203 protein-coding genes and 1 tRNA gene (1 of these 204 cut by a window edge) are annotated in these 230686 nt (G+C 38.8%); 106 read left to right on the top strand and 98 right to left on the bottom strand.

The features are described 5' to 3' along the window. Window positions 1-751, bottom strand: the 5' portion of a protein-coding gene (locus tag R2R71_RS07435) for a Gfo/Idh/MocA family oxidoreductase (RefSeq protein ID WP_316830631.1). 275 nt of this gene lie to the left of the window's left edge; 751 of the gene's 1026 nt are visible here — the first part of the coding sequence; its start codon is at window positions 749-751; the stop codon falls past the left edge of the window. Window positions 752-835: 84 nt separating this feature from the next. On the opposite strand from R2R71_RS07435, the gene R2R71_RS07430 reads away from it, so the two are divergent. Continuing rightward, window positions 836-1180, top strand: a complete 345-nt coding sequence (locus R2R71_RS07430) for a hypothetical protein (protein ID WP_316830630.1) — start codon at window positions 836-838, stop codon at window positions 1178-1180. A 98-nt stretch (window positions 1181-1278) separates the two neighbouring features. Here the strand turns inward: R2R71_RS07430 and R2R71_RS07425 are convergent, their stop codons facing one another. The 5 genes from R2R71_RS07425 to R2R71_RS07405 form a co-directional block, all read right to left on the bottom strand. Then, window positions 1279-1956 carry an OmpA family protein gene (locus R2R71_RS07425; protein ID WP_316830629.1) on the bottom strand — a complete coding sequence of 226 codons (678 nt, stop codon included), beginning with the start codon at window positions 1954-1956 and terminating at the stop codon, window positions 1279-1281. A 175-nt stretch (window positions 1957-2131) separates the two neighbouring features. After that, complete coding sequence (locus R2R71_RS07420) at window positions 2132-2824, bottom strand: ABC transporter ATP-binding protein (protein ID WP_316830628.1); 693 nt, start codon at window positions 2822-2824, stop codon at window positions 2132-2134. Between the two features lie 2 nt (window positions 2825-2826). After that, window positions 2827-4299 (bottom strand): DUF5687 family protein, encoded by a 1473-nt coding sequence (locus R2R71_RS07415; RefSeq protein ID WP_316830627.1) that lies wholly within the window; start codon window positions 4297-4299, stop codon window positions 2827-2829. A 56-nt stretch (window positions 4300-4355) separates the two neighbouring features. Further along, window positions 4356-5636 carry a replication-associated recombination protein A gene (locus R2R71_RS07410; protein WP_316830626.1) on the bottom strand — a complete coding sequence of 427 codons (1281 nt, stop codon included), beginning with the start codon at window positions 5634-5636 and terminating at the stop codon, window positions 4356-4358. Window positions 5637-5705: 69 nt separating this feature from the next. Continuing rightward, a complete protein-coding gene (locus tag R2R71_RS07405) occupies window positions 5706-7013 on the bottom strand; it encodes an MFS transporter (protein ID WP_316830625.1) in 1308 nt (435 codons plus the stop codon). A 205-nt stretch (window positions 7014-7218) separates the two neighbouring features. On the opposite strand from R2R71_RS07405, the gene R2R71_RS07400 reads away from it, so the two are divergent. Further along, window positions 7219-7950, top strand: a complete 732-nt coding sequence (locus R2R71_RS07400) for a class I SAM-dependent methyltransferase (protein ID WP_316830624.1) — start codon at window positions 7219-7221, stop codon at window positions 7948-7950. Window positions 7951-8030: 80 nt separating this feature from the next. On the opposite strand, the gene hisS is transcribed toward R2R71_RS07400, so the two are convergent. The 3 genes from hisS to R2R71_RS07385 form a co-directional block, all read right to left on the bottom strand. Further along, a complete protein-coding gene (gene hisS, locus R2R71_RS07395; protein WP_316830623.1) occupies window positions 8031-9422 on the bottom strand; it encodes a histidine--tRNA ligase in 1392 nt (463 codons plus the stop codon). A 261-nt stretch (window positions 9423-9683) separates the two neighbouring features. After that, window positions 9684-10427 carry a LytTR family DNA-binding domain-containing protein gene (locus R2R71_RS07390; RefSeq protein WP_316830622.1) on the bottom strand — a complete coding sequence of 248 codons (744 nt, stop codon included), beginning with the start codon at window positions 10425-10427 and terminating at the stop codon, window positions 9684-9686. A 1-nt stretch (window position 10428) separates the two neighbouring features. Beyond that, window positions 10429-12000 carry a sensor histidine kinase gene (locus tag R2R71_RS07385; protein WP_316830621.1) on the bottom strand — a complete coding sequence of 524 codons (1572 nt, stop codon included), beginning with the start codon at window positions 11998-12000 and terminating at the stop codon, window positions 10429-10431. A 303-nt stretch (window positions 12001-12303) separates the two neighbouring features. Here R2R71_RS07385 and fumC point away from each other — a divergent pair, with 303 nt between their 5' ends. The 6 genes from fumC (at window position 12304) to R2R71_RS07355 (ending at window position 17072) form a co-directional block, all read left to right on the top strand. Beyond that, window positions 12304-13701 (top strand): class II fumarate hydratase, encoded by a 1398-nt coding sequence (fumC, locus tag R2R71_RS07380; protein WP_316830620.1) that lies wholly within the window; start codon window positions 12304-12306, stop codon window positions 13699-13701. A 261-nt stretch (window positions 13702-13962) separates the two neighbouring features. Next, entirely contained in the window at window positions 13963-14484 is a 522-nt protein-coding gene (locus R2R71_RS07375; RefSeq protein ID WP_316830619.1) for a fumarate hydratase, read from the top strand. Between the two features lies 1 nt (window position 14485). Further along, a complete protein-coding gene (locus tag R2R71_RS07370; RefSeq protein WP_316830618.1) occupies window positions 14486-15292 on the top strand; it encodes a S1/P1 nuclease in 807 nt (268 codons plus the stop codon). A 102-nt stretch (window positions 15293-15394) separates the two neighbouring features. Then, on the top strand, window positions 15395-15823 hold the full coding sequence (locus R2R71_RS07365; RefSeq protein WP_316830617.1) for a hypothetical protein: 429 nt from the start codon (window positions 15395-15397) through the stop codon (window positions 15821-15823). A 2-nt stretch (window positions 15824-15825) separates the two neighbouring features. Continuing rightward, the gene (locus tag R2R71_RS07360; protein WP_316830616.1) at window positions 15826-16260 is read left to right on the top strand and encodes a low molecular weight protein-tyrosine-phosphatase; all 435 of its coding nucleotides are present in this window, start codon (window positions 15826-15828) and stop codon (window positions 16258-16260) included. 44 nt (window positions 16261-16304) lie between these two features. Further along, entirely contained in the window at window positions 16305-17072 is a 768-nt protein-coding gene (locus R2R71_RS07355) for a ThuA domain-containing protein (RefSeq protein WP_316830615.1), read from the top strand. A gap of 48 nt (window positions 17073-17120) precedes the next feature. Here R2R71_RS07355 and R2R71_RS07350 read toward each other — a convergent pair whose 3' ends face one another. Then, on the bottom strand, window positions 17121-17525 hold the full coding sequence (locus tag R2R71_RS07350; RefSeq protein WP_316830614.1) for a hypothetical protein: 405 nt from the start codon (window positions 17523-17525) through the stop codon (window positions 17121-17123). A gap of 59 nt (window positions 17526-17584) precedes the next feature. After that, a complete protein-coding gene (locus R2R71_RS07345; RefSeq protein WP_316830613.1) occupies window positions 17585-18259 on the bottom strand; it encodes a hypothetical protein in 675 nt (224 codons plus the stop codon). 112 nt (window positions 18260-18371) lie between these two features. Between R2R71_RS07345 and R2R71_RS07340 the strand changes: the two genes are divergently transcribed. Together R2R71_RS07340 and R2R71_RS07335 are read left to right on the top strand one after the other, a co-directional pair. Beyond that, a complete protein-coding gene (locus R2R71_RS07340) occupies window positions 18372-18932 on the top strand; it encodes a DUF1543 domain-containing protein (RefSeq protein WP_316830612.1) in 561 nt (186 codons plus the stop codon). Between the two features lie 99 nt (window positions 18933-19031). Continuing rightward, entirely contained in the window at window positions 19032-19487 is a 456-nt protein-coding gene (locus R2R71_RS07335; RefSeq protein WP_316830611.1) for a PA2169 family four-helix-bundle protein, read from the top strand. A gap of 65 nt (window positions 19488-19552) precedes the next feature. On the opposite strand, the gene cphA is transcribed toward R2R71_RS07335, so the two are convergent. Continuing rightward, window positions 19553-22168, bottom strand: a complete 2616-nt coding sequence (gene cphA, locus R2R71_RS07330; RefSeq protein WP_316830610.1) for a cyanophycin synthetase — start codon at window positions 22166-22168, stop codon at window positions 19553-19555. Between the two features lie 294 nt (window positions 22169-22462). On the opposite strand from cphA, the gene R2R71_RS07325 reads away from it, so the two are divergent. From R2R71_RS07325 to R2R71_RS07300, 6 genes are all read left to right on the top strand, one after another. Then, the gene (locus R2R71_RS07325) at window positions 22463-23338 is read left to right on the top strand and encodes a cyanophycinase (protein WP_316830609.1); all 876 of its coding nucleotides are present in this window, start codon (window positions 22463-22465) and stop codon (window positions 23336-23338) included. Between the two features lie 73 nt (window positions 23339-23411). Beyond that, complete coding sequence (locus R2R71_RS07320; protein ID WP_316830608.1) at window positions 23412-24254, top strand: isoaspartyl peptidase/L-asparaginase; 843 nt, start codon at window positions 23412-23414, stop codon at window positions 24252-24254. Window positions 24255-24283: 29 nt separating this feature from the next. Beyond that, window positions 24284-24964, top strand: coding sequence for a hypothetical protein (locus R2R71_RS07315; protein ID WP_316830607.1), 681 nt, complete (start codon window positions 24284-24286; stop codon window positions 24962-24964). 110 nt (window positions 24965-25074) lie between these two features. Next, on the top strand, window positions 25075-26859 hold the full coding sequence (locus R2R71_RS07310) for a sensor histidine kinase (protein ID WP_316830606.1): 1785 nt from the start codon (window positions 25075-25077) through the stop codon (window positions 26857-26859). A 12-nt stretch (window positions 26860-26871) separates the two neighbouring features. Further along, window positions 26872-27501, top strand: a complete 630-nt coding sequence (locus tag R2R71_RS07305) for a response regulator transcription factor (RefSeq protein WP_316830605.1) — start codon at window positions 26872-26874, stop codon at window positions 27499-27501. A 225-nt stretch (window positions 27502-27726) separates the two neighbouring features. Then, a complete protein-coding gene (locus R2R71_RS07300) occupies window positions 27727-29919 on the top strand; it encodes a carboxy terminal-processing peptidase (RefSeq protein ID WP_316830604.1) in 2193 nt (730 codons plus the stop codon). Between the two features lie 77 nt (window positions 29920-29996). On the opposite strand, the gene R2R71_RS07295 is transcribed toward R2R71_RS07300, so the two are convergent. Further along, a complete protein-coding gene (locus tag R2R71_RS07295; RefSeq protein WP_316830603.1) occupies window positions 29997-30938 on the bottom strand; it encodes an SPFH domain-containing protein in 942 nt (313 codons plus the stop codon). A gap of 91 nt (window positions 30939-31029) precedes the next feature. On the opposite strand from R2R71_RS07295, the gene R2R71_RS07290 reads away from it, so the two are divergent. Together R2R71_RS07290 and R2R71_RS07285 are read left to right on the top strand one after the other, a co-directional pair. Next, window positions 31030-33072, top strand: coding sequence for a M13 family metallopeptidase (locus R2R71_RS07290; protein ID WP_316830602.1), 2043 nt, complete (start codon window positions 31030-31032; stop codon window positions 33070-33072). 119 nt (window positions 33073-33191) lie between these two features. After that, complete coding sequence (locus R2R71_RS07285; protein WP_316830601.1) at window positions 33192-33377, top strand: hypothetical protein; 186 nt, start codon at window positions 33192-33194, stop codon at window positions 33375-33377. Between the two features lie 123 nt (window positions 33378-33500). Here R2R71_RS07285 and R2R71_RS07280 read toward each other — a convergent pair whose 3' ends face one another. From R2R71_RS07280 to R2R71_RS07270, 3 genes are all read right to left on the bottom strand, one after another. Beyond that, window positions 33501-33680, bottom strand: a complete 180-nt coding sequence (locus R2R71_RS07280; RefSeq protein ID WP_316830600.1) for a hypothetical protein — start codon at window positions 33678-33680, stop codon at window positions 33501-33503. A 90-nt stretch (window positions 33681-33770) separates the two neighbouring features. Continuing rightward, window positions 33771-34871 carry a CapA family protein gene (locus tag R2R71_RS07275; protein ID WP_316830599.1) on the bottom strand — a complete coding sequence of 367 codons (1101 nt, stop codon included), beginning with the start codon at window positions 34869-34871 and terminating at the stop codon, window positions 33771-33773. A 198-nt stretch (window positions 34872-35069) separates the two neighbouring features. Beyond that, window positions 35070-35627, bottom strand: coding sequence for a C40 family peptidase (locus R2R71_RS07270; protein ID WP_316830598.1), 558 nt, complete (start codon window positions 35625-35627; stop codon window positions 35070-35072). 465 nt (window positions 35628-36092) lie between these two features. Between R2R71_RS07270 and pdhA the strand changes: the two genes are divergently transcribed. Both pdhA and R2R71_RS07260 read left to right on the top strand, forming a co-directional pair. Then, on the top strand, window positions 36093-37088 hold the full coding sequence (gene pdhA, locus R2R71_RS07265; RefSeq protein WP_316830597.1) for a pyruvate dehydrogenase (acetyl-transferring) E1 component subunit alpha: 996 nt from the start codon (window positions 36093-36095) through the stop codon (window positions 37086-37088). Window positions 37089-37118: 30 nt separating this feature from the next. Then, complete coding sequence (locus R2R71_RS07260) at window positions 37119-38765, top strand: 2-oxo acid dehydrogenase subunit E2 (protein WP_316830596.1); 1647 nt, start codon at window positions 37119-37121, stop codon at window positions 38763-38765. Window positions 38766-39012: 247 nt separating this feature from the next. Here R2R71_RS07260 and R2R71_RS07255 read toward each other — a convergent pair whose 3' ends face one another. Then, the gene (locus R2R71_RS07255) at window positions 39013-39390 is read right to left on the bottom strand and encodes a GxxExxY protein (RefSeq protein ID WP_316830595.1); all 378 of its coding nucleotides are present in this window, start codon (window positions 39388-39390) and stop codon (window positions 39013-39015) included. Window positions 39391-39670: 280 nt separating this feature from the next. Here R2R71_RS07255 and R2R71_RS07250 point away from each other — a divergent pair, with 280 nt between their 5' ends. The 4 genes from R2R71_RS07250 to R2R71_RS07235 all read left to right on the top strand — a co-directional run bounded on the left by R2R71_RS07250 (window position 39671) and on the right by R2R71_RS07235 (window position 44999). After that, complete coding sequence (locus R2R71_RS07250) at window positions 39671-41446, top strand: DUF885 domain-containing protein (protein WP_316830594.1); 1776 nt, start codon at window positions 39671-39673, stop codon at window positions 41444-41446. Window positions 41447-41658: 212 nt separating this feature from the next. After that, window positions 41659-42210 (top strand): cupin domain-containing protein, encoded by a 552-nt coding sequence (locus R2R71_RS07245; RefSeq protein ID WP_316830593.1) that lies wholly within the window; start codon window positions 41659-41661, stop codon window positions 42208-42210. 67 nt (window positions 42211-42277) lie between these two features. Further along, the gene (locus R2R71_RS07240; protein ID WP_316830592.1) at window positions 42278-43507 is read left to right on the top strand and encodes a serine hydrolase domain-containing protein; all 1230 of its coding nucleotides are present in this window, start codon (window positions 42278-42280) and stop codon (window positions 43505-43507) included. A gap of 853 nt (window positions 43508-44360) precedes the next feature. Further along, complete coding sequence (locus R2R71_RS07235; RefSeq protein WP_316830591.1) at window positions 44361-44999, top strand: GIN domain-containing protein; 639 nt, start codon at window positions 44361-44363, stop codon at window positions 44997-44999. Between the two features lie 92 nt (window positions 45000-45091). Here R2R71_RS07235 and R2R71_RS07230 read toward each other — a convergent pair whose 3' ends face one another. Beyond that, on the bottom strand, window positions 45092-46633 hold the full coding sequence (locus R2R71_RS07230; RefSeq protein ID WP_316830590.1) for an aldehyde dehydrogenase family protein: 1542 nt from the start codon (window positions 46631-46633) through the stop codon (window positions 45092-45094). Window positions 46634-46663: 30 nt separating this feature from the next. Then, window positions 46664-47128, bottom strand: a complete 465-nt coding sequence (locus R2R71_RS07225; RefSeq protein WP_316830589.1) for a nuclear transport factor 2 family protein — start codon at window positions 47126-47128, stop codon at window positions 46664-46666. Between the two features lie 249 nt (window positions 47129-47377). On the opposite strand from R2R71_RS07225, the gene R2R71_RS07220 reads away from it, so the two are divergent. The 7 genes from R2R71_RS07220 to R2R71_RS07190 all read left to right on the top strand — a co-directional run bounded on the left by R2R71_RS07220 (window position 47378) and on the right by R2R71_RS07190 (window position 53482). Further along, window positions 47378-48781 carry a tetratricopeptide repeat protein gene (locus R2R71_RS07220; protein ID WP_316830588.1) on the top strand — a complete coding sequence of 468 codons (1404 nt, stop codon included), beginning with the start codon at window positions 47378-47380 and terminating at the stop codon, window positions 48779-48781. A gap of 60 nt (window positions 48782-48841) precedes the next feature. After that, a complete protein-coding gene (locus R2R71_RS07215) occupies window positions 48842-49609 on the top strand; it encodes a phosphosulfolactate synthase (protein WP_316830587.1) in 768 nt (255 codons plus the stop codon). A 90-nt stretch (window positions 49610-49699) separates the two neighbouring features. Continuing rightward, window positions 49700-50449, top strand: a complete 750-nt coding sequence (aroE, locus tag R2R71_RS07210) for a shikimate dehydrogenase (RefSeq protein WP_316830586.1) — start codon at window positions 49700-49702, stop codon at window positions 50447-50449. Window positions 50450-50501: 52 nt separating this feature from the next. Further along, the gene (locus tag R2R71_RS07205; RefSeq protein WP_316830585.1) at window positions 50502-51089 is read left to right on the top strand and encodes a gliding motility lipoprotein GldD; all 588 of its coding nucleotides are present in this window, start codon (window positions 50502-50504) and stop codon (window positions 51087-51089) included. An 18-nt stretch (window positions 51090-51107) separates the two neighbouring features. Then, on the top strand, window positions 51108-51746 hold the full coding sequence (locus tag R2R71_RS07200; RefSeq protein ID WP_316830584.1) for an MBL fold metallo-hydrolase: 639 nt from the start codon (window positions 51108-51110) through the stop codon (window positions 51744-51746). A 119-nt stretch (window positions 51747-51865) separates the two neighbouring features. After that, window positions 51866-53098, top strand: a complete 1233-nt coding sequence (locus tag R2R71_RS07195) for an ABC transporter permease (protein WP_316830583.1) — start codon at window positions 51866-51868, stop codon at window positions 53096-53098. 3 nt (window positions 53099-53101) lie between these two features. Beyond that, window positions 53102-53482: a hypothetical protein gene (locus R2R71_RS07190; RefSeq protein ID WP_316830582.1), complete on the top strand. Its 381-nt coding sequence runs from the start codon at window positions 53102-53104 to the stop codon at window positions 53480-53482. 119 nt (window positions 53483-53601) lie between these two features. On the opposite strand, the gene R2R71_RS07185 is transcribed toward R2R71_RS07190, so the two are convergent. Continuing rightward, a complete protein-coding gene (locus tag R2R71_RS07185) occupies window positions 53602-55293 on the bottom strand; it encodes a sodium:solute symporter family transporter (protein WP_316830581.1) in 1692 nt (563 codons plus the stop codon). A 138-nt stretch (window positions 55294-55431) separates the two neighbouring features. Between R2R71_RS07185 and R2R71_RS07180 the strand changes: the two genes are divergently transcribed. From R2R71_RS07180 to R2R71_RS07165, 4 genes are all read left to right on the top strand, one after another. After that, a complete protein-coding gene (locus R2R71_RS07180) occupies window positions 55432-55767 on the top strand; it encodes a tRNA-binding protein (protein WP_316830580.1) in 336 nt (111 codons plus the stop codon). A gap of 15 nt (window positions 55768-55782) precedes the next feature. Then, on the top strand, window positions 55783-56250 hold the full coding sequence (locus R2R71_RS07175; RefSeq protein ID WP_316830579.1) for a nucleoside deaminase: 468 nt from the start codon (window positions 55783-55785) through the stop codon (window positions 56248-56250). A gap of 121 nt (window positions 56251-56371) precedes the next feature. Then, window positions 56372-56980 (top strand): superoxide dismutase, encoded by a 609-nt coding sequence (locus R2R71_RS07170; protein ID WP_316830578.1) that lies wholly within the window; start codon window positions 56372-56374, stop codon window positions 56978-56980. A gap of 96 nt (window positions 56981-57076) precedes the next feature. Next, window positions 57077-57517, top strand: a complete 441-nt coding sequence (locus R2R71_RS07165; RefSeq protein ID WP_316830577.1) for a hypothetical protein — start codon at window positions 57077-57079, stop codon at window positions 57515-57517. A gap of 4 nt (window positions 57518-57521) precedes the next feature. Here R2R71_RS07165 and R2R71_RS07160 read toward each other — a convergent pair whose 3' ends face one another. Continuing rightward, a complete protein-coding gene (locus R2R71_RS07160; protein WP_316830576.1) occupies window positions 57522-57656 on the bottom strand; it encodes a hypothetical protein in 135 nt (44 codons plus the stop codon). Window positions 57657-57772: 116 nt separating this feature from the next. After that, complete coding sequence (locus R2R71_RS07155) at window positions 57773-58705, bottom strand: hydrogen peroxide-inducible genes activator (RefSeq protein WP_316830575.1); 933 nt, start codon at window positions 58703-58705, stop codon at window positions 57773-57775. Window positions 58706-58851: 146 nt separating this feature from the next. On the opposite strand from R2R71_RS07155, the gene R2R71_RS07150 reads away from it, so the two are divergent. Further along, entirely contained in the window at window positions 58852-59286 is a 435-nt protein-coding gene (locus R2R71_RS07150; RefSeq protein ID WP_316830574.1) for a carboxymuconolactone decarboxylase family protein, read from the top strand. A 43-nt stretch (window positions 59287-59329) separates the two neighbouring features. Here the strand turns inward: R2R71_RS07150 and R2R71_RS07145 are convergent, their stop codons facing one another. Beyond that, window positions 59330-60112 carry a rhamnogalacturonan acetylesterase gene (locus R2R71_RS07145; protein ID WP_316830573.1) on the bottom strand — a complete coding sequence of 261 codons (783 nt, stop codon included), beginning with the start codon at window positions 60110-60112 and terminating at the stop codon, window positions 59330-59332. Between the two features lie 4 nt (window positions 60113-60116). Continuing rightward, window positions 60117-61757: a glycoside hydrolase 43 family protein gene (locus tag R2R71_RS07140; RefSeq protein WP_316830572.1), complete on the bottom strand. Its 1641-nt coding sequence runs from the start codon at window positions 61755-61757 to the stop codon at window positions 60117-60119. Window positions 61758-61994: 237 nt separating this feature from the next. Here R2R71_RS07140 and R2R71_RS07135 point away from each other — a divergent pair, with 237 nt between their 5' ends. From R2R71_RS07135 to R2R71_RS07085, 11 genes are all read left to right on the top strand, one after another. After that, window positions 61995-62951: a pectinesterase family protein gene (locus R2R71_RS07135; RefSeq protein ID WP_316830571.1), complete on the top strand. Its 957-nt coding sequence runs from the start codon at window positions 61995-61997 to the stop codon at window positions 62949-62951. Between the two features lie 157 nt (window positions 62952-63108). Then, a complete protein-coding gene (locus R2R71_RS07130; RefSeq protein WP_316830570.1) occupies window positions 63109-64779 on the top strand; it encodes a glycoside hydrolase family 28 protein in 1671 nt (556 codons plus the stop codon). A gap of 1 nt (window position 64780) precedes the next feature. After that, entirely contained in the window at window positions 64781-66712 is a 1932-nt protein-coding gene (locus tag R2R71_RS07125; RefSeq protein WP_316830569.1) for a glycoside hydrolase family 88 protein, read from the top strand. 1 nt (window position 66713) lies between these two features. Beyond that, window positions 66714-67730 (top strand): pectate lyase, encoded by a 1017-nt coding sequence (pelA, locus tag R2R71_RS07120; RefSeq protein WP_316830568.1) that lies wholly within the window; start codon window positions 66714-66716, stop codon window positions 67728-67730. A 50-nt stretch (window positions 67731-67780) separates the two neighbouring features. Then, window positions 67781-69292 carry a tagaturonate reductase gene (locus R2R71_RS07115; protein ID WP_316830567.1) on the top strand — a complete coding sequence of 504 codons (1512 nt, stop codon included), beginning with the start codon at window positions 67781-67783 and terminating at the stop codon, window positions 69290-69292. 1 nt (window position 69293) lies between these two features. Further along, the gene (locus R2R71_RS07110) at window positions 69294-70940 is read left to right on the top strand and encodes an altronate dehydratase family protein (protein WP_316830566.1); all 1647 of its coding nucleotides are present in this window, start codon (window positions 69294-69296) and stop codon (window positions 70938-70940) included. A gap of 134 nt (window positions 70941-71074) precedes the next feature. Continuing rightward, window positions 71075-72475 (top strand): glucuronate isomerase, encoded by a 1401-nt coding sequence (uxaC, locus tag R2R71_RS07105; protein WP_316830565.1) that lies wholly within the window; start codon window positions 71075-71077, stop codon window positions 72473-72475. A 114-nt stretch (window positions 72476-72589) separates the two neighbouring features. Further along, window positions 72590-73639, top strand: coding sequence for a sugar kinase (locus tag R2R71_RS07100; protein ID WP_316830564.1), 1050 nt, complete (start codon window positions 72590-72592; stop codon window positions 73637-73639). After that, entirely contained in the window at window positions 73636-74298 is a 663-nt protein-coding gene (locus R2R71_RS07095; protein ID WP_316830563.1) for a bifunctional 4-hydroxy-2-oxoglutarate aldolase/2-dehydro-3-deoxy-phosphogluconate aldolase, read from the top strand. Before R2R71_RS07100 ends, R2R71_RS07095 begins: the two co-directional genes overlap by 4 nt. 20 nt (window positions 74299-74318) lie before the next feature. Further along, the gene (locus R2R71_RS07090) at window positions 74319-75764 is read left to right on the top strand and encodes an MFS transporter (protein ID WP_316830562.1); all 1446 of its coding nucleotides are present in this window, start codon (window positions 74319-74321) and stop codon (window positions 75762-75764) included. Window positions 75765-75881: 117 nt separating this feature from the next. Continuing rightward, window positions 75882-77507, top strand: a complete 1626-nt coding sequence (locus R2R71_RS07085) for an NADP-dependent glyceraldehyde-3-phosphate dehydrogenase (protein ID WP_316830561.1) — start codon at window positions 75882-75884, stop codon at window positions 77505-77507. 89 nt (window positions 77508-77596) lie between these two features. Here the strand turns inward: R2R71_RS07085 and R2R71_RS07080 are convergent, their stop codons facing one another. The 5 genes from R2R71_RS07080 to R2R71_RS07060 are packed head-to-tail and all read right to left on the bottom strand — an operon-like array spanning window position 77597 to window position 86168. Further along, entirely contained in the window at window positions 77597-78337 is a 741-nt protein-coding gene (locus R2R71_RS07080; RefSeq protein WP_316830560.1) for a rhamnogalacturonan acetylesterase, read from the bottom strand. A gap of 2 nt (window positions 78338-78339) precedes the next feature. Then, a complete protein-coding gene (locus R2R71_RS07075) occupies window positions 78340-79350 on the bottom strand; it encodes a pectinesterase family protein (RefSeq protein ID WP_316830559.1) in 1011 nt (336 codons plus the stop codon). 59 nt (window positions 79351-79409) lie between these two features. Further along, complete coding sequence (locus R2R71_RS07070; RefSeq protein ID WP_316830558.1) at window positions 79410-81056, bottom strand: DUF4957 domain-containing protein; 1647 nt, start codon at window positions 81054-81056, stop codon at window positions 79410-79412. A gap of 18 nt (window positions 81057-81074) precedes the next feature. After that, window positions 81075-82910, bottom strand: a complete 1836-nt coding sequence (locus R2R71_RS07065; RefSeq protein ID WP_316830557.1) for a RagB/SusD family nutrient uptake outer membrane protein — start codon at window positions 82908-82910, stop codon at window positions 81075-81077. An 18-nt stretch (window positions 82911-82928) separates the two neighbouring features. Then, window positions 82929-86168, bottom strand: a complete 3240-nt coding sequence (locus tag R2R71_RS07060; protein WP_316830556.1) for a TonB-dependent receptor — start codon at window positions 86166-86168, stop codon at window positions 82929-82931. Window positions 86169-86431: 263 nt separating this feature from the next. Here R2R71_RS07060 and R2R71_RS07055 point away from each other — a divergent pair, with 263 nt between their 5' ends. Beyond that, window positions 86432-87466 carry a LacI family DNA-binding transcriptional regulator gene (locus tag R2R71_RS07055; protein WP_316830555.1) on the top strand — a complete coding sequence of 345 codons (1035 nt, stop codon included), beginning with the start codon at window positions 86432-86434 and terminating at the stop codon, window positions 87464-87466. Between the two features lie 36 nt (window positions 87467-87502). Next, a complete protein-coding gene (locus tag R2R71_RS07050) occupies window positions 87503-88687 on the top strand; it encodes a class I SAM-dependent rRNA methyltransferase (RefSeq protein WP_316830554.1) in 1185 nt (394 codons plus the stop codon). Between the two features lie 165 nt (window positions 88688-88852). Here the strand turns inward: R2R71_RS07050 and R2R71_RS07045 are convergent, their stop codons facing one another. Together R2R71_RS07045 and R2R71_RS07040 are read right to left on the bottom strand one after the other, a co-directional pair. Beyond that, the gene (locus tag R2R71_RS07045; RefSeq protein ID WP_316830553.1) at window positions 88853-89104 is read right to left on the bottom strand and encodes a DUF6814 family protein; all 252 of its coding nucleotides are present in this window, start codon (window positions 89102-89104) and stop codon (window positions 88853-88855) included. Between the two features lie 3 nt (window positions 89105-89107). Then, window positions 89108-90631, bottom strand: a complete 1524-nt coding sequence (locus R2R71_RS07040) for an MFS transporter (RefSeq protein WP_316830552.1) — start codon at window positions 90629-90631, stop codon at window positions 89108-89110. Window positions 90632-90766: 135 nt separating this feature from the next. Between R2R71_RS07040 and R2R71_RS07035 the strand changes: the two genes are divergently transcribed. Continuing rightward, window positions 90767-91660, top strand: a complete 894-nt coding sequence (locus R2R71_RS07035) for a bestrophin family protein (RefSeq protein WP_316830551.1) — start codon at window positions 90767-90769, stop codon at window positions 91658-91660. On the opposite strand, the gene R2R71_RS07030 is transcribed toward R2R71_RS07035, so the two are convergent. The 5 genes from R2R71_RS07030 to R2R71_RS07010 form a co-directional block, all read right to left on the bottom strand. Then, a complete protein-coding gene (locus R2R71_RS07030) occupies window positions 91657-92286 on the bottom strand; it encodes a Pr6Pr family membrane protein (RefSeq protein ID WP_316830550.1) in 630 nt (209 codons plus the stop codon). The two genes, R2R71_RS07035 and R2R71_RS07030, sit on opposite strands and share 4 nt — an antisense overlap. Before the next feature lie 97 nt (window positions 92287-92383). Then, window positions 92384-92941, bottom strand: a complete 558-nt coding sequence (locus R2R71_RS07025; protein WP_316830549.1) for a TlpA disulfide reductase family protein — start codon at window positions 92939-92941, stop codon at window positions 92384-92386. Between the two features lie 65 nt (window positions 92942-93006). Beyond that, on the bottom strand, window positions 93007-94302 hold the full coding sequence (locus tag R2R71_RS07020) for a hypothetical protein (RefSeq protein ID WP_316830548.1): 1296 nt from the start codon (window positions 94300-94302) through the stop codon (window positions 93007-93009). 103 nt (window positions 94303-94405) lie between these two features. Continuing rightward, complete coding sequence (locus R2R71_RS07015) at window positions 94406-94936, bottom strand: hypothetical protein (protein WP_316830547.1); 531 nt, start codon at window positions 94934-94936, stop codon at window positions 94406-94408. Further along, window positions 94929-95486, bottom strand: coding sequence for an RNA polymerase sigma factor (locus tag R2R71_RS07010; RefSeq protein WP_316830546.1), 558 nt, complete (start codon window positions 95484-95486; stop codon window positions 94929-94931). Before R2R71_RS07010 ends, R2R71_RS07015 begins: the two co-directional genes overlap by 8 nt. 160 nt (window positions 95487-95646) lie before the next feature. On the opposite strand from R2R71_RS07010, the gene R2R71_RS07005 reads away from it, so the two are divergent. Next, window positions 95647-96051, top strand: coding sequence for a hypothetical protein (locus tag R2R71_RS07005; RefSeq protein ID WP_316830545.1), 405 nt, complete (start codon window positions 95647-95649; stop codon window positions 96049-96051). A 113-nt stretch (window positions 96052-96164) separates the two neighbouring features. Beyond that, the gene (gene aspS / locus R2R71_RS07000) at window positions 96165-97910 is read left to right on the top strand and encodes an aspartate--tRNA ligase (RefSeq protein WP_316830544.1); all 1746 of its coding nucleotides are present in this window, start codon (window positions 96165-96167) and stop codon (window positions 97908-97910) included. Between the two features lie 176 nt (window positions 97911-98086). Here the strand turns inward: aspS and R2R71_RS06995 are convergent, their stop codons facing one another. From R2R71_RS06995 to R2R71_RS06965, 7 genes are all read right to left on the bottom strand, one after another. Beyond that, on the bottom strand, window positions 98087-98524 hold the full coding sequence (locus tag R2R71_RS06995) for a hypothetical protein (protein WP_316830543.1): 438 nt from the start codon (window positions 98522-98524) through the stop codon (window positions 98087-98089). Further along, a complete protein-coding gene (locus R2R71_RS06990; protein WP_316830542.1) occupies window positions 98511-98891 on the bottom strand; it encodes a phage holin family protein in 381 nt (126 codons plus the stop codon). The genes R2R71_RS06995 and R2R71_RS06990 overlap by 14 nt, the downstream gene beginning before the upstream one ends. Before the next feature lie 49 nt (window positions 98892-98940). Then, entirely contained in the window at window positions 98941-99207 is a 267-nt protein-coding gene (locus R2R71_RS06985; protein ID WP_316830541.1) for a YtxH domain-containing protein, read from the bottom strand. A gap of 70 nt (window positions 99208-99277) precedes the next feature. Then, window positions 99278-100327, bottom strand: a complete 1050-nt coding sequence (locus R2R71_RS06980) for an AI-2E family transporter (protein ID WP_316830540.1) — start codon at window positions 100325-100327, stop codon at window positions 99278-99280. A gap of 64 nt (window positions 100328-100391) precedes the next feature. Then, the gene (locus tag R2R71_RS06975) at window positions 100392-101807 is read right to left on the bottom strand and encodes a sigma-54 dependent transcriptional regulator (RefSeq protein ID WP_316830539.1); all 1416 of its coding nucleotides are present in this window, start codon (window positions 101805-101807) and stop codon (window positions 100392-100394) included. 102 nt (window positions 101808-101909) lie between these two features. Further along, window positions 101910-102689 (bottom strand): enoyl-CoA hydratase/isomerase family protein, encoded by a 780-nt coding sequence (locus R2R71_RS06970; protein ID WP_316830538.1) that lies wholly within the window; start codon window positions 102687-102689, stop codon window positions 101910-101912. 3 nt (window positions 102690-102692) lie between these two features. Further along, window positions 102693-103112, bottom strand: a complete 420-nt coding sequence (locus tag R2R71_RS06965) for a cobalamin B12-binding domain-containing protein (RefSeq protein ID WP_316830537.1) — start codon at window positions 103110-103112, stop codon at window positions 102693-102695. 116 nt (window positions 103113-103228) lie between these two features. On the opposite strand from R2R71_RS06965, the gene R2R71_RS06960 reads away from it, so the two are divergent. Then, window positions 103229-104884 carry a glutamine--tRNA ligase/YqeY domain fusion protein gene (locus R2R71_RS06960; protein ID WP_316830536.1) on the top strand — a complete coding sequence of 552 codons (1656 nt, stop codon included), beginning with the start codon at window positions 103229-103231 and terminating at the stop codon, window positions 104882-104884. A 204-nt stretch (window positions 104885-105088) separates the two neighbouring features. Here R2R71_RS06960 and R2R71_RS06955 read toward each other — a convergent pair whose 3' ends face one another. Beyond that, window positions 105089-105925 carry an N-acetylmuramoyl-L-alanine amidase gene (locus R2R71_RS06955; protein WP_316830535.1) on the bottom strand — a complete coding sequence of 279 codons (837 nt, stop codon included), beginning with the start codon at window positions 105923-105925 and terminating at the stop codon, window positions 105089-105091. Between the two features lie 113 nt (window positions 105926-106038). Here R2R71_RS06955 and R2R71_RS06950 point away from each other — a divergent pair, with 113 nt between their 5' ends. Both R2R71_RS06950 and R2R71_RS06945 read left to right on the top strand, forming a co-directional pair. Next, window positions 106039-107721, top strand: coding sequence for a dipeptidyl-peptidase 3 family protein (locus R2R71_RS06950; protein ID WP_316830534.1), 1683 nt, complete (start codon window positions 106039-106041; stop codon window positions 107719-107721). Between the two features lie 242 nt (window positions 107722-107963). Next, window positions 107964-110405 (top strand): TonB-dependent receptor domain-containing protein, encoded by a 2442-nt coding sequence (locus tag R2R71_RS06945; protein ID WP_316830533.1) that lies wholly within the window; start codon window positions 107964-107966, stop codon window positions 110403-110405. A gap of 123 nt (window positions 110406-110528) precedes the next feature. Here the strand turns inward: R2R71_RS06945 and carB are convergent, their stop codons facing one another. Both carB and R2R71_RS06935 read right to left on the bottom strand, forming a co-directional pair. Further along, window positions 110529-113366 carry a carbamoyl-phosphate synthase large subunit gene (gene carB, locus R2R71_RS06940; RefSeq protein WP_316830532.1) on the bottom strand — a complete coding sequence of 946 codons (2838 nt, stop codon included), beginning with the start codon at window positions 113364-113366 and terminating at the stop codon, window positions 110529-110531. Window positions 113367-113575: 209 nt separating this feature from the next. After that, window positions 113576-113893 (bottom strand): carboxypeptidase regulatory-like domain-containing protein, encoded by a 318-nt coding sequence (locus R2R71_RS06935; protein ID WP_316830531.1) that lies wholly within the window; start codon window positions 113891-113893, stop codon window positions 113576-113578. A 450-nt stretch (window positions 113894-114343) separates the two neighbouring features. On the opposite strand from R2R71_RS06935, the gene pnuC reads away from it, so the two are divergent. The 7 genes from pnuC (at window position 114344) to R2R71_RS06900 (ending at window position 121377) form a co-directional block, all read left to right on the top strand. After that, a complete protein-coding gene (pnuC, locus tag R2R71_RS06930; RefSeq protein WP_316830530.1) occupies window positions 114344-114961 on the top strand; it encodes a nicotinamide riboside transporter PnuC in 618 nt (205 codons plus the stop codon). Beyond that, window positions 114945-115475: an ATP-binding protein gene (locus R2R71_RS06925; RefSeq protein ID WP_316830529.1), complete on the top strand. Its 531-nt coding sequence runs from the start codon at window positions 114945-114947 to the stop codon at window positions 115473-115475. Before pnuC ends, R2R71_RS06925 begins: the two co-directional genes overlap by 17 nt. A 290-nt stretch (window positions 115476-115765) precedes the next feature. Beyond that, on the top strand, window positions 115766-118207 hold the full coding sequence (locus R2R71_RS06920) for a TonB-dependent receptor (protein ID WP_316830528.1): 2442 nt from the start codon (window positions 115766-115768) through the stop codon (window positions 118205-118207). Window positions 118208-118313: 106 nt separating this feature from the next. Further along, window positions 118314-118946 (top strand): thiamine phosphate synthase, encoded by a 633-nt coding sequence (locus R2R71_RS06915; RefSeq protein ID WP_316830527.1) that lies wholly within the window; start codon window positions 118314-118316, stop codon window positions 118944-118946. 53 nt (window positions 118947-118999) lie between these two features. After that, on the top strand, window positions 119000-120292 hold the full coding sequence (locus R2R71_RS06910) for a hypothetical protein (protein ID WP_316830526.1): 1293 nt from the start codon (window positions 119000-119002) through the stop codon (window positions 120290-120292). Window positions 120293-120325: 33 nt separating this feature from the next. Beyond that, a complete protein-coding gene (locus tag R2R71_RS06905) occupies window positions 120326-120886 on the top strand; it encodes a thiamine pyrophosphokinase (protein ID WP_316830525.1) in 561 nt (186 codons plus the stop codon). Then, the gene (locus tag R2R71_RS06900) at window positions 120883-121377 is read left to right on the top strand and encodes a GNAT family N-acetyltransferase (RefSeq protein ID WP_316830524.1); all 495 of its coding nucleotides are present in this window, start codon (window positions 120883-120885) and stop codon (window positions 121375-121377) included. Before R2R71_RS06905 ends, R2R71_RS06900 begins: the two co-directional genes overlap by 4 nt. A gap of 84 nt (window positions 121378-121461) precedes the next feature. On the opposite strand, the gene R2R71_RS06895 is transcribed toward R2R71_RS06900, so the two are convergent. The 3 genes from R2R71_RS06895 to R2R71_RS06885 form a co-directional block, all read right to left on the bottom strand. After that, window positions 121462-122766 carry a M20/M25/M40 family metallo-hydrolase gene (locus tag R2R71_RS06895; RefSeq protein ID WP_316830523.1) on the bottom strand — a complete coding sequence of 435 codons (1305 nt, stop codon included), beginning with the start codon at window positions 122764-122766 and terminating at the stop codon, window positions 121462-121464. An 86-nt stretch (window positions 122767-122852) separates the two neighbouring features. Beyond that, a complete protein-coding gene (locus R2R71_RS06890; RefSeq protein WP_316830522.1) occupies window positions 122853-124685 on the bottom strand; it encodes a M61 family metallopeptidase in 1833 nt (610 codons plus the stop codon). A 109-nt stretch (window positions 124686-124794) separates the two neighbouring features. After that, window positions 124795-125919, bottom strand: a complete 1125-nt coding sequence (locus R2R71_RS06885; protein WP_316830521.1) for a DUF4407 domain-containing protein — start codon at window positions 125917-125919, stop codon at window positions 124795-124797. 165 nt (window positions 125920-126084) lie between these two features. On the opposite strand from R2R71_RS06885, the gene R2R71_RS06880 reads away from it, so the two are divergent. The 4 genes from R2R71_RS06880 to R2R71_RS06865 all read left to right on the top strand — a co-directional run bounded on the left by R2R71_RS06880 (window position 126085) and on the right by R2R71_RS06865 (window position 129177). Beyond that, window positions 126085-126480, top strand: a complete 396-nt coding sequence (locus R2R71_RS06880) for a hypothetical protein (RefSeq protein WP_316830520.1) — start codon at window positions 126085-126087, stop codon at window positions 126478-126480. Between the two features lie 13 nt (window positions 126481-126493). Next, complete coding sequence (locus R2R71_RS06875) at window positions 126494-128323, top strand: PQQ-binding-like beta-propeller repeat protein (RefSeq protein WP_316830519.1); 1830 nt, start codon at window positions 126494-126496, stop codon at window positions 128321-128323. A 195-nt stretch (window positions 128324-128518) separates the two neighbouring features. After that, window positions 128519-128836, top strand: a complete 318-nt coding sequence (locus R2R71_RS06870; protein WP_316830518.1) for a rhodanese-like domain-containing protein — start codon at window positions 128519-128521, stop codon at window positions 128834-128836. Window positions 128837-128979: 143 nt separating this feature from the next. Beyond that, complete coding sequence (locus R2R71_RS06865) at window positions 128980-129177, top strand: DUF6358 family protein (protein WP_316830517.1); 198 nt, start codon at window positions 128980-128982, stop codon at window positions 129175-129177. Here the strand turns inward: R2R71_RS06865 and R2R71_RS06860 are convergent. Further along, the gene (locus R2R71_RS06860; RefSeq protein ID WP_410478208.1) at window positions 129155-130216 is read right to left on the bottom strand and encodes a dipeptide epimerase; all 1062 of its coding nucleotides are present in this window, start codon (window positions 130214-130216) and stop codon (window positions 129155-129157) included. The two genes, R2R71_RS06865 and R2R71_RS06860, sit on opposite strands and share 23 nt — an antisense overlap. A gap of 47 nt (window positions 130217-130263) precedes the next feature. On the opposite strand from R2R71_RS06860, the gene R2R71_RS06855 reads away from it, so the two are divergent. After that, window positions 130264-131400 carry a hypothetical protein gene (locus R2R71_RS06855; protein WP_316830516.1) on the top strand — a complete coding sequence of 379 codons (1137 nt, stop codon included), beginning with the start codon at window positions 130264-130266 and terminating at the stop codon, window positions 131398-131400. A gap of 168 nt (window positions 131401-131568) precedes the next feature. After that, window positions 131569-132534 carry a hypothetical protein gene (locus tag R2R71_RS06850; protein ID WP_316830515.1) on the top strand — a complete coding sequence of 322 codons (966 nt, stop codon included), beginning with the start codon at window positions 131569-131571 and terminating at the stop codon, window positions 132532-132534. On the opposite strand, the gene R2R71_RS06845 is transcribed toward R2R71_RS06850, so the two are convergent. The 3 genes from R2R71_RS06845 to R2R71_RS06835 are packed head-to-tail and all read right to left on the bottom strand — an operon-like array spanning window position 132517 to window position 135634. Beyond that, on the bottom strand, window positions 132517-133131 hold the full coding sequence (locus R2R71_RS06845) for a rhomboid family intramembrane serine protease (protein ID WP_316830514.1): 615 nt from the start codon (window positions 133129-133131) through the stop codon (window positions 132517-132519). The genes R2R71_RS06850 and R2R71_RS06845 overlap by 18 nt on opposite strands. Window positions 133132-133137: 6 nt before the next feature. After that, window positions 133138-134877, bottom strand: a complete 1740-nt coding sequence (locus R2R71_RS06840) for a M14 family metallopeptidase (protein ID WP_316830513.1) — start codon at window positions 134875-134877, stop codon at window positions 133138-133140. Between the two features lie 25 nt (window positions 134878-134902). Continuing rightward, the gene (locus tag R2R71_RS06835; protein ID WP_316830512.1) at window positions 134903-135634 is read right to left on the bottom strand and encodes a hypothetical protein; all 732 of its coding nucleotides are present in this window, start codon (window positions 135632-135634) and stop codon (window positions 134903-134905) included. Window positions 135635-135695: 61 nt separating this feature from the next. On the opposite strand from R2R71_RS06835, the gene pepT reads away from it, so the two are divergent. Next, a complete protein-coding gene (gene pepT / locus R2R71_RS06830) occupies window positions 135696-136949 on the top strand; it encodes a peptidase T (protein ID WP_316830511.1) in 1254 nt (417 codons plus the stop codon). Window positions 136950-137070: 121 nt separating this feature from the next. Continuing rightward, window positions 137071-137937 carry an aldose 1-epimerase family protein gene (locus tag R2R71_RS06825; protein ID WP_316830510.1) on the top strand — a complete coding sequence of 289 codons (867 nt, stop codon included), beginning with the start codon at window positions 137071-137073 and terminating at the stop codon, window positions 137935-137937. Window positions 137938-137981: 44 nt separating this feature from the next. Here R2R71_RS06825 and R2R71_RS06820 read toward each other — a convergent pair whose 3' ends face one another. After that, window positions 137982-141710, bottom strand: a complete 3729-nt coding sequence (locus R2R71_RS06820) for a DUF3857 domain-containing protein (protein WP_316830509.1) — start codon at window positions 141708-141710, stop codon at window positions 137982-137984. Window positions 141711-141887: 177 nt separating this feature from the next. Here R2R71_RS06820 and R2R71_RS06815 point away from each other — a divergent pair, with 177 nt between their 5' ends. After that, window positions 141888-142313: a VOC family protein gene (locus R2R71_RS06815; RefSeq protein WP_316830508.1), complete on the top strand. Its 426-nt coding sequence runs from the start codon at window positions 141888-141890 to the stop codon at window positions 142311-142313. Between the two features lie 98 nt (window positions 142314-142411). Here the strand turns inward: R2R71_RS06815 and R2R71_RS06810 are convergent, their stop codons facing one another. From R2R71_RS06810 to R2R71_RS06770, 9 genes are all read right to left on the bottom strand, one after another. Beyond that, window positions 142412-143761 (bottom strand): alkaline phosphatase family protein, encoded by a 1350-nt coding sequence (locus R2R71_RS06810; RefSeq protein WP_316830507.1) that lies wholly within the window; start codon window positions 143759-143761, stop codon window positions 142412-142414. 3 nt (window positions 143762-143764) lie between these two features. After that, on the bottom strand, window positions 143765-144943 hold the full coding sequence (eboE, locus tag R2R71_RS06805) for a metabolite traffic protein EboE (RefSeq protein ID WP_316830506.1): 1179 nt from the start codon (window positions 144941-144943) through the stop codon (window positions 143765-143767). 4 nt (window positions 144944-144947) lie between these two features. Next, window positions 144948-146114: a 3-dehydroquinate synthase gene (locus tag R2R71_RS06800; RefSeq protein ID WP_316830505.1), complete on the bottom strand. Its 1167-nt coding sequence runs from the start codon at window positions 146112-146114 to the stop codon at window positions 144948-144950. A 36-nt stretch (window positions 146115-146150) separates the two neighbouring features. After that, the gene (eboC, locus tag R2R71_RS06795) at window positions 146151-147035 is read right to left on the bottom strand and encodes a UbiA-like protein EboC (protein WP_316830504.1); all 885 of its coding nucleotides are present in this window, start codon (window positions 147033-147035) and stop codon (window positions 146151-146153) included. 5 nt (window positions 147036-147040) lie between these two features. After that, on the bottom strand, window positions 147041-147988 hold the full coding sequence (locus R2R71_RS06790; RefSeq protein WP_316830503.1) for a TatD family hydrolase: 948 nt from the start codon (window positions 147986-147988) through the stop codon (window positions 147041-147043). A gap of 83 nt (window positions 147989-148071) precedes the next feature. Continuing rightward, window positions 148072-148899, bottom strand: a complete 828-nt coding sequence (locus R2R71_RS06785; RefSeq protein WP_316830502.1) for an EboA domain-containing protein — start codon at window positions 148897-148899, stop codon at window positions 148072-148074. An 18-nt stretch (window positions 148900-148917) separates the two neighbouring features. Further along, window positions 148918-149298, bottom strand: coding sequence for a transmembrane 220 family protein (locus R2R71_RS06780; protein ID WP_316830501.1), 381 nt, complete (start codon window positions 149296-149298; stop codon window positions 148918-148920). A gap of 168 nt (window positions 149299-149466) precedes the next feature. Continuing rightward, on the bottom strand, window positions 149467-150153 hold the full coding sequence (locus R2R71_RS06775) for a LytTR family DNA-binding domain-containing protein (protein ID WP_316830500.1): 687 nt from the start codon (window positions 150151-150153) through the stop codon (window positions 149467-149469). Then, window positions 150150-151214 carry a sensor histidine kinase gene (locus R2R71_RS06770; protein ID WP_316830499.1) on the bottom strand — a complete coding sequence of 355 codons (1065 nt, stop codon included), beginning with the start codon at window positions 151212-151214 and terminating at the stop codon, window positions 150150-150152. The genes R2R71_RS06775 and R2R71_RS06770 overlap by 4 nt, the downstream gene beginning before the upstream one ends. 184 nt (window positions 151215-151398) lie before the next feature. On the opposite strand from R2R71_RS06770, the gene R2R71_RS06765 reads away from it, so the two are divergent. Beyond that, window positions 151399-152499, top strand: coding sequence for an AhpC/TSA family protein (locus R2R71_RS06765; protein WP_316830498.1), 1101 nt, complete (start codon window positions 151399-151401; stop codon window positions 152497-152499). A 31-nt stretch (window positions 152500-152530) separates the two neighbouring features. Here R2R71_RS06765 and R2R71_RS06760 read toward each other — a convergent pair whose 3' ends face one another. Next, window positions 152531-153064 (bottom strand): OmpA family protein, encoded by a 534-nt coding sequence (locus R2R71_RS06760; RefSeq protein WP_316830497.1) that lies wholly within the window; start codon window positions 153062-153064, stop codon window positions 152531-152533. A 321-nt stretch (window positions 153065-153385) separates the two neighbouring features. Between R2R71_RS06760 and R2R71_RS06755 the strand changes: the two genes are divergently transcribed. Beyond that, window positions 153386-154531, top strand: a complete 1146-nt coding sequence (locus R2R71_RS06755) for a TlpA disulfide reductase family protein (RefSeq protein WP_316830496.1) — start codon at window positions 153386-153388, stop codon at window positions 154529-154531. 114 nt (window positions 154532-154645) lie between these two features. On the opposite strand, the gene R2R71_RS06750 is transcribed toward R2R71_RS06755, so the two are convergent. The 4 genes from R2R71_RS06750 to R2R71_RS06735 all read right to left on the bottom strand — a co-directional run bounded on the left by R2R71_RS06750 (window position 154646) and on the right by R2R71_RS06735 (window position 157727). After that, the gene (locus R2R71_RS06750) at window positions 154646-155380 is read right to left on the bottom strand and encodes a hypothetical protein (protein WP_316830495.1); all 735 of its coding nucleotides are present in this window, start codon (window positions 155378-155380) and stop codon (window positions 154646-154648) included. 83 nt (window positions 155381-155463) lie between these two features. Then, window positions 155464-156357 (bottom strand): DUF4097 family beta strand repeat-containing protein, encoded by an 894-nt coding sequence (locus R2R71_RS06745; RefSeq protein WP_316830494.1) that lies wholly within the window; start codon window positions 156355-156357, stop codon window positions 155464-155466. 25 nt (window positions 156358-156382) lie between these two features. Further along, window positions 156383-157174, bottom strand: a complete 792-nt coding sequence (locus tag R2R71_RS06740) for a HEAT repeat domain-containing protein (protein WP_316830493.1) — start codon at window positions 157172-157174, stop codon at window positions 156383-156385. Next, on the bottom strand, window positions 157167-157727 hold the full coding sequence (locus R2R71_RS06735) for an RNA polymerase sigma factor (RefSeq protein ID WP_316830492.1): 561 nt from the start codon (window positions 157725-157727) through the stop codon (window positions 157167-157169). The genes R2R71_RS06740 and R2R71_RS06735 overlap by 8 nt, the downstream gene beginning before the upstream one ends. A 240-nt stretch (window positions 157728-157967) precedes the next feature. Between R2R71_RS06735 and R2R71_RS06730 the strand changes: the two genes are divergently transcribed. After that, a complete protein-coding gene (locus R2R71_RS06730; RefSeq protein ID WP_316830491.1) occupies window positions 157968-158414 on the top strand; it encodes a pyridoxamine 5'-phosphate oxidase family protein in 447 nt (148 codons plus the stop codon). Window positions 158415-158470: 56 nt separating this feature from the next. Here the strand turns inward: R2R71_RS06730 and R2R71_RS06725 are convergent, their stop codons facing one another. The 4 genes from R2R71_RS06725 to R2R71_RS06710 all read right to left on the bottom strand — a co-directional run bounded on the left by R2R71_RS06725 (window position 158471) and on the right by R2R71_RS06710 (window position 163206). Beyond that, window positions 158471-159367 (bottom strand): helix-turn-helix transcriptional regulator, encoded by an 897-nt coding sequence (locus tag R2R71_RS06725; protein ID WP_316830490.1) that lies wholly within the window; start codon window positions 159365-159367, stop codon window positions 158471-158473. 64 nt (window positions 159368-159431) lie between these two features. Continuing rightward, window positions 159432-160436: an aldo/keto reductase gene (locus R2R71_RS06720; RefSeq protein ID WP_316830489.1), complete on the bottom strand. Its 1005-nt coding sequence runs from the start codon at window positions 160434-160436 to the stop codon at window positions 159432-159434. 104 nt (window positions 160437-160540) lie between these two features. After that, window positions 160541-161875 (bottom strand): paraquat-inducible protein A, encoded by a 1335-nt coding sequence (locus R2R71_RS06715; protein WP_316830488.1) that lies wholly within the window; start codon window positions 161873-161875, stop codon window positions 160541-160543. Between the two features lie 17 nt (window positions 161876-161892). Continuing rightward, window positions 161893-163206, bottom strand: coding sequence for a paraquat-inducible protein A (locus R2R71_RS06710; RefSeq protein ID WP_316830487.1), 1314 nt, complete (start codon window positions 163204-163206; stop codon window positions 161893-161895). 288 nt (window positions 163207-163494) lie between these two features. On the opposite strand from R2R71_RS06710, the gene R2R71_RS06705 reads away from it, so the two are divergent. Further along, the gene (locus tag R2R71_RS06705) at window positions 163495-163704 is read left to right on the top strand and encodes a hypothetical protein (RefSeq protein WP_316830486.1); all 210 of its coding nucleotides are present in this window, start codon (window positions 163495-163497) and stop codon (window positions 163702-163704) included. Beyond that, a complete protein-coding gene (locus R2R71_RS06700; RefSeq protein WP_316830485.1) occupies window positions 163697-163924 on the top strand; it encodes a hypothetical protein in 228 nt (75 codons plus the stop codon). Before R2R71_RS06705 ends, R2R71_RS06700 begins: the two co-directional genes overlap by 8 nt. 3 nt (window positions 163925-163927) lie before the next feature. On the opposite strand, the gene R2R71_RS06695 is transcribed toward R2R71_RS06700, so the two are convergent. Then, window positions 163928-164290, bottom strand: a complete 363-nt coding sequence (locus tag R2R71_RS06695) for a response regulator (RefSeq protein WP_316830484.1) — start codon at window positions 164288-164290, stop codon at window positions 163928-163930. 247 nt (window positions 164291-164537) lie between these two features. Further along, window positions 164538-165047 carry an RICIN domain-containing protein gene (locus R2R71_RS06690; RefSeq protein ID WP_316830483.1) on the bottom strand — a complete coding sequence of 170 codons (510 nt, stop codon included), beginning with the start codon at window positions 165045-165047 and terminating at the stop codon, window positions 164538-164540. 388 nt (window positions 165048-165435) lie between these two features. Between R2R71_RS06690 and R2R71_RS06685 the strand changes: the two genes are divergently transcribed. Then, window positions 165436-166260 (top strand): hypothetical protein, encoded by an 825-nt coding sequence (locus R2R71_RS06685; protein ID WP_316830482.1) that lies wholly within the window; start codon window positions 165436-165438, stop codon window positions 166258-166260. Beyond that, on the top strand, window positions 166261-168990 hold the full coding sequence (locus R2R71_RS06680; protein WP_316830481.1) for a CHAT domain-containing tetratricopeptide repeat protein: 2730 nt from the start codon (window positions 166261-166263) through the stop codon (window positions 168988-168990). A 14-nt stretch (window positions 168991-169004) separates the two neighbouring features. On the opposite strand, the gene R2R71_RS06675 is transcribed toward R2R71_RS06680, so the two are convergent. From R2R71_RS06675 to R2R71_RS06660, 4 genes are all read right to left on the bottom strand, one after another. Beyond that, window positions 169005-169796 carry a hypothetical protein gene (locus R2R71_RS06675; protein WP_316830480.1) on the bottom strand — a complete coding sequence of 264 codons (792 nt, stop codon included), beginning with the start codon at window positions 169794-169796 and terminating at the stop codon, window positions 169005-169007. Window positions 169797-169851: 55 nt separating this feature from the next. Then, on the bottom strand, window positions 169852-170616 hold the full coding sequence (locus R2R71_RS06670; protein WP_316830479.1) for a hypothetical protein: 765 nt from the start codon (window positions 170614-170616) through the stop codon (window positions 169852-169854). Beyond that, on the bottom strand, window positions 170609-171220 hold the full coding sequence (locus R2R71_RS06665) for an RNA polymerase sigma factor (protein ID WP_316830478.1): 612 nt from the start codon (window positions 171218-171220) through the stop codon (window positions 170609-170611). Before R2R71_RS06665 ends, R2R71_RS06670 begins: the two co-directional genes overlap by 8 nt. A 145-nt stretch (window positions 171221-171365) precedes the next feature. Continuing rightward, window positions 171366-171977 carry a GIN domain-containing protein gene (locus R2R71_RS06660; protein WP_316830477.1) on the bottom strand — a complete coding sequence of 204 codons (612 nt, stop codon included), beginning with the start codon at window positions 171975-171977 and terminating at the stop codon, window positions 171366-171368. 944 nt (window positions 171978-172921) lie between these two features. Here R2R71_RS06660 and R2R71_RS06655 point away from each other — a divergent pair. Genes R2R71_RS06655 through R2R71_RS06645 form a run of 3 tightly spaced genes read left to right on the top strand, consistent with a single transcriptional unit; the run spans window position 172922 to window position 177118 of the window. Next, complete coding sequence (locus tag R2R71_RS06655) at window positions 172922-175711, top strand: outer membrane beta-barrel family protein (protein WP_316830476.1); 2790 nt, start codon at window positions 172922-172924, stop codon at window positions 175709-175711. Between the two features lie 5 nt (window positions 175712-175716). Then, complete coding sequence (locus tag R2R71_RS06650) at window positions 175717-176499, top strand: GLPGLI family protein (RefSeq protein WP_316830475.1); 783 nt, start codon at window positions 175717-175719, stop codon at window positions 176497-176499. A gap of 49 nt (window positions 176500-176548) precedes the next feature. Further along, window positions 176549-177118, top strand: a complete 570-nt coding sequence (locus R2R71_RS06645; protein ID WP_316830474.1) for a Crp/Fnr family transcriptional regulator — start codon at window positions 176549-176551, stop codon at window positions 177116-177118. Window positions 177119-177121: 3 nt separating this feature from the next. On the opposite strand, the gene R2R71_RS06640 is transcribed toward R2R71_RS06645, so the two are convergent. Continuing rightward, window positions 177122-178048: a GDP-L-fucose synthase gene (locus R2R71_RS06640; protein WP_316830473.1), complete on the bottom strand. Its 927-nt coding sequence runs from the start codon at window positions 178046-178048 to the stop codon at window positions 177122-177124. A 114-nt stretch (window positions 178049-178162) separates the two neighbouring features. Here R2R71_RS06640 and trmB point away from each other — a divergent pair, with 114 nt between their 5' ends. The 3 genes from trmB to R2R71_RS06625 all read left to right on the top strand — a co-directional run bounded on the left by trmB (window position 178163) and on the right by R2R71_RS06625 (window position 179574). Next, complete coding sequence (gene trmB / locus R2R71_RS06635) at window positions 178163-178813, top strand: tRNA (guanosine(46)-N7)-methyltransferase TrmB (RefSeq protein ID WP_316830472.1); 651 nt, start codon at window positions 178163-178165, stop codon at window positions 178811-178813. Continuing rightward, the gene (locus R2R71_RS06630) at window positions 178813-179142 is read left to right on the top strand and encodes an MGMT family protein (protein WP_316830471.1); all 330 of its coding nucleotides are present in this window, start codon (window positions 178813-178815) and stop codon (window positions 179140-179142) included. The genes trmB and R2R71_RS06630 overlap by 1 nt, the downstream gene beginning before the upstream one ends. An 84-nt stretch (window positions 179143-179226) precedes the next feature. Next, window positions 179227-179574 (top strand): carboxymuconolactone decarboxylase family protein, encoded by a 348-nt coding sequence (locus R2R71_RS06625; RefSeq protein ID WP_316830470.1) that lies wholly within the window; start codon window positions 179227-179229, stop codon window positions 179572-179574. Between the two features lie 30 nt (window positions 179575-179604). Here the strand turns inward: R2R71_RS06625 and R2R71_RS06620 are convergent, their stop codons facing one another. Then, on the bottom strand, window positions 179605-180288 hold the full coding sequence (locus R2R71_RS06620) for a hypothetical protein (RefSeq protein WP_316830469.1): 684 nt from the start codon (window positions 180286-180288) through the stop codon (window positions 179605-179607). Window positions 180289-180442: 154 nt separating this feature from the next. Here R2R71_RS06620 and polA point away from each other — a divergent pair, with 154 nt between their 5' ends. The 3 genes from polA (at window position 180443) to R2R71_RS06605 (ending at window position 184534) form a co-directional block, all read left to right on the top strand. Continuing rightward, window positions 180443-183253: a DNA polymerase I gene (gene polA, locus R2R71_RS06615; RefSeq protein WP_316830468.1), complete on the top strand. Its 2811-nt coding sequence runs from the start codon at window positions 180443-180445 to the stop codon at window positions 183251-183253. Beyond that, window positions 183253-184107 carry an energy transducer TonB gene (locus R2R71_RS06610; protein WP_316830467.1) on the top strand — a complete coding sequence of 285 codons (855 nt, stop codon included), beginning with the start codon at window positions 183253-183255 and terminating at the stop codon, window positions 184105-184107. The genes polA and R2R71_RS06610 overlap by 1 nt, the downstream gene beginning before the upstream one ends. Window positions 184108-184201: 94 nt before the next feature. Then, window positions 184202-184534 (top strand): hypothetical protein, encoded by a 333-nt coding sequence (locus R2R71_RS06605; RefSeq protein WP_316830466.1) that lies wholly within the window; start codon window positions 184202-184204, stop codon window positions 184532-184534. A gap of 55 nt (window positions 184535-184589) precedes the next feature. Here the strand turns inward: R2R71_RS06605 and R2R71_RS06600 are convergent, their stop codons facing one another. From R2R71_RS06600 to R2R71_RS06585, 4 genes are all read right to left on the bottom strand, one after another. Next, on the bottom strand, window positions 184590-185267 hold the full coding sequence (locus R2R71_RS06600) for a metal-dependent hydrolase (RefSeq protein ID WP_316830465.1): 678 nt from the start codon (window positions 185265-185267) through the stop codon (window positions 184590-184592). A gap of 58 nt (window positions 185268-185325) precedes the next feature. Continuing rightward, a complete protein-coding gene (locus R2R71_RS06595; protein WP_316830464.1) occupies window positions 185326-185631 on the bottom strand; it encodes a YbaB/EbfC family nucleoid-associated protein in 306 nt (101 codons plus the stop codon). A 129-nt stretch (window positions 185632-185760) separates the two neighbouring features. Continuing rightward, window positions 185761-186015 carry a helix-turn-helix transcriptional regulator gene (locus R2R71_RS06590; protein WP_316830463.1) on the bottom strand — a complete coding sequence of 85 codons (255 nt, stop codon included), beginning with the start codon at window positions 186013-186015 and terminating at the stop codon, window positions 185761-185763. Between the two features lie 825 nt (window positions 186016-186840). Further along, window positions 186841-186915, bottom strand: a tRNA-Arg gene (locus R2R71_RS06585). Window positions 186916-187126: 211 nt separating this feature from the next. Between R2R71_RS06585 and R2R71_RS06580 the strand changes: the two genes are divergently transcribed. The 4 genes from R2R71_RS06580 (at window position 187127) to R2R71_RS06565 (ending at window position 189140) form a co-directional block, all read left to right on the top strand. After that, a complete protein-coding gene (locus R2R71_RS06580; protein WP_316830462.1) occupies window positions 187127-187606 on the top strand; it encodes a DUF2975 domain-containing protein in 480 nt (159 codons plus the stop codon). Window positions 187607-187609: 3 nt separating this feature from the next. Further along, complete coding sequence (locus tag R2R71_RS06575) at window positions 187610-187816, top strand: helix-turn-helix transcriptional regulator (protein WP_316830461.1); 207 nt, start codon at window positions 187610-187612, stop codon at window positions 187814-187816. 393 nt (window positions 187817-188209) lie between these two features. Then, entirely contained in the window at window positions 188210-188635 is a 426-nt protein-coding gene (gene arr, locus R2R71_RS21160) for an NAD(+)--rifampin ADP-ribosyltransferase (RefSeq protein WP_410478215.1), read from the top strand. A 109-nt stretch (window positions 188636-188744) separates the two neighbouring features. Continuing rightward, window positions 188745-189140 carry a VOC family protein gene (locus R2R71_RS06565; RefSeq protein ID WP_316830459.1) on the top strand — a complete coding sequence of 132 codons (396 nt, stop codon included), beginning with the start codon at window positions 188745-188747 and terminating at the stop codon, window positions 189138-189140. 75 nt (window positions 189141-189215) lie between these two features. On the opposite strand, the gene R2R71_RS06560 is transcribed toward R2R71_RS06565, so the two are convergent. Both R2R71_RS06560 and metG read right to left on the bottom strand, forming a co-directional pair. After that, window positions 189216-189818, bottom strand: a complete 603-nt coding sequence (locus R2R71_RS06560) for an FMN-dependent NADH-azoreductase (protein ID WP_316830458.1) — start codon at window positions 189816-189818, stop codon at window positions 189216-189218. 199 nt (window positions 189819-190017) lie between these two features. Further along, window positions 190018-192123, bottom strand: coding sequence for a methionine--tRNA ligase (gene metG, locus R2R71_RS06555; protein WP_316830457.1), 2106 nt, complete (start codon window positions 192121-192123; stop codon window positions 190018-190020). Between the two features lie 38 nt (window positions 192124-192161). On the opposite strand from metG, the gene R2R71_RS06550 reads away from it, so the two are divergent. Both R2R71_RS06550 and R2R71_RS06545 read left to right on the top strand, forming a co-directional pair. Next, window positions 192162-193061 (top strand): LD-carboxypeptidase, encoded by a 900-nt coding sequence (locus R2R71_RS06550; protein WP_316830456.1) that lies wholly within the window; start codon window positions 192162-192164, stop codon window positions 193059-193061. 1 nt (window position 193062) lies between these two features. Further along, window positions 193063-193470 carry a DoxX family protein gene (locus R2R71_RS06545; protein ID WP_316830455.1) on the top strand — a complete coding sequence of 136 codons (408 nt, stop codon included), beginning with the start codon at window positions 193063-193065 and terminating at the stop codon, window positions 193468-193470. A gap of 65 nt (window positions 193471-193535) precedes the next feature. Here R2R71_RS06545 and R2R71_RS06540 read toward each other — a convergent pair whose 3' ends face one another. The 7 genes from R2R71_RS06540 to R2R71_RS06510 all read right to left on the bottom strand — a co-directional run bounded on the left by R2R71_RS06540 (window position 193536) and on the right by R2R71_RS06510 (window position 210707). Continuing rightward, on the bottom strand, window positions 193536-194999 hold the full coding sequence (locus R2R71_RS06540; protein ID WP_316830454.1) for a RagB/SusD family nutrient uptake outer membrane protein: 1464 nt from the start codon (window positions 194997-194999) through the stop codon (window positions 193536-193538). 18 nt (window positions 195000-195017) lie between these two features. Continuing rightward, the gene (locus R2R71_RS06535; protein WP_316830453.1) at window positions 195018-198200 is read right to left on the bottom strand and encodes a SusC/RagA family TonB-linked outer membrane protein; all 3183 of its coding nucleotides are present in this window, start codon (window positions 198198-198200) and stop codon (window positions 195018-195020) included. Window positions 198201-198628: 428 nt separating this feature from the next. Beyond that, window positions 198629-200035: a RagB/SusD family nutrient uptake outer membrane protein gene (locus R2R71_RS06530; protein ID WP_316830452.1), complete on the bottom strand. Its 1407-nt coding sequence runs from the start codon at window positions 200033-200035 to the stop codon at window positions 198629-198631. A gap of 11 nt (window positions 200036-200046) precedes the next feature. Beyond that, a complete protein-coding gene (locus tag R2R71_RS06525) occupies window positions 200047-203073 on the bottom strand; it encodes a SusC/RagA family TonB-linked outer membrane protein (protein WP_316830451.1) in 3027 nt (1008 codons plus the stop codon). 211 nt (window positions 203074-203284) lie between these two features. Further along, entirely contained in the window at window positions 203285-204787 is a 1503-nt protein-coding gene (locus tag R2R71_RS06520; RefSeq protein ID WP_316830450.1) for a SusD/RagB family nutrient-binding outer membrane lipoprotein, read from the bottom strand. 17 nt (window positions 204788-204804) lie between these two features. Further along, on the bottom strand, window positions 204805-207960 hold the full coding sequence (locus R2R71_RS06515; RefSeq protein WP_316830449.1) for a SusC/RagA family TonB-linked outer membrane protein: 3156 nt from the start codon (window positions 207958-207960) through the stop codon (window positions 204805-204807). A 251-nt stretch (window positions 207961-208211) separates the two neighbouring features. Then, window positions 208212-210707 carry a M14 family metallopeptidase gene (locus R2R71_RS06510; RefSeq protein ID WP_316830448.1) on the bottom strand — a complete coding sequence of 832 codons (2496 nt, stop codon included), beginning with the start codon at window positions 210705-210707 and terminating at the stop codon, window positions 208212-208214. Between the two features lie 83 nt (window positions 210708-210790). Between R2R71_RS06510 and R2R71_RS06505 the strand changes: the two genes are divergently transcribed. Beyond that, window positions 210791-212092 carry a UDP-N-acetylmuramoyl-tripeptide--D-alanyl-D-alanine ligase gene (locus R2R71_RS06505; protein WP_316830447.1) on the top strand — a complete coding sequence of 434 codons (1302 nt, stop codon included), beginning with the start codon at window positions 210791-210793 and terminating at the stop codon, window positions 212090-212092. A gap of 19 nt (window positions 212093-212111) precedes the next feature. Here R2R71_RS06505 and R2R71_RS06500 read toward each other — a convergent pair whose 3' ends face one another. From R2R71_RS06500 to R2R71_RS06490, 3 genes are read right to left on the bottom strand one after another with little or no spacing between them, the layout of a single operon-like run. Further along, a complete protein-coding gene (locus R2R71_RS06500; RefSeq protein WP_316830446.1) occupies window positions 212112-212603 on the bottom strand; it encodes a gliding motility lipoprotein GldH in 492 nt (163 codons plus the stop codon). Then, window positions 212572-214053, bottom strand: coding sequence for a regulatory iron-sulfur-containing complex subunit RicT (locus R2R71_RS06495; protein ID WP_316830445.1), 1482 nt, complete (start codon window positions 214051-214053; stop codon window positions 212572-212574). Before R2R71_RS06495 ends, R2R71_RS06500 begins: the two co-directional genes overlap by 32 nt. Before the next feature lie 2 nt (window positions 214054-214055). After that, window positions 214056-215204 carry a hypothetical protein gene (locus R2R71_RS06490; RefSeq protein WP_316830444.1) on the bottom strand — a complete coding sequence of 383 codons (1149 nt, stop codon included), beginning with the start codon at window positions 215202-215204 and terminating at the stop codon, window positions 214056-214058. A gap of 301 nt (window positions 215205-215505) precedes the next feature. On the opposite strand from R2R71_RS06490, the gene R2R71_RS06485 reads away from it, so the two are divergent. The 10 genes from R2R71_RS06485 (at window position 215506) to R2R71_RS06440 (ending at window position 224375) form a co-directional block, all read left to right on the top strand. Then, window positions 215506-216027 carry a hypothetical protein gene (locus R2R71_RS06485; protein WP_316830443.1) on the top strand — a complete coding sequence of 174 codons (522 nt, stop codon included), beginning with the start codon at window positions 215506-215508 and terminating at the stop codon, window positions 216025-216027. Between the two features lie 226 nt (window positions 216028-216253). Beyond that, window positions 216254-216775 (top strand): hypothetical protein, encoded by a 522-nt coding sequence (locus tag R2R71_RS06480; RefSeq protein WP_316830442.1) that lies wholly within the window; start codon window positions 216254-216256, stop codon window positions 216773-216775. Between the two features lie 295 nt (window positions 216776-217070). Next, entirely contained in the window at window positions 217071-219422 is a 2352-nt protein-coding gene (locus tag R2R71_RS06475; protein WP_316830441.1) for an outer membrane beta-barrel protein, read from the top strand. 76 nt (window positions 219423-219498) lie between these two features. Further along, window positions 219499-219915 carry a Holliday junction resolvase RuvX gene (gene ruvX, locus R2R71_RS06470; RefSeq protein WP_316830440.1) on the top strand — a complete coding sequence of 139 codons (417 nt, stop codon included), beginning with the start codon at window positions 219499-219501 and terminating at the stop codon, window positions 219913-219915. 9 nt (window positions 219916-219924) lie between these two features. Then, window positions 219925-220563: an O-methyltransferase gene (locus tag R2R71_RS06465; protein WP_316830439.1), complete on the top strand. Its 639-nt coding sequence runs from the start codon at window positions 219925-219927 to the stop codon at window positions 220561-220563. Between the two features lie 34 nt (window positions 220564-220597). Continuing rightward, window positions 220598-221281, top strand: a complete 684-nt coding sequence (locus R2R71_RS06460) for a glucosaminidase domain-containing protein (RefSeq protein WP_316830437.1) — start codon at window positions 220598-220600, stop codon at window positions 221279-221281. Between the two features lie 31 nt (window positions 221282-221312). Beyond that, a complete protein-coding gene (locus tag R2R71_RS06455) occupies window positions 221313-222149 on the top strand; it encodes a glucosaminidase domain-containing protein (protein WP_316830436.1) in 837 nt (278 codons plus the stop codon). A 48-nt stretch (window positions 222150-222197) separates the two neighbouring features. Continuing rightward, the gene (locus R2R71_RS06450; protein WP_316830435.1) at window positions 222198-222950 is read left to right on the top strand and encodes a hypothetical protein; all 753 of its coding nucleotides are present in this window, start codon (window positions 222198-222200) and stop codon (window positions 222948-222950) included. Beyond that, window positions 222947-223276, top strand: a complete 330-nt coding sequence (locus tag R2R71_RS06445) for a hypothetical protein (RefSeq protein WP_316830434.1) — start codon at window positions 222947-222949, stop codon at window positions 223274-223276. Before R2R71_RS06450 ends, R2R71_RS06445 begins: the two co-directional genes overlap by 4 nt. A gap of 97 nt (window positions 223277-223373) precedes the next feature. Beyond that, window positions 223374-224375 (top strand): DUF3078 domain-containing protein, encoded by a 1002-nt coding sequence (locus R2R71_RS06440; protein ID WP_316830433.1) that lies wholly within the window; start codon window positions 223374-223376, stop codon window positions 224373-224375. A 2-nt stretch (window positions 224376-224377) separates the two neighbouring features. Here the strand turns inward: R2R71_RS06440 and R2R71_RS06435 are convergent, their stop codons facing one another. Next, on the bottom strand, window positions 224378-225106 hold the full coding sequence (locus R2R71_RS06435; RefSeq protein WP_316830432.1) for a hypothetical protein: 729 nt from the start codon (window positions 225104-225106) through the stop codon (window positions 224378-224380). Between the two features lie 96 nt (window positions 225107-225202). On the opposite strand from R2R71_RS06435, the gene R2R71_RS06430 reads away from it, so the two are divergent. Then, complete coding sequence (locus R2R71_RS06430) at window positions 225203-226192, top strand: AraC family transcriptional regulator (RefSeq protein WP_316830431.1); 990 nt, start codon at window positions 225203-225205, stop codon at window positions 226190-226192. Between the two features lie 29 nt (window positions 226193-226221). On the opposite strand, the gene R2R71_RS06425 is transcribed toward R2R71_RS06430, so the two are convergent. Further along, a complete protein-coding gene (locus tag R2R71_RS06425) occupies window positions 226222-228645 on the bottom strand; it encodes a DUF5916 domain-containing protein (protein WP_316830430.1) in 2424 nt (807 codons plus the stop codon). 563 nt (window positions 228646-229208) lie between these two features. Between R2R71_RS06425 and ffh the strand changes: the two genes are divergently transcribed. Next, the gene (gene ffh, locus R2R71_RS06420) at window positions 229209-230549 is read left to right on the top strand and encodes a signal recognition particle protein (protein ID WP_316830429.1); all 1341 of its coding nucleotides are present in this window, start codon (window positions 229209-229211) and stop codon (window positions 230547-230549) included. Window positions 230550-230686: the final 137 nt, after the last annotated feature.

Here is a 230686-nt window from a genome sequence, read left to right as displayed (position 1 = left end):
CGTTAACACCATGTAAAACAAAGGCAGCTTGCGGATTTACCACCAACATACTCGAAGTAACAAATACATTAACGCTATCTGGATAATTTAACTGAATGGTGAAATAATCATCAACCTGGGTATTCTTTCTGTTCTTGCCTAAAGTTTTATGGTAATGTATTGGCTTACCGAAAATGCTAATTACCTGATCCAAAAGGTGCGGACCTAAATCATAAAGCAGGCCTGCGGCCTCAATAGCCTGTTCTTTAAAAACCTTTGGGCCTATAACATTCCTATACCTGTCGTAACGCAAGTGCATCTCAACCAGTTTTCCAAGCTTTCCACTTTCAAGTATTTTTTTTACGGAAGCGAAATCACTGTCCCAACGACGATTCTGATAGAAAAATATCTGTTTTCCAACTTCATCAGCCAAAGCGAACAATTCTTTTGCCTGAGCAGAAGTTGCGGTAAACGGTTTTTCAACAAGAATATGTTTGCCTTTTGTCAGGGCTGCTTTGGCGTGTTCGTAGTGTAAATTGTTCGGCGTATTTATTACCACTAATTCAATTTCATCATCATTTAAAAGCTCGTCAACGCTGTTATAACTTATAATTTCAGGATAATCGTTCACGGCATTTTTATTATTCCGCTCTACAACGGCTTTCAGACTAAAGCCAGTATGCGCATTTAGAAACGGTGCGTGAAAAACTTTCCCTGACATACCATATGCCAATAATCCGGCTGTAATTGTTTTATTTGAATTTGTACTCATAGACCATAAATGTAACCAAAAATACGGTCATGCGTTAATCTTAAAGCCCGAAACTATAAACCTTTTTACACTATCTTTGCATTTATGAAACCTTCGGAGATTAACAGCAAGTGGAAAACATTACAGGAAAGAATTTCTCAGGAATTTGATTCAGAGTTTCCTGATTTAAAAGTGATGTTGTTTTTAATTGGTGTGCAGGAGTTAGGAAAAGGTCCGAAGAAGTATAGTAAACGCCAGAAAGAAGAGTTAATGCATATTGCGACCTGCCGTTTGTTAAGCGAAATGGGTTTTTATGAACTTGAAGGCTTAGATCAGGATGGCTGGCCGCATTGGAAACTTGTAAAAGCCATACCGCCTTATACCATGCTGGAGCAGGAGCTGCTGATGAAATCGCTGGTTGTAAATTATTTTGAAGATATCTATTCTTAAGAAGCCATCAGGAATATAAAGAGCAAAAAAAGGCCCCGATGTTTAAACATCGGGGCTGGTTATATAATGACCTCATAGGTAGAGGGAATTCGCTATAATTAACCTTGTTTTTGCGCTGTGTTTTTTAATGCATCGTTAGCAACAATTACAATTTCAACACGACGGTTAGCTGCACGCCCTGCGTCAGTTTCGTTATCTGCAATAGGCTCAGAAAAACCTTTACCAATGGTTACTAAGCGTGAAGAAGGTACACCTTGCGAAACCGCATAAGCTTTAACTGCTGCAGCTCTTCTTTCTGAAAGCCCCTGGTTATACTGTTCAGTACCACGGCTATCCGTGTGACCAATAACTTTAATATCTGTATCAGGATATTGATTTAACGATGCTGCCAAACTTTGAACATTGGTTTTCGCTGCATCTTTTAAAGCTGTTTTATCGAAATCGAATAAGATACCGCTATCAAATTTCACAATAATACCTTCACCTTCACGGATTACCTCAGCATTTGGAATTGCTTTTTGAATTTCAGCTGCCTGTCTATCCATTCTGCGGCCAATAAATGCACCAGCCGTACCACCAATAGCACCACCAATTAATGCACCAACAGCTGTGTTACCAGCTTTCTTACCAATTAATGCACCAACAACACCACCTGCAGCAGCACCAATACCCGCACCTTTTTGCGTTTTAGTTAAACTATCGCAACTTTGAAATGCCATTGAACCAACTGCTAACCCTATACTTAATGTCGCTATTTTTACTCTTGAAATACTCATAATAATTTAGGTTTAATTTCCTGGTGTTCTATATTCAAACACAATGCCAAAAAAATAACAAGCTAAATTTTAAGCTTATTTTTTGCGAATTGGGCTAAAAGAATAATTTTTAGCCCAAACAAAAAGAGTCCTGGAAATCCAGAACTCTTCAATTGTATCATTATTAGTACAAAGACTAAGCAGAGAAATAGCTCTCCAATTCTTTTAATGTATTTTCATCTGTTTTGAAATCCTTGATTACCCTGCCTTTTTCAACCAGAACAATCCTGCTGCACACATCGGTAACATGATTTAAATCGTGACTGGAGATAAAAGTTGTCATGTTTCCAGCCTGTGCTTTGAGTAGATTCTTCAACCTGATTTGTGTAGTTGGGTCGAGATTAGCAAAAGGTTCATCCAGAATCAGTATTTCAGGTTTCTGCATTAATGCGGCAGCAATACCAACCTTAACCTGATTTCCTTTACTGAAATCACGAATATATTTCCCACTATTTAATATTTCACCATTAAAGAATTCCCCATATTGGGCAAGATAGGTCGAAACATCAGCAACGCTTAAATTATGTAAGCTACCAATAAAAATAAAATATTCTTCTGGCGTTAAATAATCAATCAGGAAACCTTCATCTAAAAAAGATGCTGTGTAATTTTTCCAGTTATCATTTTGCATTACATTTTCACCTTTTGATAAAACTTCGCCCTGCGTAGGACGGATTAAATCTAAAAGCATGCGAAAAAATGTCGTTTTACCAGCACCGTTGTTTCCAACCAGTCCTACGGTTTCGCCAGCTTCGATATGTAAATCATCAATGTTTACAACGGTTTTATCGCCATAAACTTTTTGTAAATTTTTAACTTCTAAAATCATAATTATTCTCTAAAGCCTTCGGCTATTTTATAACGTTGTAATTCAAATCTTTTTGCAATATAGTTAACCCAAAAACCGCGTAACAGCAACATGACAAAACCAAAAACAGATACGGCAATTAAACCCCAATAAGGTTTATCAAGCATCCCGAAAGGAACGTAGATTAGTATTGGCGTAAGTGCGTAAGGAAACATTAAAAGCCATTGCGTTGCGCCGGTTCCCTGATAATTAAAGCTGGCCGCTTTGGTAATATCCAAACGCTTGTAGTTTAATGTTGCGAGGTAAAGTACCACAACGGTTCCAAAACCTATATTATATAAATAGGCAGCCACATGAAGCAACAATAATTTCGGACTTAAAAAGCCGTAAAAACTCGCCAGCAGGGTAATGATGGTACAACCTATGGTAAAAAGCAAAAATTTGGCTTTTATAAAATCTTTAAAATTTATCTTATTTGCCAGTAATCCATCAAAATGGGCACTTTGCCAGGCAAACATAAACTGGCCATAAATAATGATAGATATTCCGGTCATGAAAATAGCCCCGAACATCATTTGTCCGAATGCGTCGTTGTTTATTGCCTTTTCCTTGTAAAAGATAAATCCGTAGAACAAGAAGAAGAAGCCCATAATCACTGAAGAACGTGGTCTTTTATGTCTTAAAATTAATTTTAATTCCAGAGCAGCCAGCTCTCCAACGCTGCCGAAGCGGTTTAAGAAAGCATAATCGGTACTTGCTTTTTTCTCTTGTTTAGTACTGAGTTCTTCGGTATATAAATTACGGCGAAGAAAGGCCGAGTTGATATAAAAAATTGCAATTGCCGCCAGGGTAAACAAAAAGCCGATATATGGTTTTGAAGCGATTGTTCTAAAAACATAATCGGAAGCAGCCATTACCGAAATAATTTTATAATATTCAAGTGCAGCAAAAGCAGCAAAAATTAACAAACCAAAAAAAGTATATAATACATTGCTTATCGATTTCCGCTTAATGTAAAGCGCCAGGTAATTATTAAAAATGGCTATTGAAATAATGGCAACAATGTACATTAGTGTAACGAAGGCACCGTAAGCTGGTGCGATCTTCATGAAACAAAATGGCAGAAAGATAAAAAGTGGCCATAAATTAAATGCTGAAAACAAGGCTTTAACATTCAAAAAATTAATGATTTTACTTCTTTGAATCCGAAGGTGCAGGTAAGGCACTATACTAAGGGTAGGCAATTCCTGCAACTGCAAACGCATAATAAAATCTAAGGCAAAGTAGTAGAGGATTAGGCCGTTAAAGCTTTTAATCACATCCTGATTGGTGAAGATTTTAGGAAGAATAAATTGCATTCCGAAACCTGCTCCAAGCGCCAAAACGAGAAAATAAAGCATAAAAAAGCCCAGAACGATTTGGCCGGCAATGCTACTTCCCCGGTTACGCGAACGCCAGAATGATTTCCATTGATGGTTTAAAAAGGTATTCAACATAGATAGTTTAGGTATTAGTTCTATTAATTAGTATTTATTTTGGTTGAAATGTTACATTAATAATTGTATTTGTTTTTCCAGTTCTGTCTTAGCTTCTCACGCAGCTTTTCCTCGGCCGGATTTTTACCTGGGTCGTAAAGTTTTGTTCCACTTAATTCGTCTGGAAAATATTCCTGTGCTTCGAAATTCCCTTCATAACTGTGCGAATATTTATAATCTGTACCATAACCAATATTCTTCATCAGCTTGGTTGGAGCATTACGAATATGCAACGGCACGGGTAAATTTCCGGTTTGTTTAACTAAAGCCTGAGCCTGATTAATCGCTTCGTACGAAGCATTACTTTTCGCCGAACTGGCGAGATATGTAACACATTGAGCCAGAATAATCCGTGCTTCCGGATAACCGATTACATTTACCGCAGTAAAGCAATTATTTGCCAGCAGCAGAGCATTAGGATTGGCATTTCCAATGTCTTCTGATGATAAAATCAATAATCTCCGGGCAATGAATAATGGATCTTCCCCGCCTTCAATCATCCTGGCAAGCCAATAAACAGCCGCATTGGGATCGCTGCCACGTATTGATTTTATAAATGCCGAAATAATATCATAATGTTGTTCACCCGCCTTATCATAAAGTGCAAGGTTTTGCTGGGCATGTGCCAGCACGTTATCGTTGGTTAAGGTAATTTTATTTCCCCCGATGCCGTTAATCGCAATTTCCAGGACATTTAAAAGCTTACGGGCATCGCCTCCGCTTAGCCTGATTAAGGCTTCATGCTCCTTAATTGTGATCTTCTTCTCAGCAAGTATGGCATCTTTTTTTATCGCCGTTTGCAGCAAGCCTGCAAGCTCTTCTTCGGTTAACGATTTTAAAATGTAAACCTGGCAACGTGAAAGCAAAGCGGAAATAACTTCGAAAGATGGATTTTCGGTAGTTGCACCAATAAGCGTAACTAAGCCTCGTTCTACGGCGCCTAAAAGACTATCCTGCTGCGATTTACTGAAACGATGTATCTCATCGATAAATAAGATGGGCAAACCCAGAAAACTATCTTTCAGCTGTGCAGCCCTATCGATTACATCGCGAATATCTTTAACGCCACTATTAATCGCACTAAGGTTAAAAAATGGCCTGTCTAAAGCTTGAGAGATGATATAGGCAAGCGTTGTTTTTCCAACACCTGGTGGCCCCCAGAAGATCATGGAAGGCAGCTGACCGCTTTCTATCGCCTTGCGCAAAACAGCACCTGCGCCTACAAGGTGTTTTTGCCCTACATATTCATCTAAATTCTGAGGGCGCATTCTTTCGGCTAAAGGGGCTTGGTTTTGCATAATGGTAAATATATAAAAATGCTTTTTTAAGCATCCGGAATTAATGAATTTGTTTAAACCATACAAGGTTTAATCTTCAATTTTCGAGTGGTGCTTTGTGTCTTTCATGGTTGTATATAAAACGAGTGAAATAAAAATACATCCGGTTACATACCAGTAGAAATAAGTTTCATGGCCTATATTTTTAAACCACAAGGCGAAATATTCGGCTGTTCCGCCAAAAATTGCTACGGTTAATGCATAGGGCAAACCAACACCGAGTGCCCTTATTTCTGCCGGGAAAAGTTCGGCCTTAACCACTGCATTAATGCTGGTATAACCACTCACAATAATTAAAGCGGCAATCATCAGCAGGAAAATAATAAATGTATTGCTTTCTTTAGCCAAACCTGTTAAAATAAAATAAGTGCATAAGGTACCCAAAATACCGAAACCTATAAGCAGGGGTTTCCTACCGATTTTATCTGATAGCAAACCAAATAAAGGCTGCATAATGGCGAAAACCAGTAGTGAGATAAATGATAGTTTTGTAGATGTTTCTTTGCTCAGGTGTACCGTATTTACAAGAAACTTTTGCATGTAGGTACTAAAAGTGTAGAAGGCGATGGTGCCACCCAATGTTAAGCCAACAACCGTAAAGACTTCCCGTGGGTATTTTAATAAAACAGCGATTCCACCCTTTTTTTCATCTTTATCCTTGCTCTTAAAAACAGCAGTTTCATCGATATGCCTCCTTAAATAAAGCGCAATAAAGGATAAGATTGCCCCAATAAAGAAGGGAATCCGCCAGCCCCATTTATGCAGTTCTTCGGAAGTAAGTAACCAGTTTTGTAAAATCAGCTGAATACCCAAGGCCAGCAATTGACCGCCAATAAGTGTTACATATTGAAAACTCGAATAAAAGCCCCGGTGTTTTTTTGTCGCCATCTCACTCAGGTAAGTTGCCGATGTACCATACTCGCCACCAGTGCTCAAACCCTGAATTAATCGTGCAAACACCAAAAGTAAAGGAGCGGCTATGCCAATTTGTTTGTAGCCAGGTATTAAACCGATAATTAACGACCCTATAGCCATAATCAACACGGAAATTGTCATAGATCGTTTACGACCAAATTTATCGGCAATGCTGCCAAATAACCAGCCACCAATTGGGCGCATTAAAAAGCCTACCGCAAAAATGCCTGCGGTATCCAGCAATTGCGCCGTTGGGTTGCTATTCGGAAAAAATACAGGAGAAAAATATAAAGCAAAAGCAGAGTAAGTATACCAGTCGTACCATTCTACAAGATTGCCAACTGAACCTCCAAAAATAGATTTCAACCTATATTTTACTTCATTAATTTCTTCTGGCTTAAAATCGGTTGATATATTTGACATGCTTTATAAAATAATGCTAATGTAATTTGGATGAGCAGATTTAAACACAAACTGGTAAATTTTGTTTATTTGCTATTAGGTGTAATATAGCTTGAGAATAGCTGATTTGCAAGAACGTATTCAAAAAATCACGCTAAATTAAGATGGCAAGAGTAGTTTTTGAAGGCGTAAATTTATAACATTCAATAATCCAATCCTTCATCACATGAAAGATAATTTTTCTACACAGGCAGCAGAATACGCGATATACCGACCAACCTATCCACAGGAATTGTACGACTACCTTTTCACTTTAGTAAAAAACCACGAATCGGCCTGGGATTGTGCCACAGGGAACGGACAGGCAGCCAGCGTACTGGCACGGAATTTCAAAAATGTTTATGCTACCGACATTAGCGAAAAGCAACTTAATCAGGCTTTGAAACTCCCAAATGTAACTTATCATGTCGAATCATCTGATCAGGCAAATGTTGCCGACAATAGCTTTGACTTAATCACAGTTGCTCAGGCTATTCACTGGTTCAATTTCGAAGCTTTCTATGGCGAGGTAAAACGAACCCTTAAGCCTGATGGGATTTTAGCGGTTATTGGTTATGGCTTAATGTTTATCGATAAATCCGTTGACAAGGTAATTTTTAAACTATATGAAGATATCCTGGGCAAGTACTGGGACACTGAACGCCGGTATATCGAAGAAGGTTATCAAACTATCCCATTTCCGTTCGAAGAAATTAAAGCGCCACATTTCCAGATTAAAACAACCTGGAATTTTAACCAGTTAATTGGTTACCTGAATACCTGGTCGTCGTTACAGCATTATAAAAAAGCAAACGACAGAAACCCATTGGAGTATATGCTTACCGAGCTAAAGGAAGCCTGGGGAGATGACGAGGTTAAAGAAGTTTATTTCCCCATATTGTTAAGGATAGGAAAATGATCGTATTTCCGTCATTGCGAGTCACGAAACAATCTGTTGAAGAGATTACTTCGTGCCTTACAATGACGATTTGAAAATTTTTATTTCAGGAAATCCAGAATACCTAAAACGGTAAGTTTTTGTTGCTCACCACTCTGCATGTTCTTTAGGGTAAGTTCGCCGGAAGCCATTTCATCACCACCTATTAAAATTACGTAAGGAATGTTCTTGGCATCAGCATAAGCCATTTGTTTCTTTAGCTTAGCAGATGAAGGATATAATTCGGCAGCAATACCAGCATTTCTAAATTGCTGTAGAATAGGCAATGCATATTTTTCGGCTTCAGCATCGAAATTACTGATTAAAACTTTCGTCCCGATTTCTGCAGATGCCGGAAAAAGATTAAGCTCTTCCAGCACATCGTAAATACGGTCGGCACCAAAAGAAACGCCTACCCCCGTTAAATCTTTCAGACCGAACATGCCGGTTAAGTCGTCATAACGACCACCACCACCTATGCTACCCATGGCAACTTCGTTGGTTTTCACCTCGAAAATACAACCAGTATAATAGTTTAAACCACGGGCTAAAGTAATGTCTAACTCCAGTTTTGCTGTTAAAGGTAAGGCGTAAGAAATAAGGCTTTCTACATATTCGAAAACCTGTTCTATTTCAGCTATTCCTTTTAACCCAGTTTCTGATTTTGCCAATACGTTCTTTAAACTCGAGAGTTTTTCTTCGTTTGTGCCCTCAAGTAAAATAACCGGACGAAGTTTTTCTAAATCATCCTCGGTAAAACCACGTTCCAATAATTCTTTACTAACACCATCTAAGCCAATTTTATCAAGTTTATCGATGGCAACAGTCATATCGATAATCAAATCAGGTTTACCTATAATTTCAGCTATACCCGATAGAATTTTTCTATTATTAATTTTAACACTAAAATCCTTCAAGCCAAGTTTGGCCAAAGCTTCATTGTAAATAAGGATAAATTCCGCCTCGTTTATTAAACTCTCCGACCCGACTACATCTACATCGCACTGGTAAAACTCACGGTATCTTCCTTTTTGCGGACGATCTGCCCGCCACACAGGCTGAACTTGGAAACGTTTGAATGGTAAAGTAATTTCGTGTTGGTGCATGACCACATAACGTGCAAAAGGAACGGTTAAATCGTAACGTAGCGCCTTTTCAGAAATCAGTGGAATGAGTTGGTTACTGTTTTCATCCTGAGCAAAGTCGAAAGATTTCTTTTTAGCGTCTTTGAGATATTCCCCGCTATTTAGAATTTTAAAAATCAGCTTATCGCCTTCATCACCATATTTCCCGGTTAAAGTAGAAAGGTTTTCAAAACTTGGCGTTTGAATTTCTGCATAACCATATTTCCTGAAAACCGACTTAATGGTATCGTAAATAAAGTTCCGTTTTACCATTTCAACAGGCGAGAAATCGCGTGTACCTTTTGCTAATGAGGGTTTAATAACTGACATAGCCGCAAAAGTACAAAAAGGTTTATTAACGACAGATATGTTTTACAGCCAAGATTAAAGCGGTCTGGAAATGGAGATGCATTTGTCATTCTGAGTGCAGCGAAGAATCTGCAAGCGATTAGAGCATGTCCGTCAATTAATTCGCCTACAAAAAAAGTCTATGTAGTATCTTAAGATAGCATCAATAGGTTAGGGATTCTTCGTTACACTCAGAATGACAGCAAGAATTGTACTTTAACCAATACAAGAAGTTTAAAAATCCTACCTTCCCAATACAGCTTTTACCATTTCCCTGTTTGGTTTCGAAACAGGAATTTTGTCGCCATTATTCATCATTAGCATTCCACCATCTTCCTTTAACCAGCTTTTTACAAACTGTGGATTAACTAAATGGCTTTGATGCGAGCGAATAAAACCATGTGGTTTCAACAGATCTGAATATTCCTTTAGTGGTTTTGAAATTAATATTTTCTCACCTGAAGATATATGGAAAAAGGTATAAGTATTATCAGCAACACACCGAACAATCTCATCAACAGAAACATAACGAATCTCATGCTGTTGCGGCAATGCTATTTTCGGAACAGCAGGCTCAGTACGTTTAATTTGATTGAGTAAAAAGTTAAGTTGCTCCCCGTTAATTTTATTTTTAACCCTTTCCTCAGCTTTTACAACTGCTGCTTTTAGCTCGTCTGGGTCCACTGGTTTAAGCAGGTAATCTAAAGCTGCAAATTTTACTGCTTTGATTCCATAATTATCATAAGCGGTTACAAAAATCACTTCAAAGGTTTTATCACCAAGCATATTCAACAAATCAAAACTTGTGGTTTTTCCCATTTGTATATCGAGAAAAATTAAATCAGGCCTATGCAGGTTAATCTTTTCCAAAGCATCAGCTATGTTAGCAGCAATGGCTACCACTTTAATTTGCGGACAGTTTTTGGTTAGTAAAACCTGTAAGTTCTCTAAATTTGGTTGCTCATCATCTACTAAAATTGCCCTCATGCTATAACCATTGTGTTAGTGTAATTTTTACGGTTGTGCCTTTTAAATCCGAGTGGATATTCAATTGAAAAGGTGTTTCCTTATAAATTGTATTAAGTAAAGTTATACGGTTTTTGCTTAATGTTAAACCCAAACCATTATAAGTTTTACTGATATCGAAACCTTTCCCGTTGTCGGTTATTTGCAACACTAAATCTGCTGCATCTTTCCTGAAACTGATTTCAATTTTACCATCCTCTGCTTTTTCAGCTACGCCGTGTTTCACTGCATTTTCAACAAAAGGCTGCAAAAGCATCGCCGGGATTTCGACGTTTTCGGTATCTAAATCGGAAGATGCCATTAGTTTGTATTGAAATCCAAAACGCAATTGCTCCATCTGGAGGTAATCATCGAGCAGAGTTTTTTCTTCAGTTAAACTAATCAGGTCTCTATTATCCAAAACATTGCGGGTTAAACGGGCAAACTTGCTAAGATAACGGTTGGCATTGTCTGTTTCATTTTTGTTCATCAGGTTCTGGATTCCGGCCAGCGCATTAAATAAAAAATGCGGGTTTAACTGTGAACGAACAGCATTTAATTTAAGCTGTGCAATTTCTTTCTGTTTTTGCTCAATTGAAAATTTTGTCTTATTTCTTCGCTTGATAAAAACCATAATAAGGCCTGATATCAAGCCCAAAAGCCCACAGGTGTATCCAATATAAGTCCAAACTTCTTTTTTACTAAATTTTTCTTCTTCCAAATTTATGGAAAGCGTGTACCGGGCCGCATATTTTTCTACGTTTTTTAATGCCGAAGTACCTCTAATAAATGGCTGGATAATAATCTCATAATTTCCAGATTTTTTGAAAACGTTTTTGGTTATTTTAATATAAGGCAAGAATGATCCTTCTTCAACATAATTACCATACTCCCATGAAGTTGATTTGAATATTATTTTATTAGTTTGTTTGTCTTTTATCAAGAGATTATAGATATAATCAATATCAGATCTATTTTTTACAACAGAAAGATCGCTGTCGTTACTACCGAAACTAAACTTAAGATTTTTTAAACCTACGGTCTTACCAAAGTCTTTCGAAATATATTGAACCTTTGCTTTAGGAATTGGTTTACCGTAAAAAACAGATTTATACATATTAAGTGGACTTTCAACACTATAAACTAATACTGTTACAATTTTATCTTTTATGGTAAAAACACCAAGTGTTGCGGAGCTAAATATTTCTTCATCCCCCCCTGCATGCGTGTCAATTAATTGAGCTTTATTGATTGGCTTATTTACTACAAAAGGTTTTTCATCAACTAAAATTGTGTAGCGATAATCCTGTATAGCATTTGCCTTTCTAAAATTAATTTGAATATTCAGATTATTAACTTCTGGCAGGTAGTTAAAGGATGTATTAGGTTGATTGGGATATATATTCCAATAATAAATATCCGTTGCCAAACTATCTACAAAGTAGAGTAGTTTTCCTCCACCAGGATAAGACTTATGAAAATCTATGCCATTTTGTGCGCTAGCAGTAAACAGGATAAGAAAGAAGCTGAGCAATATTAAGGTTACTTTTTTCATTTTTTTTAAGTTTAATTTTCATCAAACTTCTAGCAATAATAACAAAACTAAAACCATAAAACAGGAATAACATCGTTCTGGTTAGTATCCAGGTCGTTTTGTACAGTATTTATTTTTAAAGCAATCTTTACCATTGGTTTTAACCAACCGATTTAAAGCTTTAGCAAAATTTGCATTAGTAACTTTCTAAACTGCAATTACCCCCCAATCAATCCATGCCATCAGCCTCAAGTAAATATCGAATATAATACCTTGCTTTATAGGCAAAAAACTTAAATTTGCCACAACAAAAATCAAAATATAATGAGTTTCAGAATAGAACACGATACCATGGGCGAGGTGCAGGTACCTGCCGACAAATACTGGGGTGCACAAACAGAACGCTCACGCAACAACTTTAAAATCGGACCAGAAGGTTCAATGCCGAAAGAGATTATCCATGCTTTTGGATACCTTAAAAAAGCTGCAGCTTTAGCAAATACTGAACTTGGTGTACTTTCTGCAGATAAAGCTGATTTAATTGCTAAAGCCTGTGATGAAATTATTGCTGGTGATTTGGACAATCAATTTCCATTGGTAATCTGGCAAACAGGTTCTGGAACACAAAGTAACATGAACGGCAATGAGGTAATTGCAAACCGTGCGCACGTTATTAACGGTGGCGCATTGGCTGATGATAAAAAAGTACTTCACCCGAACGATGATGTAAACAAATCGCAATCATCGAACGATACTTACCCAACAGCAATGCATATTGCTGCTTATAAATTAACTGTTGAAAATACTATTCCTGGTTTGGAAACCTTACGTAATGCTTTGGCTAAAAAAGTAGAAGAATTTTCAGGCATTACAAAAACCGGTCGCACCCACTTTATGGATGCTACACCGCTAACATTAGGCCAGGAATTTTCGGGCTATGTTCAGCAAATCGACAACAGTATCAGGGCAATTAAAAATGCATTGGTAATGGTTGCTGAATTGGCTTTGGGTGGTACTGCAGTAGGCACAGGTTTAAATACGCCTAAAGGTTACGATGTTTTGGTAGCTAAAAAAATTGCCGAATTAACGGGCTTGCCTTTTGTTACGGCACCGAATAAATTCGAAGCCTTAGCGGCTCACGATGCGATGGTTGAACTTTCTGGCGCTTTAAAACGTACCGCTGTTGCCTTAATGAAAGTGGCTAATGATGTGCGTATGTTAAGTTCTGGTCCACGTTGTGGAATTGGCGAAATTGTAATTCCTGATAACGAGCCAGGTTCTTCAATTATGCCGGGCAAAGTTAACCCAACACAACCAGAAGCATTAACAATGGTTTGCGCTCAGGTTATCGGTAACGATGTTGCGGTTTCTGTGGGCGGCATGTCAGGTCATTTCGAACTGAATGTTTTCAAGCCTTTAATTGCAGCTAATGTATTGCAATCTGCCCGCTTAATCGGCGATGCTTGTGTTTCTTTCACTGTAAAATGTGCTGAAGGTATTACGGCAAACCTCCCAGAAATTGAGAAACATTTACAAAACTCGTTAATGTTGGTTACTGCGTTAAACCCGCATGTAGGTTACGAAAACGCTGCAAAAATTGCGAAGAAAGCACACAAGGAAAATAAAACCTTAAAAGCCGCAGCTGTTGAGTTGGGCTTATTAACCGCCGAACAATTCGATGAGTGGGTTCGTCCGGAAGATATGGTTGGGAGTTTGAAATAATATTTGAAAAGCAGGGCCATTCGTTCTTCGGATCCGAAAGCCCCGCTTTACACTTCAATCTTTTGAAAACTTATGTCGTGCTGAGTCACCAAGCAGCTATTTCATCGCTTGCAGATGCTTCGTGCCTCAGCATAACAACTTATTTAAAGTTCGTGCAATCAAAAGTATTTCCGTTTCAATCGGGTTTATTTAACCCAAAATATTGCTTAAAAAATAATCGCCCTGCGAAAAATGCCAATATCAAAAAACAAACATCTTAGTTTGACAACTATCAAACTTTCCTTAAGGTTAAGGCATTTGTACATCATCCTTTTTACCTTTTCTATTCTACAGATTGCCTGCTCTCCACGTCCCAATATCCAGGGTAAAGGCGAAGAATTTATGCAGGGTGTATGGAATGAAGATACTGTTGCCTTCAGCGAAAAACTCAGTAATTATACCCAGCACCATTTTAAGTTTACCTGCGATTCAGTCTATATCGATTTGGTAACACACAGTAAACTTAACCTGTATGAAGATTCGTGCTTCAATAACGGTGTGTGGAAAGAATATGCCAAAGGTGTTTATGCTGTAAAAGGCGATACTTTATTTGTTGGGGCAACATTTACGCATGCCAACTATAAACAAAAAATTTCGGGATGTTACCGCATTGGCCGCTATGATAAAAATTTCCTGATTAAGAAAAAGACTACTGATACGTTACTTTTGGAAAGCCTGAGCGACCAACGCGAAATCACCTTATCATTAAAAGAAAAAGTTACCTGCGTACAAAAAGAATTATAACATGATTTTCAAAACAATAAGAAAGAAACTTGCCATTCTGGCTGCAATTGGCTTGTTAACCTATGCACCCATTCAGGCAAATGCCTGGGGCATGATTGGCCACCGCGTAGTAGGCGAAATTGCCGATAGTTACTTAACTGCAAAAGCACGCAAAGCCGTTCAGGCCATTCTCGGTTCAGAAAACCTCGCCATGTCGGCAAACTGGGGCGATTTTATAAAATCAGATTCTACCTATAATTACATGTACAACTGGCATTTTGTAAATCTTCCGGGTGGTTTGGATAAACAAGGTGTGTATAATATTCTTGAAACTGAAAAAGCACCTAATCTTTACAATAAAATCCCTGATTTAATTGCCGTTTTAAAGAAAACCAGCAGTACCGCCGAACAAAAAAAACTAGCGCTGAGGATGCTTGTTCACCTTGCAGGCGATTTATGCCAACCCATGCACGTAGCACATAAAGAAGATTTGGGAGGCAACCGGGTTTCTGTATTATGGTTTAACGAGAAATCGAATATCCATAAAGTGTGGGATGAGCAATTAATCGAATACCAGCAATTAAGCTACACTGAATATGCTAAAGCAATTAACCACCCATCGGCGGTTCAGCTTTACAACTGGCGAAATACAAGCTTAAAAGATTGCATATACGAATCTTACCTGGTTTGCAGCAAGATATATGAAAATGCTAAACCCGATGCCAAACTTAGCTATCGCTATAATTTCGAATGGGTGGAAACGCTGAATCAACAATTATTAAAAGGTGGTATTCGATTAGCAAAAATGATTAACGACATTTACGGGTAATAAATTTATTATCAGAAGATTAAAAGCCTCAAAACATGAGGCTTTTTTTATGGCCTGTAGCATAATCATCTGTAAATTCGTTTACCATTAAAAACCGCTATTATGAAAAAACTTATTTTATTATTTATCGTACGCACAGCCTTTGCCTGTAAAAAAGACATGGATAAAACACTTACCAGTAAAAACTGGGTTATCGCCTCGGTAACGGTAACACCAGCCATGACTAGTAACAACAAAACCAGCAATAATTACATTGAGCTAATGGGGCAAGCCAGCTGTGTTGCAAACTTAAGACTTACCTTTTCAAATGATGGGACATATACTTCCGGTTCGAACGGCGCACTTTGCGATATGGCAGCATCAACCGATATTAAAACCTGGGTAAGAAACGATAACCAGATTACCCTATCGGCAAATAAGAATTCTCCGATGACATTAAACGGAAATACCTTAACCCAAACAATTACCAGTCCTGCATCGGGAGGAACTGTATACACCTTTACCTACATTTACAAAGCTCAATCGAAATAATTTTGAAAATTTTAATGGTTTGCCTCGGTAATATCTGCCGTTCGCCACTTGCTGAAGGCATTATGCGTCATTTAGCCGATAAAGAAAATTTAAATTGGGAAATTGCCTCTGCAGGAACCGGCAACTGGCATATCGGGAAAGCGCCCGATTACCGAAGTGTTGCCGCCGCTAAAGCTTTAGGCTACGACATCAGTAAGCAACGGGCACAGCAATTTAATCAGAAAATGTTTGCCAAATACGATTTGATTATGGTGATGGATAGAAACAATTTAAAGGATGTTCAAAACCTGGCAAAAACCGATGAGGAGCGAAAAAAAGTTAAACTATTTCTTGATAACGATGAAGTTACAGACCCCTATTGGGATAATAGCCTTTTTAAGCCGGTTTGCCAACAAGTTGAAGAAAGATGTAAAGAAATTATCAAACAACTTTCTTAATTTAGTTTTCAATTCATTATCCCTTACATCGCTAACCAAATAACATGAAAAAACTGTTTTCCATTTGTTTCTTTATTGCTGCTGCAATTTTACTTCAAAGTTATACTGCTAAAAAATCGCCAAGGGTTTTGGTTTTTTCCAAAACCAAAGGCTTTCGCCATGCTTCAATTGAAAAAGGAAAAGCAGCCATAATGAAATTAGGCAGCGAACATAATTTTCTGGTTGACACAACGGAAAATGCAGCTTTATTTACAGAAGCTAACTTAAAAAACTATGCAACTGTTATTTTTCTAAGCACAACTGGTGATGTGTTGGACGATGCGCAGCAGGCAGCCTTTGAAAGGTATATTCAGGCTGGTGGAGGCTATGTGGGTGTGCATGCTGCAACCGATACTGAATATGATTGGCCGTGGTATGGCAAACTTGCCGGTGCTTATTTTTTAAGTCACCCTGCCCAACAGGAAGCCCGTTTTGTGATAAAAGACAAAAAACACCCATCCACTAAGTTTATGACCGATTCTGCGTGGATACACAAAGATGAGCTTTATAATTTCAAGGATATTAATCCGGATATTAAGGTTTTGATTACGATTGATGAATCATCATATAAAGGAGGCAAAAATGGAAATTTCCACCCCTTTAGCTGGTACCACAGTTTCGACGGCGGACGTTCTTTCTACACATCAATGGGCCATACCGATGAAACCTGGATCGACCCGATGTTCTTAAAACACTTATATGGTGGAATTGAGTACGCCATAGGAAACCAGAAAAAACTCGATTACTCAAAGGTACATACCAAACTGCCGTAACATAAACGGCACAACTTTGTGAGGTGTAAATTGTGCCGCTCCTAAGTTTTAGTAAAACAACTGCGAAAGTACGTTAGATGCCGATGGCGTTGCAGGTTTTAAAGATGTAAATTTAGTGAGTTGCGCCACTGTTAGCGCTGTTCCTAACTTTGATTTCAAACCTGAAAATAGTTTACCAAATTTAGTTTGATAAGCTGCTGGGTCTGTTTTCTGTGTGGCAAGAATTGTTGCTTTTTCTACTAAAAAGTCTTTTACCGCCGATTTAACCGTTGGCTGTTGCGCCGTTGTTAAGCTTAATCCTGAAGTTAATTTACCCATTATCCCCGAAGTTAAACTGTTTACATCAAAACCCGCTGAAGTAGCCGCTGATGTCGCTTTACTTAAAATCCCCTGTGCATTCGATGCAAAATTTAACCCTATTATAAGGCTCGCTAAAATCAATAATTTTTTCATTTTTAGAATCGTTTTAGTCGAATATACAATTTTTACACCTTTTAAGAATGAAGTTTTGATTAAGATTTTATAGCTTTCTTATTAACCAGATAAATGTAATTGAGCATACAGAAAGAAGCCACTGCACCAAATGTATGCCACAGAAAATGCGTTCCAACAGTTAATATTTCCCATTTATCCGCTATGCGAAAGGTTAAAGCAAAAATGAAAGAAATTAAAGCAAAACCCACCCATTTACCATTTCGCCAATCTGTTTTTAACAGATATCCAAATACCGGAAAAAGCACCAGGGCAGCCATAAAGGCGTAATTAATATTGATAAATAGCTGGAAATCGCCACCTGTAAATTGCCTCCGTAAAAAGAGCTGAAAGAATGCATAAACAACTACAATTAATGCGGCGAAATACCATTTTGTAACCTTAGCCAAGAAGTATGTTCCAGCCGACAGGCAAAGGAGCATAACTGGCATCCAGTCCATCATAATAAAAATAGGCCACCGCCTAAGGCTGTGGTAAGTTGTGCCGCCAATACCGCCTATGTACAACAAAACCAAAGCAAAAGTTAAAAAAGCGTGCTGCTTAAAATCTTTCCTGATTTTAAAAGTCCAGTAAATAGCAATAGCTAAAAAGAAACAGCTTGTAATTGCATTTAAGGGTTCAGGGAATAAGTTGTTAAGATTTGTTTCTGTATATAACGTTCCGCCATCTGGTGGATTCTGGATAAAAGCGCTCATATTTTTACAACATAAGGTGTTTTTTAATGTTTGCAATCTGCATTTATAAAATTGAAAATCCTTCGGTTTTTTAAGTAAAAAAATTGCGACCTTAGGTTAACAACAAACTAACATGCAAACACAGAAATTATTTATGCTGATGCTGGGCTGCAAGCCCCAAGGACGGCAAACAGAACAACATGATATCTTTTTTGGCATCGGCGAAAGCCTTAAAGATTTAATCCCGCAAATTTTCGACTTCTGGCCGGAAGCGAAAAGCAAAATACACATCGATGCCTGGCGTGAAGTTAATTTCGTTGAAGGTTGTAAAGTTGAAGTGATTCCTTCATCAGAAAGCATTGAAAATCAATTTAGCCTTTTCTTTTTAAACCTTGGTGGTTACCGCCCCAACGAATTTGATGAACCGCATTATAAAATGTTGCTCGCCACGCCTGATAAAGCTACAGCAATAAAGCTGGCAAAGGAAACCGCTTTCTATAAACATACCTGCTTTGAAGGCGCCACATCGCATATTGATGATAAATATGGGGTAGATGTTGACGATGTTTTTGAAATCGAAGATGTGATTACTGCTGACTTAAAATCGAAGTTTAAATTAAAACTTAGTCCGGCAGAAAGCATAACTGAAGATGAAATTCACCTGGGTTATTTACCAATCAAAAACATCACATAAACAACATAGCTTACTGTTGTAAGGATTTAAAAAAAATGACAAACTTTTTTTCTTTCGGCTGTGTTGCTTTAATACATCGAAACTATAAAAAATAAAAACATGAAAACTACAACAGTAACAGCAGAGGTTTTAAACGACCTGGTTCAAATTAATAATGACAGAATTGAAGGTTATGAAAAAGCCCGCCAAGAATTAAAAGATGGTGATGCAGATTTAAAATCTTTGTTTTTAAATATGATTGAAGAAAGCCAGAAATATAAACTAGCCCTGGCAACGGAAATTTCTGCTGCAGGAGAAGATATTGAAACCGGCACAACCACATCAGGAAAAATATATAGAGGCTGGATGGACGTTAAAGCCTTATTTACTGGCCACGATAGAAAAACAGTATTAAATAATTGTGAGTTTGGTGAAGATGCAGCTCAAAATGCCTATAAAATGGCGCTTGAAGAGGAGGAATTGCCTGCAAACATCAGAACATTAATTTCTGATCAGAAAGCATCTTTACGAAAATCGCATGATGAAATTAAAAGATTACGCGATTCTCAAGCGTAAGTTTAGCTTTAGTAATTAGTTAGAAAGCCCTTCCGATATAATCGAAAGGGCTTTTTTACTTTTAGCTATGATTCTAATTCCTTATCCAGATGTTCTGTGACCCTTTGGATGGTATTATCAATCGTATTGCTCAGAATAGTTAAATATGAGCCTTTTTGTGCTTTATTAATGGCATCCTGCAGGCAGTCGGTACTCTTATTATTAATGATGATTTCTTTATTCGAATCAACTTCTTTAATTCCTTTAATCAATAAATCAACCAGTTCTTCCTGACTTCTTCCACGCAGGTATTTTTCCTGACAGATATAGATTTTATCGAACATCTGTGCTGCAATCCTTGCCGTTTCAATAATATCTTCGTCACGCCGGTCGCCCGTTCCCGAAATGATGCCAACATGTTCGGTTGCCTCTACACTTTGCAAATAAGCTTTTACACCATTAAATCCATCAGGATTGTGCGCAAAATCTACCAGAACTTTAAAATCTTTAAACCTGAAAACATTCATCCTGCCAGGTGTGTGTGCAGCTGAAGGAATAAAAGTTTCCAGCGATAAACGGATGTCATCAGTTTTATATCCCCATAGGTAAGCCGCCAGTGTTGCAGCCAATACGTTTTGAATCATGAAATTTACCGAACCACCAAACGTTAAAGGAATATGGGTCGCCTTATCAACCCTTAGTTTCCAGTCGCCCGTTTTTATGGTAATGTAACCATTCTCATAAATTGCGGCTACACCTCCCTTACGGCAATGTTCTTTAATCACCGGATTGTTTTCATCCATACTAAAGTACGCCACATTGCAGCGTGCATCTCGGGCAATTTTAACACAGTAGCCGTTATCAGCATTCAATACAGCCCAGCCTTTACGGCGAACAGCACCAATTACGACGGCTTTCACCCGCGTTAAATCGTCAAGGTTATGGATGTCAGAAATACCCAAATGGTCTTCCTGAATATTGGTTACCACACCGATATCACATTGGTTAAAACCTAATCCGGCACGTAAAATACCACCACGGGCAGTTTCCAGAACAGCAAATTCTACCGTTGGGTCTTTCAAAATAAACTCTGCACTAACAGGCCCGGTTGTATCGCCTTTCATCAGCATGGTATTGTGAACATAAACACCATCAGATGTAGTAAAACCTACCCTTTTTCCGTTGCTGCGGATAATATGTGCAATTAAGCGGGTGGTAGTAGTTTTTCCGTTGGTTCCGGTAACAGCAATAATTGGTATCTGCGATAGCTTTCCCTGTGGATAAAGCATATCGATAACGGAAGCTGCAACGTTTCTTGGTAAGCCTTCGCTTGGCGCTAAGTGCATCCTGAAACCCGGCGCAGCATTAACCTCTAAAACAACCCCGCCATTCTCAGTTAATGGTTGCGTTAGGTTTTGGGCCATAATATCAATACCACAAATATCCAGTCCGATAACCCTCGAGATACGCTCGCAGATAAAAATGTTCTGCGGATGAACAATATCCGTAACATCAATAGATGTTCCGCCAGTACTCAGGTTAGCTGTCGATTTTAGATAAACAATTTCGCCCTTTTCAGGGATGGTTTCCAGCGTATATTGTTTTTTGGCTAGCAAATCTAAAGTATCCCGATCAACACTTATCTCTGTTAAAACATTTTCATGCCCGTAACCGCGACGTGGGTCTTCATTTTCTTTATCAATTAATTGCTGTATGGTGTGAATGCCATTACCCCTTACATTTGCAGGGTCGCGTTGCGCAGCGGCGACAACCTTATGGTCGATTACCAATATGCGAAAATCATACCCGGTAATGAACTTTTCTATAATTACCCTACGTGAGTAGGTTTTGGCATATTCGAATGCAGCCTTTGCTTCTTCAAGGGTTTTTACATTAATGGTTGCGCCTTTACCATGGTTTCCATCCAGAGGTTTAAATACCAGTGGAAAACCAACTTTCTTTACCGATGCTTCCAGATCATCGGGATTTGAGATGGTAACACCTGAAGCAACAGGAATTGCAGCCTCAGTTAACAACCGCTTGGTTTCTTCTTTATTGCTGGCAATATCAACGGCAATACTACTCGTTTTTTCAGTCATGGTGGCCCTGAAACGAACCTGGTTCTTCCCATAACCGAGTTGTACCAGCGAGCTTTTGTTTAAGCGGATCCATGGGATATTTCTACTAACGGCTTCCTGAACAATAGAACCTGTACTTGGACCTAAGGCTTCGAGTTCACGAATCTCTTTCATCCTGCGGATATCATGCTCCAGATCGTACTCAACATTATCAATCAAAGCCTCCGCAATTTTTACAGCAGCTTCGGCAGCGTAAACACCTACCTTTTCTTCCAGATAGCTAAAAACCACATTGTATATGCCTTCGGTTTTGGTTTGTCTCGTCCGGCCGAAACCTGTTTCCATACCCGCAATGGTCTGAATTTCGAGTGCAATATGCTCGATAACGTGCCCCATCCATGTACCTTCTTTTACCCGGGTGAAAAATCCACCTTCAACGCCTTTAGAGCACCTGTGGCTGAACATACTTGGCAGCAGCTTCTCAATCCTTTCACTAAATCCTTCAATTGTATTTGTTGGCCTTTGCTCCAGCTCCTCCAGATCAAGGCGCATCTGAATTAGTTTTTTCCGATTTATCGACCAGATATTCGGCCCTCTTAATACTTGTATGTTTAATATCTTCATGTAATGTTTTGTCGTTTTTTATTCGCCAGATGGCTCAGCCGGCCTGTTTTACTCAATTTATAAGGGCAGAATTGATGATTGTAAATTATGCATTTATTTTGAAAACAGGTATAGCATTTACCTAAATCAATTTTAAGCTACAATTGTTTTGTTTTCAGCTAAAAGCATCAAAATTTTTGAGATAAAAATTTCAACTTTTGTTAATAAACCGAATATTATTGACAAAAAAAGTCGCATTTTTTATCTTATCCTGATATATTTGGTTTTTTTGATACAATACAAAATACACAAAGAATGGTTCCCAAAGGTAAGCTCATCATTATAGGTGGGGCAATTAATACGGGTAGTTTTGCGGAAACGCAATTCGGACTGCCGGATAACATGAATTTTTTTGAGCGTGGAATTTTAAAGAGAGTTACTACCGAATCAATAAAAAATACCGAATCACGCTTTGAAATTATTACCACAGCATCATTAATGCCCGAAAAAGTAGGTGAAGAGTATATTAAAGCTTATGCCCAGTTAGATGTTAACAATGTTGGGGTTTTAAATGTAACCAATCGTGAGGAAGCAAACGCCGAGGAAAACTGCGAGCGCATCAGGGCAGCTGAAGTAATTATTTTTACCGGAGGCGATCAGCTGCGTCTATCTTCTATATTCGGGGGTACTAAAATCCACCAGATTCTTTTAGAGAAATATAAAAATGAAGCTGTTGTAATTGCCGGAACATCGGCAGGTGCCGCGGCTAGTTCCAAAAACATGATATACCAGGGCAGCAGTAAAGATGCGCTGTTAAAAGGTGAGGTAAAAATTACCGGAGGCCTTGGTTTTATTGATGATGTAATTGTGGATACACATTTTGTGCAACGCGGAAGGATCGGCAGGTTATTATATGCCGCAGCAAGTAACCCGGGCATATTAGGAATTGGTTTAGGTGAAGATACTGGCTTATATATTTCTGACGGACATGTTATGGAAGCCATAGGCTCGGGAATGGTTATTCTTGTTGATGGCCGGCAAATGGCGGATACTAACCTTACTGACGTAGAGATGGGACAACCGGTATCAATTAAAAATATGGTTGTGCACGTTATGTGCGACGGCGATGTCTATGATTTAACTGATCACAGTTTAATTATTCACCACCCAAAAGTTGCTCCGATAGCATAGAGAATGGGAAGACTAGCGGGAAGTCTAAAATTAGGTTAAACGTCATGCCGGTCTTGATACTTGATACTATAAAATGAAACTAATAATACACGGAGGCTTCTTCAGTGAGTCGTCTACCAACCAGGAAACAAAAAAGGCTAAACAAGATGCTTTGGCTAATATTGTTACGCTTGGCCATGAATACCTTAAAACACATACAGCTTTAGAAACTGTGGTTTATACCGTTGGTTTGCTGGAAGATAATGAGTTATTTAATGCCGGAATTGGTTCGCAGATTCAAAGTGATGGCAAAGTGAGGCTAAGCGCTGCATTAATGGATGGTAAGACCGAAAAGTTTAGTGGTGTAATTAACGTTGAAGATATTAAGAATCCGATAGCAGTTGCAGAGAAATTATTAAAATACGACGACAGGGTATTAAGCGGGGAAGGCGCCCAACATTTCGCCCGTGAAAATGGCTTTGAATATTTTAATCCAATAACATCTCAACGTCAATCTGAATACGAAGCCAAATTAAATCAAAAAAACAACAAGGGCACCGTAGGTTGTGTGGCTTTAGATGCTAGTGGGAATTTAGCGGCTGCTACTTCAACAGGTGGTAAAGGTTTTGAAATTCCCTGCCGTGTTAGCGATTCGGCAACCGTTGCCGGTAATTATGCAAACGCTTATGCCGGAATTTCGTGCACCGGGGTAGGCGAAGATATTGTAAGTGGGGCATTAGCGGCAAAAATTGTTACCCGTGTAACCGATGGCTTCTCTCTGAAAGCGGCTGCGGATAAATCTTTTACCGAATTAAAAGCCTTTGATGGCTTTGCAGGTATTATAGGCATTACCGCACAAGGCGAAATCTACCATTGCGATGCTCACCCATATATGGTATGGGCATCTTTCGATGTTAATTTACAGGTATTTAGCTGAAAATTAATTTAAAGTATTATTTTTGTTGCATGACTAAAATGGTTATGGCTTTTTTGAGCCTTTTTGCCTCTTTACAACTATACGCACAAAACATAGATAAATCAGATCAGGAGCCTGGTTTTGGCGGAAGCGCAATAAATATTGCCGTTTCTAAATATGATCTTGCCGAAGGGACTAATTATTTTGAAGATGCGCAGGATTTAGAGAAAAAAGGTGAATTTAATGAAGCATTAACCTTATTTGGCAAGGCAGCGTTCGAATTTAATGCCGTTAAAAATTTTGGTCTTTATTGCCAGGCGCTTATCAAAATGAGCAATATGCATTACCAGTTAGGGCGTTTTACCGATGCCGAGCAAATCCTCCTTAACGTGGTACTCAAAAACTATTCAAAAATGGGCAGCCGCATGGGTCAAATGAACACGTATAACATCTTAGGCAAAGTTTATCTGGCAGAAAATAAATATACCCAATCGATGTGGTTTTATACACAGCAGGGAATATTGGCCCGTCAGTTAGGCAGTAGCAATTCTCACATCGAATCAATACTTGGCCTGGCACAGGTAAAAATTAAAAAGAAAGATTACAGCCTGGCCTCGAAAGACTTGAATCAGGCAGAGCTTTTGGCTAAATCAATCAAAAGCAATCAGTATAAAACACAGATTAAAGAATCCCGGGAAATTATTTCGGGTAAAGTTTCTTCCAAAAAATAACAACCCTTTAAATTACTTAATTTTAAGTATTTATCTCTCAGTCAGCATAGTTATATTAGTGTTGGTATTTTTAGTATTTCACTAAGAATACTGGTTAACTAATCTAAATTATGCTCAACCTCACCGCCAGATTCTTTAAAGAGGCAATACGCTGCTTTTACTTTCTGGCAGTGGCAATATTACCTTCATCGGCACAGCAATTTAACCTACTCGATTCGGCAAGACATACTTTCAGGGCACAACCTGATAAAGCATTAATGCTTTTGAGCAAAGTTGAAGCAGAAGCCATAAAAGTGAATGATCATAAATCACTAATTGAAGCGGGCATTATTCAGGGTAATATCCTTTATTTTCAGGGCGAACATAACAATGCTCTAAAAAGCTACCTGAATGCTTTACAGCTTGCTGAGCGATACAATCAGCATGAATTAATCGCTTCGGCCTCAAACGAAATCGGAACACTTTTTAAAAAAAACAAAGACCTTGATCAGGCAATGCAGTATTACCAAAGGGCTTTAAAAGAATCCCTGGCGATTAAAAATAATGCACAGCAAGCTAACGCCTACAACAATATTGGCTTGGTTTACGAAGAAAAAGGAAATTACGGTTTGGCTTTGGCTCAATACCAAAAATCGCTTAATGCTTATCAGAAAGCTAAAGATAAATTAGGTGAGTCTTATAGCCTCGAATACATTGGATATGTGTATAACCTCATGAAAAATTTTAAGCCAGCCATAGCGAACCTCGAAAGAAGTTTATTGCTGAGAACGGCATTAAAAGATAATTATGGCATTGCCATTTGCCTTACCGAGCTGGCAGAAGTTAACCGAAACAAAAACGACTTTGAACAAGCAATCAATTATGCCAATAAAGCTGTGGCTTTCTGCAGAAAAATTAATTACCCTGATATGTTGCAAAATGCTTATTTGCTTTTATCGCAGCTTTATGAACTGAAAAAAGATTATCAGGCGGCATATCAGGCACACCAGCAGTATGTTGCTGTAAAAGATTCTGTATTTACCATCGCGAAAGCAAATCAGATAAACGAATTGCAAACCAAATATGAAACAGAAAAGAAAAAGCAACAAATAGTGCTTTTGAGTACAAACAACAAAATCCAGCAGTTAGAATTATCCCGGCGAAACACTATTATCACTATAATTTCGGCAGCTTTAGTTTGCGGGCTTTTGATTTCGCTATTATTCTATAATCGTTATAAACTCAAACAAGAAAGCAAGCTTCAGGCAGAAGTGATAAAACAACAGGATTTAGCGACAAAAGCGGTACTAAATGCTGAAGAAAATGAACGAAAACGCATTTCATCAGAATTGCACGATGGTTTAGGCCAAATGTTTTCCGCAGTAAAGATGAACCTTTCCGGTATTTCACAAAACCTGCATTTTAAAGATGAAAATGACGAACAGATTTTTGATAAAACCTTAAGCCTTGTTGATGAAAGTTGCCGGGAAGTAAGGGTTATTGCTCATCAGATGGCACCTAACATTTTACTTAAATCGGGCTTGATAACCGCGATCAGGGATTTTATCGATAAAATAGATACCAGAAAGTTAAAAATTAGCCTCGAAACCTTTGGATTGAACGAGCGCCTTGATCAGAATACAGAAATGGTACTTTACCGGATAATTCAGGAATCAGTAAATAATGTGATTAAACATGCTGAAGCAAATAGTTTAGCGATTCAGATTACTAAAGATGAAGAAGGACTTAATGCCATGATAGAGGATAATGGTAAAGGTTTCGACAGTTCGAAAATTGAAAATTTCGAAGGGCTTGGTTTAAAAAATCTAATCAGCAGGGTAGCTTACCTGAAAGGACAGGTCGATTTTTCTTCAGAACCTGGCAAAGGTACCCTTGTTGCCATTCATATCCCCTAATAAATTATGCAAATGAATAGCTACCAAAATAAAATATTCATTGTTGATGATCACCAGATGGTTATTGATGGATTGCAATCTTTGCTTAGCAGCGAAGAAAAATACAAGGTTACAGGCTTCACAAACCACCCGCTTGAAGTTATCGAAATGCTGGAAAAGGAACCAGCAGATATATTGTTAACGGACATTAATATGCCTGAATTATCTGGCATTGTACTTACCCGAACGGTAAAAAAGAAATTTCCTGCTATAAAAGTACTGGCTTTATCCATGTTTGGCGATAAGCACATTATCAAGGAAATGATCGATGCGGGTATATCGGGTTATATTCTCAAGAATACCGGTAAAAAGGAACTTTTAGAAGCACTTGAAAAAATTACTGACGGACAAACCTATTTCAGTGCAGAAATTACTGCTGCGCTCATGAAAACAATTAGCAGTGAGGAGAGTAGCAGTTTAACCAACCGGGAGGTCGAGATTGTACGCCTGATGGAAAAAGAGCTAAGCAATAAGCAAATTGCCGATAAGCTTTTTATCAGTGAAAGAACCGTGGAAACCCATCGAAAAAATATATTCAGAAAAACCAAAACCCAAAGTATCATCGGGCTAATTAAGTATGCATACGAACATAGGCTGATCTAGCTTTGTCATTTCAACAACAATTTAATTGTTAATTTTTGTTAAAATAATATGGTTACAACATGCTGATTTTAAAACAAAAAGTGCCCCAGAACGTTATTTTAACATAATTGCTAAATAAAAACCTTTTGGTTAGATTTGATATATTTAACAAGAGACGGTAATAATGCTGTCTCTTGTTTGTTTATTTGCTAAAATGGTATCATATTGGCTATTCAGAATATAGAAATGGATTTTAAATTATTTAAAGAGATGTTGAAGAGAATATTTTTTGTACTTTTTACCGGCGCTGTAATTGCCTGCCACGCAGCTCCGAAAATTCAACCGGTAGTTGAAGGCGTAACGAATGTAAAGCCAGATGAGCAGCAGCAGCTGGTGATTAAGGAAGTAGTAAACCTTATTGAAAGCTACAATTACAAAAAGCTTGAAATTAACGATTCTATTTCCTCACTAATCTTAGATAAATATATCAAATCTTTAGATCAGGGTAAGAACTACTTTTTAGCTTCTGATATTAAGGAGTTCGAAAAATACAGGTACACGCTTGATGATGATTTCAAAAACGGCGATTTAAGTGGCCCATTCTATATTTACAATGTTTATGCTAAACGTCTTAACGAATATTTCACTTATTCCTTAGCGCAGATAAAAAACAAATATGATTTCAACCAGGCCGACACCTATGTTTACGATAGGGAAAAAATGCCATGGGCCAGCTCTTCTACAGCACTAAACGATACCTGGAAAAAACGTATTAAATATGAGTTAATCAATCTGAACTTAGCAGGAACCCCTCAGGCAAAGAACGTTGAAACACTAACAAAACGTTACCAGAACCTGCAATCGCAAACATCGAAAACCAATAACCAGGATGTATTCCAGATTTTGATGGATGCTTTTACAGAATCTATCGATCCGCATACTAATTATTTTAACCCCGTTAATGCCGTTGCATTTAACGAAGATATGTCACGTTCTTTCGAGGGTATTGGCGCAAGGTTACAATTAGAAAACGAAGTGGTTAAAATCTCTGAAATTATTGCAGGCGGGCCAGCATTTAAAGATAAACAGTTAAGCCCTGGCGATAGAATTATTGCCGTAGCACAAGGTGATAACGGGGAATTTGTTGATGTGGTTGGCTGGAGACTTGATGCTACTGTAGCAAAAATCAAAGGTGCAAAAGGCACTAAAGTACGCTTAAAGGTTATTCCTGTAGGCAAGGAAATGTCGTCGAAACCAGTTATCATTTCACTTGTTCGCGATAAGGTTATTTTAGAGGAAACTTCAGCTAAGAAAAAGGTTAAAACCATTAACCAGAATGGCAAAACCTATAAAATGGGTATCATTTCCTTACCAGCATTCTATGCTGATTTCAAAGCCGCAAATGCTGGTGATAAAAATTATAAAAGCACCACCCGCGACGTTAGAAAGCTTATCGATTCTTTAAAAACTTTCGATAAGGTAGATGCAATTGTAATGGATCTCCGTGGTAATGGCGGAGGCTCTCTGGTTGAAGCAATTTCATTAACAGGTTTATTCATCGATAAAGGACCTGTGGTTCAGGTAAAAGATTTACGTGGTAAAATTGAAGTTGATGAAGATGAAAATACTGGTGTTGCCTGGGATGGTCCTTTTGGCGTAATGGTTGACCGTTTAAGTGCCTCAGCTTCTGAAATCTTTGCTGGCGCTATCCAGGATTATGGCCGAGGTATTATTATGGGTAGCCAAACCTATGGTAAAGGCACAGTTCAGTCATCTATCGATTTAAACAAACTGGTTAATCCAAGTATGTTGCAAAGAGTAGCCGGTTTAATTACTAAAAACAGAACCACCGGAACTGCACCATCATCTACAACCGCTGCTGATATCAACCTGGGTCAGATTAACCTTACCATGGCTAAATTCTATCGTGTTGCAGGAAGCAGTACCCAGCATAAAGGTGTTACGCCAGATGTTGTTTTCCCTTCTTTATATCCAATGGATAAAATTGGCGAAGATACAGAACCATCTGCCTTACCTTGGGATGTGATTCCAAGCTCAAACTTCAAAGCCGTGGCTAATTTAACAACTGTTAAACCTAACCTGATTAAGAACAGTGAGCAACGCATTGCAAACTCATTAGATTTTAAATACCTGAAAGAAGATATTGCCGAACTTAAAAAACGTGATGCTGAAACTTCTGTAACCTTAAACGAAGGTAAACTGAAAGCAGAACGTGATGCACAGGAAGCAAAAACTTTAGCAAGAACCAATGAGTTAAGAACAGCAAGAGGTTTAGCTCCGATTAAAAAAGGAGAGAAAGCAACCAAACAGGATTCATTCGATTTCATTGAAGACGAATCATTACATGTCATGGGCGATTTCATGCAACAATCAGGAAACTATGTTATGAATCTTGGTTTGATGCCTAAAAACAACTAAAAATAAAGTAAATAAAAAAAGGCCGCTTAAGTTTTGAACTTAAGCGGTCTTTTTATTTGAGGGTATTATTTAATGACTTATTTAGCCTGTTGTCCAGGTTCGTTTTGCCTGTTCAATTGCATTGCCATCATTTCTTTCATGGTTTTGTTCATACCCTCAGTGCTGCCGTCAAGGAAGATAATGTTACCTTCTCCGTATTCAGCAAATTGTTTAATGGCTTCGGTCCACATGGTGAAAAGTATAACCGAAGTATCCAGATTAGCTTGCTGCATTTCCTGTGCGGCATTAGTCATACCTTTTGCAACTTCCTCTCTGAATAAGGCAATACCCTGACCACGTAACTGTGCAGCCTCACGCTCGGCCATTGCTGCAATTTTGATGGCATTACCATCAGCTTCAGCGCCTTTAGTTTTAGTAATCAATAAAGCTTGTCCCTCATTTTCTGCTGCAGCTTTTAAGTTGTTTGATGCTACAACCCTGCTCATCGAGCGCATAATTTCTTCGTCGAATGTAATATCGTTTAATTGCAAATCCTGCAGGTGATAACCCCATCCATCTAAAACCTGATCAATCTGTTCTTTAACATGAAGTACAATTTCATTTCTTTGCGCCAATACATTGGCTTGTTTTTGTGTAGCAACGTAAGCACGAATAGAACCTTCAATAGTTCTGATTAATGCCTGCATCAGGTTCGTGGCATCCACAAACTTAAAGGCTACATTTTTAATGGTTTCTTCATCCTGGTTAACCACCGAGTATAAAAGCATTGCTTTAAAATAAACATTTGCCTGATCTTGTGTTACCGCCTGAAACGACAATTCAACAGAACGGTTCTGGATTGAGATACGCGAATAAATTTGTTCAATTAACGGAATTTTAAAATTCAAGCCTGGCCTTAATTGTCTCTGATACTTTCCAAAAACGGTTATTACCGCTATCGTTCCCTGTTTTACAGTTACAAATGAACTTAACAGGATAATAATTCCGAAGAAAATGAGAATGTAAATAGTGTATTGCATAATTAGATTTTTTTATGAAGTTATAAAAAATTCATGCAAACTACATGATGGTTTCGTAGCTTTAATATTTCCTAACTAAAATATTATATACATGAAAAAGCAATTATTTCTGCCTGCTGCTGCGTTATTGTTACTGGCTGCCTGCCAGAATGATAAAAGCCATCAGGCAACCGAAGCAGATCAACGAACCGTATTTTTTGATACTGCCGGAATGGACACAACAGTTAAACCAGGTGATAACTTTTTCCTATATGCCAATGGAAAATGGATGAAGAATACCGAAATTCCGAAAACCGAAACTGGCTGGGGTTCTTTCTATACGCTTTATAACGATAATATAAAAAACCTGAAAAGCATTCTGGAACAAGCTGCTAAAGGTAGCTCAGGCAAAGGAAGTGCCGAACAAAAAGTTGGCGACTTCTATGCGAGCGGAATGGATTCTTTAACCATCGAAAAACTTGGCACTGAACCTGTAAAACCATTACTGGCCAAAATTGACGGCATTAAAAATGATAAGGATTTAATCAGCTTCGTAGCCGATGGATTTAAAAATGGCGATGGCGACTTACTGGGTTTTGGCATTGAACCTGATGATAAAATCAGCTCAAAAAATGCCTTGGTTTTCTCTCAATCGGGATTAAATTTACCAGAAAGAAGTTATTATTTAGACCAGGATGATAAAGCAAAAAAAATCAGGGCCGAATATATAAAATACATCAACAAAATATTCAGCCTTGCCGGCGATTCAGTTAATGCGGCCAAATATGCCGATGATATCCTGAAACTGGAAACCGCAATAGCCGTTTCACATTCTACACCGGTTGAACTTCGCGACCCGCAAAAAAACTACAACAAATTTGCCGTAGCCGATTTTCAGAAACAAATACCTAATATCGATTTCAAATCGGTTTTGAGTAAAATTGGTGCAACTACCGATTCGGTAATTGTTCGTCAGCCAAAATACTATCAAACGCTTTCAGCCCTGATTAAAAGTCAGCCAATAAATATCTGGAAAGAAAAACTAAAGTTCGATGCACTTAATGCTTCTGCAAATGCACTTACCAAAGCTTTCAGAACGGCCAGGTTCGATTTCTTTGGCAAAACCTTATACGGACAACCGGCGCAAACAGAAAGATGGAAAGCAATGGTTAGTAATACCGACAGGAATCTTGGCGATCTTTTAGGCCAGTTGTATGCCGAACAGTATTTTAAACCTGAGGCAAAAAAGCGCATGCTCGAACTGGTGAATAACTTACAGAAGGTGTATGAAGACAGAATTAAAAAAGTAGACTGGATGTCGCCAGAAACCAAGAAAAAAGCACTCGAAAAGCTAAATGCTTTCATCAAGAAAATTGGTTATCCTGATAAGTGGAAAAAATACGATGACGTGGAAATTTCTAAAAACACTTATTTCGCAAACCTGCAATCTGCTAAAAAACATGGTTATAAAGAAATGATGGATAAACTGGGCAAGCCAGTTGATAAAACAGAATGGGGAATGACACCGCCAACGGTAAATGCCTATTACAATCCATCGTTTAACGAAATTGTATTCCCTGCCGGAATTTTACAGTTCCCTTTCTTTGCTTTCAATGCAGATGATGCGATAAACTATGGCGCAATAGGTGCCGTTATTGGCCATGAAATGACACACGGCTTCGACGATCAAGGCCGCCAATATGATGCTGCTGGTAATTTAAAAGAATGGTGGACCAAAGAAGATGCTGCCAAATTTAAAACCAAGGCAGATAAGGTTGTTGCTTTCTACAATAACTTCACACTTTTAGATAAACAACATGTAAATGGTGCCCTTACACTGGGCGAAAACCTTGCAGATATTGGTGGTTTGAACATAGCATATGATGCATTTAAATTAACTAAGCAAGGCCAGGCGAATGATAAGATTGATGGCTTTACGCCTGATCAGCGCTTCTTTTTAAGCTTCGCACAGGTTTGGAGAATAAAAGACAGAGACGAAAGCATGCTGGTGCGTTTAAAAACCGATCCGCATAGCCCGGAAATGTTTCGTGTAAATGGTCCGGTTTATAACATGGAGGCTTTCTACAAAGCTTTCAACATTCCGGCTACCGCTAAAATGTATATTGCTCCGGCCAACAGGCTAGGTGTTTGGTAATTGTATATTAGTAAAACTGGTAAAGATAAAAGCCCGTTTCATTTAAATGAAGCGGGCTTTTCTATGCCTGTAAAACAAAAATCAATATTCTTTGTCTTTTATCTGCTAATTAAAAATATATGAATGTAAAACGCACCTTCGGCACCATATTAACGGTTTTAGGCATAATTGGATTAATTTATGCAGGATACGGTTTTGTAAACCATAGTCAGCAAACCAGAGGTCTCCTGGTTTACGGTATAATCGGCCTTCTATTTTTCCTTTCAGGAATTGGCCTGGTAAAAAACACCAAGGATGAAATGTAATAATTTATTTTCTCCTGATGTACTTTCTCGATAATACATAAAGCAAAACGGCTGCGCCAATAGCCAGGCCAAGGTATATTCCATCCTGAAAGTCGCCGGTTTTTTGTAAAAGCAGAATGTTCATTATTTTTTCTTTCCTTTAATAATTAGAAACTGGCTATAGGCAACGAGCGAACCGGCCAGAATGATGATACCTGCTGATAATAAGTTTTTCGGATTCTGATTGATGTAAAAAGCTGCTGCAAACACCAGGATTGCTGCTGCTATACCTACAATATAATGAATGATTAATCCCTTTTTCATAAACAAAGATGCTGAAATAAACGGCGAAGCCTTCTTTTTATACAATTAAATAAACCTAAGATAAAAATTAAGAATGATGGTAATCTGAATCTATTCTTTTGCCAAAGAGATGCTGTTATTTTCGAACAATAGCTTATGGCCCGGAAAATCTTCATCCGTTAATTGCTTAATTCTTTTAAAAGCACCATGGTTTTCATCAAGCGTTAAGCGGTTGATTTTATCCTGTTTTACAGAAATAATGCCTGCGTAAAGAAAATCACCCTTGCCATTTATTTTAAGCTGAACCAATGGGGCAATACCATTATTTCCCTTTAAGCTAAACATGCCATAAGTACAAAAATTACCCATGCTGTAAGCGATGAATTTGTTTTTGTACACCTCAACGGCACGGCTTACATGCGGACCGTGACCCAGAACAACATCCGCCCCGGCATCAATTACTGCATGGGCAAATGCATAAACATTACCTCTGTTTTCCTTGTAAAAGATTTCGTTCTTTCGCGTAACATGTTCAAACCTGGCGCCCTCGCCACCCCCATGGAAAGAAACAATAACAATATCTGCCAGCTTTTTTAAGCGGCTTACCAAAGCTTTTGCACTATCAATCTTGTTTATAGAAACCGTATTCTCGTTAGGTGCAAAGGCACAAAAGGCATACTTTATACTATCCTTCTCGAATATTTCGAACGGTTTATTTACCTGTCCGGCATAGTGGATATTTAAAGAATCTAAAATCCTTGCCGTATTTTTACGTCCTTTCGAGTCGAAGTCGCCCACGTGGTTATTGGCAATACTCAAAACATTAAATCCTGCTTTTTTGTAAATCCCGGCATAACGCTCCGGCATACGGAAAGCGTAGCAGTTATTTGGATTAATCCCGTTGCACTTAGTTGAGTTTCCTGAGTTTAAGAAACATCCTTCAAGATTCCCAAAAACGATATCACCTTTTAACAAAGTATCTACTGCCTGAAAACTATTTACCGCATCATCTGGTGGAAGATTACTGCCTGACGGAAATGCCGAACCCAGCATAATATCGCCCACAGCTGTTATAGAAATGGTATCTTTAATTTTTCTGATCACTGTATCAGCTTTGGCTTCAGGAACAATAACCTGTGCGCTGTTGCTCGTGCAGCTTAAAAATAAAATTACAATAAGCAATGAGCAAATTATATTTGTTACAAACTTCATAAAAGCGATCTGTTAATCTAATGCACACAAATCACAATCTGTCGCTTTAAGATCCTGAAATAAATTCAGGATGACGATAGTGTGAATCTGGTGCCATAAAAAAAATCCTCCGGAATTGCTTCAGGAGGATTGTATATTTTAAAGTTAATGTTTTAATTGTTTAACCGCTTAACTGAATACCGGCAACTGTAAACTGGACTATTCTACCGTAAAATCCTTCTTAAAAGATTCTAAAATTCTTCCACCCTTATAAAAATAACGGCTGTAGTACGGTTCGTTTAGGTTACTGATCACTACACCACGAGAACTTGATGCATGTGCAAACCTGTTATCGCCAAGATAAATACCAATGTGAGAAATACTTCTGCTTTTTATTTTGAAGAAAACCAGATCGCCTTCTTTCAAATCCTCTTTAGAAAGCGGATCAACCATGCTGAAAATATCGCGTGAATTTCTTCTGATTGTAGTGTTGAAAACTTTATCGTAAATCGCTTTAGTAAAAGCTGAACAATCAATTCCTTTTTTTGTGTTTCCACCAAAACTATAAGGGGTTCCGATCCACTCATAAACAAATTTATAGAGCTTTAAGTTCGAAGTTGCATCTACTGCAACCCCCATTACCTGAGAAAAATACTGTGAAGCAAGATTATCGGGATCGTTTAATTCTTTACCAGTTTCTTTTGTTTTTGTTTGCGCAAATGCGGCTGAGAACGTGCAAATAGCGATTAGGGATGAAAACAAAAATTTTTTAATCATGTTATACAGTTATGTTTGGGTACTTCACTTACACATTAACGTACACCACATGGGCTTATTGTTGGTTGCCAAAAATATTAATAATACAAATGTTATCCAAATCTTTAGCGTTAAAATTCAAAAGTTATTAACATTTTCTCTGTTTTGCGTAAAAATTATGGAAACAAATCAAAAAAACATCGCCTATAAATGATGTTTAATTTCCACAAATAATCTGATTTAAAAATTAGGACTAATTGCCTTTTCGCAAAATTTAATTTCTTGCCGAATAAATATGAGAAAGATATAAACTGCGAAGTTTTCAAACTGTAAAATCAGAATGCTCAGGCAAAATCTACATGTAATTGTAAAACAACTGTTAAAACAACAATTAAGGTTAATAACATGATGTTTTTACAGTAGAAAGTGCCAAAAATTACAATAAAAAAATTAGATTTGCTGTCGCAAAAAAACAAATACCCTAAAATGAGTGCAGTAGAAATAAATAAAGATACCTGGTTGAAGTGGTTCGAATCGATGTTGCTTATGCGCAAATTCGAAGAGAAAACCGGCCAGTTATACGGACAACAAAAAATTCGTGGCTTTTGTCATTTATACATTGGACAAGAGGCTGTAGTTGCAGGTGCAATATCTGCAATGCAAAAAGGCGATTCGATGATTACTACTTACCGTGATCACGCTCACGCTTTAGCTTTAGGTGTAAGCGCCGACAGCATTATGGCAGAAATGTATGGTAAAGCTACAGGCTGCTCTAAAGGTAAAGGTGGTTCGATGCACATGTTTAGCAAAGAACATAATTTTTATGGTGGCCACGCTATTGTTGGAGGTCAGATTCCATTGGGCGCTGGTGTTGCTTTTGCAGAAAAATACAAAGGAACAGATAATGTTAATATTTGTTATATGGGCGATGGCGCTGTACGTCAGGGTGCATTAAACGAAACTTTTAACATGGCCATGTTATGGAAATTACCTGTAATTTTTGTTTGCGAAAACAACGGTTACGCAATGGGAACTTCAGTACAGCGTACAACTAACATGACCGATATTTACAAAATTGGTTTAGGTTTCGATATGCCATGTGCTCCGGTTGATGGTATGGATCCGGTTGCGGTTCACAACGCAATGGATGAAGCTATCCAACGTGCCCGTGCAGGCGAAGGACCAACTTTCTTAGAAATGAGAACTTATCGTTACCGCGGTCACTCAATGTCTGATCCGGCGAAATACCGTACTAAAGAAGAATTAGAAGATTACAAAGCAAAAGATCCTGTAGAACTTGCAAGAGAAACTATCCTGAAAGAAAAATATGCTGACGAGGCATGGATTGAGGAAGTAGAAGCTAAAGTTAAAGCTACTGTAGATCAGGCTGTGAAATTCGCAGAGGAGTCTCCTTGGCCGGATGCATCTGAATTATATAAAGATGTATACGTAACGGAGAACTATCCTTATGTAATGGACTAATATTAATAAGATTTCAATTAATTAGATATAATGGCTGATGTAATTAAAATGCCTAAAATGAGCGACACCATGACCGAAGGGGTTTTGGCGAAGTGGCATAAAAAAGTAGGCGATAAAGTGAAAAGCGGCGATGTTTTGGCAGAAGTAGAAACTGACAAAGCAACAATGGATATGGAATCTTATTGGGATGGTACACTTTTATACGTAGGCGTAGAAGAAGGCCAGGCTGTTCCTGTAGATGCTATCATGGCCGTAATCGGTAAAGAGGGCGAAGATTATAAAGCTGCTTTAGAAGCTGAAAAAGGTGGTAGCGCAAGCGAATCACCTAAAGCTGAAAACGCTGATGCACCTAAAGAAGAAGCTGCACCTGCACAAGGTGGTGGTTTAAGCGAAGAAGAATTAGCGGCTAAGGGTGTAACGGTAATTCGTATGCCTTTATTAAGCGATACCATGACTGAAGGCGTTATTGCTGAATGGCATAAAAAAGTTGGTGATAAAGTAAAAGATGATGACGTTTTAGCTGATGTAGAAACCGATAAGGCAACTATGGAAGTTATGGGTTATGCTACTGGTACGTTATTACACATTGGCGTAGAAAAAGGCCAGGCTGCAAAGGTTAACGGAATTATTGCTATCGTTGGTCCTGAAGGAACTGATGTTAGTGGAATTTTAGCTGGAGGTTCTGCTCCGGCAGCAGTGAAAGCTGATGCGCCGAAAGAAGAAGCGCCTAAGGTTACTGCTGATGCATCTACAAGTGCTCCAGTTGCAGAAAACGCTTCATCTGATAGCCGCGTTAAGGCTTCACCTTTAGCAAAGAAAATTGCTAAAGATAAAGGCATTGATTTAGCTCAGGTTGCTGGTAGTGCAGAAGGTGGTCGTATCATTAAGAAAGATATCGAAAACTTTAAGCCATCGGCTGCTCTTGCGAAAGCAGAATCGGCTTCAGCACCAGCTGCTGAAAAAGCTGCTCCTGTAATTCCTACTTACGTTGGCGAAGAGAAATACACTGAGAAACCAGTATCGCAAATGCGTAAAGTTATTGCTAAACGTTTAGCAGAGAGCTTATTCACTGCACCACATTTCTACTTAACCATTAGTATTGATATGGACAACGCCATGACTGCTCGTACTGCAATCAATGCTGTTGCTCCGGTAAAAGTATCTTTCAACGACATCGTAATCAAAGCGGTTGCTGTAGCATTAAAACAACACCCTGCTGTAAATTCATCATGGGGTGGCGATAAAATCCGTTTCAACGAGCATACTAACATTGGTGTTGCTATGGCAGTTGAAGATGGTTTATTGGTTCCTGTAGTTCGTTTTGCTGATGGTAAATCATTATCTCATATCTCTGCAGAGGTTAAAGAATATGGCGCTAAGGCAAAAGCTAAAAAATTACAACCATCAGATTGGGAAGGTTCTACTTTTACGGTTTCTAACTTAGGTATGTTTGGTATTGATGAGTTTACTTCAATTATCAACTCTCCTGATGGTGCAATTTTATCGGTAGGTGCTATCCAGGCAGTTCCTGTTGTTAAAAATGGTGCTGTTGTTCCAGGTAACGTAATGAAGTTAACTTTAGGTTGTGATCACCGTGTAGTTGATGGTGCAACCGGAGCAGCATTCTTACAAACATTAAAAGGTTTATTGGAAGAACCAATCAGATTACTGGCATAAGCAGTTAACTATAATTTCAGTTCCAAAGCTGATTAACATATTAAAGCCATTCCTTTTGCAGGAGTGGCTTTTTTAATTTAACGGGTATTGAATATTTTTCCCGCAGATTAAGATGATGTTCGCAGATGCATTTCTTCTCACAAATTAAGATCAGCGAAATTTGCGAAATCAGCGGGCAACAAGAATATATCTCCCGCAGATTAAGATGATGTACGCAGATCTTTTATGGAAGTCCATCTGGCATTGCTTATAGTCCATTAACCTTTCGGAAAATAGAACCTCGGATATCAGCCGTATTAAAGTTGACAAGTAACCCCAATCTTAACCCGGAAAGTTTTAAATAGGTTAATACTTGCTTGTGATGAACTGGCGCTAGGGTTTCAACAGACTTTATTTCAATAATAACTAATTTGTTTACCAATAGGTCAATTCTATATCCGGCATCAAGCTCAATACCATTAAAAATTATGGGTAATTGAAGTTGCTGTTCAACATGCAAACCGTTTTCTTTTAACACGTAAATTAATACAGCTTCGTAAGCAGATTCTAAAAGTCCAGGCCCTAGTGCATTGTAAGTTGTAAAAATTGCACCCCTAATCTGATAGGAAAGATCGTTTTCATCCATAATTGTCTTTATTTAAAGTATGGATGATTACTTTAAATCTAATAAATATCTACCAAATAGAACAGATGTAAGGAAAAATAATACCTCTGCGTAAATCTTTTTTATCTGCGGGAGATAAAATTTGGTTGTTACCCTACTTTCAGGGTTTTCCATATTAAAAAGATCCTTAAATAAACAGCAAAGCCCTCATGAATGCCAATAATCGAATTCAGGTTGATTGCCGGATCCAAAAGAGTTTACTGATTTTTCCTATTTTTGATTATAACCTAACCCATAACAAATGAAAAAAATATTGATCTGTGCTATACTCGCATCTGCGGTTATGGCCTGCAAACAAAAGGGCAAAACTGATGGCGCTGAAAACAAAGCATTTTCTGCCATGTGCGAACAATATTATCAGGATGGATTAAAGCTTAATCCCGGCAATGCAACGTTTATTGGTGACGAACGCTATAACGACCTCCTGCCAAATGATGGCTCGCAAGCTTACATTTCCGAAATCAAAAGCTTTAACCAGCGCTATCTGGATAGCTTAAAAAATTACGACAGGGAAAGCTTAAATGCTAATGATAAACTGTCTTTTGACGTTATGAAAGACCAGTTGACCATCAACCTTGAAGGTTTTAAATACCATACCGAATATTTTCCATTTAACCAGATGTTTTCACTTCCCCTGATGTTTGCACAATTTGGGTCGGGCACTGGTGCACAACCTTTCAAAACAGTAAAAAACTACGAAGACTGGCTTAAGCGTGTTAATGCCTTTTCTGTATGGGCCGATACAGCAATAGGTAATTTTAAAAAAGGCGCTAATGCAGGCTTTGTAATGCCTAAAGCCCTGGTGGTTAAAATGATCCCACAAATGCAGAGCATGGTGGTAGCCACTCCGGAACAAAGCTTATTTTATGGACCGGTTAAATTAATTCCATCAACATTTTCTGCTGCTGAAAAACAAAAAATAACAGCCGATTATCGCAATGCGATCACCAATGTAATTATTCCAACCTATAAGAAACTGGGGCTTTACCTGCAAAACGAATACCTGCCAAAAACCCGGAGTACTTCAGGTTATTCATCACTTCCGGGCGGTACTGAATGGTATGCATATCTGGTAAGGCAGCAAACCACGACGAATAAAACACCAGAAGAGGTTTACCAGACCGGTTTAAAAGAAGTAGCCAGAATCAAGGCTCAAATGGATAGCATTAAAAACCTTGTTGGATTTAAGGGCGATCTAAAGGCTTTTTTTGAGTACATGAAGACTGATAAAAAGTTTATGCCATACAAAACCCCACAGGAAGTGCTGGCTGCTTTTGAAAACATACATCAACGGATGAAACCTAACCTGAAAAAAATGTTTGAGAAAGAACCAAAAACACCTTTCGAAATCCGGCAAACAGAAGCTTTCAGAGCGGCTTCTGCCAGTGCCGAGTACAACCAGGGTTCGGCAGATGGAAAACGCCCCGGAATTTTCTATGTTCCCATTCTCGATGCCAAAACATTCAATACAACATCAGGTATGGAATCTCTTTTCCTTCACGAAGCTATCCCGGGACATCATTATCAAATCTCATTAACGCAGGAAAATACTTCTTTGCCTAATTTCCGTCGCTTTGGCGGGCATAATGCCTATGTTGAAGGCTGGGCCTTATATTGTGAATCGTTGGGAAAAGAACTAGGCTTGTATCAAGACCCTTACCAGCACATGGGTGCGCTAGGTGACGAAATGCACCGGGCAGTAAGGCTGGTGGTAGATGTTGCTATCCATACCAAAAATATGAGCCGGGAGCAAGCAATAAAGTACATGATGGACAATGAAGCCATAAGTACTGAAGGGGCAACTGCCGAAATTGAGCGATATATGGCTATTCCCGGACAGGCATTAGGCTATAAAACCGGTGCCATGAAAATAAGGGAATTACGTAGTAAATACGAAAAAGAACTGGGCCCGAAATTTAAACTCGCAGCTTTTCATACCGAAGTGCTAAAAGATGGTTCATTGCCACTTTCCGTTTTCGAATCTAAAATGGATACCTGGGCAGCCAGTCAGAAATAAAAAAACATTCCCGCCGGCGATAAAGCTTTTTATTATTGGCGGGAACATTTTTTTAATTTTCTCCCGCAGATCACGTAGCGCATAAAGAAATTGTAAAATCTATTTCACGCTGTTCCTGTCTGGGTAACAACTTTTCAAACAATCAGGAGTAAACCCACCAAAATTCTAAACCCTTTCCGCTTTACTTTGTTAATCAAGGAAACTCATTAATCATGGACAAAGAAAAATTAATCCAGGAGGCATACCTGGTTTCGCATATAATTGAAGAAAACGGAAATTTTCCGAATAATCCGGTTTATCCGCTGATGATTTATAAAGGAGCCTTTTTAATCCACCCTGATGATAAAATTGACGTTATTAAAACTGTTTTTGCACAGAATGGATATTCGAATGCATGGGTAGACGGCATTTTTGACTATCACCACTACCATAGCAATACCCACGAAGTGATGGGCGTATTTTGTGGCAATGCAGATGTACAGTTTGGCGGCGAACATGGCGTTTGTATAGAATTGGATAAGGGCGATGTTGTGGTAATCCCTGCCGGAGTAGCCCATAAACGACTTAAGGCCAGTGATGATTTCACCGTGGTTGGCGCTTATCCAAAAGGAGGAGATTATAATATGAAATATGGCAATGCCGATGAACGCCCGGAGGCAGATGAAGACATTACTAAAGTTGAAAAACCTGACAACGACCCTGTATATGGTAATAGTGGTCATTTATTCGAGTGCTGGTACAACAAAAACTGTAAGAATGTGTAAAACTCTTTGTTTTTTACCACACAAAATTATTTAATTTTCAGGTTTTAAATATTAGCTACCTGAATAAATGAATTTTAGATATATAATTTCGGCATTTGCCATTTCCATAACACTCTTAACCGCTTGCAACAGTAAAAAATCAGAAGAAAAAAAGGCTGCTGATGCCAGAATCAGAACCAAAGAAGATGATAAAGCCGACAGCCTGCTATTGGTGTATAACCCGGCAAAAGGTGACAAATGGATTGCTGACTTTGTAGATAACCTGCACAAAAAATACGGCTTTAACGGCAATATGCTCGTGGCAAAAGATGGTAAAATCCTTTATGAAAAAGCCATAGGCTGGGCAGATTACCTCCATCGCGACAGCTTAAAAATAGATTCAGAGTTTGAGCTTGCATCGATCACTAAGACCTTCACCGGAACAGCCATTATGCAACTTGTTGAAGCGGGAAAACTCTCGCTAAACGATAACGTTAAGAAGTTTTTCCCAAACTTTCCTTATGACGGAATTACGGTAAAATTACTGCTTACCCACCGCAGCGGCATGATGAACTATGTTTATTTTATCGACGATATCTGGCGCAAAGAAAAACGCAATATGAAAAAGGGTGTAACCAACCAGGAGGTGATGAATATCATTGCTGAACGCAAGCCAAATCCTTATGTTAAACCCGACAATCGTTTTCATTATAACAACTCGAACTTCATGGTGCTTGGTGCCATTATCGAAAAAGTAACCGGACAACGTTACTCTCAATACATGATGGAACACATTTTTAAACCTGCTGGTATGAAACACACCCATGTTTACAGCACCACAGAATATGAAAAGGTTCCTGTTGATGTTGTTGGTCATGACAGAACGTGGAGATATTCTGTTGCGCAAAACTTTTTAGATGGACCAGTTGGTGATAAGGGAATTTACAGCACCTTACACGATCTTGTACTATATGATAAGTATCTCAAAAGCGGCCGGTTCATCAACAAACAAAGCACCGATTCATCGTACGTAGGCAGAAACAAACCGGTTAACGGCCATTTCAATTATGGTTATGGCTGGAGGATGTTTGATGGAGAGAAAATGGATAAGGTTGTTTACCATACAGGATGGTGGCATGGTTTCCGCCATATCTATGTACGTGACCTTGACAAGAATATTGTCGTAATATTCTTAGGAAACTTAACAAACGGCAGTCTGATGCATTTAGATGATTTATACAAACATTTGAACATGCCAATCATTCGCAAAGGGGCTTATCACGGAAACGGAAGTTTGCCAGGCAGCGACGAAGATTAATTTCTGACCTGACATAGCTATTTAATACCCATCTTGCCGAGTCTCCGGACAGGGGAACCCTTCTGTTCGGAGCGGATAGCATATTTAACCGCTTGCCATCCCTAAGGTTGGGGGGCAACCGGATAATCCTTCGACTATGCTCAGGATGACAATCAATAACCTGTCATATCCAATAACTCATGACAGTTAGGGAGTTAATATGCCTAAACCATCTTCCGCATCATTACATTAATGATAATTCCCTAACCCAATATATTCAGCTCTACTTCGGCTTTTACTCTGGTGTCTTATCACGATGAGTAAAGAAAACCTTTACTCAAAGCCGTATTTTATCCGACACTTCTTCGGCAGGGCTTTTACTGCCAGCCGAACTTGTCCCGAAGTTTTCCCGAACTTTTTCAGGTGTTTTCCCGAACGGTTCCCCAACAGTTCCCGAAGCACACCGGGAGATCACACGAAGTAAGGGTGGCCAAGACACGGACTAAAGTCGGACTTGACACGGACTAAAGGTGGACTTAATCATGAAATTATTGGTGAATTGTCTTACGTATATAGCAATACAGCTATTGATTTAATCCTGAGCAGGTTATACATACAAATTTCTGAATTTTGTTTGAGTTATACAAGCTGTGTTTATGGATTTTCTATTATTTTGTTAACTGTTATCCAGTCAAATACAAAAACTTCGAACCGTTTCGTATAGATATTACTGGCGTTCGTCTAGGATTACAGGTTAATGGTATAATACAGTGATTTTTCATGAAACGTTTACCCGATGTTGTCGTCTTATATACAAAACCACCTAACTATTAGGGATTAAAAAAAGATTTAAAAACATAAAAATATTAAGGTCATGAAAAATTCTATTAAAAACTTATTCGTTGCCGCTTTAACAATGGTTGTATTAGGTAGCGCAACAACAGCAGCTTCGGCCAAAGAAAACAATTTAAGCTATACTGCTTTAACAAAAGTTAAAAACATTACAAAAATTGCCGTTAGCGGAAACGTAAAACTAATCCTTATTCAGGATGGCAAGGAAAGTATTGAGGTTTTCGATAAGTATTATGAAAATAATGCATTGGTGCAGCAACAGGGTTCAGAACTACGCATCAGTTCTTTCAGTAAAGATGCTTTAACAGTTATTGCCCATGTTAACAATATCTCATCAATCGAAGCATCAAATACTTCAACTGTTTCAACATCGGGAAAATTCAACCTGTTAAACCTGAATGTGGTTTTAAGGGATAAAGCTACAGCGAGTATCGATGCCAATACTGTTAGTCTTTCAACTGCCATTAACGATGGAACAAGTTTGAACTTAGCGGGAACAACCGAATCGCATACAGCAGTTTTAGGACATGAAGCTTCGATGAAAATGGATGATTTTGCATCAGAAAGCACAAATATCAGCATTGCGCCAAAAGCAGTTTATGCAAACAATTTATCCCGTTACGAGGATTTAAAAATCGACTTATTAGAAAAACTTTTCTAATAACCCACATAGATAGTTTAGTTTTAGTTAATGATAACGGTGGAGGAGCGAGTCCTTCACCGTTTTTTTATTTCAGGCAGCGATGACATCGGCTATAAATCGAACTTTATGCCTTGTGCAAGCGGCAATGTATGCGAGTAGTTTATGGTATTGGTTTGCCTGCGCATGTAGGCCCTCCAGGCATCTGAACCACTTTCTCTTCCGCCACCGGTTTCCTTTTCACCACCAAATGCGCCACCAATTTCAGCACCTGATGTGCCGATATTTACATTGGCAATCCCACAATCTGAACCCTGACTGGAAAGAAACTGCTCAGCTTCCCTTAAATTCAAAGTCATGATTGCTGATGATAAGCCCTGTGGAACACCATTCTGAAGTGCGATGGCCTCATCAAGATTTTTATATTTAATCAGGTAAAGTATTGGTGCAAAGGTTTCGTGCTGAACAATTTCGTATTCATTTTTAACCTCGGCAATACAGGGTTTTACGTAACAGCCACTGCTGTAATTTTCACCCTGCAAAACCCCGCCTTCTACCACGAAATTTCCACCTTCTGCTTTACATTTTTCAATTGAACTGAGGTAATTGCCAACGGCATCCTGATCAATTAAAGGCCCTACGTGATTATGTTGATCTAAAGGATTACCTATCCTTAGCTGACCATAAGCTTTTACCAGTTTTTCAACGAAGACATCGTAAACACTTTCATGTATAATTAAGCGGCGTGTGGTGGTGCAACGTTGACCTGCAGTACCTACTGCGCCAAACACCGCACCGATTAAGCTCATGTCCAAATCGGCATGTTCTGAAATAATAATGGCGTTATTCCCGCCCAGTTCGAGCAAACTTTTACCTAAGCGTGCGCCAACGGCAGCACCAACAGCCTTGCCCATTCTTGTAGAACCTGTAGCCGAGATCAGCGGAACGCGGCCATCGTTGGTTAACAGCTCACCAATTGTTTTATCTCCGATAATTAAGTTTGATACCCCCTCGGGAATATCATTTGTGTTGAATACCTCAGCTATAATCTTCTGGCAGGCGATCCCGGTTAAAGGAGTTTTTTCTGATGGTTTCCAGATACAAACATTGCCGCAAACCAAGGCGAGGGCAGCATTCCAGCTCCATACTGCTACCGGAAAATTAAAGGCAGATATAATGCCGACAATACCCAGCGGGTGCCATTGCTCGTACATACGATGGCTTGGGCGCTCGCTGTGCATGGTTAAACCATAAAGCTGGCGGGAAAGCCCTACTGCAAAATCACAGATATCAATCATTTCCTGTACTTCGCCAAAGCCTTCCTGTAAACTTTTACCCATTTCATAAGAAACCAATGTGCCCAGTGCTTCTTTGTTTCGGCGTAATGCATCACCAAACTGCCGTACAATCTCACCTCTTTTTGGTGCAGGCACTGTTCGCCAGAAAATAAAAGCCTCCTGTGCTTTTTCAATTACCGAGTTGTAATCAGCTTGACTGGCAACTTTCACCGAAGCTATTTTTTCGCCATCAACCGGCGAAAAGCTATCTATCAATCCGGCATTTGATGCCGCTCCCCAGTAATTTCCCGTACTGAAAGCATCATTTTCCTGAGCTATCCCTAATTGATCTAAAATGGTTTGAATATTTGTTTTCATAATTAAATGTGCCTTGTTAAAAATTGCTCATCAAAACCAAGATTTACATTGATCTTTACGTCTTGTATCAATAATATAAACGATTTTCCAGCCTTTATCGCCTTTCACCAGCTGAAAAGAATTAACACCGCAATGGCTGAATTTCTCATCAATATAGAACTTATAATCGGTCCATACACTTGCCAAAGGCCCGTCGATTAATATTTTCGTAAAAACAATCCGTTCATCATATTTCTGTGGATGAGGTGTACCAATAAACTTAATGAAATCGGCTACAGACTCTGTTCTGACGGCATTTTTACCATCTTTACTAACAATAGTTTGCAAAATGCTATTTGTGGCAAATGCCGATGCCGCTAAGGTGCTGTCACCATTTTTCATTCCGGCAAAGAGATTATTTACGGTTTGTTTCACCGCATTTTCTTCCGGGTTTTGTGCCATTACTTTTTGACCAAAAAGTGCACATAGGAGTGCTAAAATCAATACTCTTTTCATGACTTGCTAATTACGCTTACTAATATAAATTTATGTTATTTTTGTAAAAGAAGGGAAAAGGAACCGCACTGTAGGAAAATCGGGCAATTATTCACACAGCCAAACATAATCGATATTGTTTATTTTCAGCACTTTACAATAAAATAAACAACTGATGTTAATAATTATTTTTTAAGCACATTGGTAAATATTGTAAACTTATAATGTGTTTTTCTGCTAAATGGCACGGTTCTTTAATAGTATAACGATATGGAAGAAGAATTCTTTTTTGAATCCAATGAAGATGCTCAACGCTCGGTAGAACGTTATGAGGAAATGATCCGAAATAAGGACCAGTATTTTTTCGATGCAGGCGCTTTTGAATACATTGTAGACTTTTACATCGAGAAAAACGATCCGGTAAAAGCATTGCAGGTTGTTGATTATGCAATTAGCCAGCATCCATATGCCACTGTTTTCTTAATTAAACAGGCGCATTTATTCATCCTGACAAACAATAACGAGCTCGCTTTTCTGTCGCTGCAAAAAGCCGAACTTTTAGAGCCATCTGAACCTGATATTTACCTGTTAAGGGGCAATATTTACCAGAATACTGAACGCTATAGTGAGGCTTTGGAAAATTATGAAAAGGCTTTAGGACTGGCCGAAAGTACCGACGAGATTCTTTTGCAAATCGCCTATGTTTACCAAAGCATGTCTGATTATGAAAATGCGATAACTTACATAAAAATGAGTCTGGAGCAAAACATGGAAAATCAGGACGGTTTGTATGAGTTGGCTTTTTGTTATGATGTTTTAGACAAACAGGAAGAAAGCATAAAATTTTACCAGCAATACATTGATACCGACCCATATTCTTATGCGGCATGGTATAATCTGGGCAATAGTTTCCACAAGCTTAACCTTTTCGAGAAAGCCATTGATGCTTACGACTATGCTATTTTAATCAAAGAAGATTTCAGCTCGGCATATTTTAACAAGGGTAATGCCCTGGTTCAGTTAGATAAATATGATGATGCTATAGAGGTTTACAAACAGACTTTCGAGTATGAACAACCCAATGCAGATACTTACTGCGCCATTGGTGAGTGTTACGAGAAGCTCGAAAAAATGGATGAGGCCCGTTCTTACTATAAAAAGTCGGTAAAAATGGACCCTAAAATGGCTGATGCCTGGTTCGGGATAGGTGTTACGCTTAACCATGAGGAACGTTATTTCGAATCTTTACATTTTTATAAAAAAGCTATCGATTTAGAAGGAGAAAATTCTGACTTCTGGTTTGCCATGGCTGATGCACACTACAAGCTTAACCAGATTGAAGAATCGATTGCCGCCTACGAGAAAGTTTTAGAATATAACCCGGTTGATATTGAGGCCTGGCTGGATTTCAGCACCGTTCTTTATGAGCAAGGCAAACTTCTTGAAGCTTCAGAAACCATGGCCGAAGCCATTAAAAACAATCCGGAATCAGCAGAACTTTACTATAGAATGGTAGCGTATTTATTTGCCCTTGGCAGTTATGCCGATGCACTGAGCTATCTGGAAACTGCTTTAACAACCGACCCGGACAAACATTATATCCTATTTGAATACCTGCCGCAGTTACAGGATAACAGTGCTATTATAAACGTTATAAACCGATACATCAGGTAACAGCCTTGTGAGAAAAATTTAACAAATAAATGTGAATTTTTTTTTCACTTTTGTACGCATATGAATTACCCATTATTAAATGTTCCCGAACGTCCATCTAAACCACGAACAAATGGTTTAACCATGGTTATGGATAAGGGATTAAGCCTGCGCCAGGTTGAAGATTTTATTGAAGTTGCCGGCGTACATACAGATATCGTAAAATTAGGTTGGGCAACATCGCATGTTACACCAAATCTTAAAGAAAAATTAGCTTTATATAAAAGTGCCGGTATTCCGACTTACTTTGGCGGAACACTATTCGAAGCCTTTATAATCCGTAACCAGTTTGAAGATTATCAGCGTGTTCTAGACCAGTATGGGATGGAGTATGCCGAAGTTTCTGATGGATCTATTGAAATTGAGCATGATAAAAAATGTGATTACATCAGTAAGCTTTCGAAACAGGTTACCGTAATCTCTGAAGTTGGAAGTAAAGATGCAGCAAAGATTTTTGCACCTTACAAGTGGATTAAATTAATGAATGCTGAAATTGAGGCTGGTTCGTGGAAAGTTATTGCCGAAGCACGCGAAGGCGGTAATGTTGGTATTTATCGTGGCAGTGGTGAGGTTAGGGAAGGTTTAGTGGATGAGATTTTAACGCAGATTCCGGAAGAAAGCATTATCTGGGAAGCGCCTCAAAAAGAACAGCAGGTTTGGTTTATCAAACTAATTGGTGCCAACGTTAACCTTGGTAATATTGCGCCAGCTGAAGTTATTCCTTTAGAAACAATCCGTTTAGGACTACGTGGCGACACGTTCGATCATTTCCTTAACTTAGGAAAATAGTCAAAAAAACCGTCATTACGAGGCACGAAGGAATCTTTAAAACTTAGCTAAAGTATTTCTTCGTGCTTCTATTTATCGTAAAATAGTAAAATGAAAACTTACGGCTTAATCGGTTATCCGCTTTCTCACTCTTTCTCTAAAAAGTATTTTACCGAAAAGTTTCTTAACGAGGGGATAACAGATCATCAATACGAACTTTTCCCGATCGAAAGCATAAAATCCCTGCCAGATCTTCTTACTGAAAACCCATCGCTTTGCGGATTAAATGTAACTATCCCGCACAAGGTGAATGTACTTTGTTATTTAAACGACATTGAAGAAGCCGCAGACAAAATCGGGGCGGTTAACTGCATTTCAATCAGAAGTTTCGATAATGAAACTTATCTTAAAGGATACAATACGGATGCTTACGGCTTTGAGGCATCATTAAAACCTTTACTAAAGCCGCAGCATACGAAAGCACTGGTTTTTGGTGATGGAGGCGCAGCAAAAGCTGTAAAGTACGTGCTTGAAAAGTTAAACATCGAATACCAGGTTGTTGTTCGCAAGGCAACAGAAAATGCAATCCTTTATAGCGAGATAAGCACCGAGATACTGCAATCGCATAAATTGCTGATCAATACCACGCCGCTGGGCATGTCGCCAAATGTAGATACTTATCCGGATATAGATTATTCTTTGCTAAATGCAGACTATCTGGCTTACGACCTGGTTTACAATCCATTGGAAACAAAATTTCTCGCCCTGGCAGCAGAAAAAGGTGCAGAAATAAAAAATGGCCTTGAAATGTTGTACAAGCAGGCAGAAAAAGCCTGGTGCATCTGGAATAATATTGGTTAATAACCGTTATTATTGCATTTTCAAATCAGTTAATTAACCGCAGAAGCAAATTATGAAACTAAAATATTTTTTATTTCTTCCGGCAATGCTTCTCTTGTTTATGGTTTCGTGCCAGAATAACGAATACAGTCCTAAGCCAAGGGGATATTTCAGGATCATCTACCCTGAAAAAAAGTACCAGCAATTTAATTCTGCCGCTCCATATACTTTTGAATATCCCGTTTATGCAGGCATGGAGTCAGATAAAGGGAAAAAAGGAGAAAAATACTGGTATAACATGCATTTCACATCCTTTAATGGTTTTTTGCATTTAACCTATTACGACGTTTCTAATAAGGCAGCCTACGACGAAATGGTAGAAGATGCAAGGAAATTAGCTTTCAAACATACTATTAAAGCCAGTGCAATAGACCAGAAGCTGATTAACTATCCGGATAGAAAGGTTTATGGAATTTATTATGCCATTGAAGGCAATACAGCTTCCTCAGTGCAGTTTTTTTTAACTGACAGCACCAAACATTATTTCAGGGCTGCGCTTTACTTTAACGAACGCCCACAGTACGACTCGATTGAACCGGTGGTTAAATTTATAAAAAAGGATATCGATAAAATGATATCTACATTTAAATGGAAGAACTAATTTCTTCGATGCAGTAAAATGATAAAAATTAAAATATTTACATTTAACGCTTACAGCGAAAACACCTATGTTTTGTATGATGAAACAAAGGAATGTGTTATCATTGATCCCGGGATGTATGATGGTGCAGAGCAGGATGAATTAGCTGATTTTGTAAAGACAAATAATCTTAAACCTGTTTTGCTTCTAAATACCCATTGCCACCTCGACCATATTTTTGGCAACAAATTCGTTTTCGATACCTGGGGATTAAAACCGCAATTCCATAAAGGCGAGCTGCCAATCCTTCAGGCTGTTCCGGGCTATGCGCCACAAATGGGTTTCAACAAATATGAGCTATCGCCCGAACCTGAGGTATTTCTTGAAGAAAGCGGAACAATACACTTTGGTAACAGCAGGCTGGATTTGATTTTTGCTCCTGGCCATTCACCGGCACACTTATGTTTTTACAGTGAAGCTGATCACTTTTTAATTGGTGGCGATGTTTTATTCTATGGTAGTATTGGCCGCACCGATTTACCGGGCGGAAATCATAACCAGCTGATCAGCAATATCGAAAATAAATTATTTGTGCTGCCTGATGCGGTTACGGTTTATCCGGGTCATGGCCCATCAACTACAATTGGATTCGAGAAAAAACATAATCCATTTTTTTGATGTTTAATAAGTTTGATCAAGGCATTGTGAAGTAAGGTTACCGTAATTAGGGTATTTGTATTGCACCATCCATTTTATATCATACATTTTCCATCATCCATTTTCCATATATTTAACCTGTGAATACGCCGTTATATATCGCCAAAAGGTATTTGTTTGCCAAAAAATCAACAAATGCCATTAACCTGATTTCGGGTATTTCGATGGTTGGCGTTATGGTTGGCAGTGCAGCGTTAATTATTATTCTTTCTGTATTTAACGGCTTAGAGGTTACTATCCTCAATATGTTTAATACCATGACACCTGAGCTGGCTATTTTTCCGGCAAAGGGAAAAACCTTCAATCCGGACACCAAATATTTTAACCAGCTAAAAAACAGTAAAGCAATTTATTCTTTTACCGAAGTACTGCAGGAAAATGCTCTATTGAGGTACAATAATAAGCAGGCGGTGGGTATGGTTAAGGGGGTAAGCTATGATTACCTAAAGAACCCCAAATTAGACAGCACCATAAGAGAAGGACATTTCATTTTAAGTAATAAAAGCGGCTACACATCGGTAATCGGTTCAGCACTGCAATCGTACCTTGCGGTTAATACGGTAGATCCATTTACCGAACTCGAGATTTTTTCGCCAAAGAAAAACATAGCGGTTAATAATTTAAACCCTGCAGATGATTTTGTAAATAAAAGCATTCGCGTTAGTGGCGTGTTTGAGGTACAACAGGAATTCGATAACGGCATTGTAGTTCCGCTCGATTTTGCCAGAGAATTATTAGGTGAAGAGAAAAATGTTTCCTCTATCGAGATCAACCTGAAGCCAGGTGTAAATATTGACGATTTTCAGAAAGAGATTGCCACAAATGCAGGCGATGGTTTTGAAATCCGTAACCGGGCAGAGCAGAACCGCTCGCTCTATCATATTTTAAATACCGAAAAATGGGCGGTTTATATCATCCTCACTTTTATTTTAATTATTGCTATATTTAATATCATTGGTTCGCTTACCATGCTTGTAATTGACAAGGTTAAAGATATTGCCATTTTGAGCAGTTTAGGTGCCAGTAAAAAACTAATAAAACGCATATTTCTTTTTGAAGGGATGATGATAACGATGTCGGGCTGCATTTTTGGCTTAATCATCGGGTTGATATTTTACTTTTTACAGCATAATTACGGCCTCATTAAGATGGGGGAAGGCGGGGATACACTTATAAGTTCCTATCCTATAGGCCTTAAATGGAAAGATTTTATTTTAGTTTTCGTAACTGTCGGGATTTTCTCATTTTTGGCATCCGCTTTGTCATCTAATTTAAGCGTAAAGAAGATAGATAAGATTAATCAAACACTATAAAACATGAAGTTATTTAAACAAGCAATCGTATTTGTTGTGCTTTCAGGCATGGCCCTTACCGCTTGTAACAGGGAGGACAAGCCAGAATCAGCCAGTGATATCAAAACTGTAAAAGGTTTATATAGTTTTGGTCCTGAAATGAAATCGTTTACACTTTGTGAAGATGGAAGGGAGTACTGGGTTACAGATAGTGTAAAGAATCTTGAACTTTCTTACAGTAACTTAAACTTCGAAAAACCTTACGAGCCGGTTTACGTAGAATTGAAAGGTTACTTTACCAAATCAGACACGGCAACTGTTGCTGCCGATTTCGACTCTACTTTCGTTGTAACGAAAGTGGTTAAAATCAGTAAGGAAATTCCCGATGGCCCATGCTCTCAATAAAGCAGGCTTAGATTAAAATTGTGCAAATATTTCTACAAGTACAGACAACAGATATCATAAAAAAAAGCTTTTCAATTGATGAAAAGCTTTTTTTGTATCCGGGGATCTAAAATCCTTATCTACCAGTAAATGGTATAAAGTGCAATGATTAAGCCTATAATTAATAGTGCGCCAATTGCAAATCCGGTTGTAGTTTTAAACATTTTAGTATCTATTTCCAAACCATTCGGCACAATGCCTTTTTTGTTTTCGATGGTACTGATGATGTACATACCTAACGAACAACATGCAAATACAATCAGCATCCTGTCCATAAAAGGAATTTCGAAAATGCCTTTACCGTTATCAACCGACCAGCCAAATTGGTGTAGCGCAGAAAGATCGGTCCATTTTGGGAGAAACTTTAAAATAACGGAGAAGATGAATCCTCCAATGGTTGCAAAAAGTGCTGCATTTGAAGTTGTTTTTTTCCAGAAGAACCCAAAAATAAACATGGCGAAAATACCAGGAGATACAAAGCCCGTATATTCCTGAATGTATTGAAAACCCTGTTTACCTTCGCCCATTAAACCTTCACCAAAACCGAATGACAGGATTACTGCCAGAAACATAGATACAATTACTGCAATTTTACCCACATTAACCAGGTTGGTTTCAGATGCTTCAGGGTTAAAAGCTTTCTTGTAAATATCTAAAGTAAAAATGGTAGCAATACTGTTTGCTTTACCCGCTAAGGATGCCACAATTGCAGCAGTTAGTGCAGCGAAGGAAAGTCCTTTTAAACCTGCCGGTAAAAGCGTTAATAAGGCAGGATATGCTTTATTCGGATCTGACACACCTGTTGAAGTCAATAGTTGAGAAGCACTGATACCGCCAACATTATTTTTGATGATGTAATAAACAGCAATTCCCGGTACTACCACGATGATTGGCATCAGCATCTTTAAGAAAGCAGCAAACAATAAACCACCCCGGGCTGTAGGTAATGAAGCACCTAAAGCTCTTTGTGTGATGTATTGGTTGCAACCCCAGTAGCTTAAGTTGGCAATCCACATACCGCCAATAAGCACACTTAAGCCTGGCAGATCGATATAATTCGGATTATCCTTTTTGAAAATTAAGTGAAAGTGTTCAGAAGCACCTTCTTTTAGCATCGAGAAGCCAGACCCGATTCCTTTTCCGTCTGATATGAGGTTAAGGGCAATATAAGTTGCTACCAGGCCACCCAATACCAGGAAAAACACCTGAATTACATCGGTATAGCCAATTACCTTCATTCCACCAAGGGTAATTATAATCGCAAAAATTGCAAGTGCCCAGATGCAAATTGAGATATCAAAACCTGAAATGCCGCTGATGGCCAGTGCTCCCAAATAAAGGATAGACATTAAGTTTACCACAATGTAAAGCATTAACCAGAATACCGCCATAATCATGGCTACGGTAGAATTGTAGCGCTGGTGCAGGAACTGCGGCATTGTAAAAATTTTATTCTTTAAGTAAACCGGCATGAAAAATACAGCAACAACCACCAAAGTAGCAGCCGCCATCCACTCGTAAGCAGAAATAGCAAGGCCAAGTTTAAAGCCCGAACCACTCATTCCGATCATTTGCTCAGCTGAAATATTCGAAGCAATTAAGGAAGCACCAATTGCCCACCAGGTTAGCGAACCTTCAGCTAAAAAATAGTCTTTTGAGCCAGATTCTGCAGATTTTTTCTTTTTGTAGATGTACAGGCCATAGGCTGAAACGATTACGAAATAGACTAAGAATACAATGTAGTCTTTCGAATCAAGTAGGGAGTTTTTCATTTATTTACAAATATTATTCGGTTTAGAATCCTAAATGTAGCAATTCAAAAAATAAAATATGATTTATATTAAAATTAAATCATCCGGCAACACGGGTGCGGTAGGCTAAAATTTATAATTTTACCGAAAATAATGATCATGGAAGAAATAACGTGGGCCGACTTTGAAAAGGTAGAATTACGTGCCGGAACAATACTTGAGGTTTTTGAATTTCCCGAAGCCAGGAAGCCAGCTTTTAAATTAAAGGTAGATTTCGGTGAATTTGGGATAAAAACCAGTAGTGCCCAGATAACAAAGCTTTATACGAAGGAGGAATTGCCAGGTAAACAAATCATCGGCATCATCAATTTTCCTAAAAAACAAATCGGCAAGTTTATGTCGGAGTTTTTGGTTACAGGATTTGCTGATGAAAACGGCGATATTGTTTTAACCACATTAGATGGAAAAGTTCCAAATGGCAGCAAGATGATGTAAGTTAGCTTTACGACTATGAGTTTTTATAATTTCGAAACAAACGATCTAGCCGTCGAAGACATTCATTATATGAAACTGGCGCTGGCAGAGGCACAAAAAGCTTTTGATGAAGATGAAATTCCGATCGGAGCAATTATTGTTTCCAAAAACCGGATTATCGGGCGGGGCTACAATTTAACAGAACGTTTTAATGATGTAACGGCACATGCAGAAATGCAGGCTTTTACATCGGCCAGTCAAACGATTGGTGGAAAATACCTGACTGATTGCACCTTATACGTTACCATTGAACCTTGTGTAATGTGTGCAGGTGCCAGCTACTGGACACAGATCAGTAGAATTGTTTACGGTGCCCGTGAAGAAAAAAGAGGTTTTCTATCTAAAGGTGCCAATCTGTTACATCCGAAAACGATATTAAAGGGTGATGTTTTAGCTGATGAATGTGCTGCGCTGATGAAAAACTTCTTTGCAAAGAAAAGGTAACTTATAGTCCTGCGCTTTCAGCTAAAAATCCATTTGATGATAATAACATGAACAAAACTTAACCTTTGAATGTTATATTTGCTTCAAGAAACATTTTTTAAACTTTAAACATATAAATATTATGGCTTTTGAATTACCTGCGTTACACTACGCAACCGATGCATTAGAACCGCATATTGATAAAACTACCATGGAAATCCACCATGATAAACATCACCAGGCTTATGTTACTAACTTAAACAAAGCATTAGAAGGTAAACCTGAGGCGAATTCAAGCATCGAGGATATTGTTAAAAATATTTCAAAATACCCTGCAGCTGTTAGAAACAATGGCGGTGGACACTATAACCACTCATTATTCTGGAACATTTTAGGTCCTAATAAAGGTGGTGAGCCAACTGGCGATTTAGCTAAGGCAATTAAAGAAACTTTCGGTTCATTTGCTGATTTAAAAACTAAATTACAGGAAGCCGGCGCTACGCGTTTTGGTTCAGGATGGGCATGGTTATCAGTTGGTGCTGATAAAAAACTTCAGGTTTCATCAACGCCAAATCAAGATAACCCGCTAATGGATGTTGCTGAAGTAAAAGGTACACCAATTTTAGGTATCGATGTTTGGGAGCACGCTTATTATTTAAAATATCAAAACAAACGTCCTGATTACTTAGCTGCAATCTGGAATGTTATAAACTGGGATGCCGTTGCTGAGCTTTATAAAAAAGCACTGTAATTTAAAGGTATCGCACCGATAAAATGGAAAGCCTGCAAACTACAATTTGCAGGCTTTCTTATTAATTAATATCTTCGCATATAATATTTTATGAACATGAAAAAGGTTGTTTTTTTATTTTTATTCGTGATTGGGATTAGTGCAATTGCTGGTGCACAACAGAAAGCACCTACACCAACTGAGATTGCAAAAAAAAATGTTGAGGATTTAGATAAAAAACTGAAGCTTAACGATACGCAGAAAAGTATTATTTACAGCTTAACCTACAGCCAGGCTAAAGAGCAGGCAGAACTGGTAAAAAGACAGCAGTCTGGCAATGTGAAAGAAGACGATATAGATAAATATTATAAGCTTCAGAACGAAACTACAAAAAGCATTCGCAATGTTTTAAAAGGCGATCAGCAGACGCAATATGATCGAATTATTGAAGACCGTCTGAGTGGAAAAGCCAATAAGAAAAAGAAAAAGGGGCAGGAAGAAGAAGAAGTTGAAGGCGATATCAGTGGCCTTTTAATCAAGCCTGAAAAGGTAAATTAACGAGTTAACTGTAAATGCCTGAAATATTAGTTGGCACTGCGGTACTTGGACTTTTATTATCACCACAAATATTAGCAGGCTTTCTGGCAAAAAGAACAGGACGGAACTTTTGGTTCTGGTTTTTTATATCTTTTCTCATCCCGGTTATATCCCTTATTATCCTAATTTTTCTTGACGATAAAAAGCCGCAGAGCGAGGGTTATCAGTTAGCAGATCATGTTAACAGAAACAAACAGATTAGGCCTACAGAATAATTTAAATCCCAACAACATCCTTTTTCTTTTTTTGTTTCATTGCCTTTGGTATAATTTCAAGGATTTCATCCTTTAAGGCATTCAGCATTCTTTTTTTAATAAAGTTCTTGTGGGTTACCAGGCTGATTTCCCTGACAGGTTCAGGCGATTTGAAATGCCTTATTTTATTGGTTTGTTTTGCATTTAATTCGGCAATTGCCAACTCAGGGAGGAGCGTTGCACCACCATTTAAATCAACCATTCTTACTAAAGTCTCTACGCTTCCCGTATTATATTCCAAACCCTGAAGACGGTTGTTTTTCGTAGACCGACAGATGTTTAAAACCTGGTTGCGCATGCAGTGCCCTTCATTTAAAAGCCAAATATTCTCATCGTTTAAATCTTCGGCATCAATGGCCTTCTTTTTATAAAGCCTGCTATTTTTACTAATATAACTTACAAAATTTTCGTAGTATAAAGGTATTTCAGTAATGTTCGCATCGGTAAGTGGTGTGGCCAGTATTCCGCAATCCAATACACCGGTTTTTAAATGATGAATAATATCTTCGGTGGTGTACTCCCAGATTAACAATTTCAGTTCAGGGTATTTTTCGAGCATCGCTGAAATTACTTCAGGCAATAAATAAGGAGCAATGGTCGGTATTACGCCAATTCTTAATTCGCCCAATACATCCTGTTGCTGACTATTAATCAGTTCTTTTACCTTTCCGCTTTCCTGTAATATAATCCTGGCCTGTGCAATAATCTGGGCGCCAATTTCTGTTGGGCTTACCGGCTGCTTACTTCTGTCGAATATTTTTACACTTAGCAGTTCTTCGAGTTTTTGTACCTGCATACTTAAGGTTGGCTGGGTTACAAAACATTTATCGGCTGCAGTTACAAAACTCCTGTAAGTATCTACTGCAACAATGTATTCAAGCTGAACTAAAGTCATATAGGTAAAATTGATTTATAATATCAAAGATATAAATTTTAACTATTTCCATCTTTTTTTTAGCTGCATATTATTTCTTAATCTACATTAAGTTTTTTAGGCTTCCTGATTAAGAACTTTACATCGTAAATAAAAAACATAAAAAAATGGAAAACAGAATAGACATTCAAAAAACAGAACCAGCTGCCTACCAGGCAATGTATGCATTGGAAAAATATTTATCGGCAAGTGCTTTAACGCCAACGCATAAAGAGCTGATTAAACTCAGGGCATCACAAATAAACGGTTGTGCCTATTGCCTTAATATGCACAGTATTGATGCCCGGAAATTAGGTGAAACCGAACAAAGGATTTATTTGTTGAATGCATGGAGAGAAACAAATTTGTTTACCGAAGAAGAGCAGGCTATACTGGCTTTAACAGAGGAGGTGACCTTAATTTCCAATCATGTTTCTGATAAGACCTACAATAAAGCGGCAAGCTTATTCGACGAACATTACCTTGCACAAATTATTATGGCGATTATAACCATTAATGCATGGAACAGGATTGCCATTACCGCCAAAGTAATGGTTGGATAAAATATTATTACCCCGATTAATTTAAAAACCGGGGGTAATTTTTTTATTGATTAATTTTTACCAGCGCCTCGTATACAAGTCTGGCCATTTCTTTTGCGCCTTCCGGTTGAAAATGCGTATTATCTTTTTGCCCTTTGGGATAAGCCACATATTTGCCTGAATCTAAGTTCATGAAATAATTCCTTGACGAATATTCTTTACCTTTTGAGGTAAAAAAATCGGCCGATAGCTCATTTAGATCAATGAATTTTACTTTTAATTCAGCAGCAACATCCTTTACCGCCTGTGGGTAATCTGTATGGGAATTCAGGAGTTTACCATCTCTCCATGGGCTATTTCTGGCAACTGGGGTAAGCAAAACAGGTATAGCACCTTTGGCCCTGGTTTCTTTAACGTACATCCTTAAAAAGTCTTTATATCCCGGAATATCCACATAACGTTCTGGCCGGTCTTTAGCTCCATCATTATGTCCGAACTGGATAAGCACCAGATCATTTTTCTGAAGAACATCAAGTACTTCTTTCCATCGGCCTTCATTAAAAAAAGTTTTTGTACTGCGGCCACCCTTAGCTTTATCAACAACGATAGCACTGTCACTTTTTATTAATTTATGCAATGCTTTAAGGTTATCTCTTTTTAAGAAAGGCTGAAAAACCTGCCCCCAACCGGTAATCGGATATTTTTTTTGCATGTATCCTTCCTCCAGCGAATAATCGGCAACCGTTGAATCACCGATTAAGAAAACGTTGACTGGTTTAGACTTTATTAAAAACGACATCAACAGAGAGGAGAACAATATTACTGCAACCGAGAATGCTTTTTTCATATTCTTATTTTAAAGGTTCAATTCTAAACCAATCGTATTCAGCTATACCCGAATCATTGGTTTGCGTTTTTCTGGCAGCAAACAATCCGACTTTGGCTCCAATCCACTGGCCTGCTGTTGCCTGAAATTCTTCATCAATATTAGTGAAATTCACACCATCTTCACTATAACTAAAACGACATTTGGCACCTTCCGCTATTTTCACCCTGAAATAAACTGAAGCCGATTTCAACCGGGTTATTTCCCTGGCGTTTTCCGGCTTGCCTTTATCGGCATTTATACAATCATTATAGCAGATGTATGTTTCATTATTTTTACTTTTTAGGGTAAGTGAAGCATAACTTCTACCCATTACAACCAACCCTGTTTCTTCATTTTCGAGTTTAGGGTTTGGTTTAAAGGTCAATTTTGTTGTTGCCATAAACGTTTCGGCCGGAAACTTTTGCAACAGTAAATTCGGAACGTCCCATAAATTTTTAGCGCTCTCAGGAATTTTTGCAGTATATAATTTCAATACGCCCTTTACTGCATCGGTAAAGGCCCAGGTTGCCTGCGGGTTTGCCTGCCATTGCCATTGCAAACCTAATTTCTGCGAATTAAATTCATCACTTTCAGTGGGGTTTTCAACAGGGTAAGTTTTGCCAACAGCTGGCTTTTTGTAAACCAAAACAGGCTCTCCTTTTCCATCGCCATCAATATCGGTGCCGATAACCGGCCAGTTGTTAATCCATTTCATCGGCTGAAGGTGTACCACCCTGCCATAAGCATCTTTATCCTGAAAATGCAAAAACCAGTCCTCTCCTGAGGGTGTGGTTACCCATGCTCCCTGGTGAGGCCCGTTGATTTTCGATTTCCCTTCATCCATCACTACTTTACGCTCGTAAGGGCCATAGATACTTTTACTCCTCAATACCAGTTGCCAGCCAGTTGCAACACCACCGGCAGGTGCAAACAAATAATAATAGCCATTGCGTTTATAAAGTTTCGGGCCTTCAATTGTTGGGTCCGATTCATGACCATCGTAAACAATTGCGCCAGTTGCAAGAGGCTTAGTTCCATCAGCATTTAATGGCATTACCGCTAAAACACTCTTAATTCCTGCACGACTACCGGCATAAGCATATGCCAGATAGGCTTTTCCATCCTCATCCCATAAAGGACAAGGGTCGATCAATCCTTTTCCAGCTATTACAAGTTCAGGAGCTGACCAATTACCGGTAATACTTTTTGATTTTATAAGATAGATTCCGAAATCGGGATCAGGGTAGTAAATATAAAACTCGCCATTTCTGTATCTTATTGATGGTGCCCAAACACCATTTCCATGTTGTGTTTTTTCAAAATGTTCGAATGGTGGTTGTCTTAAAAGTGCATGGCCGATTAATTTCCAGTTTACGAGATCTTTTGAATGTAAAATTGGCAATCCCGGAATGGCATCAAAACTCGAAGCAACCATATAAAAATCGTTGCCAACACGGATTGCATCCGGGTCGGAATAATCAGCATTTAAAACCGGGTTTTTATAGGTACCATTACCCAGATCAGCAACCCAAACTTTAGATCTGTAGCTTTTTGCTGTGGGCTGCTGGGCAAGAGCTGCATATGATATAAAGCAAGCCGCAATCGGGATTAATAAAAATTTCATCGGCTGATTTTTAGAAAACTTCTTTTATATATTTGGTTAAACAAGGTTAAGTGATTTTTAATATTAATCCAATCTTAATTATGCAAACGTTCCCGTTATCGTTTGCGATGTTTATTTCAGCCAAACATTCTTTAGCTTTCGGTTTTATGATTAGAATTGTTCATCATATATTAATTAAAACACGGCTGCGTTTACATTACTGGTAACGTGGCCGGTTTAATTTATACTAACCAGATTATGAAAAAAATATGTTTCTTTTTGCTGATCGCAATGAGTTTACAAGCATTTGCCAACCAGGTTAAACCCGATTTTACTGTAGCCGCGAATGGAACCGGAGATTTTAAAACCGTTCAGGAGGCTATAAATGCTGTTCCTGATTTCAGAAATAAGATAACTACCATCTTTATCAAGAAAGGTATTTATAAGGAAAAGTTAGTTTTGGCCGCATCGAAGAAAAATGTAAAATTCATCGGTGAAAACCTAAAAGAAACCATCTTGACTTATGATGATTACGCCCAGAAGAAAAATGCCTTCGGTGAGGAAAAAGGTACATCGGGCTCATCGAGTTTTTACATTTACGGAGAAGGCTTTTCGGCAGAGAACATCACTTTTGAAAACAGTTCCGGGCCTGTTGGTCAGGCTGTGGCAGTCTGGGCAGGAGGCGACAAGCTTGTTTTTAACAACTGTAACTTTCTTGGATTTCAGGACACACTTTACACCTACGGAGGCAATAACCGCCAGTATTATTACAATTGTTATATAGAGGGCACGGTTGATTTTATTTTTGGGGCCTCCACAGCCTGGTTCGAGCATTGTACCATTTTTTGCAAAAAGGCAGGCTACATTACTGCCGCTTCAACAGCTGACACCACTAAATATGGTTATGTACTCAACAATTGTAAAATAACAGGCAACGCCCCTGCCAATAGTTTTTACCTGGGCAGGCCCTGGCGGCCATACGCCAAGGTTGCTTACTTAAACTGCGAACTACCTGAAATAATTGCAGCTGCCGGCTGGAATAACTGGGGTAAAGAAAGTAATGAGCAAACGGCATTTTATGCTGAATACAAGAGTACCGGCAAAGGTGCCAAACCTAAGGAAAGAGCGGCATGGTCTCACCAGTTAACAGATGAAGCGTACAAAGCCTACACTTTGGAAAACGTTTTCCGCGGATGGCTTCCGACAATCAAATAAAATCACAAAACACTCATAAACAAATACTTAAGCAACACAAAAAGCCAAAAAACACTCCTTTCTTTGGCAACGATTGCATAGATTTCTCTTCTGTTTTAGCTGTAAACAACGTACACTTGTTTTAATAATAACCAGATATAATTTAACAGCGCAAAACATGAATCTTTTTAAAGGCAAATTCTATTCAATATTTTCGGTAGTTGCTGGCTTGTATTGCGTAAATACAAATGCAGCCTTTGCACAAAAACAGGTATTACCCGTTATTAAGCAGGTTAAATTTAAAAATGACACCACAAGCATTGTCTCTTTTGGAGCTAAGGGCGATGGCTTAACCTTAAATACTTCTAACATTAATAAGGCCATAGCCAGCGTAAGCCAAAAAGGTGGGGGCGTTGTTTTAATTCCATCGGGATTATGGTTAACAGGACCTATTGAACTAAAAAGTAATGTTAACCTACACCTTAAACGTGATGCAATCCTTCAGTTTACCGACGATTTTAATCAATATAAATTAGTTGAAGGCAATTGGGAAGGGCAGCCTGCCTGGAGAAACCAAAGTCCTATTTCGGGTAGCAACCTTGAGAACATTGCGATAACCGGATCGGGTATAATTGATGGAAATGGCGGTGCATGGCGTATGGTTAAAAAAGACAAATTAACCGAAACGCAGTGGCAAAAACTGGTTGCATCGGGTGGCTCCGTGAGCGAAGATGGCAAATTGTGGTATCCTTCACAAAAAACAGTTAAAGGTGCTAAAACTAAAAATGCCGGGGTAATCGTTCCAGGTAAGACTGCAGCAGATTATGAGGACATCAAAGATTTCCTGCGCCCAAATCTGCTAGTATTAAACAGTTGTAAAAAAATTCTTTTAGAAGGTGTTACCTTTCAAAATTCGCCAGCGTGGAATTTACACCCTTTGATGTGCGAAGATTTAACATTAAGAAACCTGCAGGTAAAAAATCCCTGGTTTGCACAAAACGGCGATGGTGTTGATGTAGAATCCTGTAAAAATGTACTTATTGAGGGCAGCACTTTTGATGTTGGCGATGATGGGATCTGCATAAAATCGGGCAGAGATGAGGCTGGAAGAAAACGCGGGATGCCAACTGAAAATGTTATCATCAGAAATAATATCGTTTACCATGCCCACGGCGGCTTCGTTATTGGAAGCGAAATGAGCGGTGGCGCTAAAAACATCTGGGTTTACGACTGCTCATTTATCGGTACTGACATTGGTTTACGTTTTAAAACAACCCGTGGACGTGGTGGCGTGGTCGAAAACATTTACGTAAACAATATCAACATGATTGATATTCCCGGGGAGGCAATTTTGTTCGACATGTATTATGCTGCACAAGACCCTGTTCCTCTGGCAGGAGAAAAACGTGAAGCCATTAAAACCATAACTGTTCCCGTAACTGAAGCAACGCCGCAGTTTAAGAATTTCTACATTAAGGATGTAGTGGCCAATGGCGCAGAAAAGGCGATATTTTTCAGGGGTTTACCAGAAATGAATATTAAAGATGTGCACCTTGAAAATGTAACCATCCAGGCAAAAAAGGGTATCGAAATCATTGAGGCCTCTGGAATATTCCTTAAAAATGTAAATGTAATTACGGCTAATACCAACCCGGTTGTATTGGTTCAAAACGGAACAAACATTAACATTAATGGCTTACAGTATAAAAAAGAGAGCGAGCTCCTGTTTAACATTACCGGCGATAAAACAAAAGGCGTAAAAGTAACTGGAACAGATGTTTCAAATGCTAAGAAGACATCAGCCATTAGTGAAGAAACCAATAAATCGGCATTAGAGATTGCTAAATAAAATGAATAGAAATACTTCGTATATAACATTAATTGCTTTTTTGACGGTTATATCAACCGGCGTTTTCGGGCAGAAGAAACTTTCAGAACAACTTACCTTAACGGCAATGGAAAAATTATTCCAGGATACGACTGTTTTGAAAGATGCAAAAGGACCACGATGGAGCTATGACATGGGAGTTGTGCTCGAAGGTGCGGCACAGGTATGGCGCAACACCGGGAATGGCGATTATTTTAAATATATCCAAAGTTCAATGGATGCCTATGTTGATAAAACAGGAAACATCAGAACTTATAAAGCTGAAGATTTTAATATCGACAATGTAAAAAACGGAAGGTCGTTGTTATTGCTGTACAAGGTTACTGGCCAGCAAAAATATTTAACTGCCGCAACACAATTGTATGAACAACTGCAAAACCAGCCACGTACAAAAGAAGGCGGTTTCTGGCATAAGAAAATTTATCCGAACCAGATGTGGCTTGATGGCTTATACATGGGCGAACCTTTCTATGCAGAGTATGCCAGCTTAATGAAAAAGGATGCGGCATTTGACGATATCGCCAAACAGTTTATCCTGATGGAGAAAAACTCGAGAGATGCCAAAACAGGTTTACTATATCATGGATACGATGAAAGCAGGCTAGAACAATGGGCAGATAAAACAACCGGGCGCTCGCCAAATTTCTGGGGAAGGGCAATGGGCTGGTACATTATGGCATTGGTAGATGTACTTGATAATTTCCCTAAAAACCATCCAAAATACAATGAGCTTGTCGCTATTTTAAACCGTACAGCAAATGCAGCGCTAAAATATCAGGATGTAAAATCAGGTGTGTGGTTTGATATCATGGATATGCCTGGCAGAAAGGGTAATTACCTTGAATCTTCAGCTTCGAGTATGTTTGTTTATGGCTTTGCAAAAGGTGTCCGCAAAGGTTATTTACCAAAATCATTCAGCGCAGCAGCAAATAAAGGTTATGCAGGTTTAAAGAAAGAATTTATTGAACAAGCCGGCGATGAGCGGGTAAACCTGACTAAAACGGTTTCTGTTTCAGGACTAGGTGGCAAGCCAAAATACCGCGACGGCAGTTTTGAATATTATATTAGCGAAAAAGTCATTACTAATGATCCGAAGGGAGTTGGCGCATTTATTTGTGCAGCAAGTGAGATGGAGCTGGCGGCCTTGCCAAAGCCTGGAGCAGGTTTGACTGTAACTGTAGATAATTTCTTCAATAATGAATACATGACCGGGCCTACCGGAGCTAAAATCCCTTTTCATTATTTATGGAATGAAGATGATAACAATGGTTTTTCACTTTTCGGTAAGGTTTTTAACGATGCAGGGGTAAAAACAACAACCCTATCGACTGCACCCACTACATCAAATTTAAAAGGCACGAATATTTACATCATTGTTGATCCGGATACGGAAAAGGAAACTGCGCAGCCAAACTATATGAACGCTGCACATGCAAAGCAGATTAGCGAATGGGTAAAAGCAGGTGGAGTTCTGGTGCTTTTATTGAATGATGCGGGCAACTGTGAAATTGCAAAATTTAATGTTTTGCCTGAAACCTTTGGTATTCACTTTAATGAAGATAGCCGCAACAAGGTTCAGGGATTAAATTTTGAACAGGGAGCCATCAGCATCCCTGCAAAAAACGAAATCTTTAAAACGGCCAAAAAGGTTTATATCAAAGAAATTTCAACGATTGTTGCCAAGGTACCTGCAGTACCGGCATTAACCGATAAAACCGATGTAATTGTAGCAACAGCAAAATATGGTAAGGGGACGGTGTTTGCCGTTGGCGATCCCTGGTTTTACAATGAATATATCGATGGACGCAAACTCCCAAAAGAATTGGAAAACTTTAATGCTACCAACGACCTGGTAAAATGGCTAATTAAACAGGTTCCTGCTAAAAAAAAGTAAGATGAATAAGCTAAAATTTTTCTTAAGTATCGCTTTCAGCACTATGCTGATGTCGTGCTATGCACAGTTACCGACCGATTCAACTGCCGATAAAATGTTGGTTTATCAGTTAAGTAACGGTGGCTGGCCAAAGCAACTGGAAGATAAAAGTGTGGTTAATTATAGCCTTGCTTTAACACCGGCGCTTAAAGAAAAAATAAATGCAACTACGGTTCTGCATGCCACAATCGACAATAGTGCAACCAGCAGAGAAGTAGTTTACCTGGTACAGGCATACAAGAAAACGCAGCAAAAAGATTATTTAAAAGCAGCAGAAAAAGGTATTGACTATATCCTTGAGGCACAATACAAAAACGGGGGGTGGCCGCAATACTACCCTGACAAAGCCCTTTACCGTTCGGAAATTACCTATAATGATGATGCAATGATTAATGTTTTGAACATTCTTCAGGATATTGCCACAAAAACAAACGGTTTTGAAGCTGTAAACCCAAGCTATATCGAAAAGGCAAAAGCCGCCGTAAACAAAGGCCTAAGCTGCATATTAAAGACACAGGTTAAACAGAACGGGAATTTAACCATTTGGGCAGCACAATATGATAAAGATTCGATGTTGCCGGCAAAAGCCAGGGCATTTGAACCGGCATCATTAAGCACCAGCGAATCTTCAAATATCGTACGCTTTTTAATGCGTTTTAAAAATCCATCGCCAGAAATACAAAATGCAATTACAAGCGCTATTAAATGGTTTGATGAATATAAAATTACAGGTTTTCGATTTGAAAGAAGTAAAACAGCTACTGGCTTAATTGCCGATAATTCGGCTGTAGTATGGGCCCGTTTTTACGACCTGGAAAAGAACATCCCAATTTTTGGCGACCGTGACAATACGGTAAAATTAAAGCTCGAAGCATTGAGCCCAGAGCGGCGTAACGGTTATGCCTGGTATGGTAACTGGGGGCAAAAATTAATAGAAAAGGAATATCCAAAGTGGTTATCAGTCAACGGAATAAAATAAATTTTAACTCGTAATTGCAATTAGCAAGCAATAACAGAAATCGGAAGAAAATGATTTTAAACAAAGAAAATTTAAAAAACATCAGCGGGGCAAATGTTAGTATACCTGCAGCAGAACTTTTAGAATTGCCCGAAAAAGTAATTCAGTTTGGAACTGGCGTTTTACTTCGTGGCCTGCCCGATTATTTTATTGATAAGGCGAACAGAGGTGGTATTTTTAACGGGCGGGTTCTGGTTGTAAAATCGACAGCGCAGGGCGGTTCGGATGCTTTCTCCAGACAGGATAATCTTTACACGCTTTGTGTAAAAGGCATAGAAAACGGAGATAATGTTGAAGAAAACATTATCAATTCTTCTATTAGTCGCGTACTATCTGCTTCGCAGGATTGGGCAGAAATATTAAAAGCTGCCCACAACCCTGAGATGCAGGTTGTAATTTCGAATACCACGGAAGTTGGGATTGTGTTAAGTGAGGATAAGATTACGGATAACCCGCCACAGTCTTATCCGGGAAAACTACTGGCATTTTTACACGAACGATACAAAGCGTTTAACGGTTCGGCAGAGAGCGGAATGGTTATCGTTCCTACTGAATTAATCAGCGATAATGCAGACAAGCTGAAAGAGATCCTGTTAAAATTAACCGTTCAGAATAAATTAAGCTGGGATTTTGAGCAATGGTTAAAAACGGCAAACCATTTCTGCAAAACCCTTGTCGATAGAATTGTACCCGGCAAACTTCCTGCTGCAGAACAAAAAGCGCTGGAAACTGAACTCGGTTATACAGATGAGTTAATGATTATGGCCGAACCATTCAGGTTGTGGGCGATAGAATCTTCCAATCCAAGGGTAAAGGAAATTTTATCTTTCGAGCAAGCCGACAAAGGAATCTTTATTGTACCATCGATTAATAAATTTAAAGAGTTAAAACTGCGTTTACTAAACGGAACACATACATTAAGTTGTGGTTTAGCTATTTTATCGGGTTTTAATACAGTTAAAGAAGCAATGGCTGATGAAGTTTTTGCCAGCTATGTTTCGAATTTAATGCAGCAGGAAATTGCACATTCCTTAGAGAATGACGATATCACTTACCAGGATGCGGTAGATTTTGCATCGAGTGTAGTCGACCGTTTCCGCAACCCTTTTCTAGAACACCAGTGGCAGGCCATTACCCTTAACTTCACTTCAAAAATGCAGATGCGTAATATGCCTTTAATCAGAAAATATTATAGCCAAAATAACGAAGTGCCGCCACACATTGCTTTAGGTCTTTCTGCTTATATCATCTTTATGAATACCGAAAAAGAAGGTGAAAACTATGTGGCAAATATCAACGGAAAGAAATATCCTGTTCAGGATGAATTTGCAGAAATATTATATGCATACTGGCAAAATCCTGAAACAGCGATAGATAATATTTTAGGCGACAGGCGACTATGGGATAAAAACCTGAATAACTATCCTGGCTTTAATGCTGCAATTAAAACTTATATAGATTTACTACAAAATAATGGTGCAATAGAAACATTAAGTAACTTGCATACAGAAAGAACAGTTTAACATGGTTACGAGAATTTTAAAAATCCATCCTAATGATAATGTGCTTGTTGCCCTGCAAGATCTGGCGAAAGGCGAAACCGTTATTCATGATGGAAATGAATACACTTTACAAGACGATATTCATGCGAAGCATAAATTTTTTATGCAGGACATGAACCCCGGTGACCCGATAATAATGTATGGTGTTTTAGTTGGAAAGGCACAACATTTTATCCTCAAAGGAGGCTTAATGGATACCGAGAATACAAAACACGCTTCTGAGCCATTTGAATTTCGTCCGTACCATTACCAGTGGCAGGCACCAGATGTATCAAAATTTGAAGACCGAACTTTCAACGGCTACATCCGCAGCGATGGCCGTGTAGGTACGGCAAATTACTGGTTGTTTATTCCGACTGTTTTCTGCGAAAACCGCAATCTTGATGTCATCCGTGAGGCTTTACACAATGAACTGGGCTACGCTGTTACTGATAAGTATAAATCGTATACCCACCAGCTGGTTGATGCCTACAAAAATGGCGAAAGCCTGGAAGAGGCCAGTTCTGATTCAATTGGTTTACCAAATCCTTCGGCAAACCGCATTTTTAAAAATGTTGATGGAATAAAATTTTTAAACCATCAGGGAGGTTGCGGTGGTACACGCCAGGATGCAGCTGTTTTAAGTAAGCTGCTTGCGGCCTATGCCGATCATCCGAATGTTGCGGGTGTTACTGTATTAAGCTTAGGTTGCCAGAATTTGCAAGTTCAGGATTTTATGAATGACCTAAAGCACCGCAGCCCAAATTTCGATAAACCATTATTTATTTTCGAGCAGCAGCAATCGCAAAGCGAAGAGCAGCTGGTTAAGGAAGCCATTAGAAAAACTTTTATTGGTTTAACAGAAATCAACGAGATAGAACGTCAGCCGGCTCCGGTAAGCAAATTAGTTTTAGGTGTTAAGTGTGGCGGAAGCGATGGTTTCAGCGGCATCAGTGCCAACCCCGCCGTAGGTTATACCTCCGATTTACTCGTTGCACTTGGCGGAACAGTTTTACTTGCCGAATTCCCTGAACTTTGCGGTGCAGAACAGCAACTCATCGACAGGACAAAAGATGAAACTGCTGCCCGTAAATTCATTCAGTTAATGACGGCTTATAACCAGTCGGCCGAAAATGTTGGCTCTGGTTTTTTCATGAATCCATCACCAGGTAATATTAAAGATGGCCTGATAACCGATGCCATTAAAAGTACAGGTGCGGCTAAAAAAGGTGGTACATCACCAGTTGAAGATGTATTAGATTACACTGAACCTGCAACAAAGCCGGGATTAAACCTGGTTTGTACACCTGGTAATGATGTAGAAGCAACAACAGGAAAAGCTGCATCAGGCGCTACTTTAATTTTGTTTACCACAGGTTTAGGTACACCTACAGGAAATCCCGTATGCCCAACAATTAAAGTATCAACAAATAATGCGCTTACAAAACGCATGGGCGACATTATTGATATTAACTGCGGCCCCGTTATAGAGGGTTTGAAAACAATTGAGCAAATGGGCGAAGATATCCTGGAGTATTGTATAAAAGCGGCCAGCGGAGAGGTAATTCCAAAAGCGGTTTTATTAAATCAGGATGATTTTATCCCCTGGAAACGCGGTGTAAGCCTTTAAAATTCAGACCAAAAACATCATTGAAAGGCAAGAAGCAGTTAAAACTTCCATGTGCCCACTATGATGTCACATATAATAAAACAAATAATTTAACAGCGCTCAAGGCAATAACTGTCTTGAATAACATTCTTTAAATGAAACCTTTTTTAGACGAAAATTTCCTTCTGGAGACAAAAACAGCGCAAAAGCTTTATCACGAATTTTCGAAATCGATGCCCATTATCGATTATCATAACCATTTGATTCCAGAGCAAATTGCAAATAACCATCAGTTCTCAAACATGAGTCAGGTTTGGCTTTCGGGCGATCATTACAAATGGAGAGCAATGCGTGCAAATGGCGTTAATGAGAAATACATCACCGGAGCGGCATCTGACTATGAGAAGTTTGAAAAATGGGCTGAAACTGTACCCTATACCCTTCGTAATCCATTATATCACTGGACACATTTAGAATTACAAAGGTATTTCGGCATAAACGAATTGCTATCGGGAAAAACGGCGCAGAAAATTTACGATGAATGTTCAACAAAGCTACAAACTGCTGAGTATTCCGTTCGTGGACTGCTGGCAAAAATGAATGTTGAAGCGGTTTGCACAACCGACGATCCGCTGGATAGCTTAAACTTTCACCAGCAGCTGGCCAGAGAAGGTGCTAACCTGAAGATGTTACCTGCATTTCGTCCTGATAAGGCGATGAATAGCGATGATATCGAAAGCTTAAACGAATATATCGACAAACTGGAGACCGTTGCGGATAAGACAATAAGCAGTTTTCAGGATTATCTTGACGCTTTAAAAAGCAGACATGATTACTTTGCTGATAATGGCTGTTCTGTTTCTGACCACGGTTTAGAGCAAATCTATGCCGAAGATTATACCGAAGCTGAAATCACTTCAATTTTTGATAAAATCAGAACAAAAAAAGGTATTTCTTACGAAGAAAATCTGAAATTCAAATCGGCAATGTTAATTTACTTTGCAGAATGGGATCACGAAAAAGGCTGGGTACAGCAATACCATTTGGGGGCTTTGCGTAACAATAATGCCCGTATGTTAAGACAGTTAGGCCCTGATACCGGATGGGATTCAATCGGTGACTTTAGTCAGGCCCGAATGCTTTCAAAATTTTTAAACCGCCTGGATGACCAGGATAAACTGGCAAAAACGATTATTTATAACCTTAACCCTGCCGACAATGAGTTAATCGCTACCATGATTGGTAACTTTAACGATGGTTCAGTTGCCGGTAAAGTGCAGTTTGGATCGGCCTGGTGGTTTCTAGATCAGAAAGATGGCATGATTAAACAGCTGAATGCACTTTCGAACATGGGGCTTTTAAGCCGTTTGGTTGGTATGCTTACCGATTCGAGAAGCTTTCTTTCGTTCCCCCGCCATGAGTATTTCAGAAGAATCGTTTGTAACCTTTTCGGAGAAGATGTAGAGAAAGGTGAATTACCTAACGACTTGGAGTGGATTGGCAAAATAGTGCAGGATATTTCGTATTTTAACGCAAAAAATTACTTTAAATTTTAACCAAAAACGGCCTTTTAAGCTAAAAAATCGGGGATTCAATTCATTTCAATCGTTTTCCAAACATTTTTTACTGAAGAATGGAATTCACAGAATACATGCCGGTTTAACACAATAATGAGTAACCAGATATCATCTTTATTACAAAAAGGAAAAAAAGTTTTAAGCTTTGGAGAAATCCTGTTGCGTATATGTCCGGATATGGATGGCGAATGGCTGAAAGAAAATAAGCTGCCATTTTATGTTGGCGGTGCCGAACTAAATGTTGCAACAGCGTTAGCCCTTTGGAATGTGCCTTCAACCTACTTGTCGGCAATGCCGCAAAACTCGGTTACAGAGGAAATTGCTGTTTATCTGAATAACAAAAAAGTAGACACTTCCGCTATGGTTTATGGAGGTGAACGTTTAGGCTTATACTATTTACCAAAAGGGAAAGACCTGAAAAATGCCGGTGTGATTTACGACCGGGCAAACTCTTCGTATGCAGCATTGAAAGTTGGCGAAATAAACTGGGATGAAGTTTTTGAAGATGTTAGCTGGTTTCATTTCAGTGCAATTTGCCCTGCAATTAACCAATCCATTGCCGATGTGTGTCTCGAAGCCTTAAAAGCGGCAAAAGCTAAAAATATCACCATTTCCCTGGATTTAAATTACAGGGCTAAACTTTGGAAATATGGTAAAGATCCGATAGAAGTACTTCCTGAGCTTGCAAAATACTGTACCCTCATTATGGGCAATGTATGGGCTGCAAATAAAATGCTCGGCACGGCTCTTCACGATGATTTAAAACCAACAGAAGGTTATGCGAAAGAAACACTTTTACAGCAGGCAATTGATACTTCAAAGGAAATTTTAAGCCTGTTTCCTGCCTGTAAAGCAATAGCAAATACATTCAGGTTCGATAATGGAAAAGGCATCAGGTATTATACTGCGCTTTATACCAATAATGAATTAACCGTTTCTCCTGAATATGTTTCTGATGAAATTTTAGATAAAGTGGGTAGCGGCGATTGTTTTATGGCTGGTTTAATTTATGGCTTCTATAACAATTTAACTGAAAAAGAAATTTTAGATTTTGCCACAGCAGCGGCATACGATAAATTATACATTCCAAGTGATGCAACAGTAAGTACCGTTGCTGATGTTGAAAAAAGAATAATAAGATGATAAGCAATAAGCATAAAATTTTAGACGCGATCCTGGAGCAAGGTATGTTACCTTTATTTTATCAGGATAGTGAAGCTGGAAGTGTAGAAATATTACGCACTTTATATAAGGCTGGCGTACGTGTTTTCGAATATACCAACCGCGGTAAATCGGCACTGCCGAATTTTAAAAAGTTAAAGGAAATCCGTGATGCGGAAATGCCTGATTTATACCTGGGTATTGGCACCATTAAAACCCCTGCTGATGCCAATGCATTTATCGAAGCCGGAACCGATTTCATTGTAGCGCCGATTGTAAATCCGGCTGTTGCCGAAATAGCAAATAAAATTGGCATGCTTTGGATTCCTGGATGTATGACCCCAACCGAAATCAGTGTTGCACAGGAACATAAAGCCATGTTGATTAAAATTTTTCCGGCAAATATTTTAGGCCCTGAATTTATTTCATCAATTAAAGATCTGTTTGCCGGCCAGTTATTTATGCCTACAGGCGGTGTTGAAATTAATGCGGACAATCTTAAAACCTGGTTTAAAGCTGGTGTTTGTGCCGTGGGGATGGGTAGTAAACTAGTCAGTAAAGATGTTATGAGCAAAGGTCTTTATGATGAACTTTTCGACAATACAAAATTAGCACTCGATCTTATTCAACAAAGCAAGTAAACCTCAAAGAACCTAACCAAATGAACCAAGCGAATAAAGGAAATTACAGATGGACGATTTGTGCGCTATTGTTTGCCGCCACTACCATTAATTACTTAGACCGGCAAGTACTGTCGCTAACCTGGAAGGATTATTTTGTTCCGGAGTTTCACTGGACAGATAGCGATTATGGCACAATTACGGCACTATTTTCACTTTTTTATGCAGGTTCTATGTTAGTTGCAGGCCGTTTTGTTGATTGGATGGACACTAAAAAAGGATTTCTCTGGGCTATAGGCATCTGGTCGATCGGCGCATGTATCCATGCTTTTTGTGGTATTGCCACTTCAGGTATTATTACCGGTAGCTGGGTCATGAGTTTTGCCGGAGCCAAACAGGCGCTATCTACCGTTGGCGATACCAGTTTGATATTATCTACAAGTCTTTCCTTATTTATTTTTGCCCGTTTTGTGCTCGCACTTGGCGAAGCCGGAAACTTTCCGGCAGCGATTAAAGCTACCGCAGAATATTTCCCTAAAAAAGACCGTGCTTTTGCCACCAGTATTTTTAATGCCGGCGCAACCGTTGGTGCATTGGCAGCACCGGTTACCATCCCATACATTGCCGAGGCTTACGGCTGGGAAATGTCGTTCATTATTATCGGTGCATTAGGTTTTGTATGGATGTTATTCTGGATTTTACTTTATGGCAAACCCGAGTCGCATCCGCGTGTGAACAAAGCCGAGTTAGCTTATATCCAACAGGATATTGTAGAACATGAACAACTTTCAGAACCTGTAACAGCGGCATCACCGGTAAAGAAATTATCTTTTTGGGATTGCCTTAAGTTTAAGCAAACCTGGGCATTTGCTTTCGGTAAGTTCATGACAGATGGTGTATGGTGGTTTTACCTATTCTGGTCGCCAGCCTACCTGAAAGACATATATAAAATGAGCGGGACCGAAAGTGCATTTCCCCTGTTTATTTTATATGTAATTACATTATTATCAATTATTGGCGGATGGTTGCCGTCTTACTTCGTGAGTAAGAAAAACATGAACCCTTATGATGGCAGGATGAAAGCGATGTTGATTTTTGCTTTCTTTCCACTACTGGCCTTACTCGCTCAACCATTAGGCCATTACAGTTACTGGTTACCGGTAATCATAATCGGTATTGCCGGAGCGGCACACCAGGCATGGTCGGCTAACATTTTCTCAACCGTTGGTGATATGTTTCCGAAACAGGCTATTGCAACTGCAACAGGAATCGGTGGTATGGCAGGCGGTGTTGGTTCATTTTTCATCAATAAAGGTTCAGGTGTATTATTTACCTATGCCGATGAAAGCCAAATGAGTTTTATGGGATTCCATGGCAAAGAAGCCGGATACTTTATTGTGTTCTCGTTTTGTGCCATTGCATACCTTATCGGCTGGACCGTAATGAAGGCTCTTGTACCAAAGTATAAACTAATCGAAATAAAGTAATAACCGATTTGTTTTCCGGTATTTACCTACCGGAAAACAACTGCTATAATAAACGAACTTAAATCTATACTTAAACCATAGATTAACAATATTTATAAACCCTAAAAACAAACCAAATTGAGCACAACTTTAAATCTCGAGAACATTTTCGTTGATGAAAGCCAGATTCCTGAGGAATTCAGGCTCAGTGAAGAGATTAATCAGAAAGAATTTCTTTCCAATGGCGAAATGAAAACATGGAGTGGACCTTTTAATGAGGTATTCTCTCCAGTATGCGTAAGAACTGCTGAAGGACTAAAGCGAAAACGTATCGGAAGTTTTCCTGTATGTACAGAAAAGGAATCGACGGAGGCTTTGGACGCAGCGGTAGCAGCTTACGATAATGGCCGTGGCCAATGGCCAACCATGAGCGTAGCTGATCGTATCAGCTGTGTAGAAAACTTCACCCACAAAATGATTGAGCAGAAGGAAATAGTGGCCAAACTAATCATGTGGGAGATTGGTAAATCTTATGCCGATTCGATTAAAGAGTTTGATCGTACGGTTGAATATATTTATGCCACAATTGATGCTTTAAAAGATATCGACAGGCAATCCTCGAGATTTGAAATTGAGCAGGGGATTGTAGCACAAGTGCGCCGCTCGCCATTAGGTGTAGTGCTTTGCATGGGACCGTTTAACTATCCTTTAAACGAAACTTTTACAACGCTTATCCCGGCATTAATCATGGGAAATACTTTACTGTTTAAACCACCTAAACACGGAACATTATTACACTATCCTTTATTGGAGGCTTTTAGATCGAGCTTTCCAAAAGGTGTAGTGAATACAATTTACGGTCGTGGGAATACCATTGTTCCTGGTTTAATGAAATCTGGAAAGATTAATGTGTTAACATTAATCGGCTCGAGTAAGGTAGCCAATGAGCTTAAAAAACTTCATCCTAAGGTTAACCGTTTAAGAGCAATTTTAGGTTTGGATGCAAAGAATGCCGCTATTATAACCAAAGATGCAGATCTTGATTTGGCAGTTTCAGAAACTGTTTTAGGCTCCCTGTCATTTAACGGACAGCGTTGTACGGCGATTAAGATTGTGTATGTTCACCGCAGCCTGGCGCAAGAATTTTTAAAACGTTTATCTACAGAGGTTGAAAAATTAAAATTCGGTATGCCTTGGGAAAAAGGTGTAAATCTTACGCCGCTGCCAGAGTTAAATAAACCTGAGTACCTTAAAGAATGTATTGATGATGCGATTTCACATGGTGCCAAAGTGGTGAACAAAAATGGCGGACAGACTTTAGAAACTTTCGTTTATCCGGCAGTTGTTTATCCGGTAAACAGCAATATGAAATTATACCGTGAAGAACAATTCGGGCCAATTGTTCCGGTTGTACCTTTCGATGATCTGGAAGAGCCTATCGAATATTTAATTGGTTCGCCACATGGCCAGCAGGTAAGTATTTTCAGCAACAATGCCGCTGTAGTTTCTTCATTAATTGATCCGTTGGTAAACCAGGTAAGCCGTGTGAATATTAATTGCCAGTGTCAACGAGGCCCGGATGCTTTCCCTTTTACCGGTAGGAAAGACAGTGCAGAGGGAACACTTTCAGTTGTTGATGCCTTACGTTCATTCTCAATCCGTTCTCTGGTAGCAACCAAGCTAACGGATAGCAACAAGAAATTACTGAACGAAATTGTGAGCGACAACGATTCGAATTTCCTTAGTACAAAGTACATTTTTTAATTTTTAGTATATACAGTAAAGCCGTAAAACGAGCAGCTCAACGCTGTGAATTTTACGGCTTATTTATTTGTATAATTAGCAACAAAAAATTACTTCAGTCTTTTAGCCAGGGTTAATTTGTTTTCTTTAATTCCCTGTACCACTAAACCTGCAACAGTGCTGGCTCCATCAGGGCTTAAATGTGTATCATCTTTTTTGCCTGTAGGATAATTAACATTTCCGGAATCGACATAATTGAATAATTTTATTGAAGCGACATCGCCAAGACCAGAAAGCAGCTTTTGTGTTTTAACCAGCATATCAATTAGGGGCACTTTTAAAGAATCGGCTACTTTACGGGTTACATCCGGATAACCACCATGCGTATCGGTTAGTATGCCGTTTTTAAAACTTCTCCTCGAGATTGGGGTGAGTAAAACCGGAATTGCTTGCTTCTGACGTGCTTCATTAACGTAATTAACGAGGTTAGTTTTAAACTCTGCTAATGAAGTGCCTGTTCCAGGTTTATCAATCTTCTCATCATTGTGCCCAAATTCAATTAATACATAATCGCCTGGCGACAGCTTATCGAGAACGGGTTGCCATTGATTTTCAGACCGAAATGACTTTGTGCTTCTTCCGTTTAATGCCCGGTTATCAACAATTACATCTGGCTTAAAAAAGGATTGAAGTTCCATTCCCCAGCCTGTTTCCGGGTAAGCCTTGGCTTGTTTATTGGCTGCAGTAGAATCGCCAATGATGTAAATGGTAACTCTTTTTTGCGTAAAAGCAAATAACAAAAGCAGCAGAGGAACTGTAAGTATAGAAATTTCAAAAGTTGTTTTTTTCATGTTTAGTTCGATGGATTCCAGTTATCTTTTCTTTTTAATACAGTTAAAACATCATAAAGCTTAGCTTGCTTATCACTTAGTTTTTTTGACCAGGCTACTCTTTTTTCAGTACCTGCTCCTAGTCCCGTATTCTTATACTCCGCGTAAAAAGCTGTCTTTTCCTTATCTGTAAACATTACATCACCTTTCCAGGGATTCCAGCCTTCGGCCACTATGTGTGCACCCAAATCAGAATTTAGAAAAACAGTTTTTGCGTATGGACGCCATGGTCTTCCCAGGTAAACTTTATCCACGCCATCGGCAGCAATAAGCTTACAATTCATGAAAACAAAACCAAACTGCTGGTTTGCAGAAGTAGCAGCGGCAGTTATATAAGAGTTGCTAAGACTCTTAATTGTGCAGTATTGAAAAACTGCTGTTGCCTTACCGAAAATAAAGTCTGTAGTACCCTCAATATAGCAATTGGTATATAATTGTCGGCTGTTTTCAGTTGCTGCATATAAAGTATCCTGATTACCTAAAAAACTACAGTTTTTTGCAACGAACCGATCGCCCTCAACATGTAAGGCAACCGCCTGGCCTACACGTCCTGATGTATTTACAACCGTTAAATTCTCAAGCGTAATATCATTTGCCTGTACTAAAAAAGTGTAAGAAGTATAGGTAGAAAACTTATCCGCTCCGAACAAATCCTTCCCTCCGGGATAAAGTTTCCCTGAATAATCATCAAAGGAAATGATGGTATGCGCCTGCGTTTCGCCAATTAATTTAATCCTGGTCTTCCACGAAGGGATAATAACTTTTTCTTTATATGTGCCGTTTTTAATGAAAATCTTTACTTCTCTTTCACCTAAATCCCTTACCGAATTTATAGCCTCCTGTATGCTTTTGTAATTTCCACTTCCATTAATATCGACAGTTAATTCTGCCGGATATTTTGGATTTTGGGCACGGGCTACGGAAAAAACTAAGGTTATAAGGATGATAAATTTGAAAAAAAGTAATTGCTTCATCTGGATAAATTTCAATAAAAAAGGGCAGAATTACCTGCCCTTTAAAAATAATAATGAGGTTAATATGTCCAGCGCGGATCACCAATAGCCGTGCTGGTATTGCTTGCTGTTCTTAAAGCAGAGCCAGCCGGCAACTGGAATGTCGTGGTAGCCGCTGTCCATCCTAAATCGATGGTTTGGTTGCTTGTTAATGTGGCCGTCCCGAAAGTTAATGCAGTTCCTCCTGTTAATGCAGTAGATAGGTTAAAATAATTGCTGTTAGAAATGCTTAGTGAGCTTCCCGTGCCTGTACCTCTTATTGCCGCCGCTACAACTGTTCCGGCTTTAGGCGTATTGGCAAAAATACTGTTCTGCACACTGAAATTTATCGGGTTGGTGTTGGCATCTAATAAAGCATATTTCGCGCTTCCGCCAAAGCCATTAATGGTAGAATAGGTTATTGATACCGTTGGCGTTTGGTCGCCAGTGGCTACTGTAGAAGCAAGTACCAAACCAGGACCACAATTATAAAATGTAGATTTTGATACGGTAAGTGTATTGAACTGCAATTTTGTAATGTTGAAAGTATAATACGTTGAAGTTCCGTTAGCACCCATATCATAAACAACCGAATTGTTTACTGTTATGCCTGTAATCTTGAAATCCTTGGCATTTGTGCCTCTATCGCCACGTAAGAATGCCGTAGTAGAACCATGAGCAATACAGTTATCAACCACGATATTGGTAAATGTAGCTGCGGCACCATTTGAAGCCTGCGTTCCGATCAGGTTCAGGAAATATAGGGAGGCGCCTGCTGTTCCATCAAACTCAATACCCGATAAGGTTACACCTGCGCCGGTTCCTTCCAAATCAAATTCCTTATAATTCACCTTTGTGTCGGCAGGATTGCCTGAAGTAGATTTTATGGTGATGGTTTTTTGCGTAATAAATGACGTTGCGCTTAAGGTATATGTTCCCGGATTTAAACCTATAACCGCACCGTTGGCCGCATTTGTAATTGCAGCAGCTAAATCATCTCCCGGGTTTAATTTTAAAGTGTAGTTTGTGGCAGCTAATGTGGTAAAAGTTACCAGGCCTTTACTTTTTGTTCCGCTAAAAAGTTCTGCCGTATATTTTGTTGCCGCTGTTAAACCCGTAATTGCTTTTAGCCCTGCGGAAGCATCTGATGTAGATAGTGTTGCTGTAATCGCTGTTCCGGTTTCTGGGGTTAAAACAATCGAGCTTAAACCTACTGTTGGTGTGTAACGTAGTACTACGTTATTTTCTTTAATTTCGCCCTCTCTTACTGCTAAAAATAGCTGAATCCCGGTTAACTGAAATGCACTGCTTCGTACATATTTTGATTCTGGCTGTGCATCCGTTGCATTTGCTTTAATTCTGGCATAATATTTTGTCCTCACGGATAAATTGTCTTCGGTAACGGTTACGCCTGCGGTATCAGCTGTTGTGCTGTATTTTATGGTCGAAAATAAGGAGTCGGTAGAAAAATCGATGCTATATTTTAAAGTTTTACCTGTCGACATTAATGGGGTTGTCCAGGTTAATTTAGCTGATGTTTCTCCGGCAGTGATCTTCACATCACTCGGTTTAAAAATCCTGGCCGGATCTGTTGGCGCTTCTTCAGTTTTTTTGCAAGCTGAAATGGCGGCAGCTATTGCTGAAACCACCATTAGCTTAATCCCAATTTGATATATAAATTTCTTCATGATTAATCTATAAATGCGTTAATAGCCTACGTTTTGAACCAGGTTTGGATTTTCGATTAAAACCGTTTTCGGATAAGGGAATAATTCCTTTTTATTGGCTTCGAAATAATAGGCAATCCCGGTTGATGTACTCGTAATCGAATTATCTTCGGTAACGGCTTTTCTCCAGTTTTTTGTGGTGTAACCTGTTGGTGCAGTAGATGTGCCTAAACCCGTTGAAACGAATACATTATTCGGCGTGCCACCGTATAAATCTAAAGTTGCCACTTCATTTACACTTGTTCCTAAAAGATAAGTGCCTTCCTTTGCATAAATATAATCAGGAACACCTGTATAAGCACCTGTACCCGCAATCAATGCCCTAATTTTCGTTCTTGTTTCATCGAATTTAGTGCCTAATAAATTCCAGCGAATCAGGTCATACTTGCGAATACCCTCACCACCAAATTCTAATAAGCGTTCTTTAACGATGGCATTGAAAAATCCAGCCTTATCAGTAGGTGTTGTTGGAATTTGTGTTTCGAAACCAGCATAGGCACGTTTTTGAACTTCCTGTAAAGCACTCGTGGCCACTGCCGACGGTGCACCGTTTATCTCATTATCGGCCTCGGCGTACATCAACAAAATATCAGCAAAACGAAGAATTGGCCAGTTAATCGCAAAATTCTGAGACGAAGATGAACCATTAAAAGCCGTCCATGATTTACGGAATTTTCCATCCGTCATATTAAATAAAGTGTTGATGATTTTTTTCGAATTCGCCGTGATTTCGAAAACACCAATGGTTACGTCCCTGCGGCAATCCCTGGTAACATCAAACTCATAAAAGTAAGTTGGAATGGCATTCATGCCGCCGCCACCAGAACCATAAGTTGAGGCTGAATTAAAACGGATACCATTGTAATAACCGAGTTTACTATCGGTTGATGCATTACTTCCGTAGGCAGCCACTTCCATCATTAATTCATGTGCATCATCATACCTTGTTCCGTGAAGTGTTTTAAAAACATTCTCATAAACCGGGTTTAATGTGTGTTGAGCACGGTTATTCATAATGTCGAGACACTCGTCATAAGCGATTTTGTAATAAGTTGAATAATCGCTGCTGCGGGTCATCTGGCTTCCTTTTAACGCATAACCACCACGGGCGAGTGCAATTCTTGCTCTTAATCCTTTTATCGCTCCTTTGGTAAAACGGAAACTACCATATTCGGTAAGCGAGGTTCTCCAAGGCACTAAATCTTCAGCAATTTTTAAGTCCGCAATAATTTGATCGTAAGTTTTATTGCGGTCAACATTGGCGCCGTAAAGTGTTTCAGCATCTGCAGATGGCACAAATGATGCCGGAACATCGCCCCAGTTACGAATGAGTTCATAAAAAAACTGTGCCCTTAACGTTAGTGCTTCGCCATAATAGCGTTTCATTAAAGCCTGGTCGGCGGCTGATCCGTCAGTGTATAATTTAGAAGCAGGAATATATTTAATACAGATATTAGCACGCTCAATTCCGGCATACAGCTGTAAAAAAGGGTTAATTAAATCTGTATTATCAGCACTTGCGCCATACATACTAATTCCACGTCTGTCTGAAGAACTGTAACTTCCTGAGGTTTTAAAATCATCGGCGGTTAAGCCATATAATGTAGAAATACGGCTACCATATCCGTTATCACCGCAAAGCCTGTTATAAACACCAATCAGTGCGGCGTTGGTATAAGTTGTGCTTTCGAAAACAACATCAGGTGATGAAGTTGAAGGCGATTCTACATCTAAATATTTTTTACACGAAGTGGTTATACTTAATGCTCCAACAGCAATTACCATTAAAGCCGATTTTATAAATTTATTGTTCATTTTCTTTAATGTTTGATGTTAAAATACCATGTTAATTCCGGCTAGAATGTACCTGCTACGCGGATATGCGGCATAATCTACGCCTGGCGTAAGCGGGTTAGACCTGCGGGTATTTGCTTCAGGATCGTAACCTGTATAACCTGTAATGGTATAAAGATTATTCACCGTTCCATATATCCTTAACTTTGAAATAAACCCTGTTCTTTTAATTAACTGCTGCGGTAATGTATACCCTAATGTAATGTTGCTAATCCTTAAGAAAGAACCATCTTCGATAGCGTAAGAGGTTAAAGCATAATTACCTGTTGTTGGTGTCCACATGGTGGTATTGGCATTCATCGCTGTTAATAAAGCCGGATCGGTAACTTTTACGCCATTTGCATCAAAATTCTGCCAGCGGTCGTTCATTACTGATAGCAAGTTATTGTCTTTAACATTGTATTGAGAGGTGAATTCTAACTTGTTTGCATTGTAAACCTTATTGCCATAGCTGAAATTCACAAAAACAGTGAGGTCGAAATTTTTATAAGCAAACTGGTTGTTAAAACCGCCCGTAAATTTTGGCTGTGCATTTCCTAAAACTGTACGGTCATCATCACCAATAATCATACTTGATGATGAGGAAAGCTTTTTAACTTTCATATCACCAGGCTGAGGATTTTTATTGCCTAATAGCGCATAACTGTTGGCAATACCTGGTTTTAACGTGTAAGTATAGCTACCGTTCGTGTTTTGCACATAGGTAAAATCATCAACAGTATACCTGCCATCTGAAATAAAGCCGTAGAACTGACCAACCGGCTGACCAACTTCAACCTTGAAATCGCCTAAACTATTTACCCATCCCGATTGGGTGATATAAGAACTCACACCATTTTGCAGGGCAACAATTTTATTCTGGTTAAATGAGATATTGAAACTGGTATTGTAAGTAAAATCCTTTGTTTTTACTGCCTGGTAGTTCAGTTGAAATTCCCAGCCTTTGTTCTGTGTTTTCCCCACATTTTGCTGCTGCGTAGTGTAACCTGTTGTTTGTGGAACATTCGCATTTAACAAGAGGTTTTTTGTTTTATTATCGTAGTAGTCTACGTTTAAGGTTAACTTATTTTTAAACAAATCGATATCGATACCGGCATTGGTTGATGTATTTGTTTCCCAGGTAATATTTGGGTTTGATAAAACCGTTCCTGTGCTTGATCCGGAAATTAAACCTGTAGAAACGCCTGCATCATTAACTGCGTAACCACCTGCAGTAGAGTTAGAGTAGAATAAGGTTCTGAACAAATCCTGGCCGATACGATTGTTACCTGCAGCACCGTAACTTACACGAACTTTAAGGTTGTCGATCCAGTTTAAATCCAGCTTTTTAAAGAACTTTTCTTCTGAAGCTCTCCAGGCCACTTGTCCTGATGGGAAATATCCCCATTGTTTACCTTCTGCAAATAAAGATGAGGCATCAGACCTGAAATTTACCGTTGCAAAATACTTGTTTTTGAATCCGTAAGATGCCCTTGCAAATAGCGAGAACTGTCGGGTACCCGATATTAATGAAGTTGGCTTATCCTGAACAGAGCCTGCAGGTGGTTCGGCTTTCTGGATACTTCCAAAGGCTTCATCAGCAGTAATGTTTACCGGAAACCATTTTATGGTCGAGCTTCCTGAAGTTACATCAATCATGTTGGTTTCTTCACCAACCAATAAATCCAGGCTGTGGTCTTCCCCTAGCGTAGGTTTATAAGTTAATGTATTGGTATTTAAAATACTTTTCGTTGTAGAGTTATCAAGCTGAATGGCTGGTAAACCTGCATTGTTTCTTGCCACGTAACTCACCGGTCCGTTAAAAGTATTCACTTTTCGATCAGAGAAAGTCATACCTACGGTACTTTTAAAAGTGAGGTTTTTAAGGATAGAATACTGCAGGTACCCGCTGCTGATCAGGTCGTTTCTATAATCATATTTAAGCTCCTGGTTTGCCAGTGTAATTGGGTTGGTTAAACCTGTAGTTAAATAATCGGCATCAAATAAATCACCTGAATCTCCGCCGCCATTATAAGGCTGATAACGAACAGAGTTTCTTAAGCGGTTGGTTCCCTGTGAGCCTGTAGATGATGTTCCAACACCATCAATACGTTGACGGCTGTAACGAACATTTACACCCATTCGCAGTTTATCAGATATTTTATGATCGAAACGGAAGGAAGCAAAAGTTCTTTTATAACCCGAGTTAAGCATAATACCATCTTCTCCGGTATTATTTACCGAAAAGTTGTAGGTCGTTTTTTCGGTACCGCCTGACAAGTTTAAAATTTGGGTATTGCTCCAGGCCTGCCGACCGAAAACTTTATCCTGCCAATCGATATTCTGAATGTTTTTGTAAATATCCAGATCTTCGAAAGTGCCATATTTTTTGGTAAAAGTGTCTTTCACATCCTGCGAAGTATTGTTATTGTAAAGTTCGTACTGGTATTTTACAAATTGGTACGGGTTCATCACATCCAGTTCATTTACAATTTGACGGGCGCCGGCGTAAGCATCGAAAGAAACGATGGTACGGCCGTTTTTACCGCTTTTCGTGGTAATAATTAACACCCCGTTAGCACCACGGCTACCATAAATTGAGGTTGAGGCTACGTCCTTTAACAAGTCCATGCTTTCAATCTCATTAGGAGATAAAATCGAAAGTGCGTTCTCTACCTGAATTCCATCGACAATATAAAGGGGAGAGTTATCGCCTGTTAGCGAGCTACCGCCACGCACTTTGATCACCACTTCAGCACCGGGACTTCCCTCTGTTGAAGCAACAGAAACACCCGCCATTTTCCCCGCTAAAGCCTGCGCTACGGTACTTACCGGAAACTGGTCGATATCTTTTCCTTTAATGGAAGATACCGATCCCGTTAAAGCTTCTTTACGAACAGAGCCATAACCAATATTTACGGTAACTTCCTGTAAAGTATTGGCATCTTCTTCAAGACTTACATCAAGCTTGGTTTGGTCGGTAACCGCAATGTTTTTGGTTTTATACCCGATATAGGTAAATGTAATAATAGCACCCTTGGCCGGAATGCTGATTTTGTAGACACCATTTGCATCAGTACTGGCTCCGGTTTTCGAATCTTTAATCGTAACACTTACACCAACCAGGGCCTGTCCGTCAGCTTTATCTTTAACTGTTCCGGTAAGTTGTTTGGTTTGTGCCTGGGCTAAGGATAATCCAAAAAAAGAGAGAAATGCAAAAAAGAGTAAAACTCTGCTCATAATTATTAATTTAAAATATTTGGTTTATTTTGAATTGGTGCAATCGCTTGCACGTGAAATATTATTCTATTTCGAAAAGTTATAGTTGGTTTATATTTGGTTACGTTTACATAACAATTTTACAAACTAAAAACGGCTTGAAAACAGTTTTAACTAAAAATCTGTGCAATCGTTCCCAAAAACGTATATTTAACGCTTATTAAAAATAGCCCCTAAACAACCTTAGAGAGATATTTTTTGTAACTTGGTAGCAAGTTCATAAAATGAGATTTGAAACATCAACCATAAAAGATATTGCTAAAGCGCTGGGTCTTTCCACATCGACGGTTTCCAGGGCTTTAAGAGACCGTTACGAAATCAGTGAAGAAACTAAAAAGGTTGTTTTAGCTTATGCGGAAAAGGTAAATTACCGTGCAAACCCTATTGCCCGCAGCTTAAAAGAAAGAAGAAGTTATTCGATTGGAATTATAGTAAGTGAAATTGCCAATAACTTTTTCTCGCAGGTTATTAATGGCATCGAATCGATTGCTTATGCCAAAGATTATCATGTAATCATATCTCAGAGCCATGAATCTTACAAGCAGGAAAAACTGAATGTTGAACATCTTGCTTCACGTTCTATTGATGGTTTGCTGATTGCCTTATCTTCTGAAACGCAGGATATAGATTACCTGCGTGATTTATATGCAAAAGGATTACCAATCGTTTTCTTCGATCGTGTACCTGATAACTTTGAAACGCATAAAGTTATTGCCAACAATTTCAAAGGCTCTTTTGATGCAACAGAACACCTTATCTTATCGGGCAAACGTACAATTGCTCACCTTACAAACTCCGAAACATTATCAAACACAAAAGAGCGGCTTGAGGGCTATAAGGCTGCTTTAGCAAAATACCATATTGAATTCAACCCTGGTTTGGTTAAATTTTGTCAGCACGGGGGTATGCACAGCGAAGAACTTTCGCAAGCAGTTAAGGAACTTTTGCCCTTAAAACCTGATGGGATTTTCATATCAAGCGACCGCCTAACAACGGGATGTATAATGGCCTTGAAGAAAACAAATCCGGAGGTTGCGCATAAAATTGCAATAGCAGGTTTTACCAATTCAAACCTTGTGGAGCTTTTCAGCCCTTCACTAACTTCAGTAAAACAGCCTGCTTTCGAAATCGGCCAGGTGGCTACAGAATTACTGATTTCGATGATTGAAGCCAAAAGGCCTGTTACGGAGTTTGAAACTAAAATTCTGGATACCGAATTGGTGCGTATGCAAAAAACTTTGGGTAACCGTTTCCTGTAGTTTCTTCCATAAATTACTAATCCTTACCTTTGCCCCATGGTAGAAATCATATTAAAAAAGGGTAAAGAGAAAGCTGCAATACAAAGACATCCATGGGTATTTTCGGGCGCTTTAGAAAAAGTTAAAGGAAAACCTGAAGATGGTGAGGTTGTAAAAGTATTTGCCTTTGATAATGAATTTCTGGCATACGGTTATTTCAACAGCAATTCTCGTGTTGCAGTAAGGCTTTTAGAATGGGATGAAAGCCAGACCATCGATAAAAAATGGTACCAGAACCGTTTGCAACAAGCCATTGCTTCGCGTCAGTTTATTTTATCTGAAGAAACGAATACCTGCCGTTTAGTTTTCTCAGAGGCAGATTTTTTACCAGGCTTAATTGTAGATCAATACGCAGATTTCTTATCACTTCAGATTTTAAGTTCGGGCATAGAGAAAGTAAAAGACCTTATTGTAGAAATACTTAAAACTGCGCTAAACCCCAAAGGAATTTTCGATAAGAGTGATGCAACAGCTCGTGGCCATGAAGGCTTACCCATAGAAAACGGTTTACTTTGGGGTGAAAACCCACCTGAGTTTCTCGAAGTTAAAGAGAACGGTATATCCTATAACATTAATATTGCCGAAGGACAGAAATCGGGCTTTTATTGCGACCAACGCGATAACCGTAAAATCCTGGCCAGTTATACTAAAGGAAAAAAGGTGTTAGATTGTTTCAGTTATAGCGGAGGATTCAGTTTAAACAGTTTAGCAAATGATGCTGAAAGTGTTACCAGTGTGGATAGTTCTGGTTTGGCTGTAGATACTTTAAAACAAAATGTTGCCCTAAATCATTTTGATGTGAATAAAGTAACAGCGATTCAGTCGGATGTAAATAAGCAGCTGAGGGCTTTTAAAGAAAGTGGCGAACTGTTTGATGTCATCGTCCTGGATCCACCGAAATATGCACCTTCACGCTCGGCATTAGACAGGGCTGCCAGGGCTTATAAAGATCTGAATCGATTGGGCATGTTGCTTTTAGAAAAAGGCGGTTTGCTGGCAACATTCTCTTGCTCTGGTGCTGTTGATATCGAAACATTTAAGCAGATTATTGCCTGGGCTGCACTTGATGCGGGCAAAGAAGTACAGATTATTAAACAGTTCTGCCAACCCGAAGATCATCCGGTTCGAATTTCCTTCCCGGAAGGCGAATACCTGAAAGGTCTATTAATACGGGTTTTGTAAGTCTTAATCGTTCTTTTGTAATTTTGTTCATCGGTTGGCATTGTTCAGAAATGCTCAACCTATGATCTATGCCTATATAAACCAACAATTTAGTAGGTTGTTATTTCAACAGAACAACGAGGAGATTAGAATTCAGAACTTTAATCGTACCAACTGAAAAGCTCATTACAATTCCGTTGAGTTTTCTGGCAACCGGTCATATTCTCCTTTCCAGGCATAAAAACCAAAAATCATCAGCCCAAGGCTAATCGGAAAAAATATAAAAAGAATAATTCCCCATTGCAAAATAGTATTCGTTTTTTCAATATCACTATGGGCTAATCCAACTTTATCAATAGCCTGAATAAATAAAAAAGTCATCGCGATAGGCCCTAAAACCATCCATACTAATCCAAGAAGTTTCTTTAATACATTCATAGCTTAATCGTTAATGTTTTCATCTTTTTTGTTTGATAGATAAACCGCTCCGATAACCAGGCTTAAGCTGGCAATTCCAATCGGATACCAAAGTCCGGAAAGCGGTGTTGAGCCGGCAAAACTGGCAATAAGCGTAGCAATAAAAGGCACAAGCCCACCAAAAACGCCGTTACCAATGTGGTATGGCAATGACATAGACGTGTAGCGGATTTTGGTAGGGAAAAGCTCAACTAAAAAAGCTGCTATCGGGCCATAAACCATCGTCACCAACAAAATCTGAAAGAAAATTAAGCCAATAAACTTCCAGAAAACCGAAGTTGGCAACACTTTATCTTTGATAATTTCTTTGGCTGGCAAAATACCTTTAGTTGCAGAAATGGTATCAGTTTGAACCTTAATAAAAGATGCACCATTTATTAAGGTTATTTTAGTGGAAAGGATTTTCAAGCTATCTGCTGTATTCGCAATTTGTGATACCGCTGACGGCTGTGAATCGGCTGCTAGAATTTCAACTTGTGTGACTTTACTGTAATCGGTATCATCCAAAAAAGTCTGGTAAATTGGTCTGTAAAAAATGATACCCAAAAGCATTCCGCTTAGCATAATCCATTTCCGGCCAACCCTATCACTCCACGCACCAAAAACAACAAAAAAAGGTGTTGCAAAAGCAATTCCCCAAAGCAGGATATATCTTGAGTCGTTAAAATCTAATTTACATGTGTTTTCTAAAAACGACTGGGCATAAAACTGACCTGTATACCAGATTACACCTTGGCCCATGGTTGCCCCAAACAGTGCAAGTAAAACCATTTTAAAATTGGCCTTGTTATTAAAACTCTCTTTTAATGGATTTTTAGAAACTTTGCCTTCCGATTTTAGTTTCGAAAACATTGGCGACTCGTGCATCTTCATGCGGATATAAATTGAAACGCCAACCAAAACTATCGAAAGCAGAAAAGGTATTCGCCAGCCCCAATCGCTAAAAGTATCGGCGCCCAAAATATTTTTAGTGATAACAATTATACCTAGCGATAAGAATAATCCAAGCGTTGCTGTAGTTTGAATCCAGCTGGTAAAAAAACCTCTTTTGTTTTTTGGCACATGTTCGGCTACATAAGTCGCGGCACCACCATACTCGCCTCCCAATGCCAGCCCTTGTATCAACCTTAATATTAGCACTAAAATGGGTGCTGCATAGCCAATGCTTTTATACGAAGGAATTAATCCGATTAAAAAGGTAGAACCGCCCATTAAAACAAGCGTTAACAGAAAGGTATATTTCCGGCCAATTAAATCGCCAAGCCTTCCAAAAACCAATGCACCGAAGGGGCGAACAATAAAACCTGCGGCAAAAATGGCCAAGGTATTGATCAGTGCGGAAGCGCCTGCATCTTCAGGAAATAACTGATGACCAATAATTACGGCAAGGCTACCGAAGATATAGAAATCGTACCACTCTATCAGTGTGCCTAATGATGATGCACCGATAACCTTAAAAATATTATTCTTGGGTAATGTTTCGCTCATAAGGATAGGAATATTTGGTTTTCTAAGATAATCATTTAAGGCACAAAACAATAAAAGCTTTTAGCTGCGATTTAAATTGTTACACGTAAAACATTTCGGCTTTAGTTTTGTATTTTCATGTGGAAAACCAGACTTATGCTTTTAGTACAAAACATCCGATTATCAAGAATTTTAAGAAACACCTGGCAGGTTGATTTAATTATGATTGCCTCCTGCACCGTGGCTTATTTAGTACGGGCATATTTAATTGCGCATCATTTCGAAATCCCTTCGATAATCCCAACAGTGTTAGGAACAGCCATTGCTTTCTTTATTGGCTTTAACAATAACCAGGCTTACGACAGGTGGTGGGAAGCCAGAAAAGTATGGGGCGCACTGGTAAATGATTCGAGGTCTTTTACCCGGGCTTTGTTAAATTACGTTGATGGGGATCATGATGTTATGGTGAAGAAAATGATATATCGCCACATTGCATTTCTTTATGCCTTAAAAGCAAATCTTCGTGGAGCAGTAGATGAAAACTATATCAAATACCTAAGCGATGAAGATATTAAAGCAATTGCAAAACACAACAACAAGCACAACGCAATCTTAAATATTCAATCTGCAGATTTACAAAAGCTATCAAAATCAAACGCTGTAGATGGTTTCAGGTTTATCAAAATCAATGAGATGCTGGTTCGCTTTTCAGATTCGATGGGCATGAGTGAACGTATTAAGAACACTATTTTCCCTACTACCTATACTTATTTAACGAAGGTTTTTATCTGGCTTTTCGTGGTTACCTTTACGTTGGTAATCAGCCAGTCGGCGGGCGTTGCATCTATATTTTTAGGTTGGCTAATTGGTTTCGTTTTCGTTTCTACACAAATTAACGGCATGAGCCTGATTAATCCCTTCGAAAATAATTCGGCGGGTGTTCCGCTTAACCAGATTACCAGAACCATCGAAATTAATCTTTTACAAATGCTGGAGGAAGAAGAAATTCCTGAGCCTGTAAAACCCATAAACGAAGAATATGTTCTTTAACGTTTAGAAATTTTTCTGGCAACAAAAATGAATAATAAGGATAATAGCCAGAAAAAGATAAGTATCATAAATGCATTTGTTAATGCTTTCTGATACCCTAAATTAACCACGTTGATAAATGGATATGGGTATTGGTTAATAAGATATCCCCGTATAATAATAAAAACCACGTAAACTAATGGATAAATAAGCCATGTGATTGCATCAGCATATTTCAGACCAGATTTATTGGTGAAAAATACCCAGAAGATTAAAAATAGCAAAGGCGATACAACATGTAGTAATTCATCGGCTACGCGAGCCCAACCAACATGTGAAATAAGCCCTCTTAACAACAGGTTATAAATTACCCCAACAACAACAATATAAATTGTAATGGCAGTTAATGTTGTTGTCTTTGAGAAAAATAATCCAGCTGGCTTTTTAGGGAATAACCACAAACAGGTGAAGCAAATGGCTACAATTACATTTGACAGAATTGTAAAGAAAGAAAAAAATAATTTTGCGGTTGCCAGGTAATCTCCATCTAAAAGCCCTAGGCTAATATTAAACTGAAGCAACAAGGCAAACCATACCGTAATTGCCGAAAAAATAACAAATGCCTTTTTACTTGTATGGGCAGTCATAAAGCTGTTGATTAAGGGATATAAAGCTTAACTAAGATAGTCTTTTCAAAACAGTTCTGCTAAACTAAAGCTTCAATTATCCATCCAGTAATGGATTTTACCTTGACGATTTCAAAATCTCGGCTTTGAGTTCCTCTTCAAACGCCAAAGTTTGAGCCTTAACAGATGCAATTTCATCAGAAAATGAAATACTGCTAACGGCTTTAATGATCTTACCATCTTTACCCACCAAAATATTTGAAGGATAACCGTGGTTGATATTTAACTTTCTGATCGCCTCCTGTGATAGCGATATAATTTCATATTTATAGCCACTTTTCTTCCTGAACTTTCTGGCTTTTTCTACATCATCGTAGGTAATGGCTATGAAACGGATTTCTTTGTCATTGTATTTATCTACCAGTTTGTTAAGGTCAGAAATTTCTTTAACACATGGCGGACATTCTTCAAACCAGAAATTAATCACTATAATATGGTTTTTTAATCGTTGGCTGGAAAATGGTTTTCCCTTTAAGTTGATTCCTTTAAAATCAGGTAAATCTTTACCAACTAAGCCCTCGAAAAAAGTTTCCTGACTTGCCCATTTTACCGGAGTGGTTTGGGCCAATGTAAATGTTGAAATAAAAAGTAAAACAGTAAAAATATAAATCTTCATAACCCACTAAATATAAAAAAGTCCTGCCATTATCTGGCAGGACTTTAAATTATTCGTTGAAAATTTTATTTAAATGTTACGGCACCGTATTCTGTTTTTAAAGTAACAGTAGCTGCGCCGCCATTACCAATTTTGCCACTGTATTTTTTATTTTCATCATCGTCGCTTACAAGCCTAGAGGTTACATTATTACCATATTTAAAGCCTGCATAAGTGGTAGAAATATTAAAATTGGCATTGTAATTATCACTAAAACCTAATGAAACAGCCGCATATTCTCCGGTAAAGTTGAAGTTTTTACAAGCAGGTGTAATTTCATTAACCGTTAATCTGTTATAATCCATGTCGATTAGTGCATCGCCATTTATACTTCCAAGTGTAACATTTGTGTATTCAGTTTTAAGCGAAAGCTTACCAACACTTGCAAGGGTTAAGTTGGAATAACTTTGTCTGATAACTGTATTTCCTTTAATGCTGTTGATATTAACTTTAGCATATTCACTATTCAGCAGTAAGTTACCAGCGATAGAACCAACGGTTAAGCCGCCACCATATTGGATTTTTAAATTAGCTGATTTAGTAATGGTATTAACCGTAACAGGAACATATTCTGCATCTACCTGTAATGTTCCGGCCGTACCAATGTTTATACCGCCACCGTATTCGTGTTTAACTACTGCTGCATTCAGGCTCTGAACAGTTGTTTTACCATACTGAACATAAATATAGTTGTTACTGTTGGTTAAATTTCCTGCTGTTAAATTACCGTATTGTACTTTTAATGAAGTTGGCCCCGATAAGTCGCCCAGATCGATACTTCCATATTGTTGTTGTGCAGTTAAAGCATTTGCAGCAGGCATATAAACCACATAGTTTACTTTAATTTCACGTCGCCATGTAGTTACGCCATTTTTCGATCTCCGGCCATAGTTACCATTTCTGTCACTCATATTTGTTTTTACAGAAACCTGATCCCCGCTTTTATTCGCATCGATACTTACTTCATCAATCAGTTTCTGAACATCGTTATCAGAATTGCTGAAAGCTTTGATTTCTATATCAACTTTAACTTCTTTTCTGTCCCAGGTTTTAATTACCATCGCACCATACTGATTGTTGAGGTTAACCTTGTCGCCATTATCTACGCTAAAAGTTTTGGTGAAATTTTTAGTGCGTTCTGCATCGCCACCCGTTTGTATATCATTAACGATGGTAACTTGCGAGTTGGATGTTACATTAACTTTTGCTGTAGTATTTACAGCGTAATTTTCTGCAGGGCTGCTAACTACAACAGTTTGCTGGGCATTCGTTTTTACGGCGATTACAGCCATAAAGGCTAAAAATAATTTTATTGTTTTCATGTGTTTTTAAATATTAAACATTTAATTGCTCAAAGCCTGCCGACCGGTTTTAAGCGCAATAAATGTGCTGAGCGCATGTTTGTGTATTAATTGAAAAGTTTATTTATATCTGGTTAACTTTTTTGTAATCATCAACCTGGTTAATAATTAATAATTGCTGTTTCAGCAGATTTAGCTGGATTTCGCGGTTTTTTACCATTGCCTTTACAACAAAAACCTGGTTTGGAGTAGTAGGCAATTCCGCTTTCAGCCTTTCATAATCTTCATCAAGTTTCTTTAAATCATCAGTAAACTTTTTGTATAAATCGGGGTTTGCCGATGCAAAAATTGCAAGGCTATCGCGTTTCTCGGTAATTAAGCTCGCAAACTGGATTTCCTTTTGTGCTGCTGCAGCATTAACATCAGCGATTTCTAAATCGCGGCTTCTTGATTTGCCTGCGTACAGCCAAACTAAACCGAAAACAACTACGATAGCTGCAGCTGCACTCATCCATAAATACAGCTTTACTGGCTTTTTTACAGCTTTCTTTTTATCCAGCTCTTTTTCAATGTTTGCCCAAAGCTTTGCTGAAGGTTCAAAAACATCAAAATCTTTGCGGTTTTCCTTAACAAAGGTTTCTAGTCTGTTATTCATCTCTCATCCCTTTCAATTCTAAAATACTTTTTAACTTCTTTTTTGCACGCATGTACTGCGTACGGCTTGTATTTTCACTTATTTTTAAAATGTGCGCAATCTCCTCGTGGTCATATCCTTCTAAAAGATATAAACTTAATACCACGCGGTAACCATCGGGCAGCTCGGTAATGGCTTTTCTAATTTCATCGGCCTGCAACTGCACTTCATATTCATCGCTGCTTATTTCATCAGGAACTTCCGAAACTTCGTCCGTACTCACAAACTCAAATTTGCGTTTGCGGAGGTAGTTGATGGATTTGTTAATTACAATCTGCTTTAACCACAGTCCGAAAGTAGTTTCCTGCCTGAAATCAACTATTCTGGTAAATGCATCTAAAAATGCTTCCTGTAAAACATCCTCTGCCTCCTCTTCGTAATTTAATATACGCAGCGCCACATTGTACATAGCTTTAGCATACAATTTGTACAATTCAAACTGCGCTGCCCTGCTACCACGCATGCATTCTTTTACAAGTTCCAGGTTTTTATCGACGTAAACGGCTTCCAAAATTTTGAATATTCTGATTATAAGACATAAGGGATTTTAAAACGTTGCATTAAGGTAGAAAAAAATTATTTATCTGCTAAACTTTGTTTGCGTTGTGGAAATAGCGTAACCTTATCATCATAAATTTGAAAAGCCTGAAACAAAGAATTAACTTCAAATCATGGAAACCGATATCATTATTCCGATAATAGATGAGCTGCATAAGAAGGTAAATGCAGCCCTCGAAAATAAAAACGTAAATGCTTATACTTCAATTTACGATGAAACACTTTCTTACACAGGGGCTGATGGCGTTAAAATTGATAAAAGAGAGTTTGTGGCCAATGCAGAAAGCTATTTTAAAAGGATTAAGCGCATCGAAACCAGCCATTACCGTATAAAATCATCGTTGGAAAATGATGTTTTTACAGAGAAAATTGCCCGGAAGTCGGTTATCATAAAACCCAGATTACTTGTATTTAGCAAAAAACAAACCATCCAGACTGAAGAGGTTTTCCATTGGAAAAACATCAACAACGAATGGAAAGTTTTTGCTATGGAAATAGTTTTGGAGGAGAAATATTAATCTAATAGAATCAGAAATTAGTAATATATTTTTTCATATAATTTCCTTAAATCTTCTTTTCTAAACTTTAAAACAAAATCGGTATTTTTGCCGCTTAATCAAGAATTACAAATATGTTAAGAACAGTAACTTGTGGTGCACTGAGCCTCGAAAATTTGGGCGATAGTGTTACGCTATGTGGATGGGTACAAAAATCGAGGGATTTAGGCGGTATGACTTTTATCGACATTCGCGATCGTTATGGTATTACTCAGTTGGTTTTTAACATGGATGATAATCGTGAGCTTTGCGAAGCTGCACGTACTTTAGGCCGTGAATCAGTAATTAAAGCAACAGGTACAGTTGTTGAACGCAGCAACAAAAACCCAAAAATGTCAACCGGCGATGTAGAAATTAAAATTTCTGCACTTGAAATTCTTAACGCGGCAAAATTACCTCCTTTTTTAATTGATGATGAAACAGATGGCGGTGATGAGTTGCGGATGAAATACCGTTACCTTGATTTGCGTCGTAATCCTGTTCGTAACAACCTGGTTTTACGTCATAAAATGGCACAATCGGTTCGCCGTTATTTAGATGCATTAGATTTTATCGAGGTAGAAACACCGGTTTTAATTAAATCTACTCCAGAGGGCGCAAGAGATTTCGTTGTACCAAGCCGTATGAATGAAGGTGAGTTCTATGCCTTGCCACAATCGCCACAAACATTTAAGCAATTGCTAATGGTTTCAGGTTTCGACAGGTATTTCCAGATTGTAAAATGTTTCAGGGATGAAGATTTAAGAGCCGACCGCCAACCAGAATTTACACAAATCGACTGTGAGATGTCTTTCATTGAGCAGGAAGATATCCTAAATACTTTTGAAGGTTTAATTCGCACACTGTTTAAAGAAGTTCGTAATTACGATTTACCTGCTGTACCGCGTATGCAATATGCCGATGCGATGCGTTTATATGGTTCTGATAAGCCAGATACCCGTTTCGACATGCAGTTTGTAGAATTGAATGCCATTGTTAAAGGTAAAGGGTTTCCTGTTTTTGACAATGCTGAATTAGTTGTTGGTATTAATGCAAAGGGGGCTTCAAGTTATACACGTAAGCAGTTAGATGAATTAACTGATTTTATTAAACGTCCGCAGATAGGTGCAACCGGATTAATCTATGCCCGCCACAATGATGATGGAACCATTAAATCATCAGTTGATAAATTCTTTAATGAAGAAGATTTAAAGCAATGGAGTGAGGCTTTCGCAACCGAAAAAGGCGATTTAATACTTGTTCTTGCCGGCTCAACAGACAAAGTTCGTAAGCAATTAAACGAACTCCGTTTAGAAATGGGTAACCGTTTAGGCTTACGCGATAAAAATAAATTCTCAGCACTTTGGGTATTGGATTTCCCACTTTTAGAATGGGATGAAGAAACCGAACGCTACCATGCTATGCACCATCCGTTTACTTCTCCAAAGCCGGAGGATATTGCTTTATTGGACAGCAAACCGGGTGAGGTAAGAGCAAATGCTTATGATATGGTAATCAACGGAACTGAAATTGGCGGTGGTTCTATTCGTATCCACGACAGGGAATTGCAGGCTTTAATGTTTAAACATTTAGGTTTTAGCGCTGAAGAGGCGCAGAAACAATTCGGTTTCTTAATGGATGCCTTCGAATTTGGTGCACCTCCTCACGGTGGTATTGCTTTTGGTTTCGATCGCTTAACTTCGATTTTTGCCGGTTTAGATACTATTCGTGATGTTATTGCATTCCCTAAAAATAATTCAGGCAGAGATGTGATGATTGATAGTCCAAGCACTATCGACGAAAAACAATTGAAGGAACTTAAAATCAAAACGGATTTGTAGTAATATCGTCATCCTGAACTTGTTTCAGCATCTCTAAAAGGACCCTGAAATAAATTCAGGGTGACGAACTTAATAATATAAAAAAGCCACTTATCATGATGTTAAGTGGCTTTTTTATATTAGTTCACATTTACAACTAATGAACCAATGACTAATGAACAATTTATACCAATGTTCTAATAGGTTTCACTATCCGGCGGGATGCCGTAATCGACAAATTTCTTTTCTTTCGTGGTTTTCTTTTTAGTAAAGAAGCCTTTAACGGAATTAAATATTGCCGATAGGTGCTCTGCATCTAAAGACTTGCCAACTTTACCGGAAACTAATCCAACGGCAGCCTTTGTTAAAAAGCCTGCACCCCTGAATAAGGTTTTGTTCATAAACATTGGCAATAACAGCGACATTGCTGTTCCGCTTAAATTTAGCTTATCATCAACCTTAAAAAGATTACTTGGCGTTGCATATTTTTTAATTAATGCGCCAAGGGTAAATTGATGAAAGAAATTTTTGGCGTCGGCCTTAAGCATATTTTGCTTAAGTGTATACTCCACTTTCAGCTCCAATTTCCTGGCCTGAAGATCCTCGAGGTTACGGATGTTTTTATAATTTTTCATCGTCTTCCTCCTTATCTGCAAGTTTGTCGAAATATTTTCTGATAGCAACATTGATGATAGCCTTCTCGATGTACTTATCTTTAGTTAAATAAACAATTACTGCCAATAGAATATAGATTAAAGAAACACAACCAAAACCACCGGCATAACTATGCAATACATCAGAAAGGTAGAGTGCCAAGGTTACCGAACCGAAAAGGAAAGCTAATATAAAACATACAATAACCGCGGTACTGGTTACTAAATCGGCAAATACTTTCGAAGCTTTCTCTACCAGATAAAGCCTGGTATATTCTACACGGGCTTCTAAAAAGCCTTTGGCATCATCTACCAGATCTTCAATACTTTTATCTTTATTTTCCTGCATAATTCAGATGAGGTTTAACCCGGCGTTGGAAACGCCTGGTTATTAATATTTATGCGTGCTCTACGTCGTCGCTATATTCTTCTTCAACACTTCTCAATTTTGTTTTAATTGAGCTTACCACTTTATCCTTTAAGCTCGATAGGTTATTAATTTCATCTGCGGCTTTATCTCTTATAGAATCGCCTAAATCTTTTAACGACTGGCTTAACTTATCGCGTGTTTCTTCACCTTTTTCTGGTGCAAATAAAATTCCTAAAGCGGCTCCTGCAGCTAATCCCGCTAAAAGGGCTACTACAACTTTCGAGTTATCATTCATAATAATGTATTTTAAGGGTTTAACATTTACAATATAACGATGCCATATTATTTTATTGTTAAGCTATAAATTATAACTCTTTATGCTCATTATTTGTTTTAATTCTTTCCAATCTTTCTGAAGCGAGTGTACTGGTTTCGTAAATTTTAACGAGCAATATAAAATAAGACAGCAACAAGGGGCCAAAAACCAGGCCTAATATTCCGAATAAAGGGATACCAATAATTACGCCAATTACTGTAATTATGGGATGAATGTTACCAACTTTTTTCGCTATGATAAATCTAAGAACATTATCGATATTAATGATAACAACAAAGCCAAAAATTAACATTGCCCATCCTGCAAAGTTATTTCCATTTGCTATTTGCAATATTGCGGCAGGCACAAAAACCACTGGCGGACCTAAAACCGGCACAAATGATATGAATGTTGTAATTACCCCCCAGAATACGGGATCTTTATAGCCTAAAACAAAAAATGACAAGCTGACCAAAGAGCCTTGCACGATACATATTAACCCTTGCCCAAGCACATTTGCATACGTAGTATTTCGCATTTCATCGCCAAAGCGCAATGCATTTTGCTCACGGAAAGGTGCATACTTTATCAGCGATAATTCAAATGTTTTTCTTTCGATTAACATAAAATACAGTAAAAAGAACATCACCAGTAAACCAAGCACAATGTTTACAGCACTGGAAATAAGCGAAGGAAAAAGCTGTGTTGCCCAGTTTCCTAAACGATTCATCCCATCCTGAATTAAACTCTCATTTATTTTAAATGGAACCATGTGTTGCAATTTCACCAGCAGGTTTTTAAAGAAAATCTCATTGTTTCTAAGCTCAGAAATTTTACTGATAACCATACTGCTCAGGGCATAAAAAGGCAGTACAATTAACACGATGCAAATGGTAATTAGCAATAATGCGGTAAGCCTTTTATTCCAACCTTTAGTTTCGGCCAGGTAAATATAGCCGGGACGCATAATTGTATACAAAACCAACGTACTTAATATGGCACTGAATATTCCCTGTAAAGAGTATGCGATTAATAAGCCAAGCGCTATAATGATAACAAGGTTTATATTATTACGCTGTTTATAGGAAAATACTGACATAGTTGAGCTGTATGGTATTTTTTAAATAGCAAAACCCAGTATTTTGTTTGGATTTTCTACCGATTTATTTTGTATCGCTTAGTTTAATTGCCTTTATTTTATTGTACAATGTTTTCCTGTCGATATTAAGAAGTGCTGCTGCTTTAGTTTTGTTATAGTTAACTTCTTTTAACACGCTCAAAATAGTATCAAATTCGGCTTCCTGAGCTGCATTTTTTAAATCTTTTGGGCGTTCCGAAAATTTAATTTTAGCCTGATTTAAAATATTATCACGATCGTAATCTTTTATGTTATTAGCCAGTTCAAGCGGCAAAACATCTACTTGTATTTCATTTCCATCGCTTAACAAAGCTACTCTTCTTACCACATTTTTCAACTCACGCACATTACCCGGCCAGCTGTAATTCAAAAAAGAATCTTTAACCGCAGCAGAAAAACCTCTAATATTTTTATTTAATTCTTCGTTGGCAATGGCCAGAAATTTTTCGGCAAAAACCAGTATATCAGCACCTCTTTTATTTAAATCGGGAACATGAATGGAAAACTCATTAAAACGATGATACAAATCTTCGCGAAATGTTCCTTTGGCAATATTTTCTATCAGGTTTTCATTTGTAGCAACTATTATTCTAACATCAAGGTCAATCTCCTTCGTGCTTCCAATTCGTTTCACTTTACGCTCCTGAACTGTCCTGAGTAATACGGCCTGAATCTCATAAGATAAATTACCAATTTCATCCAAAAATAAGGTACCACCATTAGCCTGCTCAAAATGGCCGATTTTAGTATATAAAGCTCCTGTAAAAGCACCTTTTTCATGGCCAAAAAATTCACTTCCTGCAAGCTCTTTAGTTAAAGAACCACAGTCCATAGCAACAAAGGGCTTGTCTTTTCTTAAACTGTTAAGATGAATGGTTTTAGCTACATATTCTTTACCAGTACCGCTTTTTCCTGTTAAAATAATACTGTAAGAAGTAGGGGCTATTAGTTGTATTTGTTTCAATAAAGTCGTCGAAATATCACTTCTTCCATCTATATAATCAGAATGATTTATTAACGCTATATCAGATTGAGTTGTATTTTTATCTGATGAATTTACATTTTCATTAAGTGCTCTTTGCGTTTCGAGCGCCTTATTAATGGTATTTAAAATTTCATCTGGGTATAATGGCTTAGTAATATAATCGTACGCACCAAGCTTTATTAGCTCAACTGCAACTTTTATATCTGAATAGCCTGTAATAATGATAACACCTGTTGATGGATAATTCTCTTTGATTTTTATCAATATTTCCCGACCATCCGTATCATCCAGTCGATAATCGCACAATACTAAGTCAAATTTTTCTTTTGCCAGCATTTCCATTGCCGAAGATCCTGTAATAACCGTTTCTACGTCAAAACCGTTTCTATTCAGAAATTTCGATAATAATAACCCAATATTTACCTCATCATCAACAATTAATATCTTCTTTTTCATGCTTGAGATCCGTTATACATAGCATAAGTAATAAAAAAAATCCAAACTGGGAAATTTTTTCTACACTCGAAAAATAAGTCTATAATTAATCAGACAAGAAAATTATTTGCCACTAAACACTGCTTTTCGCTTTTCTACAAAAGCAGAAACACCTTCTTTGAAATCTGCAGTATCAAAGCACTTACCAAATGCTGCAATTTCAGTTTCAAAGCCATTTTCATTGCTAACAGCTGCATTTACAGCTTTAATTGCAGCAGCTACAGCCAGCGGTGCACGTTGCTTAACAAGATTTAAGATTTCTACAGCTTTGCTAATCAAATCAGCCTGCGGTACCACATAATTTACCAGACCAATTTTTTCTGCGTCGATAGCTGAAATCATATTGGCAGTTGTAATCATTTCAATAGCTTTACCCTTACCAACCAACTGAGTTAAACGTTGTGTTCCACCATAACCGGGAATTAAACCCAGGGTAACCTCAGGCAAGCCTAATCTGGCATTTTCGGCTGCAACCCTCATATGGCAGGCCATTGCTAATTCCAAACCTCCGCCCAGGGCAAAACCATTAATTGCAGCAATAAAAGGTTTCGATGAGTTTTCTATTGCATTGAAAACCCTTTCGTGGCCTCGCTTTGCCAGTTCTTCTCCCTGAGCACCGCTATAATCTGAAAATTCTTTTATATCTGCACCAGCAACGAAGGCTTTTTCACCAACGCCAGTAATGATTACGCCTCGTACCTCAGCTGTTTGTCCAGCAAATTCTATTACAGCTGCGAGTTCATCTAAGGTATCTTTATTAAGTGCATTTAATGCTTTTTCTCTGTTGATGGTAACGTAAAGAATGTTTTCTTTAATCTCTGTTAATAAATTCTGATATGCCATAAACTAAAAATTTCTGTTTTCTGTAACCCAGTTTTGTATATATTCTACAATACTCGCCATTGTGGTGCCCGGGGGGAATAGTTCGCCAACACCTAAGTCGGCAAGCTTTTTTCTGTCGCCTTCCGGGATAATTCCCCCTCCAGTTAACAAGACATCATTCAACTGCTTTTCTTTCATAAAATGGATGATTTTGGGAAAAACCGTCATATGTGCACCTGATAAAATTGAAATACCAATTGCATCAACATCTTCCTGCAAGGCCGTATTTACAACCATCTCAGGTGTTTGGCGAAGACCGGTATAAATAACCTCCATGCCTGCATCGCGGAGTGAAGTTGCGATTACCTTTGCGCCCCGATCGTGACCATCGAGCCCAACTTTAGCCACCAAAACACGTATCGGCCTGTTTAATACTTTGCTCATAATGAATATTAAGTTGATGTAAATGTATAGATTTTGATGCTCAAATTAATCATTAACTAAAACAACAAGAATTGCACTAATCTTTTTACATTTGCATTCCTAATTTACAGGTTTTTATGAGTGAAGAAAAGTCATTGAACTTTATTGAAGAAATTGTTGAGAACGACTTAAATAGTGGTAAGTACGAAACATTGGTTACGCGTTTCCCGCCTGAACCAAACGGTTATCTGCACATTGGCCACGCTAAAGCAATATGCTTAAACTTCGGACTAACACAAAAATACGGCGGCTATACTAATTTACGTTTCGACGATACCAATCCGGTTACCGAAAAAACAGAATATGTAAACAGCCAGCAGGAAGATATTAAATGGCTGGGTTTTAACTGGAAAAATGAATTATACGCATCAGATTATTTTGATGAATTGTATTCTTTTGCTGTAAAACTAATCGAAAAAGGATTGGCGTATGCGGATGAAAGTTCGGCAGATGAAATTGCAGCTTTAAAAGGAACACCAACTGAACCGGGCAAAGATAGTCCTTTCCGAAACCGTAGCGTAGAAGAAAACCTGGACATCTTTACCAGAATGAAAAATGGCGAATTTGCTGACGGCGCTTATATTTTAAGGGCCAAAATTGATATGGCGAGCCCGAACATGTTAATGCGTGATCCAATTATATACCGTATTAAACATGCAGAGCATCACCGTACCGGCAATAAATGGTGTATTTACCCCATGTATGATTTTGCCCACGGACAAAGTGACAGCATTGAAAACATAACCCACTCTATTTGTACCCTGGAGTATGTTTCGCACCGCGAACTGTACGACTGGTTCATTGAGAAGCTGGAGATTTTCCCTTCAAAACAGTATGAGTTTGCCCGTTTAAACCTTACCTCAACGGTAATGAGTAAACGTAAATTGCTTCAGTTGGTAAATGAAAAATTGGTTAGCGGTTGGGACGATCCACGCATGCCTACAATTTCCGGCTTGCGCAGAAGAGGGTTCACGCCGAAAAGCATCCGTGAGTTTTGCGAACGCATTGGTATCGCAAAACGCGAAAACCTTATCGAATTAAGTTTACTGGAATTTTGTATCCGCGAAGATTTAAATAAAACGGCTAACCGCGTAATGGCAGTTTTAGATCCGATTAAATTAGTTATAACGAATTACGAAAAAGGAACTGAAGATTTAATTGGCGAAAACAATCCGGAAGCTGAAGATGGTGGAGGTACGCGTGTTATCCCATTCAGCAAAGAACTTTGGATAGAACGTGAGGACTTTATGGAAGTTCCGGCAAAAAAATGGTTCCGCCTGGCACCTGGCGCAATGGTTCGTTTAAAATTTGCTTACATTGTTAAGTGCGAAGATTTTGTAAAGGATGAAAATGGCAACGTAACCGAAATACATTGTACTTATATCCCTGAATCGAAAAGCGGAAGCGATACCAGTGGTATCAACGTAAAAGGAACGATTCACTGGGTGAGTGCACAACATGCCAAAACTGCAGAAATTCGTTTATATGAGCGTTTATTCACCTCTGAAACCCCTGATGCAGAGGAGGGTGATTTTAAAGATTACCTGAATCGGGAAAGCCTGGTGGTTTTGCCAAATGCTTACATTGAGCCTGCTCTGGCTGATGCTGATTTAGAAAGCCGCTATCAGTTTATACGTAAAGGTTATTTCTGTTTGGACAGAGATTCTAGCGCCGATAAACTGGTATTCAACAGAACAGTAACTTTAAAAGATACGTTTAAGAAACCAAACTAGGTTTAAATTATTTTTAATCACAGATTAGCACGGATGAACACAGATTTATCCGTGCTTTTTTATGTAAATATATTGAAGTGGCTGCCACGGAAGCACAAAACTCACGGAATAAATTCAGTTATCATGCAATATGGAAACAGATCGAAAAATTTATAAATCAAGAAATGATTCCGTGTAAATCCATGTTTCCGTGGCAAAAAATCTTTAATACTTTGTATAAACGTTATAAAGCACAAGAATATCAACAGGTGTTAACTTCGGTGTAATATCGCTCTGAATAAAATGACGCTTAAAGGCAGTAATTGCAGCCCCCAAATCACTCGTATCATAACCAATTAACTTTAACGCATTCGTGGTGTCGAAATCAGCGGGTGGATTTTTAAGTACCTCATCATACCAATAACCAAAACCCTTCTCCGCTAATTTTTTCCATGGAAAATTATTTGGATCTGGTTTACGCTTTGGGGCAATATCGGCATGACCTATAAAGTTAGCGGTTGGGATGTTATAGCTTGTCTTTAAAGTTGCCAGTAATTTTAATAAGCTGTTAATCTGTGCATCTGTCCAAATATCGGTTGTGCCATTGTTGTCCATCTCAATTCCAATTGAAGAAGAATTTAAGTCTGTATCCTTGCCCCACTTGCTCACACCTGCATGGTTCGCACGAAGATAATCGTTAACCATGTGTACCACTTTTCCATCGCGGCCCACAACATAATGCGCACTTGTCCCGGCTTTTGTAGAATGGAAAGTACGGATGGTTTGCCCTAAACTATCCTGTGCGGTATGATGAATAATTACAAAATTTGGCTTGCGGATACCAAAGTTTACCGAACCAACCCATTGCTGGTTTGCAGCATTTATCGAATCATAAAGCTGTCCTTCAGGAGGAGTAGAAAGAATAATTTTCGAGAAACCTTTTGCCTTTTCTTTATAAACCTTTTCGGTAGCGGCATATTTGTTTGTGCTGCACGCCGAAACAAACAAGGCTAAAACAATTATGAGCTTATGGTAGTTTTTTACAGGATTACTTAATGACATACGTATTTTATTAATGCAATGAAGGTACAAAGTTATGCTAAAGTTCACCCATTGCATCAAACTTTATACAAAGCTTTCAAATTTTACTAATTTAGTGCCGATATACATTAACAATGAAGAAACTTTACAAAGCAAACACGCTTTTTTCTATACTGGCGTTATCTGCAGGGCTTTTTTCTGCCTGTACAAATACAACAAAAAACACTGAAGATAAAACAACACAGGTTGTTCAAAAAGATAGTCTGGTAAATTATGTTGCGCAACGTTTGCCAATTTATGAAAGGGTTAAATTAACGACCAATCTTAATCTGCTCAGCGTAAACGACCGCAAGGTTTTACCTTACCTCATCCAAGCCGCTGAAATTATGGACGGACTTTACTGGAAACAGGCTTATCCGCAAAGAGATAGTTTGCTTGCAACAATAAAGGATGAAAAAACCCGCGATTTCGTAAATATAAATTATGGCCCCTGGGACAGGTTAAACAACGATAAGCCTTTTGTTAATGGTGTTGGTACAAAACCAGAAGGTGCCTCATTCTATCCATACGGAATTACTAAAGAAGAAATAGAAAAGTCTACGTTATCCGATAAATTCGGTGCTTATTCTGTTGTTCAAAAAGATAGTACAGGAAAGCTGACAACTGTTCCATACCACATATTATTTGCCGCAGAATTGCAAAAAGCATCATCTTTATTAAAACAGGCTGCATTAATCACTGATGATGCCGGACTTAAAAAATACCTGAATTTAAGAGCTGATGCTTTGGTTACCGATAATTTTACCGCCAGCGATTATGCATGGCTTGATATGAAAACCAATGGATTGGATTTAATTATCGGCCCTATCGAGAATTACGAAGACAAGCTTTTTAATGCCCGCACTAGCTACGAAGCTTATGTTTTAGTAAAGGATAAAGAATGGAGCAAACGCCTTGCGAAATATGTAAAACTGCTTCCAGAATTACAGAAAAACTTACCTGTTGCTGCAAAATATAAAAGTGAAACACCTGGAACAGATTCTGAATTAAATGCATACGATGTGGTTTTCTATGCCGGAGACTGCAATGCCGGTTCGAAAACCATTGCGGTTAATTTACCTAACGACGAAAAAATTCAGCAGGAAAAAGGAACCCGCCGTTCGCAGTTGAAAAACGCAATGCAGGCTAAATTCGAAAAAATCTTATTGCCAATTTCCAAAGAATTAATAGATGCCGAACAACAGAAATACATTAAGTTCGATGCATTTTTTGCAAATGTGATGTTTCATGAAGTTGCTCACGGTTTAGGTATTAAAAAAACAATAACCGGAAAAGGCTTTGTCCGTGCAGCATTAAAAGAACAATACAGCTGGCTGGAAGAAGGCAAGGCCGATATTTTAGGTTTGTACATGGTTACAGGCTTACTTAAAAAGGGCGAATTGCAAGGTGATATTAAAGATTATTACACCACATTTATGGCTGGTATTTTACGTTCTGTACGTTTTGGCGTATCAGAAGCACACGGAAAAGCCAACATGCAATGCTTTAATTATTTTAAAGAAAAAGGTGCTTTTGAGCGCACTGCTAAAGGAACTTACAAAGTAAACTTTGATAAATTTGCCACAGCAATGAACGATTTAAGCGCATTCATCATTACTTTACAAGGAAACGGAGATAAAGCTGCCGTAGAAAAAACCCAAAAAACAATGGCTGTAATTTCACCTGAATTACAATCTGATTTAGACAGGTTAACCAGAAAAAGTATTCCTGTTGATGTTGTTTTTGAACAAGGTTTTGATGTTTTGGGCATGAAATAGAAAAAATAAATAATTTTTAAATACTTAAGCCACAGCAATCCTGTGGCTTTTTTTATGTTAAAAATAATTCTGAAAAAAAATCCTGTAACCTTTTCAAAAAACGGTCGTCTTACTAATAACTAGATAAGAGAAACCTTTCGTTTCCAAACTAAGCTTAAATAAAATGCAATTTGATTGAAATGCACCTGGGTGCGTTAAGGATATCTTTTTGCCAAAATTTTTAAAAATAAAGACCGAAACCAATGAAAACTTTTTACAAAATAGCATGCTTCTTAATTGCTTTCATATCTTCAGAGAGCATATTTGCGCAAAGTACACCCAAACCAAACGTTACGGGAATTATCCTCGACGAAAATAAAAAACCTGCTGATTATGTTACCGTGGTTTTATTAAAAGCCTCCGATTCGAGCGTAGTTAAAACAGCCTTCACCGATCAGAATGGTGTATTCGGATTTAATATTTCGGCTAAAGGCGATTATTTCTATAAGGCGAGCAATATGGGCTACCAAACCATAAAAAGTAAAACGATAACAATTGCCGATGAAAACCAAAAAATTGATTTTGGTTCAGCCCAGCTGGTATCAACAGCTCAAAATCTAAAGGAAGTTACCATTGCCGTAACCAAACCCTTAATCGAAAGAAAAATGGATAAAGTTGTAATGAATGTTTCGGGCAGTGCGGTGATGACAGGCTCTAATGCGCTTGAAGTTTTGCAAAAAGCACCTGGCGTTTCGGTTGACCAGAACGATAACATTTCAATGCAGGGAAAACAAGGCGTTTTAATTCAGCTTGATGGTAAACAAACTTACATGAGCAGCGCCGATGTGGCCAACCTGCTTAGAAATATGCAGAGTTCAGAAATTGAAACCATCGAACTAATTACCAATCCCTCATCAAAATACGATGCTTCAGGTAATTCGGGTATCATTAATATTAAAACCAAAAAAAGTAAAAGCGGAGGTACAAACGGAAGCGTAAATGCTACGGCAGGTTACGGTAAAAATTTCAGGGGAAATGCAGGATTAAACCTAAACCACAGAACGCAAAAACTCAATCTTTTTGGAAACTACAATTATGGAAAGTCTGAACGTGAAAATTTAATAACCATCGACCGTATCTCGAACGGAACACCTGACACTTATTTTATGCAAACCGGTTTAAGCAGGAGAAAACAACAGAATAATAACTTCAAAGCCGGCCTGGATTATTTTATCGATAAGAAAAATACAATCGGATTTTTGGTAAATGGTTATTTTAACCATGGTACAGAAGCATCGGGGAACAACACATTAATTGGTCCATCTTTCCAGAAAGTAGATTCAACATTGGTTTCAAATAGTCTTCAAACAAATAAGTACAATAACCTTTCTTATAACCTGAACTATAAATCGGTTTTAGATACTGCTGGCTCAGAATTATCTATCGATGTAGATTATTCTAAATACAACGGAAACGACGGTTCTGATTATGAAAATGATTACTTATACGCCAACGGCAGCAGAATCCGCCCGATTAATTATACCAGAAATAATACGCCATCCATAATTGATATCAAGGCTGTGAAAGCTGATTACAATGTTTCATTAAGCAAAACGGTTAAACTCGAAGCTGGATTAAAAAGCAGCTGGGTAAAAACAGATAACAACCTTCAGGCAGAAGAATTTGTTAATAATGCCTGGAGAAATGACGTACGCCGGAGTAACCAGTTTATTTACAATGAAAATGTTAACGCGGCTTATACCAACATTAATAAACAATTTAAAAACACAAGTGTGCAGTTAGGTTTAAGAATGGAGCAAACCAATTCGAAAGGCAACCTGATTACAACAAATACAGTAGTTGAACGTAGTTACTGGGATTTCTTTCCAACCTTATTTGTACAGCAAACACTTTCAAAAAATAACCAGCTGGGATTTTCTTATAGCCGCAGAATTGACCGCCCGAGTTATGATGCCTTAAATCCTTTTATTTACTATTTAGACCAGTATACCTATAACAAAGGAAACCCGTTTTTAAAGCCACAGTACACAAATAACTTCGAATTGAACTATACACTGTTACAAAAGTATATGTTATCGGTTGGCTATAGCCGAACTACCGATGTTATTACTGAAGTTTTGTTACCCGATGCAGCACAAAAAGCTTTGTATCAAACCAACGAAAACCTGGCAAAAAACATCAGTTACAATGCAAACCTAAACGTTCCTGTTCAGGTAGCGAAATGGTGGTCGATGAATAATAATTTAAATGTTTTCTATTTAAGTTTCGAGGCCCCAGATTTAGCCGGAGTAGCTTTAAAAACCGGAAAAACTTCTTTTCAGTTTAAATCTCAGCAGAGTTTTACCATTGTGAGTGGTTTTACTGCGGAGATAAATGGCAGCTACGAATCGCCGCTTGAATACGGTACATTAAGTATAAAATCACGTTATTCCATTGATGCGGGTTTAAGCAAATCGCTGATGAATAAAAAAGCCAGCCTTAAGCTTGCCTTATCTGATGTGTTTAACACTTACAAAACGGATTTATCAAGTGCATACCCTGGCCTTAAATATGATGTGCATCAGAAAAACGAAAGCCAGATCGGAAGAATAAGTTTTACTTACCGCTTTGGTAAAAATGAAATTAAACCTGCACGTCGCCGCTCCACCGGTACCGAATCAGAACAAGGAAGGATGAAGAATTAAATATCCTTTAGAATGCAGGCGAGAAATATTTAACAGCTTACAGAAAAAAATATCCATTTCACAGCGCTCCAGCTGAAATCAGGGAAAACAAAAAAGGCCGGTGTTAAACACCGGCCTTTGCTATTATTTACTCAAGTACATTGATTTATCTTTGTAAAGCTTGCGGAAATATGGATCTTCCAGATCTTTGATGAAACGAATCGCTTCACCGGTTGATTTCATCTCAGGACCTAATTCCTTCGTTACTTCAGGGAATTTCTCATAAGAGAATATAGGTTCTTTAATTGCATATCCCTGTAATTTACGCTCGATAGTGAAATCTTTAAGTTTCGCTACACCAAGCATAATTTTAGCAGCAATATTGATATAAGGAACATCATAAGCCTTTGCAATGAAAGGAACCGTACGCGAAGCCCTTGGGTTTGCCTCAATTACATAAACCTTCTCGTCTTTAATCGCAAACTGAATGTTCAATAAACCGCGAACATTTAGAGCTTTCGCAATCTTGATCGAATATTCTTCCATTGCCTTGGTTACAGTTTCAGGTAAACTGAAGGTTGGTAACACCGCAAATGAATCTCCTGAGTGGATACCTGCAGGCTCGATATGTTCCATCATTCCCACGATGTGAACATCCTCACCATCAGAAATCGAATCCGATTCTGCTTCCTCAGCACGATCTAAAAAGTGGTCGATTAATACACGGTTACCTGGTAAGTCGCCTAATAATTTTACTACAGCTTTCTCAAGGTCTTCATCGTTAATTACGATACTCATACCTTGTCCGCCCAAAACATAACTCGGACGAACTAAAACCGGATAGCCAACTTCGTTTGCAACTACAATTGCCTCTTCAGCATTTTCTGCTACTCCATATTTTGGATAAGGAATATCTAAATCTTTCAATAAATCAGAGAAACGGCCGCGATCTTCGGCGATATCCATGTTTTCGAAAGATGTTCCAATGATTTTGATGCCATTTGCAGTTAATTTCTCAGCCATTTTCAGGGCTGTTTGTCCACCTAACTGAACGATAACGCCTTCAGGCTTTTCAAGATCGATGATCTCACGCACATGCTCCCAGAAAACAGGCTCAAAGTAAAGCTTATCGGCCATATTGAAATCGGTTGAAACCGTTTCAGGGTTACAGTTTACCATGATAGCTTCGAAACCTGTTTCTTTAGCTGCCAGTAATCCGTGTACACATGAATAATCAAACTCGATACCCTGACCAATACGGTTAGGACCTGAACCCAGTACAATGATCTTTTTACGATCTGATACTATCGACTCGTTTTCCTGTTCAAATGTAGAGTAGTAGTATGGTGTTTGTGCAGGGAATTCAGCCGCACAGGTATCAACCATTTTATACACCCTTCTGATACCCAGTTCTTTTCTGCGTTCGTAAACCTCGTCTTCAGTTACATTGCCCAATAACCATGAGATTTGTACATCTGAAAAACCTTTTTGTTTCAACGTAAAGAAGAAATCCTGAGGGATGTTATTTAGTGAATATCTTTTTAATTCTGTTTCTAAAGCAACAAGCTCCTGAATCTGATTTAAGAACCACTTGTCGATTTTGGTTACCTTACGGATCGATTCCAAAGGAACGCCCATCGCCATCGCATCTTTAATCAGGAACAAACGGTTCCATGAAGCGTGCTCCAGGCCGTCCATAATTTCTTCGATGTTACGAACTTGTCTGCCGTCGGCTCCTAAGCCAGAACGGCCAATTTCTAAACTCTGACAAGCTTTTTGTAAAGCCTCAATGAAAGTACGGCCGATAGCCATTACCTCACCAACTGCTTTCATCTGTAAACCAAGTTCTTTATTGGCACCTTTAAATTTATCGAAGTTCCAACGTGGAATTTTAACGATTACATAGTCTAATGTAGGCTCGAAGTAAGCTGAAGTAGTTTTGGTAATTTGATTCTCGATCTCATCCAGGTTGTAACCGATAGCCAGTTTAGCCGCAATTTTTGCAATCGGATAACCAGTTGCCTTACTTGCTAATGCTGATGAACGCGAAACACGCGGATTGATCTCGATGGCGATAATGGTATCATCTGCAGGGTTAACTGAAAACTGAACGTTACAACCTCCGGCAAATGTTCCGATGGCACGCATCATTTTGATAGCCTGATTACGCATTTCCTGATAGCAACGATCAGATAGTGTCATTGCAGGTGCAACGGTAATAGAATCTCCTGTATGGATACCCATTGGATCGAAGTTCTCAATAGAGCAAATGATAATTACGTTATCGTTACTGTCTCTCAACAACTCCAATTCATATTCTTTCCAACCTAAAACAGCCTGTTCAACCAATACCTCGTGGGTTGGGGAAGCTTCAAGTCCGCGTTTAAGGGCAGCATCGAATTCTTCTTTTTTGTGCACAAAACCACCACCTGAACCACCTAAGGTATAAGAAGGACGAATTACCAAAGGAAAACCAATCTGCTGAGCAGCTTCCTTACCCTCTAAAAATGAGTTGGCAATTTTAGATGGAGCTACACCCACACCAATATCAACCATTAACTGGCGAAAGGCTTCGCGGTTTTCGGTTTTCTCAATCGCATCAACATCTACACCGATAACTTTAACGCCGTATTTTTCCCAAACACCACGCTCGGAAGCTTCTACACAAAGATTCAATGCCGTTTGACCACCCATTGTAGGTAATACTGCATCAATTTTAGGTAAGTCTGGAGAGTCGATATGCTCTTGTATAATCGCCTCAATTGAATCAACAGTTAACGGACGAAGATATACATGGTCGCCAATAACTTTATCCGTCATAATCGTTGCCGGATTGGAGTTGATGATTGAAACGGTAATTCCTTCCTCTTTTAAAGAAAGTGCCGCTTGTGAACCCGAGTAATCAAATTCGCAGGCCTGACCAATAACAATTGGGCCTGATCCGATAATTAATACTGAGCGAATGGAAGTGTCTTTAGGCATGATAGCTTAATACAAAAATTAAAATTCTAAAGTGTTGAACCTGTAAAGGTGAAAGAAGCAAGTAGGTTTTTTGCTTTTAAGAAGAAAATCCCAACTGTTCTGTCGGGATGCAAAGATACATACTTTAGAAGTATTTTAAGCTGATTTTTTGAAAATAAAAAAGAGGATCATCAACATCCTCTTTTTAAACTTTTCTTTTGCTAAACCAGCTATTGCACCAATTTTATTTCGCCCAAATCGGTTGTAGAGCTATCTTTAACGGCAACGTTTTCAATGGTTGCATCTTTGTAAGGAGCGTTTCCTTTTATCCAGACTTTGTAAACACCTTCTTTAAGGTTTGTAAAAGTAAAGGCCCCCTGGTTAAGCTCTGCCCTAAGTGTATCGGTACCGGCCACTAAGGCCGCAGCAGCCACACCATTAGCGGGTGTTATTTTTCCGGTAATGCCGCCAAGCCTGATGTTCGTAAATGAGAACACAACCAGCGAAATCATAACCATTGTTACCAGAATTATATTCAACTTTTTCATAACTCAATATTTTTTAATAAACAGATTAACCGAATTGTACACCGAACGTTAAATAGTGTTAAATATAAACGCTTCATCCGATATAAAGTTTCAAAAAATGAGTAATAATCGGAACAGTGTAGCTTCATCTGTACAAATTTTTGAACATACTAAAACCATTTAGCAGATTAATAGGAGCCGATTTCGATTTGTTTGTCTCTAAAATCACCTATCTGGTCATGTTTACGTCACGAAACCGTTATGAATGTATTATTGGCAGAAATGTTGTAATAAGCTTAACGTATTTGCGTTTTGTAAATACTTTAGTTTGATCTAAAGCTTCCTCGCGGAGTAGTTAACCGCAATGAGGATTTCTTCATAAATAGTTTGTTTGGTTTATTATCCGGTCAGAGGAGCCCTCCTCGGCCGGATTTTTCTTTTATGTGCATTTTGTTTCTATTTTTGAATGAAATGATTTTAGCCGCGAATTCTTTCCTTGAATTTTTAACCGACCAGTTTGTACACACCAGCCTGCTCGAATGGCTAGCTGTTATTACAGGTTTCATTTGTATTTACCTTGCAGCTAAAGAAACGGTGTGGAACTGGCCCATTTCGCTGGTAAGTGTTTCTGCATACGGTTTACTTTTCTACAAAGAAGCTATGTATGGCGACATGACACTTCAGATTTATTTTCTTTTCACTGGTTTTTATGGTTGGTATTTCTGGCTAAATAAAAAAGCAGAAACACATAAACCAATTACGCTTTTATCAGGACAGGGATGGTTCATCGCCATTCTGTCAATTGTTATACTCAGTTTATTTTTGGGTTGGTTTATGGCCAAATATACGAATAGCACCGTACCTTATGCCGATGGCTTCTGTACATCAGTAAGTTTTGTTGCCCAGATTTTACTTACCAGAAAAGTGCTTCAAAATTGGCTGCTATGGGTATTTGCCGATATTTGTTACGTGCCCTTATTTATTTACAAACATCTAAACCTAAGTGCTATTCTATACTTTATACTCATCGTTATTGCATACAAAGGTTATATAGACTGGAAAAAAACATATCGTGAACAAACTAATTAAGAAGATAGCTATTGTTGGCCCCGAGAGCACAGGTAAATCTACCATGTCGCAGCTTTTAGCTAAATACTATAAAGTTTCGTGGGTACCAGAATACGCCCGTTATTATTGCGAAAACCTGAATGCACCATATACTTTGCAGGATGAGCTGAGTATGTATTATGGTCAGCTCGCTTTAGAAGACGCCATACTCGTTACTACAGAAAACGACTTTATCATTTGCGACACAACTTTTGTTACCGTAAAAATATGGAGCGATGAAATGTTGGGTGAAACACCACAAATTGTTTTGGATGCCCTGCCAAAAAGACCTTACGATTTATACCTTTTAATGGATATCGATTTACCATGGCAGGATGATCCGTTGCGTGATTTCCCGAACCAGCGTGAATATTTTATGGAAGTTTGGCATAAAGAACTGAAAGCACTTAATGCAAACTATAAAGTTATCGGAGGCCTCGGAGATTTAAGATTAGAAAACGCTAAGGCCGCGATAGCTGATTTTTTAAAATCGTAAAGTAATTTTTAATCCTAATTATTTTCTTAAAATATTTTCTACATTTGCCCCATCATTAGGGGTGCCTTGTTTTAAATAACACAAAAACGGGCTGAGATCATACCCATTCTTAGGTAGAAGGCGAAAGCTGAAAAGGTAGAAGGTTTAACCCTCCGCCTTTAAACCATCCATCCTTCTAACTTGGATACACCTGATCCGGATAATGCCGGCGTAGGGATTGGAGTTATGGAAGTTAACTGAAATCGGGAGTACCCCTATTTCCGATGGGTTTAACTAAAACAATCAAGAAATTGAAAAAATTACTTTTTGCGGTACTCACTGCAATGTTGCCATTCTTTGCATTGGCACAAATTTCTGTTACAGGAAAAGTAACAGATAACAACCAGAAACCGTTGCCTGGTGCAAGTATTAAATTAAAAAACCAGAAAACTGCAGTACTCAGCGATGCAGATGGCAACTTTACCTTATCAAATTTATCAGCAGGTAAATATGTTGTGCTGGCGAGTTACCTTGGCTACAAAACGGTTGAGCAAACTATCGATCTTAATCAAAACCAAACCATTACCTTCACTTTGACACCACAGGCTTTCCTTGCCGATGAGGTAATTGTAAGGGCAACAAGAGCTAACGAGAAATCGGCAACTACCTACAAAAACGTAACAAAAGCTGAAATTCAGGAAAACAATTTTGGCCAGGATTTGCCTTTTATCCTCCAGAACACACCAGGCGTTGTAGTAAACTCTGATGCGGGTGCAGGTGTAGGTTACACAGGTATACGCATCCGCGGAAGCGATAACAGCAGGATTAATGTTACCGTAAATGGTATTCCGATTAATGATAGTGAAAGCCAGGGAACTTTTTATGTTAATATGCCCGATTTCGCATCTTCAGTTGATAACATTCAGATTCAGCGGGGCGTAGGTACTTCTACAAATGGTGCAGGTGCTTTTGGTGCCAGCTTAAACATTCAGACCACTGCAAGTGAAATGGAACCATATGCCGAAGTAAACAGCACTTTTGGAAGTTTCGACACATGGAAAAATACCATTAAAGTAGGTACTGGCCTTATTAACAACCGCTTTAGTTTCGATGGCAGGTTATCAAGAATAAGTTCCGATGGTTATGTCGATCGGGGCTCTTCACTCTTAAAATCATATTTTGTGTCGGGTGCTTACCATGGCAATAAAGATTTACTTCGAATAAATGTGTTTGCCGGCGCCGAGAAAACTTACCAGTCGTGGAACGGAATTCCTGAATCGCGTTTAAATAATGATGTTGCGGGAATGCAGGCCTATATCGACAGAAACGGCTTAAGCGCAGAAGATGCAGCAAATTTGCTTAACTCAGGCAGAACATACAATAGCTTTTTATATAATAACCAGACAGATAATTATTGGCAAAACCATTACCAGCTACTTTATGCCAGACAGTTTTCAGATAAGTTTTCTTTCAATGGCGCACTACATTACACCCAAGGTGAAGGTTATTATGAAGAATACCGTGTTGCTGATAAGTTGAGTGCTTACGGCTTAAATCCTGTGGTAGTTGGCAATACAACAATTACAACGACCGACCTGATTCGTCGCCGCTGGCTGGATAACGATTTTTACGGCGTTACCTATGCGTTTAACTATGTTCCGCAAAAAAACTTAAACTTTACCCTTGGTGGCGCTTACAATGAATATAAAGGAGCGCATTTTGGCCAGGTGATCTGGGCGCAGTATGCATCAAATGGAAATACCGACCGACACTATTATGATAACGATGGCTTTAAAACAGATTTCAATGTTTACGGAAAAGTAAATTATAGTCCGGTTGAAGCATTGAGCTTATTCGCTGATTTGCAATACCGTCGGGTTTATTATGATATTGCCGGAACAGAAAATAAGCTGAATACACTGGCAATAAATGAAACCCTTAATTTCTTCAATCCGAAATTCGGCGCAACCTATTTCATCAACCCTGAAAGTAATTTATATGCATCGTTTAGTGTTGCAAATAAAGAACCTAACCGCGATGATTATACCGACGCAAATGTTGGCATTTATCCAAAACCTGAGCGATTAAACGATGTGGAATTAGGATACCGCTTCAAGAACAAGCAATTTAATTTAGGCGCAAACGCTTATGGAATGTTCTACAAAAACCAACTTGTTGTAACCGGAAAAATAAATGATGTTGGCGGAAATTATCGCCAGAATGTTGACAAAAGTTACCGTTTAGGTATTGAGCTTGATGGTTCATATACCATCAGTAAAGCTTTGGCCCTGAATGCAAATGCAGCATTTAGCAGGAACAAGATTAAGAACTTTACTGAATATTACGACGATTATGATAACGGCGGACAAGTGGTGAATAATTATGCCCTAACCGACATCTCCTACTCACCTGCAGCAGTACTTTTTGGCGAATTCGTTTATAAACCTGTTAAGGGTTTTGCAGTTGCCTTACAAAGCAAATATGTGAGTAAGCAATATATGGATAACACGCAGAATAACGACCGTACCATAAATGGCTACTGGGTAAGTAATGCCCGTTTAGGTTACGATTTCAAATTCGCAGGTGTTAAAAATGTAAACCTGGGTTTATTGGTAAATAACGTGTTCGATAAAAAATACGAAAGTAATGGCTATACCTATGGCTATCTCTACGGCGGAAACCGCATTACCGAAAACTTCTTTTACCCACAAGCTGGCACCAACTTTTTGTTAAGTTTGAACGTTAAGTTTTAAATTTAGCAATAAGATTAAAATATTTTTGTCCTGGCGAAGCACGAAGCAATCTCTACCGAATTAAGATTGCTTCGTGCATCGTTAGGATAATTTTGAACATAAAGGCATGAAATACATAGAAAAGCTCCAGTACATTACACACGATATACCTCATTTAACACATATAGAGCAAGCACAAAACGCCTGCGAAGCTGGTGCTAAATGGATTCAATATCGTTGCTTAACCAAAGCAGATGACGAGCTTTTAAAAGATATAAATGCTATTGCTGAAATTTGTGATGACTGGGGCACAACATTAATTGTAACCAACCACATTCATTTGTTCGGCAAGGCCGATATACAAGGTTTTCATATTGAAGACATGGATGCAGATTTTACCAGTATCAGGGAAAAAGTGGGCGATGATATTACTTTGGGTGGCTCCGCAAATACGATCGAAAATTTAATCCGCCTGGCAAAAAGTGGTGTTGATTATGCAGGCTTCGGCCCATTTTCTATTACAGAAACGAAACCTAACGACTATCCTTTAATCACAATCGAACAATACAGAAGTACGATAAAAGAACTGAAAGCTTTAAATATTACTTTACCTGTTCTCGCCGTTGGTGGTGTAAAAACGTATGATGTAGAAGCTTTGATGCAAACAGGTATTTACGGTATTGCTGTATCTGGAGCCATTAACTTTGCTGATGATTTTATTGAAGCTTATCAGGATTTTTACGATGCAGTAAGGGGATAGCCTCTTCCAAAATCGAATATTTTTTTAGATTTGAGTATACGCAAATCTAAATTATGTCTACATCTACACTCGAAAACGACTCAAACTGGAGCACCTTAAAAAAGATTAGCTTCCGCTTCTTTTTTCTTTTATTGGTGTTGTTAATTTTTTTGAATAATAACGGAGCATTTTTATATGTCCGACAGATTTTCTTCTATCCCACTGAATTATTGCATTGGATAATTCCTTGGATTGCTGCCAACATCCTCAAACACGAATACGACACAACAATTTTCACGAACGGGAGCGGCGACACTACTTACGATTATATCCTGTTGCTGTTCTTGTTTATTGTTTCTGTATTGGGAACTGTCCTTTGGTCGTTTTTAGATCGAAAACGGGCAAACTACAACAAGTTATACTATTGGCTTATCGTATTGGTAAGGTTCTACCTCGGTTTTACGCTGATTCTTTATGGCTCGGTAAAAGTTATTCAGCTACAATTTCCACAACCATTTTTAAACCGCTTAATACAACCGTTTGGCGATGCTTCCCCAATGGGACTGGCATGGACATTTTTAGGCCTGTCGAAAGGCTATAACATCTTCATGGGCATTATCGAAGTTTCAGCCATATTATTGCTGTTCAAAAGAACCATGATTGTGGGTGCCTTTTTATCATTGGCAGCAAGTGTACATGTAATGGCAATGAATTATTTTTTCGATGTACCCGTAAAAATACTCTCTACCACACTTGTATTTATGTGCCTGTTTATTCTTGCACCACACATGCAGGCAATTTGCCGGTTTTTCCTAACAAATCAGCCGCAACAACTCACCCCCCTCCAAGTGCCTGTTTTTAAAAAGAAATGGCAGTTAATTTTATTCCGGACTTTTAAATACCTGCTGATTGTGCTGACCGTTGGTACTACATTTTATAATGCCATAAAGCAACAATATACCTACGGAGCACTGGCACCAAAACCTTTTCTATATGGTATTTATAATGTGGAAACGTTTAAACTAAAAGGAAAGGAAATACCGCCTTTGACTACAGATTCGACCCGCTGGAAACAACTGGTGATCAGCTGGCCAGGTTATGCCCAGGTAAAAGTGATGACTGATAGCAGCCTCAATTTCACCACCGTGTTTAATAGAAAGACAAAGGAACTGGTTTTAACTTCTCGTAATCAATATAATGACCAGTATAAGTTAAAATATAGCTTACTGGATAAAGACCATGTAGTTTTTTCCGGTTTAAAGAACCAGGATTCTGTATATGTCACTTTTAAACGTAAAGATCTGAAAGACTTTAAGCTCATTAACAGAGGGTTTCACTGGATAAATGAACATCCCTATAATCGATAATAAAAACTTTAAGGTTTTATCTATCTTCGCAATATGTCGTCACACCACATTGTAAAAGAAAAACAAGAGCCGGCCTTATATATTGATGAGCTGGGAAATTTTAATGAAGAACTATTGGGGCAGCTTTTAGAGTGGAGCCCGACACTTCTGGTTAATGGCGATAATTATGATAAAATTTTATCATTAGGGATTAAGGTTGATGTCCTGGTAAACGGGAAAGAAGGCGATGCACAGGAAGACACCAAAATTATCCAGGGCCCTGTTGATGCATTGATGGTAGCTGTTAACTACCTCTACGAGGAAAAATTTCCTGCGGTAAATGTAATCACAGCAAAATTCGATTTAGAAAAATTCGCGGGCTTTGAAGATAAAATCAACCTTGTAGTTTTTACTGAAAGAGCTAAGCACTATCCTATAAAATCGGGTTTTTCAGTTTGGAAACCTGCCGGAAGTGAATTTTTAATCCACGGTAACCAATACCTCGAGGTTACAAACCTAATGCAAACGGAAGAGGAAATTTTTGAAGTTGTAAAAGATGGTTTCGTGGAATTCTCATTTTCAGGACAACCAATATTTATCAGTGAGCCGCTATGATTACCCTCAGAAAAGCAAAAGAAGAAGATATTGAGCTAATCCGCGATATTGCTGCAGCAACCTGGCCATCAACTTATCTTGAAATTATTGGGCAGGAGCAGATCGATTATATGCTCGATAAAATGTATAATAAGGGAGAGTTGCTTAAACAATTTATGGAGGGCCACATCTTCCTGATTGCAGAAGAAGGAGAAAACCAATATGGTTTTGCCGGCTATTCGATTGTTGGTCATGAAGAGCGGATTTACAAGCTGCATAAACTTTACGTTTTACCTGCTGCTCATGGAAAAGGCGTGGGTAAAATCCTGATAAACGAAGTATTTAATCAGGTTAAAGACGCCGGAGCTTCAGCTTTAGAACTTAATGTAAATAAAAACAACAAGGCTAAAGATTTCTATTTAAAGGCAGGTTTTACAGTTAAAGAAGCTGTTAAAATTGATATTGGTGGAGGCTTTTTTATGGATGATTATGTGATGGCGTATCAGTTTTAAACTGAAATCTCATATAAAGTATAAGCCACAGATTAACAGACATTCTATTTAATCTGTAAATCTGTGGCTTAATATAACCTATGCTTATTGTTTTAGCTTCGGTATTCTTGTTGGCGTATCAGTACCGTTTACAATTGTTGTGGCACTTTTGGCAATCGCTTTAATTGTCGACAAGATATTTTCCACATCAAGTGAACTATATTCATCTTTCACGCTATGATATAACTTGTCGATATCGATTTGATCGGTACTTATGGTGTGCGCTGGTACACCTAAAGCAGCAAGGGTTGCATTATCACTTCTGTAAAAAAGGTTTTGCTCCGGATAGGGATCAGGGTGGAAAGTAAATTCAGTTCCGGTCAAGTTTTTCTGTAAAATCTTACCAAAGTCAGAGCGTTCGTAACCTGTTATAAAGGCTGTGTTTTTACCAAATTTAGAATCCTTACCAATCATTTCAATGTTAAACATGGCCACAACATCATCTGGATTTAATTTCTCTGAAAAATACCTTGCACCATAACCGCCAATTTCTTCAGCAGTAAAAGCAACAAATATTAAAGTACGTTCGTTATTTTTTTGTGCTTTATAATATTTGGCCAAAGCAATCATAGCTGTTGTGCCCGAGGCATCATCGTCTGCACCATTGGCAATACTATCGCCTTCGACCGGTTTTGTTATACCTAAATGGTCATAATGACCTGAGAATACAACCAGTTCTTTAGCTTTTGATTTGCCGGGAATAACACCCGCCACATTGAAAAGCGGTGGCATTTTCTCCGACTTACTTTTCACCTCAACATTAAATTCTTTAGCAGTATTTGTACCTAATACAAATATGGTTACGTCCTGACTTGGATTGATTATATCTTTTTCATCAACGATTGCAGGACGACTAGAAAAAGATTTGTATCGCTTAAAATCAGCAGCAAATTTGTTATCTACCAAAACAATTTTTTTAGTCCCTGTACCTAAAGAACGATACTGTTTTAAAAAAGCTTGAGTGGTATCCAATTTGACAACTTCAGTTCCATTTTGATTAAATGAAGCTGAAGTAGTTCTTCCAACAACTAAAATATTTTCTTGAGGAATAGTTTTTCCATCGATAACCAGTTTAGCAGGCTCCGGCGTTAATTTATATTTATAAAAAGTCTGGCGAAAGGTTTTTTCTCCTGTTAGTGGTTGCAACCCGATTTTTTTAAACTCCGACTCAATAAATGTTGCTGCCTTGTCTATTCCGGGTGTGAAAGTTCCACGTCCCTCCATTGCATCGCTGCTCAAAGTTTTAATTAAATGGTCGGTGTACTCACGCGTGATAATCTTATCGATATTCTGAGCATTCAGCTGTAAAGTTGCCATTCCGGCCAATGCTACAAGGAAAAGTTTTTTCATCTATTATTCTTTTTTGTGGTTAAGCCATCTTTAAATATTTTAACCTATTATTTTATGTGTGCTAAATTAGCTTTTTAGTTCGATTGTTATTTTGATTTAACCTGGCTGTTTAACCATTTATCTCTGAAAAGTTGCATTTCTTTGGTTAAGCTACCACCTGCCTTTTCAATGGAAACGATTTCAGGAACCGGATTTTCGGTAAAAGTAATTTTAGTCGACTTCGATACCCCTTGATGGGTATAAGTAACATCGACCACATCGCCTGGTTGATGTGCATCGGTAACTTTGTTCAGCGATGACTGGTCTTTAATTTCTACGCCATCCATGCTTATTAAAACATCATCAACATCAAGTCCGGCATTGTAAGCTGGGGTGCCCTGAATGGTTTGTGGTAAAACTACCTTTCCACCCTCAAAAGTTAATCTTCCAAAACCGGCATAAGCCTTGCCCGCATTGGCTTTACGCAAAACAAAACCTGCCTTAAGCAATAAAGCCGCATAATCGTTTTTCTCCGTTCCATAAATATAACGTTTAAAGAAATCAGCAGCAAAAGCTGGATTTTTAGTTAAGGTACCTAACGTTTTTTCCAGGTCGGGAATCGTGTAGGCAATTTCAGGCTTGCCATAAGCTCTCCATAATGCCCTCATGTAATCATCCAGGGTAAGGTTAAAATCACTACGTAAACGCAAATCGAGTGCAAGTGCTGTAGCGGCACCATAGGCGTAGTAAGAAAGGAAAATATTCCCCTTATTGGTTTGATCGATAGCTACACCCGCATCAGCAAAAACGGCATACCTGCTTGCTTGTATAGGTGAAAAGTTCCTGGCACCAGGCGAAGTCAGAACTGCATTGATTAAGCCATTAAAAGTTTGCGATGCATTATCAACTGTTTTAAAACCAGCCCTGGTTAATAATAAAGCGCCATAATATTGAGTAAAACCTTCAGCCAGCCAAAGCTCGTTACTAATGTTTGAGTGACTGAAATTAAAAGGCTCCAGCGTTTTTGGTCTTAGTCGCTCAACATTCCAGCTATGGAAATATTCATGCGAAAATGTACCCAGGAGATTTGATTCGTAACCGTCAATTTTAGGTGTGCGCTGAACAATAACTGTCGAATTTCGGTGCTCCATGCCATCACCTGCGTAATCAGGGTAAACATCATGAAGAAAATAATAATTCCCGTAATCGTATGCCGGGAACTCGCCCCACACCGCCAGATGCTCATCAACCATTTTCTTCAACATCGAAGCATAATTATCAATGGTTTTTTGCTCATCATTTGAATGGGAAACCAAATGAATGGTTTGGATTTTCCCATCGGTATTTTTCACCTCCCAGCTTGCCGTTTTATAATTGGCAAGCTCAGTCGGGCTATCCATGAAATACTGAAAGTTAGCGGCATAATAGGTATTGTTGCCCATCGGTTTTAATTGCGTGGCAACTTTCCAGTTTTGCTTTTCGTTATAATCAAACTTCACTATACGGGCACGGTTATCCATGCCTAACGGGAAAGCAAAGATTGCCGGAATATTCATGTGGGCATGGGTTTCGTCGAAACCCGCGTAGGTTCCATCAATCCAGTTGCCGAAAAGGGTATAGGTAACTTTTACAGTTTTCCCGTGGTTTGGAATTTCGTAAACATCGCCTGCCGGCTGATTGAGCAAAAGTGGTTTACCGGAAGCATCAAAGGCTTTTAAGTTGTAAACATTTTTTCCAAACTCATGTGTTGCATATCTCCCCGGCGATGAACGGCTCATTCTAACCGTTAATTTCCCTTCGGGCACATTTGGGATTAGCATACTAATCTGTGCCTCATGATGTACGACATTTGGAAAAGAAACGGTATAACTGATTTCATTTTGGGCAAAAACACTTAACGATAACAGCGTTACCACAGCGGTTCCAATAATTTTCTTCATAAAAAAGTTTTGATGGGTTTAAATTACACAAAATGTAAGATGTATTAGGTAAGAAGGATGATGCGTTCAACAGATTAGGTCTTTTCTATCATCCATTTTACCATTTCCATCATTCTTTATCCCAATCATGCTGTTCCAAATCGCGGTAGGCTTTACCTTTTATAATTTCCTTTCGCTTCGATGATTCTGCGTCAACCCGTGTTTCATGAATATTATCGGCTACTTCGAACCGGAAATCTTTATCTTTTTTCGATTCGTAAATGGAAACTTCATCCCCATCGGCAATTACATAATCATAAGGGCCGCGGGCACTCATCAGTTTAACAAAAACGGGTAAACATTCGAAGAAAATAAACAATAAACCTATAAATGTTACCGCCAAAGCGGTATTGTTATCTCGTGTGCCATCGGCATTAAACTTCAATTGTCCAAGTGCCCAGTTCCTGTCGGCAAAACCTGCAATATTGGCCAGACTGTCTAACTGCCTGTCGGTAAAAAGTTTTGCAGTAAACAAGCCATCGAATTCTTTTCTTTTATCGATGAAGGATTCTGCCTTGTTAATATTTGCCTTAAGCGTATCCAATTCGGCAGTACGTTGCTGTAGTTCCGCTTCCTTACGTTTAGCGAAAGGGCCATAACCCATTACCCCTGAGGTTTCAGTTGTTTTATTTCCGAAAATCTCAAAATTAAGTTTCTGTCTGTCAGTCTTAATTGCTTTTTCTAACGAATCGCGGGTTGCTTTCTGCTGGTTTAACCGGCCAAACTCAACCTGGTATTTGTTTTCGAAAGCTTTATTAAGCGTGTCAATTTTGGAGCGCTGTCCGTTTAAATAACTTACTTTAAGACGTTCCTTAATCTCCTTATCAAAAATTTTTAACTCAATAGGTCGGGAAATTACAATCCCGATCATTATAGCGAGTAAAATACGTGGTGTTGCCTGTAAAATCTGTTTATTGGTTGATGCACTCTTGTTAATACTCGATACAATATACCTATCCATATTAAAAATGGCGGCACCCCACAAAAAGCCAAAAATCAAGGCAAAAATAACCGCTAAATCATCACCTTTAAAAACAAAATACATGGCATAGCCGCCAGAAAGTGCGGCAAATAAGCCTGTAAAAAAGATGGTGGCACCAATGCCGGTATATTTATTTTGTTCTGAAGAATACTTTTCCAGTGTCGGGATGTGAGCGCCAGAGCAAAACCAAAAAAATCGGTTCAGTTTATTCATGTGTAACTATTTTTAGTTAAACGCCCGGGAAGTGGATATGTTACAGTTTCCATGAAAATATTTTCAGGGTTAATCCGTACTGGTGGGTATGTTAAAATACCCTGCCACAGGTATTTACGGGAGTAAAATTTTCAATCAATTTTGGATTAACCAAATCTAAAACGAATGTTTTCCTCAACCCGAATTAAACCTGCTCTTTTAACGACAATATGCTTTGCATTGTTTCTTTCATCAACAGTAAGCTATGCCCAAAGAAGACCTGTTCTTACTGAAGAAGAACAAGTACAGGAGGCGGTAAGTACTGAGGTAGAAACGCTTTTTAAAAGCCCCGATTTCCTTAAAAAGAAAAACAAAAAATTCAGTGATGTTAAAGGCTATATCACCGTCGATATTGCGGTGGTACAGAATGGGAAACTCTCCTCTTTTTTCAAGGTTGATAGCGATATCAAGAACATCGATTTTATGGAGTATATCTCCGATACCGTACTCGAGCACAAATTTGCTTTCAGGCTTCCCAAACAGCAGCGATATAAAATCAGGCAAACTATAAACATCGAATAATAAAATTTAAACCATGAACAGAAAAGTATTACTACTAACCATGCTGCTCAGCTTGAGTGCTGTGGTTGCCAATGCACAATTTGGAAAACTTAAAAGCCTGGTTGGCGGAGGCAAAGCCGGAAAAAAATCGGGTAATTTTAAAACCGTATGGGAATCTGATTTTGCTAACAAAGCTACCCGTCTTGCAATGGGGAACGAGGAAGGAACCTTTATTTTAGGAACTGACGATAACTCGGCTACGGTATTAAATGCCGAAGGAAAACCTTTGTGGGATGGTGATTATAAAAAATTAACCACAAACAAAACCAATACTGCCGATTTCCAGTATTATATTCATTCGGCAAATGGCGGCTATCTGTTCCTTTTCGACAGACGGAAAATGGGAACAGACCGCATTGCGGTTCTCGATGTTGCTACAGGCAAGGAATTATGGAATTCGGAAAATTATCAGAATCTGTTACCCAAAGATATGACCGAAGATTCGGAAGTTGAAACGGTTAAATACATAGCCGAACTCGATGCTTTCATGATTGCCCAAAAAGATGGCTTGAATATGTTAAATGCTAAAACCGGCGAAAAAATATGGGAAACAAAACTCTTTAAAGGCAGTGTTGGAAAATATATATACGATAAGGCCAGCAACCAGATTGTGATGGTAAATTTTAAACCTACAGCATTGGCGGCCTTATTCTCGGGTTTTAAAAACCAGCTAGTAAAAATAAATGCTGCCAATGGAGAAATTCTTTGGGATGCCACGTTCAGGGGTGTTGTTGAAAAAGAACTCGTAACCAGAAAAGCCATTGTTGATTTAAATATTGTGGGTGATAAATTATTTATGTGGATGGATGGCATACAGTGTTTCAACCTGGCAAATGGACAAAAAATATGGGATGTTACTTATGAAAACGACATCAGCAAAAGTAGTAACGGCATTTTAGGTGCCGGGAAAAAACGCACCAGCTATTACCATGGTATTGCAGACCCCATTTACACCGACAATGCAGTATACATCGTAATTATGGGTAATGCCGACCGCTCTAAATTTGTAGAAAAACATGATTTACAAACCGGAAAACTAATCTGGACATCAGAAAAAATTACTGGCGCTTTCGTAATGCCAAATATCTACAAAACAGGGAATCGGGTAATGGTACAGGTTGGCGGGAAAGTAGAAGTGCAGGAATTAAGATGGGAAGAAGCTTCATCAGGAGCCAGCCTGGCAATGGGCGCTTTAATGGGCGGCGGCGGTTCATCAAAACAATGGGTACCTTATATTTTCTATGATTATAAAGCACAGAAAAACGGCATCCTTTCTCTTGATGATGCAACAGGTAAAACAGTATGGCGCTCGGAGAAATTCGATAAACGTATTACCGATATGATTATTGATAACGATAAAACCGTTTTTGTAGGCGATGGCGATGAGTTTTATTCCTACAACATCGAAACCGGAAACCAGCTTTTCGATGTAAAACATAACGATGCAAAAGTTGGCCGTGCAACCGATGTGATTGATTTCGGTGACGATGTTGTGGTACTCTCTGAAAAAGGATTGGCGAGTTATAAAAAGAGTGACGGCAAAAGAAATTATGCATCAGAAAAAATTAAGGGCGTAGATTATTTTTACCACATTGGCGATAACTATTTCCTTCGCGACCAGCGCAACTCAAAAAACATAATTTACGGTATTGATATGACCAATGGCGAAACTAAAGGCATGGTAGAATCAAAAGGTAAAGGAGGCAGCCCGAAATATGGCGATGGGATAGATATTACCGCCGATGGTGAATATATTTTTGCCTTCAAAGGTAAAAAAGTAGAAAAAATTAAGGTTAACAATTAGTTGCAATGCAGCTTTGTTTATGGTTCGGTTGCGGGTTTTCCTGCAACCGTTTTTTGCTTCATTTAACCTTACAATAGTCGCTAAAAAAGATTGGCAAAAATCGTATTCTCTGTTCGTAAAGTCAAATTCTGTGGCTTAGCCCTTCGCCATACCACGCGTTGAGTGTTTTTTGTATATTTGAAAAAATAAATTTACATGAAAGAGATATCAGTACAAGAACTAAAAGAGAAAATCGATAACAAAGAAGATTTTCAATTGATTGATGTTCGCGAAACATTCGAATATGAAGTTTCTAATCTTGATGGAGAAAACATTCCTTTAGGCGGAATTTTAATTGAAGCCGACAAGGTTGCTAAAGATAAACCTGTAATTATACAATGCCGCAGCGGAAAAAGAAGTGCAGCCGCAGTAATGCAGTTAGAAGCGCAATACGGTTTTGATAACTTATATAACTTAAAGGGCGGTATTTTGGCATGGCAGGAAGCTTTCGACCCTAATATGCCGGTTTATTAAATAACCAATTTTAAATTTCAATTATCAAACGCTACAAGTTGCAAAAATACCTTTTAACATTTTTTGCTTCATACCAGGGTTTGATAATTGATACTTTTTTTGGGTAATTATTATTATTTTTCTTTAGCATCAATTGTTAAATCGTGGGTAAAAAATTCGCATTAAATATCTTTTACAACCTGGGCATCATCCTTTCAATTTTCGGATTAATATGGTGCTATAATAACGGCAAATACCTTCCTGCGGCATTTCTTGTTGGTACGGCTGCCTGCCTGTTTTATTTTAAAGTTCAGCTGATGAAAGAAATCAGAAAATCTTTTAAAGAAAAAGATCAGAAGTAACACCTTCTAAACCCAATCCGGGTAAATCTTTCAAAATATACTTTCCCTTTTCGAAAGAAGGGTTTTCAAATGGATTATTTTTGGTTAGCCATGGTCCATCCAGGTCTGCCCAGTTACACAACGGCGCCAACGCAGCAGCAGCCAAGGTAGCACAACTGGTTTCGCTCATGCAACCAATCAAAACCTTCATGCCAAAAGAACGGGCCTTTAATATCATTTGATGACCTTCGTACATGCCACAACTCTTCATGAGTTTAACATTTATACCATGGTAAGCGCCTTTCAATTTATCCATATCAACCAATCGTTGCACCGCTTCATCGGCAAGCAGTGGAATCGGGCTCCGCTCCGTTAACCAGGCATTGCCATCAAGGTTGTTTTTATCCATGGGTTGCTCTATTAAAACCACACCCTGGTTATGTAGCCAGTAAATCAAATCAATGGCCTGAATTTTATCCGTCCAGCCCTGGTTCGCATCAACATAAAGGGGAACATTGGTCATACTGCGGATAGTGTTAATAATCTCCTGGTCATTATCCCGTCCAAGCTTAACTTTTATCACCTTAAAAGCTTCAGCATCCTTTAACTTTTCCCTAATAACTTCAGGCGTATCAATACCTATAGTATACGAAGTAGGTGGCATTTTTGCGGGATCTGCCCCATAAATCTCATAACAGGGTTTGTTTAAAATTTTACCCTGAAGATCATTAAGGGCAATATCAATGGCGGCCTTAATTGCAGGTTGCCCGGGAGCAAGGCTATCTAAGTAGGAAATGATTTCACCAAAATTAAAGGGATACTGAATTTTACTCCAGTCTACAAGCTTTAAAAATGCACCCGCACTTGCATAGCTTTCACCCATGTAAGGCACCATCGAGGCTTCACCATAACCTGAAACACCCTCATAATCTAGCTTTAAAAGCATCAAAGGGGTACTCGTACGTGTAAATTTCGAAATGGAAAAAGGATGTTTTAACACTAATTCAAATTCCTTGCAACTTATTTTCATCATCAATCGTCTTCTAAATAAATAAGGCATATTTAGCCTTTACAGATTATATTTGTTTAACGCAAATCACTCCTGCCATGAAAAACATTTCAAGATTACGGTATTTTATTTATTTATCCTTCATAATTATTGGAGGATGTACCACAGGAAAAAAAGCTTTACAAAAAGGCGATTACGATGCTTCTGTTGCCAAAGCTGTTAGCCGTCTGCAAAACTCGCCAAAAAACAGCGAAGCCTTACAGGTTTTATCAACGGCATATAACCTGGCGCTGCAAGACCATCTGCGAAAAATTGATGAAGCAAAATTATCAAACGACTTGTTCAGATGGGAATCGATTATGTACGATTATCAAAAAATAAACCAGCTTGCCGATGATATTAACAGCTGCCCTGCTTGTTTAACTGTTGTTCAGTCACCGGCAAAATATATAAAAGAACTGGCTGATAGTAAACTAAACGCGGCAGCTGCCAGGTATAATTCGGGAATTGCTTATTTAAATGCTGGTAACCGCCAGTCGGCTAAAAAAGCCTACTACGAGTTTGAAAAGGTACAGAATTTAGCGGCAGGTTATAAAGATGTAAAAGCCAGAATGGATGACGCTTTCTGGGCCGCGGTTACACGCGTTGTAGTGCAACCCATTTACGTTAACAGTGGCTTATATAAATTAAGTGGCGATTATTTTCAACAACAGATAGACCAGTTTATCGGTAATTATTCGAGAAATAAATTCGTTATTTTTTATTCGGAACAACAGGCTACCCGGCAAAAAGTGGTTCCTGACCAGGTTTTGAGTTTAAATTTTGATGATTTTATTGTTGGCCAGACTTACGTAAAAGAACGTGTTGAAAAATTAAAAAAAGATAGTGTAATCATTGGCGAAACCAGAGATCGGAAACCTGTTTACGGAACAGTTAAAGCCACCCTGAGTGTTTTTGAAAAGAATATTTCATCATCGGGCCTGCTCGACATGACCATAACCGACTGGCAAAATAAAAAGGTTGTGCGCCAGCAAAAATTTCCTGGCACTTATGTATGGCGAGATAGCTGGGCGAGCTACAAAGGCGATGACAGGGCTTTGAATAAACAGCAACTTGCCATGACACGCAGAAAAGAAACCTTACCACCACCTCCAAATGCCTTGTTTCTGGAATTTACAAAACCCATTTACAGCCAACTGGTTGATGATATAAGTTACTATTATAACAATTACTAGAATTAGTAAATTCACCATTGCGGGGCAAGAAGTAGTTTTTTCTGTGAAACAGATTGCTTCGTGCCCCGCAATTACGTCATCTATCAAAAAACCTATTTGTTGTAATCCCTACGTTAAAATAAAACAGGATTATCCTCGCCTAAAAATATAATGGTTAATTTTGCAGCAATGAATACCGGCTTATATAATCCTTTCCAGCATTTCGATTTCTTGTATAAAACCTGCTTTTTAAGCGGGAAAACTTTTAACTCTCCTGTATTGCAGGTACCATTGATTCCTAAATGGTTAATGGAGCAGGCTGGTTTAACGGGTGAAGAACAAATTCAATTTCTCGATGAGACCATCCGTTCTTACAATACATTGGTTATTCCGGTAAACAGCGAGGTTAAGGATGCTTTTTTAAATCCGCTGGAAGCAAAGATCGAAAAGGCATTTGAAGCAGGCTATAACGGTGTTGCTGCCTTGCCACAATTAGATTTATTTAACTGGATTGGTAAGTTTCTCTATGGTTTCGTTTATACAGAAATGCATGCTGCATTGCGCAAGGAAATGACTGCCGAGGGGTTAAATATGTCGCAATCATTGATGATGAAATTCGCCAACCTGAATTTCATGATGCAAAACCTCTACACCAGCCTGGAATTCGAAAATTTCACACCCTGGTCAATTACTATTGTAAAACTTGAAAATGAAGAAACCCCTTTTAGTTTTCGAGATGAAATAAATACGCTTACCTTTTCTTTAAAAATGAAAGACCTTGGTATCATAGCCTGCTTACAGGATAACGGCACAAACAAACGTTATCACCAGGAAATTATTAACGAAGTTGAAGGCAAAGCACTCACTGCACAGCAATTTGAAGAATTAACCGCTCGTTTTTATTACTCAGCTTACTTGTTTAACCGCCTTCCCGAATATACTTTTATGCCGGTTGAGGGTACAATTTACATCGAGGCAATGCCCTTACGAGGTAACATGTCGAAACCGCTTTTCGATGTTTGGCAGCATAAAATTTATGCCCAGGTTTTGGAAAATTTCTGGAAACCCTGGGGCTACGTTAAATTCGAGATTATTAAAAATCCTGATGAACCGATGAGCTTTTTCGAAAACCCCTGTCTACCTGCCGCCGGTTAAAACCGTAATAAAATTCTGAATAATCCCCGGTACGGAAATTATCGTAAAAATTAGGCCTGTTAGCGCTCCGTAAAAGTGTGCATCATGGTTAATGCCGTCTCTCGAGTTTCTCGATGCATAAGCACAATAAATTAAGTATAAAAAGCCGAAAACTACTGCTGGAATTCCAACAGGAATAAACATAATATAGATTTTCGACATTGGATTGAACAAAATAAAACTAAACAACACACCGCTGATTGCGCCTGATGCTCCCAGACTGTTATAATTAAAACTATCCTTATATCGATAAACAGTAGGTATGTCGCTCAAAATTAAACTTACCAGGTAAAGTAAGCCAAAACGCCAGCTTCCCATCATGGTTTCGAGCGTAAAGGCAAATGCGTAAAAGGTAAACATATTAAAAGCCAGGTGCATCCAGTCGGCATGGATTAAGCCGCTGGTAATCAATGTAAATACATTTTTGCCTTTCGATACACTATATGGATGCAGCATAAACTTCCCGTATAAGCTGTTATCGTAAAAAGCATAGAGGCTGGTAATAACTGTAAAAACAAAAATAAGTGAGGCAACAGGTGCCATGTTAAAAAATTCCATTCAATATTATTTTAAATCGAGCTTTACGTTTGTTATTAAACGCGAAACAGGGTATCTATTGTTTGTTTTCTCGTAATAATCTGAGTTTTTATAAACAAACTCCAACTGTGCCGTACCGCTTTTAGCAAAGGCCGCATCAGCTGATTTTTTTTCTTCTAATTTAGCTTTTAATTCAGGGTTATTTTTCAATAATTCTGCGCCAGTATCTTCAAAAACATAGGCCGAATAATGCTCTTTCATATCTAAAATCGAATCGAAGAAATTCCAGTTAAAATAAGAATCGGTTGCCTGTGGCTCAAGGGTTTCTATCAAATAACGGTTGCTGGCCTGATTGGTATAAACCACATAATCACCCGCATAATACTGCAACGTTTGCTTTACCGGATTTACGTTTACACCCAAATGCAGGTAATGCCCTTCGTAAGGCCTTGTACCTGTTTTAAAATCGCCAATATAATAGCTTTCCACATCAATTTTTGTATCTGTTTTAAGCTGTGCAACTTTAACATTATTTAGCTTAAGCAAGGCGATAACTTTATCCCAGGCTTTAGGAATAATGTATGCTACAGGCTTTTTTATGCTTAATGCTGGTTCAAATTTATTCCACTCTTTAATGGTGTTGGTAAAGGGTTTATTCCGGTCGTAATACAACCTGTCGAAACCACTGATAGCACTCGGTTTTTTACCGGCTTCAAAGCCCTTAAACGGAATACTGTCGACAACATTTTTATTCAAGTTCCAGGAGAGTGGAAATTCATCCTGTGCAACAACAAATTCATCCGCCTTCCGTTTATTCTCACCGATAATTTTTGCATCACGTGCTACAATAGCTATATAAGTCTGTAATAACTTATAAGTAGCATCTACACGTAAATCGAACGATTTCAGCATATGCGTTTCCGGCATAAAACCAATGGTATTATGTAGTGTAGCATATCCTGTAGAATAGCGTGGCGACTCAATAAAACCCGTGATGCCTGTTTCCGGTGTTTCACCTATCGAGTTAACATAAGGAATCATTGGATAACCTTTTTGTGCCATTGCTTTATATAAATTGGGCACCAATGTTTGGGTTAAATAACCTGATAAAATAGTATTCAGTTTATCTTTCTGCGTTGGGATCAGCGTCATCACGTACTGATAATCGGCACCGTTGCTGGTATGTGTATCAACAAATATTTCAGGCTGCCAGGTATTAAAAATCAATTGAAAAGCAGCTGAGTTTTTCGAATCAGTTTTTATGAAATCGCGGTTCAAATCCAGATTTTTGCTATTCCCCCTAAAACCATAAGCTACGGGGCCATTCTGGTTGGCCCTTGAGGTTCCGCTTCTATTAAAACTACCATCAATATTATATAAAGGAATGATACAAACCACAACATCTTTCGGTAGTTTATTGCCTTTTAACAAATCCCTGGCCAGCATCATCGACGCATCAATCCCTTCCGGTTCGCCCGGATGGATACCATTATTGATTAGAAAAATCCTTTTATTCGCCTTACGGATTTGCTCAGGATCAAAAACCTTATCTTTTGATAAAACCAACAGATGTAAGGGTTTTCCAAAATCTGTACTTCCGTAAGTTAAAAGTTTAGATTGGGGATAAGTTTTAGCTAAATGCTGGTAATAGGAAATTGCGGCATCATAAGTTGTCGTTTCTTTCTTGCCACTTTTTTCGTAGGGCGTTTCTTGTGCCACTGCCAGCAAATTGCTAAAAAGCAACAAAAACACGAATGCCTTTCTCATGTCAGGAAACAGTTATAAGAAATAATTAAAGTGTTTTACGATAAACCTTAATCGTACCAAAATAGTATTTGAAACCTACACTATATACGTTATAGGTATCCGGATCGTAATTTTTAAATCGTGTCGATGGATCATTATAGCCATCCAAACCTTCGCCAAAAGTAAAATTGCTTTGTGCGTTAAAATTTAGTACATAGCGAACATAACCCCAACCATCGTTAAAATAAAAATTAATACCCAGGTTTATAGGCACCCATAAGTTTACGCTTTTATCTTCACCTGGGAATGGACCATAACCAGGGTCGTAAGCTGCCCAGCTTGGTTTGTAACGAACAATATCAGTGATGTTATTCTTTACAGCACCCAAACCGATTCCGGCATATAAACCTTTAATATTATACAAAAAGTTGGTTTTGTTGTAATTAATAAATTCACCTAAGCCAACCTTTAAATTTGCGTTAACACCAGTATATTTATTTACAAACTGCCTGTTGTGGGGGTCATTAACAATATCTCCTCCCTGAACCATGCCATATTGCGCTTCTAAACCTAAAGTAATAAAAGGATTTAAATGATGATCAATATTACCATAGATGGTATAACCCCAGTTACCTTTAACAACATCTGTTTTCGAAAAATTCGGGCCTGCACCCAAACCATAAGACCATTTAAAATAGTTAGACTGAGCATTGGAAAAAAGGGCAAAGCACAACAATAATAAGGTAAGGGATGTAAGTCTCAGCGGGTTAAAATTCATATTGCTTTTTTTACAAAAATAATATGTTTATTCAATATCCATAACTTTTACCTTTGGAATTATGAGTATATATCAAAACTTTAATAAAAGTTTAACAAACAGATTTATCAGGTATGCCAGAATCGATACGCAATCTGACCCGGAATCGCCAACTTGCCCTTCAACGGAAAAGCAAAAAAACCTTGGCTCCCTGCTCGTAGAAGAATTGCTTGGTATCGGTCTGGCTGATGCACACATGGACAAGAATGGTTATGTCTACGCTACTTTGCCCGCAACAAGCGATAAAACGGTTCCCGTGATTTGTTTTTGTTCGCACATGGATACTTCACCTGATTGCAGTGGCGAAAATGTTAAGCCTATTGTACATCACAATTACCAGGGAGCTGATTTGGTTTTACCTGACGACAACTCCATTATCATAAAACTCGCTGAGCACAAGGATTTACAACACCAGATTGGAAATGACATTATCACGGCGAGTGGTACAACTTTGCTGGGTGCCGATAATAAAGCTGGTGTTACCGAAATTATGGAAGCAGTAAGTTTCCTGATGAACAATACATCGATAAAACACGGCACTATAAAAATTCTTTTTACACCTGATGAGGAAATCGGACGCGGCGTAGATAAGGTAAACTTAAATAAGCTTGCTGCCGACTTTGCCTACACCGTTGACGGTGAAACTTTAGGTTCGATAGAAGACGAAACCTTTTCAGCTGATGGTGCTACTTTAACCGTTAATGGCGTGAGCACGCATCCGGGTTTCGCAAAGGATAAAATGGAAAGCGCTATAAAAATTTTAGCCGAAATCTTAACTGCACTACCTAAAAACACGCTAACCCCCGAAACAACTTCAGGCAAAGAAGGCTTTATACATCCCGTATCAGTTAAAGGTCTGGTTGAGCAGGCCGAAGCACAATTTATTATCCGCGATTTTACTGATGAAAAACTGGAGCAACACGCAGCCTTACTGAGGAAAACTGCTGAGGATGTCCTTAAGAATTATCCGGGTTCTACCTTTACACTTGCAGTAAAGGCGCAATACAGAAACATGAAACAAGTGCTGGATAATTATCCTGAAATTGTTGAAATCGGCATTGAAGCCATAGAAAGAGCAGGTGTTAAAGCAAAAAAACAAAGTATCAGAGGCGGAACTGATGGCTCAAGGTTGTCATTTATGGGCTTACCATGTCCGAATATTTTTGCTGGTGAGCATGCTTTTCACAGCAAGCAGGAATGGGTAAGTGTACAGGATATGGAAAAAGCTATACAAACCATTATCAACATTGCCTGTATTTGGGAAGAACGCAGTTAACAGCCGGTAGTACGGCACCTTTTTCACAGTTTTTATTTATCTTATATAAGTAACAGAAATTAGCCGTTTATTTTTTTTAAAAGCAACTAAATTATTATCAAATTTGTTACTTTTAATGGTAATGACAATACTCGAAAACGACTTTTTAAAAGTTGATATTGCGGCAAAAGGTGCCGAACTGCAATCCCTGTTTAGTAAAGAAACCCAGATAGAATATTTGTGGAGTGGCGATGCAAATTTCTGGGCGAAACACAGCCCGGTTCTGTTCCCCATTGTGGGTTCTTTAAAAGATGATAGCTACGAATATAAGGACAAAACCTATCATTTGTCTCGTCATGGCTTTGCAAGAGACCATGAATTTACCGTTGAGAAAATAAGTGAAACTGAGGCTGTATTTACTTTAAAGAATACCAGTGAAACGCTTGAAGTTTATCCCTTTCCTTTTGAGCTAAAACTGAACTACAGGCTTATCGAAAGGAAATTAAGTCTTACTTACACAGTTATCAATACAGGCGCCAGGAAGATGTTTTTTTCGCTTGGTGCTCATCCGGCTTTTGCCGTCCCAAATACACCTGATACAACTTACGAAGATTATTACCTCGCCTTTAATGATGATGACCGCTTAACCTTCTGGAAACTTGACGACGGTTTGGTGGCCAATGAAACTGAAACGATTGAGCTTAGTAGCCATAAATTAAGCTTAAAACATAATCTTTTTTATAACGATGCCCTTGTTTTTAAAAACCTGCAGAGCAATTGCATCAGCCTGCTAAATACAAGGAATGATTACGGCTTACATTTCCATTTTGACGATTTCCCTTTCTTTGGTATCTGGGCGGCAAAAGATGCACCCTTCGTTTGCCTGGAACCATGGTGTGGTGTTGCCGATGGTGTAAACCATAACCAAAAGCTTCAGCATAAAGAAGGTATTATTAAGCTTGATGCCGGAAAAAAATGGAACCGCTGCTGGGAAGTAGAATGTTTTTAAAAAAATAAAGCCCTTAAAAAATTTAAGGGCTTTATTTTTTTAACTTATTTTATGGCCAGTTGTTGCTGGTCGGCATCTACAACCTGTATAAAGGCTGTTTTAAAAGCCTCGGCCTTTTCTGCAGGAACATAATCCTTTTTCAAGACCATCTTTCGGTTAAATACAACTTTGTTCCCTACTATTTTACTGCTCAATGAGAAATCGACATATTCATTCGAAATATTAAGCGGCTTCAACGCTTCTACAAGTTTTTTCCCTTCAGGTAACTGCATGGTAATCTCTTCACTGCAATGCTCAGCCAGAAACATTTGTGTAAGATCTATGCCGAAACTTCTTGGCTGTAAAACCTGTAGCTGGTTGGCTGTAGCCGACATTGACCATGGCAAAGAAAAAATGCTCATTCCGGCAACAGGTTTACAGGTTTTCATGAGTGCATATTCGGTATAAGCCTTTAAGGTGTCTGATGTTGCGGTAAGCGGACTTAAATTGGTAAATTCTATTTTGTAAACGTCATTCTCCGGAAATGTTGTGGCCAAACTTTCTTTCAGTTTTTTAATCTGGTCTTTATTTGAAAGGTTATCAAACATATCCCTGGTAGAACTTGCTACTGAACCTGTAGCATAATTAACCTCCTTAATTTGCATATCCGCACCTTTTAAGGTAACCGTGGTCGAATAACTCAATGTATTTTTAGTTCTCTGCCCCGGATTTAAGCGGGCTAAATCTGTTGTATTATTGTTAATCTCAAGAATTTGCTCATTTAAAGAACCGTTATAGAATGTCCCGAAAGGCAAAGTTCCCGAAGTTAACTCTACATAATAGCTCTTACCGTCAATCATTGCTTTAGCGATACAATGGTTAAAATCTATTGTTGGCAGGAGCATGGTATTCTGGCCGTTATCACGGGTTTTTACCAAAGCAAGTTCTGCGCTGATGCCTGCTTCCTTACACATGGTAACAAACAGCGTAGAAACATCTTTACAGTCGCCAATCCTGGTATTAATTACTGTTGCCGGGTTTTGTGGTACAATACCACTTTGTCTGAAAGATACCGAACTGTAAGAAATGTTCTGTGTAATGTATTTGTAAATCAACTTGATTTTGCTCAATGCATCAAGATTGTTTTTTCCTTTAAACAAATCATTAATAACCGTTTTTATTTCATAGCTGCTCCTGGCTTTTGCTGTTGCAATATTATTGTACCAGTTAGCCACAAACTTCCAGTCAGGTATTGAAGAAACATAAATAATGTTGGTAACATCATCCATTGGCGGCATTTTATCTTCATAAATTAAAGCCTTTTGGTTCTCTGCTTTCCATACATATAAATCAAATTCATCTTTTTGCGTTTTAACAGGTGCAATTTCCTTAAGCGAGAAACGATATTTAAATTGTTTATCGCGATGGATTAACAATGAAAACTTGGTATTTAAATAACTCGATCCATGGGTAAAATAAAATGAATCCCAGAAATGCGTTGCCAGGCTACCTTCATTGTAATTCTGTGTTTTGTACCGAAGGTTAATAATATCGCCAACTTCCAGATTAGTAAAAATAATCTGACTGCTGTTTTGCTCGGCAGGCACCTTGCTTCCATTGGCTTTAATTACTTCAGCCACCTCTACATTCAGATTTTGCGAATTATAATAGGGGATGTTGTATTCCTTTAATGCTTCAAGTCCTTTTTGTGTTAAAATCTTGGCGATATAAAAATGTTTTTCTTCCGAGCCACCGTTTTCATAAGCTACCTTCTGCACTTCTTCATCCAGGATCACAAAGTGATCATCAGGAAAATCGGCAAGCTTGGGCGCCTTTGCAACAAGGACCTTTACATCTGGCTGTTCGAAATAATCAAACACATCTTTTTTATCTTCCAGTTTTCTTAATGACTGAATTGCGTCGTAATTGTTCGGACTTAACTTTAAACTTTTCTGATAAGCGGTAACGGCCTTTTCTTTTTGCTTAGCCATCTCGTGAATCCTTCCCAGCGATTCGTAATAATTACTGGTATTTGGTGCAATTTCAAGGCATTTCAGATAAAGCTTTTCGGCCTTATCATATTGTTGCATATTGTAATACTGTGCTGCAAGATCCATATAAATACCAACGCCTATTGGATCGTTTTCTATTTCCTTTTGATAAACATTTAATCCGGCATTAACATCGCCTTTATCGAAATAGGCTTTTGCCAGATATTTCGAAACGTCATAATTATCATGCTCATCAACAAACTTTTTAAGGAAGGTATAAGCGTTTGAGTTTTTCCTGATTTCCTTTTCGCAAAGGTATTTAAGCCAAACCATAGAACTTGAGTTCGGATATAAGCTATAAGCCCTTTCAACCAGTTTTATAATTTCTTCCTGATTGTTGCGCTTGCCTGCAATCTGGATTTTTTTAGCAATAACATTTTCGCTTTCACCATAAATTTCCTCAAGCTTTTTAATAATCAATTCGGCATTGTTATAATCATCACGGGAGATATAATCGTTGTAAACCAGACTCATTGCAAAAGGCGATTCAGGATCTGCCGTTTTTATGGTTTCCTGTAAGGTTTCCACACCCGTTCTGTTTTCCTCCTTTTCAAATAGTTCGATATACAAAGTATTAATGAAGGTACTTTCAGGAAACTTCTCCTGCAATTGTTCTAAAATCTTTCTCGCTTCAAAAGCATTATCATTTCTTAAATATAACTTGGCCAGCAATATTTTATTTAGATAACCATCCGGTTGTTTGGCAATTTCATTTTCGAAAAATGTGATCGCCGGCAATTTAACGAATGCAGGCTTAAAAGTTGTTTCTTTTATGTAGGCTTGTGGCATTGCAGTCGAAGTAATCCCCTCTAAATTCTTTCCGTTTTCATCAGTTAATCGAACCAGAAAATTAGAACGACCTGCATAGCTCTCGCCAATCTGAATTAAAATACGGTTGTAACCTGCATTTAATTTAATCGTGCTGATGTAAGAGTCCAGATCATTATTACGCTCATCAGCTTCAGAAATTACCAGCTTGTCGTTTACCCAAACCTTTACCGAACCCGAAACACCAATGCGTAACTGTCCGTTAATATCAGCCGGCGACTTAACAAAATTTTGCGCAAAAATTATGGCATTGCTGTAATTGTTATAATAGGTAAAATCGAACCATTTATTATGTTTGGTATAAGGTACCGTGCGCCAGCCAAATTTCAAACCTTTTTTACCAGTAAACTGCGCATCTGCTTCTGGCTTATCCAAAACATCGTATGTTTTATCGAAACCACTTGTGGAGATGTTTTCAAATTCTGAAGTAATCAGCCAGTTATCAAGGCTACCAATTTGCGCATAAGCTTTATCAGCAAGGGCATAGTTTTTCTTGCTTTCATAATATTCACCAATCATCGAATTCGCCATGCCGTACATAGTCCCGTCGAACTTTTTCTTTAACAGGCTGTTGTAAAACTCCAGGTGCTTTTTATTGTCATTACCATCGGTACCGGTTAAAGCATAGCTTCGCCACATGGCCAATAAATATGGTTCAGGGTTTGCAGCAGCATTGTAGAAACGGGTAAAATAATCAAAACCCTTTTCTGATGGCTGGTCGAACTGCGACATGATGCTTAAAGCCAGGTTTGCTTCCTGTGCCGTTGCCGCTTTGGCCGATAATTCCGTAAACTGCGTTCTCGCTGTTTTACGGTCGTTTTTAAAGAAGTTTTCCCATGCCGCATTAGGCGAAATTTGTGCCTTTAAGCTTAGTGAGAGTAATATAAGAAACGTTAATGTAGAATATTTTTTCATAATCCAATGATATAATATTTTTTTTGAATTCACTACACCGCACAACATTATTTCGGGGATTTGAACACCAGTGTTTTACACCAAAATTAAAGTCTCCATATTCCCTTTATTTGTCGCAAATACCCCCTTACAATTATGGAGGAACAGCATAACTTCGTTTAACAAAAAAGCAAAACAATGATTAAGATGCACCCTTATTTAAACTTCAACGGCCAGGCCGAAGAAGCATTTAATTTCTATAAGTCGGTATTTGGCGGCGAATTTATCACCTTGATGAAGATGAGCGATGCACCCGGTGCTGAGCAGTTGCCCGAGGCAGAGAAAAACCTTGTAATGCATGTTGCACTGCCTATCAACGAAAATTTAATATTGATGGCATCTGATTGTGTTCCTTCTGCAGGCCATGTGCTTAACAAAGGAAACAATATGTATGTCAGCATCAGTCCTGAAAGCCGTGAAGAGGCAGAAAGATTGTTCAATGGCTTATCAGCCGGAGGCGAAATAGAAATGCCACTTGAAGATCAGTTCTGGGGCGATTATTTTGGCAGCTTTAAAGATAAATACGGGATCTGCTGGATGGTAAATTTCGGCACCTATAAATAAGTTTAACTAAAAAGGCTTATCATACCGGATTGTACTGGTTTGATAAGCCTTTCTTTATGCTTTATAAGGCTGAAAACATGGCATTAAATGTGCCGGTTTTACTTTGTCAGTGTATCCCAGATCACTTTATAAACATCTGGTGCCGCTAAGGTTTCCGTAATTTTCGAATCGGTAATTAACACCGGTTTATAACTGTCAGAAACCCCTACACGCCCGTGTGAGCCTTTCACCAGCGTTGCATCAAGCGGAATAACGTCCATAACATACCTGAAACCCGCTTTCTTACGAAGCAATTTATAACCTGCCCTGAGCTTCGAACTCATAAACATTTCAACAGGGTCGTAACCTGGTTTTTTGTGGATATCCACACATCGGGCATAGTCAGGCGCCTTCGCATCATCCAGCCAGAAATAATAGGTAAACCAGCTGTTCTCTTTTGCACTCACCACAAAATCGCCCGAACGCTCATGGTTAATATGGTATGCTTCCTGTTCCTTTTTGTCTAAAACCAAATCTATTCCAGGTGTACTTTTAAGTATTGCTTTAACCTCTGCAGTTACGCTCTTATCGTTAATATAGATGTGTGCAACCTGATGATCGGCAACAGCGAATGCTTTTGAAGCGCCGGGATCGAGCAGTTCTAACCCGCGTTCTTCCCTGATCCCAATTAAACCTTTTTCCCTGAAAATGCGGTTCAGGTGAATAGGTTTACTTACCGGCTCAATTCCATATTCGGAAAGGAGAATAATTTTAGCACCCTTCTTTTCGTAAAAACGAACAAGCTCCTCTACAACCTGATCAATCTCTTTTAGTTCAGGGCTTATTTTCTCAAGATCGGGTCCAAACTTCTGCAAACAATAATCCAGATGTGGCAGGTAAATCAGTGTAAGTGTTGGCCGATGAAGTTCTTCGGTTTCCATTGCTGCATCTGCTATCCACCTGGTCGATTTTATATTTGCGCCTGGTCCCCAGAACTGAAACAAGGGAAATTGCCCTAATTTCTGTTGTAAATGATCACGTAATTCAGCTGGCTGCGAATAGCAATCAGGCAACTTTCGGCCATCAGCCAGGTAATTAGGCCTGGGTGTTACCGAAAAATCGGCATTTGAGTACATGTTGTACCACCAGAACATATTGGAGCAGGTAAAAGAAGGATCAGCCTCCTTTGCCTTGTCCCATATTTTCGCTGCATCCACAAGCTTGTTCGATTGCTTCCAGAATTTGATTTCGCTGTCTGTGTGGTCGTACCAGCCATTGCCAACAATGCCGTTTTCTGAAGGATATTTACCCGTAAGGTAGCTCGATTGAACGCTGGTGGTTACGGCTGGTAACAAAGGTTCGATGTTGCTAATGTTTTTATCGGCAATATATTTCTGAAGAAATGGTGTGTGTGCCCCAATAACTGATTTCGATAAACCTACAATATCTATAACAACTGTTTTATGCATAACTTAAGCTCCTAAAGTGTTTTTTACCCATTGCAGTTCTCTTGCAATAGAGTCGTTTAATGGTGCTTTTAAAGCCTCTGGAAGCACCCCCCAGGTATAAGTTTCAACTTCAAGGTGATTGGTAAAAGGGTTGCTCAGGTAATATTCCAAAACCTCCTTAATATCGGCCTGGGTTGATTGTATAAGCCCCATATCTGCCACAAAAATAGGTACATGGAAATGTGCCCGCCATTCTGATGAAGCTGGGTTTTTCCTGTCGGCAAGCGCATCCGAAAGGTCCGGATAGCGGATTAAGCTACCATCGCTTTGCTGTGCAATTACCTGATGCAGGTAGGTGGGTTCGTCAAAACGGGCAAGTTCATTTATTACGGCTTCACGCTTAAGCTCATCTGCCGGTAATTTCGCTTTTAAGGCCGCACTGATCTGGATTTTTCCAACTAGAATTTCCTTTTCTGCCAGTTGCTTGATAATTGCCGTATGTGGCTCGTAACCAATCGCGAAATGGCATACATCATAACACAAAGTAATGTGTTCCTTTATAACCGAAACCGGTAAATGCGAACCTGCCTTAAGTAATGTATTTTCATACCAGTCGATAAACTCTGGTCCCGATTCCAGGAAACCATCTGGTTCTGGCTCAATATCAAGGTGAAGGCTTTTTCCCGTACGCTCTTTTATTTCCTGAAGTGCTTCTGCTACCTTTAATATATTTAATGTAGCTTCTGCTGTAGCTTGTTTTTGTTCACCGGCAGTTGCAAACCATGGCTTATAGCTCAGTGGGGAGGTAGAAATACCACCATCCATGCCTTCGGGAACTAAGGCTGCAAGCAAATTAAACAAACGAAGTGTGTAATCAAGCCTTTCATTGCTGGTCCAGTCTGGCGCATGCACCTGATCTTTAACCCTGGTGTGATGAAAACCACCGTAAGGGAAGCCGTTCATGGTGAAAACATAGGCATCAACAGCCTCAAGCCAGGCTTTAAACTCCTGCAGGTGATTTCCGGCTGCTAATTCTGTGCTGGCAAGATTAGAAAGACGAAGACCTATGCCCATTGGCTTATCGGGCGACAGCTGTGCCTTTAATTGTGGAAAGCTATCTTTTAAAACGGCAAAATGTGCCGACCAGCTTTCGCCGGCATATATATTGGTACAAAAAGTTAAATGTCCTGAATTGATTTTCATGCCCTTAAATTGCTGATTGAAGATTCGACTGGTGGTTTAAAATTTCAGCAGCCTGTTTTAAGATTTCAGCATCCATTTCATGCACTTCCTCGCCGCTACCAAGCCCTGTTAATAAGGTGATGGTTAGTGCGCCTCCAAGGTGTTCTCTGAATTCTTCAAGTCCTTGCAAAATCGGACTGCTGTTGCCGCTTACCTGCAATAAAGGATGTGTTAATTCAAAACCAAGTGCCTGTATGAGCTTAATTACCCTTTGCGAGTCGGCTTCACTTAATCTGCCTGATAAGCTTGAATAAACGGTGTCAAGGGCAATCCCCATGGCCACGGCTTCCCCATGCCTGATTTCAAAATTGGTAAGGTATTCGAGTTTATGTGCACTCCAATGGCCAAAATCGAGCGGGCGGGCTGAGCCGCTTTCAAACGGATCGCCGCTTCTGATATGCTCCATATGTAATTTTGCACATTTCCAGATTTGATAATTCATGGCCTCCTGATCACGGTTGGCCATGGCTTCGGCATTTGCTTCTAGCCACTCAAAAAACTCGCGGTCTTTGATCAGGGCTACTTTAACCGCCTCTGCAATTCCCGAACGCCAGTCACGGTCTGATAATGTTTTTAAAAACTGTTCATCATTAAACACGGCTACGGGAGGGGAAAAGGTTCCCAGAAAATTCTTTTTATTGAAATAGTTAATGCCGTTTTTTACGCCTACACCCGAATCGTTTTGCGACAATACCGTTGTAGGTATACGGATATGCTTGATGCCACGGTGCGCTACATTTGCCGCATAGCCTACCATATCCAGTAAAGCACCACCACCAATGGCGGCAATGTACGAATGGCGATCGATACCATATTCATTCATGGCAGTTAAAACGGCATCGAAATATTTCGTTTCATTCTTTACAATTTCTCCTCCCGGGATAACCAGGATGTCCTGAACAAGTTCAACGGCATTAAAAACATTAAAATAGCTTTTAATTTGCGTGGTCAGGTCCGGATGTGTATTTGCCACGCCTTCATCCACAACAAAGAAAATCTTTTTTACTGATTGCGATTGATTTAAACCGGCAAGAAAGTTTCCAAGTAAATCGTTCTCAGCCGAAAAAAGTGCTGCGGTAAAGAAAACGTTAAAGTTATATTGTACGGTAAAGGATTGTTGTAAATGTTCCATATAAATTGGATAATCTTTTTAAACGGGATAGATAAATCAGGTGACGGCAAATAATTTGGAAAGCCACATAGATAAAGGTAAAAGTGCGGCAATGATAAATGCCAGGATTAGTGCATCGAACGTTACCGCCCAGGCCGCATCCATTAAAATTAAGGAAATTACACCAGCCTTAACAGCGCCGCCAATGTTTTTGCCAATTGGTTCGTTAATCGCTTTTGTTAATGGTTTAAAAATCATCCATGTAAAAGGTAAAAGAAAAAGTAACGACCATAGCAAACGACCGTTGAAAAATGCAAAGCAGGCTATTGCACCAATTACAACCGCATATAGGAATGCCGCGATGTAAAGGTTTTTAGCAGTTCCACCATGTACTTCACCACGGCTGGTCATGGTAATCGAAAAGATATAAATTACCGGAATTACGGCTAAAAGATAGTGGTGCTGCAACATTTCAGGCAGAATACTTATGCCCAAAAGCAAATTTAAGCCCCGGCAAATGCCCATATTCAATGGACCGAAAAACGGATGGTGCTTACCGCTTTTGTTATAAAGCAGGGCAAAACAGCTCACACCCAGGGCCAGCAAACCAGAAACTAAGCTGGTTATTGCAGCAAGGGCAATACCGCAAATGAGTAGTGCGCTTCCTAAAATGGTGGCATTTGTTAAGCTGATGATTCCACTTGGTATAGCCCGCTCCGGTCTTTCTATTTTATCGAGCTCGGCGTCAAAAACATCGTTAAAAACAATACCTCCGCCATACAAACAGGCCGTAGAAAGACAAAGGCAAACAATAGCGGGCCATGGCGTGGCCGTACTGCTTAACAACACGCCCGAAATGGCAATACCTGCAAGAATATCAGCAACAGAAGTTACGATATTTGCAGGCCGCATAATGCGTAAATAAGCGAATAGTTTTCCCAATTTATTTAACTGATAATAATTGACGATTTATCGGTACGAGGCTGTTGCCCGCCACGTAAAATCGTATTCCCTTCAAATTTCTCCGACTGATCGATATTTTGAGGCGCAGTAAAGTCTGCCTCGTCAATTTGTCCGCTTTGTGCAAAAGCCTTAATCGCATTGCGATAAGTTACCAGTTCAATATCGGCATCGCTGATACCTTTTAACTTCATCAAAGCAGCAGTTTTAGGTACTGCCAATGGGTCGCTGATGCCCCAATCGGCCGCAGAATTTACCATAATACGTTCCGAGCCATATTGCTTTACCACTTCAACCATTCTTTCATTACCCATTTTTGTAAAAGGGTAGATGGTAAAAGCAGCAAAAAAACCACGGTCTAAAACTTCTTTAACGGTTTCTTCATTGTTATGGTCTATAATAACCTGATAAGGATCTAATCCATGCTCAATCGCGATATCCATACTGCGTTGCGTACCTTTTTTCTTATCGCGGTGCGGGGTATGAACCTGTACGGGTAAACCTGCTTCTTTGGCAAGTTCCAGTTGCTGGCGGTAATATTTCTCTTCGGCGGCAGTCTGGTCGTCGAAACCAATTTCCCCGATACCTACAACGCCTTCTTTGTAAATAAATAAGGGTAGGATTTCCATTACCTGCTCGGCAAGGGCTTCATTGTTCGCTTCACGCGAATTTAAACCAATGGTACAATAATGTTTTATACCAAACTGCGAAGAACGGAAACGCTCCCAGCCAATAAGGCTACTGTAATAATCCCTGAAACTATCTAAACCTGTACGGGGCTGACCAAGCCAGAAAGCAGGCTCAATCAGGGCTACCACACCGGCATCGGCCATCGCCTGGTAATCATCGGTAGTTCTGGAAGTCATGTGCACATGCGGATCGAAAAACTTCATTCCTTTTACTGCACTTATATCAAACGCTTCGGGCTCACCCATCGTCGCTCTGTCTCTTTCAATCGAATTACTGCAACACATTTTACGCTATTTTTAATTTGTAGCCAGGGATATCCTGAACAGCACTATTTACTTAAATGACTAAGTTCGGGAATTTGACTGATATATACTTTTGCGGGTTGATAATCAGACTTAGCAATGGCAAGGACAATAGCCTCCTGTGCTGCCTGATCGGGTTTTGTTAAGCCAATTTTTATGGCTTCGAAAATTTCATCGTTAATAAATGGAGCCATAAAACGCCAGAGCCGCGGATTTACTTCCCGCCCAGCGGCATAACGCTCACGTGCATAATCGCTAAGGGTTAATGCAAGCGGCTTATTTGCCCTTTCACCTATACCGGCAATTTTATCGATGGCTTTCTCCGTGAAAAACGCTTTTAAAACAAGCTGGTTCCATGCCGCTTCACCAAGGTATTTCGCCGGATAAGGATTGTTCTCCATAATGGCTTCGAGTACCGAGCCGATATTACTCCTGATACCTTCCGCACAACGCATTGCCCAGCTTTCGGGCTTAGTGAGAAAGGGTAAAGCTGAATAGAGGGCTACAGCCTCATTCATCTCAGCCGAAAGAAATAAATTTTCGATAACCGGATGTGCTTGTTCAGCCGCCTCGAAACTTTGTTTCCCAAGCAACCAAACCCTTGCCAGCTGGTCGATAGTCCATTTGTTTATATAGCCAAAACCAGCCGCTTCAAGTGCACTTTGCTGTTCAGCTGAAACCTTTAAGCCCGCTTTCCCTGTTTTACGCGGAAGCATAACAAAAGCCTGCCCAAGCTTATTTACTGCTGTTGCTTCACCGGCTGTTTTGAGCCATGCGAAAGCATTATCATCCGTATTGTCTTTTATGATATTTAAGAGCAGGTTGTCCGTATTTCCAAAATCACTAATCGCCATGAGAAAAACATTTTATGGTTATGCAAAAACGCCTGCTGCTACCAGGTAGTTAATCAGCAAAGCCCCTGCAATAATAAGCAATCCGAAAAACTCTCTGGTTTGCTCTATGTAAGGTTTTGTTGCCTGCATGCTTTCTACCAGGCTGGGTTTATTGTATTTGGTTATCCAATCGCGGACACCATCCTTTGCAAAGAAAATTTTAATTGCATAGATCAGGTAGAAAGTAATTAATGCCAGGTAAACATAAGGATAGAACAAGCTTGCAGCCGCCAGTCCACAGCATATTGCCGCAGCCATGTAAATTGGCACCCATAACCATGAATCCTTATCGTTAAGGTTAACATATGCAAAACCAATAAAGGAAATGCAGAAAATTACATTAAGTATTATTAAAATCATTTAGGTATAATTATAAATAGCCGCAGCTAAATCGATTTTCTTTGGCTTAACAAAGTTATTTAATTCGATTGCTATATTACACTAAAGATTGTAAATTATATATAGCGTTTAGCCTTTGTGACAAAAAAATATCAGATTTGACCCCATTAAAAAAACTAAAGAAAAGCATCAGCTGTGCATTTCCTTTAAACGACTGAGGCTATTGCGGTAACGTTCGCCTACGGGAATTTCGGTGTCGTTGATTCTTATTCCGTTTTTGGAGATTTCAGCTACTGCCATTCCATTAACCAGGTAAGAACGGTGGAGCCTGATGAAGCTGTGCGCAGGTAACAAAGTAGAGAGGTATTTCATGGTCATGTGCACCATGTGATTCCCGTTTTGGGTATATAGCATAATGTAATCACCAATAGATTGTGCATACAGGATTTCGGCATGTGGCACTTTTAAAAGCCTGCCATTAACTTTAAAATAAGTATAACTTTTATCTTCCTGAACTTTTATAGGTTGCTGCTTAAAATATTTATCCAGGCTCTTTTGGAAACGTTCATTGGTAATGGGCTTAAGCAGGTAATCGACAGCTTCAAGGTCGTAACTTAAAGCTGCATATTCAAGAAAAGCTGTTGTAAAAATTACAGCCGGGGGTGCTTTTAATGCACTGAGAAAAGTAATTCCATCCATGCCCGGCATTTTCACATCGAGGAACATTAAATCGATCTGTTTATTTTGAAGCTGCTCAAATGCCGCAGATGCCATGCTGCACTGTTCAACCAGACACAGGCGTTCATCAGCGTTTATATAAGCCGCCAGAATTTCCTGCGCAAGTGGTTCATCATCAACAATCAGGCAGTTTATCATTTCATTTCTATGGTTAAATAAACCTGGTAAATGGCTCCCGAATTTTCCTCAGTCAGGTTGTACCGGTTCGGGTATAACATTTCGAGCCTTTTCTTCACATTATACAACCCGATTCCACCGGTTTCAGGCTTTTTATCAGCTATGCTGTTGCTCACTTCCATGGTTAACTCATTTTCGGCCTTGCAGATTAAAATAGTTACAAAGCCTCCTCTTTCTTCTTCCTGAACGCCATGTTTAAAAGCATTTTCAATAAAAGGCAATAAAAGTAAGGGGCTGATTTCACTTTGCTGATCAATACCCTGCTCTTCAAAATTAATTGTTATTGCACTACGGTACCTGATGCGCTCAACTTCAACATAATTCCTGATAAAAGCAATTTCCTCTGCAAGTGAGACCATTTGGCATGCTGACTTATAAAGAATATAACGCATCATTTCTGATAAGCGATGCACCAATGGTGCCGTATCGGCCGATTTTTGCAACGCCAGGCTGTAAATATTGTTTAAGGTGTTAAAGAAGAAATGGGGGTGCAGCTGTGCCTTTAAATAAGTTAACTCTGATAGGAGCTGCTGTTCTTTTAATGTTTTTAGCTGCTCTTTCTGCTTAGATGAATGAATAAAATAAGCCAGGAAACTTACGCCGCAGAATTGTAAAATAATATAATTGAAAGTAAAACCAAGCCGCTCTAAATGATACCATTTTATAGCATCCTTTCGTATGCCTTCCGATAGAAAATGCAGGTGTGAAATGAGCAGGTAACTTGCTTTTTTGAAGAAAAAGAAAGCAATCAAAAAACCCAAAATTAACAGCACAAAGGAAAGCAGTTTATTCTCACGCAGGCAGTAATGCAAGCCCAGATAGAACAAGGTAAAAGCGATTACATTAAACGTACCATAAACCAGGCTAAACTCCAGTTCTTTAGCAGAAATACCAAAAAAATGCTTTTCCCAGAAATTATATTCAAAGCTGGAAAGTAAGCCAACCAGATAGAAATAAACCAAAAAGAAAATGATTTCTATAGCGAGGTATTTCGGAATTTTAAAATGGGTATTGAAGCGCACGCAACAAGGTAAAAATTATTTACCGATCTGTCCTTGGCTTTGAATAATTTTCGATGAATACGCCTCTTTTTTCGATAAATACTCTTTTTCACATTCTATCGAATTAATAGGGTGCTTAATCTAAATTCAAAAAACAAATCGTTTACGGAGTATACTTTTGAGGTATAAATTTAAACCCGAACGCATGAAAAAGCTACACCACACAGGCCTCTTATTGATGCTTTTATTCCTATCCCTTTCATTGAAAGCACAAACCCATAAAGTCAGCGGAACAACAACGGGTGTCGACGACGGAACATGGTTATACCTCCGTTCATCATCACCGGAAAAGATTTTGGATTCTGCACAAGTAATAAATGGTTCATTCAGTCTTTCTGCTATAACGGATGAGCAGGTAAGTCAGCTGATTATTTATACCCCAGGATATAAGAATTATGTTTATTTCTGGGCAGAACAAAACACAAAACTGCAACTGAAAAACGGTGAATTTAAAAAGGCCATTATTACAGGTTCAAAAACACAGGAACTGGCGGCTGCACGGGCAAAACTCCAGGAACCAATCCGTAAAAAGCAAGACAGCCTGAATAGCCTTTTAACCCTGGAAAAAGATAAGGAAAAAGCGAAAACTTTACAGCAACTGCTGGCATCAGCCCGGAAGGAGGAAAAGCTGTTGGATATCAACGATGTTAAAAACAACCCTAATTCCATCATCAGCGCCTACACATTAAGCGTTTATGCATCAACCTGGGGAAAAGAAAAATCAGCTGAACTTTATAGTAATTTTAGTAATGAGCTGAAAAATTCAGCTTACGGGAAATCCATATATGATTTTATCAGCCTTAATAAAGAAATAAAAGTAGGTGGCAAATTTGCCGATTTTGAACAAGCCAATACACAAGGCAAAAACATTAAGCTATCCGATATCAAGGGGAAATATATTTTATTGGAGTTTTGGGCATCGTGGTGTGGCCCCTGCAGAGAAGAAAACCCGAAACTTGTATCTACCTATAACTTATTTAAAGATAAAGGTTTTACGGTGCTGGGCGTTTCGGCCGATGAAGTTAAAGCCAGTTGGTTAAAGGCCATTAAGGACGACAAACTGCCCTGGGAAAACGTAAGCGACTTAAGGGGCGATAAAAACAAGGCCGCTCTTATTTATGGCATTAGTGCCTATCCCACCAATTTTCTGATAGATGCCCAGGGTACCATTATTGCAAAAAACTTAAGGGGCGATGCCTTAAAAGAAAAACTTGAAGCATTGCTGATACAAAAAAAGGAACTTTAATAAGTTCCTTTTTTTGTCTGTGATTCGGTAATTATTGCTGAACCTTGATTTCAGTTCTTCTGTTAAGCATTCTGCCTTCTTCACTTGTATTGCTGCTTACCGGATCTTTTTCTCCATGACCAACAATGGTAAAGTTCGATGCTTTAAGTCCGGCATTTACAAAATAAGATTTCACTGAGTTAGCCCTGTCAACAGATAGGGATAGGTTATGCTCAGGTGTTCCTTCTGCTGATGAGTAACCGTTCAATACAAACTTGGTTTCAGGCGATTTTTTCATCTCCGTTACCGCTTTATCTAAAATAGAAAACGATGCGGTTTTTAATACAGATGAGTTAAACTCAAACTGAATATTATCCAGATTAAAATTAGGTTTTTCTACTGGAGCTGGCTGTTCCGCTTCCTTTTGAGGTGCTGGTTCAGGTTTTTTCTCTTCTACAGGTGCTGTAGGTTTAGCCACTGGTGCAGGATCTGGCTTGGCTACCATTTTCTTTGCTTTACATGAATACATCGTGATAACCGATAATCCGATGAGCGCTGAAAATAAATAGTTTTTAATGAAGTTCATTTTTTTAGGGGTTTAATTAAATCTGATTTTACAATAATAACGGCTTTTTTTTAAAGAACTTATATGAATATAAAATCAGGCACCTTAGTTTGCCCTGTATCGCTTTAAAATGATGCCCCCAGGGAAATGGAAAAGCAATCAGGTGAAAGCCCCTTTAAACGTGCTAAAACAACTTTTTGAGCATCCCTTTTTCTTTAATCCATATTGTATTGAGCTTGCCGAGGTCTGTCTGGGAAACGAACGTTAAAGAAAGTTAAAAGCTAGCTCTTGTTACGGATTCTTCGTAGATTTAATTAATCATCATTAACCCTACCCGAAAACATGACAAAATATTCCCTCTTCATTTTATCATTATGTTGCTTAACCGCTGCACATGCACAACAACAAACGGCCGAAATTTTTAAAGCAACAGCAGCAAAAATCAAAACACTAAAAAGCATAAGCTATAAAGTACAGTTTACAGATAAAAACCCTTTTAGTAAGGATGATATCGCCACAGGTAAAAGCACCGCTTCAATCTTGTTTAATCAGGATGGTACGGTAAAATACAAACGGGAAAAAACCAATATCAATGATGGGCAAACGGTTTATCAAAGTATTTACAAAACAGGAAGGCTATACGGATTAAGCCTTCCCGACAGCACCTACACTGATGAAGAGCCTAAAGAAAAAGTTACCACAGACATTACAGCATTTACGACCTTACTGATTGATAATTTAAATAAAAATCCTCAAAAGATAATCCGTAAGGCCGATACGGTATTTCGCAATAAAAGATGTTTTAATTTCCTCATCAAACTATATGATTCCTTGCTGAATGGTAATCATGATTATACCTATAAACAAATCCTCATTGAACAAAAAACCATGTTGCCGGCTTATTTAAAGGAAACCGGCGCAGGGATGACTTATAAAGAAGGTCTTCCACTAGGGCGTTTAATTTTCTTTAACGAAAAAAGCTTTTCCGATATAAAAATTAATCAAAAGGTAGCAGTTTTACCTTTGGAAACAACAGGATTTACGAAACCAAATACACAAATGCTCGATATCGGAGCTAAAGCGCCGGCACTTGTTATAAAAGATCTGTCAGGAGGTATACCGGATGTTAAAATAGGTAATAAGAAACTGCTTTTGATTATTTTTGGAGCGACAGACTGTCCGGCAAATCCGCTGGCCAACCCGATGGTTAATCGAATTTATACCAAATATGCCACTGATAATTTTGCCATTGTAAATATTTACACCAATGAAACGACAGATCAGGTTAAAAAATACATTGAGGCTAACAACATAAAATTCCCTGTATATACTGCCTCCCGAAAGCTGGGCAAGGAATTTAAAACTGCAGGTACACCGAATTTTTATTTGATCGACAAAAACGGCATCGTGGTGAGTAAATCGAAAGGTTACGCAGAATCATTAGAAGAACGTTTTACTAAAGAGATAGACAAATTATTAGGAAAATAATGATCATAAAAAAAATGGGATCGGCCTTTGCCAATCCCATCTACGGTTACATAATCAGCATATCTGGTACTTTCCTATAATCAAAATATTGCCTTCGCCATCGCAGCGACTTGATTATTTAACCGAGCTACGCAGGTAAATATTACCATAGTTTGAACTGATGCTGAAGTCAGGTCCTTTACCGGGCATAGCTGTTATGGATGTAAAAAAATTCTGTTCCTTTTGCTCAGTAGGTTTTAGGCTTAGGTTGCTGTAAATTTTTCCGTAATGATTGGTTAGCGTTAACTTCCCGATTTTGCTTTCTGTTAAGGTAGCATCAATACCACCATATTTTGCATCTACTTTTATCGGACCTTCAAAATTATTCAGCTCTACCATACCGTAAACAGAAGCCAGATCCGTTTCTACATTCGCCGGAACCTTGACATCAAGCGTTACCTCGATGTCTTTTTGCTGGTAATAGGAGATACTGCCCTCCGTATTTCTGTTTTTGCGATAGTTATCCATGTCGGCCTTTGTAGTAAAGCGTGTCTTAATACCATTTTCAACCACAAAGTAAGCCTCCGGAATGCTATCAAACTCGAGCTTGTTTTTGATGGAAACTTTTCCATCAGCCGATGAGCCGATCAGGCTGAAGGCATTATTGCTTTCGCCCTGGTTAATCTTAACCGTTGCTTCCACCGAAACTTCATTTTTATCCCATGTACTGATACGGATCACCTTTGGGTAATCGAAGCGAAGCTCAACGGTTTGTCCCTTTGCTACCGGGAACGACTTGGTTATTTTCGTTTGAGAAAGGGCAATGCATGGCACTAAGGCTATAAATAGCCCAAAAAATATTGCTTTCATAATTTAATGATTTTACAAGGTGGACCTGTTCTGCCAGCAACAGAAAATCACTTCCGAACAGGCTTGAGAATGCTTTAAGAGTCTTATTTCTCTCTTAAATAAACATTTTTGTAGTTCGATTTCAAGATAACATCTGCGCCGCCGCCATTAAGTTTACCTTTAAGGCTTTCCCTGTCTTTTCTGATGTAAGATTCTACATTGATACTACCTTGACCATTCATGGTATAAGAAGTTGTTGCAAAGCTCTGACCTGTTGTTGTTGTTAATCCCTGAACGCTTCCTGATGTGAATGCAGCTTCTGGTTTTTCGTTTGTACCTTTCTCCACTGCGATTTTAAAACCTTCGCCGGCATATAAATTACCATAGCTTGTACCCAGCTCAACATTAGCCTTAGTGCTTGCAGGCATTGATACATCTACATAACCATAAACCGAAATAATAGAAACCGGGCCTTTTATCTCGCCTGAGAAACTGGCATCAACCGAGCCATAAAGACTTTTTACGTTCATTGGTCCTGTATTGTTTTCCAGCTTAATTTTAGTGTAGTTTACCGAAATCTCGATTTCATTTTTTAAGTTTCTTAAAATCAGTTCGTCCTGGTTTACGGCAGTGTTATTAAAGGCAATTTTAATGTCTTGCGGTACTTTAATGGTAATAATTCCACTACGTACCCCTTTGCGAACAGTATTCACATTAATCTCATCGCCTTTCTCTGATACATCGATGCCCATTCCGGTATTATCTACAAAACCTGAACCGCTGATGATGCGAAGGCCTTTGGCTCTTTCATCTACTACATCATTATCCGATTTGGCGGTGCTGAAAATAATTTCCTTACCATTATAACCTTCTACAATTGCACCGCTGATGTTCAGGTTTAACTTTCCTGAGCTTTTGGCAAGCTTGTATTCTTTCTGTGCCGAGGCCGACAAGGTAACGGCCACAAGCGCAACAATTACTGCTAGTTGTTTTTTCATTTGTTTGCTTTTTTTAATTCAATTATTATAGTTTATCTTCTTTAAGTAAAAGGCTGTATGCTTCATCTTTAACGGCATCGAACGTATTCGGATCGTTAGCCAGGGCATAAAGTTTATCGTTAATATTCAGGTTTTTCATCTTACCAAGTAGGTTCACAAGACCAAGCTGCACCATAGGGTCGCTTTGTGTGTTTAATGAGCGTACCAGCAATGCCGAAACATGTGCATCATAACTGTATTTTTCGAGCACACTCAGTGCCGCAAGCCTTACGTTACTGTTTTCATCGTGGTTTAAGGTACTGGCCAGTCGGTTCATTACATCATTGCTAACCTGGCCCGATTTATCCAGTTCCAGTATGGCAGCAAGCCTCGTACTTGATGAACTGCTGTCGCTCAGCTTGGCATAAACATTCGTCATTGCATCGGGCTGTGGCATCACCCTGAACTTTGGTTTTACATGCTTAACATTTGAAGCAAAAACGATATGTTCTTTTTCCTGCTCCTGCAAGGCAATAACAGGTTCAGCTTTCCGGTCTTCTTGCGGCATTGCCATTGGCTGCTTTTTTACTTGCTGCACCAGCTTTTCCGTGGAAGATGTTGTGTTGCCAATCCTTAGTATTAAAAACGCGGCACCTGCTACCAGCAATACCGAAGCGGCTACCATCCATTTTGTGGCCGGCCAGAGTTTTTTAACCTTTTTTTCCGGTTCAGGCTGTTTCATCCTGGCCTTAAATCCCTCAAGGTTAAAGGCCGGGGCCTCAAGCTCATCGAATGCGGCCCTGTTCTGCGCTACAAATTCTTTTATCGGATCATTCATAATAAGACTTGTCTTTTAATGATAATAATATTTTTTTCTTCGCCCGGTGGTACTGCGTACGTACCGTAGCGTGCGATATTCCCAGCATAACCGCTATTTCTTCCTGGTTCATCTTTTCGAACAAATACAGGCTCAAAATGGTGCGATAACCATCGGGCAAATCCTCTATACTTCTTTTCACATCCTCCACCTTGCATTCGAAAATTTCATTTTCATCAGCATCATATTCCTCATCGGCCGCCAGTTCCATTTCACCCATATCCGTAAAGGCTATTTTCCTTCTCCGTAAATGGTTAATCGAACGGTTTATAGCCAGCCTTCTTACCCAGGCCTCAAAACTCACCAGACTTTTCAACTTCTCCGGCTGCCCGAAAACAGTGAAAAATGTTTCCTGCAGTATATCTTCCGCTTCGCCCGTATGGGAAACAATGCGGCTGATGGAATTGTATATGCGCCCTGCATAACGGTTATAAAGGCCGGTATATCCCGAGTCTTTACCTTCAAGGCACATTGCAATCAGTTCCTGATCAGTTATCTGTTCTTTTGAGTACAATATCGTGTCGTTAAATTAGCTTCGTAATAGGTTTCTGTATGGAAGTCGCAGGATGCCACATAATGTTGCATCAATTATTGAAATTATTTTAAAATTATTTTGCCGGATGGTGATTCCTGCTACAAGATAGGTAAATAATTCTCCTGAACCTCCCCCAAATCATCCCATAAAGTGATTAAGATCACTTCCCGCTAAGGGCTGATTCTGCAACTTTAAGCTGTAAATCAAAAAGATACAGCTATGTTAGGCAATTTAAACAAAAGAGAACTTATCGATTTTCTGGAACAACAGGTTGTTGGCCGCCTTGGCTGCCATGCCGATGGCGAAACCTACATTGTGCCCATTAATTACGTTTACCGTGATAATGCCATTTATGCCCACTCAGGAAAAGGCAGAAAGATCGATATGATGCGGGCAAACCCTAAGGTGTGTTTTCAGGTCGATGAAATCACCGATACATTCAGGTGGAAGAGTGCTATCCTTTGGGGAAATTACATCGAGCTTGAAGGTGCGGAGCGCCAGCAGGCCATGCAGGGGATTATCCACCGCATTATGCCCCTTACCAACCGCCCAACTGAAGAACCTTCACACGGCATTAAGCCCGAAGAACATGAACATATTATTGTGTATAAGATTGTGCTGACAGCCGTTAGTGGTAGATATGAAGCGCATGATATAGAAGCTTAGGGCGATGACCTTAAACAGGTTCAGCCTAACAGGTTAAATCTGTAAAATCGCAGCCATTAGTTAAAAAGCTGCCTGAATACGCCTGGCGACATGTTCGTTTTCTTTTTAAAAAGCGTACTGAACGATTGTGCATGCTCAAAACCCAGTGCATAGGCAATTTCACTTACTGACAAGGCAGTAGTAGAAAGCTGTTCTTTTGCTTTTTCAATCAGCCTTTCATGGATGTGCTGCTGCGTATTCTGCCCGGTATGAATGCGCAGTAAATCACTCAGGTAATTGGGCGACAGGTTCATCAAACCTGCAATATGTTGTACCGTTAACAGCCCCTGTTCACTGGCCTGCTGTTCATTGAAATATTCGTCAACCAGTGAGTCAAATTTCGCCAGCAGCTGGTGGTTGTTGTTTTTCCGGGTAATAAACTGCCGCTCATAAAAGCGGTTGGAATAGTTGAGCAATAACTCTATCTGCGAGAGGATAATCTCCTGTGTATGGCGGTCGATGTGCGCACATTCCTTGTCAATTTTATTTAAAATGGCAATCAGATCGGCCTCCTCTTCCGCCGAAAGGTGTAAGGCTTCGTTTACGGCATAAGAGAAAAAACCGTAGCTGCCGATGTTGCTCGCCAGGGGATGTTTCAGCAGGAAATCAGGATGAAAACTAAGCAGGTAGCCCGAACCACATTCAACATGCTGCAAATCGAGGTATTGTACCTGGTTTGGTGCGGTAAAACTGAGCACACCTTTATCATAATCGTAATGCTGCTGTCCGTATTTTATTTTTCCCGTAGCTTCTCTTTTTAGGGCCACACAATAAAAACGGTTTACAAAGCCCTTCCAGATTTCATCTTCCAGAAAAATACAGCCTTCCAGGTTAATGACACTTACCAACGGGTGCAGCGGCTCGGGCAAGGATAAAAGTTTATGAAACTGCGAAACAGATTTAATGGCATTCATGATACGAATGTAAATATTTAAGGATAAAGCATAGGCTGCACGGTAAAATGCAGCCTACAAAAAATTAATCAATCAGCCCCATGCTAAAGGCATCATAAGGTTCGCCGGTATCGGTACCCAGTGGCACGATACTTTCCAGCTTGTCTAGATCAGCACTGCTAAGCATAATGGCCGCAGCCGCCAGGTTTTCCTCCAGGTATTTTCTCCTTTTGGTTCCCGGAATCGGAACAATTCCCTTACTGATAATCCAGGCGAGGGCAAGTTGCGATGGGCTCACCTGCTTTTCAGCAGCCATAGCCGATATAGCTGCTACAAGCTCAATATTTTTATGAAAATAAGCTTCCTGAAAGCGTGGTATCGCCCTGCGGAAATCATTTTCAGGTAAATCGTTTATACTTTTAATTTCGCCCGATAAAAAGCCCCTGCCCAATGGTGAGTAAGCCACGAAACCAATGCCCAAATCTTGCAGGGTTTTCAGGATCCCGCGTTCCTCAACAGTACGTTCGAACAACGAATATTCACTTTGTACAGCCGTAACCGGATGCACCGCATGTGCCCTTTTAATGGTTTCTGACGACACTTCCGACAAACCAATGTAACCGATTTTCCCTTCCTTTACCAGTTCGGCCATGGCGCCTACCGTTTCTTCGATCGGGGTATCTTTATCCAGCCGGTGCATGTAATACAAATCGATATAATCGGTATTCAGGTTTTTAAGCGAGCGTTCAACAGCTTTTTTTACATATTCCTTTTTGCCGTTGATGGCCCAGGTCACTTTATTCTCGTCGTTAATCTCCCAGCCAAATTTAGTGGCAATGGTATATTCATTGCGCTTTCCGGCAATGGCTTTGGCAATAAGCTGCTCATTTTTTAGTGGTCCGTATAAATCGGCAGTATCTAAAAAATTACCGGCCAGCTCAAGCGAACGGTGGATGGTAGCGATAGCCTCTGCTTCATCGGCAGGGCCATACATGTGTCCCTCTTCAAATCCGGTCATACCCATGCAACCCAAACCGATCTGCACAACCTCAAGACCTTCACTTCCTAATGCAATTTTTTTAATTTCCATAATTGTAAGCTTTTTTTGATAGCTCAAAGTTGGGCAAGTTACCAGAGGTACTTGTATGCAAAATCACGATTCTTGTATGCAAAACAAGGAAAGTCAAAACAGCCCTAACAGGGGCCATTCCGCTCATCAATTTTTTTAAGGATAAAAGACAATACCATGGTGTAGACCACATAGGTTACAAAAATAAAAAAGCCCGGTTGTAAGGCCGAATTGTTTGCCGTTACGGTTTTTAATGTATCGTTTTCGATGTTCAACCCGGAAAGCTGGCTTTTCAGGATACCATTAAGCCCGATATACGTCATGGCAATACCAACCACCATTACATCAGCCATATCCCATTTACCCAGGTCAAATGCCATAAAACGCAACACCTTTCGGCTGCCAAAAAGGTGTGCACAGGAAACATGAATGCCCCTTGCCACAAGCCGTAAAAAGGGAAGGGCTACAACAAAAACCAGCAGCAGCACACCAACCAGCACGGCATCAGGTTTCGACTGCTCAATCAGGGTGCCGATAATGCCAAGTATGCTTTTGCTCTGGAAGAAAAGCACCTGGTTCGTAAAAGCAATTTTATCGCCCAGCAATGCAAATTCAAGTGTTTTAATCCTCGCATCAACTTCTATGATGGGCGCAGTTACGCCAAGGGCAAGCAATATTACGGCAAAGAGCAACGACATGATAAAGAGCGGCACATGGAGCTGCTCGCGCTTCCTTAAAAAAACCCACATCAATAAAACCACAGTAACACAACCAAGGATAAAAAGTGCCGCAGAAAAGCTTTCTTCTTTAATCTGTGCCAGCCTTTTATTTACCAGCTGCTCAAAACGGCTGTTATTGGCAACATGGTATTTGCGGTAAATGTTACGTTCAACCGTACTGATGGTGGTATCGGTACGGTCGTAGGTTTGCTTTTCCAGTTCATCTACCTTGCTTGTGGCAATACCTTTTATCTTTTTTAAACTGCTGGGGCTGGTAATCTTAAGTACAATGGTCCGGGCAAAGGAGGGTACCAGGGCATGCAGCTCATCTACATCCACAAAGCTTTTAAAAGCCAGTTTCTTGAGTTTGCCCCCCAGGCTTTTCTGTGGCTTGGTAATTTCCGAAACCGCATCATTAATCAGGTTATGCAGTTCTTTCTCTACCTGCCTTTGCATATCCTTTTTCTGGTCGCCGGTAAGTTTAAATCCCTTTACCCGCTGATCAACAACAGCCGAAATTTTTTCGCCCCATCTGTCTACTGAGAAAATGCCGAAAGTAATGTTGTTCGAGAGGCTGTAATCTTCTTTGATGTGCTTTTGTTCTACAGTGAGGTGATAGAAACGATAGCTGAAAAATGCGGCCACAACCAGTAACACACTGAGCAAAAGCATCAGCGCCGCGAAGGCCACCTTACTGGTTTTTACAGGCTTATGTTGAGGAAGATTAGTATGCTGTTCCATAAAAAATAATCGTAAGGTTAATGGGCATCATGCGGTGTAATAAATTTCAGGATTGTAGAAAGGATTAGGCCATACAGTACAAAACTGATAAAGATGATGTAACCTGGCTGTAATGCCGTATTGTTGGTGGTAAGAATGGTTAAGGAATCGTTCCTGATATTAAGTGCCTGCAGCTGCCCTTCTAGCAAACCATTAAGCCCGATATAGGCCATCAGGATGGCAATTACAATTACATCGGCCATACTCCATTTACCCGACTGAAAGGCAAAATATTTAATCACGCCATTCTCGGCCAGCTTTTTATTGCCCAGCAGGTGTACACCTGTTGAACTTAGCTTTACAACGGGAAAAAGAATGCTGAAAACAAGGATAAGCACCCCTACCAAAATGGAATCTATTCCCGGCTGCCCAATCAGTACCCTTACTACATCCATAATGCTTTTACTCTGGAAAAAAAGCACCTGATCTTTAAAGGTAACATGCTCACCAAGCAGCACAAAATCGAGCGATCGGATGCGGGCATCTACCTCAATCATCGATGCCGTAAGACCTACCGCCAGCAGGATGAAAGCAAAAAGCAACGACATGATAAAAAGCGGCACATGCAGGTCGCGGCGCTTACGCAAGCCCCACCAGAAAGCCAGTACAATAACCACGCAAGCCAGCATGGCAAAAGAATGGGCATAGGTTTTTTTACGTATTTCCGAAAGCTGCGAAACCAGCTTGTCATTTAATGCATCGGTAGAAGTTACACCATACCTTTTGTACATGGCTTTCACAGCTTTACCATTAATTACAAATGCACTGTCGAGCTTTTCTTCATTGGCCAGCTGGTTAAATTCGCCCATCGCCATTTTACTCAGCTGCCGCTTGTTACGGGGGTTATCTACTTCAGCAATAATCTTTCTGGCAAATACCGGTACCTGTGCCCTGATGCTGTCTGAATTAACAAAATTGCGGATAGCGAACTTCTGGATTTTTCCGCTAAGCGTTTTCTTAGGTTTGTTTACCAACCCTTCTGCCTTGGTAATCAAGGCATTTAATACCTGCTCAATCTCACCCTGTAATACTTTTTTCTGTCGCTTTGTCATTTTCAGGTTGCGCACCTGGTGATGTACAATGTCTGCCACATTGTCTTTCCATTTCTGTACTGAAAAAAGCCCGTAAGTGATATTGTTGATATTAGCATAATCTTCCTTAATCTGTTCCTGATGATTGGAAAGCTCATGCAACCTGAAACCAGAATAACCCTCGGCAGCCAGTAATATAGCCAGCACCGCAATCAGGAGCAGTTTGGCAAGAACGCCTTTGTTTTTTGCTAATGTTTTCAAAATTAAAATGCTTAGGTAACGCTAATTCATTTTCATCGCTAAGGATGAACAGGCCGGCAGGAGTAAACCTTGCCGGATATTGCAGTTAAACCAACAATAAGGCAAAAAGGTTTTACATCACCTTTTATTAATTATGGGCAATAATGCTATTTATAAAGGGAGCAACAACTCATTTAAACTGATTAATGGGTTAAACTTTACAGCTATTCAAAAAATTAACACAATTAATCATACAACTTATACTGCTTTTGTCGTTAATTGGTATTAAATTTGTCTAACTAATCAATAATGAGGAAGTTCCTTTGCATTTCCTGGATCATCTTACTGGGTTTGTCGGGCTGCAAAAAGAAGATTTGTGGCGTAATTACGGCAATCAGTACTGAGGCTTCGCCTGCAGATGGAAGACCTATGTATAAGATTTATTTGGAAAGTGGTGAGGTTGTACCTGTAAGAAGCAGGGGAAACTACCAGGTTGGAGAAGGTTATTGCAATGATTAAACAAGAAGATTTTGAAAAAAATGAGGATGTTTTTGCGGTGCTAAAAATTAATCCTGTAAAATTAAAAGAACTCCATACCGCTTTCGAACTCCATGGCGCATCGAATTCTATTACATTATTTACCATGCTGGGGCAGCTTGGTGCAAAAGATAAGGTAATTTATGCCCGGAAATCTGATCTGGAGATTGCCTTCGAAGCTTTCGAAAAGAAAGAGCAATAATAGCTAAACAAGTTCGGAAACTTTTTCCAGTAAAGTTTCTGATAAAAAAGGCTTCTGGATATAATGATCGCATTTGCTGTCGAAGGCCACGGCGGCATAATTCCCGGCACTCATGAGGATAATTTTGCGTGAAGCAGTAATCAGATTTTCCTTTAGCTGCAGGCATAAATCCATACCATTAAATTCACCAAAATTAATGTCAAGCAGAATCACATCAGGTTTAAGTAAGCTGATGTCGTCGATGATATTGATGCTATAGAGCTGGCTTAGGGTAACAATGGTATAGTTTTCGTGTTCAAATAAAAGGGCCAGGGCATCTAAAGTATTGTAATCATCATCAAGTATGAGTATGCGCTTTCGGCTCATGAATAGTTGCTTGTTTTTATAGGTTAAAATAATTCGGGCAGTTTAAAACGGTAACCAATACAAAAGGTTTCAGCACTGCCATCAAATGCTGCATCATTAAAATATCATCTGCAATGGTTAATTTCCTGAGCTTGGGTTGCTTTTCAGCATAAACGGCTACAGGACGGAAATGTTTTTATTCATTCTGTTCTTTGCACAGGGCTGGATATTTACCCTAAAATTGAATAAAATGGCTGTTTCCGATGCATTACATCGTTGGCGACTGCTGATAGATTTGCCATAGTTGGTTTTTGTCCGTGGTCTTTGGCTTCAACACAATCGGCGCATTCACTTCTGCCTTGTTGTTGGTTAAATACAGTGTACTTCCCTTTAGTTTTATCCGGTAAATATTTTCCCCAACTGCCTCGAAAGTGTAAAGCTGCGCTTCCTTACCCTTTTCCAGAGGCTGTTCTTCCAGTGTAGAGCCATCACTGCCCGCCTTTTGCTGAAAGGTTTTTCCTGTAAAGAGGTTTTTAAGCTGATAAACATTATCGCCTGCCGAAATGAAATCCCAGGTCATACATTTCCAGTTCTGAGGTTCATAAGCCACCAGCGGGGTTCCGTTCTTGCTGTTTGCATCCTTTACCCTTAATAACAGGCCGGTTTCTAAATTTTTTATGGCATAGTTGCCACTGATTTCCTGTGCAATGCCCATGGTGGTAAAAACCAGTAAAAACAGCAGCAGGAGGTAACTTCGTTTCCGGTTAAAGCCCTTCATTTTAAATGTTTTTTTTAAGGCAACAAGCAAATGGGAAAAGTGTTTTACCATCTTGATTTTTTTAATTCCTGTTTCACCTGGCAACCAAAAGCATTTTAGTGCCGTAAATACAATAGCGGCAAACCACTTGCTGGCACTAACCATTTTAGCTAAAAAAAGATAAATAATCAGGTTACTTTTTTTAATGCAGCATTTACTTATTAAATAAACAGGCATATGAAAAAAAATCCGATCAATACATACCAGAAAATCGCCCGCTGGTTCCGCAATTTTAAAAGAATATGCATTATTGTGGCGGCTACAAAAATTGAGAATTATTAAACAATATTCTGTAATTTTGGAACCTGATTACAGCAGCACATCATCCCCCTTTCTTTTGATACCAAATATGTTAGCCAGAAATCTTAAAGCATTTATATTTTTTATTGCCTGTACACTCTTGTTTGTATTTTGCAAGAAACAAGACACTACAACAACTACGCCCGTCGTAAAAACCGAAAAGATTTATACCGATTCTGTTTTCTACATTCAGGGTAGCAATGTGGTGGTTAAACCCATTATTGCTCAGACAGGAACTTATGCCGCTTTACCCGAGGGCTTAAAAATTGATAAGAAAACCGGCAATATCGATGTAAACCAAAGTGAAACAGGATTACGCTACCTGGTTCTATTTACACCAACGGGAAGTACAGAAAGCATTAAAAGCTATGTTACCGTTTCAGGCATTAACTATCCCGATAAGATCTTTAACCTTTCCAAAGGTGATTCTATTGCCGAACCGATTTATAATGCAGACGCGAAGCTGGCTTTTCCAAATCCCGGCAAAAGCAACGTCTTCGATGAACAAGGGAACTGCAAGAAAGCAGGCATTGTTATAAATGGCGAAAATGCACGTATTAACCTGGCTCAATCTATCCGCAACCAGGCTATTGATACCGGCGCAACCGAGCAGGTAAAACTAGCCTATCGCATTAATGATGGCAGCAACAAAACCGTAAATGGCCTTAATGTTAAAATATACTTCTATCGCAATGCTAAAGAAATCCCTAAATATTTAACGGATTTGCTGGCCGTAAGAAAAACCACAGTCGTAGCCGCAGGTACCGACAACCAGACAACGACGCTCAGCACCCAGAACCTCCTGAGTATGGCGGCACGATCGGAAAGCCTGGCCAGGCCCCGACCGCCTTGTATCATCGTTGTTGGAAACTAGATGAACAGGTGCTTTTTTCTAATATGCCTGTTCTTTCTTAATACTGCTACCGCTCAAAGGCTGGCCCTGCCATCCTATAAAAAACAATTCGCACTAGCGGAACACTATGCCAACAGCGCCAGTCCCAGCGATCGGACTGATGCCCTGGCCGAAAAATATTATCTCGAGGTGATTAAAGCATTATCAGCAACTAAGGCCGATGATGCTTTTTTGCTCAAAACCTACACCAGTGCAGGTGCCTTTATGCAGGTGCTCAACAGGCAACAGGAAGCCATAATCTTTTTTAAGAAAGCCTTCCGGTTAAAAAAGCAGGTAAAAGCTGTTGCCGATTCAGTTCTTTTTGCCCCTTATGTATATTGCGGAAACAGCTTTTATCGTTTAGGTCAGCCCGACTCGGCAAATAACTGTTACCTGCAGGCAAAAGCAATAGCCGAAAGGTTTCCAACAGTAAAGGAGCAGGAACGCCTGTTTAACACCCTCGGCGTTATGGCTTATGCCACCGGGAATTACAACAAAAGTATTCCCTTTTACGAAAAAGCAATCTCCGTACTCAAGAGCAGCAAAGCTTACGACAAAACATTACTGCTCACCTACCAGAATAATTTAGCCGCGGCCTACCGGAAACTTAAACGTTACCGTGAAGCACTTGCCATTTACCAGCAATTGCTCGCTTACCGGCAGGAAACTGAAAACCTCAACCATAACATTGGGGCAGTTTACCTGGCCATGAACCAGGCCGACAGTACCTTAATGTACCTACGCAAGCTGCCGCTGCAGCAGCCAGCGCAACTTAACGACCTTGCTAAAGCATTTCTGCTGAAAAAGCTCCCTGATAGCGCCTTACATTACCTCTTCAAGGCGCAGCAACCGTTAGCACTTAACACACCACAGCACATCAAAGGGATCACACTGAAACTATCTGGCGATGCCTGGATACAGCTGGGGCAGCTAACTAAAGGCATTTCCTATTACCAGTATGCTATCCGCAGCTTTCATCCGGGTTTTAACCCTGCTTATACCAGCAACAATCCCGAAAAATACAGCGGCGTTTTTAACACCATCGAACTACTCGAAACACTAATTGCTAAAGCCGCAGCACAGGAGCTTTTATATCACCGCATGCACCGGAACACTGACCTGGATGCCGCTTTGCAAACTTATAACTCTTTTTATAAGCTCGCGGCGCATATCAGCAGGTTTTATGATAACGACGAAGCACGGCTGCTCATCAGCGAACGTAAGTACCAGGTGCATAAGGCCGCTATAGCCGCCTGCATGCAGCTTTTTAAAAACACCGGGAAAAGGCTTTACATAGAAAAGGCTTTTTACCTCGACGAAGAAAACAAAGCGGCCATTGTAGCCCTTAACCGTGAGGCACTTCGCATCAGGTCGGGAACAAATGTGCCACAGCCACTGCTTCAGGCAGAAACACAACTCAAGAACACCATTACCCGTCTCTCTTTAACTGCCGCCGGTGATAGCAGCAGGCAACAACTTAACAATGCAATTATTGCACTTACCAATGTGCAGGAGAAAATTCAAAGGATAACCCATGCCCCTTCCGCTAACATTGCCGCAGAAAAATTGGTGCTGGCAAAATTTCAGGAGCAGATCCCTGCTTCAACCACCGTGCTCTCTTATCACATCGGCAATAACAGTCTTTTGTGCTTTGCCATTTCTGCTAAGCATTTTAACTTTTCCGAAATTCCCTTTAACCAGGATTTCTATCAGCAATTAAATACCTTGCAAACAATCACTCAGCTTAAGGGGGGCAACCACAACAGGGCGATGAAACAGGCAACGGGCAAGTTGTACCAATACCTCATCGAACCGGTATCTGCTTACCTGACAGGCAAAACGGATCTGGTGATTATCCCCGACGACCAGCTAAACCTGCTGCCTTTCGAAGAATTAACAGATAATCATGGCGAAGCCCTCCTGGCAAAATATTCTTTAACCTATAATTACTCCTGCAATATCCTGCAAAACAGCAGCATACCTGAAGGGAATAAAAACCTGAAAACCCTTTCCTTTGCACCTTTTGCTGCACCTAACGATAGCAAGTGGCCTGTACTAAGCCATTCATTGCAGGAAACAGTTGGCTTAACCGGTCAGCGGCTAATTAATGCCGGCGCTACCAAACAGCGCTTTGATCAGCTGGCGAATAAGTACGACATCATTCACCTGGCTACACATGCCCTGGCTGATAACCAGCAGCCCTCAAAATCGTATATTGCCTTTTACCCTAAGCAGGCCGACAGCAGTATTAAAACAAGGCTTTATTTACCCGAAGTATACAACCTGAACCTGAGTCACGTTAAACTGCTTTTGCTTAGCGCCTGCGAAAGCGGGAAGGGCCAGCTGGTAAATGGCGAGGGACTTATGAGCCTCTCGAGGGCCTTTTCCTATGCCGGTTGCGACCATACCATTACCTCAATGTGGAATGCTGATGACGCCTCAACAGCCATTATTCTTAAATCCTTTCACCATTACCTGGGCAAGGGTAACGGCTACGCCAAAGCTTTACAATTAGCTAGGGGCGATTACCTTGCTGACAAAAATATTTCGCCGGCCAAAAAGAACCCCGCATACTGGGCGCACTTGCGTTACACAGGAGGCTTTACAACAGAAAACCCAGGAAAAACCTGGGTATATCTGCTTATGATTCCTGTTTGTGTGTTATTAGCTTTAGGCTTCCGGAAACTTTTTGTAAAGCTCCGGAAACGTTAAGCTTCGATCGGTACTTATCCGTGTCCGGGACCATCTTCTGCCTTACCACTTTTGTGCTGGCTCTCTACTTTAGCGGCGGCAATATTTTGCAGGTTAATTTTCACTTTGTTCAACAGCGCTGTATTTGAAGTGCTGCTAATGATTACTTTCCCTGAAGTTTTTGTTGCTGTACTTAAATCGGCAATGCTCAGGCCTTGAAGCACTTTATTCAAGCCCAGCACAAAAGTAGCTTTGAGGTCGGTTGAAGCATCGATCTTCACATTATCTAGTTCTACTTTCACCGTTAAATCGTCATTTACATTAATTTCCAGCGGTGTTGTCGTACCATCTGTAGCAGTGAAAGTACCTTTAAGGCTTAGCGGAATAGCTGTTGAAGTGGTTTTGGCCAATACCAGTTTCAGTTCAATTTCGCGGTAAGTACCCGTATCAATAACCGACTTTACTACCGATGGATCGATGGCAAATAAATTAATATTGTTCAGCCCCTTTACCTCAATTTCCTTTTTTACATTGCCTTTCTTGGCCTCAAACTCAAACTTGCTTACGTTAGCCGATCCTTCGGTCCAGTTAACTGCAGGCGTAGTTGCCGAACTGCTTGCCCCCGAACCCGAGCCCGCCACTGTACCAATACTACTCAAGGCATTTCCTGAATTATTTGTTGCGCTTAAATCTGCCTTTACGCTAAAGGCAATTTGCGACTCCTGTGTAACGGCACCGCCGATATCTTTCTTGCAGCTGTTTAAACCTAATAAGGCAAAGAGTACTGCCGCATATTTCATACTGTTTTTGTGTTTTAGCTTGTTCATGATTAATCGTTTTTTAATCATTTGTAAACACTGGCCCGCCAGATGTAACCGCCCGCTAAAACTTTTTTTTCAGTTTCAATAATTTTAAATCGTTAAGGGTACTTAGCGATACCTTTTCATGGTACAGGTGGTTGCTGTCGGCATAAATTTTATCCATAATCGGCAAGGCCATAGCAAACTGTTCATCAGCAATGTAACTCAGCGCCAGGTAATATTCGGCATCATCATGAAAAGCATTGGCGTCTGACCCATCCCCAGCAATGACCTTGAATAATTCTGCGGCCTTTGCAGGCTGCTTTAAAGCCAGGTATGCCTGCCCTGCCAGAAAGCGGTCGCTCTGTGAAGCGGTATTTAACCCTGCATATAGGGAACGTACCTTTTCATAATCTCCCTGCATATAGGCCGCAGCGATGGCATCGGTATTGGCCGCTCCGCGATCGGTATCAATACTATAGGCCACAAACTGCTCCTGGTATAGCTTATCGCCGCTAACACGGTTAATCTTGTATAAAAGCGCCAGTAAAATCACCACGCAAATACCCGCCGCAATTTTATACAACCTGCCAAACCTACCCGGCCGGTGCAGCTTTAATGGTACTGCCGGAGCAGCGGTACTTTCCATCACCTCGCGGTGTATGTCCGCCAGCTCGGCCTTTAAACCATAATGCCGTATGGCTTGCCTGGCCGTTTCCATATTGGCCAGTTCAGCCCGCAAGCCACCATCTGTAGCCAGCTCCCTTTCGAAAGATAACCTTGCGGCTTCATCTAAGCTGCCATCTAAATACTGTATAAGTACGCTTTCTTCTTCCGAATTATTCATAATTTAATGCTGCTTTAAATTGTTCTGCCAGCGAAGGGTTTTCGGCAAACAGCTGCTCTAAACCTTTCATGCATTTATATTTCTTGTTCCTTAATACCTGCTCGCTCTCGAAACTCACCAGTTTTAAAATCTCCTTCATAGGCAGGTTTTCATAATAGTAAGCCAGCAGAATCTTTTTACATACCTCACCAAGCTTGCCTATGGTATCGCTCACCAGGCTTCGGCTCTCACGACCCGCCATAACTACACTTATATCAGGCTCGTGCTCGCCCTGTACAGCGCCGAATTTATCTTCGCGGGCAAGGCGTTTGTTGCGGCGGCGAAGTTCGTTAAGCCAGGCAAAGCGGTTCAAACTGTACAAAAAGGTACGCAGGGATGAATCGCCACGAAACTTACCCTGCCGCAGCAACTCGATAAAGCTAAGCACCACCTCCTGAAAAATATCTTCAGCATCCTGTGCCGAGCCCTGGTTCTGTTTTACATAACCACTCAACACCGCATAATGCTCCTGGTATAAAAACTTTACCGCTTCACTGCTCAGTCGCTCTGCTTTTAGCATCACTATAATTTCTGCATCACTAAACCTTGAGGATGATTTTCTCATCTGCTATAACTAAGTAAATACTGGGATTGATTATGTAACCAAGGTAAGCTTTATCCTTTTCGCCGGCAAGCCCCAAAGCCCTCTAAAACAAAAAAAGCTGCCCCAAAAAGGAGCAGCTGAGCTGTATAGTGAGTTAAATTCTTTTTTATTTGGCCAGTACCATTGCGGTTTCTTCAGCTTTCATTATTTCTTCCGATGTATAAGATGCTGAACGCTGGCTGGCAAAATCGTTCATTTTTACATTTTTCATGTTTGCTGCTACAAGCGTGCTGTGCTGTGCACTACCGTTTAATTTTAATACCGCATCTTCCTGTACTACGGTATATAAACTTTTGGCTGTGGTATTGATTTTTGCCGTAGCGCTCTGGTTTAAGAACAACTGCAGGTTTTTTACATCAAAGTTGCTGCTGGTTACCACTACCGATTGACCATAAGCTTCGATACGTTCCAGATCTTTCATGCTTATTTTTAAGGTTACCTGATTTGATGCAGTGGAATTAATGAACAAGGTTTTACCATCACTTTTAAGGTAGGTGATCGCAGGATCGAAATGCTCATCGCCCGCAACCGTGTTAGTGCTACCCTGTGTTAATACCAGTTTTACGTTGCCACTTACCCAGATGCGGTTAAAGGCTGGCAAAGTGTTAGCTGCACTTACTGTTGTTTCTGGTGTAGTAACTGTTGCGGCCATAGCCGATGAAGTGAATACTACTGCTGTTAATGCGATTGCGAATACTGTTTTGGCTAATGTTTTCATGACTTTATGTTTTAAGGTTTTTGCTTTTGTTTTTTGATATTAAGACGCCGGCACCACCAAAACGTTGCAGCGAAAAAGCCCTTATTATACCAGTACAGCGAACTTTTCTACCAACGCCTGTAATTTATAGACGAACAGCAGTTGGTAAATAGTAGAGCTAAAGCCATTTTACATCTTTAGCATATGCCATCCCACTGCTTGCCCGGATTATCAGGCAACCGGCGGGCATACCCCACACTTGAAAAACATATATGCTATACCATAGGAGAGTGCCTTGTTATTACCAACTTAGAAAAGGAGAGCTTAAATGATCTGGAAGTCTGAAAGACATAAATCCATAAATACAACTTGTATAACTCAAACGAAATTCAGAAATTTGTATACATAACCCACTCAGGCTTAACCCAATAGCTGTATTACTATATACGGTAAAACAATTCATCAATAATTTCATGGTTAAGTCCACCTCTAGTCCGTGTCAAGTCCGACTTTAGTCCGTGTTTTAGCCACCCTTACTTCGTGTGATCTCCCGGTGTGCTTCAGCACCGCTTCGGGAACTGTTCGGGAACCGTTCGGGAAAACACCTGAAAAAGTTCGGGAAAACTTCGGCACAAGTTCGGCTGGCAGTAAAAGCCCTGCCGAAGAAGTGTCGGATAAAATACGGCTTTGAGTAAAGGTTTTCTCTACTCATTGTGATAAGACACCAGAGTAAAAGCCGGAGTAAAGCCGATTGTATTGGTTATGGATCGTCCTCCTGAGCCTAGTCGAAGGATTTATCCGGTCGCCTTCCAAATCTTAGCAATGATAAGGGCCAATAAGACAAAACTGCTTACTAAATCGATTAAGAAGGTGTTAACCATGAATAACATTTTTGTTAAAATATGTTAACGCTCTTTTAAACTAAGAAATTAGTTTTATATTCGGTGGATAAACCAAATCTCTCAATGAAAAGACTACTACTCTCAGTGTGCTTTCTGATTTTCTGTTTTGTGTCGTCCAGGGCGCAAAACCAGCACACTATTAAAGGCCGCGTTATCGATACGGCATCAACAACAATTTTAGGGAATACCTCTGTTTCGCTGCTTAATGCAAAAGATTCTACGATGGTTAAATTTACCCGGGCACTGGATAACGGTATGTTTGAGTTAACCAACATCCGAAACGGTAAATATATTCTCTTGGTTTCCTATCCGAAATACGCTGATTTCGTAGACCACTTTACACTCGATTCTACGAAGAAGGATGTGGATTACGGGAAGATTAATTTAACAGGGAAAGCACAGATCTTAGCCGACGTAATTATAAAAGGTAATCGTTCTGCTATAAAGATTAAAGGCGATACGACCGAATTTGATCCTCAGGCCTACAACATTGAACCTAATGCAAAGGTTGAAGATTTGATTAAGCAGTTTCCGGGTATTCAGATAGACAAAGATGGAAAGATAACTGCTCAGGGCCAAACCAATGTAAAGGTGCTGGTTGATGGGGAAGAGTTTTTCGGAGACGACCCTACGTTGGTAACCAAAAACATCAGGGCCGATATGGTTGATAAAGTTCAGCTTTATGATAAGAAAAGTGACCAGGCTACATTTACGGGTGTTGATGATGGTGAAAAAACTAAAACACTGAATATTAAGCTTAAAGAAAACGCTAAAAATGGTTATTTCGGAAAAGCTGTTGGGGGCGTGGGAACTGATGATTTTTATCAGGGTGAATTGATGTTTAATAAATTTACCGGGAAAAAGAAGTTTTCTGCCTATGGTGTATTGGGTAATACGGGTAAAGTAGGTTTAGGTTGGCAGGACAGCCAAAAGTACGGCTCATCAGGTGCTGGTACAGTTAGCGATGATGGAGGAATTTATTTTTCAGGCAGTGGCGATGATTTAGATTCATTTGGAGGGCAGTATAACGGACAGGGCATTCCGGTTGCAAGATCAGGTGGTGTACACTTCGACAATAAATGGAATAATGATAAGGAATCTTTAAATACAAATTACAAAATTGGTTCACTAAGAGTGGTGGGCGAGCGGGCTACTATAAGTCAGAATAATCTTGCTTCAGGAATTATCAACAGCAATTCCAGCCAAACCTTCGATAATGATATTTTCAGGCAAAAACTTGATGCCACTTATGAAATTAAGCTTGATACGACCTTAACACTGAAAGTAAATGTTGATGGAACGCTAAAACATAGCACAACGTTTAATGATTATGCTACATTAAGCACCAGGGGTGATAATAGCTTGTTAAATACCAGTGCAAGAAAACTAACCAATGACGGTGATGATAAAATATTTAATATCAATGCATTTTTAACAAAAAGACTTAAGAAAAAAGGCAGAACCCTGTCGCTTAATTTAAATCAGTCAATTACAAATACGAAAACAGAAGGTTATCTGAATTCTGAAAATAAGTTCTTTAATACCGCCGGTGTGCAGGATAGTGTGGTAAATGTGGATCAGTATAAAGTAAACAACATTACAAATAATGTATTTAAATCAAATCTCGCTTATACCGAACCAATAACGACTTCTTTAACGCTTGTCGTGAATTATGGACTAAACCTTATTAACGGGAGGTCAGATAGAAAATCATTCAACCAGTCATTACCTGGCAGGTACGATATTTTTGATACGCAGTTTAGTAATGACTACCAGTTAGATCAGGTGATTAACCAGGGAGGAGCAGTATTTAATTATAAGAAAGGTAAAGCTTTGGTTAACATTGGCTCTAAATTTAGTAGTGTTAATTTTAAGCAGGAAGATTTATATAACAATAAAACTTACGATAGAAAATTCATCAATTACATGCCTCAGGCAATGTATCAGTATAATTTCTCTCAGCAGAAATACTTCAGATTAAATTATAATGGTAATACAAATCAACCATCTTTAGATCAGATTCAGCCAATTCGGGTAAATACAGATCCGCTTAATATAACCTTAGGAAATCCTGATTTAAGGCCATCTTTTCGAAGTAATTTAAATGCCCGTTACAGCTCTTACAAGGTTTTAACAAGCCAATCCATCTATATTGGCGGAAGTTACAGCTTCACTAATAATCCGATTGTAAGCAACGTGATAACTGATGCAGCAGGAAAAAGTACTTATCAATCTGTAAATATTTCGGATAAAACACCTGCCAGTTACAATATATATTCAGGTATTGACAGGAAATTGCTGGGCATAACTATGGGTGTAGGGCTCAATATGTTCGGAAGTAATTCTTATAACTACATTAACAATGTGTTAAATGAAACTAAGTCTACATCTTATTCACCAACAATTAATATCCAAAAGTATGTAGAGAAAAAGTTTAGTGTATATGCCTATTTCGGCCCAAGTTATTCTACCACTGAAGCTTCAGTTCAAAAAGCTTTTAATAGTAATGGATGGGGCGCTTTCGGCTATATTTCTGGAAGTGTTCAGTTACCGGGAAAATTTGAAATTAACACCAGCGGTGATTATAATTATCGCGGAAAAACGCAGGCTTTTAACGAGTCGTTTACCCAGTTTTTATGGAATGCTACATTAAGTAAAAAGTTCTTCAAAGCACAAAACCTGAAAACCTCAGTTACCGGTTTCGACCTTTTAAATCAAAACCAGGGCTTTAACCGTTCGGCCTCAAATGGTAACATTACACAGAGTACCTATACAACCATCAGAAGATATTTTATGTTCTCCGTTAGCTGGGATTTCAGCAAAATGGGTGGCGGCGCTAAACCTCAAAACTAAGAACCATGAAAACAATATTAAAACTTACCATTATTTGTACAATGATCTTTATTGCTGACCATTGTTTAGCACAAAATGTACATTTTATTAAAAATGGCGTAATCGAGTTCGAGAAGCGGTCAAATATGTACGCTCTTATAAAAAAGAGGATTACAAAGAATAATGAAACCTACATGACGCAGGCTTTTGATAATTATAAAAAGAATAACCCTCAGTTTAAATCGGCAAAAAGTACGCTTAAATTTAACAGTGAGAAAGGTTTGTATAAATTTTCAGATGATGTTGTTCCCCCTAATAGTAACTGGCTAAACAATAATCCGATTGCGGATTTAAAAAATATAGTTGGAACCGATTTTAAAACCGAAACCAGTACCACACAAAAAAGTGTTTACGAAGCGACTTACCTGGTAAAAGACAGCATCCGCAGGATTAACTGGAAAATTACGGATGAAACCCGGGATATTGCCGGCTACGAATGCCGTAGGGCAAATGCAATTATTATGGATTCGGTTTATGTAGTTGCATATTATTGTAACCAGATTGCCGTTTCAGGCGGACCTGAATCTTTTGCCGGCTTGCCTGGAATGATTCTGGGCTTAGCGTTACCGCATGAAAACATAACCTGGTTTGCTACTAAGGTTACAGAAATCACTGTCCCTGAAAAGGAATTACTGCCACCTGCAAAAGGTAAACCTGTTGATAATGCAGGTCTTAAAAAAGTATTGATGGCTGCAATGAAAGACTGGGGAGAATATGCACAACCCGATTTAAAAGCATTCTCTCTCTAAGCTTACTGTTCCGGAATTATGCTTAATTTAGCCTGATTTCGAAACGAAAATGTATAGCGCACTTTATAACCATATTAACAAATTTGCAGATTTGAGTAATGATGAGCAAGATACACTTGCCGCATTGCTCAAATCTTTTTCCGTTAAAAAGAAATCCTTTTTACTGGAACAGGGCCAGGTTTGCAAGGCTAATTACTTTGTTGTTAAAGGTTGTTTAAGGCTTTACTTTATAGATATCAAGGGGGTGGAACAAACCACACAATTCGCTATAGAAAACTGGTGGATTACAGACCTCACAAGTTTTCTTTTCCAGAAATCTTCTGAGTTTTTTATCCAGGCTGCTGAAAACACCGAGGTAATCGCCATAGAGAAACACCACTATGACGAAATGTTTGAGCGGTTGCCCAAAACGGAAAAGTATTTCAGGCTGGTTTTACAGAAAACACACCAGGCCGCACAACGGCGAATCATGTTTTTGTACAGTTTCACCGCCGAAGAACGATACCGTCATTTTAACAGCTTATTTCCCGAATTTGTGCAAAGGGTTCCTCAATATATGCTGGCCTCCTATTTAGGCTTTACTCCTGAATTTTTGAGTAAAATCAGGGCTAAAAAATAGGTTTTAATGTCTGCTCAGAAAATCCTCATAAGCCAGGGCAATACCTTCGCGTAATTCAATTTTGTGTTTCCAGCCCAGGTTGTGGAGTTTAGTAACATCCATTAACTTACGTGGTGTTCCATCAGGTTTGCTGGCATCAAAAACCAGTTCGCCTTCAAAGCCCAGAACATCTTTAATTAAAAGTGCCAGGTCTTTAATGGTTAAGTCGTGGCCTACACCGATGTTAATCAGGTTTGGCTCATTGTAATTTTCCATCAGGAAATAACAGGCATCGGCTAAATCATCAGCAAAAAGAAACTCCCGCATTGGTGCGCCCGAACCCCATACCGTAACCTGCTGCTCGGCATTTATCTTGGCTTCGTGCACCTTCCGGATCAATGCAGGAAGAACATGCGAGTTTTGGGGGTGGTAATTGTCGTTATAGCCATATAAATTGGTTGGCATCACCGAGATAAAGTTACAACCATACTGGTCGCGGTAGGCATCGCACATTTTTATACCAGCAATTTTCGCTATCGCATAAGGTTCGTTGGTTTCCTCTAAAGTTCCTGTTAACAGGTAATCTTCTTTTAAAGGTTGCGGTGCCATTTTCGGATAGATGCAGCTCGACCCCAGAAACATTAGTTTTTTAACCCCGTTTAAATATGCGTTGTGAATTACATTATTCTGTATGGCTAAATTTTCATAAAGGAAATCAGCACGGTAGGTATTGTTGGCAATAATGCCGCCCACTTTTGCTGCCGCAAGAAAAACATAATCAGGTTTTTCAGCAGCAAAAAAATCAGTTACCGCCTGCTGATTGCGTAAATCCAATTCAGAAGAAGTTCTGGTGATCAGGTTGCTGTAACCTTCTTTTTGTAATTTGTGGTAAATTGCCGAACCCACCATGCCGCGATGGCCTGCAACATATATTTTAGCGTTTTTTTCCAATGATGCTCTGTTAAAATCAGTCAAAAATACAGGGAATTAATAACAAAGCCATAATAACTGTCCTGAAAAATAAAGCAATAAATAATTAATCTTATTTTTGCCGAAAAAAAACTTTTGGGTAAAGATAAACTTAGGCGATTTGCAGAGATAGAAACTTTTGCAAACGTATATCAATTAGAAGAAGGAAAGGCCTTGCAGGGAAAATGGGCAGGTATACATTTTAAGAATAACAACCCTGTTGTATTGGAACTGGCTTGTGGAAAGGGCGAATATTCGGTAAACCTTGCCCGCTTGTTTCCGGAAAAGAATTTTATCGGGGTCGATTACAAAGGCAACCGCATATGGCGTGGTGCTAAAACCGCTATTGAAGATGGCATCGATAATGTAGCTTTCTTAAGGATTCAGATTGAAAACCTGCTTGATTTTTTTGGCGCAGGTGAAATAGATGAAATCTGGATTACTTTTCCCGATCCGCAACCCCAAATCAGCAGGGAGAAAAAGCGCTTAACTTTTCCTGCGTTTCTGAATAAGTACAAACAGATTCTTAAAAAAGGTGGAAAAGTTAACCTTAAAACAGATAACGACCAGCTTTATGCCTATACCTGCGAAAAGGTTGAAGAACTGGGATTAAAAGTGCATAAAAATACCGACCATTTGTATACATCAGCATTAGTAGACGATGTTTTGTCGATAAAAACGTATTACGAGAAAAAGTATTTGTTGCACGATAAAAATATCAACTACATTCAATTTTCATTTGAGTAATGGATAGCAACTTTTACGAACAGGTTTATGAAATTGTCAGGTTAATTCCCAAAGGGCGGGTAACTTCTTACGGCGCCATCGCTAAAAGTTTGGGGGCTGCAAAATCATCGCGTATGGTTGGCCACGCTATGGCTTATGCAGGTATGGCACACCCGAAAGTACCGGCACACCGCGTGGTTAACAGCAGCGGCCTGTTAACCGGAAAGTTTCATTTTAGTCCGCCGGAGTTAATGGAACAACTGCTGGCAACAGAAGGCGTAGAAGTTAAAAACAATAAAGTTGTGGGTTTTAAAAAGGTGTTCTGGAACCCACTTGAGGAAATCGAATAGGATTTTCAGGCTTAAAAGGTTTTAGGATCAGGGCTCACAGGGCATTAATCACTCACTCAATAATTCATTCAATATTAAATAAATATGGGCAAGTTAGTAGAAGAATTTAACGGCTATCGCGAAAAAATGAACGATAGGATAATGGAAACGGCCAATACAAATATTAAACGTTTTTTCGCTTTAGATACCACATCATACGCCGACGGTGCTTTAGATGTTAAAACAAAAGAAATGCTTGGCCTGGTGGCTTCTATGGTGCTTCGTTGCGACGATTGTATTAAATATCATTTAGGCAAATGCCACGAAGCGGGTGTCAATTCAGATGAAATGAATGAAATATTCATGATTGCCAACCTGGTAGGTGGTAGCATTGTAATACCTCATTACCGCAGGGCAGTTGAGTATTGGGATGAACTAAACGCCGCAGGTTAAGGATTTTCTAATCCTTAAAACCTCAATACTTTATTTTTTAACTTCGTTATAGGTTCTTACCAGTTCAGCAACGTCTTTGGTGTTTAAAGCGGTATTAGCCTCTACTTGTGCTTTTACATTGGGTTCATCACCAAGTTTCTGAAGCAGGATTGTTTTAACCTCTGCTTTTTTGGCCTCTTCGGTAATGGCTTTTATTGGAATTTCCTGTAAAGGCCCTGCTCCGGTTTTTTCAATAAAATAGCGGATTACAGGTGTTCCCGCAGGACGCTCCGGGGCATTGCTTCGCCCTCCGCCTATACTTATTCCACCACCCATGCCCATACCGCCATAACTTCCGGTTCCGGTGCCAATGCCTATTGACGGACTAAACCTTACCTTTTTCTCCTTCTGAACTGGCATTAATCTTTCGCCACCAAATGCATACAGATTTACCTTACCGAACTCAATTATTTTTACAAATCGATACTCCAGGTTTTTACCCGTTGCAAAGCCCTTACTAAGGTAACTGTTTCCATTCCAGAAAAAATTCTTTACGTCTTTCGCGGGTAAAATCACATCTGCCTCATCATTTGCACTGATAAAAACCGAAAAGTAATCCGTTCCTTTTATGGTTCCGCGAATCACATCGTCATTGTTTTTCACAATAAAATCCTGTGCTGAAACAACATTAAAACCAAGGAGCAGTATGGCAGATAAGAAAAGAAAAAATTTCATGGTAATATCAATATAAAGGATAACACAATTTTAATGCTTTTAGCACATCATTCCTAAACTTTCATACGTTTTAGTTTCATCAGATTATTAACTTTGGTTAAATTATGGCCTGGTAAAATCAATTTACCGCCACTCATTAAATCTGTGTAATCACATGAACAATAAAAAACTCTTTCTTTTAGATGGAATGGCGCTGATGTACAGGGCGCACTTTGCCTTAAGCAAAAATCCTCGCTTTACCTCAACAGGTATAAATACATCGGCGGTTATGGGCTTTACCAATACCTTGCTCGATGTTTTGAAGAAAGAAAAACCAACACATATAGCGGTAGTATTTGATACAGAAGCACCAACGGAAAGACATACTGCTTTCGAGGCTTACAAGGCGCACCGTGAAGCCATGCCCGAAGATCTGGCTGCCGCAATGCCCTATGTAATTAAGCTCATCACAGGCTTTAACATCCCCGTTATTACTTCTGACGGTTATGAAGCAGATGATATTATCGGCACCTTAGCCAAAAAGGCCGAAGCAAAGGGTTACCAGGTTTACTGTATGACACCCGATAAAGATTTTGCCCAGCTTGTTTCGGAAAATATTTTCATTTACAAACCTGCACGTATGGGGAATGAAATGGAAATTTTAGGCGTGAAAGAAGTGCTGGCGAAATGGGAGATTGAAAATGTACTGCAGGTTATTGATATTTTAGGCTTATGGGGCGATGCTGTCGATAACATCCCGGGGATTCCTGGTATTGGCGAAAAAACAGCGAAGCTTTTAATTAAGCAATATGGCTCGATGGAAAACATCATTGCCAACTCGCACGAGCTGAAAGGTAAGCAACGCGAAAACGTAGAGAATTTCGCTGAGCAGGGATTAATCTCTAAAAAGCTCGCTACCATTTTGCTTGATGTTCCGGTCGAATTAGATGAAGAAAGCCTGGCATTGTGCGACCCAAGCAAGGATTTACTGGAACCGCTTTTTACTGAACTTGAATTCAGAACTTTAGGCAGGCGTGTTTTTGGCGACGAATTCTCGGTAACCACGGCAAGGTATCAGGAAGGTACACAAACCGATCTTTTTGGTAATCACCCAGGTGAAGCCATTCAGTATACCAACACCATTGAAGATGAACCTGCAGAAAAACTACCTGCCAAAACAATTGAAAATACCGAGCATAATTACCAGCTGGTTGAAACAGCAGCCCAGCGTGCCGATTTAATTAAATTATTACTTGCACAGAAAAGAATCTCTTTTGATACCGAAACCACAGGTACAGATGCTAATACGGCAGATTTAGTGGGATTATCATTTTCTATAAAACCAGGAGAGGGTTTTTATGTGCCAATTCCTGCCCTGAGAGCAGATGCCCAGGCCATTGTTGATGAATTTAAAGTTGTACTGGAAGATGAGAAAATCGAAAAGATTGGTCAGAATACCAAATACGATATCTTAGTTTTTAAATGGTATGGATTAGAAGTTAAAGGAAAGCTTTTTGATACCATGCTGGCACATTACCTGATTGACCCGGATACCCGCCATGGGATGGATGTGCTTTCAGAAAACTACCTGGGTTATTCGCCAATATCCATCACCAAATTAATTGGCCCGAAAGGTAAAAACCAGGGAACAATGCGTGATGTTCCGGTTATTGATGTGGTGGATTATGCCGCTGAAGATGCCGACATTACCCTGCAGCTGGCACATGTTTTTGAACCGAAACTGAAAGAACTCAATGCCGATAAACTTGCGGGAGATATTGAAAACCCCTTGGTTTATGTGCTGGCCGACATTGAAAAAGAAGGGGTACGCATCGATATGGAAACATTGAAGGCATATTCTAAAGAGCTCGAAACAGACATCATTAAGTTTGAACAAAATGTATATGATAAAGCCGGGGTTAAATTCAATCTGGCATCGCCAAAACAACTGGGAGAAGTTTTATTTGATAAACTTCAGTTAGACCCAAAAGCAAAGAAAACCAAAACCGGACAATATCAAACCGGCGAAGATGTGCTGCTGGCCCTGGCAAGCAAGAGCGATATCGTACAGGACATCCTCGATTTCCGTCAGCTACAGAAGTTAAAATCGACTTATGTAGATGCCCTGCCACTAATGGTTAATCCGAAAACCGGCCGGGTACACACCTCATACAATCAGGCAGTTGCGGCAACAGGAAGGTTAAGTTCCAACAACCCCAACCTGCAAAACATTCCAATCCGTACCGAACGCGGTAGGGAAGTAAGGAAGGCTTTTATCGCCCGTGATGAAAACCACATCCTGCTTTCGGCCGATTATTCACAGATAGAGCTTCGTATCATCGCCGAAATCAGTAGAGAAGAAAATATGCTCGATGCTTTTAACAAAGGCATAGATATCCATACAGCAACTGCGGCCAGGGTTTATGGGGTTAATATCGAAGCTGTAGACAGTACACAAAGGCGAAACGCAAAAGCGGTTAACTTCGGTATTATTTATGGACAGTCGGCTTTTGGTTTATCGCAAAACCTGGGCATACCACGTAAAGAAGCGGCAGAAATTATTGAGCAATATTTCACACAATATCCGGGTATTAAGCGCTACATGAGCGATACCATGAATTTTGCCCGTGAAAATGGCTTTGTGGAAACGATAATGGGTAGAAGACGTTATTTAAGAGACATCAATTCTGCAAACCAGACCGTGCGTGGCTTTGCTGAACGAAATGCCATTAATGCCCCAATCCAGGGCTCGGCAGCAGACATGATTAAAATTGCCATGATTAATATCCATAAAGAGATGAAAGCGCAGGGATTACAATCTACCATGACCATGCAGGTGCATGATGAGCTTGTTTTCGATGTGCTGAAATCGGAAAAAGAAGTAATGAAATCCCTCATTCAGGATAAAATGGCCAATGCAATTAAATTAACCGTACCAATTGTAGTAGAAATTGGTGAGGGCGACAACTGGTTAGCAGCACATTAATGATGAAAAAATTTTTATTTCTATTGTTCAGCTTTGCCTCCCTAACATCATTTGCCCAGCAAAGCGATACCTTATACAGCTATACCAATTTGGGAGGTAAAGCGGTTAAAAAAGATAAAGCCGTAAATGTTTATAAGGTTTATCGGAAAGACAGCACAAGCTGGATTAAAACCACATCAAACCACGATCTGATTCTTTTAAAGAAAGAAACTTTCGGCGATGCTGATTTAAAAGTTTTAAACGGTAGCTACCTCGAATATAATGAGGGCAAGGTTAGTTTAAGGGGCTTTTACCTTAACGGGACCAAGAGCGGCCAATGGATTACATATTATCCTAACGGAAGTGCTGCAGAATCTGAAACCTTCAGGCTGAATAAGTCTGATGGCCCGTTTATATCCTACTGGCCAAATGGAAAGACCATGCAGGAGGGCAATTATTCGAATGGAAAAATGACAGGCGAATGGAAACAATATACTGAAACGGGTGAATTAAAATTAACCAGCAATTTTAATGATGATAGTACTCCTTCAAATCAAAACCAAATTAAGTTACTTGATATAACACCTCCACAATATCCTGGCGGTATGACCAAATTTTACGAATATATCGGCAACAATTTACGTTATCCGAAAGATGCACTGGAAAAACACATCACAGGTAAAGTATTTTTTACTGTCACCATTGATACCGAGGGCAGGCTCAAAGACTTCAACGTTATTTCTTCACCAGACGATAGCCTTACCCAGGCGGCAAAGAATGTAGTATTGAGTTCGCCCAAATGGATTCCGGCAAAGGAAGCCGGTAAGGTCGTTAACATGAAACAAAGCTTAAATATTAATTTCGCTATTAACTAATATCTGAATTCAAATTTTCTTATCTTCATTAAATCTTCATCCCGATTAATCAATTTTATATCAACAAATAAACGAGTAAAAAAAATCTAAGGACATGAAAAAATTATTGAGTTTAATCGCAATCGCAGCATTTGGCTTAACTACAGCATTTGCACAAACACCAGCAACAACAGCTCCAGCTAAAGTTGTAAAAAAAGAAGTTAAAACAACAACAGCTCCTGTAAAGGCTGGCGTAAAACAAGAAGCTAAGAAAGTTGAAACAAAAACAACTACAACAGCATCAAAAGTAAAAGCAGATGGAACGCCAGATATGCGTTTCAAAGAAAATAAAGCAAAAGCAGTAACTAAGGTTGCAGGCCCTACTAAAAAAGACGGTACTGCAGATATGCGCTACAAAGCAAATAAAGCTGCAGCTAAAAAGAACTAGGTTTAGGTTTTATAATTGAAAGGGTTCCAGATGAAAATCGGAACCCTTTTTTTATTTATAGTACTATCGTTTCGCCAATCTGAGGCAACAATAGGTTTTTATTTTCACGTTTAAACTTTGCTATCGCATCATCCACATCAATGCTAATTGGCGGGAATGTATTGTAATGTACACCAATAATCTGCTCACATCCTATGTATTTAGCAGCGATAACGGCATCATCAACATCCATTGTATAATGACCGCCAATCGGTAAAATCGCATAATCCAGTTTGTGCAATTCTGCAAGAAGTTTCATCTCAACGGTTAAAGCTGTATCGCCGGCAAAGTATATCTGTTTGCCCTCAAGCGTTAATACAAAGCCTACCGGGTTTCCACCATAACTACCATCAGGATTTGAGCTGCTGTGTACTGCCCATACCGTACGTAATTTGCCGAAAGGAAATTGCTGTGTACCGAAATTTATATCGGTAACTTTTTCTACGCCTTGTTCTTTAATCCATTTGGCAACCTCAACCATCGCAATTACCTGTGCGCCGGTTTGCTTTGCAAGCTCAACCAGGTCGGCAACATGATCGCCATGACCATGGCTCACCAGAATATAATCGGCTTCGATTTTACTTGTATCGATATCCTTTGCCAAAGGATTGTATTTAATGAAGGGGTCGAAAAGAAATTTTGTGCCATCAGCTTCAATTAAGAAGCAAGACTGGCCGTAATATGTAAAATTCATTGTTGTAAAGTTAAATGTGTAGCTTAAATATCAGAATGCGTAACTTCCCGTTTTGCCATTATCCTCCAAACATGCCGCCCAAACCACCCAGCATGTCTTTGGCTGATGCCTGCATTTCAGAAGCACTTACTGCTTCAGCACTTGCCAATGCTTTGTTAATAGCCGTTTGAAGCAATTCTTCCAGTTCTTCCTTGTCGGCATTTTTTAAAAACTCTTCATCAATTGAAATGCCTGTTATTGCCTTATTGGCTGTTGCTGTAATTTTAATCGCACCGTTTTCAACTTCGCCAAATACCGAGATGGTATCCAAGCGCTTTTTAATCTCTTCTGCCTTTTGCTGGGCAGCGAATAACTTATCGAACATAATTTGTTGTTTTATTATAAAACGAAATTAAACTAAATTGTTTTCCAAAGTGATATTTTAATATCATCTTTTGGTTAAAGATAGGCGAATGTTACAGATCAGACATTCGTTTGCGAATAAGCTATTGAGCTACCTTTTACTTCTATTAAGCCTTGATTTCAACTCACTGAAATCAAAAACATCGTTCATAGAAACATTAAGGGCATCACTAATTTGTTTAAGGGTAAAAGCTGATAAATTAACCTTTCCGTTTTCGATTCGGCTGATGCTTTGGAAGTCTTTATTGATTAATGCACCAAGTTCTGGCTGTGTCAGGTCGTTTCGCTCCCTCAGAAAGGCAATTCGCCTTCCGAGTTTAGCTTTAAAAACACTGATCTCATCCATGTTGCAAACTCCAAATATTTTGGAAAAAACAACTAAACATATTTGTTTATATAAAAGCCTTTATTATATTTGATTATCCTTCCTTAACACATCCTGTTATAGTCACATAGAGTTATAGTAATTCTAATAATAGTGAGGCTTAATCGCCCTTTTTAAAAATTTCCCATCCCATTTTATGATTTCTTGTGGTAAAGGGAATCATTATTTATACCTGTCTTTTAAATTTCCCTAATCACTGAAGAGCTGAAAAAATGTGCCCTGCGCTGCCCCGAATTCATTGAAGTTTAAGGTTAATTAGTTATGGGGTAGGCAGGGTTTATTTAGCTGCTTATGGTTCAATATTCTATTGGTTAGCACATAATTGTTCAACGCAGGTTTTGCGAAGCTAGAGGACAGGTGAACGCTTAATGGTCTGATATGTTCACCTTGTAGCAAGACGATAATGGCAGGCTGTTTCTATGAATAGCCCAAACGAAGCTGTAATTATGCCCAGAGTAATTAACAGCAGAATCTTATAAATATAATCCAGAAAGGCTCAGCACATACTACGATCGGCTATTAAAGCGGATAAGTTGTGATATGATTCTGATGCTCATGAATAAAACAATTACTCCAGCAATTAAATTAAATTTCTCGGCCATATTCAGTTTGGTTAGGGATATCCTAATATATAACAAAACTGTTACACGAACAAGCATTCAGATCAAAAAAAACACATTAGTTATTAACATTTATGAGATTTCTTAATAGAGAAAGAAGCTGATTAATGATAGTAGATAAATAACCTATTAGCAAAAAAGCACCGGATATCAGTGCCTTTTGATTTGGTAGCCCCGAGCAGAATCGAACTGCTATCTAAAGTTTAGGAAACTTCTATTCTATCCGTTGAACTACGGGGCCTTGTAGTATGTTTTCGGGCTTTTTCCCGAGGAGCTGCAAATATAATAAAAGTTTTGGCCTGCAAAGGGTATTTTTGAGGCTTATACTCTTCAATACGTAACAGGATATATTAGTATGCACAAGATTGATTAAATTAAAAAACACTAATTATTTATTGTTTATCAATAAATAATTATTACGTTTGCATAATAATTTAAAATTTTAATCTGTTATGAAAAGAATTTCGACTGCATTTCTTCAGGGTGTTGTGGTGTTGATTGGTCTGGTAGCCCTTTTTATTTTAATTCGTATGCCCTTAATCGAAGGGCGTGCAGCCAAACTGGACCTAATAAGTATTTATGCCGACCCTTTTATCTTGTACGGCTATGTGGCATCCATAGCTTTTTTTGTAGGCCTTTACAAGGCTTTCAGGTTACTGGGCTACATTGGTCAAAACCGGGTATTTTCACTGCCTGCAGTAGCAGCTTTAAAGGGAATAAAATATTCTGCTATGCTAATGGGTATTTTAATTATACTAGCTGGCGTATATATCAGGATTATGCACCATAAGGATGACGACCCAGCGGGCTTTATTGCCATCTGTATTGTAACCACCTTTGTTTCGGCGGTAGTAGCAACGGCAGCAGCAATATTTGAAAAAATATTACAAAACGCCATTGATATGAAATCAGAAAATGACTTAACGATATAAATTATGGCAATTATTGTAAATTTAGATGTGATGATGGCCAGGCGCAAAATATCGCTGAATGAGCTTTCGGAAAGGGTTGGCCTGACTTTATCGAACCTTTCTATTTTAAAGACAGGGAAAGCAAAAGCAATTCGTTTTAGCACACTTGAAGCCATATGCAAAGCGTTAGATTGTCAACCAGGTGATATATTGGAGTATGTGCCTGATTAAAGTCTTTTCTGTTGGTTAACTACTAACTGATGAAATGTTTATTACCCTATAAATTGGCTTAAAAATAATGGTAAAATGGAATTCTCACCTTTTAATAAAATCGTAAAATATTGCCTGGATGGCATGGCGCTCGAAGAAAAGAATAAACCCGAGGAAGCGCTAAGGTTATTTATGCAGGGCTGGAAAGAAGCCAGCAGTGATTTTGAAAAATTTCTGACAGCTCATTATATTGCACGCAACCAGCAAAGTGTTGCCGATCAGCTAAACTGGCTTGAAACAGCCTTAAAATTTGCACTGACCATAAACGACGAATCTGTTAAAAGTGCATTTCCAGCACTTTATCAAAACATTGCCAGCTGTTACGAAAGCCTGGGTGATCACGAAAAAGTAAGATTGCATACCGAACTGTCAGTTTCTTTTAAACACCATCCGGCTGATAAAGGGCCTTTCTATCATGGCACTAAAGCTGCCTTAGCGATTGGTGATTTACTTAAACCTGGCGGCAATTCAAATTACGTAGCAGAAATAAAAATGAACCATATTTATTTCACGGCGATGGTTAACGGTGCAGGACTTGCCGCAGCATTAGCCAAAGGCGACGGAACAGAACGCGTATATGTGGTTGAGCCCACAGGAATATATGAAAACGACCCAAACCTGACGGATAAGAAGTTCCCAGGGAACCCCACCCGTTCGTACCGTTCGGAAAGTCCGTTGAAAATTATTGGGGAAGTTAATGAATGGCTTAAACAAACACCTGAAGAACTACAAAAATTTCGCGATAGGCTGTCGAGGCAGAAAGGCGAAATCATTAATTAAGACCATCGGCCGATGCCAGAAAACAATTAAGCCTGGCTTAAGTGCCCATGTTTACCAAACAAAGCAACGCCAGGCATTGTTATCAGATGAACCAAAATGTATAACCGTTATGGAAACCAGAATGATATGGGCCAACCTTGCCGTTAAGGACCTAGACAGAACTTTTAAATTTTATACCGCTTTGGGTTTTAAGCCCAATGGTGAACATAATTCTGACGAGCTTTGCAGTTTTTTCTTTGGAAAAGATCAGTTTGTAATTCACTTCTTTATAGAAAAACAATTCAAAGCTGCAGCGAAACTGGATGGTACTGAGCTACAAAACGGAAATGAAATTATCTTCAGTCTGTCGGCCGAAAGCCGTGAAGCGGTCGATGCCTGGCTGGAAAGGGTAAAAGCAGCAGGCGCAACAATATATTCCGAAGCTGCTGCTTTTGAAAAAGGCTATACTTTTGGCTTTTCCGATCCTGATGGCCATAAATTCAATGTACTTTTCTGGCCTGCTTAAATAAAATTTTGGCTTTATCCAAAGGCTTTACCTCGTTACCTGGCAAGGCCAAAGTAAGAAGTAAAGCCCGGATTTTTAGTCGATTAGAATGCACTCGATTCCTTTTTCAAGAGCTGTATCCTGAATAACAGGAATTGATGCGCCTTCAACCCTGAAAACCGTAACATCTGTCATACCCAAAAAGCCAAGTACAGATTTCAGATATGGAGAGGCAAAGTCATATGCCTGCATAGGTCCATCAGAATAAATACCTCCTGATGCAATAGCCAGGTAAACCTTTTTACCTTCGATTAATCCTTGTGGACCGTTTTCGCCGTATTTAAAGGTTACACCAGCCCTTGCAATGTGATCAATCCAGGCCTTAAGTGTAGAATGGATTCCAAAATTGTAGAAAGGCACACCAATCACGATAATGTCTGCATCTTTGATTTCGGCAATAGCTTCATCTGAATGGCGAATAGCTTCCAGATTTTCATCGCTTCTGTTTTCAGCAGGGGTAAAAAATGCTGCCAGATGCGACTCTTCCAGGTGTGGAAACTGATTTTTAACGAGGTTTTTTTCTTTAACCGTAGCACCAGGATAGCGTTCTTTGATTTTATCAATAATTGCATTACCTAGTTTTATACTCATTGAGGCCTCTCCACGAGGGCTCGAAATGATATGAAGGATTTTTTTCATTGTCTTTTAATTTTAATAAGACAAATCTAGGCATCGTAGTTGGGCAAACGTTATCACTATCCAAAAGGTTAGTGCTATCCTTTTAGATAGTGATGGCGGATTTTTTTTTTTGTTTGTCAAAAGAGTTTACTAAGCCAGAATAAAAAAAATAGGATTGCAGCGTACTGCAATCCTATTACTACAAAGCATTGTCAGGTAATTACCTGATCACACTGCCTTCTTCAAATTTATCAGCAGGAGCTACAAAAACAAGCTTACCTTCACTGTTTTCGGCCATTAAAATCATACCCTGTGAAAGAATTCCTTTTATTTCCCTGGGCGCCAGGTTTACAATCATGCTTACTTGCTTTCCAATAATTTCTTCTGGCTTGTAATGTTCAGCGATACCCGAAACTACAGTTCTTTCATCAATACCGGTATTAACCCTAAGCTTTAAAAGTTTCTTGGTTTTCTCCACTTTCTCAGCAGCAACAATTGTAGCCACACGAATATCCATGGCAGAAAAATTATCGAAATTAATATTTTCTTTAGCCGGATTAGCTGAGGCTGGTTTCACATTAGCAGCTTTACTCTGGTTTAATTTTTCGATCTGGAAATCAATTGCAGCATCTTCAATTTTTTCAAATAAAAGAACAGCTTCATTAATATCGTGACCGCGTTTAATCAGATTTACCGAACCGGCATCTTCCCATCCCTGCTTACCATTGTTCAGCATTTTCATCAGCTTATCGGCAGTGAAAGGCAAGAATGGCTCGATTAAAATCTGCAGGTTGGCGCAAATCTGTAAAGAGATGTGTAATATCGTGCGGACACGGTCTTCATCGGTTTTAATAAGCTTCCATGGCTCTGTTTCGGCCAGGTACTTATTTCCCAAACGGGCCACATTCATTACTTCGGCAAGTGCTTCCCTGAAACGGTAATTTTCGATAGAAGCAGCGATTTTTGCAGGATAGGTTGCAAGTTCATCGATTACAGCCTGGTCTTGTTCCGTAATTTCCATAAGGGTAGGAACTGAACCATTGAAGTACTTATGGGTAAGCACAACCACACGATTAACAAAGTTACCGAATACCGCAACCAGTTCGTTGTTATTTCTTGCCTGGAAATCTTTCCAGGTGAAGTCGTTATCTTTAGTTTCAGGTGCTGTAGCAGTTAACACATAACGTAAAACATCCTGTTTGCCTTCAAACTCACGAAGGTATTCGTTTAACCATACCGCCCAGTTTTTTGAAGTAGAGATTTTTTGCCCCTCAAGGTTTAAAAACTCATTCGCCGGAACGTTATCTGCCAGGATATAGCCACCATGAGCCATTAACATGGCAGGAAAAATAATACAGTGGAAAACGATATTATCTTTCCCGATGAAATGAACAAGTTTCGTTTCATCATCTTTCCAATATTCTTCCCAGCCGCATTTATCAGCTTCATAATTATTGATATAGTACTCTTCAGCCTTCGGGTTACATACATCAAGCTTTGCGTAGTTACAAAGTTCTTTGGTTGCTGAAATATAGCCAATTGGTGCATCAAACCATACGTAAAGCACTTTGCCTTCAGCATCGCGAAGCGGAACACGGATACCCCAGTCTAAATCGCGGGTCATGGCACGCGGGTGTAAACCTGCATTTAACCAGCTTTGGCATTGGCCATAAACGTTTGGCCGCCATTCTTTATGACTCTCAATATAAGCCCTTAGCCTTTCCTCATATTGATCAAGAGGCAAAAACCAGTTTTTAGTTTCTTTTAATAATGGCTTATCGCCTGATAAGGTTGATTTTGGATTGATCAGATCGGTTGCGTTAAGTGTTGTTCCACAATTTTCGCACTGATCGCCATAAGCATTCTCATTGCCACAATTTGGACAGGTACCTGTAATGTAACGATCGGCAAGAAATTGCTTTGCTGTTTCGTCATAATATTGTTCGGTAACTTCCTCTGTAAAAACACCTTTTTCATAGAGTGTTTCGAAGAAATCGGCTGCCGTTTGGTGGTGTGTTAATGAGGAAGTACGGTGGTAGATATCGAAAGAAACGCCGAACTCTTTAAAAGAATCGCCAATAATTTTGTGGTATTTATCAACAACTTCCTGTGGAGTAATACCCTCTCTTTTAGCTTTTAAAGTAATTGGAACACCATTCTCATCCGATCCGCATACAAACTTAACATCGCGTTTATTAGAGCGCAGGTACCTGGCATAAATATCAGCGGGAATATATACACCTGCAAGGTGCCCAATGTGTACCGGCCCGTTAGTATATGGCAATGCTGCAGTTACGGTATATCTTTTTATTTTATTATTATCCAAAACAATTCATTTAATTTGACAAAGATATTGTTTTAACCATGATTATACAGCCACCGTATTTAAAAAAAGGCGATAAAATTGCAATTGTTTGTCCGGCAAAAAAACTACCCAAAGCAATAGATTATGCCGTTAAGGTTTTAAAAAGCTGGGGACTTGATGTTGTTATCGGAAGAAGTGTTTATGCTGAGCATAACCAGTTTGCCGGAGATGACGATTTAAGGGCTTCTGATTTACAAAGCTTTTTAGACGACCCAATGATTAAAGCGATTATAGCAGGTAGAGGTGGTTATGGCACAATCAGGATTATTGACGAACTTAACTTTAAGCAGTTCAAAAAGAATCCTAAATGGATTATTGGTTTCAGCGATATTACCGTGATACTATCTCATCTTTTCGCGCAACAGCAAACACAATCCATGCATGCGCAAATGCCCTATACTTTTGATGATTCTACACCAGAAGCATTGCTATCGTTACAAAAAGCGCTATTTGGGGAAAGGCAAAGCTATACTTACACCAGCACTTTTAAAAACAGACCCGGCGATTGCAACGGAACGTTAATTGGAGGCAACTTAACTTTGCTCTGCATGGTTCAGGGTTCGGTTTCGGAAATGGATTTCGATGGGAAGATACTTTTCCTGGAAGATGTAGGCGAACATGAATACTCAATTGACAGGATGTTGAGAATGTTGAAAAGGGCAGGAAAACTTTCGAAATTAAAAGGCTTAATTATTGGCGCATTTAATGAGATTGAGGTTGAAAAAATTCCTTTTGGCCAGAGTGCCGATGAAGTAATCTGGAAGCTTGTTGAAGAATATGATTATCCGGTATGCTTTGATTTCCCTACGGGCCATATTGAGAATAACATGACCATGGTAGTTGGTGCAGAAGTTGATTTAAAAATTGAAACAAATAACGTAACATTTAAATATTTATAACATGGCAATACTGGATAGTTTAGGAAAGTACAGAAACACGGGATTACTTTTATTAAGATTGGGGATAGGGGTAATGTTTATCATACACGGATTCCCGAAGCTGGCAGGGGGTGTAGATGGCTGGACAAAACTTGGTGGGAGCATGAAAGTTGTTGGCATCGACTTTCTTCCGGTATTCTGGGGCTTCATGGCCGCAGCAACGGAAACATTTGGTGGTTTTCTGCTAATCGTTGGCTTATTTTTCAGACCGGCGTTAATCCTTTTAATCGTAACAATGATTATTGCGGCATTGGTTCACTTTGCCAAAGGCGATGGTTTGGGTGGTGCGAGTCATGCCATTGAATTAGGCATTGTATTTTTCGGGTTGATATTCATTGGCCCGGGTAAATATAGTGTGGATAAGAAATAACTGAAAATCTAATTAAAAAGGGGCAGAAAATTTTATTTTTCTACCCCTTTTTTAAAACAATCTGATTAATTGTCAGTCATTAATTTATTTAATGATAACTCATCTGAAGAAATTGGCCAGATGTATCCATTTTCAGTAGGTGCTTTTGCAGGCGCACTTCCTTTAAGTGGAAAAGTTAATAATAAGCGGCTTAAATCAGGTCCTCTCAAACCTTCACCTAAAAACTCGATCCTTCTCTCAAGCAATAATGCGTCTGTAAAATCTGCAACAGTAGCTGGCGCTAATGTTGTAGTAGCATCAGATCGCTGACGTACAGCATTAAGAAGTAAAAGTGCTTGAGCATCTATTGTATTTGTGCTACGCACTCTTGCTTCAGCCAAATTTAAGAGCACTTCAGACCATCTAATAACCGGCACATAATCAGTGTAAGGGCTCGGTGCAACGAATTTTGCAACAAACTGTTTCGAAGCCGATGAAGTAAATAATAACGTCCTTCTCTTATCGGTTGATTTCCAGCCTGTATTTGCAATAACTCCCGTAGGATTTAAAGAATACTCTGTTGTACCTGGAGTTGCATTAGTAAAATAAAAATACGATGCCAGTGAGTTCTGCGTACCTGGATAATCTAATGGGCTTGCTGATGACGTCATTGGTAAAGAAAAAATAGATTCGGCAGTGGTATAAGGGGCCTTAAACACAGATGCGATATCTGTTACCAAATCGTTAGCAACATTGGCTTTTGCTTTAAATGGCGCTACCGCTGGCACAAGCTTGTTTGCCTCAGTAATCACCTCAGCCCATTTACCCATACTTAAGTATACCCTTGTTTTTAAAGCTATAGCTGTATTTTTATGCGCTCTTGTTGTATTGAGCAAGGAAGAGGCATTGGTAGATGGAAGGTTTGTTTCAGCATAGTTTAAATCAGATATGATTTGTGTGTAAACCTGATCTACAGTACCACGGGCAAGATCTGAATAACCTGGACCCGTAATACCAGTCAAACGTAAAGGCAAGCCTGGTTTCGAACCATTTCCATCGGCATAAGGTCTGGCAAATAATTGCAGTAAACTGTAATATGATAAAGCTCTGATTAATCTGGCTTCAGCAATATACTTTGCACCTGTTGCATCACCTACCACTGAATTCCCTTTCGAGTTCATCCCATCTATAAATACATTACATCTGTTAATGGTTAAATATGCCTGAGACCATAAGCTTTTCACAGATGTTGCACTGTTAGCAAGGTTCATGCTCCAAACGTCGGATGCGGTAACCAGGTTACCCGTTTCATTTATGAAGTCTTCACCTCTTATATTTCCATAGACCAAATATCTACCACCATAGAAAGATCCATTTTTCAGTGATCCATATAGGGAATTTGCCTGACTCTCGATACGAAATTGTGTATCGAAAGCATTTTCTGCGGCAACAGATGTTTTAAGTGACGGATCTAAAAGCTCCTTTTTGCAAGAACTTGTAAAAATAACTGCCGAACACAAAATAGCTATATATAAATTTCTTTTATTCATGATTCTTTTTATTTGATGTTAAAAACCTAAACTAAGTCCCATTGTATAGGTTCTTGCATTGGGGCCCGAGTTTCTATCAGATCCTTGTCCTGATGAGCTGGTACCATTAGAAGAAACTTCAGGGTCTGGTCCTGGATATTTTGTAATTATTGCAAGGTTTTGGCCAGCCACGTATACGCGAAGCCTGTTAATACCAGATTTACCAAATGCTGTTTGAGGAATAGTGTATCCAAAACTTAGATTTCTCAATTTAACAAAGTCTCCTTTAAATACATTAATATCTAATGGTATGGTATTTCCATAAGAAACGTTATCGGTGTAAACTGCTCTAGGGAAATTTGTAATATCACCAGGGTTTTGCCAACGTCCTAATACGTCAACTGCATTATTCCAGTAACGCTGATCATGTAAACCTGCATTAGTACCGTAAGAAACCCAAAATCCTAACTGATAGGTAAGCATAACATTTAAATCAAATCCTTTATAACGGAATGTATTATCAAAACCACCATAAAACTTAGGGGCAGTATTGTGATACATAACCGCATCAGCTCCCTGTGTAATTGCAGGGGCAGTGGCACCATTGTCTAAATAAGTCCATTGAGAAGCGCCAGTAGGAACAATATGCTGATAAGTTACAGCTCTACCTGCTTTGTTGTAAAAAATTCTTCTTCCTGTTGCCGGATCAACACCACCTGTTCTTACTACATATAAATAACCGATAGAGTAACCTGGAATAGATCTGTTAACATTTTCTCCAGTAGTAGTTGATCCTGTTGGTGTTATAATTTCTGTTAAGCCTGGTGCAAGAGAAGTAACCTCATTTTTATTATACGCGATATTGAAGTTACTGTTCCATGAGAAGCTAGCAGTTTTTACCGGTGTTGCATTAACATTAAATTCAAATCCTTTGTTATACATTGAACCAATGTTTGTTGCAACACTTGATGGAACACCTGTAGAAGGCGATTGAGAAACGTTTAAAATTAAACCATCGATGTTATTTTTATAATAGTCTACCTCAAATTCTAATCTGCCTTTTAAGACGCCAAAGTTAATACCAACATCTGTTTTCTTACTGGTTTCCCAAGTTAATTCCTTATTTCCTGCGGCACTGTAGATAGAAGAAGCAATACCACCATAAAGTGCAGAACCATAGGTAGAGAAAGTTGCATAGTCTCCTATGCCCGAGATGTTACCAACCTTACCATAGCTCCCTTTAATTTTGAAACTACTAAAAACTTTATCTAATCCTGCTGATGCCCAAAAATTCTCTTTGGTAATTTCCCAACCTGCTGAAGCACCCCAGAAAACGCCTTTTTTAACACCTAGTGCAGAATATTCATCTTGTCTTAAGTTTCCGCTTAAAAAGTATTTACCAGCATAGTTATAGTTTAATCTTCCGAAATATGATAATAAATAGTTTTCTCCATAAGCTGCTCCGGTAGAGTTATTGAGCGTGTAACCTGCTTGAACAACATCATAAGCAGGATCGGTTAATCCTTGTCTGTCAATACCATATCCTGTTACAGTGTTTCTTTGTTGCTCTTGTCCAACCAATAAGTTAAAGTTGTGTTGGGCAATTTCATAAGTTGCCTGAGCGGTGTTGGTCCATGTCCAGTTTTTTCTTTTTCTAAAAGCGCCTATTCCTTCTCCTAATACGCCTTGGCCAGGACCATGAACTGGATTATAAAAGATGTCATTATCACTATTGATGTAATCGATGCCATACATTGACTTTAGGTTAAGCCATTTGAAAGGTGTTAGTTGAAAGTATGCATTTGATTGTAAGTGATCAATTTCGTTATTTTCTCTATTTAAAGAAAGAACTTGAGCAAAATTATAGAAACCAACCTGGTTACCTGTGACAATGTTGTTCATTGGTCCTACGAATGTTGCACCAAGATTATAACTCCCATCATTATTAAATGGAGAAACATTTGGTGCATTTACCAATGCAGTTCTGGCGACACCAGCTGTACCATAAGCTTCACCATTTAATGAACCGGAAGAAATTGCAGCTAAGTTTTTCTCATTTGAATAAGATAATTTACCACCAATTGTGATATACTTATTCAACTTACTATCAATATTAAATAATCCGTTTAATCTTTTAAAGTCATTTTTCTGGTAGATACCTTGCTGGTTGGTATAACCGAATCCCATGTAATATTTTGTATTTTCTGTCCCGCCAGATACATTCATATTATGATTCTGAGAAACACCGGTACGATAGGCATAATCATACCATCTGGTGTTTATTGGTTGCCCATCAGGACCGTTTGTTAAAACAAACTTCTGAAGCTGAGAAACCCCATTTACAGTTACATTTACACTGCCTGGGCGAATCGCATTCGCATTTGCGATTGCTTCATTTTTATAATCAGTATATTGAAAGGCATCAAGTAGTTCCGGCAATCTATAAGCCTTTGACCAACCAACCCAGAAATCGTAATTAACAGAAGGAGCTCCTGTTTTACCTCTTTTAGTAGTAACGAATACCACACCGTTTGCAGCCCTACTTCCATAAATTGCAGTTGATGCGGCATCTTTAGCGATATCTATACTTTCAATATCATTAGGATTAATACTTGCCAGAGGATTTGCCGCTGAGGCAGCCAAGCCCTGATCACCAGTAGTCGCAACCACGCCATCAATTACGAAAAGAGGTTGTGAACTTAAGGAAATTGAATTTGTTCCCCGGATTCTAAATACTGGTGGTGTGTTTAACAAACCAGCTGGAACAGTAATCTGAACACCCGCTGCTCTACCAGCCAAACCAGCCTCTAAACTTTGAATTGGTTTTTGTGCAATGGATGCACCACTAACAGACGCCGTACTTCCTGTTGTTTCACCTCTTTTTTGAGTACCATACCCCACAACAACTACATCTGTCAGTGTTTTTGAATCTGTTTCAAGTTGTGCATTAATAATGTTTGACGCACCTAGATTTTTGCTTTGAGGCAGAAATCCAATAGAAGAAAAATCTATCGCTCCAGTTTTAATAGTTGTCTTTATCGAATACTTACCATCCGCTCCAGTTGTGGTTCCTCCTGAAGAGCCTTTGATTCTTACACTTACACCCGGAAGCGGGAGCCCGTCTTCCTTACCTGTAACTGTTCCTGTGATTGTTCTTTCCTGCCCGAACGCAGTTCCTGCACAAATTAGCAGGACGAACAAACTTTGTAAAAGTTTTTTCATAAAATTAGTTAAGATTAATTAGTTTTCACTAATGTAAATAAAAGTATTTCGTAATGCAAATTTTACATTAATAAATACGAGTGATTAAGTAGCACAAAACATACAAAACAGCATCTTTATGGAAATCAGACGATTACAGAAAATAACATTCAAAAAATCACTCAAAATATATAAGAAAAGGCCTCCGCTACATTAATATCGGGGTCTTTCTGCAGCTGTAAGGATAAGTTATTTATCAACTATGTTAGCCATTTAGGTGAATTCTAAAGAAATCAACCCAACAGATAAGGTGATTATTATCGATAAGCTCTATATCTAGTAGTATTAAAGAAATTAATTAATACTAAATATAAAAAAACGCCCGAAAATATAATTTTCGGGCGTTTCAGGTTAAATCTACATAGATGCAGATTTAGGAACTTAAGCTACTAGTAGTTAGCATTCTGAACCACGTTTGGATTAGCCAACAATTCAGCTGTTGGTATCGGTAACTCGTAGTTTCTATCTGAAGTATTTAAAGTTGCCTTAATATTTGGAGCAGTTGTTAAATCTCTAGGGTCTCTAACTATTGAAGTGAACCTTCTTCTGTAGTCATAATATCTGTGACCTTCAAAAGCCAATTCTCTAAAACGCTCTAAATCGATATCTGCTATTGCAGCTGCTGCAGTAGAATAACTAACATTAGAATATCCTGTGATTCGATTAGCTCTTAACGCATTGATACTTGCTGCTGCACCTGCTAAATCAGGAGTAGCTTTTTGTGCATAACCTTCTGCTCTTATTAGATACATTTCTGAAGTTCTGAAAACCTTTACGTGGTTAAATAAAATTGTAGAAGTCTGACCTGGATATTTATTTACCTTCCATTGCTCTCTACCTGAACCAACAGTTAAATCTTGCTTGATAAATGTAGCATAACGAACGTCATTAACTTTATCATAAGAATCAATTAGTTTATACGAAGGTGAGAAAAACACATCCTTATTTGTATCTGTCCATAAAGCATTTAAAGTAGTGGTAGTTCTGATTAATTTAAATAATACCTCGGTATTACTTGCATCAGTCCATATTGCAGGATAAGCAGAAGCAGTAGCCAATGGGCGAGCATTAATTACTTCTGTAGCATAAGTAATAGCATTATCCCATTCTTTATTATATAAAGCAACTCTTGCCTGAATAGCTGAAACAGCCACCCGAGTAATTCTGCTATAATCAGAAACGGCATATGAAGCAGGTATAAGCGTTTTTGCAGCAGCTAAATCAGCTTCAACGGCAGCAATAACCTCACCAAATGTTTTTCTAGCTGGCAAGCTTATTTCAGATACCAACATTACTGGAACACCAGCTGCTGTTGGTTCGTATTTAGCAGCAAAATTTCTTAGCAATTCGAAATGGCTAAATGCTCTAATTGCTAATAGTTCTCCTTTGATGCGATCTCTTTTAGCACCATCTGTTGCATCTGCAACTGTTATTTTATCGGCTGCAGCCAATGCTCTGTTTACACGATCGATAGTTGTATACAAGTTTGCCCATGCTGCAGTTACGTTACCTGCACCTGAATCAAAATCCCATTTATGTTCTATTCCGTAATTTCTTGCAACATTATCGGCTGCCCATCTAACTTCATCTGACATTATAGCAGCAGTATAAAGATGATTTTCTTCATATAAAGCACTATACGCTCCTAAAGCTCCTTTGTCTAAATCTGTGGTATTTTCGTAAGCTTTAGTTGTCTCAATTGTGTCGGTCGGCAAAATATCAACCACCTTTTTACAAGATGTGATTGTTATCAATGCTGATGCACCTAATATATATGTATATTTTAATATCTTCATTTTCTTATAATTTAAAATTTAACATCAATTCCGAAGGTGAACTTTCTAGATGCTGGGTATTCAAACGAGGCTAAGTTATTACTGTCTTCAGGGTCAAATCCTTGCCATTTTGTCCAAGTGTAAAGGTTTTGTCCTTGAGCATAAATTCTTAAGCCACCAAGTTTGATTTTTTTAAGTACTTCTGGAGAAAAACTATATCCTAAAGAAGCATTTCTGAATCGAAGGAATGATGCATCTCTAATATCATATGAACTGAAATTTCTTGTACTACCTAATTTAGGAATCTGAGTAATTTGTCCTGGTGTAGTCCAATAGTTTAAGATATCAGTTGTTTGATTGTATGAAGAAATAGTTTGAGTATTAGTAATAAAATAAGACTCGTTATTAAATCTCGAAAATCCTTTCATAAATGTAAAGAATGCCGTAACATCAAAGCCTTTAAATCTGATTGATGGGCCAAAGCCTCCTTGATATGGAGCAAAGTATGTTCCGAATTCAGCTACAGACTGTGTAGCAGCATTGTATGTTGTAGTTGTGCTACCATCGCGATTGTAATATAATGGAGCACCTGTTTGAGGATCGGCACCAGCATATTTAACCGAATAGTGTGATCCCAATGGTAATCCCACACGGATAATAGAAGTTCCACCCTCAAATTCTTTAACTTGACCTAGGTCAGTAACTAAGTTTTTATTGTATGAAGCATTTGCGTTAAATACAATGTTCCAATCTTTATCATTATATAATGTAAAGGCTGCATTAGCTTCTATACCTCTGTTTCTTACTTTACCGGCATTAATTGATAATGAACTAAAGCCTGATGTACGAGATAAAGACTGTGTAATGAATGAGTTTTGAGTAATCTCATTATATAAATCTACCTGCAATTCAATTCTACGTTTTAATAAAGAGATGTCAAAACCAACGTTTGATTTTTCTTTATATTCCCATGTATATACTGGGTTACCAGGAGTGCTTGGTGCTATACCTGTTGATCCGGCGTAAGAAACATTCGAATAAGAAGCGATATAACCGAAATCACTAGTTAAACCGTTACCTGTAGCTGTAGTACCATAACTGGCTCTTAAAGTTAATGCGTCAATGGCATTCACATTTTTCAAAAAGTTCTCCTTCTTAGCATTCCAGTTTGCACCTAATGCGTAGAAATAATGGAATCTATTTTCAGAAGGTAATTTTGACGATCCATCGCGTCTTACTGAACCTTGAAAAGTATATTTATCATCATAGGTATATCTTGCAATACCGATTAAAGATGCATAAGCAGATTGTGTCTTACCTCCTGAAACAGAAGGAATCATTCCGTTAGTAGCAGTACCTGCAGTAATACCTGCTGGTGTATTAAGTAATTTTGGATTAATACCATAACCGGTGTAACCGAAGCTTGAATATCTTTCATTTACCACCTCAAATAAAGCCTGGGCATCGATCACGTGTTTTTCACCAAGCGTTTTGAAATAAGTAAATCCTGATGTTGATGTCAAAATTAGGTTTCTCAAGTTAGAAACAGCATAAGAGCCAGAAGCTCCTTGTGTTACCAATCCTCCAGGATATGTACCAGGGTAAATAGATCTTTCTGTGTTTGTTTCTCTAAAATCTACACCTGCTAAAGTTTTAACCTTCAAACCATCAATAATATCATAAGCCGCATTTACAGTTAAATTAGTTTTCAACTGATTTTGTAGGTTGGAGGTTGAGTTATATCTATCTAAAGCGTTAGAACCAATTCTTGAATCGAAAAGCGTTTGACCAGAAGAGTTAAAATTGCCAGAAGTTAATATGGTTCCATTAGAACTATATGGATTCTCCCAAGGCAAAGCTAAGTAAGCTGCTGCAAAAGGGTTAGCTAATGCAACACCTGCTTCAGATTCAATGAAATTACTTTTTGCCCATCCTGCAGCTGCTTGAGTACTGAAGCTAAATTTACCATCTTTATGGTCTAAATTTGCTCTAAAGTTATATCTATTTAAGTTAGAACGTTCAGTAATACCATCTTCAGAATAATAATTTAAGCTTGTGTAAAATTGTGTTTTTTCATTACCACCACTAGCAGCAACCTGATGATTTTGGAATGCTCCATTTTTAAAATAGATATCAGCCCAATTAGTATTAATTCTACTTATTGAGTCCAACAGTTTTGCTTTAGTAGCTACACCCAATGAGGTATTAGTAGCTGTATTTAATGGCGATAATGTCCATCCTGCACCTGATTTTCCTGCTTCCTGAACAGATAATAACTGAGCAGTTGTTAACATATCGAAGTTAGGCTGGGTTCTTAATGTAACACCGTACTGACCATTGTATGTAAACGAAGTTTTACCTTGTTTACCTTTTTTACTTGTCATAACAATTACACCATTACCACCTCTTGAGCCGTACAATGATGTTGCAGATGCATCTTTCAAAGTGGTGATGGTTTCGATATCGTTAGGGTTTAGCGATTGGAATACACTCGTTTCTATCGCAACACCATCCAAAATGTATAATGGAGTTGTACCACCATTTACAGATCCTGGACCACGTAGAGTAACTCGTGCTGCCGCACCTGGCTGGCCTGAACCCGCAGCAACCGTTAAGCCCGGAACACGACCTTGTAAAAGCTGATCCATCGACGCCTGAGGAATATTATTAATTTCAACGGCCTTAACTGTCGAAGTAGCAGAAACAGAGTTTGCTCTTGATGTTTTAGTATAACCCGTAACAACCACGTCGGTTAATGCTAAAGCATCTGAAGCTAATGCTACAGAGATATTTGTTCGTCCATTTAAGCTTACGGTTTTGGTTACAAAGCCGATGTAAGTAAATGTAACTGTTGTTGCGTTTGCAGGTACCTGAACGCTAAAAGAACCGTTTGTATTTGTTTGAGTAACAATTTTGGTTCCTGGGAAAGAAACAGAAGCACCAGGGATCGTCTTCCCTGTTTCAGATTCTGTAACCGTTCCTGTAATTGTTCGCTGCTGAGCCATTGCAGAAAATGCAACAAGCATCATCACGAACAAACTTTGTAGAAGTTTTTTCATGAAATTTAAGTTAGTTTATTGATTTATTATTTTAAAGCGCTAAATATAAACCTGTAAAACATTTTTTAACACATTTTAACACCCGCAGCAAGAATTATGTCTTTAATATGACAAACAAAAAGATGATTTGTGTGTTTGTAGCTTTTTTGCAAAAAAAATAGCCAGACTGTAAACTAGTCTGGCTATTAAAAAAATTGTTACTAACTTTAGATTAAGGTTTATCCCACCAAAGTCTTGTACTTAAATTATCAGGGCCTTGTTGTGCAACAGCGGCATCATAATTCGCTTTATTTAAGTCGCTTTCCGTTTTAGGGTAAGCTTGTCTCCTTGGTATTTGTTTATCTGCATTTGCTGCATCACGAGCTGGAACAAGTACAGGATAACCCGTTCTTCTCCATTCAGCCCAAGCCTCATATCCATTATTCATGTAAAAATTCAACCATTTTTGTGTCTGAATTTTTTCTAACTTCTGATTATGTGTTTGCGCCGCTGTCAACAAAATATTAGGCATAGCTTCGTAAGTTAATTTCTGAGCTGCAGTAATAGTTACAGCAGGGGTTACATTCGTTGATAGTTGAATAGCAGCCCACTGATCCATTGAAGCATCAATTCCTTTAATATACCAGTTAATCATTTCTGTATCTCCTCCAGGAATCCAGCCTTCTAAAGCAGCTTCTGACATGGTAAAACACATTTGAGAATAGGTAGTTAATTGCAAAGGGAAAACATTACTATAAATAGCTCTACCTAATAAGGCGCCATCTACACCAGCAGTATATTGATCAGTAACGCCATATGGAATTCCTTTGTAAACCGCCGGAGATCCAACAGTTCTAGAAAAAATTGGTAAACGCGGATCTCCATTTGGAACTAAGTTTTTATCCACTACTGTTTGTGATACGCCATAATCGATACGTCCATTTCTTACATAGTTTGTATACCAAGGGCTCTCATAAGTTGAGTTTGCCTGATAAGAAAATATAGCATTATCAGCGTTTGAAGTCATTAATCCGGCAGCAACTGCTTCTGTAAAAGCAGTTTTTGCTATAGCAACATCTTCAGTTTTCATCATTCTTAAAGCAACGATAGCTCTTAAAGAATTTGCCCATCTTTTCCATTTATTTATATCCCCACCAAATAAAGCATCGTTTGGTTGAGATGCAACAATTTGCAGTGGTGCTTCTTTAAGCTCCTTTAATAAATCATTATAAATAAATCGCTGTGTATCAAACTTAGGTTGCGTATTAGCCAAGCCTAAACCTGATTCAGAGTATGGAACACTTCCCCATCTATCTGTAATCTGAAGCATTAAAAACGCTTTAAGAATTCTTGCATGGCCTAACTGATTCGCATTTGTTCCGTTATCAGTAACATCCTTAGAAATCTTAGTAACAGGATCTGTGTTTAATTTAATAATACGCTGTAAATCTTGAACTGGTCCAGCGTATATACCATCATATGAATATTGTGTCTGAGAATACCTTGATTCGTTCGTATAAATAAATTCGGCCATATGCTGAACATATAATAAGCCTGCTGCGCCATTAGGAATACCCCTTGTTCCTGTAATTGCACTACCAAATAAAAACTTAGTACTTGGTACTAATGGAGTATTGGGGTTTGTGTTTAGATCGCCAAAATCCTTTTTACAAGCTGAAAAAGCGCTTGCACCAATGGCCATCATTAATATATATTTTTTAAAATGATTTTTCATCTTTCCTGTCGTTTAAATTATAATGAAAATTTAACATTAAAACCAACTGTTCTGGTTCCTGGAAGTTGTGCAGTATCAATCCATGAAGACTGTAATTCTGTTGGATCAATACCTTTAACTTTACTGTAAATCAACCATAAATTTTGTCCTATTACCGAAACATCAATTCTTTGGAATGGTAATTTTTTGAATAAAGTTTTAGGAAGACTATAAGTTAATGAAACCTCTCTTAATTTAATGTAAGATGCATCGTAAATCCAATTTTCGAATACGTTTTGCAACCTAGTTTCATAAAGTTCTCTTGTATCAACATAGATTGTATTTGGCTGACCTGTGGTAGCGTTTACACCTTCTAATCTGATACCTCCACCTTTAGATGGGTCGTCCCTTTTAGGAAAACCTTTATCATTTAAGCCGGCCGTTTCTTCAGACAAACCTGAACCGGCAGTGATCATTCTTGTAAGAGATAATAATTTTCCTCCTTTTTGGAAGTCTAATGAGCCGCCCAATGTAAACTGTTTGTAAGTAAATGACGTAGCAAAACCACCAGTAAATTTAGGCAAAATACTTCCAAGAGGCATATTGTCTTTTAGTACATAGAAACCGTCATCATCAATTAATGCATTGCCATTGGCATCTCTAACAATTCCTTGTCCGTTGATGAAACCTGAAGCTTCACCTACTTTAGCATTTAAAGATGCCGAAGGAGAACCAACGAATCCAAACGATCCTGCAGAACCATCAATTCCACCAAGGATATTATCAACACCTGGTGCTAAAGCCAAAACTTTATTTTTGTTGATACCGATGTTGAAATCAGCGTTCCAGGTAAAGTCTTTTGATCTTATTGGTGTTCCACCTAAGGTAATCTCATAACCATAGTTTTTGATGTTACCTGCATTGATTGTTCTTTGCGTATAACCAGAAGATCCAGGAGTAGTTACATTAATAATCTGGTCTTTAGTTTGTCTGCTATAAAAGTTGAAATCACCTCTTAAACGATCTTTAAAGAATCTAAGTTCTGCACCAATCTCATACGCTGTAGAAAGTGCTGGTTTTAATTCTGTATTTGGAATTAAGTTTGAAACACTTTGAGAAGGATAAACCACACTATTTTTAGTATAATTTGTTGCTCCTAATGGAAACGTTTCTGCTAATGCATATGGGCCAGTATCTGTTCCTACACGAGCTATTGAAGCACGCAATTTACCAAATGATAATGCTTTAAAGTCTTTTGTAAATTCAGAGAAAATAAATGAACCTGCTGCACCGCCATACCAGTAAGAGTTATTTGCTGTTGGCAGGGTTGAGGTTACATCGTTACGAAGGTTCAGATCCAAAAACAAATAATTTTTGAAACCCAAAGTCGCATATCCATACATACTATTAACTTTTCTTCTGCTAAATGAGTTTGAAGCAGATTTCTCGTTAAGAGAGTTAGAAACGTTATAAACATTAGGAACAATGAATCCACCAACTGTACCCGTTGACACATTATTATTATCTTGGGTCATCAACTCACCATAAAGTGCAGCCTTTAATGAGAAAGAACCGAATTCTTTATCGTAGCTAAGGTTTGCAAGATAGTTGGTTTCTGAGAATTTTGTTGATCCACTGCTAAATGCAGGCGTATTCAATGTAAATGAAGCTGTTCTACCGTCAGAATTAATATTTGTAACGTTAGTTCTTGCAATTACAGACGCTTTTAGCCCCGAACCGATATCGTAGGTTGCACTTGCGCTACCATAAATCCGCTGAATAAAGCTTTCTGATAAGTTTTTATACACCTCAACATATGGGTTATCCCAAAATTTTGGCGTTAAATTATCTGGACCAGATATATTCCATGTTGTGTATGTACCATCTGGGCGTTGATATCTTTTTAATTTATCCATCTCAATATCCCTATGGAACCATTGGTTAAATGAACCAGCGGTTTGAGTTCCGTAACCCTCTCTTGGGATATTAAAACGTTTCTCATAAACATAGTTAAAGTTACCTGTAACTGATAACCTGTTTGTTAAGTTTGTGGTATTATTAAATACAACCCAGTTCTTTTGTTGACTAGAATTTGGAGAAACACCTTTTCTGGTTAAATTAGTGAATGAGAAACGCGTTGTTGAATTATCTGATGCTTTCGACAAAGCAACCGACGTATTGTTCGCAACACCTGTTTCATAAAAATCTTTAACGTTATTAGGTTGTGCTACCCATGGTTTAGTTTTACCGTATTCAGGATCTGTAGGATCAAATGCATACCATGGAGCATAAGGCTGCCCATCATACTTCGGACCCCAGCTTTCATCAATAGAGAAATCATAGTATCTTGCACCATTTAATACTGAGTTTGCACTACCTGCAGGAGCATTATAGGTTAACCAGGTTTGTCCGTTACCACCACCATATTCGTTTTGATATTCAGGAAGAATGTAAACATTTTCAAAAGTTGTTGAGTGGTTTACATCAATACCAATACCTGCTTTTTTTGATGCCTTTTTAGTTGTTATTACTACGGCACCTTCAGATCCACGTTGACCATAAAGTGCTGTTGCACCAGGGCCTTTTAAAACGTTTAATGTTTCAACATCATCAGGGTTAATGCCGTCAGGATTGGTGATAACACCATCTACAACATATATTGGATTACCACCACCTAATGTATTAATACCCCGAATACGGATTGTTGATGTACCAAACTTAGCACCAGAACCACCACTAATCTGCGTACCGGCTATCTTACCAGCAATCGCAGTATTTATGTCAGCGATTTTAGTTGGGCTGATTTTTTCAGCAGTTAATTGTTGCTGCGCAGTACCAATAGATCTTTCAGATCTTTTTACGCCGAGTGCTGAAGTTACCGTAACCTCACTTAAAGTTTGCGCATCAGGCACTAATGAGACATTTAGCTGTTCAGAACTTAAAGAAACGGTTTGTGGAATAAAGCCTAAATAAGAAAAGGTTAATCCAGTTGCACCATTTGTTACTCTGATTGAGTATTTTCCGTCAGCACCAGTTACAGTGCCACCTTGGGCTCCCTTAATTTTTACACTTACTCCAGGGATCGGCATTTTATCTTCCGATGAGGTAACTGTACCTGTGATTGTTCGATCTTGTGCAAATGCTGTTACAGCACAAAACATAAGTACGAACAAACTTTGTAGAAGTTTTTTCATGTTTGTGAAATAGGTTAGTTAATGATAGTTAATAAGACACTAAAATATAGTTACTTGGCCACATCACCAAATTTATTTTTAACAAATTTTAACATTTAACACTCCTGATTTCAAAACATGCCCTCAATGCACCCATGGGCAATCAATTCAAAACCTTTCGATTTTAATTATAGCGGCATAAGGTTTTTTATATTTTTCTTAATTAGAAAAATTTACCTGGGCAAAATTTAATATTTTAAGCAAAAACTTGGTTAATAACTACAAAAAAGAATATTTCCGAATAATGTTTTACCATTTTCCCAGAAATTCCTGAATAAAGGATCGTTTGCCAGATACACTATGTTACCTCTTCCTGAATCCTGAACGCCAATCAACAGACCGGTTTTTAACTCGGTTCTTACCTTTTTCCCAACTACTCCGGCCATCAAGCTTTTTTCGTTCAATTGCCCAACATTCCAGCCATTTGTAAGTGGCTCATAAATTTTGCGATCGGTTTTAAGTGTGTAGTATGATTTTCCAATACCATAAGAGAATGGGTGGGAGGCATCTAAATTAATCCGATAGATTGCCCCAGGAATTGTATTTTCATAATCATCTTTGTCTTTATCTTTGAAAAGAAGTTTACTTGCCTCAGGCTTTTCGTCTTTCTTCACCAAGGCATCCTTCTTTTTAATATCAAATCCTTTTTTTTCTAAAACACTTTCTATCGCATCTTCCATTAAGATCAGTTTTCCGCCTCTGTTAATCCAGTTTTTCAAACCTTCATCAATAAAATTACCATAATTACCATCAGGAAGAATTAAGGTATTCACTTTGCTAAGTTCCAGATTATTGATATCACGGGAATTAATAATACTTGGGGTTAAGCCTAGATCATGCTCCAGATAATACCACACTTCACCAAATGCAAGCGATGATACCTCATTGCCTGACACAATCGCGATTTTAGGTTGCTTTAAAATCGGATAAACCGATGAGCCAAAATCTTTTCCTTTATCAACAAAGCCGGTTGAGATGGCCTGGATTGGCTTGTTTAGTTTGGCTGAAACCTGAACAATCTTGTTTTTGATATCTTTGATTGATTTTTCATTTTCAACACGCAAAACAATTAAGGTCCCTGCAGGGTAATCCTTTCCATTAACCGTAAACGGCTGATCAGCTTGTCTTACTTTAATGCCTTCTTTTTGTAAAGCAACGAGCAACTGCAAGTCTTCGCTATTTCCCCAGCCAAACAACCAGGCAAGTGGCTTATCTATATTCGAGGAGGCAACCTTGCTTTCGTCAAGACTATTATATTTTCCTTTTATACTTTCTTTTGAAGCATAAGCTTTTAAGCCATACACATAAGGTAGTGCCCAGGCAGTAATGTCGTAAGTATTCGAGTCTGTCACCAATGTTTGAGGTTCAAACAAAACATTTGCCAATACTGCTCTTGGCTGTAATACATTTACAATTAAATCGTTACGACCAATGGTAAAACTCTCTTCTTTCTGGGTATCATAATCATAACCCCTTCCGGATTTATCGCCACCAAAGGCAAAATCAATTTTATTTTTGGTTAAAAGCTCCATTAGCTTTTTTAACCTCGAGATATTATCCGGTTTGATGATATAGCTTTTATATACTCCCGGCGCAGTTGTCAGGGCCTGCTGAAAATATTTCTTGTATTCATCGAGCAACTTATTATGGTTCTGCGCAGTTACCTCCAAAGTAGACATACCTGTTGTAAAGTGGTGTGCAATACGATCTTTTAAGGTTAAAGTGTCGCCATCATTTGTAACTACCGATAAACCTGCCCTGATTCCACCTTGTTCATAAGTCATTCCGATAGCACCATTATATAAAGGGTAAGTGTCGCCGTATGATGGATAAAGTAAATCGAATCGCTCTTTGGTAAAATATTGCCAACCTTGCTCATCAAAATACCTGGCGTTATTTTTACCTACTACAATTTGAAAGCTTTTTTGCCATGGTGTAATATCCTGATGCACAGGTTCTGCTGCCGGGGCGAAATAGTAAGGGTCATTGTAGCTTTGCTCATGAAAATCGACATGAACCTGCGGCATCCACTGGTTGTAAAGTGCTAATCTTTGTTTACTCTCTAATTGTGTTTGCCAGGCCCAATCCCTATTTAAATCAAAATAATAGTGATTAGGTCTTCCACCCGGCCATGGCTCAATATGTTCTCTTGAAGCCGGGTCTGAATTTGGTTTTTCACCAACTACACTGTTAAAATAGTTTGCGTATCGATCTCTACCATCGGGATTTAAACAAGGATCGATAACAACTACCGTATTTTTTAGCCAGTCGTTTGCTTGCTGATTTGTTCCCGACGCCAAATTATAAAGCATTTTCATGGAGGTTTCCATCGAATTAGCTTCATTTCCGTGCACATTATAGCTTAGCCATAATAAAACGGGCTGCGAAGATAAATCGATGTTATTGCTTGCACCACTTGCAAGTGATAAATTATTTTTACGGATTTGTTCCAGCTTACTGATGTTATCAACTGAAGAAACAATGGCGACCAATAAAGGACGACCTTCGTTTGTTTTACCATACTCAATCAATTTTACGTTTTTTGGTGCTGCAGCCGCCGCTAGCCTGAAATATTCGGCTACTTTATGGTGTGGGGTAAAGTGTGTGCCCAGTTCGTAGCCTAAAAATTCATCAGGTGATTTTACCTGGGCTTGAAGTTGTAAAATTGAGAAAATCGCAAATAAGCAGATGGTAAACAGTTTCTTCATAGTGAATAATTTTATCTAATGTACTAATTTTGTTTTTTGTTGTTGCGAAAGCATATTTTTACCACAAAAATTTTTCAATAAGCATGATTTCAACCGAAGATTTATATCAGCATTACCTTAAATACCCGGTAATTTCTACCGATACCCGCAACATATCTGAAGGTTGTATTTTTTTCGCCCTTAAAGGCGATAACTTCAATGCTAATACTTTTGCCACTCAGGCGATTGAAAAAGGTGCTGCCTTTGCAATTATTGATGAAGAACAATATCTGCTTAACGAAAAATGCCTTTTGGTTGATGATGTTTTAACCGCTTTACAGGATTTAGCGAGACATCACCGCAAACAATTAAACATTCCGGTAATTGGCCTCACAGGCAGCAACGGTAAAACAACCAGCAAAGAACTGATTAATGCTGTTTTAGCTGAACGCTATAAAACCTTTGCTACTTTTGGCAACCTGAACAATCATATTGGTGTTCCACTTTCTATCTTGTCTATTCGTAATGAGGTTGAAGTTGCAGTGATTGAAATGGGTGCTAATCATCAGAAAGAAATAGAATTACTCTGCACCATAGCCCAACCAACCCATGGCATTATTACCAACGTAGGGATGGCACATCTGGATGGCTTCGGTGGTTTTGAAGGTGTAAAAAAAGGCAAAGCGGAACTTTATGCTTATCTAAAGGCAGTAAATGGCTACACATTCATCAACAGAAACAATACATACCTGATGGAAATGAGTGCTACAGCGGGTTTATCTAAACTGATTTTCTATGGCACCGAAAATGGCAATACCATCAAGGGTACATTAAAAAGCAGCGATCCTTTTATTGAGGTAGAATGGACAAACCACGAACTATCTTCAACAGTAGCAACCAACTTAACGGGGAGCTATAACTTTGAAAACATTCTTGCGGCGATTTGCATAGGCGACTTCTTCGAGATGAACCCGGAAGAAATAAACAAGGGCTTGTCAAATTATCAACCCAAAAACAATCGATCGCAATTAACGAAGACTGAAAACAATACGGTTATTTGCGATTTTTACAATGCGAACCCTAGTAGTATGGCTGCCGCATTGACAAATATTTCTGTTTTAACCGCTGAAAAGAAAGTTGCCATTTTAGGCGATATGTTCGAACTTGGACCTGAATCAGAAAAACAACATGAATTAATAGCCCACCAGGCAATAGAAAGCGGAATTGACCGGGTTATTTTTATAGGGAAATATTTTTATGCTTTAAAAAACAATTACGATGCTGTTTTCTTCGAAACACCTGCTGAGGCTACTGAATATCTTACCAAAAATAAAATAACCGGTTCGTTAATATTGTTAAAAGGATCACGCGGAATGAAGCTTGAAAGCCTGCTGCAATACTTATAGATTTAGCAGGCTCCCTAATTTATTTAGTTTCTTCGATTAAAACCCCGACATCGCTAACTTCTAATAGCGGATTATCTCGCATGTTTTGTTCTATTTCGATTTCGAACTTACCGCTGTGCGCAAAGTGGTAGTTGGTTAACAGGCGGAAGGTATAATTAAAAACATTACCTGAACCACTGCCAAGCCACTCTCCATCATTTTTTGCCAGTTTAAACTGGTAGCGTTTGGTAACCATTCGTTTTCCATCCTTAAAATGTGAAAGGATAAATATATTGGCATAACGATAATCGGCAGTGTGCCTTAGCTTAAAATAAATGTTATACGGTTTTGTATTATCCTTTATTTCGAAAGGCACTTTTAAATGGTTACGATAAGTCCACTTCCGCTCCGGAATCTCTACATTACTATCTACAACGCTTGAATAACATCCTGAAAGGATTGTTGCGAAAAGTGCAATAACAAGTAAAAATACCTGTTTTCTATTCAGCAGCCGGTTTATTATCAGCACCATTGTTGTTATTTCTGCGGTTATTATTTTTCCTGCGGTTATTCCTGTTTTTATTTTTGCTTTGCTCTGCAGATTTCTCTCCAGTAGCAGCTGTACCTTCTACCTTAGCTACAGGCTTTTGTACCTGCGCTTGTTGCGGTTTAGGTGCATTTTGAGGTTTATTACCTTGATGCTGACTTTTCTGATTACCCTGTTGTTGAGGCTTTTGGTTATTTTGCTGAGGCTTCTGCTGATTTGGGTTTTGAGGCTTAGCCTGAGCAGGTTTATCATTGCCCGGATTTCTATCTCTTCGGTTCTGATTATTATTACGATTATTTTTCTGATTTCTGTTGTTATTATTTCTGTTCTTAGAGCGCTCATCCAAACGGGTTAAGCTATCCTGACCAACAACATTTTCATAATCGAAAGATTTTTCCACAACTGCAGGCGCAGCAACCTGAATAGCTTCATCTTTAAGGTTAGGTACTTTTTTACCAGCCTTGTTTAAAGCCATAATTTCCTTTACTCGGGCGGCTTTTACCGGAATCCAGTTCTCATCGCCCTGGTAACTAAACCACATAATTTTTTTGAAAATATCTGTTTTCTGATGACGGGCATAACCTGCCTCAGTATCGAGATTTTCGATTCTATCCGGAATATCTTTTAGGGCATCCAAATAAGTATCAAGCTCGTAGTTTAAGCAGCATTTAAGTTTGCCACATTGCCCGGCAAGCTTTAAAGTATTTAAGGATAGGTTTTGATAGCGTGCCGCAGCCGTAGAAACTGTTTTAAAATTGGTAAGCCAGGTAGAGCAGCATAATTCGCGGCCACAAGAACCTATTCCACCCAGGCGGCCAGCTTCCTGGCGCATACCAATCTGACGCATTTCTATACGAATACGGAAACTCTCAGCCATTTTCTTAATCAGCTCTCGAAAATCGACGCGTCCATCAGCGGTATAAAAAAAGGTCGCCTTGGTTTTGTCGGCCTGGTAATCAACATCGCTGATTTTCATCGACAAACGTAAATCCAGCGCTAGTTTGCGGGCTTTATGCATGGTTTCCCATTCCATCTCTTTCGCGGCATTCCACTTTTCCACATCAGCTTCAGTGGCTTTTCGATAAATCTTTTTCGTAACCTGGTCTAGCTGGGTTTTACGCCTTTTCATCTGTATTCGAACCAGTTCGCCAGTAAGCGAAACATGACCAACATCGAAACCACCTGTTGGGCCTTCTACCGCAACAAGCTCACCAATTTCGAGATAAATGTTTTCGCTGTTTAGAAAAAATTCTTTCCGAGAACCTTTAAATTTAATTTCTGTAACCTGAAAAGGTTTATAACTAGATGGCATATCCAAGTTGGATAACCAGTCGTGAACTTCCATTGTCTGGCAACCACCGGTGCCACATGAGCCATTACTCTTGCATCCATTAGGGGTGCAACCACCACCTGTTGAACAACTTCCACATCCCATAATTAATTGTATATATATTGAGTCCCCTGAGGGAGCGTTTTAAACCTGATAATTTTTACCAACTGTAAAGATACATCTAAAAACAGAATTTTTGGGTTTGCATTCCTTTCAATGTGGTAGTGTGCCTTTTCGAGCTCGGCAATAATTGCCTCTGCCATGGGCAATGTTAATACGTGCTCGCTTAATTTTTTTGCGGTTTCGAGTGTTAGGGGCGGTAATTTCACCAAAGTTTCGGCGCCGCTAATAATCAGGCAGCATTCGCGTAAATAGTTTACACCATACTTTAAAAAATTCTTCTGATTTTCCCTTCCCCATTTGGCAGCTTCATCGGTAAAGTCGATTAAATCGGGCACTTTATTTCCGAATCCCATCCTTAACCAGCTTGTAAATGTTCCTGAACTATCGTTTTGTACATCGGCAGCTAAAGCTTTCGCTTCGATTAAATTCCCATCGGCTAAAAAAGCATAATCAATAGCCTGGCTTTCATTAAGCTCACTGTTTTCACGTAAATAGCCTGAAACTTCTTCACCAGTTAATTTTGGAATCTTAACAATTTGTGTACGTGATAGGATGGTACTTAGAATCTGGTCCTGGCTTTGTGCCACTAAAATGAATAATGTATTTGCCGGTGGTTCTTCAATTAATTTCAGTAAAGCATTCCCCGACTTATCAAGATACTCCGGCAACCACATAATCAGTACCTTTGTTTCTGCTTCAAATGCTTTATAGCTCAGTTTTTTAATAATATCGTGGCATTCGCCAATTGGGATATTAGCTTGTTTATTTGCGGCTTCGAGTTTTGAACGCCATATATCCATGTCGAAATACGGATCTTGGAGCAGCATATTGCGCCAATCATCTAAAATATCTACTGCCGTTTTTATATTCGAAGAAGCAAAGAAAGGGTAAGAAAAATGTAAATCGGGGTGAATTAATCTTTCATACTTTCTGCAACTTGAGCACTCCCCGCAACTGTCGGTTTCTTTTTTATCTAAACAATTTATGTATTGCGCATAGGCAATAGCTAAAGGCAAAGCACCGGAGCCAACCGGCGATAAAAAAAGCTGGGCATGGCTAACACGGTTTTCTTTAACCGTTTGCACCAGGTGTTGCTTAATTCGCTCTTGTCCGATTATTTCTTTAAACTGCATTTGGTGCAAAATAAGAAATAGATATGAATTGTTGAGTATCTGAGCTGATAATTTGACTTTACCAAAACTGCATACCAATAAAATTATCTCTATTAACAACTTCTAAAAAAATTGATTTTATTTTAGGGTATCTAAATGCGCTAACCATTTTTATAAAATAAAACGCATCTTATCGATAATAGTACAGGACATCTTCTAGAAGAATAATTAAAAGGTTACAACAGCAACAATACTTTGTTAATTTTTCAAAACCAGATAATCTGGATAGTTATGCCTAACTTTTCAATAAATTGTAAATAATATGAAAAAACTCTTCCTAATATTATTAATGCTATGTACTCTTTCAAGCTATGCTCAACGTAAAATGATCGAAACGATCTTTAAAACCAAAAGCAAAAACTATAGAATATATCGATACGAATATAACGGCTTTACCTCTTTTGAAGATGCAAATTATGTAAGGCCCAAACTTAATGATTTGCAAACGCCTTTTGCTTACGCTCAAGAGTTACTAACCTGGGATAAAGAAAAAATTAAAAATATTGTAAATGCAGAAGTAATTTCTAAACTGACTGATAAAGAAAAAAATAAATATGGCAAGACATTTAAGATAATATTCGATTTGAATTCTGCTGATTTATCAATAAAGAGTTTTGAGACATCTTTATTTACAGATGAGGGCTTTAACTATAAACTCTTAGCCAACCTAGATAAAAAATTAAGAAAGGAAATTGTATTTAAACCACGAAAAGATATTTCCGGCTATCAGCAGAGATCACCTATTTTTTATGTTAATTGTACTGTAAAATTAAGTGATTTGTAAAGAAGAGCTAATGGATGTAGATTATAATACAAATAGCAGCATTCTTAATGCCTAAAATTATTGCAATTAAATTCTCCGGATAAATTAAAATTAGTGGGCACTTACCCAGGTTACGTTTATTTTGTTGAAAAATTTTCGCAAATACGCAACCTTAGCTATACACCTGGCTTAATACCCCGTGCACTTTCTTTAATTATGCCTAACTTTTCAATAAATTGTAAATAACATGAAAAAACTCTTCCTAATATTGCTAATGGTATGTACTCTTTCAAGCTATGCTCAATATAAAGTTGACAAAACCGTTTTTAAAACCAAAAGCAAAACCTATAGAATATCGCGGATCGAATATAACGGCTTTACCTCTTTTGAAGATGCAAATTATGTAAGGCCCAAACTTAATGATTTGCAAACGCCTTCTGCTTTCGCCCAAGAGTTACTAACCTGGGATAAAGAAAAAATTAAGAGTATTGTAAAAGCAGAAGTAACTTCTAAACTGACTGATAAAGAAAAAAATAAATACGGCAAGATGATTGAGATCACGTTCGATTTGAATTCTGCTGATTTATCGATAAAAAGCTTCCGAACATCATTATTTACAGATGAGGGCTTTAACTATAAACTTTTAGCCAACCTAGATAAAAAATTAAGAAAGGAAATTGTATTTAAACCACGAAAAGATATTTCCGGCTACCAGCAGAAATCACCTGTTTTTTATGTAAGTTATGGCATAAAATTAAGTGATTTGTAAAGAAAAGCTTAAGCGATGTAGATTATAGATATCAATAGCAGTATTTTTTTATACTTGAAAACAGATATTTACTAGAAATAGCACACAATAGTAATTAGATTTTTACAGTACACCTTAAATTTGTTATTTAAAAAGATTTAACTTTTCAGGTTTATATATATAGTTGGTTTTCATTATCTTTGAACCCCAATCGACCCAAACTAAACTAACTATTGCCATAAGAATGAACTTTTTAAAGTCTTCGTTATTGCTTTTTTTATTGCTCTCAACAATAACAAGCTTTAGCCAAAAAAAATTGAAAACGATTAAAATAGTTGTTTTCGATGAAAAGAACCGCCCTTTCGAAAACGTAACCGTAGAGCTTTTGCTTGCCAAAAATTCATCACTTATCAAGGCTGCTAAAACCGATAAAAAAGGTGTTATTATTTTTAACCAGCCGGCTCCGGGAAATTATGTTTTTAGCGTTCACACTGTTGGTTACGAAACGCATAAAACAACAACAATAAAATCTCCGTTTGTGCTTTCTACATTAAGCATCAAAATATTACCAACAAACCAGGTATTAAAGGAAGTCGTAATTGATGGTAACCGACCTGCTATACAACATATTCAGGGTAAAATTGTACTAAATGTTGATGCATCGACAACCAATTTAGGGACCACGGTTTTAGAACTGCTTGAGAAATCGCCAGGGGTGATGGTTGATAAAGAAGGAAGCATAAGTTTACAGGGAAAGTCCACTGTTTTGGTTATGATCGATGAGAAACCAACTTATTTAACCGGAAGCGATTTAACAAATTTACTGTCCAGCATGAGCTCTGCCCAGGTTAGCCAGATTGAATTAATTACAAATCCATCAGCAAAATACGATGCCAGTGGAAACGGCGGTATTATTAACATTAAAACAAAAAAAAATACACAGGAAGGCTTTAACGGATCAATAACAACTATAGGCGGATGGAGCCGTGATTATAAAAACAACAATAGCATTCTTCTAAACTACAGAAAGGGAAAGATAAATACTTTCGCTACGGCAAGTTTTAACACCAATAACAACTTTACAGATATTACCGCATTAAGGCAATATTTTAATCAAAACAATGCTGTTAATGGCATTCTCGACCAAAACACTGCCTTAAAAACCTTAACCCATTATAAGTTTTTAAAAACCGGATTGGATTTTTACGCCTCTAAAAGCACAACCATAGGCCTTGCTTTAAGTGGTACATTGATTAAAAGAGATGGGCAGAGCGATGCTATAGCCACCTGGAAAAAATCTTCAGGAACGATTGACTCAGCAGTTTCAACAAACAGTAGCAGTCTTTACAAATTCAGCAATGGCGCTGTTAACTTAAACCTGAAGCAATCTATTGGTGAAAATCAGGATTTATCAGTTGATCTTGACCTGCTGAAATATAGCATGAACAACAACCAGGAGTTCACCAATAAATTACTAACAACAAACGGCTATACTTCTGGTACAGATGTGGACGTTCCATCTACAATAAAAATATTTTCAGCAAAAGCTGATCATACAGCACATCTTGGTAAAAATGCACAGCTGGAATCCGGATTTAAATCATCATCAATAAACACCGGTAATATAGCTGATTATATAAACTTTAACGGAACCAACCGATCGGCTGATTTAAACAGAAGTAATCATTTTCAATATAAAGAAAATATAAATGCAGCATATACCAGCTTTACGCAGAAATGGGAAAAATTTAATGCCCAGGTAGGCATAAGGTATGAACATACCGATTACAATGCGCATCAGCTAGGTAACGCCATAAAACCAGATTCATCATTTTCAAGAACCTATGGGAATTTCTTCCCTTCGGGTTATTTAAGTTATGAAGTTGATTCATTAAATACGATTACTTTAACCGCAAGCAGAAGAATAGATCGTCCTGCCTATCAGAAATTAAATCCATTTGTATTTATCGTAAATAAATACACCTTACAACGCGGCAACCCATACATTACCCCACAGTACAGCTGGAATATGGAGCTGAGCCATCGATTTAAACAACTTATAACGACAACGGTTTCCTACAGTATTATTAAAAATTATTTTTCACAGCTTTTCTTATCTGAAGGGACAAACATCTTAATTTATACCGACGGTAATGTTGGCGAAATGCATAACCTCGGCGTATCAACCTCAATACAATTTACACCTGCCAAGTGGTGGTTGTTTAACGGACAGGCTAATTTTAACCACAAAAAATTAGAAGGTTATCAAAACATAAGTTATAGCTCTTCAGTTAACCAATTTCAGTTTAGTTTAAATAACCAATTCAGTATCAGCAGAACTTTCAACGCCGAACTTTCTGGTTATTACATTACAAAAGCACGAAACGATTTACAGGAGTTGCTTTATCCAACAGGTCAGGTATCAGCTGGTATCGGAAAATCTATTTTAAGAGGAAAAGGGAATTTAAAACTAAGTGCCAGGGATATATTCTTTACGCAAGCTATGGAAGGGCTAACTGACTTTCCACAGGCACAGGAATATTTTAAACTTACCCGCGACAGCCGACTCTTTGTATTGAGTTTTACTTATAGGTTCGGAAAACCGCTAAAGGCGGTTAAACGTTCGAATGGTGGTGCAACCGACGAGATGAAAAGAGCCGGATCATAGGTCGGCTTCATAAGGAAACCGGCGTTAAAAACGCGTTTTATCAAAAAACCTTACCTTTGGGCTCTTATTATTTTATATGGCCCGAATTCTTGCTTTCGATTACGGAACAAAACGTATTGGTATTGCGGTTACCGATCCTTTGCAGATTATTGCTACAGGTTTGGATACCGTACACCCTAAAGACGCAATAGAATACATCAAAAAATATATGTTAACCGAACCGGTTGAGGCATTTGTTATTGGTGACCCGAAACAAATGGATGGCTCTGACTCAGATTCGAAACAACATGCAAAAGGCTTTTCTACCTTATTGAAAAAAGCGTTTCCTGCCATTCCTCAATTTTGGGTAGATGAACGCTTTACCTCTAAAATGGCACATCAAACCATTATGCAAAGTGGGTTGAAAAAATCAGACCGGCAGAACAAGGAAAGGGTAGATACAATTGCAGCTACCCTCATCCTACAATATTTTATGGAAACTAACCGTTTATAACCAAATAAAATGAGCCTGATAAACGACGATTTACAAGAATTATTGATCAACTACTGCGAACCCGAAAACGAATTATTACAACAAATCGATCGGGAAACAAACCTGAAAGTACTCATGCCGCGTATGATTTCTGGTCATTACCAGGGCCGGGTTTTAAGCATGCTAAGTAAAATGGTTGCTCCCGAAAGGATTTTAGAAATTGGTACATTTACCGGCTATGCAACATTATGTTTAGCAGAAGGGCTTACTAAAAACGGTATCATCTATACCTTAGACATTAATGTAGAGTTAGAAGACATGGTTCGTTCTAATTTCGAAAAATCGCCATCTAACGATAAGATTAAATACATTCTCGGCGATGCGACACAAACTGTTAATGAACTTAACGAAACTTTCGACATTGTATTCATAGACGCTGACAAGAAAAACAACGGTACTTATTACGATTTAATTTTTGATCGTGTAAGGCCAGGCGGAATCATAATTGTTGACAATGTATTGTGGAGTGGAAAAGTGCTTCAGGATAAACAAGATAAAGACACTAAAAATATTACTAGCTTTAATGATAAAATAGCTGATGATGAACGCGTTGAAAAATTAATTCTTCCCGTTCGCGATGGCTTATTTGTGATTAGGAAACTAGGTTAACCTTTAATTGGTTAGCTAAATAAAACCAAACATCATGAAACTAATTACCTTTTGCTCCGTTTGTTTGCTCTTGTTATCAGGATTGATAACAAAAGCGCAAAGTACAGAAGATTATATTTCAGAACATGTGGAATTTGCTCAGGGTTTAATGCGTGACCATAAAATCCCGGCGAGTATAATTCTTGCAGTTGCCATTCACGAATCTGCATCAGGTAACAGCCGCATTGCGCAACACCTCAATAATCACTTTGGCGTGAAGGGACCAAACAGTAATGAAGAAATCCGTTCCTCCTATCGTGATTATTTAAGTGCCGATGAATCTTACAGCCATTTCGTCGAAATTATGGAAACCCGCTCGCCGTTCAATAACCTTTTTGAAAAGTATGATCAGTACGATTATCAGGGTTGGGCGAGGGGCATCCAACGTTCGGGTTATGCCCGCAGCAGAACCTGGGCAAGCCAGGTTATCGCCCTGGTAAAAAAATACGAGCTTTATCAGTACGACGAAAGACCGGATGGATATGAGGAGCCTGTTTACGCCCATAGCACTTATCGCCATAAAAGCAAAAAACACAAAACAACAAATACTTATACGGTTAAAACAGGCGATAATTTAAGTATTATTGCAAAAAAGAAAGGCACTACAGTTAAAGCCATTATGCAAAAAAACGGGATGAAGAAGTCGAACCTGAAACCCGGGCAGAAGATAAAGCTGTAACGGTCTATGCTTAATTAAACTAATCTGAAAAATGAAGATACAATATTTCTATCTGGCGTTAATCGTCGTTTTACTAAGTTCATGCTCATCGCGAAAATTCTCAAGAAACAATAAACAGATAGAAAAAGAAGCTAATAAGGCTAATAATAACACCTATAAAAGCTACAATACTTTAAGTTATATTGATGAGTTTAAAGCCGTAGCCATCGAAGAAATGAATGCCTACGGTATTCCGGCAAGTATTACACTAGCTCAGGGCATTTTAGAATCGGGGAGTGGAAATAGCGATTTGGCCAAATACGCAAACAACCATTTTGGCATCAAATGTACATCCGACTGGAAAGGGAAAAACTATTTCAGAGATGACGACCAGAAGAATGATTGTTTCAGGGTTTATAAAGATGCCCGAGAATCTTTTAAGGATCACTCAGAATTTTTAAAACGTAAACGGTACAGCGCCTTGTTTCAGCTCGATAAAAACGATTACAAAAGCTGGGCACAAGGACTAAAACAAGCAGGTTATGCAACTAATCCAAAATATCCTGATTTACTGATCAATACTATCGAAAAGTACCAGCTTTACCAATACGACCAATCGGAAACCGAAAAGCAAAAAATTGCCAGGGAAGACCGCGTGTTTACAGAAATTAACCAGAATATCCCAAAAGAAAAAGCAAAATTCACACCTGTTGAAACACCTCCGCCAGGTGCAAAACCTGTTCTGGCCGATGGAACATATACCGTAGTTAAAGGCGATACACTTTATAACATCGCTAAGCGTTTCAACATCAGTGTTGATGATTTAAAAATATTAAACAATATGACAACTGATGGCATTAAACTTGGACAGGTGCTGAAAGTTAAATAGTGTTAATCAAAATTTTAGCAGCCTAGTAAGTTGTAGCTTTGTTATCCAATGAGATTTTTAATTGCTTTTCTATTATTTTCTTGCCTCACGGCAACGCTTTATGCACAAACAAAACCTGTGCAGGGCGTTGTTATTGATAAGGAAACGAAGCAGCGGCTGGCTAAAGTTTATATTTACAATACCCGAACCGGCGATGGGCTTTACAATACTACAAAAGGTGAGTTCAGCACTTTTGCGATTCCGGGAGATACCCTTGTTGCGGCTTTATCTGGCTATGGGGTTGATACCGTAATTTTTAAAGGCCAGCCTGCAGCATATTTCCAGCTAAAATCTTTAGGCATTCGTTTAAGGGATGTATTAATCCAGCAGAAAAAGCTTTCGCCGCAGGCGCAATATGAAAAAACCATAAAGGAATATCGTTATGCCACAGAACGTGGAAGCAGTAAAAATTTACTGAACTTAGGAAATGGCGGTGTAGGTTTGGGTATCGATGCGATTTACAATTTACTAAGCAGGCAAGGGAAAAATGCACGTCATTTACAGAAAATTTTGGAGAAAGATTATCGCGAAGATATGATTGATTATCGGTTTACCCCCAATCTGGTAAAACAAGTGCTAGGCATTAAAGACCCTGAACTTACCGATTTTATGCAGCAATACCGACCGACCTATCAGTTTGTTCTTGAAGCAAATGATTATGCATTTAATCTTTTTATCAGAAATGCCTACCGAAGCTATCGGATAAACCCACAGGCTTTGCGCTTACCAACTCTTCCACAACTTAGTATAGACAAGTTTTGAAAGCACCGATACTGATTGTAAAGAAACTACCCGCTGAAGGGATGGCAATTTTTCCTTTCATCATGTTAAAGAAAAACAGTTATAAAACTGACCGGGAGATTATCAACCATGAAAAAATACACCTCAGGCAGCAGCTCGAACTTTTAATCTTTCCCTTTTACATTTTGTATTTAGTGAATTATTTAATCAACAGGCTTCGGTACAAAAGTCATGATCTTGCCTACCGCAACATTCTTTTTGAACAGGAAGCATATGCTCACGAAAACAACTTGAATTACCTGAAAACGGGTAACTGGTTTGGTTGGCTCAGGCTAAAAAAGCTTTAAATTCAGCGGGTTTTACTTCAATATTTCAGGTGTTTAAGGCAAAATCATTTTGTTAAACCTTTTAATCTCTAATTAATTTTCTTTTTCTTTGTAAGCAATGAAGAATTTTATAGCCTCCATCATCATCGTTTTAAGCCTTGTTTCTGCGAAATTATATGCTCAGGAGATTGATACAATTCCTATCAACACCAAAGACCTGAACATTAAACTTAAGCGTAATCCACTACCAAGCCGCACCTTGCCTTTATCTTTCGAGCCGGTTAAACTTCGCCCTGCAATTGTAAATGCGAAAGTTAACTACTGGAAAACTAAGACATCAATTGGTATAAATATTAACCAGGCACAGTTTAGCGATAACTGGAAAGGTGGTGGTGTAAACTCTATCGCTGTTGGTGGTTTGTTAAACTGGAAAGCGGAGTACAGTAAAAACAGCTATAGTTATGTAAGCGAGGTTATTCTTCAATATGGAAAAATTAAGAACAAGGACCAGCTGCAAAAGAAAACCAACGACCGTATTTTCTGGGACAATAAGGCTTCGTTCCAGATGTCGAAAAACTGGTATTTCTTTGGTTCAGTAAGTTTTGAATCACAGTTCGACAATGGTTATTCATATTCTACAGTAAACGGAGTAGAAACACCGACGCTAATTTCCAAGTTCATGGGACCAGGTTATTTAACTGAATCGGTCGGTTTTGAATACAAGCCAAACAAATATTTCTCTACACGTATTGGTACCGGAACAGCCCGCCAGACTTTCGTTTTAGACACGGCATTATATCGTACTAACTCAAAAAATTATGGTGTAACACCAGGCAAACAATTCAGAAATGAACTTGCATTTCAAATTGTATCTGCTTTCGATAAAGATATTTTCACCAATACCAATTTAAAGGCGAGGTACGCAATGTTTATTCCTTATGAAGACATTGCCTTTAAACGCGTTGACCATAGGTTAGACGTAGCATTAACTGCAAAAATTAACCGTTATATGAATACCAGTTTAACAGGTGTTTTGCTTTATGATATGGATACAGGCACAAATAAAGTTCAGGCCAGCCAGACACTGGCGCTGGGTTTTGCCTTTGTTTTCCCAAGATAAGCTTAGCCTCCAGTTTTGCCGTTTTCCCAGTAACAGGTTGTTTGTATCTGCTTGTAACTAACGCCTTTTTCTTTAAGGTATTTTTTAAATTTCTGAACAGATTTACCTCTGCCGGTAAGATAAAAACTGGCATCTTTCCACATTTCCCAACATTTAGGGTGCATATTTTCCATCCAGGTTATTGCATTTTCGGCAGGCGCCATAATTTCAGAAGGAACGGCATCAATAAGCAGTTTGATATTATTTAAGGCTTCTTCATTTTCCTCCTTTATTTCCAGAATACCAAAATATTCATGTTCCAGTTCTCCTGCAACAGCGCCAAACTGCTCATACAAACCAATGCTGGTTTCATCCCCAAAAAAGAAATGCTGGTTGGAATTAAAATTGTATTTTATTTTAGCATTGTCAGCAATGAGCTTTAGAGAATCTCCTTTCTGGAGGTTTACCGCCCAATTATTGCCAACACCTTTTCGGTTCAGAAACAAGATAATTTCACAGGTTTCATTTTCACGATTAAAATCAGACAGGGTGTAATGGCGGTATTCGTTGGCATTAACACGGAACAAAACTTCATTTCCGGGAACGAAATCAGCCTCCACAAAATCCCCTTTCAGGGTAATTTTTTTTAGATTACTGCTCAACATCCGGGTTTCAGTAACTACTACTTCAAATATTTTATTGCTGATGATTTTTTCCATTGTATCGGCCAGCCATGATGGTAATTTCGGCATCGTATTCATTTCTTTAGTAACTTTGGCCAAAATTAATTGTCAAATGCCTGGGTCATTTTACATCAAAAGGATTAAAACTTACACAAAAGGGATTTTATGGCAATAAGCATTTACGATAACAATAACCAGAAATACGTAGTCGGCGATTTGATCGATACGGATAAAGTTAATCTGCCGCTGGTTACCGAGCGAAGGGAGAAATTCAGTTTTCCCTTCGGCGATGCCGAACTCGTTCAGATTGCTTTCTCCGGTATTTTTATTGTTTATGGCGATGTTGTGGTTAAAGAAAGTCGCTTGCGGGTAAAATCAATTGATGAGCAGGAAATGGTGGAGCTCCATTTTGCGCTAAAAGGTGATGGAATTATCGAAAATTTTTTAACTAACAGAAAGCATTCCATGAAATCGAACCAGCACAATATCTTTTATTCGCCCGGTTTCGATGGTATTGCCGAGTTTGCAACAAATGCTCCAAATAAATTTTTCGAAATCCATTTTCAGCGTGATAAATTTGTTGACCTTACAGGCGAAAGCAGCACTTTATTAAAGCGTTTTGGCGAAAAAATTATGAACAATAAGGCTGTTGAGTTATCGCCACAAAACCTTTCGATAAGCTTAGCAATGCATAATTGCATAGCCGACGTAATGAACTGCAACTTTACCGGAGGGCTTAAACTATTGTTTCTTCAGTCGAAATGTGTTGAGCTTTTAGCTTTGCAGGCGCAGGCGTTTGTTGCTGCCGATAAGAATACAAATAAAGCTACGATAAAATCGGATTATGACAGGGACAGAATCTACTATGCCCGTGAGTATCTTATTAAGAACATTTATAATCCGCCTTCTTTAACAGCACTTGCAAAAGTGGCCGGCATAAACGAGTTTAAATTAAAACAAGGGTTTAAAGAAGTTTTTAACCATACTGTTTTTGGCTATTTGAGTGACTATAAATTGATGCAGGCCAAAGATTTACTTGCTGACAAAACAAAAGACATCAAAATCATAGCCGACGAATTGGGCTATTCATCTGTTCAGCATTTTAGTAATGCATTTACTAAAAAATTCGGCATTAGTCCCGGTAAAGCAAGGTGATCAGCAAATGCTGACATAAATTGCAAAACCTAAATCTTTTTATGCTTTTTCTTTAAATCCAGATAATCTACATAGTACAAAACCTTAACGGATAAGCTATTGTTTTGAGGTGTCGCGAGAATTCCATTCAGGTTTTTGTTGTAGCGTTGTGTATAGAAAGTATCGTAAGTTTCGGCGGCATCCTTGTAAGACAAAGAGAGTGTACTACCTGGTGCAAATTGCCAGGTATAGATCAAATCGATATTAAACACATTATAATTTCTATCGGTTCCGGTTAATGCCGGTCCCTGATAATCTGTTAAGTTTCCATCTGCTTTAAGCAGGTAGAACTCCTTATTTCTCCTGTCGCTCCAATAGTGCCTCAACACTACCGTTACTCCCATCAAATTGGTAAAAGTGTATTTTGCATCGAAAGAGTTCTCAACAGTTCTTCTGTCGTATTTAGAGAAAATGGCCTGACTTCCCTGCGCTGTTACCCAATTTACATAATTATAATCAGGGTTAAAGTTTAAATCTAAGCCAAAAGCTATCTTATCATTTAACCTGAAGTTTTGAAAAAAGTAGTAATTAAATGATTCGCCATTAAAAAGCTGTTGCTTAAAATAACGGATATTACCACCGAAATTATAAGCCTTTGCCCTGTTTGGATTAATATATAAGCCAAGGCCAAAGTTTCCGGGTTTGCGGTACACCTGCCCGTTTCTTGCTTCATAAAAATCGTTGGCTCTTGCATCATAACTTAAATCGAGCTCTGCCGACCATAGGTTTTTAAACCTCATATAGGAGCCGGTATTAAACCCCGAACTCTGGTAATCGCCGGGTGTAGCTCTTCGCGAATATAAAAGGTTTAGCCAGCTTTGCCACTCGTTATACCATTTAGTTGGCTTATATGTGTTGTAACCGAAACCCAGTCGCTGATCTAAAAAGTTATTGTTGGTAAAGAAGCCCATATCCGATGGGTCAAATTTATCATCAGCATATACCTGATTATAATTCCAGGTAAAATTACCACTTTGTTTTCCGAAACGGAGGGTATAACTGTAACCTGTGCTTGTTTCTTCGCCACGCAGGTAGCTCATTTTTCCACCTCCGTTAACAAAATATTTGTTTCCCTTATTGCTTAGGTTAAAAAGTAAGGCACTAACATTGGCATCATAAGCACTTCCTTGCCTTAAAACATTGGTATTAATAAAAGTTGCCGAGCTATTATTCTTTAAAGACTGATCGAAAACCAGGATATTATAATTGGTTAATGGTTGCGTTTCAACCTCACGAATATTTCCGTTTGCATCTTCAACCTCGGTTTTCATGCTGCTTGTAACGGCATTAAAAATACCTATACCTAATCCTTTAGCGGTGCGCCCCGAAATTTTAGTTGCATTTAAAACCTTTGCTTCGGTTTGGTCTTTAAGTATTTTATCGGTACTGCTGATGCCGCTGTAATTGTAATAGGATGGAATAGAACCAATACGTTTAGAGTAGAATAAATCGCCCCTGTTAAATAGCTCGGTTCCCTCGGTAAAAAACTGCCTGTTTTCATTGAATTTTACTTCGAAGGGCGTTAGGTTTAAAATACGGTTGTCGGATTGTACCTGGCCAAAATCGGGTACCAACGTCATATCCAGCGTAAAACTATTATTTATCCCGTATTTAACATCCATACCACCATTAAACCGGGTAGTCGTATTTTTTACACCAGGGAGGTTTACCGGGTAATGATTTAAGTAAGCAGAAAGGTATGGCGAAAAAGAAAGTCGAAGTGGTGGCTTAATATCTTTAATTCCTGTAAAAAGTCCTTCCTGATTAATAAAGCCATTTACCGTTGGGTTAACAAAATTCCAGAATGTTTGTGTATTTGAGCGCTGTATTCTCCGGCTAAAATTTAGTCCCCAGTTCTGAACATCTTTACCCGAAAAACGCAGGGCAGAGTAAGGGATTTTCATTTCACAGGTCCAGCCTTTATCGTCAATTTTAACTGCACTTTCCCAAACTGCATTCCAGTTAGGGTCTTCATCGCCAACCTGCGAATATTTTGCATCGAATTGTACGCCTGCTGCCGTAACAAAAAATCCATTTCCATTCATTTTATCGTAAAACGGATCAACAATTATGGAAATAAAATCGGCATTACCAATATTATCACGCGAAACCAGCTCATGCGAAACGCTGTCCTTATCGTCGTACATACGGGCATAAACATAAATGGCTACATCATCATAAAGCACTTTCATCTCTGTCCTTCTATCTTGCTTCTCAACCCGTCCTGGAACAGGTCTTATTTCAAAGAAATCGGTAGCAATGGGAACATTTACCCAGCAGGCATCATCTAATACACCATCTATTTTGGGCGTTTCAGCAGTACGTACTGCTTTTAATTCCTTTTGTTTAGCTGGATCTTGAGCAAAGACAAGGCTCATTGATAACACAAACAAAAAGGTTAGATAGGATTTCATAGGTTTGGTTTGATAAGCATAAGACTACCAATTATTTTAAATGTTGCACAATTTGAAAATTATTTTAGGTTTTTGGAGTACAGTGTAGCTGCATTAAACTCAGCTGCTTTCTGTGTTCTGCTTGTAAGCTTTACTTGGTCGATACTTCCTTGCTGCAAAGTACGGCTTCACTGTAGGGCTGGTTCGCTAATTTGTGCTGTTTTTTAACATTGAGATAGCAAGCCCTTGTGCTTAAACCCGACAGGAGCGTAAATACTTTTTATTTGCAGTTACCCTGAATGTGTTATCATGCTGAGGCACGAAGCATCTGCAACCGATGAAACAGATGCTTCGTGCCTGATTATGACGGCAGCCAATAAAAAGATTGAAGCAAATGGCGGGACCGAAGGCTGCCAAATGCTAACGACCGTTCATTTCCAAAAATTAATCATCTGCATTTATTTTAACCAAATATTTTTGACTTTGTGGTGCAGCGATTTACAATCAAAATTTGATACATTTGCCTTTTATTAAAAAACAAGTGGCTTTTGCTTAAGGGCAACAAGCTTTTAGCTTATAAAAAGATGTTTGATAATTTACAGGACAAGCTAGACAGAGCGTTTAAAGTACTAAAAGGACAGGGTAGCATTACGGAAATCAACGTGGCCGAAACCATGAAAGAAATTCGTAAAGCATTATTAGATGCCGATGTTAACTATAAAACAGCCAAATCATTTACCGATGATGTTAGGCAAAAAGCATTAGGTGAAAATGTATTAACGTCGGTTTCGCCAGGACAGTTACTTACTAAAATCATGAACGATGAACTTGCTGCCCTAATGGGTGGTGAGGTTACCGAGCTTGAAACCAAAGCAAATCCAACCATCATATTAATTGCAGGTTTAAATGGTGCCGGTAAAACCACTTTCGCTGGTAAACTGGCTTTACACTTAAAAGGCAAAGGCAAAAAACCATTATTAGTTGCAGGCGATATGTACCGCCCGGCGGCGGTAGACCAGCTGGAGGTTTTAGGAACTTCGGTTGGGGTGTCTGTTTATGCAAACCGCGAATCGAAAGATCCGGTTGGAATAGCCTTAGAAGGTATTGCGCATGGTAAACAAAATGGCAATAATGTAATCATTATCGATACGGCAGGTCGTTTAGCAATTGATGAATCGTTGATGAACGAGATATCGGAAGTTAAGGCTAAAACGCAACCACACGAAATTTTATTCGTTGTGGATTCGATGACCGGTCAGGATGCTGTAAATACAGCAAAAGTATTTAACGACAGGCTCGACTTTACTGGAGTTGTATTAACCAAGCTAGATGGTGATACCCGTGGTGGTGCTGCGCTTTCGATAAAATCGGTAGTGAACAAGCCAATTAAATTTATTGGTACGGGCGAGAAAATGGAAGCACTTGATGTTTTCTATCCGGACCGTATGGCATCGCGTATTTTAGGCATGGGCGACGTAGTTTCCCTTGTTGAGCGTGCACAGATGCAATTTGATGAAAAGCAGGCTGCAGAGTTACAAAAGAAAATCCGCAAGAATAAATTCGATTTCAACGATTTCTATAACCAGATTCAGCAAATTAAGAAAATGGGTAATATGAAAGATTTGATGGGTATGATTCCGGGTGTGGGTAAAATGATGAAGAATGTTGATATTCAGGATGATGCATTCAAATCGATAGAGGCGATTATAAACTCGATGACACCATTTGAAAAAGAAAATCCTGATGCTATTCAGCAAAGCCGTCGCTTACGTATTGCAAAAGGCTCGGGTAGTAAAGTTGAAGAAGTTACCAAACTGATTAAGCAATTCGAAGATATGCGTAAAATGATGAAGCAGTTTTCGAACCCGGCAGCCGCTGCAGCTATGATGAAAGGTATGCCTAAAATGCCTTTCGGAAAGCGATAAGTTTTGAGCGGAAAGCAAAAACAGCATATTTATAAATTAAAATCCCAATCAGAAATGGTTGGGATTTTTTTTGGAAACAACATTTTGGTTGAAGTTTCAACCGTTTAAAGAAATAGGCCAAATAATGTTAGCTTTCC

Origin of the sequence: Pedobacter aquatilis (assembly GCF_032678405.1) — a bacterium.
Lineage (GTDB): Bacteria > Bacteroidota > Bacteroidia > Sphingobacteriales > Sphingobacteriaceae > Pedobacter > Pedobacter aquatilis_A.
The sequence above is the reverse complement of the archived record's forward strand: the minus strand, read 5'-3'. Positions and strand labels throughout refer to the sequence as shown.

Excerpts from the sequence above, each read along its gene's own strand:
- R2R71_RS07430 (WP_316830630.1), top strand. The coding sequence starts at position 836 with ATGAAACCTTCGGAGATTAACAGCAAGTGGAAAACATTACAGGAAAGA.
- R2R71_RS07425 (WP_316830629.1), bottom strand. The coding sequence starts at position 1,956 with ATGAGTATTTCAAGAGTAAAAATAGCGACATTAAGTATAGGGTTAGCA.
- R2R71_RS07420 (WP_316830628.1), bottom strand. The coding sequence starts at position 2,824 with ATGATTTTAGAAGTTAAAAATTTACAAAAAGTTTATGGCGATAAAACC.
- R2R71_RS07415 (WP_316830627.1), bottom strand. The coding sequence starts at position 4,299 with ATGTTGAATACCTTTTTAAACCATCAATGGAAATCATTCTGGCGTTCG.
- R2R71_RS07410 (WP_316830626.1), bottom strand. The coding sequence starts at position 5,636 with ATGCAAAACCAAGCCCCTTTAGCCGAAAGAATGCGCCCTCAGAATTTA.
- R2R71_RS07405 (WP_316830625.1), bottom strand. The coding sequence starts at position 7,013 with ATGTCAAATATATCAACCGATTTTAAGCCAGAAGAAATTAATGAAGTA.
- R2R71_RS07400 (WP_316830624.1), top strand. The coding sequence starts at position 7,219 with ATGAAAGATAATTTTTCTACACAGGCAGCAGAATACGCGATATACCGA.
- hisS (WP_316830623.1), bottom strand. The coding sequence starts at position 9,422 with ATGTCAGTTATTAAACCCTCATTAGCAAAAGGTACACGCGATTTCTCG.
- R2R71_RS07390 (WP_316830622.1), bottom strand. The coding sequence starts at position 10,427 with ATGAGGGCAATTTTAGTAGATGATGAGCAACCAAATTTAGAGAACTTA.
- R2R71_RS07385 (WP_316830621.1), bottom strand. The coding sequence starts at position 12,000 with ATGAAAAAAGTAACCTTAATATTGCTCAGCTTCTTTCTTATCCTGTTT.
- fumC (WP_316830620.1), top strand. The coding sequence starts at position 12,304 with ATGAGTTTCAGAATAGAACACGATACCATGGGCGAGGTGCAGGTACCT.
- R2R71_RS07370 (WP_316830618.1), top strand. The coding sequence starts at position 14,486 with ATGATTTTCAAAACAATAAGAAAGAAACTTGCCATTCTGGCTGCAATT.
- R2R71_RS07365 (WP_316830617.1), top strand. The coding sequence starts at position 15,395 with ATGAAAAAACTTATTTTATTATTTATCGTACGCACAGCCTTTGCCTGT.
- R2R71_RS07355 (WP_316830615.1), top strand. The coding sequence starts at position 16,305 with ATGAAAAAACTGTTTTCCATTTGTTTCTTTATTGCTGCTGCAATTTTA.
- R2R71_RS07350 (WP_316830614.1), bottom strand. The coding sequence starts at position 17,525 with ATGAAAAAATTATTGATTTTAGCGAGCCTTATAATAGGGTTAAATTTT.
- R2R71_RS07345 (WP_316830613.1), bottom strand. The coding sequence starts at position 18,259 with ATGAGCGCTTTTATCCAGAATCCACCAGATGGCGGAACGTTATATACA.
- R2R71_RS07340 (WP_316830612.1), top strand. The coding sequence starts at position 18,372 with ATGCAAACACAGAAATTATTTATGCTGATGCTGGGCTGCAAGCCCCAA.
- R2R71_RS07335 (WP_316830611.1), top strand. The coding sequence starts at position 19,032 with ATGAAAACTACAACAGTAACAGCAGAGGTTTTAAACGACCTGGTTCAA.
- cphA (WP_316830610.1), bottom strand. The coding sequence starts at position 22,168 with ATGAAGATATTAAACATACAAGTATTAAGAGGGCCGAATATCTGGTCG.
- R2R71_RS07325 (WP_316830609.1), top strand. The coding sequence starts at position 22,463 with ATGGTTCCCAAAGGTAAGCTCATCATTATAGGTGGGGCAATTAATACG.
- R2R71_RS07320 (WP_316830608.1), top strand. The coding sequence starts at position 23,412 with ATGAAACTAATAATACACGGAGGCTTCTTCAGTGAGTCGTCTACCAAC.
- R2R71_RS07315 (WP_316830607.1), top strand. The coding sequence starts at position 24,284 with ATGACTAAAATGGTTATGGCTTTTTTGAGCCTTTTTGCCTCTTTACAA.
- R2R71_RS07310 (WP_316830606.1), top strand. The coding sequence starts at position 25,075 with ATGCTCAACCTCACCGCCAGATTCTTTAAAGAGGCAATACGCTGCTTT.
- R2R71_RS07305 (WP_316830605.1), top strand. The coding sequence starts at position 26,872 with ATGAATAGCTACCAAAATAAAATATTCATTGTTGATGATCACCAGATG.
- R2R71_RS07300 (WP_316830604.1), top strand. The coding sequence starts at position 27,727 with ATGGATTTTAAATTATTTAAAGAGATGTTGAAGAGAATATTTTTTGTA.
- R2R71_RS07295 (WP_316830603.1), bottom strand. The coding sequence starts at position 30,938 with ATGCAATACACTATTTACATTCTCATTTTCTTCGGAATTATTATCCTG.
- R2R71_RS07290 (WP_316830602.1), top strand. The coding sequence starts at position 31,030 with ATGAAAAAGCAATTATTTCTGCCTGCTGCTGCGTTATTGTTACTGGCT.
- R2R71_RS07285 (WP_316830601.1), top strand. The coding sequence starts at position 33,192 with ATGAATGTAAAACGCACCTTCGGCACCATATTAACGGTTTTAGGCATA.
- R2R71_RS07280 (WP_316830600.1), bottom strand. The coding sequence starts at position 33,680 with ATGAAAAAGGGATTAATCATTCATTATATTGTAGGTATAGCAGCAGCA.
- R2R71_RS07275 (WP_316830599.1), bottom strand. The coding sequence starts at position 34,871 with ATGAAGTTTGTAACAAATATAATTTGCTCATTGCTTATTGTAATTTTA.
- R2R71_RS07270 (WP_316830598.1), bottom strand. The coding sequence starts at position 35,627 with ATGATTAAAAAATTTTTGTTTTCATCCCTAATCGCTATTTGCACGTTC.
- pdhA (WP_316830597.1), top strand. The coding sequence starts at position 36,093 with ATGAGTGCAGTAGAAATAAATAAAGATACCTGGTTGAAGTGGTTCGAA.
- R2R71_RS07260 (WP_316830596.1), top strand. The coding sequence starts at position 37,119 with ATGGCTGATGTAATTAAAATGCCTAAAATGAGCGACACCATGACCGAA.
- R2R71_RS07255 (WP_316830595.1), bottom strand. The coding sequence starts at position 39,390 with ATGGATGAAAACGATCTTTCCTATCAGATTAGGGGTGCAATTTTTACA.
- R2R71_RS07250 (WP_316830594.1), top strand. The coding sequence starts at position 39,671 with ATGAAAAAAATATTGATCTGTGCTATACTCGCATCTGCGGTTATGGCC.
- R2R71_RS07245 (WP_316830593.1), top strand. The coding sequence starts at position 41,659 with ATGGACAAAGAAAAATTAATCCAGGAGGCATACCTGGTTTCGCATATA.
- R2R71_RS07240 (WP_316830592.1), top strand. The coding sequence starts at position 42,278 with ATGAATTTTAGATATATAATTTCGGCATTTGCCATTTCCATAACACTC.
- R2R71_RS07235 (WP_316830591.1), top strand. The coding sequence starts at position 44,361 with ATGAAAAATTCTATTAAAAACTTATTCGTTGCCGCTTTAACAATGGTT.
- R2R71_RS07230 (WP_316830590.1), bottom strand. The coding sequence starts at position 46,633 with ATGAAAACAAATATTCAAACCATTTTAGATCAATTAGGGATAGCTCAG.
- R2R71_RS07225 (WP_316830589.1), bottom strand. The coding sequence starts at position 47,128 with ATGAAAAGAGTATTGATTTTAGCACTCCTATGTGCACTTTTTGGTCAA.
- R2R71_RS07220 (WP_316830588.1), top strand. The coding sequence starts at position 47,378 with ATGGAAGAAGAATTCTTTTTTGAATCCAATGAAGATGCTCAACGCTCG.
- R2R71_RS07215 (WP_316830587.1), top strand. The coding sequence starts at position 48,842 with ATGAATTACCCATTATTAAATGTTCCCGAACGTCCATCTAAACCACGA.
- aroE (WP_316830586.1), top strand. The coding sequence starts at position 49,700 with ATGAAAACTTACGGCTTAATCGGTTATCCGCTTTCTCACTCTTTCTCT.
- R2R71_RS07205 (WP_316830585.1), top strand. The coding sequence starts at position 50,502 with ATGAAACTAAAATATTTTTTATTTCTTCCGGCAATGCTTCTCTTGTTT.
- R2R71_RS07200 (WP_316830584.1), top strand. The coding sequence starts at position 51,108 with ATGATAAAAATTAAAATATTTACATTTAACGCTTACAGCGAAAACACC.
- R2R71_RS07190 (WP_316830582.1), top strand. The coding sequence starts at position 53,102 with ATGAAGTTATTTAAACAAGCAATCGTATTTGTTGTGCTTTCAGGCATG.
- R2R71_RS07185 (WP_316830581.1), bottom strand. The coding sequence starts at position 55,293 with ATGAAAAACTCCCTACTTGATTCGAAAGACTACATTGTATTCTTAGTC.
- R2R71_RS07180 (WP_316830580.1), top strand. The coding sequence starts at position 55,432 with ATGGAAGAAATAACGTGGGCCGACTTTGAAAAGGTAGAATTACGTGCC.
- R2R71_RS07175 (WP_316830579.1), top strand. The coding sequence starts at position 55,783 with ATGAGTTTTTATAATTTCGAAACAAACGATCTAGCCGTCGAAGACATT.
- R2R71_RS07170 (WP_316830578.1), top strand. The coding sequence starts at position 56,372 with ATGGCTTTTGAATTACCTGCGTTACACTACGCAACCGATGCATTAGAA.
- R2R71_RS07165 (WP_316830577.1), top strand. The coding sequence starts at position 57,077 with ATGAAAAAGGTTGTTTTTTTATTTTTATTCGTGATTGGGATTAGTGCA.
- R2R71_RS07160 (WP_316830576.1), bottom strand. The coding sequence starts at position 57,656 with ATGAGAAAAGATATAAAAAACCAGAACCAAAAGTTCCGTCCTGTTCTT.
- R2R71_RS07155 (WP_316830575.1), bottom strand. The coding sequence starts at position 58,705 with ATGACTTTAGTTCAGCTTGAATACATTGTTGCAGTAGATACTTACAGG.
- R2R71_RS07150 (WP_316830574.1), top strand. The coding sequence starts at position 58,852 with ATGGAAAACAGAATAGACATTCAAAAAACAGAACCAGCTGCCTACCAG.
- R2R71_RS07145 (WP_316830573.1), bottom strand. The coding sequence starts at position 60,112 with ATGAAAAAAGCATTCTCGGTTGCAGTAATATTGTTCTCCTCTCTGTTG.
- R2R71_RS07140 (WP_316830572.1), bottom strand. The coding sequence starts at position 61,757 with ATGAAATTTTTATTAATCCCGATTGCGGCTTGCTTTATATCATATGCA.
- R2R71_RS07135 (WP_316830571.1), top strand. The coding sequence starts at position 61,995 with ATGAAAAAAATATGTTTCTTTTTGCTGATCGCAATGAGTTTACAAGCA.
- R2R71_RS07130 (WP_316830570.1), top strand. The coding sequence starts at position 63,109 with ATGAATCTTTTTAAAGGCAAATTCTATTCAATATTTTCGGTAGTTGCT.
- R2R71_RS07125 (WP_316830569.1), top strand. The coding sequence starts at position 64,781 with ATGAATAGAAATACTTCGTATATAACATTAATTGCTTTTTTGACGGTT.
- pelA (WP_316830568.1), top strand. The coding sequence starts at position 66,714 with ATGAATAAGCTAAAATTTTTCTTAAGTATCGCTTTCAGCACTATGCTG.
- R2R71_RS07115 (WP_316830567.1), top strand. The coding sequence starts at position 67,781 with ATGATTTTAAACAAAGAAAATTTAAAAAACATCAGCGGGGCAAATGTT.
- R2R71_RS07110 (WP_316830566.1), top strand. The coding sequence starts at position 69,294 with ATGGTTACGAGAATTTTAAAAATCCATCCTAATGATAATGTGCTTGTT.
- uxaC (WP_316830565.1), top strand. The coding sequence starts at position 71,075 with ATGAAACCTTTTTTAGACGAAAATTTCCTTCTGGAGACAAAAACAGCG.
- R2R71_RS07100 (WP_316830564.1), top strand. The coding sequence starts at position 72,590 with ATGAGTAACCAGATATCATCTTTATTACAAAAAGGAAAAAAAGTTTTA.
- R2R71_RS07095 (WP_316830563.1), top strand. The coding sequence starts at position 73,636 with ATGATAAGCAATAAGCATAAAATTTTAGACGCGATCCTGGAGCAAGGT.
- R2R71_RS07090 (WP_316830562.1), top strand. The coding sequence starts at position 74,319 with ATGAACCAAGCGAATAAAGGAAATTACAGATGGACGATTTGTGCGCTA.
- R2R71_RS07080 (WP_316830560.1), bottom strand. The coding sequence starts at position 78,337 with ATGAAAAAAACAACTTTTGAAATTTCTATACTTACAGTTCCTCTGCTG.
- R2R71_RS07075 (WP_316830559.1), bottom strand. The coding sequence starts at position 79,350 with ATGAAGCAATTACTTTTTTTCAAATTTATCATCCTTATAACCTTAGTT.
- R2R71_RS07070 (WP_316830558.1), bottom strand. The coding sequence starts at position 81,056 with ATGAAGAAATTTATATATCAAATTGGGATTAAGCTAATGGTGGTTTCA.
- R2R71_RS07065 (WP_316830557.1), bottom strand. The coding sequence starts at position 82,910 with ATGAACAATAAATTTATAAAATCGGCTTTAATGGTAATTGCTGTTGGA.
- R2R71_RS07060 (WP_316830556.1), bottom strand. The coding sequence starts at position 86,168 with ATGAGCAGAGTTTTACTCTTTTTTGCATTTCTCTCTTTTTTTGGATTA.
- R2R71_RS07055 (WP_316830555.1), top strand. The coding sequence starts at position 86,432 with ATGAGATTTGAAACATCAACCATAAAAGATATTGCTAAAGCGCTGGGT.
- R2R71_RS07050 (WP_316830554.1), top strand. The coding sequence starts at position 87,503 with ATGGTAGAAATCATATTAAAAAAGGGTAAAGAGAAAGCTGCAATACAA.
- R2R71_RS07045 (WP_316830553.1), bottom strand. The coding sequence starts at position 89,104 with ATGAATGTATTAAAGAAACTTCTTGGATTAGTATGGATGGTTTTAGGG.
- R2R71_RS07040 (WP_316830552.1), bottom strand. The coding sequence starts at position 90,631 with ATGAGCGAAACATTACCCAAGAATAATATTTTTAAGGTTATCGGTGCA.
- R2R71_RS07035 (WP_316830551.1), top strand. The coding sequence starts at position 90,767 with ATGCTTTTAGTACAAAACATCCGATTATCAAGAATTTTAAGAAACACC.
- R2R71_RS07030 (WP_316830550.1), bottom strand. The coding sequence starts at position 92,286 with ATGACTGCCCATACAAGTAAAAAGGCATTTGTTATTTTTTCGGCAATT.
- R2R71_RS07025 (WP_316830549.1), bottom strand. The coding sequence starts at position 92,941 with ATGAAGATTTATATTTTTACTGTTTTACTTTTTATTTCAACATTTACA.
- R2R71_RS07020 (WP_316830548.1), bottom strand. The coding sequence starts at position 94,302 with ATGAAAACAATAAAATTATTTTTAGCCTTTATGGCTGTAATCGCCGTA.
- R2R71_RS07015 (WP_316830547.1), bottom strand. The coding sequence starts at position 94,936 with ATGAATAACAGACTAGAAACCTTTGTTAAGGAAAACCGCAAAGATTTT.
- R2R71_RS07005 (WP_316830545.1), top strand. The coding sequence starts at position 95,647 with ATGGAAACCGATATCATTATTCCGATAATAGATGAGCTGCATAAGAAG.
- aspS (WP_316830544.1), top strand. The coding sequence starts at position 96,165 with ATGTTAAGAACAGTAACTTGTGGTGCACTGAGCCTCGAAAATTTGGGC.
- R2R71_RS06995 (WP_316830543.1), bottom strand. The coding sequence starts at position 98,524 with ATGAAAAATTATAAAAACATCCGTAACCTCGAGGATCTTCAGGCCAGG.
- R2R71_RS06990 (WP_316830542.1), bottom strand. The coding sequence starts at position 98,891 with ATGCAGGAAAATAAAGATAAAAGTATTGAAGATCTGGTAGATGATGCC.
- R2R71_RS06985 (WP_316830541.1), bottom strand. The coding sequence starts at position 99,207 with ATGAATGATAACTCGAAAGTTGTAGTAGCCCTTTTAGCGGGATTAGCT.
- R2R71_RS06980 (WP_316830540.1), bottom strand. The coding sequence starts at position 100,327 with ATGTCAGTATTTTCCTATAAACAGCGTAATAATATAAACCTTGTTATC.
- R2R71_RS06975 (WP_316830539.1), bottom strand. The coding sequence starts at position 101,807 with ATGAAAAAGAAGATATTAATTGTTGATGATGAGGTAAATATTGGGTTA.
- R2R71_RS06970 (WP_316830538.1), bottom strand. The coding sequence starts at position 102,689 with ATGGCATATCAGAATTTATTAACAGAGATTAAAGAAAACATTCTTTAC.
- R2R71_RS06965 (WP_316830537.1), bottom strand. The coding sequence starts at position 103,112 with ATGAGCAAAGTATTAAACAGGCCGATACGTGTTTTGGTGGCTAAAGTT.
- R2R71_RS06960 (WP_316830536.1), top strand. The coding sequence starts at position 103,229 with ATGAGTGAAGAAAAGTCATTGAACTTTATTGAAGAAATTGTTGAGAAC.
- R2R71_RS06955 (WP_316830535.1), bottom strand. The coding sequence starts at position 105,925 with ATGTCATTAAGTAATCCTGTAAAAAACTACCATAAGCTCATAATTGTT.
- R2R71_RS06950 (WP_316830534.1), top strand. The coding sequence starts at position 106,039 with ATGAAGAAACTTTACAAAGCAAACACGCTTTTTTCTATACTGGCGTTA.
- R2R71_RS06945 (WP_316830533.1), top strand. The coding sequence starts at position 107,964 with ATGAAAACTTTTTACAAAATAGCATGCTTCTTAATTGCTTTCATATCT.
- carB (WP_316830532.1), bottom strand. The coding sequence starts at position 113,366 with ATGCCTAAAGACACTTCCATTCGCTCAGTATTAATTATCGGATCAGGC.
- R2R71_RS06935 (WP_316830531.1), bottom strand. The coding sequence starts at position 113,893 with ATGAAAAAGTTGAATATAATTCTGGTAACAATGGTTATGATTTCGCTG.
- pnuC (WP_316830530.1), top strand. The coding sequence starts at position 114,344 with ATGATTTTAGCCGCGAATTCTTTCCTTGAATTTTTAACCGACCAGTTT.
- R2R71_RS06915 (WP_316830527.1), top strand. The coding sequence starts at position 118,314 with ATGAAATACATAGAAAAGCTCCAGTACATTACACACGATATACCTCAT.
- R2R71_RS06910 (WP_316830526.1), top strand. The coding sequence starts at position 119,000 with ATGTCTACATCTACACTCGAAAACGACTCAAACTGGAGCACCTTAAAA.
- R2R71_RS06905 (WP_316830525.1), top strand. The coding sequence starts at position 120,326 with ATGTCGTCACACCACATTGTAAAAGAAAAACAAGAGCCGGCCTTATAT.
- R2R71_RS06900 (WP_316830524.1), top strand. The coding sequence starts at position 120,883 with ATGATTACCCTCAGAAAAGCAAAAGAAGAAGATATTGAGCTAATCCGC.
- R2R71_RS06895 (WP_316830523.1), bottom strand. The coding sequence starts at position 122,766 with ATGAAAAAACTTTTCCTTGTAGCATTGGCCGGAATGGCAACTTTACAG.
- R2R71_RS06890 (WP_316830522.1), bottom strand. The coding sequence starts at position 124,685 with ATGAAGAAAATTATTGGAACCGCTGTGGTAACGCTGTTATCGTTAAGT.
- R2R71_RS06885 (WP_316830521.1), bottom strand. The coding sequence starts at position 125,919 with ATGAATAAACTGAACCGATTTTTTTGGTTTTGCTCTGGCGCTCACATC.
- R2R71_RS06880 (WP_316830520.1), top strand. The coding sequence starts at position 126,085 with ATGTTTTCCTCAACCCGAATTAAACCTGCTCTTTTAACGACAATATGC.
- R2R71_RS06875 (WP_316830519.1), top strand. The coding sequence starts at position 126,494 with ATGAACAGAAAAGTATTACTACTAACCATGCTGCTCAGCTTGAGTGCT.
- R2R71_RS06870 (WP_316830518.1), top strand. The coding sequence starts at position 128,519 with ATGAAAGAGATATCAGTACAAGAACTAAAAGAGAAAATCGATAACAAA.
- R2R71_RS06860 (WP_410478208.1), bottom strand. The coding sequence starts at position 130,216 with ATGCCTTATTTATTTAGAAGACGATTGATGATGAAAATAAGTTGCAAG.
- R2R71_RS06855 (WP_316830516.1), top strand. The coding sequence starts at position 130,264 with ATGAAAAACATTTCAAGATTACGGTATTTTATTTATTTATCCTTCATA.
- R2R71_RS06850 (WP_316830515.1), top strand. The coding sequence starts at position 131,569 with ATGAATACCGGCTTATATAATCCTTTCCAGCATTTCGATTTCTTGTAT.
- R2R71_RS06845 (WP_316830514.1), bottom strand. The coding sequence starts at position 133,131 with ATGGAATTTTTTAACATGGCACCTGTTGCCTCACTTATTTTTGTTTTT.
- R2R71_RS06840 (WP_316830513.1), bottom strand. The coding sequence starts at position 134,877 with ATGAGAAAGGCATTCGTGTTTTTGTTGCTTTTTAGCAATTTGCTGGCA.
- R2R71_RS06835 (WP_316830512.1), bottom strand. The coding sequence starts at position 135,634 with ATGAATTTTAACCCGCTGAGACTTACATCCCTTACCTTATTATTGTTG.
- pepT (WP_316830511.1), top strand. The coding sequence starts at position 135,696 with ATGAGTATATATCAAAACTTTAATAAAAGTTTAACAAACAGATTTATC.
- R2R71_RS06825 (WP_316830510.1), top strand. The coding sequence starts at position 137,071 with ATGACAATACTCGAAAACGACTTTTTAAAAGTTGATATTGCGGCAAAA.
- R2R71_RS06820 (WP_316830509.1), bottom strand. The coding sequence starts at position 141,710 with ATGAAAAAATATTCTACATTAACGTTTCTTATATTACTCTCACTAAGC.
- R2R71_RS06815 (WP_316830508.1), top strand. The coding sequence starts at position 141,888 with ATGATTAAGATGCACCCTTATTTAAACTTCAACGGCCAGGCCGAAGAA.
- R2R71_RS06810 (WP_316830507.1), bottom strand. The coding sequence starts at position 143,761 with ATGCATAAAACAGTTGTTATAGATATTGTAGGTTTATCGAAATCAGTT.
- eboE (WP_316830506.1), bottom strand. The coding sequence starts at position 144,943 with ATGAAAATCAATTCAGGACATTTAACTTTTTGTACCAATATATATGCC.
- R2R71_RS06800 (WP_316830505.1), bottom strand. The coding sequence starts at position 146,114 with ATGGAACATTTACAACAATCCTTTACCGTACAATATAACTTTAACGTT.
- R2R71_RS06790 (WP_316830503.1), bottom strand. The coding sequence starts at position 147,988 with ATGGGTGAGCCCGAAGCGTTTGATATAAGTGCAGTAAAAGGAATGAAG.
- R2R71_RS06785 (WP_316830502.1), bottom strand. The coding sequence starts at position 148,899 with ATGGCGATTAGTGATTTTGGAAATACGGACAACCTGCTCTTAAATATC.
- R2R71_RS06780 (WP_316830501.1), bottom strand. The coding sequence starts at position 149,298 with ATGATTTTAATAATACTTAATGTAATTTTCTGCATTTCCTTTATTGGT.
- R2R71_RS06775 (WP_316830500.1), bottom strand. The coding sequence starts at position 150,153 with ATGATAAACTGCCTGATTGTTGATGATGAACCACTTGCGCAGGAAATT.
- R2R71_RS06765 (WP_316830498.1), top strand. The coding sequence starts at position 151,399 with ATGAAAAAGCTACACCACACAGGCCTCTTATTGATGCTTTTATTCCTA.
- R2R71_RS06760 (WP_316830497.1), bottom strand. The coding sequence starts at position 153,064 with ATGAACTTCATTAAAAACTATTTATTTTCAGCGCTCATCGGATTATCG.
- R2R71_RS06755 (WP_316830496.1), top strand. The coding sequence starts at position 153,386 with ATGACAAAATATTCCCTCTTCATTTTATCATTATGTTGCTTAACCGCT.
- R2R71_RS06750 (WP_316830495.1), bottom strand. The coding sequence starts at position 155,380 with ATGAAAGCAATATTTTTTGGGCTATTTATAGCCTTAGTGCCATGCATT.
- R2R71_RS06745 (WP_316830494.1), bottom strand. The coding sequence starts at position 156,357 with ATGAAAAAACAACTAGCAGTAATTGTTGCGCTTGTGGCCGTTACCTTG.
- R2R71_RS06740 (WP_316830493.1), bottom strand. The coding sequence starts at position 157,174 with ATGAATGATCCGATAAAAGAATTTGTAGCGCAGAACAGGGCCGCATTC.
- R2R71_RS06730 (WP_316830491.1), top strand. The coding sequence starts at position 157,968 with ATGTTAGGCAATTTAAACAAAAGAGAACTTATCGATTTTCTGGAACAA.
- R2R71_RS06725 (WP_316830490.1), bottom strand. The coding sequence starts at position 159,367 with ATGAATGCCATTAAATCTGTTTCGCAGTTTCATAAACTTTTATCCTTG.
- R2R71_RS06720 (WP_316830489.1), bottom strand. The coding sequence starts at position 160,436 with ATGGAAATTAAAAAAATTGCATTAGGAAGTGAAGGTCTTGAGGTTGTG.
- R2R71_RS06715 (WP_316830488.1), bottom strand. The coding sequence starts at position 161,875 with ATGGAACAGCATACTAATCTTCCTCAACATAAGCCTGTAAAAACCAGT.
- R2R71_RS06705 (WP_316830486.1), top strand. The coding sequence starts at position 163,495 with ATGAGGAAGTTCCTTTGCATTTCCTGGATCATCTTACTGGGTTTGTCG.
- R2R71_RS06700 (WP_316830485.1), top strand. The coding sequence starts at position 163,697 with ATGATTAAACAAGAAGATTTTGAAAAAAATGAGGATGTTTTTGCGGTG.
- R2R71_RS06695 (WP_316830484.1), bottom strand. The coding sequence starts at position 164,290 with ATGAGCCGAAAGCGCATACTCATACTTGATGATGATTACAATACTTTA.
- R2R71_RS06690 (WP_316830483.1), bottom strand. The coding sequence starts at position 165,047 with ATGAAGGGCTTTAACCGGAAACGAAGTTACCTCCTGCTGCTGTTTTTA.
- R2R71_RS06685 (WP_316830482.1), top strand. The coding sequence starts at position 165,436 with ATGTTAGCCAGAAATCTTAAAGCATTTATATTTTTTATTGCCTGTACA.
- R2R71_RS06680 (WP_316830481.1), top strand. The coding sequence starts at position 166,261 with ATGAACAGGTGCTTTTTTCTAATATGCCTGTTCTTTCTTAATACTGCT.
- R2R71_RS06675 (WP_316830480.1), bottom strand. The coding sequence starts at position 169,796 with ATGAACAAGCTAAAACACAAAAACAGTATGAAATATGCGGCAGTACTC.
- R2R71_RS06670 (WP_316830479.1), bottom strand. The coding sequence starts at position 170,616 with ATGAATAATTCGGAAGAAGAAAGCGTACTTATACAGTATTTAGATGGC.
- R2R71_RS06665 (WP_316830478.1), bottom strand. The coding sequence starts at position 171,220 with ATGAGAAAATCATCCTCAAGGTTTAGTGATGCAGAAATTATAGTGATG.
- R2R71_RS06660 (WP_316830477.1), bottom strand. The coding sequence starts at position 171,977 with ATGAAAACATTAGCCAAAACAGTATTCGCAATCGCATTAACAGCAGTA.
- R2R71_RS06655 (WP_316830476.1), top strand. The coding sequence starts at position 172,922 with ATGAAAAGACTACTACTCTCAGTGTGCTTTCTGATTTTCTGTTTTGTG.
- R2R71_RS06650 (WP_316830475.1), top strand. The coding sequence starts at position 175,717 with ATGAAAACAATATTAAAACTTACCATTATTTGTACAATGATCTTTATT.
- R2R71_RS06645 (WP_316830474.1), top strand. The coding sequence starts at position 176,549 with ATGTATAGCGCACTTTATAACCATATTAACAAATTTGCAGATTTGAGT.
- R2R71_RS06630 (WP_316830471.1), top strand. The coding sequence starts at position 178,813 with ATGGATAGCAACTTTTACGAACAGGTTTATGAAATTGTCAGGTTAATT.
- R2R71_RS06625 (WP_316830470.1), top strand. The coding sequence starts at position 179,227 with ATGGGCAAGTTAGTAGAAGAATTTAACGGCTATCGCGAAAAAATGAAC.
- R2R71_RS06620 (WP_316830469.1), bottom strand. The coding sequence starts at position 180,288 with ATGAAATTTTTTCTTTTCTTATCTGCCATACTGCTCCTTGGTTTTAAT.
- polA (WP_316830468.1), top strand. The coding sequence starts at position 180,443 with ATGAACAATAAAAAACTCTTTCTTTTAGATGGAATGGCGCTGATGTAC.
- R2R71_RS06610 (WP_316830467.1), top strand. The coding sequence starts at position 183,253 with ATGATGAAAAAATTTTTATTTCTATTGTTCAGCTTTGCCTCCCTAACA.
- R2R71_RS06605 (WP_316830466.1), top strand. The coding sequence starts at position 184,202 with ATGAAAAAATTATTGAGTTTAATCGCAATCGCAGCATTTGGCTTAACT.
- R2R71_RS06600 (WP_316830465.1), bottom strand. The coding sequence starts at position 185,267 with ATGAATTTTACATATTACGGCCAGTCTTGCTTCTTAATTGAAGCTGAT.
- R2R71_RS06595 (WP_316830464.1), bottom strand. The coding sequence starts at position 185,631 with ATGTTCGATAAGTTATTCGCTGCCCAGCAAAAGGCAGAAGAGATTAAA.
- R2R71_RS06590 (WP_316830463.1), bottom strand. The coding sequence starts at position 186,015 with ATGGATGAGATCAGTGTTTTTAAAGCTAAACTCGGAAGGCGAATTGCC.
- R2R71_RS06580 (WP_316830462.1), top strand. The coding sequence starts at position 187,127 with ATGAAAAGAATTTCGACTGCATTTCTTCAGGGTGTTGTGGTGTTGATT.
- R2R71_RS06575 (WP_316830461.1), top strand. The coding sequence starts at position 187,610 with ATGGCAATTATTGTAAATTTAGATGTGATGATGGCCAGGCGCAAAATA.
- R2R71_RS06565 (WP_316830459.1), top strand. The coding sequence starts at position 188,745 with ATGGAAACCAGAATGATATGGGCCAACCTTGCCGTTAAGGACCTAGAC.
- R2R71_RS06560 (WP_316830458.1), bottom strand. The coding sequence starts at position 189,818 with ATGAAAAAAATCCTTCATATCATTTCGAGCCCTCGTGGAGAGGCCTCA.
- R2R71_RS06550 (WP_316830456.1), top strand. The coding sequence starts at position 192,162 with ATGATTATACAGCCACCGTATTTAAAAAAAGGCGATAAAATTGCAATT.
- R2R71_RS06545 (WP_316830455.1), top strand. The coding sequence starts at position 193,063 with ATGGCAATACTGGATAGTTTAGGAAAGTACAGAAACACGGGATTACTT.
- R2R71_RS06540 (WP_316830454.1), bottom strand. The coding sequence starts at position 194,999 with ATGAATAAAAGAAATTTATATATAGCTATTTTGTGTTCGGCAGTTATT.
- R2R71_RS06535 (WP_316830453.1), bottom strand. The coding sequence starts at position 198,200 with ATGAAAAAACTTTTACAAAGTTTGTTCGTCCTGCTAATTTGTGCAGGA.
- R2R71_RS06530 (WP_316830452.1), bottom strand. The coding sequence starts at position 200,035 with ATGAAGATATTAAAATATACATATATATTAGGTGCATCAGCATTGATA.
- R2R71_RS06525 (WP_316830451.1), bottom strand. The coding sequence starts at position 203,073 with ATGAAAAAACTTCTACAAAGTTTGTTCGTGATGATGCTTGTTGCATTT.
- R2R71_RS06520 (WP_316830450.1), bottom strand. The coding sequence starts at position 204,787 with ATGAAAAATCATTTTAAAAAATATATATTAATGATGGCCATTGGTGCA.
- R2R71_RS06515 (WP_316830449.1), bottom strand. The coding sequence starts at position 207,960 with ATGAAAAAACTTCTACAAAGTTTGTTCGTACTTATGTTTTGTGCTGTA.
- R2R71_RS06510 (WP_316830448.1), bottom strand. The coding sequence starts at position 210,707 with ATGAAGAAACTGTTTACCATCTGCTTATTTGCGATTTTCTCAATTTTA.
- R2R71_RS06505 (WP_316830447.1), top strand. The coding sequence starts at position 210,791 with ATGATTTCAACCGAAGATTTATATCAGCATTACCTTAAATACCCGGTA.
- R2R71_RS06500 (WP_316830446.1), bottom strand. The coding sequence starts at position 212,603 with ATGGTGCTGATAATAAACCGGCTGCTGAATAGAAAACAGGTATTTTTA.
- R2R71_RS06495 (WP_316830445.1), bottom strand. The coding sequence starts at position 214,053 with ATGGGATGTGGAAGTTGTTCAACAGGTGGTGGTTGCACCCCTAATGGA.
- R2R71_RS06490 (WP_316830444.1), bottom strand. The coding sequence starts at position 215,204 with ATGCAGTTTAAAGAAATAATCGGACAAGAGCGAATTAAGCAACACCTG.
- R2R71_RS06485 (WP_316830443.1), top strand. The coding sequence starts at position 215,506 with ATGAAAAAACTCTTCCTAATATTATTAATGCTATGTACTCTTTCAAGC.
- R2R71_RS06480 (WP_316830442.1), top strand. The coding sequence starts at position 216,254 with ATGAAAAAACTCTTCCTAATATTGCTAATGGTATGTACTCTTTCAAGC.
- ruvX (WP_316830440.1), top strand. The coding sequence starts at position 219,499 with ATGGCCCGAATTCTTGCTTTCGATTACGGAACAAAACGTATTGGTATT.
- R2R71_RS06465 (WP_316830439.1), top strand. The coding sequence starts at position 219,925 with ATGAGCCTGATAAACGACGATTTACAAGAATTATTGATCAACTACTGC.
- R2R71_RS06460 (WP_316830437.1), top strand. The coding sequence starts at position 220,598 with ATGAAACTAATTACCTTTTGCTCCGTTTGTTTGCTCTTGTTATCAGGA.
- R2R71_RS06455 (WP_316830436.1), top strand. The coding sequence starts at position 221,313 with ATGAAGATACAATATTTCTATCTGGCGTTAATCGTCGTTTTACTAAGT.
- R2R71_RS06450 (WP_316830435.1), top strand. The coding sequence starts at position 222,198 with ATGAGATTTTTAATTGCTTTTCTATTATTTTCTTGCCTCACGGCAACG.
- R2R71_RS06440 (WP_316830433.1), top strand. The coding sequence starts at position 223,374 with ATGAAGAATTTTATAGCCTCCATCATCATCGTTTTAAGCCTTGTTTCT.
- R2R71_RS06435 (WP_316830432.1), bottom strand. The coding sequence starts at position 225,106 with ATGCCGAAATTACCATCATGGCTGGCCGATACAATGGAAAAAATCATC.
- R2R71_RS06430 (WP_316830431.1), top strand. The coding sequence starts at position 225,203 with ATGGCAATAAGCATTTACGATAACAATAACCAGAAATACGTAGTCGGC.
- R2R71_RS06425 (WP_316830430.1), bottom strand. The coding sequence starts at position 228,645 with ATGAAATCCTATCTAACCTTTTTGTTTGTGTTATCAATGAGCCTTGTC.
- ffh (WP_316830429.1), top strand. The coding sequence starts at position 229,209 with ATGTTTGATAATTTACAGGACAAGCTAGACAGAGCGTTTAAAGTACTA.